Origin of the sequence: Paenibacillus sp. GCM10027627 (assembly GCF_042675505.1) — a bacterium.
GTDB lineage: Bacteria > Bacillota > Bacilli > Paenibacillales > Paenibacillaceae > Pristimantibacillus.
Genome location: NZ_JBHTHB010000001.1, coordinates 115,343 through 346,028, shown reverse-complemented (window position 1 = coordinate 346,028; position 230,686 = coordinate 115,343). Strand labels below are relative to the sequence as shown.

The 230,686-nt window shown below is 49.0% G+C and carries 190 protein-coding genes, 1 pseudogene, 1 CRISPR repeat array and 2 riboswitches (2 of these 194 cut by a window edge); of the genes and pseudogenes, 58 read left to right on the top strand and 133 right to left on the bottom strand.

What is annotated here, in order from left to right; genetic code table 11:
• The 7 genes from hemG to ACFQZE_RS01430 all read right to left on the bottom strand — a co-directional run.
• Positions 1-644, bottom strand: the 5' end (the start) of a protein-coding gene (hemG, locus tag ACFQZE_RS01460; RefSeq protein WP_379352909.1) for a protoporphyrinogen oxidase. 772 nt of this gene lie to the left of the window's left edge; 644 of the gene's 1,416 nt are visible here — the first part of the coding sequence; it begins with the start codon at positions 642-644; its stop codon lies beyond the left edge, outside the window.
• Positions 645-649: 5 nt separating this feature from the next.
• Positions 650-1,597 carry a ferrochelatase gene (gene hemH, locus ACFQZE_RS01455; protein ID WP_379352907.1) on the bottom strand — a complete coding sequence of 316 codons (948 nt, stop codon included), beginning with the start codon at positions 1,595-1,597 and terminating at the stop codon, positions 650-652.
• Complete coding sequence (hemE, locus tag ACFQZE_RS01450; protein WP_379352905.1) at positions 1,590-2,660, bottom strand: uroporphyrinogen decarboxylase; 1,071 nt, start codon at positions 2,658-2,660, stop codon at positions 1,590-1,592. The genes hemH and hemE overlap by 8 nt, the downstream gene beginning before the upstream one ends.
• A 192-nt stretch (positions 2,661-2,852) precedes the next feature.
• On the bottom strand, positions 2,853-3,500 hold the full coding sequence (locus ACFQZE_RS01445) for a hypothetical protein (protein ID WP_379352903.1): 648 nt from the start codon (positions 3,498-3,500) through the stop codon (positions 2,853-2,855).
• Complete coding sequence (locus tag ACFQZE_RS01440; RefSeq protein ID WP_379352901.1) at positions 3,484-4,086, bottom strand: hypothetical protein; 603 nt, start codon at positions 4,084-4,086, stop codon at positions 3,484-3,486. The genes ACFQZE_RS01445 and ACFQZE_RS01440 overlap by 17 nt, the downstream gene beginning before the upstream one ends.
• On the bottom strand, positions 4,083-5,129 hold the full coding sequence (pilM, locus tag ACFQZE_RS01435) for a type IV pilus biogenesis protein PilM (protein ID WP_379352899.1): 1,047 nt from the start codon (positions 5,127-5,129) through the stop codon (positions 4,083-4,085). The genes ACFQZE_RS01440 and pilM overlap by 4 nt, the downstream gene beginning before the upstream one ends.
• Before the next feature lie 55 nt (positions 5,130-5,184).
• Positions 5,185-7,119, bottom strand: coding sequence for a hypothetical protein (locus ACFQZE_RS01430; protein WP_379352897.1), 1,935 nt, complete (start codon positions 7,117-7,119; stop codon positions 5,185-5,187).
• A 74-nt stretch (positions 7,120-7,193) separates the two neighbouring features.
• On the opposite strand from ACFQZE_RS01430, the gene ACFQZE_RS01425 reads away from it, so the two are divergent.
• Both ACFQZE_RS01425 and ACFQZE_RS01420 read left to right on the top strand, forming a co-directional pair.
• A complete protein-coding gene (locus tag ACFQZE_RS01425) occupies positions 7,194-7,646 on the top strand; it encodes a type IV pilus modification PilV family protein (RefSeq protein ID WP_379352895.1) in 453 nt (150 codons plus the stop codon).
• An 18-nt stretch (positions 7,647-7,664) separates the two neighbouring features.
• The gene (locus tag ACFQZE_RS01420; RefSeq protein WP_379352893.1) at positions 7,665-8,186 is read left to right on the top strand and encodes a hypothetical protein; all 522 of its coding nucleotides are present in this window, start codon (positions 7,665-7,667) and stop codon (positions 8,184-8,186) included.
• 9 nt (positions 8,187-8,195) lie between these two features.
• On the opposite strand, the gene ACFQZE_RS01415 is transcribed toward ACFQZE_RS01420, so the two are convergent.
• The 9 genes from ACFQZE_RS01415 to ACFQZE_RS01375 all read right to left on the bottom strand — a co-directional run bounded on the left by ACFQZE_RS01415 (position 8,196) and on the right by ACFQZE_RS01375 (position 36,616).
• The gene (locus ACFQZE_RS01415) at positions 8,196-8,969 is read right to left on the bottom strand and encodes a prepilin peptidase (RefSeq protein WP_379352891.1); all 774 of its coding nucleotides are present in this window, start codon (positions 8,967-8,969) and stop codon (positions 8,196-8,198) included.
• 27 nt (positions 8,970-8,996) lie between these two features.
• Entirely contained in the window at positions 8,997-9,362 is a 366-nt protein-coding gene (locus ACFQZE_RS01410; RefSeq protein WP_379352889.1) for a prepilin-type N-terminal cleavage/methylation domain-containing protein, read from the bottom strand.
• 55 nt (positions 9,363-9,417) lie between these two features.
• Entirely contained in the window at positions 9,418-10,632 is a 1,215-nt protein-coding gene (locus ACFQZE_RS01405; protein ID WP_379352886.1) for a type II secretion system F family protein, read from the bottom strand.
• A gap of 20 nt (positions 10,633-10,652) precedes the next feature.
• On the bottom strand, positions 10,653-11,690 hold the full coding sequence (locus ACFQZE_RS01400) for a type IV pilus twitching motility protein PilT (RefSeq protein ID WP_379352884.1): 1,038 nt from the start codon (positions 11,688-11,690) through the stop codon (positions 10,653-10,655).
• Between the two features lie 17 nt (positions 11,691-11,707).
• On the bottom strand, positions 11,708-13,387 hold the full coding sequence (locus ACFQZE_RS01395; protein WP_379355449.1) for a GspE/PulE family protein: 1,680 nt from the start codon (positions 13,385-13,387) through the stop codon (positions 11,708-11,710).
• A 234-nt stretch (positions 13,388-13,621) separates the two neighbouring features.
• A complete protein-coding gene (locus ACFQZE_RS01390) occupies positions 13,622-14,296 on the bottom strand; it encodes a S1C family serine protease (protein WP_379352881.1) in 675 nt (224 codons plus the stop codon).
• Positions 14,297-14,323: 27 nt separating this feature from the next.
• Entirely contained in the window at positions 14,324-23,347 is a 9,024-nt protein-coding gene (locus ACFQZE_RS01385; RefSeq protein ID WP_379352879.1) for a chitobiase/beta-hexosaminidase C-terminal domain-containing protein, read from the bottom strand.
• 128 nt (positions 23,348-23,475) lie between these two features.
• On the bottom strand, positions 23,476-31,140 hold the full coding sequence (locus tag ACFQZE_RS01380; RefSeq protein WP_379352876.1) for an S-layer homology domain-containing protein: 7,665 nt from the start codon (positions 31,138-31,140) through the stop codon (positions 23,476-23,478).
• Positions 31,141-31,276: 136 nt separating this feature from the next.
• Complete coding sequence (locus ACFQZE_RS01375) at positions 31,277-36,616, bottom strand: hypothetical protein (protein ID WP_379352874.1); 5,340 nt, start codon at positions 36,614-36,616, stop codon at positions 31,277-31,279.
• Positions 36,617-36,840: 224 nt separating this feature from the next.
• Between ACFQZE_RS01375 and ACFQZE_RS01370 the strand changes: the two genes are divergently transcribed.
• The gene (locus ACFQZE_RS01370) at positions 36,841-38,076 is read left to right on the top strand and encodes an MFS transporter (RefSeq protein WP_379355447.1); all 1,236 of its coding nucleotides are present in this window, start codon (positions 36,841-36,843) and stop codon (positions 38,074-38,076) included.
• A gap of 19 nt (positions 38,077-38,095) precedes the next feature.
• Here the strand turns inward: ACFQZE_RS01370 and ACFQZE_RS01365 are convergent, their stop codons facing one another.
• Positions 38,096-38,734: an O-methyltransferase gene (locus tag ACFQZE_RS01365; protein ID WP_379352872.1), complete on the bottom strand. Its 639-nt coding sequence runs from the start codon at positions 38,732-38,734 to the stop codon at positions 38,096-38,098.
• Between the two features lie 135 nt (positions 38,735-38,869).
• Here ACFQZE_RS01365 and ACFQZE_RS01360 point away from each other — a divergent pair, with 135 nt between their 5' ends.
• Positions 38,870-40,018: a THUMP domain-containing class I SAM-dependent RNA methyltransferase gene (locus ACFQZE_RS01360; RefSeq protein WP_379352869.1), complete on the top strand. Its 1,149-nt coding sequence runs from the start codon at positions 38,870-38,872 to the stop codon at positions 40,016-40,018.
• Positions 40,011-42,053, top strand: a complete 2,043-nt coding sequence (locus ACFQZE_RS01355; RefSeq protein ID WP_379352867.1) for an LTA synthase family protein — start codon at positions 40,011-40,013, stop codon at positions 42,051-42,053. The genes ACFQZE_RS01360 and ACFQZE_RS01355 overlap by 8 nt, the downstream gene beginning before the upstream one ends.
• 103 nt (positions 42,054-42,156) lie before the next feature.
• On the opposite strand, the gene ACFQZE_RS01350 is transcribed toward ACFQZE_RS01355, so the two are convergent.
• The 23 genes from ACFQZE_RS01350 to ACFQZE_RS01240 all read right to left on the bottom strand — a co-directional run bounded on the left by ACFQZE_RS01350 (position 42,157) and on the right by ACFQZE_RS01240 (position 58,598).
• The gene (locus tag ACFQZE_RS01350; protein ID WP_379352865.1) at positions 42,157-43,539 is read right to left on the bottom strand and encodes a PDZ domain-containing protein; all 1,383 of its coding nucleotides are present in this window, start codon (positions 43,537-43,539) and stop codon (positions 42,157-42,159) included.
• A 163-nt stretch (positions 43,540-43,702) separates the two neighbouring features.
• Positions 43,703-44,005 (bottom strand): hypothetical protein, encoded by a 303-nt coding sequence (locus tag ACFQZE_RS01345; protein ID WP_379352863.1) that lies wholly within the window; start codon positions 44,003-44,005, stop codon positions 43,703-43,705.
• Positions 43,965-44,579 (bottom strand): DUF3990 domain-containing protein, encoded by a 615-nt coding sequence (locus tag ACFQZE_RS01340; protein WP_379352861.1) that lies wholly within the window; start codon positions 44,577-44,579, stop codon positions 43,965-43,967. The genes ACFQZE_RS01345 and ACFQZE_RS01340 overlap by 41 nt, the downstream gene beginning before the upstream one ends.
• Before the next feature lie 92 nt (positions 44,580-44,671).
• Positions 44,672-44,902, bottom strand: coding sequence for a YuzB family protein (locus ACFQZE_RS01335; RefSeq protein ID WP_379352859.1), 231 nt, complete (start codon positions 44,900-44,902; stop codon positions 44,672-44,674).
• 35 nt (positions 44,903-44,937) lie between these two features.
• Positions 44,938-45,240 (bottom strand): iron-sulfur cluster assembly accessory protein, encoded by a 303-nt coding sequence (locus ACFQZE_RS01330; protein WP_379352857.1) that lies wholly within the window; start codon positions 45,238-45,240, stop codon positions 44,938-44,940.
• Positions 45,241-45,282: 42 nt separating this feature from the next.
• Positions 45,283-45,516 (bottom strand): hypothetical protein, encoded by a 234-nt coding sequence (locus tag ACFQZE_RS01325; protein ID WP_379352855.1) that lies wholly within the window; start codon positions 45,514-45,516, stop codon positions 45,283-45,285.
• A gap of 107 nt (positions 45,517-45,623) precedes the next feature.
• A complete protein-coding gene (locus ACFQZE_RS01320) occupies positions 45,624-46,508 on the bottom strand; it encodes a M14 family metallopeptidase (protein WP_379352853.1) in 885 nt (294 codons plus the stop codon).
• 177 nt (positions 46,509-46,685) lie between these two features.
• On the bottom strand, positions 46,686-47,495 hold the full coding sequence (racE, locus tag ACFQZE_RS01315; RefSeq protein ID WP_379352850.1) for a glutamate racemase: 810 nt from the start codon (positions 47,493-47,495) through the stop codon (positions 46,686-46,688).
• Between the two features lie 191 nt (positions 47,496-47,686).
• A complete protein-coding gene (locus ACFQZE_RS01310) occupies positions 47,687-48,160 on the bottom strand; it encodes a YtxH domain-containing protein (protein WP_379352848.1) in 474 nt (157 codons plus the stop codon).
• Positions 48,161-48,249: 89 nt separating this feature from the next.
• Positions 48,250-48,678: a hypothetical protein gene (locus ACFQZE_RS01305; RefSeq protein WP_379352846.1), complete on the bottom strand. Its 429-nt coding sequence runs from the start codon at positions 48,676-48,678 to the stop codon at positions 48,250-48,252.
• Positions 48,679-48,854: 176 nt separating this feature from the next.
• Positions 48,855-49,274, bottom strand: a complete 420-nt coding sequence (locus tag ACFQZE_RS01300) for a DUF86 domain-containing protein (protein ID WP_379352844.1) — start codon at positions 49,272-49,274, stop codon at positions 48,855-48,857.
• A 150-nt stretch (positions 49,275-49,424) separates the two neighbouring features.
• On the bottom strand, positions 49,425-49,712 hold the full coding sequence (locus ACFQZE_RS01295; protein ID WP_379352842.1) for a Dabb family protein: 288 nt from the start codon (positions 49,710-49,712) through the stop codon (positions 49,425-49,427).
• Between the two features lie 218 nt (positions 49,713-49,930).
• On the bottom strand, positions 49,931-50,320 hold the full coding sequence (locus ACFQZE_RS01290; RefSeq protein ID WP_379352840.1) for a cupredoxin domain-containing protein: 390 nt from the start codon (positions 50,318-50,320) through the stop codon (positions 49,931-49,933).
• Between the two features lie 135 nt (positions 50,321-50,455).
• The gene (locus ACFQZE_RS01285; protein WP_379352838.1) at positions 50,456-50,857 is read right to left on the bottom strand and encodes a YhjD family protein; all 402 of its coding nucleotides are present in this window, start codon (positions 50,855-50,857) and stop codon (positions 50,456-50,458) included.
• Positions 50,858-50,975: 118 nt separating this feature from the next.
• The gene (locus ACFQZE_RS01280) at positions 50,976-51,365 is read right to left on the bottom strand and encodes a phage holin family protein (RefSeq protein ID WP_379352836.1); all 390 of its coding nucleotides are present in this window, start codon (positions 51,363-51,365) and stop codon (positions 50,976-50,978) included.
• A 148-nt stretch (positions 51,366-51,513) separates the two neighbouring features.
• The gene (locus ACFQZE_RS01275; RefSeq protein ID WP_379352834.1) at positions 51,514-53,082 is read right to left on the bottom strand and encodes a sensor domain-containing diguanylate cyclase; all 1,569 of its coding nucleotides are present in this window, start codon (positions 53,080-53,082) and stop codon (positions 51,514-51,516) included.
• A 172-nt stretch (positions 53,083-53,254) separates the two neighbouring features.
• Positions 53,255-54,613, bottom strand: a complete 1,359-nt coding sequence (locus ACFQZE_RS01270; RefSeq protein ID WP_379352832.1) for a hypothetical protein — start codon at positions 54,611-54,613, stop codon at positions 53,255-53,257.
• A gap of 125 nt (positions 54,614-54,738) precedes the next feature.
• Complete coding sequence (locus ACFQZE_RS01265; RefSeq protein WP_379352830.1) at positions 54,739-55,296, bottom strand: SLOG family protein; 558 nt, start codon at positions 55,294-55,296, stop codon at positions 54,739-54,741.
• 74 nt (positions 55,297-55,370) lie between these two features.
• Positions 55,371-55,868: a preQ(1) synthase gene (gene queF, locus ACFQZE_RS01260; protein WP_379352828.1), complete on the bottom strand. Its 498-nt coding sequence runs from the start codon at positions 55,866-55,868 to the stop codon at positions 55,371-55,373.
• A gap of 70 nt (positions 55,869-55,938) precedes the next feature.
• Positions 55,939-56,670: a 7-carboxy-7-deazaguanine synthase QueE gene (queE, locus tag ACFQZE_RS01255; protein ID WP_379352825.1), complete on the bottom strand. Its 732-nt coding sequence runs from the start codon at positions 56,668-56,670 to the stop codon at positions 55,939-55,941.
• Positions 56,663-57,109 carry a 6-carboxytetrahydropterin synthase gene (locus tag ACFQZE_RS01250; RefSeq protein WP_379352823.1) on the bottom strand — a complete coding sequence of 149 codons (447 nt, stop codon included), beginning with the start codon at positions 57,107-57,109 and terminating at the stop codon, positions 56,663-56,665. Before ACFQZE_RS01250 ends, queE begins: the two co-directional genes overlap by 8 nt.
• Entirely contained in the window at positions 57,109-57,777 is a 669-nt protein-coding gene (queC, locus tag ACFQZE_RS01245) for a 7-cyano-7-deazaguanine synthase QueC (protein ID WP_379355445.1), read from the bottom strand. Before queC ends, ACFQZE_RS01250 begins: the two co-directional genes overlap by 1 nt.
• A gap of 162 nt (positions 57,778-57,939) precedes the next feature.
• Positions 57,940-57,983: riboswitch (PreQ1 riboswitch) on the bottom strand.
• Positions 57,984-58,085: 102 nt separating this feature from the next.
• Entirely contained in the window at positions 58,086-58,598 is a 513-nt protein-coding gene (locus ACFQZE_RS01240) for a hypothetical protein (protein ID WP_379352821.1), read from the bottom strand.
• Between the two features lie 150 nt (positions 58,599-58,748).
• Here ACFQZE_RS01240 and ACFQZE_RS01235 point away from each other — a divergent pair, with 150 nt between their 5' ends.
• Positions 58,749-59,675, top strand: coding sequence for a J domain-containing protein (locus ACFQZE_RS01235; RefSeq protein WP_379352819.1), 927 nt, complete (start codon positions 58,749-58,751; stop codon positions 59,673-59,675).
• A gap of 115 nt (positions 59,676-59,790) precedes the next feature.
• Here the strand turns inward: ACFQZE_RS01235 and ACFQZE_RS01230 are convergent, their stop codons facing one another.
• A complete protein-coding gene (locus ACFQZE_RS01230) occupies positions 59,791-61,137 on the bottom strand; it encodes a lytic polysaccharide monooxygenase (protein WP_379352817.1) in 1,347 nt (448 codons plus the stop codon).
• Positions 61,138-61,691: 554 nt separating this feature from the next.
• Between ACFQZE_RS01230 and ACFQZE_RS01225 the strand changes: the two genes are divergently transcribed.
• The 4 genes from ACFQZE_RS01225 (at position 61,692) to ACFQZE_RS01210 (ending at position 68,597) form a co-directional block, all read left to right on the top strand.
• Positions 61,692-63,782, top strand: coding sequence for a methyl-accepting chemotaxis protein (locus ACFQZE_RS01225; protein WP_379352815.1), 2,091 nt, complete (start codon positions 61,692-61,694; stop codon positions 63,780-63,782).
• Between the two features lie 297 nt (positions 63,783-64,079).
• Positions 64,080-65,246, top strand: coding sequence for an iron-containing alcohol dehydrogenase (locus ACFQZE_RS01220; protein WP_379352813.1), 1,167 nt, complete (start codon positions 64,080-64,082; stop codon positions 65,244-65,246).
• Between the two features lie 26 nt (positions 65,247-65,272).
• The gene (locus ACFQZE_RS01215; RefSeq protein WP_379352811.1) at positions 65,273-66,100 is read left to right on the top strand and encodes an aldo/keto reductase; all 828 of its coding nucleotides are present in this window, start codon (positions 65,273-65,275) and stop codon (positions 66,098-66,100) included.
• A gap of 316 nt (positions 66,101-66,416) precedes the next feature.
• Positions 66,417-68,597, top strand: coding sequence for a hypothetical protein (locus tag ACFQZE_RS01210; protein ID WP_379352809.1), 2,181 nt, complete (start codon positions 66,417-66,419; stop codon positions 68,595-68,597).
• Between the two features lie 271 nt (positions 68,598-68,868).
• Here ACFQZE_RS01210 and ACFQZE_RS01205 read toward each other — a convergent pair whose 3' ends face one another.
• Positions 68,869-69,651, bottom strand: coding sequence for an alpha/beta hydrolase (locus tag ACFQZE_RS01205; RefSeq protein WP_379352807.1), 783 nt, complete (start codon positions 69,649-69,651; stop codon positions 68,869-68,871).
• Positions 69,652-69,850: 199 nt separating this feature from the next.
• Between ACFQZE_RS01205 and ACFQZE_RS01200 the strand changes: the two genes are divergently transcribed.
• Positions 69,851-70,333: a C40 family peptidase gene (locus tag ACFQZE_RS01200; protein WP_379352805.1), complete on the top strand. Its 483-nt coding sequence runs from the start codon at positions 69,851-69,853 to the stop codon at positions 70,331-70,333.
• Positions 70,334-70,391: 58 nt separating this feature from the next.
• Here ACFQZE_RS01200 and ACFQZE_RS01195 read toward each other — a convergent pair whose 3' ends face one another.
• The gene (locus ACFQZE_RS01195; RefSeq protein ID WP_379352803.1) at positions 70,392-70,979 is read right to left on the bottom strand and encodes an ATP-dependent DNA ligase; all 588 of its coding nucleotides are present in this window, start codon (positions 70,977-70,979) and stop codon (positions 70,392-70,394) included.
• Between the two features lie 201 nt (positions 70,980-71,180).
• Between ACFQZE_RS01195 and ACFQZE_RS01190 the strand changes: the two genes are divergently transcribed.
• From ACFQZE_RS01190 to ACFQZE_RS01180, 3 genes are all read left to right on the top strand, one after another.
• Positions 71,181-71,399: an alpha/beta-type small acid-soluble spore protein gene (locus ACFQZE_RS01190; protein ID WP_379352801.1), complete on the top strand. Its 219-nt coding sequence runs from the start codon at positions 71,181-71,183 to the stop codon at positions 71,397-71,399.
• Between the two features lie 141 nt (positions 71,400-71,540).
• On the top strand, positions 71,541-72,731 hold the full coding sequence (gene fabV / locus ACFQZE_RS01185) for an enoyl-ACP reductase FabV (RefSeq protein WP_379352799.1): 1,191 nt from the start codon (positions 71,541-71,543) through the stop codon (positions 72,729-72,731).
• Positions 72,732-72,822: 91 nt separating this feature from the next.
• Positions 72,823-73,764, top strand: a complete 942-nt coding sequence (locus tag ACFQZE_RS01180; RefSeq protein ID WP_379352797.1) for a ribose-phosphate diphosphokinase — start codon at positions 72,823-72,825, stop codon at positions 73,762-73,764.
• A gap of 104 nt (positions 73,765-73,868) precedes the next feature.
• On the opposite strand, the gene ACFQZE_RS01175 is transcribed toward ACFQZE_RS01180, so the two are convergent.
• From ACFQZE_RS01175 to ACFQZE_RS01165, 3 genes are all read right to left on the bottom strand, one after another.
• A complete protein-coding gene (locus ACFQZE_RS01175) occupies positions 73,869-74,870 on the bottom strand; it encodes a Gfo/Idh/MocA family protein (RefSeq protein ID WP_379352795.1) in 1,002 nt (333 codons plus the stop codon).
• A 144-nt stretch (positions 74,871-75,014) separates the two neighbouring features.
• Positions 75,015-75,959 carry an NAD-dependent epimerase/dehydratase family protein gene (locus ACFQZE_RS01170; protein WP_379352793.1) on the bottom strand — a complete coding sequence of 315 codons (945 nt, stop codon included), beginning with the start codon at positions 75,957-75,959 and terminating at the stop codon, positions 75,015-75,017.
• Positions 75,956-77,239: a UDP-glucose dehydrogenase family protein gene (locus ACFQZE_RS01165; protein WP_379352791.1), complete on the bottom strand. Its 1,284-nt coding sequence runs from the start codon at positions 77,237-77,239 to the stop codon at positions 75,956-75,958. The genes ACFQZE_RS01170 and ACFQZE_RS01165 overlap by 4 nt, the downstream gene beginning before the upstream one ends.
• A 205-nt stretch (positions 77,240-77,444) precedes the next feature.
• On the opposite strand from ACFQZE_RS01165, the gene ACFQZE_RS01160 reads away from it, so the two are divergent.
• A complete protein-coding gene (locus tag ACFQZE_RS01160; protein ID WP_379352789.1) occupies positions 77,445-78,290 on the top strand; it encodes a UTP--glucose-1-phosphate uridylyltransferase in 846 nt (281 codons plus the stop codon).
• Positions 78,291-78,410: 120 nt separating this feature from the next.
• Positions 78,411-79,706 (top strand): beta-N-acetylhexosaminidase, encoded by a 1,296-nt coding sequence (gene nagZ / locus ACFQZE_RS01155; RefSeq protein WP_379352787.1) that lies wholly within the window; start codon positions 78,411-78,413, stop codon positions 79,704-79,706.
• Between the two features lie 20 nt (positions 79,707-79,726).
• Here nagZ and ACFQZE_RS01150 read toward each other — a convergent pair whose 3' ends face one another.
• From ACFQZE_RS01150 to ACFQZE_RS01130, 5 genes are all read right to left on the bottom strand, one after another.
• Positions 79,727-81,070 carry a TrkH family potassium uptake protein gene (locus ACFQZE_RS01150; protein ID WP_379352785.1) on the bottom strand — a complete coding sequence of 448 codons (1,344 nt, stop codon included), beginning with the start codon at positions 81,068-81,070 and terminating at the stop codon, positions 79,727-79,729.
• An 11-nt stretch (positions 81,071-81,081) separates the two neighbouring features.
• Positions 81,082-81,744 carry a potassium channel family protein gene (locus ACFQZE_RS01145; RefSeq protein ID WP_379352783.1) on the bottom strand — a complete coding sequence of 221 codons (663 nt, stop codon included), beginning with the start codon at positions 81,742-81,744 and terminating at the stop codon, positions 81,082-81,084.
• A 109-nt stretch (positions 81,745-81,853) separates the two neighbouring features.
• Positions 81,854-82,002: riboswitch (cyclic di-AMP (ydaO/yuaA leader) on the bottom strand.
• Between the two features lie 186 nt (positions 82,003-82,188).
• On the bottom strand, positions 82,189-84,207 hold the full coding sequence (locus ACFQZE_RS01140) for a methyl-accepting chemotaxis protein (protein WP_379352781.1): 2,019 nt from the start codon (positions 84,205-84,207) through the stop codon (positions 82,189-82,191).
• Positions 84,208-84,340: 133 nt separating this feature from the next.
• Positions 84,341-85,711, bottom strand: a complete 1,371-nt coding sequence (locus ACFQZE_RS01135; RefSeq protein ID WP_379352779.1) for a (Fe-S)-binding protein — start codon at positions 85,709-85,711, stop codon at positions 84,341-84,343.
• A complete protein-coding gene (locus ACFQZE_RS01130) occupies positions 85,704-87,119 on the bottom strand; it encodes an FAD-binding oxidoreductase (protein ID WP_379352777.1) in 1,416 nt (471 codons plus the stop codon). Before ACFQZE_RS01130 ends, ACFQZE_RS01135 begins: the two co-directional genes overlap by 8 nt.
• A 163-nt stretch (positions 87,120-87,282) precedes the next feature.
• Here ACFQZE_RS01130 and ACFQZE_RS01125 point away from each other — a divergent pair, with 163 nt between their 5' ends.
• Positions 87,283-88,005, top strand: coding sequence for a FadR/GntR family transcriptional regulator (locus ACFQZE_RS01125; protein ID WP_379352775.1), 723 nt, complete (start codon positions 87,283-87,285; stop codon positions 88,003-88,005).
• Positions 88,006-88,080: 75 nt separating this feature from the next.
• Here ACFQZE_RS01125 and ACFQZE_RS01120 read toward each other — a convergent pair whose 3' ends face one another.
• The 3 genes from ACFQZE_RS01120 to ACFQZE_RS01110 form a co-directional block, all read right to left on the bottom strand.
• Positions 88,081-88,494 (bottom strand): VOC family protein, encoded by a 414-nt coding sequence (locus ACFQZE_RS01120; RefSeq protein WP_379352773.1) that lies wholly within the window; start codon positions 88,492-88,494, stop codon positions 88,081-88,083.
• A 150-nt stretch (positions 88,495-88,644) separates the two neighbouring features.
• Positions 88,645-89,226 (bottom strand): TetR/AcrR family transcriptional regulator, encoded by a 582-nt coding sequence (locus ACFQZE_RS01115; protein WP_379352771.1) that lies wholly within the window; start codon positions 89,224-89,226, stop codon positions 88,645-88,647.
• A gap of 21 nt (positions 89,227-89,247) precedes the next feature.
• Entirely contained in the window at positions 89,248-89,676 is a 429-nt protein-coding gene (locus ACFQZE_RS01110; protein WP_379352768.1) for a VOC family protein, read from the bottom strand.
• 200 nt (positions 89,677-89,876) lie between these two features.
• Here ACFQZE_RS01110 and ACFQZE_RS01105 point away from each other — a divergent pair, with 200 nt between their 5' ends.
• On the top strand, positions 89,877-90,419 hold the full coding sequence (locus ACFQZE_RS01105; protein ID WP_379352766.1) for a hypothetical protein: 543 nt from the start codon (positions 89,877-89,879) through the stop codon (positions 90,417-90,419).
• Positions 90,420-90,440: 21 nt separating this feature from the next.
• On the opposite strand, the gene uvrA is transcribed toward ACFQZE_RS01105, so the two are convergent.
• From uvrA to ACFQZE_RS01090, 3 genes are all read right to left on the bottom strand, one after another.
• Complete coding sequence (gene uvrA, locus ACFQZE_RS01100) at positions 90,441-92,939, bottom strand: excinuclease ABC subunit UvrA (RefSeq protein ID WP_379352764.1); 2,499 nt, start codon at positions 92,937-92,939, stop codon at positions 90,441-90,443.
• Between the two features lie 269 nt (positions 92,940-93,208).
• Entirely contained in the window at positions 93,209-93,679 is a 471-nt protein-coding gene (locus tag ACFQZE_RS01095; protein WP_379352762.1) for an RrF2 family transcriptional regulator, read from the bottom strand.
• Positions 93,680-93,815: 136 nt separating this feature from the next.
• Positions 93,816-94,442 carry an FMN-dependent NADH-azoreductase gene (locus tag ACFQZE_RS01090; RefSeq protein WP_379352760.1) on the bottom strand — a complete coding sequence of 209 codons (627 nt, stop codon included), beginning with the start codon at positions 94,440-94,442 and terminating at the stop codon, positions 93,816-93,818.
• A 318-nt stretch (positions 94,443-94,760) separates the two neighbouring features.
• Between ACFQZE_RS01090 and ACFQZE_RS01085 the strand changes: the two genes are divergently transcribed.
• The 4 genes from ACFQZE_RS01085 (at position 94,761) to ACFQZE_RS01070 (ending at position 101,610) form a co-directional block, all read left to right on the top strand.
• Positions 94,761-95,717: an iron-hydroxamate ABC transporter substrate-binding protein gene (locus tag ACFQZE_RS01085; RefSeq protein ID WP_379352758.1), complete on the top strand. Its 957-nt coding sequence runs from the start codon at positions 94,761-94,763 to the stop codon at positions 95,715-95,717.
• Positions 95,718-95,744: 27 nt separating this feature from the next.
• Entirely contained in the window at positions 95,745-96,749 is a 1,005-nt protein-coding gene (locus ACFQZE_RS01080; protein ID WP_379352756.1) for a FecCD family ABC transporter permease, read from the top strand.
• Positions 96,746-97,753: a FecCD family ABC transporter permease gene (locus ACFQZE_RS01075; protein ID WP_379352754.1), complete on the top strand. Its 1,008-nt coding sequence runs from the start codon at positions 96,746-96,748 to the stop codon at positions 97,751-97,753. The genes ACFQZE_RS01080 and ACFQZE_RS01075 overlap by 4 nt, the downstream gene beginning before the upstream one ends.
• 356 nt (positions 97,754-98,109) lie before the next feature.
• A complete protein-coding gene (locus ACFQZE_RS01070) occupies positions 98,110-101,610 on the top strand; it encodes a family 10 glycosylhydrolase (RefSeq protein WP_379352752.1) in 3,501 nt (1,166 codons plus the stop codon).
• Positions 101,611-101,660: 50 nt separating this feature from the next.
• Here the strand turns inward: ACFQZE_RS01070 and ACFQZE_RS01065 are convergent, their stop codons facing one another.
• Genes ACFQZE_RS01065 through ACFQZE_RS01055 form a run of 3 tightly spaced genes read right to left on the bottom strand, consistent with a single transcriptional unit; the run spans position 101,661 to position 105,437 of the window.
• A complete protein-coding gene (locus tag ACFQZE_RS01065; protein ID WP_379352750.1) occupies positions 101,661-102,860 on the bottom strand; it encodes a Ger(x)C family spore germination protein in 1,200 nt (399 codons plus the stop codon).
• 1 nt (position 102,861) lies between these two features.
• Positions 102,862-104,355, bottom strand: a complete 1,494-nt coding sequence (locus tag ACFQZE_RS01060; protein WP_379352748.1) for a spore germination protein — start codon at positions 104,353-104,355, stop codon at positions 102,862-102,864.
• Positions 104,352-105,437 (bottom strand): endospore germination permease, encoded by a 1,086-nt coding sequence (locus ACFQZE_RS01055; RefSeq protein ID WP_379352746.1) that lies wholly within the window; start codon positions 105,435-105,437, stop codon positions 104,352-104,354. Before ACFQZE_RS01055 ends, ACFQZE_RS01060 begins: the two co-directional genes overlap by 4 nt.
• Positions 105,438-105,617: 180 nt before the next feature.
• On the opposite strand from ACFQZE_RS01055, the gene ACFQZE_RS01050 reads away from it, so the two are divergent.
• Together ACFQZE_RS01050 and ACFQZE_RS01045 are read left to right on the top strand one after the other, a co-directional pair.
• Positions 105,618-106,013, top strand: coding sequence for a MerR family transcriptional regulator (locus ACFQZE_RS01050; protein ID WP_379355443.1), 396 nt, complete (start codon positions 105,618-105,620; stop codon positions 106,011-106,013).
• Positions 106,014-106,168: 155 nt separating this feature from the next.
• Entirely contained in the window at positions 106,169-106,903 is a 735-nt protein-coding gene (locus ACFQZE_RS01045) for an SDR family oxidoreductase (RefSeq protein ID WP_379352744.1), read from the top strand.
• A 74-nt stretch (positions 106,904-106,977) separates the two neighbouring features.
• Here ACFQZE_RS01045 and ACFQZE_RS01040 read toward each other — a convergent pair whose 3' ends face one another.
• A complete protein-coding gene (locus ACFQZE_RS01040) occupies positions 106,978-107,328 on the bottom strand; it encodes a winged helix-turn-helix transcriptional regulator (RefSeq protein ID WP_379352742.1) in 351 nt (116 codons plus the stop codon).
• Between the two features lie 239 nt (positions 107,329-107,567).
• On the opposite strand from ACFQZE_RS01040, the gene ACFQZE_RS01035 reads away from it, so the two are divergent.
• Positions 107,568-108,746: an MFS transporter gene (locus ACFQZE_RS01035; RefSeq protein WP_379352740.1), complete on the top strand. Its 1,179-nt coding sequence runs from the start codon at positions 107,568-107,570 to the stop codon at positions 108,744-108,746.
• 17 nt (positions 108,747-108,763) lie between these two features.
• Here the strand turns inward: ACFQZE_RS01035 and ACFQZE_RS01030 are convergent, their stop codons facing one another.
• The gene (locus ACFQZE_RS01030) at positions 108,764-110,608 is read right to left on the bottom strand and encodes a glycoside hydrolase family 3 protein (RefSeq protein WP_379352738.1); all 1,845 of its coding nucleotides are present in this window, start codon (positions 110,606-110,608) and stop codon (positions 108,764-108,766) included.
• A 276-nt stretch (positions 110,609-110,884) separates the two neighbouring features.
• On the opposite strand from ACFQZE_RS01030, the gene ACFQZE_RS01025 reads away from it, so the two are divergent.
• Positions 110,885-112,231 carry a lytic polysaccharide monooxygenase gene (locus ACFQZE_RS01025; RefSeq protein WP_379355441.1) on the top strand — a complete coding sequence of 449 codons (1,347 nt, stop codon included), beginning with the start codon at positions 110,885-110,887 and terminating at the stop codon, positions 112,229-112,231.
• Positions 112,232-112,538: 307 nt separating this feature from the next.
• Here ACFQZE_RS01025 and ACFQZE_RS01020 read toward each other — a convergent pair whose 3' ends face one another.
• Positions 112,539-112,988 carry a VOC family protein gene (locus tag ACFQZE_RS01020; RefSeq protein ID WP_379352736.1) on the bottom strand — a complete coding sequence of 150 codons (450 nt, stop codon included), beginning with the start codon at positions 112,986-112,988 and terminating at the stop codon, positions 112,539-112,541.
• A 229-nt stretch (positions 112,989-113,217) separates the two neighbouring features.
• Between ACFQZE_RS01020 and ACFQZE_RS01015 the strand changes: the two genes are divergently transcribed.
• Complete coding sequence (locus ACFQZE_RS01015; protein WP_379352734.1) at positions 113,218-114,213, top strand: helix-turn-helix transcriptional regulator; 996 nt, start codon at positions 113,218-113,220, stop codon at positions 114,211-114,213.
• Positions 114,213-114,515: a putative quinol monooxygenase gene (locus ACFQZE_RS01010; RefSeq protein WP_379352732.1), complete on the top strand. Its 303-nt coding sequence runs from the start codon at positions 114,213-114,215 to the stop codon at positions 114,513-114,515. Before ACFQZE_RS01015 ends, ACFQZE_RS01010 begins: the two co-directional genes overlap by 1 nt.
• 79 nt (positions 114,516-114,594) lie before the next feature.
• Here ACFQZE_RS01010 and ACFQZE_RS01005 read toward each other — a convergent pair whose 3' ends face one another.
• Both ACFQZE_RS01005 and ACFQZE_RS01000 read right to left on the bottom strand, forming a co-directional pair.
• Complete coding sequence (locus ACFQZE_RS01005; protein WP_379352730.1) at positions 114,595-116,001, bottom strand: MFS transporter; 1,407 nt, start codon at positions 115,999-116,001, stop codon at positions 114,595-114,597.
• 110 nt (positions 116,002-116,111) lie between these two features.
• Positions 116,112-116,738 (bottom strand): TetR/AcrR family transcriptional regulator, encoded by a 627-nt coding sequence (locus ACFQZE_RS01000; protein WP_379352728.1) that lies wholly within the window; start codon positions 116,736-116,738, stop codon positions 116,112-116,114.
• 146 nt (positions 116,739-116,884) lie between these two features.
• On the opposite strand from ACFQZE_RS01000, the gene shc reads away from it, so the two are divergent.
• Positions 116,885-118,798: a squalene--hopene cyclase gene (gene shc, locus ACFQZE_RS00995; protein ID WP_379352726.1), complete on the top strand. Its 1,914-nt coding sequence runs from the start codon at positions 116,885-116,887 to the stop codon at positions 118,796-118,798.
• 45 nt (positions 118,799-118,843) lie between these two features.
• Here the strand turns inward: shc and ACFQZE_RS00990 are convergent, their stop codons facing one another.
• Positions 118,844-119,227: a MerR family transcriptional regulator gene (locus tag ACFQZE_RS00990; protein WP_379352724.1), complete on the bottom strand. Its 384-nt coding sequence runs from the start codon at positions 119,225-119,227 to the stop codon at positions 118,844-118,846.
• Positions 119,228-119,379: 152 nt separating this feature from the next.
• On the opposite strand from ACFQZE_RS00990, the gene ACFQZE_RS00985 reads away from it, so the two are divergent.
• Both ACFQZE_RS00985 and ACFQZE_RS00980 read left to right on the top strand, forming a co-directional pair.
• On the top strand, positions 119,380-120,300 hold the full coding sequence (locus tag ACFQZE_RS00985; protein WP_379352722.1) for an aldo/keto reductase: 921 nt from the start codon (positions 119,380-119,382) through the stop codon (positions 120,298-120,300).
• Between the two features lie 21 nt (positions 120,301-120,321).
• The gene (locus ACFQZE_RS00980) at positions 120,322-120,852 is read left to right on the top strand and encodes a hypothetical protein (RefSeq protein WP_379352720.1); all 531 of its coding nucleotides are present in this window, start codon (positions 120,322-120,324) and stop codon (positions 120,850-120,852) included.
• A 154-nt stretch (positions 120,853-121,006) separates the two neighbouring features.
• Here the strand turns inward: ACFQZE_RS00980 and ACFQZE_RS00975 are convergent, their stop codons facing one another.
• On the bottom strand, positions 121,007-122,020 hold the full coding sequence (locus tag ACFQZE_RS00975; RefSeq protein WP_379352718.1) for an AraC family transcriptional regulator: 1,014 nt from the start codon (positions 122,018-122,020) through the stop codon (positions 121,007-121,009).
• Positions 122,021-122,144: 124 nt separating this feature from the next.
• On the opposite strand from ACFQZE_RS00975, the gene ACFQZE_RS00970 reads away from it, so the two are divergent.
• Positions 122,145-122,726: an NAD(P)H-dependent oxidoreductase gene (locus tag ACFQZE_RS00970; protein WP_379352716.1), complete on the top strand. Its 582-nt coding sequence runs from the start codon at positions 122,145-122,147 to the stop codon at positions 122,724-122,726.
• Positions 122,727-122,967: 241 nt separating this feature from the next.
• On the opposite strand, the gene abc-f is transcribed toward ACFQZE_RS00970, so the two are convergent.
• The 3 genes from abc-f to ACFQZE_RS00955 form a co-directional block, all read right to left on the bottom strand.
• Positions 122,968-124,947 carry a ribosomal protection-like ABC-F family protein gene (abc-f, locus tag ACFQZE_RS00965; protein WP_379352714.1) on the bottom strand — a complete coding sequence of 660 codons (1,980 nt, stop codon included), beginning with the start codon at positions 124,945-124,947 and terminating at the stop codon, positions 122,968-122,970.
• A gap of 107 nt (positions 124,948-125,054) precedes the next feature.
• Entirely contained in the window at positions 125,055-125,198 is a 144-nt protein-coding gene (locus ACFQZE_RS00960) for an RAxF-45 family protein (RefSeq protein ID WP_379352712.1), read from the bottom strand.
• A gap of 95 nt (positions 125,199-125,293) precedes the next feature.
• Positions 125,294-126,640 (bottom strand): aminotransferase-like domain-containing protein, encoded by a 1,347-nt coding sequence (locus tag ACFQZE_RS00955; protein WP_379352710.1) that lies wholly within the window; start codon positions 126,638-126,640, stop codon positions 125,294-125,296.
• Between the two features lie 143 nt (positions 126,641-126,783).
• Between ACFQZE_RS00955 and ACFQZE_RS00950 the strand changes: the two genes are divergently transcribed.
• Together ACFQZE_RS00950 and ACFQZE_RS00945 are read left to right on the top strand one after the other, a co-directional pair.
• Positions 126,784-127,731: a DMT family transporter gene (locus ACFQZE_RS00950; RefSeq protein ID WP_379352708.1), complete on the top strand. Its 948-nt coding sequence runs from the start codon at positions 126,784-126,786 to the stop codon at positions 127,729-127,731.
• 20 nt (positions 127,732-127,751) lie between these two features.
• Positions 127,752-128,528, top strand: a complete 777-nt coding sequence (locus tag ACFQZE_RS00945) for an arylamine N-acetyltransferase family protein (RefSeq protein ID WP_379352706.1) — start codon at positions 127,752-127,754, stop codon at positions 128,526-128,528.
• Between the two features lie 290 nt (positions 128,529-128,818).
• Here the strand turns inward: ACFQZE_RS00945 and ACFQZE_RS00940 are convergent, their stop codons facing one another.
• Positions 128,819-130,141 (bottom strand): MATE family efflux transporter, encoded by a 1,323-nt coding sequence (locus ACFQZE_RS00940; protein ID WP_379352704.1) that lies wholly within the window; start codon positions 130,139-130,141, stop codon positions 128,819-128,821.
• Positions 130,142-130,562: 421 nt separating this feature from the next.
• Here ACFQZE_RS00940 and ACFQZE_RS00935 point away from each other — a divergent pair, with 421 nt between their 5' ends.
• Together ACFQZE_RS00935 and ACFQZE_RS00930 are read left to right on the top strand one after the other, a co-directional pair.
• Positions 130,563-130,925, top strand: a complete 363-nt coding sequence (locus ACFQZE_RS00935) for a VOC family protein (RefSeq protein ID WP_379352702.1) — start codon at positions 130,563-130,565, stop codon at positions 130,923-130,925.
• Positions 130,922-131,488, top strand: coding sequence for a winged helix-turn-helix transcriptional regulator (locus tag ACFQZE_RS00930; protein WP_379352700.1), 567 nt, complete (start codon positions 130,922-130,924; stop codon positions 131,486-131,488). Before ACFQZE_RS00935 ends, ACFQZE_RS00930 begins: the two co-directional genes overlap by 4 nt.
• A gap of 120 nt (positions 131,489-131,608) precedes the next feature.
• On the opposite strand, the gene ACFQZE_RS00925 is transcribed toward ACFQZE_RS00930, so the two are convergent.
• From ACFQZE_RS00925 to ACFQZE_RS00905, 5 genes are all read right to left on the bottom strand, one after another.
• Entirely contained in the window at positions 131,609-131,836 is a 228-nt protein-coding gene (locus ACFQZE_RS00925) for a hypothetical protein (RefSeq protein WP_379352698.1), read from the bottom strand.
• 348 nt (positions 131,837-132,184) lie between these two features.
• On the bottom strand, positions 132,185-132,979 hold the full coding sequence (locus tag ACFQZE_RS00920) for an alpha/beta fold hydrolase (protein WP_379352696.1): 795 nt from the start codon (positions 132,977-132,979) through the stop codon (positions 132,185-132,187).
• 54 nt (positions 132,980-133,033) lie between these two features.
• The gene (locus tag ACFQZE_RS00915) at positions 133,034-133,522 is read right to left on the bottom strand and encodes an SRPBCC domain-containing protein (protein ID WP_379352693.1); all 489 of its coding nucleotides are present in this window, start codon (positions 133,520-133,522) and stop codon (positions 133,034-133,036) included.
• 36 nt (positions 133,523-133,558) lie between these two features.
• Positions 133,559-133,912, bottom strand: a complete 354-nt coding sequence (locus tag ACFQZE_RS00910; RefSeq protein WP_379352691.1) for an ArsR/SmtB family transcription factor — start codon at positions 133,910-133,912, stop codon at positions 133,559-133,561.
• A 112-nt stretch (positions 133,913-134,024) separates the two neighbouring features.
• Positions 134,025-134,906, bottom strand: coding sequence for a LysR family transcriptional regulator (locus tag ACFQZE_RS00905; protein ID WP_379352688.1), 882 nt, complete (start codon positions 134,904-134,906; stop codon positions 134,025-134,027).
• 115 nt (positions 134,907-135,021) lie between these two features.
• Here ACFQZE_RS00905 and ACFQZE_RS00900 point away from each other — a divergent pair, with 115 nt between their 5' ends.
• The 3 genes from ACFQZE_RS00900 to ACFQZE_RS00890 all read left to right on the top strand — a co-directional run bounded on the left by ACFQZE_RS00900 (position 135,022) and on the right by ACFQZE_RS00890 (position 137,020).
• Positions 135,022-135,441, top strand: coding sequence for an SgcJ/EcaC family oxidoreductase (locus tag ACFQZE_RS00900; RefSeq protein WP_379352686.1), 420 nt, complete (start codon positions 135,022-135,024; stop codon positions 135,439-135,441).
• 305 nt (positions 135,442-135,746) lie between these two features.
• Positions 135,747-136,082 (top strand): ArsR/SmtB family transcription factor, encoded by a 336-nt coding sequence (locus ACFQZE_RS00895; protein WP_379352684.1) that lies wholly within the window; start codon positions 135,747-135,749, stop codon positions 136,080-136,082.
• A 131-nt stretch (positions 136,083-136,213) separates the two neighbouring features.
• Complete coding sequence (locus ACFQZE_RS00890) at positions 136,214-137,020, top strand: SDR family NAD(P)-dependent oxidoreductase (RefSeq protein WP_379352682.1); 807 nt, start codon at positions 136,214-136,216, stop codon at positions 137,018-137,020.
• Positions 137,021-137,105: 85 nt separating this feature from the next.
• Here the strand turns inward: ACFQZE_RS00890 and ACFQZE_RS00885 are convergent, their stop codons facing one another.
• The 3 genes from ACFQZE_RS00885 to ACFQZE_RS00875 form a co-directional block, all read right to left on the bottom strand.
• On the bottom strand, positions 137,106-138,785 hold the full coding sequence (locus tag ACFQZE_RS00885; protein WP_379352680.1) for a type 2 periplasmic-binding domain-containing protein: 1,680 nt from the start codon (positions 138,783-138,785) through the stop codon (positions 137,106-137,108).
• A gap of 113 nt (positions 138,786-138,898) precedes the next feature.
• Positions 138,899-140,506, bottom strand: a complete 1,608-nt coding sequence (locus ACFQZE_RS00880; RefSeq protein ID WP_379352678.1) for a response regulator transcription factor — start codon at positions 140,504-140,506, stop codon at positions 138,899-138,901.
• A gap of 38 nt (positions 140,507-140,544) precedes the next feature.
• Positions 140,545-142,332: a sensor histidine kinase gene (locus ACFQZE_RS00875; protein ID WP_379352675.1), complete on the bottom strand. Its 1,788-nt coding sequence runs from the start codon at positions 142,330-142,332 to the stop codon at positions 140,545-140,547.
• 142 nt (positions 142,333-142,474) lie between these two features.
• Here ACFQZE_RS00875 and ACFQZE_RS00870 point away from each other — a divergent pair, with 142 nt between their 5' ends.
• Positions 142,475-143,422 carry an ABC transporter permease gene (locus ACFQZE_RS00870; protein ID WP_379352673.1) on the top strand — a complete coding sequence of 316 codons (948 nt, stop codon included), beginning with the start codon at positions 142,475-142,477 and terminating at the stop codon, positions 143,420-143,422.
• Positions 143,423-143,465: 43 nt separating this feature from the next.
• Positions 143,466-144,338, top strand: a complete 873-nt coding sequence (locus tag ACFQZE_RS00865) for a carbohydrate ABC transporter permease (RefSeq protein WP_379352669.1) — start codon at positions 143,466-143,468, stop codon at positions 144,336-144,338.
• 480 nt (positions 144,339-144,818) lie between these two features.
• Here ACFQZE_RS00865 and bglX read toward each other — a convergent pair whose 3' ends face one another.
• Entirely contained in the window at positions 144,819-147,023 is a 2,205-nt protein-coding gene (bglX, locus tag ACFQZE_RS00860; RefSeq protein ID WP_379352667.1) for a beta-glucosidase BglX, read from the bottom strand.
• 204 nt (positions 147,024-147,227) lie between these two features.
• Between bglX and ACFQZE_RS00855 the strand changes: the two genes are divergently transcribed.
• The gene (locus tag ACFQZE_RS00855; protein ID WP_379352664.1) at positions 147,228-148,202 is read left to right on the top strand and encodes a LacI family DNA-binding transcriptional regulator; all 975 of its coding nucleotides are present in this window, start codon (positions 147,228-147,230) and stop codon (positions 148,200-148,202) included.
• Between the two features lie 79 nt (positions 148,203-148,281).
• Here the strand turns inward: ACFQZE_RS00855 and ACFQZE_RS00850 are convergent, their stop codons facing one another.
• The 7 genes from ACFQZE_RS00850 to ACFQZE_RS00820 form a co-directional block, all read right to left on the bottom strand.
• Positions 148,282-151,275 carry a GAP1-N2 domain-containing protein gene (locus tag ACFQZE_RS00850; RefSeq protein WP_379352662.1) on the bottom strand — a complete coding sequence of 998 codons (2,994 nt, stop codon included), beginning with the start codon at positions 151,273-151,275 and terminating at the stop codon, positions 148,282-148,284.
• Entirely contained in the window at positions 151,275-152,534 is a 1,260-nt protein-coding gene (locus ACFQZE_RS00845; protein WP_379352660.1) for a TRAFAC clade GTPase domain-containing protein, read from the bottom strand. The genes ACFQZE_RS00850 and ACFQZE_RS00845 overlap by 1 nt, the downstream gene beginning before the upstream one ends.
• A gap of 167 nt (positions 152,535-152,701) precedes the next feature.
• Positions 152,702-153,343 carry a beta-mannanase gene (locus tag ACFQZE_RS00840; RefSeq protein ID WP_379352658.1) on the bottom strand — a complete coding sequence of 214 codons (642 nt, stop codon included), beginning with the start codon at positions 153,341-153,343 and terminating at the stop codon, positions 152,702-152,704.
• Between the two features lie 21 nt (positions 153,344-153,364).
• Positions 153,365-154,636, bottom strand: coding sequence for a vWA domain-containing protein (locus ACFQZE_RS00835; RefSeq protein WP_379352655.1), 1,272 nt, complete (start codon positions 154,634-154,636; stop codon positions 153,365-153,367).
• Between the two features lie 50 nt (positions 154,637-154,686).
• Entirely contained in the window at positions 154,687-157,050 is a 2,364-nt protein-coding gene (locus tag ACFQZE_RS00830; RefSeq protein WP_379352653.1) for a transcription initiation factor TFIID, read from the bottom strand.
• A gap of 12 nt (positions 157,051-157,062) precedes the next feature.
• Entirely contained in the window at positions 157,063-160,452 is a 3,390-nt protein-coding gene (locus tag ACFQZE_RS00825; protein ID WP_379352651.1) for a tubulin-like doman-containing protein, read from the bottom strand.
• Between the two features lie 24 nt (positions 160,453-160,476).
• On the bottom strand, positions 160,477-162,237 hold the full coding sequence (locus ACFQZE_RS00820) for a vWA domain-containing protein (protein WP_379355439.1): 1,761 nt from the start codon (positions 162,235-162,237) through the stop codon (positions 160,477-160,479).
• A 322-nt stretch (positions 162,238-162,559) separates the two neighbouring features.
• On the opposite strand from ACFQZE_RS00820, the gene ACFQZE_RS00815 reads away from it, so the two are divergent.
• On the top strand, positions 162,560-163,495 hold the full coding sequence (locus ACFQZE_RS00815; protein ID WP_379352649.1) for a hypothetical protein: 936 nt from the start codon (positions 162,560-162,562) through the stop codon (positions 163,493-163,495).
• 148 nt (positions 163,496-163,643) lie between these two features.
• Here ACFQZE_RS00815 and ACFQZE_RS00810 read toward each other — a convergent pair.
• Together ACFQZE_RS00810 and ACFQZE_RS00805 are read right to left on the bottom strand one after the other, a co-directional pair.
• A pseudogene (locus tag ACFQZE_RS00810) lies at positions 163,644-163,920 on the bottom strand (VOC family protein).
• Between the two features lie 25 nt (positions 163,921-163,945).
• Complete coding sequence (locus ACFQZE_RS00805) at positions 163,946-166,567, bottom strand: winged helix-turn-helix domain-containing protein (RefSeq protein WP_379352647.1); 2,622 nt, start codon at positions 166,565-166,567, stop codon at positions 163,946-163,948.
• Positions 166,568-166,845: 278 nt separating this feature from the next.
• Here ACFQZE_RS00805 and ACFQZE_RS00800 point away from each other — a divergent pair, with 278 nt between their 5' ends.
• The 3 genes from ACFQZE_RS00800 to ACFQZE_RS00790 all read left to right on the top strand — a co-directional run bounded on the left by ACFQZE_RS00800 (position 166,846) and on the right by ACFQZE_RS00790 (position 169,309).
• The gene (locus ACFQZE_RS00800) at positions 166,846-167,622 is read left to right on the top strand and encodes a Gmad2 immunoglobulin-like domain-containing protein (RefSeq protein WP_379352645.1); all 777 of its coding nucleotides are present in this window, start codon (positions 166,846-166,848) and stop codon (positions 167,620-167,622) included.
• A gap of 132 nt (positions 167,623-167,754) precedes the next feature.
• Positions 167,755-168,300: a sigma-70 family RNA polymerase sigma factor gene (locus ACFQZE_RS00795; protein WP_379352643.1), complete on the top strand. Its 546-nt coding sequence runs from the start codon at positions 167,755-167,757 to the stop codon at positions 168,298-168,300.
• On the top strand, positions 168,293-169,309 hold the full coding sequence (locus tag ACFQZE_RS00790) for a DUF4179 domain-containing protein (RefSeq protein WP_379352641.1): 1,017 nt from the start codon (positions 168,293-168,295) through the stop codon (positions 169,307-169,309). The genes ACFQZE_RS00795 and ACFQZE_RS00790 overlap by 8 nt, the downstream gene beginning before the upstream one ends.
• Before the next feature lie 479 nt (positions 169,310-169,788).
• Here the strand turns inward: ACFQZE_RS00790 and ACFQZE_RS00785 are convergent, their stop codons facing one another.
• The gene (locus tag ACFQZE_RS00785) at positions 169,789-170,214 is read right to left on the bottom strand and encodes a class F sortase (protein ID WP_379352639.1); all 426 of its coding nucleotides are present in this window, start codon (positions 170,212-170,214) and stop codon (positions 169,789-169,791) included.
• Here ACFQZE_RS00785 and ACFQZE_RS00780 point away from each other — a divergent pair.
• Complete coding sequence (locus ACFQZE_RS00780) at positions 170,198-170,611, top strand: hypothetical protein (protein WP_379352637.1); 414 nt, start codon at positions 170,198-170,200, stop codon at positions 170,609-170,611. The genes ACFQZE_RS00785 and ACFQZE_RS00780 overlap by 17 nt on opposite strands.
• Here the strand turns inward: ACFQZE_RS00780 and ACFQZE_RS00775 are convergent.
• The 11 genes from ACFQZE_RS00775 to ACFQZE_RS00725 form a co-directional block, all read right to left on the bottom strand.
• Positions 170,562-170,858 (bottom strand): hypothetical protein, encoded by a 297-nt coding sequence (locus ACFQZE_RS00775; protein WP_379352635.1) that lies wholly within the window; start codon positions 170,856-170,858, stop codon positions 170,562-170,564. The genes ACFQZE_RS00780 and ACFQZE_RS00775 overlap by 50 nt on opposite strands.
• A 77-nt stretch (positions 170,859-170,935) precedes the next feature.
• Positions 170,936-171,784: a malonyl-ACP O-methyltransferase BioC gene (bioC, locus tag ACFQZE_RS00770; RefSeq protein WP_379352633.1), complete on the bottom strand. Its 849-nt coding sequence runs from the start codon at positions 171,782-171,784 to the stop codon at positions 170,936-170,938.
• Positions 171,747-172,526 carry an alpha/beta hydrolase gene (locus tag ACFQZE_RS00765; protein ID WP_379352631.1) on the bottom strand — a complete coding sequence of 260 codons (780 nt, stop codon included), beginning with the start codon at positions 172,524-172,526 and terminating at the stop codon, positions 171,747-171,749. Before ACFQZE_RS00765 ends, bioC begins: the two co-directional genes overlap by 38 nt.
• The gene (gene bioF / locus ACFQZE_RS00760; protein ID WP_379352628.1) at positions 172,523-173,701 is read right to left on the bottom strand and encodes an 8-amino-7-oxononanoate synthase; all 1,179 of its coding nucleotides are present in this window, start codon (positions 173,699-173,701) and stop codon (positions 172,523-172,525) included. The genes ACFQZE_RS00765 and bioF overlap by 4 nt, the downstream gene beginning before the upstream one ends.
• 14 nt (positions 173,702-173,715) lie before the next feature.
• Positions 173,716-174,711 (bottom strand): biotin synthase BioB, encoded by a 996-nt coding sequence (gene bioB, locus ACFQZE_RS00755; protein ID WP_379352626.1) that lies wholly within the window; start codon positions 174,709-174,711, stop codon positions 173,716-173,718.
• Positions 174,708-175,451 carry a dethiobiotin synthase gene (bioD, locus tag ACFQZE_RS00750; RefSeq protein ID WP_379352624.1) on the bottom strand — a complete coding sequence of 248 codons (744 nt, stop codon included), beginning with the start codon at positions 175,449-175,451 and terminating at the stop codon, positions 174,708-174,710. Before bioD ends, bioB begins: the two co-directional genes overlap by 4 nt.
• Positions 175,448-176,809 carry an adenosylmethionine--8-amino-7-oxononanoate transaminase gene (gene bioA / locus ACFQZE_RS00745; RefSeq protein ID WP_379352622.1) on the bottom strand — a complete coding sequence of 454 codons (1,362 nt, stop codon included), beginning with the start codon at positions 176,807-176,809 and terminating at the stop codon, positions 175,448-175,450. The genes bioD and bioA overlap by 4 nt, the downstream gene beginning before the upstream one ends.
• Positions 176,810-177,132: 323 nt before the next feature.
• Positions 177,133-180,723, bottom strand: a complete 3,591-nt coding sequence (locus ACFQZE_RS00740; protein ID WP_379352620.1) for a hypothetical protein — start codon at positions 180,721-180,723, stop codon at positions 177,133-177,135.
• 43 nt (positions 180,724-180,766) lie between these two features.
• Positions 180,767-182,404 (bottom strand): hypothetical protein, encoded by a 1,638-nt coding sequence (locus ACFQZE_RS00735; RefSeq protein ID WP_379352618.1) that lies wholly within the window; start codon positions 182,402-182,404, stop codon positions 180,767-180,769.
• Positions 182,405-182,695: 291 nt separating this feature from the next.
• Positions 182,696-184,756 (bottom strand): fibronectin type III domain-containing protein, encoded by a 2,061-nt coding sequence (locus ACFQZE_RS00730; protein WP_379352616.1) that lies wholly within the window; start codon positions 184,754-184,756, stop codon positions 182,696-182,698.
• A 280-nt stretch (positions 184,757-185,036) separates the two neighbouring features.
• Positions 185,037-185,846: an alpha/beta fold hydrolase gene (locus ACFQZE_RS00725; RefSeq protein WP_379352614.1), complete on the bottom strand. Its 810-nt coding sequence runs from the start codon at positions 185,844-185,846 to the stop codon at positions 185,037-185,039.
• A 215-nt stretch (positions 185,847-186,061) separates the two neighbouring features.
• Here ACFQZE_RS00725 and ACFQZE_RS00720 point away from each other — a divergent pair, with 215 nt between their 5' ends.
• A complete protein-coding gene (locus tag ACFQZE_RS00720; RefSeq protein WP_379352612.1) occupies positions 186,062-186,718 on the top strand; it encodes a DUF2306 domain-containing protein in 657 nt (218 codons plus the stop codon).
• A 162-nt stretch (positions 186,719-186,880) separates the two neighbouring features.
• Here ACFQZE_RS00720 and ACFQZE_RS00715 read toward each other — a convergent pair whose 3' ends face one another.
• The 3 genes from ACFQZE_RS00715 to fabI form a co-directional block, all read right to left on the bottom strand.
• Positions 186,881-187,624, bottom strand: a complete 744-nt coding sequence (locus ACFQZE_RS00715) for an IucA/IucC family C-terminal-domain containing protein (RefSeq protein ID WP_379352610.1) — start codon at positions 187,622-187,624, stop codon at positions 186,881-186,883.
• A 1-nt stretch (position 187,625) separates the two neighbouring features.
• Positions 187,626-189,593, bottom strand: a complete 1,968-nt coding sequence (locus ACFQZE_RS00710; RefSeq protein ID WP_379352608.1) for a helix-turn-helix domain-containing protein — start codon at positions 189,591-189,593, stop codon at positions 187,626-187,628.
• A 155-nt stretch (positions 189,594-189,748) separates the two neighbouring features.
• Entirely contained in the window at positions 189,749-190,525 is a 777-nt protein-coding gene (gene fabI / locus ACFQZE_RS00705; protein ID WP_379355437.1) for an enoyl-ACP reductase FabI, read from the bottom strand.
• Between the two features lie 650 nt (positions 190,526-191,175).
• Between fabI and ACFQZE_RS00700 the strand changes: the two genes are divergently transcribed.
• Positions 191,176-192,639 carry an MFS transporter gene (locus ACFQZE_RS00700; protein WP_379352606.1) on the top strand — a complete coding sequence of 488 codons (1,464 nt, stop codon included), beginning with the start codon at positions 191,176-191,178 and terminating at the stop codon, positions 192,637-192,639.
• 67 nt (positions 192,640-192,706) lie between these two features.
• Here ACFQZE_RS00700 and ACFQZE_RS00695 read toward each other — a convergent pair whose 3' ends face one another.
• The 5 genes from ACFQZE_RS00695 to ACFQZE_RS00675 form a co-directional block, all read right to left on the bottom strand.
• On the bottom strand, positions 192,707-193,627 hold the full coding sequence (locus ACFQZE_RS00695) for an NAD(P)-dependent alcohol dehydrogenase (protein WP_379352604.1): 921 nt from the start codon (positions 193,625-193,627) through the stop codon (positions 192,707-192,709).
• Positions 193,628-193,760: 133 nt separating this feature from the next.
• The gene (locus ACFQZE_RS00690; RefSeq protein WP_379352602.1) at positions 193,761-194,333 is read right to left on the bottom strand and encodes a TlpA family protein disulfide reductase; all 573 of its coding nucleotides are present in this window, start codon (positions 194,331-194,333) and stop codon (positions 193,761-193,763) included.
• The gene (locus ACFQZE_RS00685) at positions 194,330-194,836 is read right to left on the bottom strand and encodes a MauE/DoxX family redox-associated membrane protein (protein WP_379352600.1); all 507 of its coding nucleotides are present in this window, start codon (positions 194,834-194,836) and stop codon (positions 194,330-194,332) included. The genes ACFQZE_RS00690 and ACFQZE_RS00685 overlap by 4 nt, the downstream gene beginning before the upstream one ends.
• Positions 194,837-194,933: 97 nt before the next feature.
• Positions 194,934-195,125 (bottom strand): hypothetical protein, encoded by a 192-nt coding sequence (locus ACFQZE_RS00680; RefSeq protein ID WP_379352598.1) that lies wholly within the window; start codon positions 195,123-195,125, stop codon positions 194,934-194,936.
• A gap of 51 nt (positions 195,126-195,176) precedes the next feature.
• Complete coding sequence (locus tag ACFQZE_RS00675; protein WP_379352596.1) at positions 195,177-195,389, bottom strand: hypothetical protein; 213 nt, start codon at positions 195,387-195,389, stop codon at positions 195,177-195,179.
• 312 nt (positions 195,390-195,701) lie between these two features.
• Here ACFQZE_RS00675 and ACFQZE_RS00670 point away from each other — a divergent pair, with 312 nt between their 5' ends.
• Positions 195,702-196,283 (top strand): TetR/AcrR family transcriptional regulator, encoded by a 582-nt coding sequence (locus ACFQZE_RS00670; protein WP_379352594.1) that lies wholly within the window; start codon positions 195,702-195,704, stop codon positions 196,281-196,283.
• 399 nt (positions 196,284-196,682) lie between these two features.
• On the opposite strand, the gene ACFQZE_RS00665 is transcribed toward ACFQZE_RS00670, so the two are convergent.
• From ACFQZE_RS00665 to ACFQZE_RS00610, 12 genes are all read right to left on the bottom strand, one after another.
• A complete protein-coding gene (locus ACFQZE_RS00665) occupies positions 196,683-197,063 on the bottom strand; it encodes a VOC family protein (protein WP_379352592.1) in 381 nt (126 codons plus the stop codon).
• Complete coding sequence (locus ACFQZE_RS00660) at positions 197,056-197,520, bottom strand: SRPBCC domain-containing protein (RefSeq protein WP_379352590.1); 465 nt, start codon at positions 197,518-197,520, stop codon at positions 197,056-197,058. The genes ACFQZE_RS00665 and ACFQZE_RS00660 overlap by 8 nt, the downstream gene beginning before the upstream one ends.
• Before the next feature lie 52 nt (positions 197,521-197,572).
• Positions 197,573-198,121, bottom strand: coding sequence for a TetR/AcrR family transcriptional regulator (locus ACFQZE_RS00655; RefSeq protein WP_379352588.1), 549 nt, complete (start codon positions 198,119-198,121; stop codon positions 197,573-197,575).
• A 191-nt stretch (positions 198,122-198,312) separates the two neighbouring features.
• Complete coding sequence (gene ahpF / locus ACFQZE_RS00650; protein ID WP_379352586.1) at positions 198,313-199,842, bottom strand: alkyl hydroperoxide reductase subunit F; 1,530 nt, start codon at positions 199,840-199,842, stop codon at positions 198,313-198,315.
• Between the two features lie 12 nt (positions 199,843-199,854).
• A complete protein-coding gene (gene ahpC, locus ACFQZE_RS00645; RefSeq protein WP_379352584.1) occupies positions 199,855-200,418 on the bottom strand; it encodes an alkyl hydroperoxide reductase subunit C in 564 nt (187 codons plus the stop codon).
• Positions 200,419-200,593: 175 nt separating this feature from the next.
• Positions 200,594-203,482 (bottom strand): S-layer homology domain-containing protein, encoded by a 2,889-nt coding sequence (locus ACFQZE_RS00640; protein WP_379352582.1) that lies wholly within the window; start codon positions 203,480-203,482, stop codon positions 200,594-200,596.
• Positions 203,483-203,622: 140 nt separating this feature from the next.
• Positions 203,623-204,351, bottom strand: coding sequence for an ATP-grasp domain-containing protein (locus ACFQZE_RS00635; RefSeq protein ID WP_379352580.1), 729 nt, complete (start codon positions 204,349-204,351; stop codon positions 203,623-203,625).
• A gap of 48 nt (positions 204,352-204,399) precedes the next feature.
• Entirely contained in the window at positions 204,400-205,050 is a 651-nt protein-coding gene (locus tag ACFQZE_RS00630; RefSeq protein WP_379355435.1) for a formylglycine-generating enzyme family protein, read from the bottom strand.
• 56 nt (positions 205,051-205,106) lie between these two features.
• A complete protein-coding gene (locus tag ACFQZE_RS00625) occupies positions 205,107-205,475 on the bottom strand; it encodes a DUF4180 domain-containing protein (protein WP_379352578.1) in 369 nt (122 codons plus the stop codon).
• 24 nt (positions 205,476-205,499) lie between these two features.
• Positions 205,500-206,156 (bottom strand): TetR/AcrR family transcriptional regulator, encoded by a 657-nt coding sequence (locus ACFQZE_RS00620; protein WP_379352576.1) that lies wholly within the window; start codon positions 206,154-206,156, stop codon positions 205,500-205,502.
• Positions 206,157-206,222: 66 nt separating this feature from the next.
• Complete coding sequence (locus tag ACFQZE_RS00615; RefSeq protein ID WP_379352573.1) at positions 206,223-206,834, bottom strand: GNAT family N-acetyltransferase; 612 nt, start codon at positions 206,832-206,834, stop codon at positions 206,223-206,225.
• Between the two features lie 6 nt (positions 206,835-206,840).
• The gene (locus ACFQZE_RS00610; RefSeq protein ID WP_379352571.1) at positions 206,841-207,449 is read right to left on the bottom strand and encodes a TetR/AcrR family transcriptional regulator; all 609 of its coding nucleotides are present in this window, start codon (positions 207,447-207,449) and stop codon (positions 206,841-206,843) included.
• A 287-nt stretch (positions 207,450-207,736) separates the two neighbouring features.
• Here ACFQZE_RS00610 and ACFQZE_RS00605 point away from each other — a divergent pair, with 287 nt between their 5' ends.
• Positions 207,737-209,479, top strand: a complete 1,743-nt coding sequence (locus ACFQZE_RS00605) for an ABC transporter ATP-binding protein (protein WP_379352569.1) — start codon at positions 207,737-207,739, stop codon at positions 209,477-209,479.
• Between the two features lie 56 nt (positions 209,480-209,535).
• Here the strand turns inward: ACFQZE_RS00605 and ACFQZE_RS00600 are convergent, their stop codons facing one another.
• The 5 genes from ACFQZE_RS00600 to ACFQZE_RS00580 all read right to left on the bottom strand — a co-directional run bounded on the left by ACFQZE_RS00600 (position 209,536) and on the right by ACFQZE_RS00580 (position 213,413).
• Positions 209,536-209,775, bottom strand: coding sequence for a hypothetical protein (locus ACFQZE_RS00600; protein WP_379352567.1), 240 nt, complete (start codon positions 209,773-209,775; stop codon positions 209,536-209,538).
• 240 nt (positions 209,776-210,015) lie between these two features.
• Positions 210,016-210,732, bottom strand: a complete 717-nt coding sequence (locus ACFQZE_RS00595; protein ID WP_379352565.1) for an ABC transporter permease — start codon at positions 210,730-210,732, stop codon at positions 210,016-210,018.
• Complete coding sequence (locus ACFQZE_RS00590; protein ID WP_379352563.1) at positions 210,729-211,574, bottom strand: ABC transporter ATP-binding protein; 846 nt, start codon at positions 211,572-211,574, stop codon at positions 210,729-210,731. The genes ACFQZE_RS00595 and ACFQZE_RS00590 overlap by 4 nt, the downstream gene beginning before the upstream one ends.
• Before the next feature lie 143 nt (positions 211,575-211,717).
• On the bottom strand, positions 211,718-212,767 hold the full coding sequence (locus ACFQZE_RS00585) for a LytTR family transcriptional regulator DNA-binding domain-containing protein (RefSeq protein WP_379352561.1): 1,050 nt from the start codon (positions 212,765-212,767) through the stop codon (positions 211,718-211,720).
• A gap of 181 nt (positions 212,768-212,948) precedes the next feature.
• On the bottom strand, positions 212,949-213,413 hold the full coding sequence (locus ACFQZE_RS00580) for a hypothetical protein (RefSeq protein ID WP_379352558.1): 465 nt from the start codon (positions 213,411-213,413) through the stop codon (positions 212,949-212,951).
• 120 nt (positions 213,414-213,533) lie between these two features.
• On the opposite strand from ACFQZE_RS00580, the gene ACFQZE_RS00575 reads away from it, so the two are divergent.
• Positions 213,534-214,223: a response regulator transcription factor gene (locus ACFQZE_RS00575; RefSeq protein ID WP_379352556.1), complete on the top strand. Its 690-nt coding sequence runs from the start codon at positions 213,534-213,536 to the stop codon at positions 214,221-214,223.
• Positions 214,220-215,653, top strand: a complete 1,434-nt coding sequence (locus tag ACFQZE_RS00570; protein ID WP_379352554.1) for a sensor histidine kinase — start codon at positions 214,220-214,222, stop codon at positions 215,651-215,653. The genes ACFQZE_RS00575 and ACFQZE_RS00570 overlap by 4 nt, the downstream gene beginning before the upstream one ends.
• 126 nt (positions 215,654-215,779) lie before the next feature.
• On the opposite strand, the gene ACFQZE_RS00565 is transcribed toward ACFQZE_RS00570, so the two are convergent.
• From ACFQZE_RS00565 to ACFQZE_RS00550, 4 genes are all read right to left on the bottom strand, one after another.
• On the bottom strand, positions 215,780-217,528 hold the full coding sequence (locus ACFQZE_RS00565) for a S41 family peptidase (protein ID WP_379352552.1): 1,749 nt from the start codon (positions 217,526-217,528) through the stop codon (positions 215,780-215,782).
• A gap of 343 nt (positions 217,529-217,871) precedes the next feature.
• Positions 217,872-219,257: a sensor histidine kinase gene (locus tag ACFQZE_RS00560; RefSeq protein WP_379352549.1), complete on the bottom strand. Its 1,386-nt coding sequence runs from the start codon at positions 219,255-219,257 to the stop codon at positions 217,872-217,874.
• A complete protein-coding gene (locus tag ACFQZE_RS00555) occupies positions 219,254-219,931 on the bottom strand; it encodes a response regulator transcription factor (protein ID WP_379352547.1) in 678 nt (225 codons plus the stop codon). The genes ACFQZE_RS00560 and ACFQZE_RS00555 overlap by 4 nt, the downstream gene beginning before the upstream one ends.
• A gap of 150 nt (positions 219,932-220,081) precedes the next feature.
• A complete protein-coding gene (locus ACFQZE_RS00550; RefSeq protein WP_379352544.1) occupies positions 220,082-220,873 on the bottom strand; it encodes a lipase family protein in 792 nt (263 codons plus the stop codon).
• 325 nt (positions 220,874-221,198) lie between these two features.
• On the opposite strand from ACFQZE_RS00550, the gene ACFQZE_RS00545 reads away from it, so the two are divergent.
• The 4 genes from ACFQZE_RS00545 to ACFQZE_RS00530 are packed head-to-tail and all read left to right on the top strand — an operon-like array spanning position 221,199 to position 224,700.
• Entirely contained in the window at positions 221,199-221,888 is a 690-nt protein-coding gene (locus ACFQZE_RS00545; RefSeq protein WP_379352542.1) for a DJ-1/PfpI family protein, read from the top strand.
• Entirely contained in the window at positions 221,885-222,625 is a 741-nt protein-coding gene (locus ACFQZE_RS00540; RefSeq protein ID WP_379352540.1) for an energy-coupling factor transporter transmembrane component T, read from the top strand. Before ACFQZE_RS00545 ends, ACFQZE_RS00540 begins: the two co-directional genes overlap by 4 nt.
• A 15-nt stretch (positions 222,626-222,640) precedes the next feature.
• On the top strand, positions 222,641-224,101 hold the full coding sequence (locus ACFQZE_RS00535; RefSeq protein WP_379352538.1) for an ABC transporter ATP-binding protein: 1,461 nt from the start codon (positions 222,641-222,643) through the stop codon (positions 224,099-224,101).
• A 20-nt stretch (positions 224,102-224,121) separates the two neighbouring features.
• Positions 224,122-224,700: an MptD family putative ECF transporter S component gene (locus ACFQZE_RS00530; RefSeq protein ID WP_379352536.1), complete on the top strand. Its 579-nt coding sequence runs from the start codon at positions 224,122-224,124 to the stop codon at positions 224,698-224,700.
• Between the two features lie 129 nt (positions 224,701-224,829).
• Here ACFQZE_RS00530 and ACFQZE_RS00525 read toward each other — a convergent pair whose 3' ends face one another.
• Genes ACFQZE_RS00525 through ACFQZE_RS00515 form a run of 3 tightly spaced genes read right to left on the bottom strand, consistent with a single transcriptional unit; the run spans position 224,830 to position 227,836 of the window.
• Positions 224,830-225,837 (bottom strand): FecCD family ABC transporter permease, encoded by a 1,008-nt coding sequence (locus tag ACFQZE_RS00525; RefSeq protein ID WP_379352534.1) that lies wholly within the window; start codon positions 225,835-225,837, stop codon positions 224,830-224,832.
• The gene (locus ACFQZE_RS00520; RefSeq protein WP_379352532.1) at positions 225,824-226,840 is read right to left on the bottom strand and encodes a FecCD family ABC transporter permease; all 1,017 of its coding nucleotides are present in this window, start codon (positions 226,838-226,840) and stop codon (positions 225,824-225,826) included. The genes ACFQZE_RS00525 and ACFQZE_RS00520 overlap by 14 nt, the downstream gene beginning before the upstream one ends.
• Before the next feature lie 39 nt (positions 226,841-226,879).
• The gene (locus ACFQZE_RS00515; protein ID WP_379355433.1) at positions 226,880-227,836 is read right to left on the bottom strand and encodes an ABC transporter substrate-binding protein; all 957 of its coding nucleotides are present in this window, start codon (positions 227,834-227,836) and stop codon (positions 226,880-226,882) included.
• 292 nt (positions 227,837-228,128) lie between these two features.
• Between ACFQZE_RS00515 and ACFQZE_RS00510 the strand changes: the two genes are divergently transcribed.
• Positions 228,129-228,689 (top strand): TetR/AcrR family transcriptional regulator, encoded by a 561-nt coding sequence (locus ACFQZE_RS00510; protein WP_379352529.1) that lies wholly within the window; start codon positions 228,129-228,131, stop codon positions 228,687-228,689.
• A 633-nt stretch (positions 228,690-229,322) separates the two neighbouring features.
• A CRISPR array of direct repeats spans positions 229,323-230,686; the repeat unit is 33 nt; unit sequence ATTTCAATCCACACTCTCCTCACGGAGAGTGAC (it continues 668 nt past the right edge of the window).

The following is a 230,686-nucleotide window of genomic DNA, read 5'->3' as shown; positions in this document are numbered from 1 at the left end:
CGATTATGGATCATTCCTTTAATTAGGCTTCCATGTTTGCGCTCCGATTCGGCAAATTGCGGAAAGGTCGCTTTTAGACTAAGCTTTTTCAAATCGCCGGCATAAATGCCCGCAAGCAGCGGTTCCGCGATGCGCCTCATCACCTCGGTACCCACTCTGCGCTCAAGAAAACCGCCAAGCGATTCATCGTCAGGAGCCGGTCTTGCTGGCAGCGCAACATCCATTAACGCTCTAAGCTTTCCGCCCCATGAAAGCAGACCCGTTTTGGCAAAGGGGAGAATTTCGGTCGGAATGCCCAGCACCAGTCCTTGAGGCATGGCATGCAGCTTCTTGTTATGCATAATATACGTTTTTTTGGCAGCCGGATTCGTTGCCGTCAATTCGTCTTCCAATCCGAGCTCGGCAGCAAGTTCGACCATAGCCTGCTTGCGCGCCAAAAAAGAATCCGGGCCTTTTTCAATGACGAATCCGTCACGTTGCAGCGTATTAATTTTTCCGCCCAAGGCCGGAGCTTCATCCACGATCGTCAGATGGACACTCCGGCCTTGCCGCTCCGCTTCCCGCTGCAAATAAAAAGCGGAGCTCAGCCCGCTGATCCCCCCGCCAATGACGACAATTCGATCAATCGATTCTGTACTCCGCATCCTATTCATTCCTCTCCAATAGCGCTTGCCGCTTCCAAGACCGATTCAGCCAGCGTTTCCATATAAAGCGGATCGCGGTTCAACATCGCTATTCTCTCAAACGCGATGCCGAGCTTGCCCGCCTCCGCTTTGGCTTCGATATCGAGATCGTAAAGCACTTCCAAGTGATCCGATACAAAGCCGATTGGCGCGGAAAGGATCGCTTTGACGCCTTCTTGCGACAAAACGTCCATCGTTTCCAAAATGTCCGGGCCAAGCCACGGCTCTCTTGTCCGCCCCGCGCTTTGCCATGTAAACTGCCAATCCGTCACGCCCGCCGCTTCCGCGACGGCCGCTGAAGTTTCGAACAATTGCTTCTCGTATGGATCGCCAAGCTCTCTAATTTTTTCTGGGAGGCTGTGTGCGCTGAACAGCACTTTTGCCTCGGCTCCGCCGGATGCTGCGGATAATCGTTTAAGTCCGTCCTGCACCCGCTCTGTCAAAGCAAGCAGCAGCTTCGGATGCAAATGGTATTGCTCGACACAGACCATCTCAATGCCAAGCTCCGCCGCTTTCTCCTTAGCCCGCTTCATGTAGCTGCCTACGCTCATAACCGAATAGTGAGGAGCGAGCACGATGCCAACCGCTTTGCGGATGCCGTCCTTAGCCATCGCTTCAACGCCGTCTTCAATGTATGGACGGGCATGCTTCAAGCCTTGGTAACAAACGTACTGTTCTGGCGCTAACGTTTCTAACTTGTCCTGAAGACCGGCCACTTGCCCGTTCGTATTTTCGCGGAGCGGGAATACGCCGCCGACAATCGCTTCATAGCGCTCCGTCAGTTCCGCCAATTGTTCAGCGGTAGGTGGATGTCCCCTCCGAATATGGGTGTAATAAGCTTCTACGTCGTCCATCGACTCCGGCGTACCGTAAGACATGACCAGAACGCCGATCTTTTGCTTGGCATTAGACATGGCTCGTCTCCTCGCTATTTTTTCCCTTTAACGCTTTTTCCGAATAGGAATGAATAAACGCCGTTAGCTCCGCGAGTTTTTCCAGGGAAGCTTCCGGGAACAGCCCGTGGCCCAAATTAAAAATAAAGCCCGGCTCCTGAATGCCTTGATCGATAATTTCCGCCGCATACGATTCGATAACGCCCATTGGCGCCGTCAAAATAGTCGGGTCCAAATTGCCCTGCACGCCAAATTTGCCGCCCAGTCTGCGACGTCCTTCCGGTATGCTTACACGCCAATCAAGACCGATCACATCCGCCTTCACTTGCGTAAGTTCAGGAAGCAGCTCGCCGGAGCTGACGCCCGGGAAATAAATTTTCGGTTGCGGCAAATCCGACAGCTCGGCAAATATTCTTTCGATAGTTGGCAAAACAAACTTGCGGAAATCAGCCGGAGCAAGCGCCCCGACCCAGCTGTCGAACAACTGGAACGCCTTGCCGCCGTTAGCGATATGAGCCCGCAAATAAGCGATGACCATATCTCCCAGCTTTCTCATCAGCTCATGCCAAACTTCTGGCTCGCTGTACATAAGCGCTTTGGTGCGCAAATAATTTTTGGACGGCCGTCCTTCAATCAAATAGCTGGCAATAGTAAACGGCGCCCCCGCAAACGTAATAAGAGGCACTTCCAGCTCGCGGTCCAAAATACGGATCGTCTCCAGTACATGGCCAAGATCGCCTTCAACGTCAATCGGCTTTAGTCTCTCAACGTCTGCCGCCGAACGGATTGGGTTATGTATAACGGGGCCAACGTTTGCAACAATATCAAAATCGATGCCGATAGAGGCAACGGGATTCATAATATCGGAATACAAGATGGCAGCATCCACGCCCAGCTTGCGGATTGGCATCATCGTCACTTCCGCAGCCAGCTCGGGCTGCTTGCATATTTCAAGCAAAGAATATTTTTCTTTTATTTTGCGATAGTCGGGATCGTATCTACCTGCCTGACGCATGTACCATACTGGTACGCGATCTACTTGTTCCTTCCGGCTTGCCCGAATGAAACGGTCGTTATAAGACATTCACGTTCCCCATTTCTATGTATTTTTGTCTGCTACCATTATGCCCTTTTTCACGAACCCTAACAACTGTTGTAGCTCCGCTTCCTATGACAATAGTATGACAATAAAAAGAAGAGGCCCCAAATAAAACGGCGAAACCTCTAGCCAAAGCTGCTCCGATTGAGCAACCAAGGTTAGAGGTTTGGAATCGGGCTACTGAATTTGCGCCTTTAAGGCGAAAGTATCGACCGTCACATGTAGGGAAAATACTTTTTGCCCGGGTTTCGCTGCCATTAAATCCAAAAGTCTCGGATAAGAGCGCTGCACCTCATCTAATTCAACTTTATTTATGCTCCATGTTTTGGCGTCATACAAACGCTCGTACTGATAGAGCTTCTCCATAAAAAGAAGCAAAGCTTTTAGGTCCCCCGCCAATTTCAGGTTAAAGGTAATCGTATGCCCGGGAAAAGCGGCCGCCCCGCCCCCAGTACCGCCTCCTTCGATTTCGGTGCCGATTTCCTGCTGTCTCTCCAAGCTTGCCAGCAAAACTCCCGACCCGCTCGCCAGTTCAGTCATCTGCTGCAAAATAGCGGATTCTACGATTCGCTCCGGAAGACGTCCCGTTAGCTGCTGTGCTGATGAATCGGGCTTTTTTTCAATCGTATATTGCCCTTTGACCGTCTCGGCTTCCTGCTGGCGAAGGAGCAAGGACTGCTCCGCAAGGGCCGCTTTCTCTTTTGCGGGGGCAGCGTAGAGGAACCATACCGCAGCGTTCAACGCTACTCCTAAAACAATGATTAATAGAAGCAGCTGAGATTTGGGCTGGACACTATTCACATTTGCTTTAATTTCCGTTTCCACTAGCCTCCCCTCCTTCCTCGGTCGCCAGAGACAGCTCAACGATAAGCTTGTAGCTTGTTTTTCTGATTTGCGCTACAGCGCCGTCCGTGCTAACCGATGCCGTCAAATTGCTGTCAGCGTTTTCGTTATAGCTGCGGATGGTGAGCTCCTTTAATAGAGGATCGTTTTCTAAAGCTCTTATGTAAGCTACCGCTTGCTCCTCCACGTTAAAATCGATTTCTATTGTCAGCATAGATTGTTCGTTGAGGGAAGCGGCAATGATCCGGCTATCCCCTTTCAGCGGATTAAAAATAGCGTTAAAGTACGGCGTCCAGTGAACACGATTTTTTTCCAAACCTTCGATTAACTGAGCGGCTTGGTTTTGCAATTGAAGATCGGCGATCGGCACCCCATTTTCCTGCAAGCTTTTGCTTTCATTCTCCAGCTGAAGCGATTGCGCTGCCTTTGCATCGGCCAAGGTCTTCCAGGCAAAAGTTTGATAAACGAGAAAGGCTGCCGCTGTTAGAAACAAAACGACTAACAAGAGCGGCAATTTGGGATTGCGGCTTGGGGCATGTTTAGGCGGCAGTAAATTAATCGATTTCATCTCTCTGCCCCCCTAAGCGCGAGTCCCAAAGCCACCGCATATGCGGAGAGGCTCCATTCCCCGCCCGAGTTGAGATTCGATTCAATGAGCGGCCACTCCAACAACTGGACGGATTGATTCATCGCTTGTCCCATTTGCGTTCGGAGCTCGTCCATATCCGGCAAATCGCCGGACAACAATACGTTGTTTATTTTTTTGCCACCGCTGTTTAGCGTGTATTGATAAAAGTTCAGCAAACGCTCCATTTCTCCTACAAGGTCCTGCACCGCGTTGTGAAAGGTCGTCTCCGGGCTCGAATAGCTTTGAAGCCATTCGTTTTCCGTCGTTTCCTGCTGCTGAACGATCGATTGAAAAGCAACTTCGACATAACGCGTAATCTGGATTTGTCCGTCTGAAATAATCGTAATTTCACTTTGAAGCTCGTTCACATGCACAACCAGTTGCACATCTACCGTTTCTGTTTTGCTTCCTTCAATCAATCGAAGAACGGAAAACGGCTTGATTTCAAAGCTTGCAGGTTGCAGTCCAAGCCCCTCGAACATGGAGCGGTATTGCCTCAGCAGTTGTGCTGGAGCGGCAACTACCATGACCTCGCATAAGTTGTCTCCCCGGCCTTCATCCGATGCGGCTAGTTCATTCGTTTTGGGAAGTTTGACAAAATCAAAAAACGGTTCTTCAAAAGCAAGCCGCATATTGTGGCTCATCTCAAACTGAACCAGCTTTTTTAGTTCGGCTTGCGCAATATCGGGTAGCTTAAGATTGCGCACCATCACCATCTGGCTAGGTACTGCAAAATGGATCGTTTTTGTGCCAAATCGCTTCGACTTTAGCAGCTCCTTTAAGCTGTTTTCCACACCGAGCCAATCCGTTATTTTCCCGTCCTCTATGAACCCCTCCGGCAGATCGGCTTTTGCATATTGCATCAGCCTCGATTTGCCGCTTTTCGTTTTTTTCACTTCGCAAAGCTTCAGCGACCGGTCCGACAGCTCCAGGCCCAAGCTATGCTCTTTGGCAAAAAGTTTATGTAGCAGCGATTCACCCATTTTATTTCCCCCTTGATGCTGAATAAACGCCGCTCGCAGACCCATCACAATCTCATTAATTTATGCAAATCCGCTCTTCCGTTGTGCCGTTGGTTAGACCGTCCACATACCAGCTTTGCGCATATTCACTATTAAATCTCGTTGTTCCGGCAACGTAAAAACCTTTCATGGAGCTAGACTTCCAATCCTTGTCGAGATTGTGCAAATCCGCGTCTTTATAAACGAGCAAATGTCCGCCTAATTTCAAACTGCCATTTAAAGTCCAATTCGCAAAAGACAAGTTAGACTTTGTAATTAAGTGTTGGCCAAACGACAGCGTCGAATTGGGCTTAATCGTATTTTTAAATGAAATATCGCCGTTTGCAGCCATCGTCCCGCCGATTCCAATTCCATTTTCAATCGTACTGTCAAACTGAATTTTCCCTAGCGCAACGACATTGCCGTTTACTTTGAGTGAATCTACCGTATTTGTAAATTGAAGATTTTCTTTGACAAGGATGGAACCGCCGATTTGAAAACCGTCTTTAATATGATTTTGGAACGTAATGGATTTATTGACGATAACATCGCCCGCAACCATAAATCCGTTGACCGAGTTTACGATATCAAGTGTGCCAAATACTTTAAGCGACCCCCCGATTGAAAACGCGCCTGGACCGTCGCCGCTCCCTAAAGCGAGCGGATTGTTAAAGCTCATATTCCCTTTGACGACTACATCTCTGCCGATCAAAAACCTATGCAAAGTATTGGAAATAGCAACGTTTCCATTTACAATCATCGTTCCATCAACTTGCCACTGACTCACCACATTTGCGGATGTGACATTGCCCGCTACTAGCAAGTCGCCTTTTACAATCAGCTTTTTAAGTGTATTGCTTACGAGAAGCTGGCCTCCTACGACCAAATCTCCTTCTACGACAATCGTGTCTACTGTACTGCCATTGGCCAGCGTCATATTTCCACGAACGATCAAATCATCTTTAAACGTAATCGATTTGCCATCTCTAACTTCCTTAATGCTTAAATTGCCCCCTACTTCCGTCTTTCCCTTAAACACGATCATAGACGTTCCTATATCCGTAAACTGAAGATCGCCCCCTACTTTTGCCGCATAACCGTCCCCATTTTTTTCAACTGTTACAGTGCTGGCAGTTGCGGTAAACGTTACGGGACCCTGATGAATAATAGCTGCCCGGTTTTCCTTGACTTGAAGCGCAGCGCTTGTCGACTGATTGGGCAGTGATGCCGCATAAGCGAATCTTGCGTCCAAAAACGGCTGCGGGAAAGCTGCGGCAATCGCATTGGGCACCTGATTTAAATAAGAGTCAGCCGTAGGATTAAACCAGTTATTAAACTGCTGAGGTGTAAAGTCGTTCATAATATGGTCAAGCGGCAACGCCTGTCCGTTCGCCGGTTGAAGATAACAAGCCGCAAACAACTTGTTGTTTTGCACCGTCGTCGAATTTTTTAGCAGCACCTTGTTCCCATCAGCCAGTGCCGGAGTAGGCGTCGGTGTGGCTGTCGGCGCAGGCGTCGCGGTTGGCGTTGGCGTTGCGACAGGCGGCGTACTGACGGGAGGAACGTACAGCGCTTGAAGTTTATATTCCACTTGGCTGCTTCTGTTCTGGTTTCCCGCTCCCGCTTGCCCTGTAAACTTTACGGCTACCGGTTTGTTCTGACCGTTTTTGATCAAAACGATATCGGCTTCCACTCCGTTTAATGCTGACACTTCGTTAATTAAAGCCACGATGTTAGCTTCGGTATTGGCAGTCCCATCGTTAGCAAGCATAGCCTTGTACAATTTTCCAAACACGGTCATAGTGGAATGAGCTTTTGTATAGGCGACCTCGCTGTTCCCGTTTGTTTTTGCTTGGAGCAGCCCCGTATTCGCGCTAAGGGCAATGGGCGTAACGACAATCGCCAGCATGACGATAAATCCGAATACGATCATGAGGGTGCCGCCTTTTTCGGACGAAATATAATTAAACATTGCCTTTTCCTCCGTTATCATATTATTCTAGGAGCAAACCAATGCGATTACTTTCATTTCTAAGGAGGATCTTCATGCGAAACGAAAAAGGATTAACGCTCGTTGAAGTGCTTGGAGCGATCGTCCTGTTTGGCGTTGCCGCAATGGGCATTATTTTTATTCTTCAGCAATCGTCCCTGCATACGAAAGCGAATGCACAAACCGATGAAGCGGTTGTCATTTCGAGAAATGTGATGGAGCGGCTTAAACAAGAGCTGCCGGCATCAACCGCAAGTCTTACCTTGTATCAACAATCCCTTTCTCTTGGCAGCCTTCGAAATATAGCTCAGACAACCCTCTATTACCCAAGCACCGCTAACCGAAAATATGAAATTCAAATCCAATCACAGCCTGCTCAGCTTGGAACGGCGCAAGCGGGTTCCACGGGCGTAAATTTGGACGGCGTATTCCGCAAAGTGACCGTTCGTACAGCAAACCTGGAAACTTCAAAAGTATTTCAGCTGGAATCGTTTATCGCCTATAAATAGCGACTGGAGTGAATTTGGATGCTAACTTCTCTGTTACAGCGACTATCAAAGCCTGTCCGCAATGAGCGCGGTCTTACACTGATTGAAGTGTTAGGTGTGCTAGTACTATCTGTTTTGATTATTGGATCGCTTATCTATTTGCTTCAATATTCCAATTTGGGTTTAAAGCAAGTATCCGAGCGGGAGAAGAGCATGCAAGACTCGCGCCAAATTATCCACCATGTCGTCACGACGGTCAGAAAAGGCTTTATCCCTGAAAACTTAGCCGCTCAGACAAGCAGCGATTTGAAGTTAATCGGAGAACACGGCCAATCCGTACACTATTTGTTTGACACCTCTTCAAAAACGTTAAAAGTTTATTCGCAATTGGCTAACGAAGACGGCACATTAAAAGCTCCCGTCACTCTCACATTTTCCGAAAAGGTAAAATCCGTCTTGTTCCATACAGCTGACAACAAAGTCGAAATCGAGCTGGAAGTTCATCTACCGAATAACGGGACCCAAAAAACGTCAACCGTCGTTTATTCCACGCAATCGTAACGTCTTAAATCACGGCCCGCTTAAACCGGCAAATGAAAGGTAAGCCTCTAGCGCCAAATCCCCCCACCAGTAGGATGCGAGCGCCCCTGCCGCAATGTAGGGGCCAAAAGGAATCGTGTTCCCTTTTGAATATTTCCCCGCAAAAATAGTTATAACACCGCCTAGCAATCCGAAAACACTTGCTGCAAATAGACTGAACAGGGTTAGCTTCGCGCCGAGGATTAGCCCAATAAAGACATACAGCTTAATGTCTCCCCCGCCCATTGCTTCTTTTTTTAATAGTTTTCCCGCTAGCAGTCCAATAAGCAGCAAAGCTCCGCTTCCAGCGAGGGCTCCCGCCCCATATTGCCATAACGGCAACGGATGAATGAAAAGACGAACGACCATCGCGCACGCAATAGCCGGAAATACCACTTTGTTCGGAATGATTTGACAAGTTAAATCGGTTTGAACGATGACGGCTAATACGGATATGAGCAGCAAGGCGGCAATGAGCTCAAGCTCCGTTCCAATCCAATAAGCGGAATAAGCAAACAACAGCGCCGTTATCGGCTCAGCAGCCCCGTACCGCCACCATGTGGCGTTTCCGCATGTTGGGCAGTTTTTGCTTTTTGAAAAAAATGAGATAAAGGGTATAAACGATAGATATCGATTCGCTCCATGGCTACTCGTACAATAAGAAAGCGGAATAGCAGGCTTGAACCTGCTATCCCAATGCATGGCGATAGAGTTTAAAATAGGCGCAAGAAGTAGTCCGAGCACAAAGTTATAAATTATGTTCATAATTTTAGACCTTAGTTTACAAATTGTTTATGGTGTAGTGTCCGCCATTGCATAAGTCCATGTTCCGTTTGTCGCTGAATAAGTAGCCGTTACTCCATCAAAACTTTTATTGGCATCCGTTTGCCATTTTACAGCTGCTTTCAAATACCCATCTGTAACTAAATCCGCGAACTTAACCGTAGTTGTTGCTGAAATTTCTTCATCCGTTAAATAACGTGCAGTCACTTCTTCAATCATACTTACAGTGGCTTTATCCGCATTCGTTTTGGATTTTGAAATTGTCCCCCCAATAGCCGGAATCGCAATTGCAGCAATAATTCCGACAATAACAAGCACCGCCAAAAGCTCAATCAACGTCAAACCTTTTTCATTTTTTTTCAACATAGCCAACATAAACATTCTCCTCTCAAAATAGACAAAAGTTATATTTGGTCAATCCGTAAAACCGTTACAAGTAGCTTTGCATCATTTTGAATGTTGGCATCATGACAGCCATCACGATGACGCCGACAATACCTGTCAAAAGAATGATCATTAACGGCTCCAGCAAAGCTTTTAGCCGATCTGCCATCTGATCTACGTCAGCCTCGTAGAAGTCGGCAACCTTATCCAACATATCTTCAATCGAACCTGACCGCTCACCGATCGCCATCATTTGCACCACCATAGGCGGAAACAGCTTGGATTGCCTAAGCGGCTCCGACATGGAATCGCCGCTCATCACTCTGTCCCGGCTGTCTAGAATCGCCTTGCCGATGGCAGCGTTGCCGACGACGTTGGATACAATCGTCATGCCTTGCATTAACGGAATAGCTGCTGCAAGCAGCGAGCTGAAGGTGCGGGCAAACCGGGCAATGGCCTGTTTATGCCAAAGCTTGCCAAACACAGGAATTCGCAGCAGCATTAAATCTTGCACAAGCTTGCCCTGCGCTGTTCGCCGGACCCACTTCCACACCACAAATGGGGCAATTAACCCGACAATGACCAAATACCAAAACTGTTGCATAAATTCGCTGACCGCCATCACCATTCGTGTCGGAAGCGGCAGCTCAATGCCCATTCCTTGAAAGCTGATGGCGTATTGCGGGATAACAAACAGCATCATAAAAATGACGACCAGCACCATCATGACAAGCATGACCGCGGGGTAAATCATCGCCGATTTGACCTTTTCTTTTGTGTTTCTTTCTTTTTCAAAAAAGACGGCTAGCCGGTCCAGCATCACATCGAGGTTGCCAGCCGCTTCGCCCGCTTGCACCATAGAAATAAAAACAGTGCTGAATACGGTCGGATAAGCGGACGCCGCTTCGGAAAGCTGCTTGCCTCCCCTCATCTCCTCGGCAATTTCGCCAAGCAGCTTGGCAAGCGGCTTGCTGGCCGTCTGTTCCCGCAAAATTTGAACGGACTCCACGAGGCTGACTCCAGCCCGGTACATCGTGGCAAGCTGACGGCAAAAGACGGTAAAATGCTCCGTCTTCACTCTAGGACCGCCGCCAATGGAAATTTCCTTGTAAAGGGCTGTATCGTTGGCATCGATAATATCGGTAAGCCATAGTCCCTGCTCCCACGCCATTTCCTTCGCACGCAGCATGGAGACGGCTTCCATAAAGCCGGTCGTCCTTTTTCCGGCTGCCGTTACGGCCTTGTATCTATATTTGGGCATCTCATCACCATCCCTTCGCGCTACAGCTCACCGAATCCGAAATAGGCTTCCTGCGCGGCTTCACGGGTGACAATGCCTTCTTGTACAAGCTGGCGCAGCGAAGTCTCCATCGTCTGCATGCCGAATGATTTGCCCGTTTGCATAATGGATCGGATTTGAAACACCTTTTCCGTTCGGATTAAATTCGCTACTGCGGGCGTGTTGACCAAAACTTCAAACGCCGCCGTCCGCCCCTTCCGTCCGGCGAGCGGCAGTAAACGCTGCGAGACGACGCTGAGCAGCACCGAAGCTAGCTGAATTCGAATTTGAGCTTGCATCGCTGCTGGAAACACATCAATAAGCCGATCGATCGTTTGCGGCGCATCAGCCGTATGGAGCGTGCCGAATACTAGATGACCGGTTTCCGCAGCTGTTATGGCAGTAGAGATCGTATCCATATCCCGCAGCTCCCCGACCAAAATGACATCGGGATCTTGCCTGAGCGCCGCCCTCAGTCCCGAGGAAAACGAACCCGTGTCGAGTCCGACTTCCCGCTGGTTCACCATCGATTTTTTGTGATCGTAAATAAACTCAATAGGATCTTCGAGCGTAATCATATGCAGGTTTTCCGTGCGGTTCAAATGATCGACCATGGATGCTAGCGTAGTCGACTTGCCGCTGCCTGTAGGTCCTGTAACGAGCAGCAGCCCTTGAGGCTTTCCGATGATCGACTTGCACACGGCCGGGAGGTTCAGCTCCTCCATAGACGGAATCCGGCTTGGAACAATTCGAATCGCAAGCCCTACGCTGCCCCGCTGCAAAAAGGCGTTAATCCGGAATCTCGATACTTTCGGAATGCCGAATGTAAAATCGATTTCTCCGTTTTCCCTTAGTCCGGCGTATTGGGCTTCCGACATTAGCTCTTTGGCCAGCCTCTCTGTATCATGAGGGCTAAGCACATCATCGTTTATTGGCCTCAGCTCTCCGATTATTCGAAAAACAACCGGGGAGTTGACGGTAACATGAATATCCGAAGCTCCTTTGGCGTGTGCCAGCTCCAAAAGTTCAATTCCTTTCAATGCTGTTCCTCCCGCCGTCATCCCGTTTCCTCGCTTTGCTCTCCGATGACCCGGAACACCTCCGTAATGGTGGTCAGTCCGGCAGCGGCTTTGCTTAAGCCATCTTTTACAATGGGTATCATGCCCTGCCTCACTGCGTGATCGTAATAGACGTGATCGTTGCTTCTTTCCATAATCAAGGCTCTCAGACCATTATCAACAACTAGTAGTTCATGGATGGCAAGCCGTCCTTTATAGCCTGTCCGACCGCATTCTGCGCAGCCCTCCCCTTTCATCAAATGGAACGCATGGATGCCGTTGTTTGACAAAATAGCGATTTCCTTCTCGGTTGGCGTATAAGGAGCTGCGCAATTGGCGCAAATTCGCCTTACAAGCCGCTGCGCTACGATGCAATTGACGGAGGATGAGATTAAAAAGGACTCTACTCCCATATCGATCAGCCTGCTAATAGAGCCGACAGCGCTGTTTGTATGAAGCGTGCTTAAGACGAGATGGCCTGTCATGGCAGCTCTAACGGAAATTTCCGCCGTTTCGGAATCCCGGATTTCCCCCAGCATAATAATGTTAGGGTCTTGCCGCAAAATGGATCTGAGCCCTCGGGCAAACGTAAGGCCAGCCGCAGGATTGACCTGCACCTGATTGATGCCCGACAGCTGATATTCCACAGGATCCTCGACCGTAATGATGTTTACTTGTTCATTGTTCAAATGGGCGAGCGCGGAATAAAGCGTCGTTGACTTGCCGCTGCCCGTCGGCCCGGTAATGAGCACAACGCCATGAGCGGTCTCGATGCTTCTGCGAAATGCTTCTTCATTGCGGGCGGAAAAAGCGAGCTTGGAAATATCGGCGAGTGAATGCCCCATATCCAATACCCGTATAACGACCTTTTCGCCATGTATGGTCGGCAGCGTGGATACCCGAATATCGATTTTGCGATAATCCAGCTCCAGCTCAACCCGGCCGTCCTGCGGGAGTCTGCGCTCCGCGACGTTCAAATTGGCCATAATTTTGATCCGGGCCGCAATTATGGCGTGCATGCCTGGCGGCAGCGTTCTCTCTGTGCGCATAATGCCGTCTACGCGGTAACGAATCCGATAGCCGCCTTCCTGCGGATCGAGATGAATGTCGCTTGCGCCAAGCTCAACGGCTTGTGCGATGATGCCGTTGACGGTTTTCACCACGGGAGAATCTTCATCGTTAATGGCGTTGTCTTCGTCCATTTCCCGCAGCTGCAAGTTTTGCGATATTTGTTCTATTGTGTCTTGAAGCCCGTAATAGCGGTTTATCGTTTGGGTCAGTTCGTTTCTGGAGGCGATAACTGGCTCGATGCGAAGACCCGTAGCGATACGAATCTCATCTATAGCGAAGTAATCCAGCGGATCAGCCATTGCCAAAACCAGCTTGTTGCCCTCCAGGCGGAGCGGCATGACGCAATGCTGGTCGGCCAGCTTTTGTGAAAGTAGTCCGACAATCTTGGGGTCGATTTTGTAACGATACAGCTGCACATGAGGAATTCCTAGCTGAAACTCTAGCACTTCAATAAATTGTTGCTGCGTTATGTAGTCCATGGAAATGAGGACGTCGCCCAGCCTCATCTTCGTCTCGCGCTGACGCGCCAAGGCCGTTTGAAGCTGTTCTTCGGAAATAACGCCGGATTCTAGCAGCAAATCTCCGATTCTTTTTCGGACAGCTGACATCTTCATCACCAGCCAATAGGTATTTTGTCCTATGTCATTCATCTAAATTGCCTTTAGATCACCTTCATTTTAATCATTTTGCGAATGAACTGTCAATGACTTTAGGCCCATTTCTACTCTATTTGATCTATAAAAGTTTATTATTTCGATAAAGCTGCTTGGGTTTTGTTCATAAAAGTTTTAAGATACAAAAAAAGCATGGGAAAATCCCATGCTTCTTGCCCTTCGTTGCTCTTATTTTGCGGCTGGCTGCCGTACTTTTTGCAAATCTTCCATATCCAAAACGAGATGAATATTGTCCATCGTGCGCATGGAGCCCGAAATAATGCCGACTAATCGGCCGTAACGGTCGATGAGCGGTCCTCCAGACATCCCGCTTACGATTTGGGCGGAGGTAAGAATTCGGTTTCTCCCGTTGATTTTGGCTTTTGGGTGATTCACAATCCCTTCGGTCACGATTAACGTTTCCTTGAGCGGGTAGCCAAGCGCAAACACTTGCTCCCCAGCTTTAAGCGCAGAGCTGCGGATCGGCAAGGCGGCATATGCCGCCTTGTTGCCGCCCGGAAACTGTAAGACCGCCGCATCTGTCAGCTCATCGTATTTCAGTACCGTAACGCCCTTCAAGACACGTCCGTCCGGAAAGACGGCTTCCAGCTTGTCGGCGCCCTTGACGACATGATACGCCGTCGCCGCTATTCCTTTTGCGTCAATCATGACGCCAGATCCGGTCGCGCGAATCGTGCCGTCGCTTCGCAGCGCCTTCATATAAAACATAGCGTCTTCCGCCAGCTCGTATACGTCCTCAGCATCCTTAACGGCGGGGATATCCGCATCCGCTTTCGCTGTAAAAAGAAGCGCTCCCGTAACAAAAGCGAGCACAAGCAAAGCGGACAAAAGCTTTTTTTGCATAGGCTCTAATTCCCCTTCCCCCAATTGTTACTCCGCTGCCGCCATAATCTCTCCATATGCCCAATGATCAGGGGTCAGGTCGGTAAACTTCGCTCCTTCGCTTTGCGGCTTTGCTCCGATTATCCGGTTAATGACCGCGACCGCTTCCGCTCTTGAAATTTCATCTTCCGGCCTGAAGCTGCCATCCGGAAATCCCTTGACGTACTTGGAAGCTGCGAAGGCGTTAATATAGTTTTTCGCCCAATGTGCGGCCACGTCCTTAAAGAGCGGTTTGCCGTCATTTTTTAGCTCAAGATTCAATATTCTGGACAAAATGACGGTAAACTCTGCGCGGGAAACGCCTTTGCCGCCCCCGAACGTCCCGTTCGGATAACCGTCGATAATGCCGGCCGATGCAAAAAACGCTACTGCTTCCCGTTCGCTTGCGCCCACATCGCTGAACACGTTGCCGAGATTAACCTCTTCCTTTTTCAGAAGCGGATAGAGCGACTGGACAAGCTCCAGCCTCGTCATCGCTTGATCAGGCTTAAACGTTCCGTCCCTGTAGCCTGAGATGTAGGCAATAGAAGCAGCATTGTCCTGCCATTCAAATTTTGCGTTTTCAACAACAAAATGCATCGTAATGACTTTGCTGTCGAGATCGGTAATCGCCTTAATCGTCATACTGCTGCTAATGATGAGCTCGCCATTAAAAACAGGGCTGTTTTTCGTTGGCGTGCTTCCGTCTGTCGTATAATAGATCATTTGACCTTCCGGCCCCTTAAGCGTCAATTTGCTGTTTTTTGCGACGGTAACTGGCTCAGACTGGCCTCCGACCTCGCTAACTCCCGCTATCGCCGTAATGCCAGGTGTTGGCGTAATGGGTCCCGTTGGAGGAATAAAGCCCCCTCCTCCGCCTCCGGATGACTGTTTAATCCAAGTATCGGCAAACAACACGCTTTCTTCCTTTGCATCCACCAATGTGACGGCTTTAATTGTCGTTGTTGCTTTCAGCACAATCGGTCCGACATATTTGAACGAATGTTCGGAAGGACGGCTTCCGTCGAGCGTATAGTAGATGACGCCATCCGGCTCTGCCGTTTGGAGCGTTACCGAAAGCTCGTCCTTAAACGACTTGTCGCCCGGCACAACGGACGGAGGCAAAGCCGTTTCCTTGAACTTCCATACCGGCACTTGAATGCGGATGGAGCGCTTCTCGCCGTTTAGCGATGCCGTAAGCTCAGCCTCGCCTTGCGCAAACAAAGTTCCGCTCATTTGAGCGCCCCACGCCGAAATCGCAATCTTGCCTGGATCAGCCGTCCATGCGAGATTGGCGTATTTCGTCAGGCCGAAACTGCCTTCAATTCGATAAATGAGATCGTTTGGTTTCAATAAAACGGCGGCCGCGCTAAGAATGGAAGCGGTAGAGCCGTTTGAAACGGTCAAACGAGGATACAACCCTTCCGCTGCCACCCATTGGTTCCCATTTAGCCCGCCCGGCAATGTTCCATTTGCCAGCTGGGATGCGGTTACGCCAAGCGCTCCGTTCGAAACTCCCGCGATTCGTTTGCCGTCTGCATCATAATAAGCCGTGTTTCTCTTCAGCATTTGCCAATTAAACACGTTGTTTGTGATGACAGCAGCAGCTGATTTCTGGCCTGCGATGCCGCCGAAGTAGGCTTTGCCCGGTATGATATCTCCGGCAAATCCAGCGGCTACTTCTGCCGCGCTGTACGAATGGCCGATCAGACCGTCTTCCGCATAACCTGCAATGCCGCCCGCTCTTGCCTCTACCTTGCCGTCGGCTAACACTAATCCTGTATTGTAACTGTTCACGATGTCGCCGCTGTTCTGGCCTGCAATGCCGCCTGCCGTAACATTTGCTCCCCTCAAGACAACGCTCGCATAAGAGAACGATTGGGCAATTTCGCCGTTATTGATCCCGGCGATGCCTCCCGCCGTTGCAGTACCGTTTTCCTTCAGCTCGGAAATCGTGCCTCTTGCGTAGGAACGGTCGATAAGACCATCATTCACGCCGGCAATGCCGCCGAAATGAACTTGACCTTTTACAACGCCGCTGACGCCTACCTCGTCGATGATGCCCTCCTCGCGATTTATGCCCGTTACTATGCCCGTGCTCATTCCGCCCGACAGATCGGCTTGAATGAAATTCAAACGGGTAATCGTTCCGTCATTTTCCGCGAAGAAACCGGCTGGGCCCTCTTCCGTTTCTGCTGTTTTCAAAACAAACCCTTTAATCGTATGACCCCCGCCGTCGAAGGAATCGCTGAAATGATCAAAAGGCGTTAATCGGAAGCCTGTCAGATCAAGGTCTGCCGCCAAAATCAGATTTGGCATAGGAAGCTTCTCCGTTGCGGAGCGATTGTAGAGCTTGTAATAATCCAATCCTGTGGAACGGTTGTACAGCAAAATCGTTCCTCTTAGCTGGCGCAACGTCCCAATGACGACTTTGCCGTCGTTTGGCCCCGTTAAGAAATACGTATCGTATTCGTAATCCCAATCCCCGGCCAATAACGGATTTTCGATAACCGCCTTACGGTTTCCTTGGGCCGAACCCGACAGAAATCCAGCCGCGTTTAAGGTCGCTGCATGAACATTGTTCACTAGCTTGCCGTTGCGGAATTGATAGCCGGCCAGCGCCCCATTATGGGCTTTCGATCCTGTTGCCGTAGACTGGATCACGCTTATTGCTGTGTAAGAGTTTGTAATTGTTCCGTCGCTGTAGCCCGCAATTCCCCCGTTATACGACAATACCGTCGGTTTCACACTCGCTGCTTCAAGCTTTTGACCGGTTACGATGACGTTGTCCAACTCGCCTTCTTTTTCAACCGTTCCGGCAAAGCCGCCGCTATGGGCGTCCAGCGCAGTCGTGAATACCAGTCCCGAGGTGTATGCGTCAGAGATGCGGTATTGATTCACCGAACCCACGAATCCGCCGACGCTTGCGAAGCCTGTTCCTTTAACTGTGACGGACCCGTTTGAAAATGCGTCTGTTACGGCCGATTCCGTGCCATCCTGCTCCCCGAGCAATCCGGCGAAGCCGCCCCCATAAATGGCGTTGTCCGCGTTCGTGCAAACCACTTCAACAGGAATGTTCGTGGAGGAATGCGTAATTTCAGTAGCGCTGCCGCTGCCGATAAAACCTCCCGCCATGGTTGAAGGAACTACTCCGGCTTTAGCGACAGAGCCGCCAACTTTCAACTTGCCGCCAGCAGAAGCAATCAGCTTCGTAAAATGAATTCCACCACCGTCGGATTTACCTACAATACCGCCGACATGATAGCTCGTGCCGCCGCTGGCTTCGACTTGATTTTGTGCGGTCAGCCGTACCAGAATGCCGTCATTGTAGCCCGCAACGCCGCCGGCATAAATGTCTCTTCCGCCAGCAGCGCTCAAGCTCGAGCTGACATGCGATTGATAAATGGAAGCCGATTTGTTCTGACCGACAATGCCGCCGCCAAACAATGCCGCGTTTGGAGCAGCTTTTGCCACGATTAGGCCGCTATGCGCTTTAGAATCGTAAATGCCGTAATAAAGCGGCGCCCATAGTCCAAAATCGAATGGATTGTCCCTGTCGTTCGATTCCAGCACGCCTGCGATGCCGCCGACGGTCGTATCGCCCGTTTTCGACTCAACGCTCACATTCGTTGTAGCGTCTACTTGACGCAAAATGGAATCGCTGGCATGGCCGACGATGCCGCCCGCCGTTACGCTGCCGCCAAGTGCCTTCACATGAGCTTTAAACGTCATATCTTTGACTGCCGTATGAGAAAGCTTGCCGGCGATTCCTCCAATGACCGCTTCTGATTTGTCGTCATAAGCGGACAGGACGATTTTGTCTACGACCGCTTGCTCCATATCGTAGCTTGCGCTGGCGCTGCCGAGCTTTGCCCCGACAATGCCGCCGACCGCTCCGTTGCCTTTCAACTGCTGAGCCTGCCCCCCGGCGCCTTCCGCCGTGACGAGCACACTGCGAATCGTATTGTCAGCGCCCGAATAACCGATTAGGCCGCCAAGCGTAGAATCGGCGCCCGGCGCTTCGAGCTGGCCGTCCTTAAACGTCACGGTCATATTGACCGCCGCGCCTTTTTCATAATGACCGATCAAGCCACCGACAATGCTGCCCGCTCCTTCTGCACCGATAGCATATTTTTTCTCTATTGCCGTGTGCAAATCGGTTGCATCCGCTTTTTGCGCGCCGATCAAACCGCCGACGACGGCGTTTTTCGCATCACTTCCTACACTGCCGTTTACAACTTGATACTGGAACAATTCCGGCTTCAACGCCAGCTCATTCTCTCCGATAAAGCCGCCGGCTATGGAACCCTCATAGGCCGCTTCGATCCGGCTTTCATCTTCTACCGACACGTTAACGCTCTCGAATGTTCCTTTGTTGCCGCCAAGGAAGCTCCCGACAATGCCGCCGCTGACGACTACTCCGTCCAGCAGCTTGATGTCAATGGCAGACACCTCGCCTTTATTTAATCCGGCCAGCACTCCCGTATACTTTTTGCCGGACACCGCGATTGGCTCAAGCGCCACTTGGCTTACCGCCCCTTGCTCGCCGATAACGCCGAACAAACCGGAATATTCATGATCGGCAACAACCGTTAATCCATCAATCAGATAGCCGCCTCCGCTGAAATCGCCTTGGAACGGCGTCTCTTCCTTCGCGCCAATCGGCTCCCATTGACTCGATTGAATATGAATCGGATTTGCGATTCTAATTTCTCTTCCCGCAAAATCAAACGGAGCAAGGCCCGGGATGGTGCCGTTGACGATGGCGGCAAGTCCCGCAAGCTCCGATTCTGAGCGGAGATCATAACCAATTTCATCAGGCGAGTTGATATACCAATTGATATTGGCATTCACCTCGCTGCCGTTGTCGCCTCCGGAATTGGCTGTGCGAATCAATTCCGGATATTGGAATTGCGCGCCTTTTGAGCCGTATTTCCATACTTGCTCGAAATCCCATCCCGACTGTGCAGGAAACGCCGAACGGTCCTTCAACTCTTCAACGGTTACTGTCGCAAGGCGCGAGCTTGAATTTTGCCAATGATGCTTGCCCTCGGCAAAGTCCGGCAAGTCTTGGTTCATTCCATTAGCCTCGTCGCTCACGTAATAAGATTTGTACAGCAGCTCTTTGCTGCCGCTGTCGTAACGGCCCGCGAAGCCGCCCGCCGCAGCGCCGCCCGAAGCTTTAACGGCTGCCGCAGAATATACGTTTGTTACTTTACCGCCTGTTATTCGGCCTAGCAAACCTCCGGCAAATGAATGCTGGTTTGTCGCCTGCACTTCTTTTACGACATAGCTGTTTGCAATTGTGCCTGACACTTGCTCTCCAACCAACCCGCCTGCATGGGAATAAGCTCCCGTTGCCGTTACTTTGGAGGAGGTGTAAGACTTTTCGACCGTACCGCTGTTTTTGCCGATCAGACCGCCGAGCGCGGCCGATTTCGCCGCAGTTCCCGTCGCTTTGCCCGTCACGTCGATTTCCACATACGAAGAAAGCACATGTCCGGCATTGTCGCCGACCAGTCCGCCAGCCAGCGTATCTTTGCCTTCGATTCCAAGATTTGTGTTCGAGTAGGTGTAATAAAGCGTGCCGCTGTCCTTATTGACGCCGACTAGACCGCCGATGACGCTGCCTTCGCCTTTTACGGAAAGCGGCAATTTGTCGGCGATGCTGTTATTTGCGACCAAGCTTCTATTGTCTCCTATTAATCCGCCTACCACCGTTGACGGCGATAGCGAGTCAATCACTTTCGATGAGGAGCCTGCACCGACAAAACGGCTTTTTTGAATGGAGCTTACCGCTTTGTCCGGGCTTGCAACAGAGCCCGTATCCGACTCTCTTCGGTCGTTTATGCCTACAATCCCGCCAATAACGGAGCTTGCCGCGCTGACATTCGATTTGATATGGAGGCCCGATACAAAAACGTTCGAAACAACCGCCGTTTCTGAGCCGCGATTATAGCCGGCCGTTCCACCCGCAACCGCGTGACTGCCCGAAAGCAGCAAGTTGACGCCTTCGCCTGCCGTCCCTTCCAATCTCGCCTCATCGTTGTAGCCCACGATGCCGCCTGCATAAGCATTGGAGGCAGCGGCTGTCGTAGCGATCATCAAATTGACGACATTTTTTTTGATCGTATCGCCAATGATTTTGCCCCGCTCCATTCGTCCGGCAATGCCGCCCGCGGCAGCCCGCTCCGATTGAATGGACAATACGGCGTAATATGGCTCTTCCGCTGTAATGGCAGGGTTTGAGATTTCTGTGCCTTTAGCAAAACCTACGATGCCGCCCCCATTAGCGTCCGGCGCCAGCACCTTCAAAAGCTGGGCTTCCTCGGCTACAACTTCCACATTTGCGATAGCGGATGCCCCAGTTCCTTCGCCCGGCTCCGAAAGTCCGACGATACCGCCTGCATTGGCTCCGGAACCTTTCGCCTCAAGCGCCGCATTAATCGCTTTGCCCCCTGAAATGGATCCCCGGTTTAATCCCGCAATTCCTCCCAGGCTGCTGTTTGCCCCTTCCGCCACAATCGTCGCGTTTTGGACCAGGCCGCTCGGAGATTGCCCTTGGTTAACGCCGTACATGCCGCCGACGGAGACGCCGGAGCCTGTCGTGCTGAAGCTGCTATCTTTAACGGTTATACCGCTAGTACCCGCTCCGATGGACGCTTCGTTTATACCGGCTGCTCCCCCGGCTTGAACGTTGTCTCCATTAAGGATCAAAGCAAGGCTGCTGACGGACAAATAAAGCTCCGTTGCCTTATTTAAACCGATTGCTCCGCCCACTTTGCTGTCATCCGATTCCACGGTTAACGTAACGTCCGAAACTTCAAGCGGAGCATCAGCCGTGCCCGCCTTCGCTTCAGCCGTCAAGGAACCTGCAACCGCTCCAAGCGTAAAGCCATTCCCCGCTTCATCGGTTGCCAAATCGATCTTCGTTACCCGGCTGGATGCGATGGCCAGCACGCCTTCGTTGCGTCCGACGATGCCGCCAGCCATAACGCCGTTTACGCCGAGCGCTCCTTCGATGCGCAAGCTGTCCGTACCCGTATGAAGCGGATTGCCAACGAGCGCGCCGCTAATTTCTCCTGCCGCTTGTCCGGCAATACCGCCGGCTGCGCCTTGGCTGCTTCTTAACGTAACGGTCAATTCATGAGCAGAGGAAGCCGTTACCGCGCCGTCCAGCTTGCCAACGATGCCGCCCGCGACTCCGCTTGCTGCTATTAAGGCGTACTGCTCCTTCGTATTTCCACTTTTGGCCCCGGTAATTGTACCGCTGCGGAATTGCCCCGCTATCCCGCCCGTATAGGCACGGTCGCTGCCGCTAACGTCCAGCTTCCCGGTGAACCCGCTGTTCGTTACTTGAACTCCGCTGCCGTACCCGATGATGCCTCCCGTCAAGACCGGCTCTTCGGCGCTCGCACCACCTGCAACGACAGTGATTGACTTGCCAAAGTAGGCTTCACTAATCGGTCCGCCCGATTCGGCCTTGCCGATGAATCCTCCCGTTTGCAGCAAAGAGGTGCCCTCAACGGAAATGTCGCCCGTACTCCGAACGGAGAGGTTTGGTTGTCCCGCAGATGTGGAATACGCCGCATTAGCTGCAATTCCGCCCGTTATGACCGCCACTCCGCCTTCCACATGGATAGCTCCGCTATTTTCATAGGCCCCCGCCGCGGCATTGTCCAGCAAAATCCGCTGTCCGGCATACCCGATCAATCCGCCGGTATAAGCTTCGTTTGCTCCACCCGTTACGGTAATGCCAGCCGTATTTTTGGCACCGCCAGGGAAGATGATATCGCCCGTCGCATAACCGATCAATCCGCCGCTGTATACCTTCTCCTTGCCGCTTGCCACGACCGCCTTGGCGTTTACGATTTCATTTGACCAAGTCAACGATCCGCCGACATAGCCGAATAGACCTCCCGTATAAACGTTTGTGCCGCCAATATTTTCAACGGTGCCCGCACCGGTAAGCCCCGCCGCAAAAACGTCGTTTTGTTGGGCGGCAATGGAACCTGCAAGTCCTCCCGCATAGCTGCCCGAAGCTTCAGGGGCGTTTACACTCACATTTCCTTTGTTCGAAGTGGTCGCAGAAAACTTGACTTCCGACGCCGCTTTCCCCAAAATGCCGCCCGCGTAGCTTTTTGCGCCGCCAGTCGCTGCAATGGCCCCTTCATTATCGATTGGAGTCGTCTCATCGTCCATAAACAATGAGCTGGAGGAGTACCCTGTTATGCCCCCCGCATGTACGGACCCTTTGGAATCAAAGCCGTTGGCCGTAATGGCGCCAAAGTTGCCCGCTTTTTTGACCGCAAGCGAGGTTCCTTCCGAATATCCCGCAATTCCTCCCGCATATACGCTTGAGCCGTTGGCCGTTACGGCCGCATGGTTAAACGTATTAGCGATTTTGCCGTCTGCGGCGCCAACGATGCCGCCCGCATAAACAGTCGCGTTGCTTGAGCCGACCTGCACGGGCAAGTAGCTTGTAATATCGTAAATGGTGCTGTTGTTGATCATTTTGCCGACGGCTGCTCCCGCATGCACATCCTGCCAGCTGTTGTGCAGGGAAATTTCTCCGCTAGCAGCAAAAATAAGTCCGCCTAACGTACCTCCGTCCATTACGCCGACCAAACCGGCATAGGTGGCCTGAGCGGGCAGCTTCATGCCCGAAATCGTATAGATCGCTCCGTCTTTGGAAAAAAGAGTCCCTTTAAACGGCTTCTCAGGGGTACCAATGGGCTCCCACAAATAAGCGGACAAATCCAGATCGCCTGAAATATCGAATCTTTTGTCCCGAAAGCCGTCCACGGTCTTCCCGTCCGGAGCGACGTCCTCGTTCACCAGCTTGGCAACACCTGCGAGCTTCGCCGGGGTATCAATCGTATAGCTGGGCAGCAAAGCGTCGTACCAGCTTGTGTCCGCATGGCTTGTCCATTTGCTGGAATCCGCTTTAATCGACAATCCTCCCGCAATAAGAACGACTGCCATAAAAATAGCAAATCCAATCGCGTAGATTGATTTTTGCTTCATGACCATTTCCGCACCGCCTTGTATAATTTCAATTACAGAAGCAAAGGGCAATAAAACGAAAAAATGGCCTCCGGGACCAAGGCTCTCCGCTTAGCGGAGGAACCCGGTCCCTTCGGCTGAAACTATTAAAAAAATTACATTCCTTTTGTCAGCAATTGATCTAGACGGACGGCAATGGCTGCGGCTTGCGCCCTGCTCAGTTCTCCACTTCCGTTAATGCTGCCGTTTACACCGTTAATGATGCCGGATTTAATCGCTGCAGCAACCGAGGCCTTTGCCCAATCCGGAATCGAAGCCCCGTCGCTGAATTTGCTCAGCAGCTCCGCTATTTCTTCTTCACTAAGCGTCTCTGAAGCTCCGATCGTCTCGATCAAACGCCCGGTCATAACCATGGCTTCGAGGCGCGTCAACGTTTCGTTCGGCGAATAAGCGCCGCCTTTCGAGCCGTTTACGATTCCCAGCTCGGAAGCGATGGAAACGCTTCGGTAGTACCATTTGGAAGAGTCGATATCGGTATAGCTGCTCTCTGCGTCCATATTCATCAACCCGGCCACACGAAGCAGTATCGTTGGATATTCAGCACGCGTAACGGCTGCTTCCGGATCGAAACGGTCCGGCCCTTTGCCTGTAACAAACAACTTGGATGCCGCATCCGATATGCTTGCCGCGCCCCAGAAATCCGCCCCTACATCCCGGAACGTATGGCTGCTGCTTACAAACATCAAACTTCCTTCTCCAGTCAGCTTCACATTGGCAAAGGTCGCTCCATCCAGTTGCTTAAGCTGCCATGGAATAGGAGTCCAGTTGCCGTCCTCTCCCACCAGCACTACGGCCGTAATGTCCGCTGGCTTAATGGAAGCAGGAATCGCAATGAACGCCCCAACCTCTTTCCTCCATACTTCATTCGGCAAATTCGCCGATACGGTCAATCCGTCTCCCGCTCCAAGAGCGGCGGCGCGAACGCTCTTCGCAATCGCTTCAAGCTGCGACTTAGCGGCCGGACTGTTGGCGGTCAGGTCAAGCTGCAAGCTTCCTTGATGGCCTTTGAGCATGTCCGGAGTCAGCTCAATCAGCGCCGAAGGCAGCTCCAGCTTAATCCCTTTTTGCTCCTTCTGCGCCCGTTGTACAACCGCTTCATCAATCGTAAACGCAAACCCGTCCGCCGCTTTGTCCGACGTTGCAATGACGATATCTCCCGCAGCCGTTACCTCAACATCCTTCTCCGTGATGTGAACGACAGCGGTAGTACCCTGCCATTGCCCTTCAACCGGCTTGCCGTTGACGGTCAGTTTAATCGGCTCTGACGGTTCTTCTTTGCCCGGATCAGGATTTGGAATTCCGCCACCGCCAGGAATGCCACCACCACCGGTGGAGGCCGACCATACTTTGGCATCCAGCTTCGCGGATGCGGCCAATGCTTCTTTTGTTAGCGATGTCCTCAAGGCGACAACCACGATATCTCCCGCGTTTGCCGGAATTTCTTTATTTACAGGAACAAAGCTCCAGCCGCTCAAATCTTGCTTGAATGTCGGCACTTCCGCATTTGCCCCTTTCGGGAACACCTTGTACACTAGCTGCTGGCCTGTCGTATCGACTGGCAAAGTCGCGTTCAGCTTTGTTTTTCCGCTCACCCCGCTAATCTCAGCTAGCAAAGCCGGCAAAGCTTCAAGCGCGGTCGGTTCCGTATTTTCAACCGAGGCGACCATCATCCCTTTAATGGAAATGTCCTCCGACAGCTTATATTCCGCTTCGATGAGGCTGGCGCCAGTTGCAATACCGGTCACATGCCCATCCTCCGTCATCAAGACGGAATCTCCCGCTTTTACGGTAAAGGTAAGCTTCGACTTATTCGCCTCGTCAATCGCAATCTCTTTAAACTTCGGCTTGCCCGCCGCATCCTTGCCGTCGGCGACCTTAAGCATAGCCACGACGTTTCCGGTTTCTCCCGGTTCCAACTCGTTTAATCCTTTAAGGACAAGCGCAGATGGCACCTCGAAAGCTCCATTTGTAATCTCGACGAAGGCAATGTTTTCATTGCCTGCTTGATCCGTCGATTGGACGGTGAGCTTAACCGTCGGTTCGTTCGAAGTAACGTTGACCGAACCTGCGAAAGTCCCGTCTTCGCCAACGGCTATAGACTGTCCGTTGACGAGGAGCGCCTTCACATCGGTGCTGGTCGTCCCTCTTACCGCAATGGCGTTTTTCCCGTTTGCCACCGTCGAGCGGCTTCCCGTAATCGGCTCATCCAAATAAAGAACCGGCGCAATCGTGTCCACCGTCAAATAAAGCATCGTGACGGCGCGGTCCTTCGTTTTTTTGTTCGTAGCCACAAGCTCAATCGCATAAGGTCCGTCCGTTTGGAAATGGTCGAGTGCAAGCGTCCCGGCGCTGCCCGAGCCCTGATTCGTCAAGGAAACTTTTCCAATGGATTCCTTGCCGTAGAATGCCTCGACTTCAACGTCCTTCTGATTTGAAACCAGATTGATCCGCTGTTTCGTTTCGTTTGTGAGCAGCTCCAGGAAATGCGGCTGCTGAACGAGCCCCGAGCCTGCTCCCGCACTCAGCTTAGGCTTGCTTGGCACCGGCAGCAGCGTATTTACGCTGTCCACTCGGTTCCCATAATGATAATTTTCATTTTTGTCTATCTCTTTGGAAGGCTTCGCTACGGCAGACACACCGATCACATATTTTTTGCCAACCTCAAGTCCCGTATATTTGACATCCTTCGGATCAACCTGAGAACCTTCCAGACTGTTCTTATCGATCTCCTTCGAAGTCGTCATCGCGTTCCAGCCGCCCAGCAGCATGCCTTCATATTTGCCCGTTGCCGCATTCCAGTAAGGAGCAAGCTCCTCTTCGGTAAAGAGCACCTCTCCGAAATTCGGATACGTTTCCAGCTCGCCGCCCGACTCCGTCAGCGCCTCAAACACATAGGCTTGTTCAAATTGCTCTTTCTTTTCCGCATGAAGGGCTTTTTTGGTCCCCGGCTTAAAAGAAAGGGCGAACAATCCGTTGCCCGCAGGCTCAATGGATACGTCGGTAACATCGTTTGGCGCCAGCGGATCGACGATTTCAAATTTGTCCGCCGACGTTTTGGTGCCGTACGCCACCTCAGAGCGAAGCTCCGCACGCAAGTAATAGTTACCTTGGCCAAGCAGACCGCGAATGTCCTCCGTTTCGCCAAGCAGCTGCACCTTCGACACATCGATCTCGATCTTTCCGCTTGTCGTTGCGCCGCTTATATTTCCGTTTTCGTCCAGCTTCACTTCCTTGGCAACCAGGAGACCTGGATCTCCTGGCTCAAGCACTTGCTCTCCGTTTTCCAAAACGGTTTGTTTGTTCGTTACAGGATCCTTGGTCAAATACAAGTTGACCGTGTCGCCCGGCTTCGCGTTATTGACCTTCCACGATGCCGTAAACTTATTCGGATCGGAAGGCTGCTTCGCCAGTTTCGTCTCCGTCAGCTCAGGCAAACTCGGAACGTTCAAGAGCCTCGTTTCCACAGGGGAGTTTGCCGAAAGCGTCCATTTTCCTTTTGCCTTTGCTGCCGGCACAATGATGTACGCTTTTCTTAAATCAACCCCGTCCTTCGAATCTCCGGCTGCAATGACTTGTGTAAACGCGTTGGCGTTTGGATTTGTATTCGTATTGTCGAACACAATTGGATACGGCTTGCCTAGCCCATCCTTCATCGTAAAGGAAGGCATTGTTTTGGCGTCGTACTCCATCTCGATAATGGCGTTGCCCGTTACAGCGTCCATTTGAATATCATGTGTACGGCCGCCATTACGGACGGCGATACCGCCAAGTCCAATCGTCGCGGAGCCGTTTTCGATCACTTTGACTCCATCCTCAACCTCGCGGTACACAATGTCTTGCGACGATTGTTCCGATTCAATCCACGAAGTGGCGAGCGCTTCTACGCCCTGTCCGATAACGATAAGACGAGGCCCCTTATCGGGATCGTCGACGACGAGATGCGCAAGTCCATCCGGCAATTTCTCGCCGTTCGTGCCGAACTCAATGCCTCCGCCCCAATAATAAGTAATGCCTAGCTTAATGAACAAAATGCCGATGCTGCCCCAAACCTTGTCGTTGTTGAGGCCAAAAAACACGCTTGACAGCGGCATGCCGCCAACGACTGGAACGTCGCCAGGAATTTGCACCTTCGCTCCGATAAATCCTTCGAAATCGGTTCTGTTTTTCTCCAAATTTTGTCCGACAAATATGCCCGCTTTGCCAATGACGACATCCCAGCCGCCGACATCGACTTCCGCTTCCAATCTTACAAACCAAGGCGTAACCCATTGCGCTTCCAGAAGCGCATAGGTCAGCATTGGAAGCAGTTCGTCCTCGCTCGGATCGGGAACGGTGGAGAAATCCATTTTTCCGACCACTTTCATTCCCGTCCGCTTCACCGTCAGATCGATATCGCCATGGAAAAAGGCGGGATTAACGCCAAATTTCAAGCTGACTCCCGCTTCAACGGTGAGCGGGAACGGATCGTCTTTTGACCCTCCGGCAATCGTGTCAGCCAGCTCGCGAACCGCTCCGCGAATGCCTGTCAAATAAGTGGCTCCCGTCAGCAAAATGCCGTCCTCGAATTCCGCGCCAAATGCAATGACATCCGGCAAAATACGCCCGTCATCCACTTGCTTGAAGGCCAGCTCCACCGAAACGCCGATGTTTTTGATATCCGCTTCAAATTCGATACCGTATTCGTTGTTGATATCTTCGACTTTTTGCTCGTAATGAACGATTTTGATTTCGCCGCTCGGCGCTCCGCCTTCTCCTTCTTCGCCTTCCGGAGCTTGCGCGTTGCCGCCTTCTTGCTCGCTCGGACCGAAAAGTCCCAATTCCTGATTCAAGTCGAACTTCAGACTCGCATCGACGCCTACAAAACCTTTATCGTTAAAAATAACGTTGCGCACTTCGGCGTCGACCACTTTCATCGAAAGCGATCCGCCGAATGAAATGCCGCCTTCCCGCAAAATAAAATCGTTAAACGAAAATCCAAACCCGTCAATATTGAAGCTTGGTGGTGCAAACAGGCTTTGGCGGTTAAAATAAACCGTTTCCAGCATGAGCTGGCGCAGCGGATTAAGTCTGTCGCCAAGAGCTCCGGCCGCCCAGCGCAAGCTGCCGTTTAAGCTGTCGTCTTCCGGATTGCCTTCGCTGGACGGAATTTCTCCTCTATCCAGCTCATAGCCTTCTCCTAGCGATTTATTGAAGCCGTTAAAGAAATCAAGCGTCCATTCTCCGTCATGGAAAACAAAACCGCTGCTCGCTACGCTAAGAGTACCGTCGCCTTTTGCAAACAGCGTATCGAAAAACGGCATCTCCTCGTAGTTTTCGACCTTGTTCTTGATGCCGAAAACATCAAGCTGCCCTCTAATAAATACGAGGTCTTTGCCTTCATAGGCAACCGCGTCGTTAATAATGGCCGGCTCCGTATCGGTATCCACAACCACTTGCTGGTCTAGCCCGACGCCGACCTGCTTGATCATCCCGCGTACCGTAACAAGCGCTTCCCGCTCTACGCCGTCCTCCTCGAAAAACTGTTCCATTTCTTCGTCGGATTCAAACAGCTTGTATTGATAGATGGGAACTTCCTCTAACGTTTCGTCATCCAAAAATTCTCCAAGCTCGAACTCTGGATCAAGCGCTTTATTAGCCGCTCCGAGCAACGTTTTTGCATATTTGAAGCTTACAATTTGGTCGTACAAGCTGGCGCCGTCCTCGAACGGTTCTCCCGGGAAGAGAGAGTTCAGTTCCTCCGCCAAATCCTCATCGATTTGTCCGCCGGCCGACTGGCTGCTGAGATCAACCGACTGCTTGTACAACGCAAGCAAATTCGCTTCGCGAATTCTAGATTCTTCATTGTCCGTCACCAAAAAGGTTTGGGTAGTCGTAATGTCGTAAAGAGCCGCGATTTCTTCGTCTCCCCCGGCATCGCCCTTATAATCGAGCTCCAACTGATATTCGCCAAGCGGAAGCTCTGGGCCAAGGTTCGCTTCGATGACGTTTCCGGCCTCATCGACCAGGTCGCCGCCGCGATACGTCATTCTCATGTCGCCGGAAAACCCGTCGTCTGTCGGTTGAAACAGTACGGACGATTGAACGGGCACCTTATAGCGGTCGCCTGTCATTTTATTTTTAATATAGAGGTCAAAATTCGGCTCCGTCGTTTTGTCGCCTAAGCTATAAGCTTCAATATTCGATAGATTCGCCGTTATATATTTTACATCGGACATATACAGCTCTTCCGGCGTTACTCCATATACGTAGGTCGGCACAGCCTCTCCTACAGGCGGAAGCATAATAAAGTTGGATTTGGTGGATAGATATTGGGCTTTGATCCCTTCATCTTCCGTCTGCGGCAGCTTCTTTTCCGTCGCCTCGCTGCTGACCGTCATTAAATATTGTTTATTGGAAGGCCACGGCCGCCCTTTCGCCTGAACGAGAAATTCGGCTACAAAGGTGTCGCCCGGCTTATATTTGGACTCTACCCCATTGGCCGCCTCTTCCGGCGTCAACGGCTTTTGGAACGTCTTCGCGTCGCTGCGAACCGGCCGCGTGACCACTTTGCCGTTGCCATCCCTCACCATTTCCCCGTTAGCGTCCAGCTCGACAAAGGAAAGTCCGCTTTCCAGCTCCAGCTTTACCTCTACTTTTTTATGTTCCATATCGAACATAGCCAAGTTTTCAATTTCGGCTGTAATTTTAAAGACGCCTTCATCTACATATCCGCTGTTGTCCGGCAAAGTGGCAAGCTGCTGCACTGTGTCCATGTAACGGATCGAAAACACCTTGTCCGGCTCGACAATTTCGCCAAGACCGTATATCGTCTCAAACGTCTGCACTTTCTGATTGCCCAGCTTCTCCGGCTGCCAATAAAAAGCAACGGCGGAATCGGCTGTGCCGTAGTCGTTTGTATCTCTCGTAAAATCCAGGTTGATATTCGGCTCATAATCCCATTTCGTATTCGAAAGGGAATTCCAATGCCCTACAATCATCTCGTCGACGATGTTGATGCCTTGCTCCGCAATGTTGTTAAAGCCGTAAGCGATAACGTTCGTCGCTGCGGGATCATTTACATTAAAAGCATCTCTCATTACCCAATAGGAAGGAATTTTGTAGAAAGCTTTGTCTTCATCCGGAACCTGCGGCTCGTGAACCAGCTTACGTTCTACCAAAAGAGGACTGCGATATGCCGTTCCGATCTGAAATTGCGGACCGTCGTTGCCTCCTACCATCGTATCGAGCAAAATACGAGAGCCTAGCTGGACGTCCGCGCCGCTTTTGTTCAGCACTTCGTAACGAACGTTCACATTGGCGGCATTCATTTTGTCCTTTGCGTTCTTATACACTTTTAAAATCTGCTTGATTTCAACGCCTTTTATTTTCCATACCGTCTCGATTTGGCTTGTGCCGTCCACGTTGTTTACGACAACGGGCTTAGACGTTTCGGAAAAAAACTTGGCCGCAAATTTATACGGGTTGCCGAAAATATAATCCGTTCCGTCAATTCGGAACGTCGTAAAGGACGTTTCCGGGTTGTCGCCTCTGAACATCAACTCGACGTTTTGATCCTTTTTTCGAATGGGCTGGCCATCCATGGTGCGAATACCGAAACGGCCGGTCGCATTGTCGACCGTCACCTTTATATAATCGTTTTGCAGCACCGTCGTTTTAGGCTCGTTGACCGCAGCCGCCACAGCCTCAAGGCCGGTCGTAAGCGAGCCCGCCACAAGAGCGACAGCCAGCAACCCTATACTCAGCTTTTTGAGCAGCTTCACCTTTTTGCCTCCTATCTCCGTTTGCGTTGCTAGTTTCATAGATTCATGCGCGCGCTTCGCCCATGCGGGCATCCGCCTATTGCAGTCTGCAACGGGCGGATCGCATGGGGCGAAAGCCGCGCTCTTTTACGAAGGCTTATTCGGTGTCGCCGATAAAGAAAGTGGCATATACGCGCTCGCGCTCCTGATTTCTAAGAACGATGGTGTACCAGCCCTTTTTCGGGAAGACAACTTGGAATTGTCCGTTCATTAATTCCTTATAGGTAATCTTCGTTGCAATATATTTCATTTCGCCTTCACGATACATGCCCGAATAGTAGAAGAGATCGTAAGTTCCCCACTCGTTGACAAGCTCCTCGCCATTAACCGTTACCAGGTTGTGGCGCGAGATGGTGAAGGTCAATTTGTTCGTATTGAACAGCGCCGTTTCTCCGCCTGCCGAAATGAGCGTATTGTTGGCGAAAATGAGCATGCCCGCTTCGCTGACCACGACTACATCCTGGTAAACGACCGTTTCATTGCCGACCTGGTCCACAGCCGTATATTTCACGCGCTGCCTTCCAAGCTTGGACAAGTCCAGACCGCTAATTCCCACTTTAATGTTTGCCGAATCGGATAAATTGTCGCTGACCGTAAAGCCGCCCAAATCTTTGCCGAAATCAAAACCGGCCTTGTTTTGAATGACTCCCGTCGCCGCCATCCGAAGCTGAAGCTCCGGCGCCTCGTTGTCGAGCCCTCTTACTTTAACGGGCACTTTCGTGAGCTGTCCTAGCAAATCAGACAAGCCAATGACCGTTGTGCCGTCCGCCGAATAGATTCGGCTGTATGCAAAGGTTCCGTCCGCTTCGCTAATTTGATTGGTATAGTTACCGCTATCGTCTTTGGCCGGTTTTGCGCCAGCAAATACCGCGTTCTGCGAGGATGAGCCACCCTTCAGCGTCACCATCACTTTTCCTTTGGCATATGGCTGGCCATGAATGGTCACTATGTTTTTCGCTGGAACCGGCTTGCCGTCCTCATCGACAAAAACATATTCGATCTCATTCACTTTTGGAGCGGACAAAATATGATTTACTTCTGTTTCCACAACGGTCGTATTGCCGTATTCATCGGCAACGGTAAAGGAAACGGCGCCGTTCTCCCGCATCACAACGCTTTTTTCATTCCCCAGCACCTTAATCGTTTTGGCAGAACCGTCTTCGTTTACAACCTCCAGCTTGACCCCGGAAGCGGCCAGAACGTTTCCGTTCTCGTCTTCAATCGTGCCGAAAGTCCATTGCCCCTTATCGCCATACGTGTAAGATTGAACAATTTTTACTTTCGGCGCCTCCTTGTCAATGTTGGCGACCGTCGCTTTGGCCGAACCCGCATTGCCGGCTTCGTCGCGGAATTGGAACGTAAACTCGCCGTTTTCTTTAAACGTAAAGGAAGACGAACCCGAATTGTTGACGATGACTACAGGCTCCGAAGTCGAGGCGAGCTGCACTGTGACGTTGCCGCCCGTTTTTCCTGTCACCATATATTCAATCGTGCCTTGCGGCGCAGTGCCGTCAATATTGCCAACACCGATATATAGCGTTTCTGTACGCAGCGGATCGTTCAGATCGGTAAGATCGAACGAATAAAAACCGTTTTCGTACACTGTAAACGTGTTGCCTTTACGCACAGGCACGGAAGGATTGGCCTTGGAAGGGACCACTTTGATTCCGAGCGGAGGCGAAACGGCAATGTCAACGCCTTTGCTCGGCGTAACCGGCCTTGCCGTGTTCAACGAAGCAGTCGCATAAACGGGCTCCGTTCCCGGCTGAAGAGCCGCTTCAGCAAGTACAGGCTCCCCGATGACCCCCGTATTTTTTCTGAACTTCACTTTCAATTGCAATTGCGTCGTATCGTCCGTAGGCACTTCCACCGATACGAAGTTGGTGTACGGCCTCCATTTCAGCCACGACCCGCCATTATCTGGAGAAATGGAATATTCATATCCCCTCAAATCTTCCGTGGCAAGAGTTTGCTTCAGTATAGCTGTGTAGCCGTCATCCTCATCCCCGTACAGATGAATGAGCTTGACGGTTGCGGTGGCGGGCGGAACGTCGCTGCCACCAGCTTTAGACACTTTAAAAATGCCGTCCGTATAAGCCACAATGGCGTTGCCCGCTCCGTCCACCGCTTTGACATAAAGGCGGAAATCGGCAACTTCCCCTTTGTTTAAGGAGGAATTGTCGATGACAACCTTTCCGCCCCCCTCAAGATTGTTCCATCCAAGGGATGCAGCGGTCGGCGCTTCCGCCCCTTCCTTCACCCATTGATATTCCTTCAACAGATTCGAAGAGCTATAGCTCTCTGCTACCGTAACGGTGACATCATGGGATTCTCGAGGATAAGCGACGCCGCTTTTGCTGAAGGTAACTGTCGGCGCTTCATTATCGAAATAATAGGCTTTGGAATAGTAGTAGTAACGATCGCCTTGTTTAGCCATGACATGAATATAATAGATTCCGTTTTTGTCCGGCGCTGAAGGAATCATATAACTAAACTTCTCGCTTGCGAGCGCCCCTGCCCCCGGGCTTTCTTCAGCTGCTCCGGACGGCTCGTCCACCGCTCCCTCCGCGTCGTTAGGCGACTCACTCTGCGCGGCATTCGGAACGGTTGCTTCATCGCCTGATCCGCCATTGTTAACCGCCAAGCCGGTTATTGGAGTGCCGATCAGCTCCATATACTCCGACTCGCTGGATGGACGGACCGAGCTTGTGCCGAAAGCGTAAGCTACTTTGTCCGGCGTAATGCCTTCAATAACAAACTCCACCGGATGGCTTTGCTTGAAGTTAGGATCGGACTCCGGGTTAAAGCTTGCAAGCACGCTTGCTTCGGAGCTGACGACGGCAAGCTCTTCGGTTGCCTGTATCCTTTCGTTTCCGGCCATGTCGGACGCTTTTACAAAAAACTGGTATTGGCCGTCTTCGAAAATGTCATTCATCGTAGCAGCGGTTATTTTCCCATTCACAGGAACGATGCTTTTCCAATTAATGTCTGTCGGCTGCTCGCCCACTTTCACCCACTGGTAATGGACATTTTGCAATCCGCTATGCTCGTCGGAAATATCGGTTGTCACCTGCACATTCATCGTGCCGTTGCCTGACAGCTCGCTGAACAATATAGCAGGACCCTTGTTATCGAGCTTGAATGGCGTCAAGTTATAGGACCAGTTGGAATCGTTCTTTTTAAAATCGTTTAGCGGCCAAATGCTCAAATCGTCGTATTGGCCAACGGCGGCCAGCGCCTTGTCATCCGCGTATTTAATGCGGTCCGCTTCGGAGCCATTCGGCAGTTCCGCCTTCCACCGCTCATATTGTTCAGTGTGATCGAGCACATATTGTTTTTTCTTTTCGTATTGCATCAATTCTCTTGCGGAATCCCAGCTCATATCCGCCGTCCAGCTATGCAAATACCAAACGCCGCTTTTTTCCGCCGTCAAGGCAGCCGCTGGGGGATCGATCATATTTGTTTTGTTGTTTACCGTTTGTAAACGAACATCCTCGAAGCCTTCCGGATACAAGTCCTCGCCCGGCTGTTTCGCCGTCAAGGAGTACCGTTTCACCGCCGCAAACTGATCCCCCTCTTTTCCGAGGAACGGATCTTCAGGATGCTGGCTCCAGAAATAATAAACGAGTCCGACGGATGGAGAGCCTTCTCCCGTCACATTGGAAGGACGGAAAATCCCTTTGCTCGGCCTGTTCTGACCCCGGATTTCAACGAGCGGATCAAGCGCAGGTATTTTCAAATCGGGATCGTCGGCATTAATCGTCACTTTCCCGTTTTTCTTATAAAGCTGATTCGTCGCTCCGCCTTGTTCAAAGCGAAAGCCGATCACCGGTTTTGTGTTGTCGATCGAAAGCTCGGCCCAGTCAATTTTGGAATTGACGAGCGAAGTGTTGCCATCCTTATGCTCGCCCTCGAAATCTGCCGGCTGAATAAGCAAGTTGCCCGCATAATCGGCAATGACATTTTTGTCGGAGTTGTCCCCTTTGCTGTCATTCGAAATAGCAATGGCCTTCAATAATGGAGTCTCTTCGATCACCTTGTCCGAGACGTTAAGCCGGAAAGTCCATGCCGTTGTATTTTCGCCGGATACATAATACGCCTTCATTCCGTTGTTGAAATGAATAAACGTTTTGGCAATGTCCCAGCCTCTTTTGATCGTCGCTTCTTCCGTTAACTGCACGGTAAAATCAAAGCTGTCGTTGTTGTTGACCGTTACTTTGGTCAAAATTTCCGGCTGTATCCCGTTTCCTGATTTCGTATACTTCGGGGCGACCGCATCGACGATGATTCGGAAGCCTCCGTTAGTGAAATCAAATGGGTTTACGTTTTTGCCGTCCAAATAATCGTTGCTTCCAAGATTCGCCTTGCCCGGGAAGCTGATGTCCGCGACGTTGCCGGCTTCATCGGTCAGATGGGCTTCCGCCAATTTTTGCTCTACCGGACGGTTCATGGGCAACGCGCTGTCTTCTTTACCCGTTATATTCGGCTCCAGCGGATTGTTGCCGCTATCGTCGTATTTGGCTCCTATGTATTTGTAAGCGATGCTGGCATGCAATTCATCCAACGTTTTGGATGTATACATTTGATTAATGAGATAATTGCTTTCTCCGGCTTTCGGCAAGCCTGTCCCATCCTTGTTTGTAAACAACGGATGTTTCAGGAAGTGCTCGCTAAACCCTTCCGTAAGGCCGGCAGGCTTAACCGGCTCGGAAAAGTTGTAAGCAAGCGTAATATGCTCCTGCTCCTTGACGTACAGCTCCATCTGGTTGATCTTCTCGTTCAGCCGCTCCTGTCCGTTGCCTGTAAAGGTGTAATCGTTCATAACGGGACGGACTTTGTCTTCAAATTTAATGTACAAGCCTCTTGCGCCAATCGGCCCTAAATCGTCGCCTTCTCCCTCGACTTCAATTTCAATAACGGAGGTTGGCGTAAGCGTCACTGTTTCGTGCCTTGCGCCCAAATTCCGGCCCGCTATAATTTCCTCGCCGTTATGCTTAATGACGATATCCGTAATCCGGGTTTTACAAAATCCCAGAATGCACTCTTCTTGATTTGCCAGCTCGTTAAAGCCGATGTTCATTTTGGCATGACCGCCTTTGGCGAGCCCACTTAACGTTTTATTTGCGGCAACATTGATGACAAATCTATCCGTTGTCCATCCGCCGTCTCCCGAAAATACGTCGCCGTTGCTCCAATCGATTGTATCTCCCGATTCGCCGCTGTAGCTGAAGCCGTCAGTCGCCATCTTAAAATTGATAAACGTGTTTGTCGCGGCGTAAGTCAAATTGCCAATGACTGCGCCCGCATTGCCAAGCAAAACTTTTTTGTCGGCCGCCCGTGCCGCTTGGGCCTGCTCCATTCCCTGCGGCAGCATCGTCATGACCATACATACCGTCAAGAGAACGGCTAAGTACCGGCTGAACCTCTTTTCCCTCATCCCCATGACCTCCGTTAAAATACCGTCTTCTAACATGAAACTAAAGTCCTTAATCATCGACATTAATTGCATAAAAAAACCATGATTCGACCGATTTTCAACATATCACGAACCACTTAACAAACACTAAACACAGCTCATTAGGTACTGGGACTCATTCTATTTTGACGGTCACAGGGGACGGAACACCGATTCGAATCGGAGAAATATGGTATACTATCGCTATGGAACAGTGGAAAAAGAATCTAATTGTGCTGTGGTTCGGGCAGTTTCTGGTGATGGCCGGGATGACGATGATTATCCCGTTTTTGACGCTTTATTTGCAGTTTGAATTGGGGCTTTCCGATCCCCATGAAATCGGAGTTTGGGCAGGAGTCATTTTTGCGGGCAATTTTGTGACGGCATTTATTTTTCAGCCGATATGGGGGAAGCTGGCGGATCGGTACGGGCGCAAAATGATGCTGCTTCGTTCTGGATTTGGAATGGCGATTGTGATGGTGCTGATGGGTTTTGCAACAAGTCCATGGCATTTGCTCTTGCTTCGAATGCTGAACGGAACGATCTCCGGTTTTAACCCGGCCTCGATTGCGCTTGTATCCGCTACAACGCCAAAGGAACGTATGGGCTTTGCTATGGGAACCATTCAATCGGGCGCAATGGCGGGTACGATACTGGGGCCTTTTATGGGAGGATTACTTGCGGATGCGGTCGGATACCGCCCTATATTTTACATTACTGGCGCGCTTCTTTTTGCGGCTTCGCTGCTCGCGCTGTTCGTTGTAAAAGAAAATTTCGATTTGGAAAAAGCCGCTTCCAGAGTGCAGGCGTCCGTCATGGAGGGTTTCAAAAAAATAAGCCGGATTCCCCAGCTCATGGCGCTTTTTGGAGTGACCTTCCTCATTCAATTCGCCAATATGAGCCCCATGACGCTTATTCCGCTCTATGTGCAGGAGCTGCATGGATCGACCGCCAATTTAGCTTTTCTGGCAGGGTTTATCGGCTCCGTGACCGGACTTTCCAACATGCTCGCTTCTCCGCTGCTTGGCAAGCTAAGCGACCGAATCGGCGCGGAGCGGGTACTTGCGGTCTCCCTTGTCGGAGCCGCTCTAGCGTTTATTCCTCAGGCGATGGCTACGACCGTTTGGCAGCTTGCCGCCGCAAGGTTTGGGCTTGGGCTGTTTCTAGGCGGACTCATTCCCGCCGTCAATGCGCTTATTCGCAAATATACGCCGGACGGTATGGAAAGCCGCGCTTACAGCTTCAACAGCAGCACGCTCAGCCTTGGCAATATGGTAGGACCGATAACGGGGGGAGCGCTATCCGGCTATATCGGCCTAAAGGGACTTTTCCTCTTGTCGGGAGCGCTTATGCTCGCGAACGGCGTTTGGGTATGGCTGTCGCTGATCGGCAATAAAACGGCGGTCGGCCGCAAACGAAACAAAAGACGAGAAGAGCAATGACGCTCCTCTCGTCTTTTGTTTAGTTCCGCTCTTTTACACGAGCGATTGCAATACCGTCATATCCCGGCAAAATCGTGCTCTCCAGCCGCTCATCGTTGGCGATTCTTTCATTGAACGATCTAACCGCGCGAACGGAAGGCCCTTGCTTCGCTTCGTCCGTCGTTCTGCCGCGCAGCAAAATGTTGTCTGCAATAATTAACGCACCCGGCTCCGCCAGTTCAATGGCGTAGTCCAAATAGATCGGGTATCCTTCCTTGTCTGCATCGATAAAGAAAAAATCGAACGTTTTTCCTTCTTCTTTTAGAAGCGCGAGACTTTCCTTGGCATCCCCTGTCCTGTAGCCCACTTTGTCTCCAAGACCCGCGGACTCCACATGTTCTCTAGCCACCTCGGCATATTCAGGGAGCAGTTCCAGCGACAACAGGCTTCCGCCTTCTTTCAATCCTCTTGCGAGACAAATGCCGCTATAGCCGCCAAGCGCCCCTATTTCAAGCAGCTTGCTTGCACCTGTCATACGCACCAGCATCGTAAGCAGTCTCCCGTAGCCGTCAGCGATGGAAATGCTCGGCATGCCGCGGCTTGCAATGCCTTCTTTGACCCGCCCCAGCTCCTCATCTTGCTTGTATAATGAATCAATATATTGTTCATCGATCGACATTCTGTTCTCTCCTATTATTATGATTTGTAATAAACGTCATCTTTGTCCTATACTTAATTGTATGATTTTATATGAGACGTGACAAGAAACCGTCGGCAACATCCAATATAATCGCGAAGGAACTGAGAATATCAGATGAAAGAACTGCAATTAATCGCTACTTCACCAATGGGCCTAGAAGCCGTAGTCGCACGAGAGCTGAAGGAACTGGGCTATCACGATCTGCAAGTCGAAAACGGGAGAGTCAACTTTAAAGGCGGCCCGGAAGATATTTGCCGGACGAACCTATGGCTTCGCTCCGCCGGACGTATTTTGATCAACATGGGCAAATATAAAGCGACTACCTTTGAAGAGCTGTTCGAAGGAGCGAAAGCGCTGGATTGGCCGGATTGGATTCCGGAAAACGGTGAATTTCCCGTGGAAGGCCGCTCGCATAAATCCCAGCTGTCCAGCGTGCCAGCTTGCCAAAAGATCGTTAAAAAAGCAGTAGTCGAGAAAATGAAGGAACGTTACGGAACGGAATGGTTTACAGAAGACGGCGCTAGGTACGTGATCGAAGTATCGCTGCTGAACGACGAAGCGCTTCTCACGCTGGATACCTCCGGAGACGGTTTGCATAAGCGCGGCTACCGCCTTGTTTCTAATGAGGCGCCGATTCGCGAGTCGATGGCCGCTTCGCTTATTTTGCTCAGCCGCTGGCGTCCAGAGCGCCCTTTGTACGATCCTTTCTGCGGATCGGGCACCTTTTTAGTCGAAGCGGCGATGATCGGCTGGAACATCGCGCCCGGGCTGCGCCGACATTTTAATAGCGAGCGGTGGGAACGGGTAACGAAACAAATGTGGGATACGGCAAGAGAAGAAGCCTACGATTCCGTTAAAGACGATGTGCCTCTGCAAATTGCGGGCTCCGACATCGATCCGAGAGCCATTGAAATTTCCGAGGCTGCAATTAAAAGAGCCGGTTTCTCAAAGGAAATCAGCGTCAACGTTCTGCCCGTGGCAAAAGCCAAACCTAACGGCGATTACGGCGTCTTCATTACGAACCCGCCTTACGGGGAAAGGCTTGGCGATGAGCGGGAAGCGGAAGCTGCGCTGCGGCAATTCGGATTGACCTCGCTCCATTATCGGAATTGGTCTGTATTTGCCATTAGTCCTTCGGACAAAGTGGAGCATTATATGGGCAGAGTAGCTGATAAAAAACGGAAGCTGTTCAACGGCCGGATTCAAACCGATTTCTATCAATTTTTTGGACCGTTGCCCCCAAGGGAGAAAAAAAATGACTAAACCAAGCGAGCGCGCCATTCGGCCTGAACGGCGCCCCCGCCTTCCCGTTCGATCCTCACTCGGCTCGATACTGCGCTGGCTGGACAAGCTTGTTGTTTTGGATGTCATTCTTTTTGCATGCCTCATGGTGCAAAAGCTATATTTGTTCAACGATTTGCTGTCCGTACAATATATGGACATGAACGATACAGATCGGAAAGTCGAGACGGGAGCCTTGCTGCTCCTTTCTTTCTGGACGCTTCTGCTCCCAACGAGAGGCCGGATTTTAGCTCTAATTGGGCTTAATCTGGGCCTGTCTTTTTTGTTGTTTGCCGATGTCGTCTATTACCGATACTTTCAAGACTTAATTACCGTTCCTGTCTTGCTGCAGCTTGGCCAGGTGGAATCGTTAGGCGGCAGCATCCACTCCCTGCTGACCTCGCGAGACTTTTGGCTTTTGGCTGATGCGCTGCTGCTTCTGCCCTTTGCCGTTTATCTCATTTGGAAAGGGCGCGCCGCCTTGCAGTCCCCGGCTTCACTCGCCGCTCCAAAGCCACGAATGACAACCGCCATCCGCTTGGGTACGGCAGCTGCCGCTTTTACAATCGGTGCCGCCCTATTTTTTACTCCTATCAACCGCGCTACAGATACTTGGGCCAAAGGATTGTTCGAAAAAAACTGGTGGAACTTAGCGATCTATAACGTTGCTGGAGCCGTTGGCTTTCATGGCTACGACGTGTACCGCTATGCCCAGCTGCACTGGTTTGGCTCCGAGGCCGTTACAGCGGAACAAAAGTCGGAAACGCAAGCTTGGATGGAAAGTCGCGGACTAGCCAGACGGGAGCTGGAAAAGGACGCCTCGTTCGGCGCTTATAGGGACAGTAACGTATTAATGATACAAGTTGAATCGCTGCAAAACTTTGTCATCGGAAAGTCGATTGGCGGAAGTGTTATTACGCCCGTCCTGAACGACCTTGTTCAAAACAGCGCTTATTTCTCCCGCTTCTATCACCAAACGGCGCAAGGGCGCACGTCTGACGCCGATTTTGCGGCCAACTGCTCTCTGCTGCCGACTAAAAGCGGATCTGCCTTTATCCAGTACGCCTCCAACGAGCTAAGCTGCCTGCCCGAGCAATTGAAAAAAGAAGGGTATGCCGCTAATGTTTTTCACGCTTATCAGGGCGGCTTCTGGAATCGGAACGTCATGTACAACAATATGGATTACGATCAGTTTTATAGCTTAAAACATTTCAAAATGGACGAGCGATTAGGCTGGTCGCTAGGGGACAAATCGTTTTACCGTCAATCGATGGACGTTGTGGCGGAATTGCCGCAGCCCTTCCACGCATTTATGATTTCGCTCACCAGTCATCATCCTTACAAAATGCCTGAGGAGCATAACAAGCTGGATGTGGAGGAGCTCGAAGGTACGATGATGGGCGATTATTTGCAATCGATCCATTATGCCGACGCCGCGCTTGGCGAATTAATCGAAAGGTTGAAAGCCGAGAAGCTTTGGGATCAAACGATATTTGTACTGTACGGAGATCATGACAGCGCCATTCCCGATTGGAATTTGTTTTCTAGATTTATGGAAGATCCGAACAATGAGGCGCAGCGGGAACATGTCATCAAAAATGTGCCGTTTATTGTCCATTTGCCGGACAACGCATATGCCGGAGAGTACCGGTCTGCAGGAGGGCAGCTCGACATCGCCCCTACCGTTATGCATCTCCTTGGGTTGTCGACAGCCGCTCCCGATTGGCTCGGTTCACCCCTGCTGACGGAGCAGCCCGAAGAAACTCGGCTCGTTGTGCAGCGCAACGGGGCCTGGACGGACGGTACTCGAACCTATATTCCGTCAGAGGATGGACTGACCGCAAACGGCAAATGCTACTCCGCCGATACGGGAGATTTGCTTCAGCTTAGCGAATGCTCCCCCATGACGGAGTTGGCCGATAGCGAAATCACGATGTCCGATCGGATCATTACGGGCGATTTGATTCGCGATTTCCATACTGGCGATGCCGTTGAAGTCGTTGGAGAACAAAATTAAAATACGTAATATCCGCATCACGGCAAAAAGAGGGGTTCCTAACCGAACAAGCGGTTTAGAAAGCCCCTCTTTTTAATTAATCGGCATAGACCTCTCTCTATTGCTATGACACTTGAGAGTTGTCCGTATGTTCCTTCAGCCAACGAAGCACGTCATCGATCGTTTCCACGGCTACGATGTTAAGCTCTGGAGCCCCGCTCCGCGCCTCCTGTTCCCCTTCGGCCGGAACAAAAAACACATCCGCCCCCGTCCGGCTTACCGCATAAGCTTTTTGCGAAATGCCGCCCACCATGCCGATTCCGCCGTCAGTCTCAATGGTGCCCGTACCCGCTACATGCAGCCCCCCTGTAATTCCTCCTGGAGTTAACTGATCGAGGAATGCCAGCGTTAGCATCGCGCCATGTGACGGCCCTCCTAAATGAGCCTTATATTGTTCGAAACGGATATCTCTTGGCGTGTCCAAAGTCACTTCGGTTTGCACGGATACGCCAAATACTGCTCGGCTTGCGTCCTGTTCGGAAGAAACGGTTGGCACGGAAAGCTCGATCTGTTCGCTTCCTCTTTTAACGGTCAGAGCTGCACTTTGTCCAGGCTTGATAGAATCCGTCATATATTGAATCATGTCTTGGACTATTCGAATGGCCTTCCCGTTAATGGCGGTAATGACATCTCCGCCTTGAAGCTTGCCTTCCGCTGGGCTGTCCTTTAGAATTGCAACGATCTTTGCCCCTTCCGGAACAACCCCTTTGCCGATCCCCGCCTTCTCCAGCGCGATTGCGGCCGCAACTCGGTTGGCATCGGTTTTCATAGCGACAACTTGCGCATAAGATTCCGACAGCGGAGGCTCATTTTCAGGAATGGGGTGGAAACTGTACTGCGGAAATAAAACTCCGTAAAGCTTGTCCGCCAATACGGCAGGACGCTCAAAAACGAGCACGCCGTCAATGAGGCCGCCCGTCCCCCCGCCTGCAATATGAGCATATTGGTTCAAATCCAGCGTCATGCCGGGATAGATGACATTTTCTTTAGTCGGGATTAGCAAAAGCGCGAGCGACGCAATGATAACTAGCAGCGCAGAGCCGCTTCGCCACGGCGTTTTTCTCCGCTCCAGCCACTCGCTTGCCGCAAAATCGACGGCCGCCAGCACAGTGGCTATGCTTGCGGCAATTAGCATCATTCCCCACTCACCGGGCGTGAACAAGAAGAAATAAATGAGTGCGACAGCGCTTGCCGCGATGGCGTATCTTGTTACTTTGATCCACAACGGAAGGCCGCGCCCAAACGTCAGTACAATAGCACCTGCCGCCAAGCAAGCGGGGATAAGCGGCAAAACGTAAAACAGTCCATTTATAATTTCGATCCATTGAACCTTGCCGGAGGGTAAAGAAGCCGGTACCCAAATGAGCTGAGCTGCAACTATCGCTATAATCGCGGCAATAAATCCAATTGAATATAGGCGCCTGCCCCATCGGTATTGATTATGCAAATCCAGTCCTCCCTGTACCTTGTAAATTGTCGGCAAAACATAATAAAAGGCGAGGAAGCCGTGAACCGCTACGCTCCACGTTCCCTTGCCTTTGAATTTCCATTAAAGCGAGCTCTAGCCTCTGCATCGACTCCATTAGGTCTCTTGTCCGGCGTACCGATCGTTATTTGCTCTGCAAATAACGTCTCTGCTCCTCGCCGATGCCGCGGTCTCTTGCTTCGCCCTTTTCTATGTCCACAATGCGCTGAATCCACTGGGAAGGCGTTCCTCCGAGCATCTTGGCACGGTCTAGCAGCCCTGCATAGTGCTCGCATTGCTCGTAGCCGCCCAGCCTGCGAATGACCGCGATATATTCGACAACAAGCTCTCTGGCCGCTTTGGCCGAATAGCCGAAATCGCGGGCCAGCGCTTCCGCAATTCCCCGTTCAAATGCGCTTAGTCTCACTCGTGTCCCTGACGTCGCCATACATCCACCTTCCCCCGGTATAAATATGATACCCGATTAGTGCAAGATGCGCTTCCCAACGCTCCGAGGCAAATACGACTTGGTTGCCCAGCTTTAAGGCATCCAGCCTTCTTCCCTTTTGCGACCTAATAATTTGTTCATAGAACCAATTGTCGTCTTTGTTTAATTGTACCCCTTTATGCACGATTTTGCCAGTGTCATTGTCCGCCATGGGGCCAATCATGATGTCAGGATGAACCGCGCAAGGGTCCTCACCCTTCTGTCCCGTTTTGCGATGGCTGTACACAAACGAAGCCCATGCCGGCGAATCAGACAGAAACAGCAGCGGCTGGATGTCCGCCGGAATGCTCGCCAGCTCCACAACCAGAACGCACGGTTTTCCTCCGTCCCATGACTCCTTCGCCGTTTTGTGCGCCCATTTTCTCGCTTGAGCAACCGAAATCGTCGTATAAAATCCTTCGCCAAAATCTTTGCCCGGCCGCCAATATTGCGATTGGAGCAGCTTCTCCCGAAACGAATCGACGGTTATGCTGGTTGTGCCGTGATAAAGCAATTGCGGAGTTGGAATGTCCATCTAGAGCCCCTCCCCTTGCCGGGCCAACAAAAAAACCCAACATCATGTGCGTTGTTGGGTTTAAATGCAGGCTCGCTCTATAGTGCGATGAATTATTTCTTAAGATAAACCAAAGCCTTTTGGATGGCCTCGTCTTCTGTCGCGCCTTTTACATACCGTCCATTAATAAATACAAATGCATAACGAGCGCACGGCCCGCAATAGGATTTGCAACTTACTTGCTGAATCTCCGCGTTCGGAGCAAGCTTCTCCAGCTTGGCAATTGTCGTTTTCATCCCCATGTGCTTGCATTTGTCGCAAACTCTAATATCGTTAGTAGCCATGATCCAGTCCCATCCGTCCTCGCTAACCGCGAAGCTTAGTGATCTCCGTGATTTCCTTTGGACGGATTCGTAATGGCGAATCCTTCTTCCGGCACATAGAAATAGTCTATGCGGATGCCGTCGAGAAATTCATTGTCCTTCTCCAAAATGACATCGATTTCTTTGTCCGTCGAAACGACGATATCTTTATCCGTCGGATCATCGACCCCCATGCCGTAATGCGCATGATCGCCATGAGAATGTGTAACGTAAACACGAAGCAGCTTTCCTTCGTTTTCAGGCTTGTCCAGTTCCAGCTTTATCATTTTCGCCGCGTTGCGGGAAATTTTGCATTTCATGTCTATCCAGCTCCTTCTAACTTGCCCTCTGGGCAATCATCATTACCTAATATTATACTTCTTACTCATCCTCCGGGCAAACCATTCCGACAAAATCATAGTCACGGCAATGTCATCCAAAGGAATAAAAGGAAGCGCATCAGGCAAAACCCAATACAACAACACGGGAATCGCAAACAGCAGTTTGTACCCCACCGGCACGTCCTTTGACTTCAGCAAGCGAAAAATAAGAGTAAACGTCGATCTCCAATGATTTAAAGTAAGCAGCTTTCGCATGCCTGTCCCCCCTTTTGCCCTTCGTTTTTCGCCTAGTATAGCATAGCGACCTCCTAACTCCTACTAGGCCTAAGTCCGGCATCGCGAGAAAAAAGCCGCTCCGGCAGCTACAGCCGAAGCGACTCTACAAGCAGCGGCCGCAGCTCCGCATAAATCGATTCAAACCCGCTCATTGGAAGCGGATTTTCCCCATAGCCGGCCTCCACCGTAAACCCGGGTCTCCGGTACCGATGGATAAACCAATCTTTGAAGCCCGCGTCGCTGCCGCTGAGCTTAACGGGGGCGTAGCCGCTGGCATTGGCTAGACGGCGTGCCAAAGCTTCCGCTTCCGGGGGCTCGAACTCCCGGTAATTCCAATAAATTTCCCGTCCCTGCGTATGCAGCGCGACGACCGTATGGAAATTTAGCCGATCTGTAAAAGCGGCAATAGCAGCCGCTTCCGGTTCGCTAAGCGGATACGGTCCCGGATAATCGCGCGGAGCAGGGCCGCCCACTCCCCTCCGCTTGCACTCCTCCTCCCAAAAGGCAGGAAACTGATCGTTTAAATCGATGCCGCGAACGTTGGCCTTCCACCCCGTAAAGTCGGTCAGTCCGCCGTTCCATGACAAAAGCTCGCGGTACAGCGGATGCGACTTGTCCGCGCCATTTTGCGCCAGCTCCACGCCATCCGGATTGACCATCGGCACCCCCCATAACGTAGTTTCCGCGCATAAGCGGGATACGTTCTCTCCGCCAAGCTCTCCACCAGTCGAATAAGCTTCCGACAGCTCCCCTAAAAACTTCATAAGCAGAGCGGACGTTATCCATTCGTTGGCGTGAAAAGAAGCGTTGATTTGAACCCGTTTGGGACCTCTCCCGCAGCGCAACGCTATAAGCGGCTTGCCAAGCACGCTGCGCCCGATTTCATGAGCTGTAATGGAAGATTGGCTCGCGACAAGCCTTTTGCAATCCTCCATCATGCAGCTGAAGCTGTAGTTTCCGTTTCCATTCAAATGGAGTCAGTCTCCCCTCCGCAGCCTTCTTCTTGCCATCATATGCGGAAACAAGCTTATCCTATTAAGGTTATCTGTTCGTGGCCGCCGACATGGCCCATCCCAAACAAAACAGCCCGGCTCTCATGGAGCCGGACTGCATCGACTTGGTTCCCAACCGGGGGGAATGGAATCCGTTTAAACAATTTTAGGTACTTGCCATACGACCGGCGTCAAATCAATTTGCTCGCCAAGCCATTGCTGTGCGATCATTTTGAACATTTGCGGTTCTCCGCTGCAAAAAAACTGATGAACCGGCACCTGATCGTTTCTCGCCAGCTTGCGCTTGTCTTGAAGAATTGTACTGATTTCGCGCGCCGTCTCGTCGGCGGAGCTAATGAGGTTCACTTCGCTGCCCATTACTTCCGAAATCGTTTCCGTTAAAAATGGATAATGCGTGCAGCCCAAGATCAGACAATCGATCGGATAACTGCGCATATGCGAAATGGAATCGCGTACGACTTCGTACGTTTCATTGGAACGGAAATTGCCCTTTTCCACTAGCGGAACAAATTTCGGGCATGCCTCGCTAACGATCTGTACATGAGGGGACAACTCCCTGAGCGCTTGCTCATAAGCTCCGCTTTTGATCGTTCCATCAGTACCTATGACACCGATATATCCCGTTGCCGTTTTGCCAATGGCCGCTCGCGCGCCGGGATTAATGACGCCCACTACGGGAATCGCCACTCGGGAGCGAATATCGGCCAGCGCAACCGCAGTAGCGGTATTGCAAGCAATGACGATCATTTTGGGTTGAAACTGTATGAGATAATCGACAATTTCTCTCGTAAAACGAATAACCTCTTCAGCCGTTCTAGGACCATATGGGGTACGTGCCGTATCTCCGAAATAAATAATTTTTTCACGCGGCAGTTGGCGCATGACTTCCTTAACGACCGTAAGGCCGCCTACGCCGGAATCTAGTATCGCTATCGGTTGCTGCACAAACACACCGCTTTCTTAAACAAGATGATTGGATTCGAGCCCGTAACAAAATAACATATGTTTAGCGGTTCGAAAACGTACCTACATCTTATCGTAAAAGGGGACAAGGTTCAAGAACACCCGCTGCTTCCTTCGGCGAAGAATCGTTCGCGAGCCTCCCGCGAGCCGGCTCTTCGCCGCCCTCCTGCACATTACGGGCGATCAAGCTCGCTTTCCGATTCGCATGATTCGCAATCCGCTTCCTCTTCTGTATCTAGTTCCGCTAATTCCGCTTCAAAGTCGGAGCCGAATTCCTCTTCGGCGAACTCAGCCGTACTTGCCGCCGAAGTCGATACTCCGGAAATGGTGGCTATAGCGGCGGTTTCATTCGCTTCCCCTTTTCTAATTCCTCTAACTGTATTTAACACATTTCCTGCCGCCTGCTTGCTTAAATCAGCAATATGAAGCGCCCCATCCCCAAATTCTTTGGCAATACGTCCCGTCGTTTCCCCTACCCGGTTTGCCGCTTTAATCGTGGAATCGCCTACTTTTTGCGCTCCTGCCGCAATATCTTGACGCAGCTCCTTGCCGGGCTTTGGTGCGAGCAGCAATGCTGTAATGGAGCCGATTACACCTCCGGCCAGCGCTCCAAGCCAAAAACCTTTTGTTCCTTTTCCAGTTGACATCGTTAGTCGCTCCTTTCGATATTAGAGTACCCTTCGTCTCGGCTCGTTGATTCAAAGTTCATGCGAAATGAGGTTATCCGGCTGCCGCCTCACTTTCCTGCTTGCCTCGATTGCCAAAGCTGCCAAGCGGTCAGGCCAATTTCCGCCCATTCTGCCGCCTCGCTCACCCCGCGCTTTGCGGCTATGCGCTCGGAATGCTTCATTGCTGCCTCTGACCAAGTTTCAGTAATTTGCCGGGCAGCCGATGCCGCTATCGTCGCCGCGTCTCCGATTTCTCCTGCGGCAAGAATCAATCCTTCCGCAGATTTCATCGCCCGCTGCGCCGTTTTGGCCGATTCCTCCAGCGGCAGCATAACGGCGCCGATTTCCTCGCAAAGTTTGCGAATATCCTCCTGAACGGCTTCCGCCGCCGCTTGCGCCCGTTCGAGCTTTACAAGCACGGCTCTGGCTGATATTAACAATCCGGCAACGAAAACGACAAAAGCTACGGAAGCGACAACCGCGCTCCATTCCGCCATTCTGAACTCCTCCTCACCGTGCAAGTTCCCGGTTGATCTTCAAGCTCCGCGAACTAGACGAATGCCTACTAAGTAATGACAGTATAAGCAGCATGGGCTTGACTTGACACAAGGCCGGAAATAAAAAAAGAAGAACGTCAGCTTTAAGCCGCGTTCTCCTTCTCTGAACCGAAGTTCTATAATTCTTTCTCCAAATAAAGCTCAACAGCCGCCTTATAAGCCGGCAGCAGCTCAATTAAGGCAACAGCAAGCGGATGAAGCTCGCTTCGCGGCCAATCGTAATACTCTTGCACAAGCGGCCTCCGCAGTTTAACAAGCTCAGTTAACGGAGCAAGCAGATCGCTAGGAAAAACGCCTTCCCCGCCCGTAATTTCAATGATATCCTCATAACTGCTCGCATCTCGCATAATAAAACCATCGATCAGATAGCTGCCGACATCCGTCACGATTTCAATGGCCAGATGCAGCGCCCTCTCTTGGGCTAGCCCTTGAATGAATTCGCCGCTCCAGTCCGACGCAAGCAAGCGAAGCGTATTTGCAAGCTCGGGAATGGCATTTAGTCTGACAGCAATTTGTTCTTGATTTACATAATACATTTCTCGTCCCTGCTTTCGGCTTTACTTCTTGCGTTTTGCCTTGCGTTTCAGCCAAGCCACCATCACAATGCTGCTAATGATAACGACCAGCAAATAAGTCAACATCTCGTATACGTCTCTCATTTCGGACATACGCTATACCCCTGCCCTTCAGCTTTCGAAGTCTACGCTGGCCGAAGCATCGCGCGCTTCCTGCATATGCTCGATCACTTTTTTATGTACGGGATGCACTTGATACGCTTCAAGTCCGGCCATGGAATCAAATTTGGTAATAAGAACAATGTCGTAAGAACGTTCAGAACGAAGCACGTCCACGCCGACCTCAATAAATTTCAATTCATCGATTTTGCCTTCCATATCTCGGAGCACCGCAGCAGTACGCTCAATACTCTCTTCACTGCGGTCTTTTAGCTTAAAACAAACGATATGCGTAATCATCACTAAAGCCTCCTACATGAGATTCGTCCTTTTGTCACATCATAACTTAAGAAAACACATTACGCCATAACATGGTCTTTTTTATGCTTAGCATTCCTGCATGGTTTGCGGATATGTTGTCGACATCCATCAAGTCAGCGTAATGCTTCTATATGCGTTAAAATAACTCGATTTGAAAAAAGGAGCCAATCGGCTCCTTTTCCTCAACCATGTACGTATTATGCCGCTTCGATAACCAGCTTCGCTTTCATCGTCTGGTGGCCTTGACCGCATGGGATCGAACAATATATGACGTATTCGCCCGGCTCTGTAAACTCAAGCTCTGTTTGCGGCGTGTCATTGTCCAGAGAAACGTTCAATTCATCGATTTTGATGCCATGAATGCCGCTTTTGTTTTCCAGCTTCATGATGACCTTGTCGCCCACCTTAGCTGTAAACACTTCTTCATTAAACGTAAAATCGTTCGATGCTACAACCTTCATTAGCGAGACGCCTTCCGGCAATCCTGCAGTTTCGTCTTTCGGCTTCTCGGGCAGGTTGAATGTGAGCAAATACAAGCCCAGCAACGACGCCGCTGTGAAGACGATAAACATAACCCATTTGTGCATTGCAACGTGCTCCCCTTTGCGATCGAAATGTCTACTTCTTATATTACCTAAGTTCGTCCGCTGTTCTCAACCTTAAATTGCACAAAGAGGAAAAGTTTTTTTCTCTTTTTGACAAAACCATGAACAATTTCAACATTATCTGGACAAATAACTTTTTAACGTTTGTTCCGCTTCTTCCTTAATCCCGCCCCATACCGTTAAAAATTGATGATGATAGCCGCGGCACACATAACTCGCCCGCATACCGTCGGTCTCCTGCTTTTCTTCATACACTTTAATTCCAAGTTTGCGAAACTGTCCCCGCAAATGAACTAAATCGAGCAATACCCGATCTTGCACGCCGCGCAAAAACGTTTCATAAAACCGTGGAAATTTGATGCCCGATCCGCCAATAATCCGAATATCGTGATCCAAAATGCGAGTGACAATGCCAAGCAGCACATATCGCTTCACTAGCGAAAGCTCGTTCTCCCTTTGAACAGGCAAAGGCGAAGCTGTGCGGACTCCGCCTTGCGTCTCTCTTTCATCTACAGCCATCTGCCCGCCTCCAAGCGACCGAATTAATAAGAACACTTGTTCCCATTATATCCAATCCCAGCTCTTTCATGCAAGTGAAAATTCCCTCCCATCCGGCAGGGCTTCTCTTTCCCGGCTGTTATTTCTCTTTCAGCACCTCAATCATTTTCCGGACTGTTTCCGGCAGCGGCAGCCCCAATCGTCCGTAATTTTCCGTAATGGAAATCAGCTCGTTCGCGATATAAAAAAAAATGGCCGCTCCCATCGTTACGCTGTCAGTGCCAAGTAAAATATCAATCCGGTGAGCCAGCAAAATGACGAGCAGCACAAGCCCTTTTTTGGCCAGTCCCCATGAGCCGAACGAGCTGCTGAGCCCCTTTCCTTCCTTAAGCGAAGCGGCTACCCCCGACACGTAGTCCACTCCCATGGCGACAAGCAGAAAGGTGAGCGACTCTTCCCACTTGCCGAAAGCGAATGTAATCATGGAACCAAAAACGCCTGTGAGTGAACAAACCCATACCATTGGCATAACCAGCCACCCCATTTCTTAATGAACTAGTACATTCCATTATATGCGGCAGCAAAAAAGGTTGTCCCTCAACTTGCCTGCTTTCACGAACGGCTTCCAAAAAAAGGCTCATTTCCAGTCAGCACGCCATAAAAAAGGAACCCTCGCCTTATAAGCGGGATTCCTTTTGCTCGCCGAACACGCTGCTTCGGTTGCGCCCCTCTTCCTTCGACCGGTAAAGCGCTTTGTCCGCTTTTCCGATCAAGCTTCCTGCTTCACCCTCGCCACCTTCGTGCAAGGCTATTCCGATCGAGAAGTGAATGCTTTCCCCGACTGGACTTTCCGCTGCTGCCAGATTCAGCCTCAGCTTCTCCGCCATGGCCATCGCTTGCCGCTGATCCGCGTATTTGGCCAGAACGCCAAATTCCTCTCCTCCGAACCGGAAGCAAAGATCCCCATCCCGCATAGCGGACTGCAAATGAGCCGCTACGAACCGCAGCACTTCGTCCCCGGCCAGATGCCCGTAGCTGTCGTTCACCTTTTTAAAGTAATCGATGTCTAGCAAAATGAGCGCGAATGCATCGCCTCTCCCGAGCCATTCGCCGATGCAGCGGTCAAACGCTCTGCGGTTCGCTATGCCGGTCAGCCCGTCCGTTTGCGCTTCCCAACTCCAGGCCCGAATCCGGTTGCCTAGACTAATGTGAAGCTGTCTCACTTCGTAAATCCATGAGCTTGGCGGCGGAAGCTTCGAGATGCCCAGCGTCCCCCCGCCGCTGTTTCGCTCCGAAAAAGAGGCAAGCGCATAGAGCGGACGGGAAATGGTCAGCGATAGGAGCAGCGACACGATCCAAACGAGCAAAAACAGCGGAAGCGTATGAATGAGCATGCTTTGAACAAGATGGTCAAGCGGGCCTTTCAAAATCGAGACCGGCGTTTGCGAAACGATGATCCACCCCGTTACAGGCTCAAATGCGTATCCCGCAAAAAAAGAATCGCCGTTTCGTTTCGTAACCCGCTGCGACCCGCTTATTCCTTGCATCCCTTTAATGACGACTTCGTTGTCCACTTCTTTATGGATTCTTGTCTGATTGGGATGAATCAACAGCTTTCCTTCACTGTTAGCGACATATAGGTAAGAATCGTCGCCGTAAAAATGTTCATTCAGAAGCCGGCTTAAAGCGTTGCTTTCGTCCAAGTTGATGATCGCTGCCGCATAGCCCCCATACCGCCCGCTTCTATCGACAATCGGCACAGTTAAAATAATAAAATCATGCCCCGCTTCGGTAAACGGGCCTGATACTAACGGAGCCCGCTCAAAACCGGACGTTTGCCCGATTTCCGACGTCGCCTGCTGGCCAATTCTCGATTTGACCCTATCCGGACTTGCGGAGACGACCTGAAAAGATTCATCCACCACAAACAAGGAATTGAAATTATGCCGGTTGGCCTTCAGCCACACGTCCAGCTCGGCCTCGCTAAGCTCTTCTCGCCCATACCGTGCGGCGATTTCGGCAAGCGTATCCTCCATAAAACCAACGATTTCCGAGACATTGGTCGCTACTTTTTTGGCATATTGATAATTGCTGTTCAAATAACTTTCCGTTAACGCCTCCTTGTTTTCCTTCCAGGCATAGAGACTGCCTATTGCCGCAGTAATCAAAACCGCGCCCGATACGAGAAAAAAGAGGAGTGTACTCAGTTTAAATCCTTTGCGCATCATTTTTTTGTCAGCGTGCATGGAACCACCTTCTCTTGATGAAGAAACAAATGTACGGGAACGAAGGTATTGGCAGCAGGCAAAGGCCCCCTGAAGAGCAATACTTTATCCTACTAAAATAATCGGCTGCTACGCAAATAATCTTTAATATGAAAAAGGCCGCCCCGGTGGGCAGCCTTCACTTTGCTTGCTGTTATTTCGATTCGCCATGCAAATAATTGAAAAACGGAACGTCTACCCAAAACGTGTAGGGCTGAATGACAGCATTCGGATCAATTGCCTTTAACCCTTTGACCACTCTTGCGGAATCTTCATTCAAGGAGAACGGATGAACCGTATAGGTGCTGTCCGGATCGATGATGAGGTTGTTTGTAATGACCTTATAACCCTTTAATTCCGTTGCGGAAAAATAAAGCGGCTGCCACCAGGAGCCGGCAATGAGCCCGGCCTGATTTTCTTCGTTCTTTTTGGCATAGGCGAAAATAATGTCTTGGAAAGCTTCCTTATCCCGTGCCGTAAAAAACTCGAATTCCAAATCGTATTCTTTAGAATAAACGATATAATTGCCGTTTTTGATCTTTACGGCATTTGGTCCAGGGTCGCCCCATTCCGGCAAATGAACGTAAGCCGACGTCTTAGGCTCAAATTGCACTTTGGCGTTAAGTCCTTCGCTGCGCAGCAGGCCGATTAATTGAATAGCATGCGTCAAGTCGGAATGGCCGTACGTAAGCGCGAGCGAATCGACAAAGCCCGATTCATAACGGGTATCCTTCAAATTGTAGCCCGTAATCAACTTCTGCTCCAACGCTTCGTTGACTAAAGACTGAAGCTTCGGCGCCTGAATCACATCCGATGTCGCATAAGCCTGATTCAGCTTGGCGATAAGATCGGCGTCGGTTAAATAACCGATATAATTTTTATAAAGCCCTTTCGTCTCCAGCACTTTGCCAAGCAGCACTTCGGCAAGCTCTTCGCTTGTGTTCCCCTTCGCTTTAAAGCCACTGTAAAAATTGGACGGAAGCAAGCCTGTATCAACCGCCGCAGCAAGCTCTTGAGCGACTCCCGTTCCAAGTCCCGAGCTTGAAATGCCAAGTCGTTGGAGCGCCTTGTTTACTTTGGCAGCCGGATATGTATAAGCCAGCTCCTCCAAATCCGCCGCTCTTACCGCAATGGAGATGGCAACCGCATTCGTTAGCGGCCCTTCGCCTTGGACCGACGGTCCTTTAATAATCCCTTTGTCGTACAAAGCAGCTGACGGCTTGAACAGCTCGTCTCCTGCCTTAACGTCGGTAAAACTGGCTTTGCTGTCTTTTGCCGGCTCATAATTCAACACGCCCGCAACAGCCTCGATATATTCGCCTTTTGTAATATCGCCGCTCAGGTCGACGTCATGTTTATCCTTTAAAAACAAGCTGTATTCCGCCGCTCCGTCCCCTTGAGGCGCAAGGTAGCCGGGTGCAGCCTGCACGGCAGGCTGTACGAATAGAAGCGTAGATGCCGCAAGCAGCGCAACCGCCCATTTGCCGCCAGTACGTTTGATCGTTGTTGTCATGAACAGTCCTCCTCGAGTGATGTTTAATTCCTATGTATCCAATCGGAATTAATGGTTTTAGTGATTATAGCAACCTCTGAGGAAATCTGTCAATGAAAAAATAAGCATGTTTTTCCAAACCGCCGCTACTCCATCTCCCGGTAGCTTTCCTCATCCGCCAAACTTTGAATCTCGTCCGATGTGATGGTCATGCAGCGGTAATCGCTGCTGCTTGCCTTCCGCTCCGCTTTTTCCTTCAAAAATCTAGGACTGCCCATCCCTGCTTCCTCGTCGTAAACAAGCAATATTCCATCCGTTTTCCGCAGCATAAGATCGTCTCGCGCTGTAAACTGCCAGACTCCCTCATAAGGGCCTTTGGTGACGGAGGCGTAAAAATCGACGCCATGCAGCAGCTCATTGAAGTAGGCCTGCTTATCTTCCTTCCAGCCTTCATGCGGATTGCTGAACGCCGTCAAAATGGACAGTTTGAGCGCAGGGTATTTCTTCTTTAGCTCAATGACCGCTTCGCATGCCCATAGATCGACGCCGTATTGCCCCGGAGTAATGACCCATTCCAGCCCCTCCTCCAAAAGAGGAACAAGCCGGTTTTGGATCGCCTTTTGAATAAACCGGATGCCCTTGTGCTTCTGGCTGAAAATATTGAGTTCATGCGCGCGGTACCCCGTTACCAAAACGTTTTTCATCTGCAACAACGCCTTTGCGTTTAATCGTTTATTGGAACTGTGCTTTCAACCTAGATAGTCTCTCTATCATTAGATTATCGGTTATCGACTTTTTCCGGATACATATCGTGGTTCATCAAACGGTGTTCCGCCATCGTTTCATATTTGGTGCCCGGACGGCCCCAGTTGCAATAAGGATCGATGGAGATGCCGCCGCGAGGCGTAAATTTGCCCCAAACTTCAATATAGCGCGGGTCCATCAGTTTGATTAAATCATTCATGATGACGTTCATGCAATCCTCGTGAAAATCGCCATGATTGCGGAAGCTGAACAAATAAAGCTTGAGAGACTTGCTCTCCACCATGCGGATGTCGGGGATATAGGAAATGTAAATGGTCGCAAAATCCGGCTGCCCCGTAATGGGACATAAACTTGTAAATTCCGGGCAATTAAATTTAACAAAATAATCGCGTCCAGGGTGTTTGTTCTCGAAGGATTCCAGCACCTCAGGCGCATAATGAAAGGGATACTTAGTCCCTTGATTGCCGAGCAGCGTAATGCCGCCCAGTTCTTCTTTGTTTCTGCCTTCCATCGTCGTCGCACATCCTATCTTTTATTTTAAATCATACCGGCGTTCCATGAACTGCCGAATTTCGTCTATGTTAAACACCTTTTTTGTTGCCCCAAACAAAAGTATGAAGCTGCGGCAGCACAAACACGCTTCGAAGCGCGTCGTCAGCCATCGTCGCTCCGATCAGCCAATCATACCGCTCTACTAAATAAGGAAGCATGACCCCCGGATCCGTTTCCGCCAAATTGCCGTTGCCCGCCTGCAAATAAAACGGCACACCGGCATAGCGTTCATGCACCCTTTTCCCGTAGGCTAAATCGTCCTCGTCGAATACAACCGTCTTGAGGCAAAAGCTCTTCCCCGCTTCGCGCAGCTTTGCGACAATGCTGTCCAGCTCATCCCAGTCCGTCCCCATCCCGGAGCTTGGCGGTTTGGGGGATAGCGTTAAATCGTCAATTTCGGTAAACCAGTGCTGCCAGCGGCTGCCTTGCGTCTCCAATGCCACTCTCATCCCTCGCTCCTGCAGACCGGAAATGAGTTCATCAAGCTGTGGAAGAAGGGCGGGATTGCCCCCGGAAATAGTCACATGGTCAAAAGCGGTGCCGCCGATTCGCGCCAGCTCTTCCATCACTTCATCCGCCGTCATAAGTTTCATCTCATCTTTCCCCGTACCGTCCCAAGTAAAGGCGGAGTCGCACCAAGAGCATTTGTAATCGCAGCCGGCCGTTCGGACAAACATCGTTTTGCGGCCAACGACCATCCCTTCGCCCTGAACCGTCGGTCCAAACACTTCCATGACAGGTATCCGTCTAACGTTAGCCATGACCGACCGCCTTCCGCTTAGGGCGGTAAACGCAATAGCTCGTTGGCGTCTCGCGGAGAAACACTTGAAGGCACTGCGGGCTGTTGGAAGTTTCGTCCAAATGCTGCTGAACGAGCTCGCAAATGGTGCGAGCCACCGCTTCTGTAGTCGGAAAGCGACTCGGTTCTTTGTCGTCGAAGCACTCCGTATCTTCGTTCAATACAGAGTGGTCGAAACGACCGTGAATCAGTCGCTTGATGGTGGCGAAGTTGACCAAAAACCCAGACTGATCCAGCTCATCCCCGGCAATCGTTACATTTGCGTAATAGGTATGGCCATGCATAAGGCGGCATTTCCCGGCCTCTTCCGAAGGCACATAATGGGCGGCGGCAAAATGAAAGTCTTTATTCAGCTCGTAGCTGTAATCATGTCCGGGAGAGGGGTAAATTTGCTGAAGCATTACATCAGCGCCCCTTTCGCTTCCCGTGACAGGAGGTAATCCTGCAGTCCTTTGCGGCGCAGCTTGCAAGCCGGGCATTGTCCACAGCCGTCGGCTCTCACGCCGTTGTAGCATGTCAACGTACGTTCCCGTACGAAGTCGAACGCGCCAAGCTGGTCGGCGAGCGCCCAAGTTTCCGCTTTATTCAGCCACATAAGCGGCGTATCCAGCACAAATGGGTAATCCATAGCCAAATTTAATGTGACGTTCAAAGATTTGACGAATACGTCGCGGCAATCGGGATATCCGCTGAAATCCGTTTCGCAAACGCCGGTTACAATATGGCTCGCTCCGATTCCCTTGGCCAGCACAGCGGCAAAAGACAGAAAGAGCAGATTGCGGCCGTCCACAAACGTTGTAGGGGGTTCGCCGTCCTTTTCCTCAATGGCAATCTCGTCTCTGGTCAAGGCGTTTGGCGCCAGCTGGTTCAACAGCGACATATCGAGCACATGATGTTTAATTTGGAGCTCCTTCGCAATATCGGCCGCACAATCCAATTCCAGCTTATGACGCTGGCCGTAATCGAAAGTGACCGCCTCCACCTCGGCAAATCTCTCCTTTGCCCAAAACAGGCAAGTCGTACTGTCTTGGCCGCCGCTAAACACGACAACCGCTTTTTGTTGCTTCAACATTGTGCATTCTCCTCTCCATGTTGAGAAGACGCAGCTCCGCTCCGGCATGCCAAATTGACTAAAGCAGCCTTTAGAAAAAAGAAACGGCGCCCGCAGCTCAGTTATGAGCCGCGGCGCGCCGAACACAAAAACGACGATACCTGAGGGACAGGCCACCGTTTCGTTTTAGTTTTTTATAGAGGGAGTTCGCGAACCTCTCCCGGACGCCGACTTCGAGATCGGCCGTGCGCACCGGATTTGTTTCAGTTGTTCAATCGTACTATAGCATAGCCTTAGACTTATGGGAACAAGATTTAGGTCGACTCCTACAACCCCTTCAGCGCCGTAAGAGTACGGACGGCATGATCCAGCAGGTCAGGGATATCCTCGATTTGCTCCTCGCCGATACGGCGGTGAAAGCCCAGTTCTATCGTATTGCTGTAACCGCCCTCTCCGCTCCCAAACGTTCGGCTTAACGTTTGAACGGGCTTTTGCTCCGGATGCCAGATGTCTTCTATACAGCGTTCTATGCCGGCGCACTCATCCTCGTTTAAAACCGTCAAAATAAATCGCAGCGCAAGCTTGCTGCCATGCGTTCCTTCTTCTTGCTCCAAAATTTCGGCCGCCAGCTCGTTAAGCGTAGCGCTTAGCACAAGCTCAGCCTTGACACGGCTATCTCCAGCCAGCCTAAAGCCTAGAGCAAGCTCCCTGGACATAACCGCCATATCCAAAATGTCCCTGCGGCCAGTAATTTCAATGATTCCGTCCAAATTGTCCAAGTCGTAAAGGTTGTTTTCGAAGGCCACTTTCAAGTTGTCAAACACAGTCGGATGAAACATTCCTCTCCCCCTTTCGGATGACTTCCATTTTAATGGAGAGAGCCTTAGGATACAAATGCAAAACCGAAGTTTGCGTTAAAGCCCTCTATTTCCGTATACTGATAAGTAGACGAACAATGCTAGATGCTCTAATTTAGTAGAGGTGACCAAGTGGATAACTTAAAACAGGCATACGAAACGATGGGGCTGACGGAAGCGGCTCCGAAAGAAGAAGTAGAAAAACGCTATATGACGCTTATGAGGCGCGAGCGCTCCCGCTCAATGGGCGGCCAGAGCCAAAACAACTCCTCCCCGGACGGAGTCGAAGTCGATTTTGCACAAATTACTACGGCATACAAGCTCATTCTAGCCCATGAAGACGGAAAGATTACGCAAGCCTTTAACGAGCGCGAATACGGAAAATATAAGGGAATGGCGGACAAAGCGCAAAAGCTGGATCACTTTTGGCGTTATTATAAGTTTCATACGCTAGGCGCCATCGCGCTTGTTGCGCTTTTGATCTACGGAATTACAAGTTATGTTGACTACCGCGAGGAGCAAAAATATTTGGCCAGCCTCCCGCCTATCGATTTGAGCGTCGGTTTTATGGGGACGTTTATGGAAGATGAAGACAATGGTATAAACGCACTGAACGACGCCATGCTGAAATCATTTCCCGACTGGAAGCGGCTGGAGTCTTCCATCGTTTTTGTACCCCAGGAACAGATGAACCGGTATGCCTATTTGCAAAAAGCGCTTGTCACCATGATTTCCGAAAAACCCGACATCTACTTGATGGACCGCTATATGTTTGAATGGATCGGAAATCAAGGCGCTCTCACGAAGCTGAACGAAATACCGGAGCTCGCGTCCGCAGTTCAAGGTCCAAACTCGCTAAAGCTGACAGTGGAAGAAGTCGGCATCGAAGGAAGCGGCACAGAAGCCGTATACGGTTTCGATCTGGGCAAATCGCAATTGTTTAAACAATTGCCTATGGCTTCGGCGGGCGAGCTCATTGTCGGCATTCGCAGCGATGCGGCCCATCCCGAAAAGGCCATTCAATTTATTGAAACTTTTTTAAAAACAGTTCCGCAATAATTCGATCCGCCGCTGCTCTCGCAGCACGAACGCAGCAAAAAGCTCCCTTGGCTCATTTAGCCACAGGGAGCTTTTTTGCTGCAAGTAATACCGCCGCTAGTCCGCTACATTCCCATTAAGGCACAAGCAGCCAAAGCGCAGGAACATTGCTCGGCTCCCAACCTGTCAGGGAAGTATGGGTCTGACGGCACTTATACACAAGACCGTTGTAGTACACGAGCGTATTGGCCGCATACGAGGTGTTTGGAGCCCATAGCTGGACTGGAGGCGGAGCCGCCGTTGTCCCTTGAACCGTGCTTGGCCCAGATTGATTTTGCGCGGCATCGAAAGCATAGACCGTAAACGTATACGTTGTGCTCGGAGTTAGCCCCGAAGCTGTAAAGGACAACGTATTTTCAGTCGTAGTCGCGATTAGCGTGGATCCTTGATAAATTTTATAGCCCGTAACTCCAATATTGTCTGTAGATGGCGACCACATAATTTGAATGGAGGTTGAGGTCGGCGTACCCATCACATGAAGTCCGCCAGGAGCGCTTGGCGGGTCAATATCGATAATAGGAGGCAACGTTGTCGCATTTACGACAGCGCTTGGCGTAGACACATTGCCCGCTGCGTCAACGGCGACGACATGATACGGATACGTGCTCGCAGGCGATAAGCCAGTAGCCGTGTAAGAAAGCGTGGCTCCGGATACCGTTCCGACCAGCGTCGTGCCGCTGTAAATCCGGTACTGATTCACTCCGACATTGTCCGACGAAGCCCCCCAAGACAAGGAAGCGCTTGCGCTCGTCGTTCCCGTTACCGTAAGCGCAGAAGGCGCGGTAGGTGCAATAGGATCGGGCGGTCCTGTGAAATTCACGTCAATGACGTTATAAAATGCGTTGGCCGTATCCGCAATTTCCCAAACGGCGAGAATCACTTGATACCCCGTTCTGGAAGGAACGTTGCACGTATCCGAATACGTAAACGGCGGACGCACTCCTCCGTAATTGACCGTGCAGAACGGAGTCAAGTCGAAGGAGTCGCGAGTGAGCGCGGCATCCGGGTTCCAGTTCTGCTTCGTAATATAATACTTCCAGCTTGTTGTGGCATGCGCCGCCGTCAGCTTCCAGTTAAACGTAACCGTGCCGCTGGAAATGTTCACTTTGGTCCATCTCGTTGCAAACTGTTGATCGAGCAGTGGAAACGCGCCGTTCGCGCTTGCAATTTTGCCGTCGGCTGGTCCAGCTGCAGGAAACCCTTTTAACGCTTCCAAGCTTTGGGGCTCGTAAATGATTGCACCGCAGTTCGTATTTTGGCCGAGCTTGCACAAGTACGCTCTGCTTGAAGGCCCTTCCACGTAACCGTGCGCGGAAGCCTTATCCGCAATAATGAGAGAGCATACGAGAGCTAAAGCCGCAAATCCCAGGAACCATAACCACTTAGTTAAACTTGTCCCATTCAAACGTTGTGCATTCGCCATAAACTTACCTCCTTAAGGGATTAGTTGTACCTAACAATCGTACAAAATCCTACGCTTAATAGAGTGCCTGCAACTCCTTTCCATCATATTTATATAAACGCAAAAATGATGCGCTCATATACGACGGGATGGTAAATTCGAGCTTGAGGACAGTTTATTGAAGAAGCCGTCTTTTGGTGTGGACATGTTGAAGAGTAAAACGAAAATGAGGAAAATATCAGTTAAGAAGGAAATCGACAGACGGTAGCAGTGGGCTGAATGCGGGAATGGTAGAAAGAATAAGAGGAGGAAGAAATGCGGCGACTAAAAATTAATACCGCTTTCAATAGAGGTTTTATGGGAAATTATTGATAAAAATGAAACGTTTTCTTGGATTTCGACTATAGATTATCATGACTAAATGGTCTTGTAAAGCAAAAGATAGACAACCTCCTCTCCCCTATCGTCCGCTCTAAAAAAATATTGTTAACCACAGCGCAAAAGATATGGTTAACCTTCTATTTTTCATGTTACATTAGCTGTAGTTCCCTATAAGAGAGGCGGATTCCATATCTATGTACCGTAATTTAAATTTATCGGTCAAGTTAATTTTTATGTTAAGTCTAGTGCTGGTCATTGTATTCGGCCTATATGGAACCATCAATCTAAACACCTTAAAAAAAACGAGCATAGAAAAAGCGGAAATCGAAGCCCACAGCGCTGGGAAAGCTTATGCTGAGCTCATCTCCAGCACTATGCACGGCTACGAATCAACCTTGACGACGATGTCCGAAACGCTGCTTAGCGCAAGACATAAAATGAACCGGGAAGACGCTACTCTTTTGCTTGAAAGCGTGTTGGAGGAAAATTCAAGCGCTTACGGCATGTTCACTCTATGGGAGCCAAACGCCTTTGACGAAAAGGATGCGGAATACGCGGGGAGCAGCGGCGACCCTACCGGGCGCTTCAATGCCTATGTGCTGCGCGAAGGAAACATGATCAAACGGGACCGTCTCGTTCAATATGATAAAGAAGGTACAGGGGATTATTACCTGATCGCCAAAAAAACATTAAGAATGCAGTATATGGAGCCCATGCTTTATGACGATGGCGTAAACAAAATTATGAAGTCGACTATTGTAATGCCTATTTTGGATGATTCGGGCCAATTGCTTGGCATTGTCGGCTTTTTCTTGACGCTGGACAGCCTTCAGGAAGCGGCCGCGGAATATAAGCCACTAGGCGGCTACGTCGCCTTAATTACGGAATCCGGCACGTATTTGTCCAACCCGACCGACCCCGATTCCATCGGGCTGCCTTTTGGCGACAACCCGGAAAAGCTGGTCCTTTGGCAAAAACTGATCGACGAGAAGCAAATGGACGGTTATACGCTCAATTCCAAAGGAAAACGGGTGATGCGGACGTTTGATGCCATCAATTTGCCGGGATCGGAGCAAGTTTGGTATGCCCAAACAGCGGTAGAGGAAAGCCGCATTCTGGAAGACTATGCAAGCAGCAGACAAGCTACTCTTGCATTGACAGCGATTGCAATGGTTCTTCTGGGCGTTGTCGTTTATTTTATGGTGCGGCAAATGATCGTTAAGCCCGTTCAATCGCTGATGGGCGTCATGAAGCAAATGGCTGGTGGCGATTTAACAGGGCAGCTGAGAATACGCTCCAATGACGAAATCGGGCAAATGAGCGGTGCCTATAACTCCATGTCCGTTAAGCTTAGAGAGATGTTCAAGCTCGTATCGGAACTTGCCGTTGCCGTAGGAAAAACGTCGCAGCAGCTAACGGCGGGCTCCTCCGAGGCCAGCAAAGCATCCAAAAAAATAGCGGAGTCCATCCGGCTTGTCGCCAGCGGGGCGGAATCTCAAAACCGGACTTCCGAGGATACATCCCAGGCCATTCAGGAAATGGCGAGCGGCGTCATGAGCATCTCGGAATCAAGCGCAGATGCAACGGCCTCAGCGGAGCAGGTTGCTATCCAAACGAGACAAGGAAACGAGCGGATACAGGAAGCAGTGGAAAAGATGGGTTCCATCCACCGCACCGCTGCAAATACCGAAACCGCTCTGCACCAGCTTATGGTCAAATCGGAAGATATCGAAGAAGCGATCGCACTTATTGCGCAAATTAGCGTACAAACGAACTTGCTTGCTCTAAACGCCGCAATTGAAGCCTCTAGAGCCGGAGAACACGGAAGAGGCTTTGCCGTTGTGGCGAGCGAAATTAGAAAGCTTGCCGAAATTGCCAAAACGTCCACAGCAAAGATTGCAACCGTTTTGCAAGAAATTCAAACCGACACGAGACGGGTAGAAACCGCCTTAAAAAAAGGGGTCGGCGAAATCGCCGTCGGCGTGTCGCTTGTCGGTGAAGGCGGCATGCTGTTTACGTCCATCTTGCGCGAAATGGAGCGAGTCAACGGACAGCTTCAAGCCGTCTCGAGCGCCACCCAGCAAATGACGGCCAGCACAGAGGAAATATCGGCCACCATGATTTATCAATCCGGGCTCGCCGATACGGCCTCCGCCGAATCGGCACGTGTCGCCGGCGCCGCAGCCATACAGCTGGCCACCATGGAACAAATTTCGGAAGCTGCTGCTTCGCTTGATGGTATGGTGCAGGAGCTGCTGGACAATTTGTCACGCTTTAAAATTTAACCGCTTGATCATTTGCAGCTTTACTCTATTCGCACCGTGAAAACCAACTGCTCATTGTTTACAGCACGATCATACTCCGGGTCGGTAAAATCCGGCCCTTTACTTCCAAGTCCATTTCGCTGCCCCCTTTTCTATTGCCCTCTTTTCCCTCCTATTCCTGTCATTAAAAAGTTAACGTTTCCATCCGCCCGCCTTTCTTGACATTGCCCTTCCTATCCCCTAAAATTGATCCCGCCAAGCGATAGACGCAGGCGTCTCATTACCTAAAAAGTGAATTAAATAGCCGGAGGCGATCACATGAATTCTTTTCAATTTCATAATCCTACCCGCATCCTATTTGGCGTGGGTGCCGCAGACCGCATTGGCGAGCATGCTTCGTCTTATGGAAAAACCGTCCTGCTTACGTATGGCGGAGGCAGCATCAAACGTACCGGTCTGTATGACCGAACCGTCAAACAGCTGCAAGAGGCCGGTATTACCGTATATGAACTGCCGGACATCGAGCCAAATCCAAGGCTGACCACCGTCAAAAAAGGAATACAGATTTGCCGCGACAAAAGCGTCGATCTTATTCTCGCCGTAGGCGGCGGAAGCGTCATCGACGCCTCCAAAGCAATTGCCGCAGGCGCTCTTTACGATGGAGACGTTTGGGATTTCTTTACGTATAAAAGCTCGATTCAGGCCGCCTTGCCCATTGGGACGGTGCTCACTTTGGCCGCTACGGGATCAGAGATGAACGGCAATACCGTCGTCACCAACTGGGAAGAGAAGCTGAAACGAGGCAGCGGCAGCTCTCATCTGTTCCCGAAATTTTCGATTCTCGACCCGTCCCTCACTTATACGGTTCCAAGCAACCATACCGTTTACGGCTCGATCGACATCATGTCCCATGTTTTCGAGCAATATTTCAGCCTGACGGAAAACACGCCGCTGCAGGAAAGATTTTGCGAATCGATTTTGCAAACGGTCGTTGAAAATGTAGAGCCGGCGCTTGCCGACCCGAACGATGCCGCAGCCCGCGCAAACTTAATGTGGTGCGGCACGATGGCGCTGAACGGCGGGCAAATCAGTCTTGGCATGGAAAATGATTGGGCGACTCACGGCATCGAGCATGAAGTCAGCGCCATCTACGATATTCCGCACGGGGCGGGACTTGCCGTCATTTACCCCAATTGGATGCGCTATGTTTACAAAGAAAGAATCGACCGGTTCGCACAATTCGCAGTTCGCGTATGGGGAATCGATCCTTCCGGCAAATCGGACGACGAAGTTGCCCTAGCTGGCATTGAGGCGACACGCGATTTCTTCAACCGGATTGGAGCAGAATCCAGACTTGCCGAGTTTGGCATTGGCGAGGAAAATCTGGACCGGATGGCGGAAGAAGCGGTACGTTACGGTGCCATCGGATCATTTAAAGAGCTGAAAAAAGAGGATGTCCGCGAAATATTGCGAATGTCTCTATAGATGCATAATAGAGAGGAGCAGAAACGATGACAAAAGCATTAACCGAAAGCACTGTGCTTAGCAATGGAATTCATATGCCTTGGTTCGGGCTTGGCGTATGGCAAGTTAAAAATGATGGCGAAGCGGAAAATACGGTACGGACAGCGCTTGAGGAAGGCTACCGCAGTATCGATACGGCTGCCATCTACCAAAATGAAACGGGCGTCGGCGCGGGAATTCGCGCCAGCGGCATCGCTCGTGAACAAATTTTTGTTACGACGAAAATTTGGAATGCCGATCAAGGCTATGAATCGTCGCTTGCCGCTTTCGAAGGGAGCCTTGCGAAGCTGGAAACCGATTATGTCGACCTGCTGCTCATCCACTGGCCTGTCAAAGAGAAATACAAAGAGACTTGGCGCGCGCTTGAGAAAATATACAGCGACGGCAAAGCTCGCGCTATTGGAGTAAGCAATTTTCAAATTCACCATCTCCAAGATTTGATCGCAACAAGCGAAATCGTTCCAATGGTGAACCAAGTGGAATACCATCCTCTGCTCACCCAGGAGGATCTGCTTTCCTTCTGCCGGGACAACGGCATTCAGCTAATGGCATGGAGTCCGCTCATGCAAGGAAATTTGGACAATCGCTTGTTGGCCGAAATCGGAGCGAAATACGGAAAATCTCCTGCTCAAGTGGTCCTTCGTTGGGATTTGCACAATGGCGTCGTCACCATTCCAAAATCGACGAACGCTGCCCGGATTAAAGAAAATGCGGCCATTTTCGATTTTGCGCTGACGGATGATGAAATTGCCCAAATTTCGGCGCTTAACGAGAATCGCCGGTTTGGTCCGGACCCCGACAACTTCAACTTTTAAATTGCCTGTTCAAAAACGTTGCAACACTATAAAGGCGGCCCGGAGCCTGTTGGCTCTTGGGTCGCCCTTTTTTGCAAAGTTGACCTCCGCATATATTATAATCATTCATATTTTCCAGTTATTTACTTCATAAAAATTTCACACTCTGCAAATGATTTGCTATTGTTGGCAAACAAGCTTGCGACCCGGAACCGCATTCCATCGTCTATTGTGTATGTCCATATTTTTTCAGAAAAGATAAAGAATATGCGACAAAGGAATCCCGGCCTTGTTTGTCGAAGAATATGCAGAAGTCTTTTCGCAAAGGGGGAGTGCCATGAATATGAAATCAAAAGCCCGTCTGGCTGGTCTCATTGACAGCCCGGAATGGACAAAGGAGATGGAAAACTATCGTACATTATTAGAACGCGAGGCGTCCCTGCCTCTACCGGGTGAAATGCTTATGGCCTATGCCAAAGAACTGCCCGACAAAGAGAAGCTGGCGATAGCGCTAGCTCTGGAATTCCCTTTTGCCAAAAGAGAGTTGCGGAAATGGCCTGACATGCTGTTTGTCAAAATGCTTCGCACCGCCCTGCAGCAATCCCAAAGGGATGCGGCAATCAAACGGCGCCTTACGTATGCCATCCTCGTTACGCTCACAACCCCTATCGACGAGTCACTATCTATGGAAACGCTATTGGAGGAGCATGATGAACGCATCCGGTCTAGCGGTTATTGGCTCCACTACTGGTCCTTTTTCTTCCATCAAGACAAAGCGCAAAACAATGAATTATGGCTTAAGGAGATCAAACGTTTGGAAAGCTTAAAATCCCATAACGCCAAAGAGCCTTTGCCGCGTTCCCCGTCTTCCGAACCGTCCGGCAGCATGCCCGAATTAATGGAACCCGATAAATTCGAGAAAAAATTGAAATTGATTGAGGGACTGTACAAAAAAGAAAGCTCGGCTAGACAGCGTCTGGAACATGAACTCGCTCAAAAGGACAAGCTGCTGCGAATGAAGACGAAAGAGCTGGAACAATTCGAGAACGAGCTGGATCGTTTGCGGGAAGAAGTGGATCAATCAGATGCAAAGGCGGATCAGGCGGAACAAGCAAGGCAAGCCCGTGAGCGCAGATGGAAGCTGGAGCAGGCAAGCTGGCTTGAGGAGCGCAACTCCTTTATGGAGCATATGCGTTCGCTTAACGTCCAGGTGAGTCAGCTGGAGCGCAAAACCGAGCAGCAAAAAAAGGAATTGGATATGCAGGAAAAAAACAAAACGAACTTGCGGCAAGAAATCGGAGATATGAAAAATCAGCTGTTCAGCACCGATTTAATGGCATCGAAATTGACTGAAAGCGTAGAGCTGGAAGTGGCCGAGATGAGCCAAACGATGACATTGGCAAGAGCAAGCTCAAGCAGAGCCGGGTCTGGCCATGAATTTGCCGTCACTCGCGCTCGCATCCGCAAGGCGCTCGACTTGCTTGATGCGCTGGAACATTACCGACAAGACGACGCTGAGCTTATACCGGGGGCAGCGCCCGTTGTTGCTTATTCAAACGCCGGAGCACATGCCGATTCTTCTTACGACGCCATGCAGACGGCAAAGCAGCTGCCCGATCTCCCTCTTCCAAACGCAGCTCCCGATGCTGCCTCACGTCTGGACACCGAACCTTCGGCTCCGGCATTATACGGAACTTTTTACCGTCGGGATCACGGGGGATACATCAAGCTTGAGAACGGCGAAACCTTCAACATTACAGAGTCGCTTGTTCATCATCACGAGCTTCAGCATGAGGCGGAACTGCTGTGCACTCCCGCAGGAAAGCAGCAGCCTGGTAAACCGTTTATTTACGACTTGCAGCTTCTTTTCCAAGGCGACGACGCCTTCTCCCCCGTTCAGCAATTGGATGGCTATATCGAGATGGGTGACGGCCCCTTATGGTTTTGCGTAGATATGAACGATTCCACCCAGCGTTACCAAGTGCATCACAAAGATGTGGAAATTCAGAAGCCGTCACACGGCGATCCTTGCAGCTTTAATGTGTTTGAAGGCGGCCATATAGCGCGAATTACGAAGCTTTACCGGCTTCAAGGCAACGAAGCCAAAACGCTTGCGGACAAAAACGTCCATCCTGCACAATTGGATACGGCATCGCAAAAAAGAAGCAAAGAAAAACGGAGCGCCGCCCTGCCGAAAACAAGGATGCAGCCCTTTTTGCAAAACTGCGTCATTACGATCGTTGGCGGACTTCGCAAATGGTTCGAAGACGTTGTCATGGAAAGCGGCGCCGAATTGGCGCATGACAGCGGAGACCATCCTGAACGAATAACGGCTGATCTTCGCCGGTCGCAAGCACTCTTTTTACTTATTTCCTCCACCTCCCACCGCGCTACATGGGAAGGAATTGATATCGCAAAGGCACACGGAATCCCTCATTTTATTATTCAAGGGTCCAAATCCAACCTGAGATCGCTGCTATGGGAAAACCGGGAACTGATTTTAAAAGCGAACCGGTAGACGGGCCAAAAAACAGCTCCTACCGGTCGCAATTATATAACGCCGATATCAAAAAGAGCAGGCCGTCTCATTCGAATGATTGGCCTACCCTTTATAACCATATCCCTGCTTCAATTTCTCAAAGGGCCGGATTGCCTTCCGGCTATATTGAATAGAAAAAGAAACGGCGATCGCCGAAGTGGAGAGAAAAAAAGTAGTGGCATATGTCAAAAAAGCCTTGCCAGCCGCGTCCAAAGCGGGGAAGCAAGGCTTTTTCTATTGTCCGATCGCTTTAAAGCGGCAGCCATTTTAAAAAGGCTCTAATTTGCTCATCCCAATAAGCCCAGTTATGGTCCCCTGGTCCTTCCTCGTACGTCAATTCACGTCCCAAATCGCGGCATGTTTCCCGGAATGTTAAATTGCCTTCATATAAGAAGTCGGACGTGCCGCAGCTTTGATACAAAAGCGGCTTCGCTTCATCCCGGCCAGCTTCGCGGGCAAGCAGCTGGAGCAAATCGTCTCCTGTGCCTGCGACGTTTCTGCCTCCATAAATAAGCTGAAATGCACGCTTTAAATGTTCATAAGCTTGAAATTCTTTTGTATGGGAAACGATATCCAACGCACCTGAAAAGCTGCCCGCCGCCGCAAATCTGTCCGGATAAGAGAGCGCCCATTTGAAAGCGCCATACCCGCCCATCGAAAGCCCTGCGACAAAATTGTCTTCCCTTGCCTCCGATAATGGAAAGAAAGAACGGGCGACCGCCGGCAGCTCCTCCGTCAGAAAAGTCCAGTAGCGTCCACCCTGCTCCATATCGGTGTAAAAACTATGATGGCAATTGGGCATAACGACCGCAATACCGAGCTCTGCAACATATCGTTCGATAGGAGTATGTCTTGTCCAAATGGTGTGATCGTCCGAAAATCCGTGAAGCAAATATAACGTTTTATGCTTTTGTGCAAGGCCCACTCGTCCGTCAATGCCGATTTGACTTCCCGACTGCTGTGGAAGAATGACCGTCATGGCCGTACTCATGGATAAAGTTTCTGAATAAAACTGACAAGTAATAAGCGCCATTTCCGACCTCCTGAAGCCCGTTTTTTTACTTTCCTATGTAATGTAGCACAACATTAATTTTTTTTCATGTAATTCTCATAATTGCATTTTGGCGGCTCATAATGCTAGGTTTTCGTTCTCATTCGCAAAAAGTGGCCTTTTTTTCTTGTGCTATAGTGTATTCATAACATAACGCAACGAGAAGGGATTATCTGACATCATGAGAATACATAACCTGCTAAAGTCCATTATTAAAATTGGAACATGCGGCGCAATCGCTTGGTCGGCGATTACGTTCGGCGCGGCGACAGAGCAAGCTCATGCCGCTACCCCGACCTCCATCAAATTGATCGATACGAGCAAATCGTTTATGGGAACACCTTACCAATACGGCGCAACACCGGGAAATACAAACTCTTTTGATTGCTCGTCCTTTACCCAATATATTTTTAAAAGCTATAAAGTATGGCTTCCCCGCACTTCCGGAGGTCAGGCCAGCATGGGCAAAAAAGTGGACAAAGGCTCCCTCAGCATGGGCGACCTTGTATTTTTTAATACAAATGGAAAATCCATCAGCCATGTCGCCATTTATGCCGGCAATAACAAAATCGTACACAGCTCCAGTTCGCAAGGCGTTACAGTCAGCGATATGAACTCGAAATATTGGAAAAGCAAATTTGTAACTGCACGCCGCGTCTTGTAATCATGGCCCCGTTAGCAAAAGGGCAGCATCGGGAGGGTTCCCCGGCGCTGCCCGTTTTTTATTGGATTTCAATTTTAAACCAACCGTCCCCGCGCCCTTCCCGGTAACGGCTCGTTTTCCGTTTTCCTGCAATGCCTTTTAGGCCAAGCTGTTCCGCAAGATGAAAAAGATGAATTCCTTCCCGTTCAACAAAACCCATCTTTTTAAAATAATAATTGTCCTCCAGCAAGGAATGGAGTACTTCTTTTCTTTCAAATAGAGGCCGCCCTCGCCAATCTTCCCCGTTCCATTGCAGCAGGTCGAATGGATAATAAATGACCGGCATTTCTTTTTTGGCATCCCGAATTTGGGGCACATGATTCATGCGAAACCGCTGCTGCAGCAAATCAAAATCCGGCTTTCCCGTAATCGGGCTCAAGCAGGCGACTTCACCGTCAAGTACAAGGTCGCCGGGGATACGAATCGGTACCGTATGTAATTCCGGGTACTTCCGAGTAACTTCGTTTCCATAACGTGTAAACAAACGAACCTTGCCGCCCTCTAAAGAAAGCTGAAGCCGATGTCCGTCAATTAGCGGCTCGAATATAAACTTATTATCGTCAAAAGGCTTTACCGTCTCGGACGGTAGCATAGGCGGTATAAACATTTTCTCTCCCCCCGTACCCATCTTAGCACGGAATGATTCCGATTTTATCCGGTAAATGCAGGAGCAATTAGCGAATAATTCAATGCCCGTCTACGCATAATAGCGACAAGCGAATACTTTCGAAGTATGTTTTGCTGCGCAAAACGAGCGAATGCTTACGATGTATGTTTTGCTGCGCAAAACATTTGAGGAGGAACAAAAATGGCAAACAACCGAAACGGACGGCTGCTCGTGCCTGAAGCAAGGGCCGCGCTGGAGCAGTTGAAATACGAAGTAGCGGCGGAGCTTGGCATTCAGCTGCCGCAAGACGGCTATTATGGCCATATGACTACCCGCGATATGGGCTCCATCGGCGGCTACATTACTCGCCGACTAGTCCAAATCGCCGAGCAGCAGCTGGCGGGAAGCCGCTGGTCATAGCACAGCAGAGAGGGCGCCGCAGCGCTCTCTTTTGCTTTTATCCTTTCTTTTGTGCGCAAAAATCGGTAAAATGGGATATAGTTGTCCTTGCTACATAACATCTTCCCACTTCATTTTATAAGAGAAAGGAATATCCCAAATATGATTATCCAACCAAAAACGCGCGGCTTTATTTGTACAACCTCTCATCCAGACGGCTGTGCCAGCCAAGTTCAGCGGCAAATCGATTATGTAAAAGGCCAGCCTGCCATTACAGGCCCTCGCAATGTGCTCGTAGTAGGAGCTTCCACCGGCTACGGCCTCGCTTCCCGCATCGTATCGTCTTTTGCGGCTGGCGCCAACACGGTCGGCGTCTATTTTGACAAAGCTGCGGAAGGAGCGCGTACGGCATCAGCAGGCTGGTACAATTCAGCAGCGTTTGAAAAGGCGGCTGATGCAGCCGGAGTTAAATCGTTCAGCATCGTGGGCGATGCGTTCTCCGACGAAATTAAAGCGAAAACAATCGACCTTATTTCCACTGAGCTAGGAAAGATCGATCTTGTTGTATACAGCGTCGCTTCCCCGCGCCGCACCCATCCTAAGACGGGTGAAGTATTCTCCTCCGTTATTAAGCCGCTTGGCGGCACGTATAAGAACAAAACGGTCAACTTCCACAGCGGCGAAGTAACTGAAGCAACGATCGAGCCAGCTACGGAAGACGAACTGCGTCAGACGATTGCCGTTATGGGCGGCGAAGACTGGCAAATGTGGATCGACGAGTTGCAAAAGGCGGGAGTACTGGCTGACAATGCCACAACGGTTGCCTACTCTTATATCGGGCCGGAAATTACTCATGCGGTATACCGCGAAGGAACGATTGGCGCCGCCAAAAACGATCTGGAAGCAACCGCAAAGCGTCTGCACAACCAGCTCAGCGACAAAGGCGGACGAGCTTACGTGTCTGTCAACAAAGCGCTTGTGACACAATCCAGCTCCGCTATTCCAGTTGTGCCGCTTTACATTTCGGCACTGTATAAAGTGATGAAAGAAAAAGGCATTCACGAAGGCTGCATCGAGCAAATGTATCGTCTTTTTTCCGAAAGACTGTATGGCGGCGGAGAAACGCTGCTTGACGAAAAAGGCCTCATTCGGGTAGACGACTGGGAAATGCGCCCCGAAATTCAAGAAGCAGTGACGAAGCTATGGGAAGAGCTGACTACGGAAAATGTATATGAACTTTCCGACCTGGAAGGCTACCGCCGCGAGTTTTTCCAACTGTTCGGCTTTGAAACGGACGGCATCGACTACGAAGCGGACGTCAATGCCGACGTAGCGATCCCTAACTTGCGATAATGGAATACGAAGCGCCGGAATGGATGGGCAACGATCCTTTTCGGCGCTTTACCGGGTTAATACGAGTAAAGAGACATTTATGGAGGACATTATGCCAACAACAATTAAAGTTTTTTCCGGTTCATCCAACGAAACGCTTGCCAAAAACGTATGCGAGCAGTTGAACATGCCCCTTGGAAAGTCGGCTATTTCCCGCCTGCAAAGCGGAGAAATCCATGTTTCCTATGAGGAGTCGCTGCGTAATTGCGACGTCTTTCTGGTACAGTCGTTGTCCCATCCCGTCAACGAGCATTTGGTGGAGCTGCTTGTCATGATTGACGCCGCCAAACGCGCATCCGCCAAATCGATCAACATTATTATGCCGTATTACGGTTATGCCCGCCAAGAGCGCAAGTCCGCTCCGCGTGAGCCTATTTCCGCCAAAATGGTAGCCGATGTGCTGACGACGGTTGGCGCAGACCGGATCGTTACGGTCGATTTGCATGCCGATCCTATCCAAGGCTTTTTCAAAATTACAGTCGATCATCTAACCGCGTTGGATATGATTATCGATTATTTGCGCGCTAAAGAGATTAAAAATCCCGTCGTCGTATCTCCCGATGCCGGGCGCGCGACAACGGCCGAGAAGCTTGCGGGCTTGCTCGATTGCCCATTCGCGATTATGATCAAAAACCGCTCCGCGCACAATCAGTCTGAAATTACCCATGTCATCGGCGAAGTAGAGGGAATGACCCCGATTATTATCGAGGATTTAATCGATACCGGCGGCACCATCATCAACGTAGTAGAAGCTTTGAAAAAAAGAGGAGCGGAAGACGCCTTTATTTGCGCAACGCACGGTCTATTTTCCGAAAATGCGGTTGAAAGGTTGAACCATCCGAACATTCAGGAAGTGGTTATTACCGACACGATCGCCTTAAGCGGTGAGCGTCCAGACAAGTTTATTGTGCTTCCTATGTCGCCTCTTCTTGGTACGGCCATTAAAATTATTACAGAGGGCGGCTCAATCGCCACTTTGTTTAAATCGGAATAGTTGCTCTGATCAACAGAAAGAGCCCGAACCGCGGCAGATTCATTCTGCTCCCGTTCGGGCTCTTTTTAGAGGAAACGCTCTGTCAGCCGGGGCGAGCGAGCGCCCTAAATGACCACCCGCCTCCGTTCTTCTGCGGAACGAAGACAAGCTTCAAGCGCCTTCATATTGGAAACCGAATCAGTTGCGCCCCCAGGCAAAGGCTCTAGCCCGGCTACAGCTCGGTAAAGTCTATCCGCCTGTTCCGTATAAGAGTTGACATGAGGAACTTGGATCTCCCTCCGCTCTCCCCTTGCCTGTACAAAGAAGTTCGCGCTGCCGGGCTCATTCGTGACGTAAGCGGAAGGCACCTCGATTATCCCTTCCGATCCAAGCACCTCAAGCGGATTCCGGAACGCCGCCCACATTCCGCAATCGAACGTGAGCGAAACGCCGCCTGCAAACTCCATTAGGCCGGAGGCCATCATATCGACATCTCCATGCTCCGGGGAAAAAACGGCTTGCACCGTCACCGCTTCCGGCTCTTTGCCAAGCAGCAGCCTCGCGGCATGAACCGGATAACAGCCTACGTCATAAATAGAGCCGCCTCCCCACTCTTTGCGGCATCGGACATTCGTTTTATCCTCAGCATTATTAAACGTAAAAGAGCTGCGGATGGCGCGCAACTCGCCGATTTCGCCTGAATCGATGATGCCTCGTATCCGTTCATATCGGGGATGACAGCGGTACATAAATGCTTCCATCAACACGACGCCGGCTTTGGCGCATGCCTCCTCCATCTCCGCCGCTTCTTTGGCGTTCAAGGCAATAGGTTTTTCGCATAACACATGTTTGCCGGCTTCGGCAGCCCGAATCGTCCATTCATAATGCAGATGATTTGGCAAAGGGATATAAACAACGTCTATAGAAGGATCGGCCAGCAGCTCCTCATAGCTCCCATAAGATTGCGGAATCGAATGTTCTTTCGCCGCGTGAGCCGCTTTTTCGCTATTCCGGCTGGCAATGGCCGTCACTTCGTTCCAAGCGGACTCCTGCACCCCGGGAATAACCGATTTTAACGCAATGCCCGCACAGCCTAAAATGCCCCACTTCAATTTGTTTGCGTTCATGTTTGCAGCTCCTTGTTATGTACTAGCCATCTTAAAGCGATTATAGTCCCACAGCCGACAAATGAAAATAGGGCCAGACTAAAGAAAATCCCTCCCCATCATTGCTGCGGGAAAGGATTTCAATTAGTCCTATGGCGCGGATGTCTATTCTAAATAGCGTTTGATATGCTCCGCTTCCAGCTTTAAGCCTTCCGCGAGTCCGATCTTTGGAGTATACCGAAGAAGCCTTTCCGCTTTTGTTATATCAGCCCAAGTATGCATAGGCTCGCCTTTGAGAGAGCCGACTCGAACAATGTAGGCCCGTTTTCCCGTTATGCCTTCCAAAAGTTTGATCACTTCCTTAATAGAAGCCCGCTCTTTGCCGCCGATATTGATCGTCTCCCCAATAACTCCATCGGCTTCGGCCACTGCGGCCGTTGCAGCCGCACAATCCGCAATGTATGTGAAATCTCGGGATTGCTGACCGTCGCCATACAAGGTAAGCGGCCGCCCTCCTTCGATTTGCTTAATAAAACGGTGAAAAGCCATGTCCGATCGCTGTCTTGGGCCATATACGGTAAAAAAGCGCAAAATGACGATAGGCACACCCTCGTTCTTCCAATATACACGGCACAAATGCTCGCCGGTCAGCTTCGTCACCCCATATGGAGAAAGCGGGGATGGCCAAGCATATTCAGAAACCATCCCTCTTTTTTCTCCATACACGGAAGAGGTGGAGGCGAACACAAACTTTTTCAGCTGTTTTCCTTTGCACGCTTCAAGCAACCGCTGAGTAGCGGCGATATTATTCCGCTCGTAATGCTGAAAGTCAGCTCCCCAGCTATTGCGAACGCCGGGAATACCGGCCAAGTGATAGACGATGTCTACCCCTTCCAGCGCTTGCTCCCAGTCGATGTCAAGCAAATTGTCTTGCCGGAACGAAAACCGGGGATGGCCCTCCAGGCTTCCCAAATTTCTTGTTCCGATCACGCTCAGCTCTTCTCTGATCAACGCATCTACGCCTATGACCCAAACCTCGTCTTTTTGCAGCAGCGCCTCGCATAAATGCGAGCCAATAAAACCGGCCGCGCCGGTCACCAATATTTTCAAGGTCGCCCCACCCCTATATAATGCAATCCAGCCCGTTCGACCGCAGCTTTATCCAAGACGTTTCGGCCGTCCATGACGACAGCGCCTCCAAGCGCTCCTTTGACCTCATTCCAGTTGGCTTCCACAAACTGCTTCCATCCCGTAGCGACAACTAAAGCATCCGCCTGCTCCAACGCTTCCACCATCGTAGCCGCCCACTCCACTCCGGCCACTGGCGGCGATACGAGCGGGTCGTACGCCGATACTTGACATCCTGCGGCCGCAAGCTTCTCCATTAACGCTAACGCTTGAGAATAGCGGATATCGTCCGTATTTTCTTTAAAGGTCGCCCCCCATACGGCGATTCGTTTCCCTGAATCAAGCGCGCCTATATGTTCCTCAAGCTTAAGGACATAAGCGTCCAGCTGTGATTCGTTTACGGCCGCTACCGTTCCCAGCAAGGTGAACGGTCTATCCTTTGCCGCTGCGGCTGCGATAAGTGCATTTACGTCTTTGGGCAGGCAAGAACCGCCGTAGCCAATTCCCGCTTGAAGAAATTTGCCGCCGATCCGGCTATCCAGCCCGATGCCGAAAGCCACCTTCGTAATGTCGGCTCCATAAGCGTCGCAAACTCTTGCCAGCTCGTTTACAAACGAAATTTTGGTTGCCAAAAAAGCATTGGAGCCGTATTTGATCAACTCCGCTTCCGCCCTTCCCGTCACCACAATATCCGTCTCTATTCCTTCATAAAGAGACTTCACTCGTTCGGCTGCCGCGGCGCTTTTGGTCCCGATTACCATCCGGTCAGGATGAAGCGTGTCATAAAGGGCCGTGCCTTCCCTTAAAAATTCAGGGTTAGATACAACGTCAAATAGATCAGGGGGGCATCCTTGTTGAAGCAAAAAGGTTTCCGCCCAATCTCCCGTTCCGGGCGGGACGGTGCTTTTCATAATGATCGTTTTGTGGGTGTGCAAAACAGTCGCAATCGTTTGCAGCACACTTTTTACAAAAATAAGGTCGGCGGTCCCATCCGGAGCTGATGGCGTTCCTACCGCAATCATAATGGCCTCGGACTCTTCCATCGCCTCCGAAACATCGGCACGGAAATACAAAGTGCCACGCTTGCGGTTGCGCTGGATCATTTCGTCCAAACCCGGCTCGTAAATCGGAACAATGCCGCCGTTCAAGCTTTCTATTTTCCCCTCATCGCGATCGACGCAAGAGACCGTAGCCCCAAGTTCAGCCAGCACAGCCGCTGTGGTCAAACCCACATACCCTGCGCCTACTATACAAATGTTCATAAAGCTGCATCCTCTCTGCGCAACTTTTTTTGCGTTACGACATCATGTGCTGCCAAAGAGGAAAGGGCGACGGCGTTTATCGCATTTTCTTTACAAAACTTTTGTGATTCGGGCGGAAAGCCCGTTTTCCGCATAGACAGGCTTCGATTCCATCGCAAGGCATATACTGTTGCTAAATGAAGAAACCGAATAAGAGGTGATGCCATTGATTCATAAAGCAATCATACCCGCCGCCGGATATGGCGTCCGCAATTTGCCTGTCACCAAAGCGATTCCAAAAGAGATGTTTCCTATTCACGGTCGGCCGACCATTGATTATATCGTGGAGGAAGCGCTGCTCGCCGGCATTCATGAAATATTGATTGTTTTGTCACGCTCCAAATCTAGCATTATGAACTATTTTGACCGCTCCATCGAGCTTGAATGGTTTCTGGCTGCCAGAGGCAAGGAACACCTCATCCCGGCCATAGCTCCGCCGAAAGCTCGCATTCATTATATTAGACAGCACGAAGCGCTAGGTCTCGGACATGCCGTTTTGCAAGGGAAAAGCTTTGCGCAGGGAGATCCGTTTGCCGTACTTCTTCCGGACCAAGTCAGCTTAAGCCGAAAATCGATGCTAAGTCCATTAATCCGCAACAGCCTGCTGCATTCCGCCTCCGTACTCGGGTTGCAAACAGTTCCGGCATCTATGCTTAAACAATATGGGGTGGTTGCTGCCCAAAGGATATCAAACCGGGTTCACCATATTTCGGGCATTGTTGAAAAACCGGCTGCCGATCCGCCTTCCAATCTAGCGATTATGGGCAGATATATATTGCAACCTTCCATTTTCGACGCGCTAGAGGATACCGTTCCCGGCATCGGAGGAGAAATCCAGCTAACGGATGCGTTGGTTCGGATCTGCTCTACCTCTCCTATGATCGGCTACGAATTTAAAGAAAAATGGTACGACACCAGCTTAGAGCGTGATTATTTAAGAGTTCAACAAAAGGCAAACGAAATGCGGAGACGAGATTTAAACAAAAAACAAGCGGGGAACAATAGAGGTTAATACAATGAACAGGATTCTGGCCGGCCGAAACCGGCTGCATCCTGTTTGTGGCCGTTTGACCTGCCTACGCCGCTACAATTACAATGAGAAATAAAACTGGTTCAAACGAGGAGAGTATCTATGTACATAAAACAAGCCTCAACAACCGTTTTAATCGGAACTTTGCTTCTTTTTCTAGCCCTCGCCATTCTGACCGGATGCGGTCAAAGCGGTGATAAAGCCTCCCCTGCTCCGTCTGCGATCGTAAGCAGCCCGGACAACGGGCAGCATTCACCCGCTCCTAGCTCCAAGGCAAGCCCGCCTAACGAAACTCACACCGATGATCCCATAAAAACAAAAATAAATGAAATGACTTTGGATGAAAAAATAGGGCAGCTGTTTATCGTTGGCCTGGACGGAACAACGATGGACGCAGAAGCTGCGGGAATGATTAAGCAGTACAAAGTGGGCGGATTTATTTTATTTAAGCCCAATATTGAAAATGCCGACCAGACGCTTTCCTTGTTAAATGAGCTAAAGTCCCAAAATGATGCCAATCCCGTACCGCTGTGGCTTAGTGTCGATCAAGAAGGCGGCCGGGTCGCCAGGCTATCTCCTGAATTTGCTAAGCTTCCTACTGCTGCCGCAGTCGGAGAGATGGGCAGCGCCAGCTATACTTACGGGATCGGACAAGCTCTTGGAGCCCAGCTAAGCGCACTCGGCTTCAACATGAACTATGCGCCCGTTCTTGATATTAACAGCAATCCGAACAATCCCGTTATCGGAGACCGTTCCTTTGGCACTACACCCCAAGCAGTCAAACTTCACGGAATGGAAATGATGAAAGGGATTAATTCGCAAGGGGTTGCCGCTGTAGCGAAACATTTTCCTGGCCATGGAGATACGTCAGTCGATTCCCATTATGACTTGCCCGTTGTCAACAAAACGCTTGCGCAGCTGAAGCCATTTGAGCTCATTCCATTTGAAGAAGCGATTAGCCAAGGGGCCGATGCCATTATGGTTGCTCATTTGCTCATGCTTGAGCTGGACAAAGACTTTCCTTCCTCCATTTCTAAAAAGGTGATTGGCGGTTTGCTTAGAGAGGAACTGGGGTATGACGGCGTCGTCATAACGGATGATCTGACTATGGGAGGCATCTTGGACGGCTATTGGATTGGAGAAGCCGTAGTAGCGGCAGTGCAGGCCGGAAGTGACCTCATGCTGATCGGGCATGACGACAACCTTCAGCTTGAAGCGTTGAATGCGCTGCGACATGCCGTAGAGTCGGGAAAGATTAGCGAAGATAGGCTCGATCAGAGCCTCCATCGCATTTTAACATTAAAGCAAAAATATAATCTGAAGGACGAACCTATACAAACAATAGATGTCGATGCGATCAACAAAAGGGTACAAAACGCGCTAGAAGCCAGGCCATAACGGCCTGGCTTCCCGCATGATTAACCAATGAGCACTTTCTCTTCCGGGTATCCGATCTTGCTGTCGCGCTTCCGGCTGGCAAGTGCAAACGCTAGAGTAAGCGGTCCCAGTCTGCCTGCAAACATAGTAAAAATAATTAGCAGCTTTCCTGCCGAAGAAAGCTCCGGCGTCAAGTTAAGCGTTAAACCGACCGTCGCAAATGCCGACGTTGCTTCAAACAGAAGAGCGATAAAATCTTGCCCGCCTTCCGTAATCGTCAGCAGAAACGAAATGGTAAGCACAAGCCCCAGCGAGATTAAAATAACGGACAAAGCGCTATATACGATTTCGTTTGCAATTTTGCGTTTGAACAGTTGGACTTGGCTGCGCCCGCGTATATGGCTGTACATAGCCGCCAGCAATACCGCAAACGTATTCGTTTTGATCCCCCCGCCCGTAGACCCCGACGAAGCTCCGATAAACATGAGAAAAACCATTAGAAATTGGGTTGCCGTCAACAGCCCTCCCATATCGACGGAGTTAAAACCTGCCGTTCTTGTCGACATGTTTTGGAAATAGGCCGCCCACAGCTTTTCGGACCAGCTTAAACTGCCAAATACAGCAGGATTGAGCAACTCCAGCACTAAGATAAGAATAAAGCCGCCAACCGACAAAATAGCCGTCATCAGCAATACAATTTTAGTGTGCAGCGAAAACTGGCTCCATCTGCGCTTTTTGAACACGTCCATAATAACAATAAAACCGATCCCGCCTGTCACAAACAGCATCGTGATGACGATATTGACGACAGGATCGCCGACATACCGCACCAGATTATCCGGCCATAGGCCGAATCCCGCGTTATTGAAAGCCGAAACGGCATGGAAAGCGGCGTAATAGGCGGCCTGTCCAACTCCTAAATCTGGAATCCATCTAAGCCATAAAAATAGCGCCCCTGCCGCCTCAACTGAAAACGTAATGATGACGATACGAAGCACAAGCTTGATCAGCCCTTGAATCGAGGTCGCCTTTGTCGACTCCTGAATAAACACGCGCTGCTTTAATCCGATGCGCTTTCCAAGCAGCAATGCAATGATGACGCCATAGGTCATAAAGCCGATTCCGCCAACTTGAATGAGAAGCATGATGACGACTTGGCCGAACACCGTATAGGCAGAACCTGTATCGACAACGGCAAGCCCCGTCACGCAAACCGCGGATGTAGACGTAAACAGCGCATCCAAAAAGCCGATAGACTTGCCGCTTGTCGAGGCTAAAGGCAGTGCCAGCAAAATGGCGCCGATCAAAATAATGACCGCAAATCCGATTACTGTCCATTGATGAGGATTCAGTTCCGTTTTTCTTTTGAAGCCTATCAAATCCATCGGTATTCCCCCTAATCCTCAAACATTCTTTCAAAGCGGGTAATATCGCTGTTTTTTCCTACGATTACAAGCATATCGCCTTCATAAATCAGCTCATCCGCGTGAGGAGACACAACCAAATCGTTGTCCTTTCTTCGAATGGCGATGACGCTGCAGCCGAATTTGGCGCGGAAATTGAGCGTTTTGAGCGTCTTTCCGCCAAAGGTGTCGGGAGCAATAATTTCGACCAAGCTGTATTCGGGCGACAGCTCCAAATATTCAATCATATTTTTGGAGGTGACTTGATGGGCGACACGGACACCCGTATCCCGCTCGGGATGAACGATATGATCGGCCCCGACACCTTCAAGCACTCGTTGATGATAATCGCTTGTCGCTTTCGCCGTTACCATCTTTACCCCTATATCCTTTAGAATTAGTGTGGTCAAAATGCTGGATTGCAAATCTTCCCCGATTGCCACGATGGCATGGTCGAAGTTGCGGATGCCGAGTTCTCTCATCACTCCGTCATCCGTAGAGTCCGCCTGGTACACATGCGGCAGGATGGAGGCAAATTCCTGCACTTTTCGCTCATCCTTATCAATGCCCATTACTTCGTACCCCAAAGACAGAAGCGTCTTTGTTACGCTTTCTCCAAATCGGCCAAGACCAATCACAACAAACTGCTTTCTCATTCCAGTGAGCCCCTTTTCTTCTCTCTAATCATCGTAAAAATACATTTGGACACAGCAAAAAACCGCAGAGAAAAGGCTCTCCGCGGTCAATTGAACACAAATGGGCACACTTATCTCTCGAACAACGCTTACGAGGTTAGCTGTCGGATTCGGGAGTCGAGACCTCCCTACCAATGAATGGATTCACCCCTGCGGCGCGCTAAGCTGCCGCTATGGTTCCCCCGCTGTTCCTTCCGGAACATTGAGCGTTTCGTATATTCAGCTATTAGCTAATGCTACTCCTTTCTATTTCAATTGTAAAAGTCGATTCCGGTCAAATTTCGACTAAAAAGGATTGAAAACCGAATAATATAGCGCTTACATTCAGAACAAAGTCAGCCAATCAACGATTCTTTCATTTTTTTGACGATTTTCGCTAGTTTTGAAAATAAATTTGAAGCGATTCTATTTCACTTTGAAAGCGGATGACAGCTCTTGGAGCTCTGTTGCCATTCGGCTAAGCGATTCCGAAGACGAGGCGATTTCCTCCATCGAATGGTGTTGCTGATTCGAGGCTTCCGCAATGCTGCCGAGCTCCTGCAACGATTGTTTGGAAATGCCCAGCATTTCGTTCGTGGACGCCGAAACCTGCTCCGTGCTTGCAGACAACTCCTCCGTCGCGGCCGACACTTCCTGAATTTGGGCCGAAACGCCTTCTACCGCGCGAAGAATCGTTTGGAACACAACGCCAACTTGGTCGAACTGCTCCACGCTTTTGGCCACTTCGTTGATGCCTTCGGTAATCGATCTGGATGTAAGCTCCGTAGAATCTTGGATTTCTTGCAGGATGGCGCCAACGGATTCCGCAGCAGCCGTCGTTTGCGATGAAAGCTTTTTGACCTCGCCCGCTACGACCGCAAATCCTCTGCCCTGCTCGCCTGCACGCGCCGCTTCGATCGAAGCGTTGAGTGAGAGCAAATTGGTTTGCGCCGCAATTTCGGCAATGTATTTCAATATTCCTTCGATTTGTGCCGACTTGGCTTCTAACTCGCGCACTCTTGCCGCCGATTGTTCTACCGCTTCGCTCGCTTGTTTAATTTGTTCCACCGCTGTCCTGACGACCAATTCGCCTTGCGACACTTCAGCATGGACCTGCTGAGACTGCTCGCTCACAACGCCGGAGGATTCTGCAATTTTTTGAATGCCGATGGCCATCTCCTCCATCGCAACGGCGGATTGCTCAGAACCTTCGAATTGGGTACGCGAACCCGCCGCAACGCGCTCTGCCGCTACCGCTGTTTCCTTGGCCGACTTGGCATTGCTGGCGGAAATCGCCGTCAATTGCTCGGATGACACGGCAGCATGCTCCACCGCTTCCGACAGCTTGGACAACGTCGCTTTGAACGAATCCAGCATCCCGTTCATGTTCAGTTTGAGCTGCTGCATTTCATCTCTGCCTTTTACCGGAAGCCGATCCGTCAAATCTCCATCCGCCACTTTTTTCATCAGCTTTGTCATTGCCGCAACCGGACGCAAAATAAATCCGGAAGAGAAATAAGAAATGACGGCGATGATCAGAGCGCAAACCGCGATAATGATGATTCCCGTCTCCTGCGATTGCAGAACTCCGCTCATCAGCTCGGAGGCATCGCCGGAAACGACCACTCTCCAGCCCGTCCGTTTGACGGCAGCATAGGCAGCTAGTTTGGGAGTTCCGTCCGCTTCCGAATAGTTCACACTTCCGGTTTCCAGCTTCAATACTTCTTCGGTATATCTTTTTAATTTAGCCTCGTTGGCATAATCCTTAATTGGCTTGCCGATTTTCTCCTTCGTCGGATGAGCCAAATAAATGCCGTCTTTAGACAGCAAATATGCGTAGCCCGTTTCTCCAATTTTTTGACGGTTCAATTGATCCAGAAGCTTGCCGGGATTAACGCTTGCTTGCACAAGCCCTTTAAACACACCGCTTCCGTCCAAAATCGGAACATCGACAATAACGGTGCTTTGACCCGTCATACCGTCATGTAAAATATCGGAGACGCCTGCCGTTTTTTCCTCCTTAATTCGCGCAAAATTGGTAAACGAGGAAATGTCCAGTTTTTGCCCTTGATCCTTTACCGCCTGCCCCTTGTCATTGGAGTAGCCAAACGTATAAACGTCAGGATCCATCGCTTTCATCGATTTGAGCAGCGGCACTATCGTCTCCGGATTTCCGCCTAGGAAAACATCCTTGTACGTAAGAAGCATACTTTCCATAGCTGCAATTTTGCCCTCGACAAAAGCGTCAATCGCGGCTGCGTTGGATGTGGCCAGGATCACTTCTTTGTCTTTCACGCCATCTTCTACATTACCGGCAAACATGACGGATAATGAGGTAGAGACGAGCAAAAGCGGAACAACGGTGAGCAAAAGAAGAAATAGCGTAAATTTAGTCCGGATTGAACCCCACCATTTTTTGAACCCCGCTATTTTTTTGTTTTCCATCCTGTAATCCTCCCACGCCAATTTAACTATTATTTCGGCAATTGGGGCGGACTGATGAATGGAATTCGACAGTATTTACAATAAAATCCTTTACCTAAGAAGGTAAAGGATTTGTAAAGGAGAGGCTTCCTCTCTATTCCGCTAGTCTCTCGTACAAATAATCGACAATATGCATCGCTTTCATAGGATGCGGCGGCTTATGTTTTTCAATTCCAAGCTTCATTTGGAGCAGGCAGCCCGGGTTGCTTGTGAGCATATAGCGGGCTTTGGTACCTGCGGCATGCTCCATTTTGTGCTCCAGCAACTGCCCCGCCATCTCCGGCTGCGTCACATTATAAATGCCCGCTGATCCGCAGCAGCGGTCTCCTTCCTTCATCTCGACAAAGGCCGCATTTTCGACGCTTCGCATCAGCTCGCGGGGAGCCGACGAACTTTTCATCACATTGCGCAAATGACAGGAATCTTGATACGTAATGACCGTATCCGTACCTGTGCTCTCGCTCTGCGAAGTTTCGACAAACCTTGGAACTCTTCCTTTTTCGACGATCAGTTTGCTAATATCGAGCACTCGCTCTGAAAATAGACGCGCTTCCTCGCGAAGTTCCGAGTCCCCATCATCGTGGAACAAATGGCCATACTCCACCAGCAGCGCTCCGCAACCGCCTGCATTAGAGGCAATATAATCAATGCCCGCTTCCTTAAACGCATGGATATTCAATTTAGCGAGCGCTTTTGCATCCTCCATTTCGCCGCTATGGGCATGAAGCGCCCCGCAGCAAGCCTGAGCCGTTGGAATAACGACCTCAAAGCCGGCTTCCGACAGCAGCTTGACTGTGTTGACGTTGGTTTCCGCAAACATAACATCCATGATGCAGCCTCTAAACAAAGCGACTCGCGCAACAGGCTCTCCTTTTGCCGGGTAAAACGTGCCCAGCCGCTCCACTACGCCTTTGACTGCTGCATCCGGCAAAATCGCTTCCATTTCTTGCAGATGGCGGGGAAACAGCTTCATCATCCCCGTCCCTCTCGCCAGCTTGCGCAGGCCGGATTTTTGGTAGACGGCAAGCGCTCCCCCAAGCAGTTTCAGACTGCGGCGATGCGGAAACACTCCTTTGAACATCAGCTTGCGCAGTCCCTTGACGGGGGCGCTATACTGGGCGTGATCGCCAATCGCATCTCTGGCTTGCTCAATCAATTGGCCGTATTTCACATCGGCAGGGCAGACAGGCTCGCAAGCTCTGCATCCCAGGCAATGATTCATTTGCTCTTGAAAGGCAAGATCGGGGTCCATCAGCCCGTCGGCCACCGCTTTCATAAGGGCAATCCGCCCCCTTGGAGATTCCGGCTCCATTCCCGTCTCGCGAAACGTCGGGCAGGCCGGAAGACAGAAGCCGCAGCGCATGCAATTCGTCAGTTGATCGTAGTCCAGCTTATTTAGCAAAGTTTGCGCTAGCGGATTCGTATGCTTAAGGTCTGGTTTTTTGTTCGTCGCTGTTTCAGCCATGCTGCAAAACCACCCTTTTCCTCGTTTCTTTTGGAAACATTTTTCCGGGATTCAACAAATGATGGGGATCAAATGCCGCTTTAATGCCGCGCATGACTTCTAATCCCGCTTCTCCCACCTTCCACTCCAAATAAGGCGCCTTGACGATTCCGATTCCATGCTCTCCTGTAATCGTTCCGCCGAGCTCAATTGCAGCTTCGAATATTTCCGCAAACGCTTCTTCCACACGGTGAATTTCCTCGCTATCTCTTGCATCGGTTGTCGCCGTTGGATGAAGATTGCCGTCCCCGGCATGGCCGAATGTGGCGATGGTAACGTTATACTTTTTAGCGATCTCGTTAATTTTCAGCACCATATCGGCAATTTTCGATCTTGGGACAGTAGCATCCTCCAATATCGTCGTTGGACGAAGCCTTGCGAGCGCGGTAAAGGCGCTTCGGCGTGCCGTAAGCAGCTTCTCCGCCTCCTCGCGGCTTTCCGCAACTTCGATGCGGTCGGCGTTCTCCCCTTCGCAAATGTTCCGAATGCGCTCAATATCCCGTTCCACCGTTTCGGGATCGCCGTCTTGCTCGATAAGTAAAATGGCCTCCATGTCGCGAGGCAGTCCAAGCTTAGCAAAATCGTCCACGACCCGAATCGTCGGGTTGTCCATAAACTCCAGCGTGGCAGGAATGATTTTCGACTCGATAATCCGGGACACCGTTCTGGCCGCGCCGTACAAATCCCGGTACATGGCAAGCATCGTCTTTTTTGCCTGTGGCGGCGGGATGAGCTTAAGCGTCGCTTCCGTAATAATGGCGAGCGTTCCTTCCGAGCCTACCAAAAGCTTAGTCAAATCGTAACCAGCCACATCTTTCATCAGCTTGCCGCCCGTCCGAATGATGTCACCGCTCGCCAGCACCGCTTCTAGGCCGATTACATAATCTTTTGTCGTCCCGTATTTGAGACCTCGGAGCCCGCCCGAACATTCTGCAATATTTCCGCCAATTGTGCTAATCTTCATGCTGCTTGGGTCCGGCGGATAAAATAGCCCCAGCCCTTCTATATGTGCAATCATTTCCGCCGTAATCAATCCAGGCTGTACTGTAGCGGTCAAATTTTCCGTATCCACTTCCAAAATCCGGTTCATTCGGTGCATGACCATAACAACGCCGCCATGGACAGGAACCGTTCCTCCGCAAAGATTGGAGCCGGATCCTCTGCTGATTAGCGGTACTTTATACTCATATAAAATTTTCATAATGGCCGAAACTTCTTCCGTCGAAGAAGGATAAATGACGCCGTCCGGCAGCGATTGCAGCATTGGCGTTCCATCGTAGGAATGGGCAACAAGCGCTTCCGGGTCATCGCGAAAGTAACGGTCTCCAACAATGGAACGAAGTTTGGATATACATTGTGGCTGCAGCAAACAGAGCTCCCCCGCTTCCTTATCATCAGTTTAAATTCATCAGGTCATCTGATGACTTTTCATTCATTATAGCTTATGCTTAGATATAAATATAGTAGTTCCACAAAAATCGCAGCGAAGCTCATCAGCAACGCAGCGAAACTAGCGACCGGGAGAGTTGTTTATGCGCCATCTAAAAATCGAAACCGAAAAAGGCCACGAAATCGTCGGCCGACTTCTCATAGAACGAATTAAAGCCGGAGAATGGGAACCCGGCGCCAAACTTCCGTCCGTCGTGGAGCTGTCGGGGCAATTCGGCGTCGGCCGATCGACGCTTCGCGAGGCGCTCAGCGCTCTCAAAGCGATGGGCTGGCTCGACATTCGCCACGGCGGAGGAACATTTGTCAAAAAGGTGCTGCCAAGCGAAGGAAATCAAGGAGGAATGGCTTTATTTCAAGAAGCCGACTCCATTTTGGAGCTGCTGGAGGTGCGTAAGCTGCTGGAAGCCGGAACATCGGCGCTGGCTGCGGAGCGCCGCACCGAACAAGATTTGCTTCGACTTGAAGGCATTTTGCAACGGATGGAGGATGCTCTGCTTCAGAGAGATACCGGTGCGGGTGAACGGGCGGACGTAGACTTTCACGCTGCCATTGCGGCAGCATCCCATAACCGTTTGCTGGATCAACTGATGGATTCATTGACGCAGCGCCTTAGCGAAACGATTGGAAAAACGCGCGAGCTATGGTTTTACCGGGAGCAATCGACGGCGGAGAGACTGCTGGAGGAGCATCGGCACATTTATGCCGCTATTCGGGATCGCGATGCCGACAAAGCGGCTAAACTAATTGAAGAACATTTAAGTAAGGTGGAATCCGTACTACGGACCTCCATTCCCGCATCCCATTAAAAAAAGCCGTCGGGAGACCGGACTGCTTCCCTTAGGAAGCCTCTCCAGTCACCAACGGCTTTCAATTGTTTTCTATTAGCCTTGAACAAAACTTGGATCCATATAAGCAATTTCCCAAGTATGCCCGTCCAAATCTTCAAAGCTGTGCTGGTACATAAAGCCGTGGTCGACCGGGTCGCTAATGAGCTTACCGCCAGCCGAAACCGCGCGCGATACAATTCCGTCCACTTCTTCCCGGCTTTCAGCGGAAATGGCAATGAGCACCTCAGTTGTAGAGGAAGTGTCGGCAATCGCTTTTTTCGTAAACGTTTTGAAGTACTCCTCTTTCAGAAGCATTGCGAAAATATTGTCGCCGATGACAAGGCAAGCCGCTTTGTCGTCTGTAAATTGTGCGTTAAATTCAAAACCGATCGTTGTAAACAGCTTTTTTGATGCTTCCAAATCCTTTACCGGCAAGTTGACAAAAATATGTTTGGACTGAAATGCCACTTCGATCACCTCATCAGAGTAATGGTCAAGCAAGAACTTGGTTCTACTATAACAAAACCAAAGGACGGACGTTTCTTACGGATTGCGAACATTTGTCCCCCTCTGTCTCGTCCACTTTAATCTTACATGTACGCTCACGCGATTGCAACGTCACCGCCATCCATGAACGAGCTTGCCGAGAAGAACCATCGTTTCCTCCATTGCGGCTTCCGGTTCCGTAAGCTCTGCCATTCTTAAAGCCGATTCGTTCAGCGCTCCCGAAATAAAATGCGCCATCGCTTCTAAGGAAACATCGCCGAGAACGCCCTTTTCCTTCATCGCCTGTAGCTGCTCCCGCAAATGCCGCATCGAATTTTGCTCATCCAGCATACGCCATGCCTCCCAGCCCAGCACGGCCGGTCCTTCAATCAACAAAATCCTTTTGCGGCCCGGCTCCACCGCCGCCGCCAGGAAAGCGCGGCTGCCAAGCAAAAGCTGCTCCGTCAAATCATCGCTTTTGGCCGCTTCCTCCTCCACGCATTGCCCAACCTCTTGCTGAACGGCATCCAATACGGCATGAAACAATCCTTGTTTATTGCGGAAATGGTGGTACAAAGCGCCGCGGGTAACTTCCGCTTCCGCCGCTATCGCTTCCAATGAAGCATGGCCGTAGCCATTGTCCGCAAAATGCCGCTTCGCCACCAGCATCAGTCTGCGCAGCGTCTCGTTTGCATCTTCCTTTGTCCTTCTCATCTTGCCGTTATCGCCCTTTCGTCATGACCAAACCTGCTCGTTATATTGCTCTGCATGCTCACCGGTCGGAGGGATGACTTGTATGATATCTAATAGAATACCATTAGGATCGCTAGTTATAAAATGCCTCTGGCCAAACGTTTCATCCCGAATGTCCAGATGAAGCGGCAGCTTCGCCTCTCCGATTAGCCGCTCATACACTTCGTCCACGTTTTCTACTTCAAAATTAACAATCATGCCGGACGTCGCTTTTCGAAAGCCGGCAGGAATCGTCTCATGAGTCGGATCAAGCAGAGCAAATTCAAAAGGATAGCTTGCGTCCACCAGCTTTAGGCTGACGTACCAGTCCGATTCGAATACGGCGGCAAATCCGAAATGCTCCTTATAAAACGATGTGCTGCCTGCAATATTCTCAGTCAATAGGACGGGATAAAAGCTGTTTGCTTTCATTTTTATTACACGCTCCTTTTGTTATTTTCTTTACATGTTCAATTTAACATACATTCTGTATGTATGTAAATGGGGATAAATAAATAATGAACCCTCTTTCCTTTTTAATTATGTTTATGCGGAATGGAATCTCTTCCTTCTTTTCATTTACAGCTCCGGTAAGCGATTGTATGATGGAACAAAAAGAAAGGGGTTCGAATGTGAATTTTGTAGCTTGGCTTATAATTGCTTGCGAGATTGCCTTCTGGATTTTTATCGCGCTGGGACTTACGGTCAGATATGTGTTGAAAAAAGAAAAGCTGGGTCTCCTCTTTTTGCTCATGTCGCCCGTGGTGGACGTTGTGCTGCTTGTTGCTACAGGCATAGATATGTATAACGGGGCTACCGCTACAATGGCTCATGCTATTGCAGCAGTATATATTGGCGTATCCGTCGCCTTCGGCAAAAGCATGATCGCATGGGCGGACGAGCGATTCAGCTATTATATTGCAAAAGAAGGCCCCGCGCCCGTCAAACGGTATGGCAAGGAATATGCCATACATGACTTGAAAGGCTGGGGCCGGCATGTCATCGCCTATTTGATCGGAGCGGGCCTCATGCTCATTCTTGTATTTTGGATTGATGACCCCTCCCGCACAGAAGCATTTACTCGTGTATGGCAAACGTGGTCGCTTATTCTCGGCATCGACCTCATCATTAGCATCAGCTCTTTTATTTGGCCGAAGCGGCCGCGTTCCAAGTAATTTTATTCAAACCGGCTGCGTTTAGGAAAACATAGTTTTCAAAAACCGGCCGGTATGCGACTCTTCGCAAAGCGCCACCTTCTCCGGCGTCCCCTGAGCTACGATGTCTCCACCCCCGGCTCCGCCTTCCGGCCCGATATCGATTACCCAATCGGAATCCGCGATGATGTCCAAATTATGCTCCACCACAATGACCGTATTTCCAGCGTCAACCAGCTTGTTCAACAGCACCTTCAATTGCCGAACATCTCCCGGATGAAGACCCGTAGACGGTTCGTCTAGCAAATACAACGTATGCTGCGCCGTTTTTTTGCTAAGCTGCTTGGCCAGCTTGATCCGTTGCCCTTCTCCGCCGGACAGCGTGCTGAGCGACTGGCCCCAATTCAAATAGCCCAGTCCGACCTCGAACAGCAGTTGCAGCGTTTCGCTAATTTTTTTCTGCCCTTCAAGAAGCGGTAAGCTTTCGCCAATGGACATATCGAGCAAATCGGATATGCTGTAACCTTCATAAGTGACGGCCAGCACTTCGTCTTTAAACCTTCTGCCGCGACAAGCCGGACAGCGCACTTCGATTTCCGGCAAAAAGTGCATATGCACTGGCACGACGCCAAGCCCTTGGCATTCTTCGCATCGCCCGCCCGGCGTATTGAAGGAAAAATGTTTGGCTGTAAGCCCCGCCTTTTTCGCAGACGGGAAGCTGGCATACCAGTTGCGCAAGTGGGTGTAAACTTCCGTATAGGTTGCAATATTGGACCGCTGCATCCGGGATAACGGCGACTGATCCACCATAATGACCGGGCCAGCCTCTTCCCAGCCCGTGATGCGCTCGCACCCTTCCGGCCTATCGTTGTCAAATCCCGATGAAGCCAGCAAATCAAACACAAGCGTCGACTTTCCCGATCCGGAAACGCCAGAGACGGAAACGAGGCAGCCGAGCGGAAATTCGGCCGTTATTCCTTTTAAATTGCGCAGCGTCGCATGGTGCACCGTCAATTTAGCGCCGTTTCTTTTTCTCCGGGCGGGCTTGCCCTCAGCTGCCTTCTCCCTAAACGTCGCTCCCGTAACCGATTCCGGCTGCTCTATTAATTGTTTTAGCGTCCCTTGCCCGACCACTTGTCCGCCGAACCGTCCGGCTCCGGGACCGATATCGATAATATGGTCTGCCGCATGCATTACCTCTTCGTCATGTTCAATGACCATAACGGTGTTGCCTAAATCGCGCAGTTGCTTCAACACTTCAATTAATCCTTGCGTATCGCGGGGATGCAGGCCTGCCGTCGGCTCATCCAATATATACAGCACCCCGGTCAATCCCGATCCCAAAATCGAGGCAAGCCGCAGCCGCTGCGCCTCTCCCCCGGACAACGTCACAATTTGCCGGTCCAGCGACATATATGACAAGCCTGCATCTATAATTCTTTTTAGCCGCACTGCCATATCGTATACGATTGGACCGACGAGCTGCTCCTCATCTGTATTGAAAGAATCTCTGAGCGATTCCAGCCAATGGAGCGTTTCGCCAAGCGCTCTGGAGGACGCATCTTGAATGGCGACGCCGGAGACGAGTACGAGCCGACTTTCCTTGCGCAGCTTGGCTCCCCCGCAGCTTCCGCATACGCTTTGCTTGAACAGAGAGGCTTCGCCGGACTCCCCGCCTTTTTCGTTATATCTTCTCCAAATGCCGGTTACGACCCCTTCGAATTTGCCGCTTGTTACCGTCTTCGGCGGTTTTGTATCCGGGAATCGGGCTGTGAATACCTCGCTTTCCGCACCGTAATATAGGAGGTCCAGCATGGCGGGATCGTAGTCCTGAAGCGGGGCATTCTCGTCAAAGGCCAATCCGTAATGGTTGGCCCCCGCTTTTAAAATGCTGACGTTATAATCGATGTACATCCCGCTCCAAAAAGCGATTCCGCCATCGCGGGCGCTTTTGTCCATTTGAAAGACAGCAGACGTATCAAGAGTGGCGACATGGCCTAGCCCCCCGCAGCCATCGCAAGCCCCTTCCGGCTTGTTGAATGAAAAGTGAGACATCGTCAGCTTAACGAGCGTGTGGCCGCAGGAGGCGCAGCTTACCTTTTCGTTAAATGCCGTATCCTCATCGTCCGAAACGAGCTTGGCAGCCGGTTGTCCCCCGATAACAGGCTTTACGGTTGCCCCGCATGAAGGGCATGGCCTCTCGCCTAGCTTCGAGTACAAAATGCGCATCAGCGTATAAATATCGGTAGCCGTTCCAATCGTGGAGCGAGGGTTGCGGTTCGTTTGATGCTGGCCTACACTAATAGACGGAGAAAGGCCTTCTATGGAATCAACCTTCGGTTTGCTTACGCTGTCTGAAACCATCCCCATCGATTCCATATACTGCCGTTGGCATTCCCGCTGCAGCGTGTCCAGCGCCAGCGTCGATTTCCCCGAACCGGACGGTCCCGTTACAACAACCAGCTTATGCTTCGGAATTTCCAAAGAAATATTTTTTAAATTGTTTTCTCTTGCACCGCGAATACGAATCGTTCCGTTCATTTTTTTCCTCCCCAGCCTTCGTTTTTTACAAATCCACTCCATTCTACAACATTGATGCAAGTCTTAAAGTTTGATTAGAATACAACACTTCTCATTTAAGTAACCTTATCATGTTGCTTTAATCTTTAACTTTATAGTTTTAGTTCGGATGCACCATTTTTCGACATGGCAAATAAAAAAAGCCTTGCCCGCAAAGCGGATTGGCTAAGTCTTCTCATTGAAAGACGTTGCCAATCCGGCTTACGCTGCAAAGCTTTATATGATGTAAACTACGACTCGCATTCAATGAAAAACGGAATTCGGTGCATGACCTGCTTGACCGTAAAGCGGTGCAAATATTGAATCGTTTGGGATTCAGCCTCATGCAAAATCAGCTCCAGCTGTTGATCCAGCAAAGCGCCGGCTTCCGCGCATTCGCCTTCCCGCTCCATACAGCCGTCTTTCTCATCGCAGGCTTCGCGCCGTCCCGCTTGAACGGCCTCGTAGATTTCGCCAAGCGTCAATTGATCCACTTGTTTTTTCAATCGGTAGCCGCCGTCGCGGCCGCCGCGCGATTCCACGATTCCGGCTTGAACCAAGGAATTGAGCACTCTCCGCATAAACGTTGCATGCGATTCCACTTGGCCGGCAATGGCCGCGCTCGATAAAATCGTATTTTTGTGCGCCAGCCGAACGACGGTATGCATTGCAATTTTAAAATGCGGCGGCCCAAAATCAATTCCTTTATCCGCTACGCTCATGCTTCCACCTCCTACTTGCGATTCACTCGCCAAGCGCCAACATCTACGCTTAATTATAGGATGATTTCGGTACGGTTGGCAAACAAAAGGAGCCGGATTGCGGGGACAATCGGCTCCTTTTTGGGCATTACTGTTTTTAGAATGCCGAACCTGCTTCAAATGCTTTGCGAAGTCCTTCTCCAATAATCGCTTCTTTACGGTCAGGGAATTGGTTGTGGCCTTCAATCACATGAGTTTCCGCATCGTGAATTCCGATAAAGCCCATAATCGTTTTCACATAATTCAGCGACATTTCAATTTGCTGCATCGGCCCTTCGGAATAAACGCCGCCCCTTGCATTAAGAAGCGCCACTTTTCTGCCGCCCGCAAGCCCTACAGGCCCTTGCTCCGTATATTTAAACGTTTTGCCCGCTTGGGAAATATAGAATAAATAAGTCAGAAGCTGTGCTGGAATCGTAAAGTTCCAGAGCGGGAACGCAATGACAATTTTGTCGGCCGCCATAAATTGATCCAAATAGCGGTTTGCCGTTGCCGTCAGTTCCTTCTCTTCCGAAGTCAGCTCCATGCCGTTAGCTTCTTTGTAAAGGCCTGTCATCATCGCATTATCAAAATAAGGAAGATTTTCGGCAAACAGATTCAGCTCCACAAGTTGAGCTTCTGGATTCGCTTCTTTATATCCTTTCAAAAACTCATCGTACATTTGCGCGCTGACGGATTGCTCCGACGGACGGTCGTTCGCTTTAATAAACAAAACCTGGCTCATTCTTTTCTCTCCTCTTAATGTGCTTAATTCGGGCACAATTTACACTAAAATTTTTTTGCTCTTTCGAGCGATTGCAACTTCTGGCAGTTTTAAATCATTAACCGACCTTTAATTGCAACTGACTAAGGCACATTATAACCCGTCCATTTTGGAATTGCAACCATCCTTATTTGGGGCATTTTCCCGAATCTGTATTCTTAAATTTCCATGATTTTCTTTTACAATATTATCCCTTTGACAATCATTATCAGTTAGCATAGAATGTGCAGAGTGAAGTTGATAATCATTATCGATTAGAAAAAAAGGGAGCGACTCACCATGAAAAAAGCATTACTACCTCTAGCACTAGTTCTGATGTTGATCATCAGCGCATGCGGAAGCAACAAAGCGGCCGATCCAGCGGCAAGCAATCAACCATCCCCCTCTCCATCTGCGGAAGCTGGCGGCAATGAAGCGGCGTCCGGCACCATTAAATATCAGTCCGAAACTGGAGAAGTGGAAGTGCCGGCTAATCCTCAGCGCGTCATCGTTCTTTCTTCTTTTGCAGGCAACGTAATGGCGCTTGGCGTTAACTTGGTCGGCGTAGATGCCTGGTCCAAAAAAAATCCGCGTTATGACGAGTATCTTAAAGAAGCAGCAGAAGTGACCGACGAAAGTTTGGAAAAAATTATCGAGCTGGAGCCGGATCTGATTATCGGTCTTGACTCCGTCAAAAATGTGGACAAGCTGAAAGAAATCGCTCCTACTGTCGTTTTCACTTACGGCAAAGTCGATTACTTGACTCAGCATATCGAAATCGGCAAGCTATTGAACAAAGAAGAAGAAGCCCGCAAATGGGTTGAAGACTTTAAAGCGCGCGCTCAGTCGGCAGGCCAAGAAATTAAAGCGAAAATTGGTGAAAACGCGACTGTATCCGTTATCGAAAGCTTCGACAAGCAATTGTACGTTTACGGCAATAACTGGGGCCGCGGCACAGAAATTCTGTATCAAGAAATGAAGCTGGCTATGCCTAAAAAAGTTGAAGAAAATGCTCTTAAACCGGGCTACTATGCGATCTCCGCTGAAGTGCTTCCAGAGTTTGCAGGCGACTATGTCATTTTGAGCAAATTTGCAGATGCCGACAGCTCGTTCCAAGAGACAGCATCGTTTAAGAACATCCCTGCCGTCAAAAACAACCGCGTGTTCGAAGTAAACGGCAATCAGTTCTACTTTAACGATCCGCTTACGCTTGAAGATCAGCTGACTTTCTTTAAAGATAAATTTTTGGCTCAATAATGGATCCCTCTACGGAGATAGAAAAAGATGACTAAAAAAACCGCAATACCTTATGCGTATAAACTTCTTGCCGGCATTGTTTTTTTTGCCGGCATGTTTGTTGTATCGATCATCCTTGGAGCGGCCGATATCGGCATCAAAGATGTGTGGCTTGCCGTTACCGCATCCTCCACAAATCCCAATATCCTGATCATTCAGGAAATTCGCCTGCCTCGGGAAGTTGGGGCGGCTCTTGTTGGAGCCGCTTTTGGCGTAGCCGGTGCCGTTATGCAAGGCGTAACGCGTAATCCGCTCGCCGATCCCGGCTTGTTCGGACTGACGTCGGGCGCGATGGCCGCATTGGCAATTTCGCTTTCGATTAACCCGAACCTGAACTATTTCGGAATCATGATCGCTTGTTTCATCGGCGCAGCCGTTGGCGCTCTGCTCGTTATCGGACTCAGTTCCGCCAAAAAGGGAAAGCTGTCTCCTATGCGCATCGTACTTGCAGGCGCAGCGATTTCCACCTTTTTGATTGCGATCTCGGAAGGCGTATCTATCTTGTTTAAATTGTCGAGAAACGTATCGCTTTGGACTGCCGGCGGACTTATCGGCACGACCTGGAAACAACTTGCGTTCGTTTCTCCCTTTATCGGAGTCGGCATTTTGCTGGCCATCGTTTTGTCGAAGCAATTGACGATTTTGAGCCTAAGCGAAGAAGTGGCGGTCGGCCTCGGGCAAAAGCTTCAGCAAACCCGCGCTTTGCTGTTTCTGTCCGTCATTCTGCTTACGGGCGCGTCAGTTGCGCTTGTCGGCAACATCGCTTTTGTTGGGCTGATGATTCCGCATATTGTCCGTGTCATGACAGGAACGGACTATCGGTTTATCGTACCGATGTCAGCCATCGTCGGGGCTTCGTTTATGCTGCTTGCCGATACGGCTGCCCGTATCATTGGAGCGCCTTACGAAACACCGGTTGTAGCTATTGTCGCCGTGCTTGGGTTGCCCTTCTTTCTATTTGTCATACATAAAGGAGGGAAAAAGATTTCATGATTCACAAAGCAATCGTGCGAAAGCAGAAAATTTTTGTTGCCGTCCTCCTGTTGCTTATCGCAGTTACGGTTTTTATTAGCATGGGACTCGGCTTCTCCTCTATCTCCTACAGCCGGATATTGCCGGTGCTGTTCGGGGATGGATCGTTTAAAGAAAAATTTGTTTTGTTTGACGTTCGTATGCCGCGAATTGCCATCACGCTGCTTGCCGGAATGGCGCTTGCTTTGTCGGGCTCCATCTTGCAATCCGTCACCCGGAACGATTTGGCCGATCCCGGCATTATCGGCATCAATTCCGGCGCAGGCGTTGGCGTCGCGTTGTTCTTTTTATTTTTCCCGATCGATGCAAGCAGCTTCGCTTACATGATCCCTCTGGCGGCGTTTGTCGGTGCCGTATTGACCTCGGCGCTCATTTATTTGTTTTCGTTCCGCAAATCGGAAGGGCTAAATCCTGTTCGGCTTGTACTCGTCGGAATCGGATTTTCCATGGCGCTGTCAGGCGCTATGATCGTGATGGTCTCATCCGCCGAACGCGAAAAAGTGGACTTTATCGCCAAATGGATTGCGGGCAACATTTGGGGAACGGACTGGCCTTTCGTCTGGGCGTTATTGCCTTGGCTCGCCATCCTCATTCCGTTTACCCTTTACAAAGCAACCCGGCTTAATTTGCTGTCGCTCAGCGAGCCGGTTACGATTGGGGTCGGTCTCCCGGTCGAGCGTGAACGCATTTTGCTGCTGCTAACCGCTGTTGCGCTTGCCGCTTCCGCCGTCTCCGTATCCGGCGCTATCGCCTTTGTGGGACTGCTCGCACCGCATATCGCCAAAGCGCTTGTTGGTCCGCGCAATCAATTGTTTATCCCGATTGCCACTTTAATGGGCGGGCTATTGCTGCTCGTCGCGGATACGCTCGGCCGCAATCTCATCGAGCCGGACGGGGTACCGACAGGTATCGTCGTCTCGATTATCGGCGTTCCTTATTTCGCCTATTTGCTGCTGAAAAAATAGCGTAACGCTAAATAGATTTCGCACATTAAAAACTCTGCGCTTCAGTAGCGCAGAGTTTTTTTGTTCGACTCTTCCACCCCGGCTTTCGCCTAATGTGCTCGAATGATCGCGGAGCTCCTTCTATTTAGTCCTTTTTGACTATTCGTTTAGGTCTTTTTACACGATATACAAATAAATTCTAAAATTTTATACTATATAGTAGTTATATTTTGAAATTTTATTTCATAATGAAAGGAGAAACCGTTGCCTATCTATTCGGCAAGTCCAGTTAAAAGCCTTTGGATTAAGTGCCTTAGATTCAAACGTTCCGCCCGCATTCATCTTGACTATTTATTTTACCGAGAGGAAGTGCTTCTGTGTTCGTGTTGAATGCTTCTGTGCAAAAAATGGCCGCTCTGCTTGCTTTTATGCTGCTTTGGGGAACTTTGTTTACGGGTGCCGCCTATGCTTCGGAAAATGTTGAAAGCGCTTTATATGTTGCACCCGCCGGAAATACCGTTGTTGTGGAAGACTTTGAAGACATTTCCGATCTTACAATTTCGGAAGTTAGAACCGTGCCCGGCTCCACTAAACTGGATCGGCAAACCCGCCCGGGACCTGTCATGTACGGAAGCTCTTCCGGCAAGATTGCTTACGACTTCACAGGCAATGAAGGAACGTCGGCTTCTTATATCAATTTCTTTAAAAACGGAGATCGAGCAATGCCCGGATACCCGAAAAAAATCGGTGCTTGGGTTTACGGCGATGCCGGGAAGCATTGGCTGAGGGCTCAATTTGAGGACGGCACCGGCGCAAGACATGCAGCCGATTTTACACAAACAGGCGGCTTTAATTGGTCCGGCTGGCAATATGTCACCGCTAACGTGCCGCAAAACTTAACCGGCCCCATCGAACTTCGTCAAATCTATATCGCGGAAACAAACAATCTAAATAAAAATAGCGGAACCGTTTATTTCGACCATATTTCTGCTATTTACTCCGATACGAACCCTGTTGCCATTGAGCTCAGCGGACTCCGTGGACTTAAAGCCGGGGAAAGCTTGCAGGCAAAAGTGCTGGAAACGGCAGCTGGTTACACCATTCCGGCCGACAGAACGGCGGGCTCCGCTTTTGAAAGCAGCTTTCCTGAAATTGCAGCCGTATCGGCAAGCGGATCCGTTACAGCCCTTCAAGCGGGCATAACGACCATCACGGCTACCTACAGCGGTCTCACCTCCCACTATGTTTTAACCGTTAGCGATTCTGGCGCAGCCTTAACGAGGCTTGAGCTTGAAGGTGCGTCGTCAATGGATGAAGGAACTACAGTATCGGTTCGCGCTTTGGCATTTTACGAGGGCAACATTGAGCCGATTCCGGCAGTCGGAACGGTCTTTGCCAGTAGTGATTCGGCTGTTGCGAACATCTCCGCGGATGGCGTTGTGACTGCGATCAACGAAGGATCTGCTACGATTACCGCTACTTTGGACGGTCGCACCGCATCCTTTGTCCTCACCGTACGCAAGCCGGTCCCCGTTGTGCAAGGAATCCGTCTGGCTAAAATGGAGCCGATGAGCGCAGGCGGCTCGCTGCAAGCATCTGTGCTTGCGTCTTATACCCTTTTGACCGAGGAGAAAAATGTGACAAGCGAAGCTGTCTTTACAAGCAGCGCTCCTCATATTGCCGAAATTGGCGCGACTGGTGTCATTACGGCAAAAGCGGCAGGGACAACACGAATCAGAGCTACGTTCGGCGGGAAAATGACGGAACAACTGCTCATTGTAAACAACGGCCAAGTTCCGCCTAAACGCGAGCTTAGAGCCGCCTGGATCGCATCGGTTGAAAATATCGATTGGCCGATTAAAGGAACGATAACGGAAGCGGCGCAAAAAGCGGAATTTATTTCGCTTCTTGACGGGCTTGCCGGGACCGGAATCAACGCTGTAATCGTACAAATCAAACCGACGGCGGACGCTTTTTACCCGTCTCAATACGCCCCATGGTCGGAATGGCTGACGGGTACGCAAGGGAAAAATCCAGGTTACGATCCGCTTGCCTTCATGCTGGAAGAGGCTCATAAGCGCAATATGGAGTTTCATGCCTGGTTTAATCCTTATCGAGTCAGCATGCATACGGATTTAAGCAGGCTCGTCGATGACCATCCCGCCAAACAAAATCCGGATTGGGTCGTCTCCTATGGAGGAAAGCTGTATTTCAATCCTGGCGTGCCGGAGGCCAAACAATTCGTCATCGACAGCGTGATGGAAGTCGTTGACCGCTATGACATCGACGCCGTCCATTTCGACGATTATTTTTATCCTTATCCCGTATCCGGCACCGACTTTCCTGACGCGGCGCAATACGCCGCTTACGGCGGAGGTTTTGCCGACAAGGCCGCTTGGCGAAGAAACAACGTAGACACGCTCATTCAAGGTCTCGCACAATCGATCAAGGCAAGCAAGCCCCATGTCAAATTCGGCATTAGCCCCTTCGGCATTTGGCGCAACAAATCTTCCGATGCGGAGGGCTCCGATACAAACGGCTTGCAAAGCTACGACGCGCTTTATGCCGACACAAAAGGCTGGGTAGAGAAAGGATGGCTCGATTACATCGCACCGCAAAATTATTGGCATTTCGGCAATGGCGCAGCCGCTTATGAAAAGGTGCTGGAATGGTGGCGCGGCGTTGTGCAAAATGCAAATACGCATTTGTACGTCGGCCATGGCATCTACCGTGTTCCTTCATGGGAGGATCCGATGGAGCTGAGGAATCAAATCGTCTACAACCGCAATTTTACAACTGATGTTCATGGCAGTATGTTTTTTAGCGCCAAAGATGTGTTGGCTAACTATAGCGGCATGAGAGAAGCCATGAAGGGCGAATTATACCGCTACCCGGCGATCCCTCCGACTATGCCATGGCTGGATGCGACGGCTCCGGAAGTTCCGGTCTCCCTTAGAGCGCCTTCCGTTAGCAGCGGACATGTGGAACTGCAATGGGATGAAGCTTCGCCAAGCGGAGACAGCGCTTATTACGCCATTTACCGAAATGATGGGAAGTCGGCTCCCGATATCAACAATCCGACGGGGCTCATCGGCACCGTCCGCAAAGCTGCCAGTGGAACGAAGCAGTCTTATGTCGATCTAACCGTGCAGGACGGTGCAACATACACGTATACCGTCACCGCGCTGGATCGTTTGCATAACGAAAGCGCTGCAAGCACTCTTGTTACCGCAACGGCGTATTCCGCACCCGTCTATCCAGGAAATCCCGGAAGCCCTGGCGGCGGGACGGAAAATCCGAAGCCTGAGCCAAAACCGGAGCCGAAACCCGAACCGAAGCCTGAGCCTCCCCTTCCATTGTCTGATTTAGGCCAGCACTGGGCGAAGGGCAAGATTGAAAGGGCAGCGGAGCTTGGCCTCGTGACTGGCTATGGAGACGGTACGTTCCGCCCGCAAAACCATGTGACAAGGGCTCAATTTGTGACGCTGCTGATGAGAGCTTTCCCTGTAACTGGCGGCGGCAGTTCCTCTTCCTTTGCCGATGCGTCCAATATTCCGACTTGGGCGCAAAGCTCCACCTTGGATGCGGCGGCGGCCGGCTATATTGTCGGCTACGGCGACGGCACCTTCCGGCCTAACGGCGCCATCACGCGCTCGGAGCTTGCCGTTCTCATTGCCAGAATCGCCGGAATCGCTCCCATTGACAGCGCCACATTCAGCGATATCGGAAGCGCGCCGGCTTGGGCCAGAGGCTCAATTGCCGCTGTCGCTGAAGCCGGGCTTATGCAAGGCAAAGGCGACGGGCGCTTTGCCCCGAACGACCTTGCAACGCGTGCGGAAGCCGTCGTTTTGCTGCTTTCTTTATACGACCGTAAATAAACGATAAACGTGAAATGACAATAACGGTGCATGGCTTCGGCCACGCACCGTTATTGTTGAATTTCCCCTTTTCCATCATTCAGCTTCACCGGCTTTGACACTCTGTTTTTTAACGAGCCGGTATTTCTGATGTTCAAATCGATCTCGATGTTTCGCAAAGAATCGCTTTCAAACACACTATTTCTTGCAGCGGCATTGGATTTCCACAGCTTGTACCGATTCCGAAACAGCTTGTATTCCAAGTTGAAAATATCGGTTTTGGTTTTTACGCTTAACGCATGCAAACCTCTTATTTCTTCTTCGATTGCCGCTTTGGTCGCTTCCGTTAATTGAGACATCTCGGATATTTCATTCGTTAGACGGTTAGTAACAAACCCGACGGCCCGGATATGCAAATCGTATTGGGGGGTGTTTCCCCCACCTGGCACGATTTTAATCTTATGCGTAGGGTTTTCGATAACGACATGAACGGAAGCTTCTTTTGAGTTCGGCACCGCAATACCTGATCTTATGGCACCCTCTTGGATCCAGCGCAAGCCGTCGAGCTGCTTCAAAGGGATATATCCCCGATAGCTTTCGTTTTGGTAAAAGACCGCCCCGTCGATATATAACATCGGCTTGCTTTTTTCTCTGTCCATCCATTGCTTTCTATTAATCGCAAGCGTAGGTATACATGTCGTAAAGCCGGGCTCGTGAAGATCGCTGATCAGACGATGCAATCTGAGCGAATGAATCAAAGACGTTTGAGAGTAATTGCCCTCCGGCTCGTGGAGCAAAGTGCTGAGCGACGATTGACCGTAAAAGCCGCCCACATTCAAAATCTCTTTGACCGACCCTCTAGTTGCAAAAATATAAGGGGTCAGCCGGAACTCGTAATAACGGGTCACGCTGTCCAAAATAATGTCAATTCCGTGTTTGATCGCAGAATCGCTAATCAATAACGCCGTCATATGCCCCCAATAGATTCGCTCTTGCGAAGTGCGGTACAAGTTAAAAAACGATTCTTCAAACGTTTTCCCCTTTGATTCCCCGATCAAAATATGCGCGTCGCTTTTGTTGCCTTCCGCCGTTTTCGCTTCGGATTGCAAGTCGATAAACTGAATATAGCCGTAATATTCCCCATCCTTGTAGTCGACCCCGATCGCCGTTGCATAATTGATCCGTTCTATATTTTTGACATCGCTCGTACACGCTGATGCAGATAGCGAAAGCAATGCGATCATAACTGACACAGCAGCAAATTTTCTCACGTTAAGAATCACCCTTTTGCGGCATTTTACGGTCCATCTTCATCGGCTTCACTCTCCGGCGCTTAAATGGATTCATGAGCAGCGCATCCAGCCATTCTCGATAGCGGAATGAAACGATAGGATCGACATACGGGACGCCAAAGGAACTAAGCTGACAAATATATATGATGCAGGCAAACAAACAAAGCATAAAACCGTAGATTCCTAAAAAGGCGGATACGAGCAAAATGACGGCCCGAAACAAGCTGACGCTCCCGGACAACGATTGATTGACGAGCGAAAAGGTGGCAACCGCCGCAATCGCGATGACAACAAGCAGCGTAGGCGAAGCCAGTCCCGCCCGAATAAGCGAATCTCCGATAATAAGGCCGCCGACAATGCCAATCGTCTGCCCGACCGCCTTCGGCATACGGACGCCCGCCTCCCTCAGCAGCTCGAACAAAAACAGCAGCAGGAACGTTTCCAAAAACAGCGGCAAAGGCACGCCCTCTCGGGAAATCACAACAGTTGAAACTAGCGAAAACGGGATTTGATCCGGATTGACCGAAGCCATCGCAATCCAAAACCCCGGCAAAAAGATGCTGAGCAGCAAACCCAACAGACGAAGCAACCGCTGCGTCATTACATAATAATAAGGATGATGGACATCCTCAGGCGATTTCAGCAGCTCCAAAAAATTGACCGGGCCGATCAGCGCCATTGGAGAACCGTCAACGATAATGGCGAGCCGTCCCCGCAGCAGCGTCTCCACTACAAAATCGGGCCGGCCGATATAGTCAAGCAGCGGGAGCAAAGAATAGGTCCGATCGGCTATCCATTGTTCCAGTTGCCCGCTGCTCAAAATGCTCTCGGCCTCCAGTGTGGACAGCCGTTTGCGCGCTTCTTTTACGATCGTCTCGTCCGCTTTATTTTTCAAATACAGCAGCGTCACTCTAGTTTTGCTCATCGTACCTATCTCAAACTGTTCCGAAAAAAGCATGCTGGTACGCATTCGTTTGCGGATTAGCCCTATGTTCGTACACATCTCTTCCGTAAAAGCGTCCCTCGGCCCTTTAATCGAAATTTCCGTGTTGGATTCCTCCGGCTGCCTTTGCGGGATGTTTGAAATAAAAACGATCCAAAATCGCGCCTCCCCTTCCGCAAAAAGGATGAGCTTGCCGGTAAACAGAGCGTCCAGCATTTGTTCGATCGACTGACCATGCTCCACAATCGGAAGCTCTTCCGGTCCTCCATCCCCCTCATCCGCCAAACCTGCGGAAACAAGCGCGAATTGGCATAAGCCGTAAAAATGATCGTTGAGCTGCGTTCTGTCGATCATTCCCTCGCAAAAAATAGCCGTCAAGCGGCCCGAAGCTTCCGGAATCGGAACGGAGGGGAAATGGAGATCCGCATAAGCGGAAAAAGCTTTTTTCAGCATCGTGCCGTCGAGCTTGCCTTGTGTCAGCGCAGCTTCGAGCTCCGGGTACAGCTCGTTTTCCTTCGTTGCCTCTCTCACTTCTGCCTCGCTCCCTTCCCTTTTTTAACAAACGATATAGCAAATAAAGCGAGGGTCACTGCAATTCCCCATACCATAGAGCTATTGTAAAAATAGAGGTGAATCCAATCCTGCATTTTAATATCGCTTATATCGAGCAGCGCAGGTGCGGACATTACCAAAGTTCCGGTTATTAAAGCGATTTGTCTCCATTTTTTGCTTCGGATGACGATAATTTCAGAAATGAGGTGAATGCAAAGGCCTGTCCGAACGATGCTTCCCGCCAGCAGCTGAAAGACGGCCAAATAATCGACATGGGAAATATATTGGCCAACCATAACGAGCCGCCACTGCTCGAAGGCGGGAAATCTCATTTCGCTCGCCTGATCAGGGCCAAATGCGGTAATCGAGCCGATGGAGGGACCCAGTATGAGACCGACCAATATCGTAAGCGCAATAAAAAACGTCGCGTAATTAATCGGCTTTTTCATCCTGTGCTGCAATAGAAGCAAAACGAGCAGATCGATGCTGCCGCCAAATACGATAATGCTGCCGTCCAACTGAGCGTGAAACCCTTCGGCCATGAGCGGCTTGATCATTCCGTAATCTTTGCTTCCCATAGTGAGCATAGAAACGCTCATGCCCAGCAGCCAGACGATAGGCAGAAGCAAGACGGAAACATAAATGAGTGTTTGCAAGCCAGCGTATACGGTAAAGTAGGAAACCAGCACAAACGTCAAAATAATGACAAGCCGGTTCGTTTCTGGCAAAAAATAAATATTTACGTTTTGCGATGTGTCGTAAATGATCATGCTGCCGGCAATTAGAAAATAAAGGAGCAAGCTTCCCCCTATTAGCCAAAAGCCGGTCTGTCCGCTTTTCGCTTTCAGCCAGTCATTAAACGTGAAGGTACGCATCGATTTCAAAACGCGGTAAAGAAGGGCGCTCCATAACAGCAAAATAAAATACCCGGCCACAATGCTAACCCAAGCGTCGCGTCCGGTAGCTTGAATGAGATGCGGAATAATTAGGACATGGTTGGAAATGCCAATCGAAAGCAGCAGCAAAAAAACGATTTGTATTCTTGAGAATGAAACTTCCAAGCGCATACCTCCAATTTATGGACGGACGGATATGCTGGTATATTTCCCCACGGATGTCCAATTATGCGCTAGCGCACTTTTCACCACTAATTAAACATTTCATGATTGACATAAATTGGATTGAACACTATACTACCCTTAACGTTAACGTCATGGTTGGGAGTTGAATAGAAAGTGAATATGCTGATCGGCGAGCTGGCCAAGCGAGCGAGCGTCACTCCTCGCACCATCCGCCACTATCAAAGCTTGGGCTTGCTGGGAAACGTAGCTCAAGAGAGCAACGGATTTCATTATTATAGCGACGAGGCTTTGCAGCGGCTGCTCAAAATCAATGTGTTGAAGGGCATTGGGCTTAGTTTGGTGGAAATCGGCACCGTCATCGATCTCTATTTTGAAGAGTCGACTATTGTGGAAGGAAAACGGCAGGTGCTTCAACTACTGGATCGGCATCTGGAAGAAACGGATGCGAAACTCGCTTCTTTGACGCAATTTAGAAACGAACTTATACAAAATAAAAATCGGATACAGTCTATCGTCGACCAAATGTCGCCGTTAGCGGACAACCGCAAGCTCTAAACAATGCCCTCAGCTAAAGCGAATTAGAAATATCGGGCTGCGCGCATGACGTTTAGTAGAGAAATTTGGCTTAAATGGCCTATTTCTGCGACTAAACCTTTACGTTAACGTTAACGTCATTTATCTTTGCATTCCAGGAAGGAGAATGAAAAACGATGGGCGTAAAAAGCAATTTGAAAGGAAATCATGTCGTGGTCATTGGAGGAAGCTCCGGCATTGGTTTGGCTGCCGCCAAAAAAGCATCTGACCTAGGCGCCGTTGTGACCATTGTCGGCCGCAACCGGGAGCGGTTGCAAGAGGCGACTGCCGACTTTTTCGGCACAATCCATCATGCTGTGCTCGACGCACGCAACGAAGACGAAGTACGGAGCTTCTTCTCCGGGGCTGGGGAAATCGATCATCTCATCGTAACGGCCGGAGAGTTGACGCATGGCACCGGAAATGTGGCGACGCTTGATACAGCCAGTGCCAGAGAGCAATTCGAAAGCCGCTTCTGGGGACCTTATCATGCCGTCCGTCACGCCGCCGCCTATATTCGGGATCACGGCTCCATTACGCTTACATCTGGCTTTTTTGGCGACAAGGCTGTTCCGGGCGCAGCCATTCCATCGGCTGTACACGGCGCTCTCGAACATTTGGGGCGAGTGCTGGCTGTGGAACTGGCTCCCGTTCGAGTAAATGTGATCTCCCCCGGCTACGCCAATACGCCTCTGCATCATGGGACGCCTACAGAACAAAGGCAGGCCTGGTTCGCCTCGCTAGCCCCCACATTGCCCGTTCGGCATATTGCCTCTGCGGACGAAATTGCGGACGGCATTTTGTTTTTGTTGGAAAGCTCCTATACAACCGGCATTACGTTAACGATCGACGGCGGCGCTAGACTCGTATAGCTGCTCAAGGAATCATACGAAATAAAAAGAGAGCAGGCCGCTTATCGGCTGCTCTCTTTTTGTTCAATGGCAAACTATCGTCTCGGCCCAACATTCGCATCCCATTTTTCCGCCCAACGCTGCATTTCGCCCAATGAAGTTAAAAAATCTCTCCCTTTTTCCGTCAAGCTGTATTCAACCGATACGGGTACCGTCGGAAACACCGCGCGGAAAACGATGCCGTTTTTCTCCAAAAGGCGCAGAGCATTTGTGAGCGACTGCGTTTTGATTACAGCGGCATCCCGGTGCAGCTGTTGAAACCTTTTGGGACCATCCGACAATAAGGCAATAATTAAAAATGACCATTTTCCGTCCAATATTTGCAGAACGGAACAAATATGAGAGAACTGCGCTGGCCCCCTCGTTTCTTCTGTCCTATCCTCCATAGATTCCTTTCCTCCTGTATGACCGTTAGACCGCAGTCGTAATCATACACTATTCTACTTCTTGCCTTATTCTTTTTACAATCTGTAAGTTCAGTTTCTACTATGTCGCAAGCCCAACAGGAAGGTGTTCACACTTACTTTAATATAGTTAGTCAATATATTTGGATTATATCCATTTCATTTGCGTTCTTACATAAATAAAGTAACGTTATTATAATACAACCAAGAGAACGGAGAGGATGATCACCATGGTTAAATGGATCGTTTATTTGCTTGCAATCGGAGTTTTTGTTACGGCCACGTCAGAGCTGGTCGTCTCGGGTATATTGGCAGAGATAGCCGGCGACCTGAACATTTCTATCGGATTAGCGGGACAATTGATTACGGCTTATTCCCTATCTTTTGCAATCGGCACCCCTATCGTCATTTCGCTCGCATCTAGAATCGGACGCAAAAAGGTGCTGCTCGGCGCGATTGCCGCTTTTGTGCTTGGCGGAATTGTATCTGTTGCAAGTCAAACGTTTGTTGTATTGATGTTCGCCCGCATATTGCTTGGAGTCAGCTCCGGCGTATATCTAGTCGTCTCCATAGGGACGGCAGCGAAGCTCGTTCAACCGGAGAAGCTTGGAAGCACGATCGCAACAATTATTCTCGGTTTCAGCAGCGCGCTGATTGCGGGTGTCCCCATCGGCATCGTCATTACGGAATGGTTAAATTGGCAAGCCATATTTGCAATACTGAGCTTGCTTGCTCTCCTCGCAGGCGCTATGATCTACCGGCTTCTTCCCGAAGTGGATGGCGATGAGCCTGTATCGTTTAAGAAATCGATTAAATGGTTAGGCAGTTCTGCCGTGCTCGCCGGATTGCTTCTGTCGCTGTTCCGCGAAGGAGGCGGCTCCGTCCTTCTCACTTATATGACGCCATATCTCCAAGAGCTGCATTCGCTCGAATTGTCTCAAATCGGCATCATTATGCTCGTATTCGGTCTAGTAGGCGCTCTCGGTTCGAAACTAGGAGGGTATAGCGTAGATCGCCGGGGTGCCGTTCCCGTTATTGCGGCAGCGGTAATAACCCACATCGCCGCGCTTTCGCTGCTGCCGCTCGCGGGAGGAAACTACTGGATGTCGCTTCTGTTGCTCGGGCTAATTTTCTTTTCAATGTTTGCTGCGGGACCGGCTATGCAAAGCTATTTCATTCAAAAAGCTCCTCAAGCGGCTAATTTTATTCTAAGCATTCATACGTCTATCATCCACCTTGGCCTTGCTGCAGGCGCGGGCATAGGCGGCCTTGGCGTATATCAGGCCGCTACGCTTAAGTATCATCCTTGGATTGCAGCATTGATGCTTGGACTGGGGCTCGCGATTGGCGCGGCTATTTTCGCGGCCGGCTCGGCTCGCTCGCGTTCTTTCTCCGCATAAGATTAGCAGCCCTAGCCTTATTCGCCCGACGCAAGGCCCCCATAGCGAAGACCGAACCCTTGCTCATATTCGTCGCTTATACGGAGCGGAAGCTTGCCCACTGGCTCTGTCCCAAATAAAACATGTACGGCCGCTTCCCATGAGACTGGAATCGGAGTTACCCAGTACCATGTATCCAGCGCATAAGCGGCCAAATAAGCGGGAACATCGGGAAAGGCCGTTATATCGCTAGGAAGGCCAAGAGATACGACGGCAATAGGTTTGCCGAGCGCGGTCAGCCTTCGAACAAGCTCGATTTGCCCGTTCGGAATTTGCCTGTCCGAATAAGTAAATACGGCAATTCGATCCGCTGTCTCGGCAAGACGAACCGCCTCCTGAATGGCGGTTTTGTCCGTGTCCGGCCGCTCTCCCGCCGCTTCGGCGGCTTGAAAGGCAATCACATTCCCTGCCCCCGCCCTTTTCACCGATTCCGCAATTTCCTCCCCATATACCATGCTCACAACAAAAGTCGTTTCGTTCGACTCCGCGTCAAAAGGCAGCACTCCTTCGTTTCGCAGCAAAGTAATGGAGTCTGCCGCTATCCGGGCAGCTTGTTCTTTATACACATCGGAACCGACTATATTTTCCGCTTTCTTGACGTCTACATAGCGGGATTCGAACATGCCCAGTCTTATTTTCTGCTCCAGTATTGTTTGAACGGACTCCTCTACGCGGCTTCTTTTTAAATTGCCGTTTTGCAACGCTTCATAGAGCGCCTCGGCCGTCTGTACTTGGTCGATTTCCGAACCGTTAGCCATCACGATGTCCGCTCCCGCGTTAATCGCCATAACGGCTGCTTCTCCCGCGCCCCAATGATTCGATATCGCCTCCATCACCATCGCATCCGTCACGATTATTCCTTCAAATCCCATCTCTTTGCGCAAAAGCCCGGTCAACACCTTTTCCGAGAGGGTGGCCGGCAAATTCGGATCGATCGCTTCGACAATGACATGAGCCGTCATGATCGCAGGAATGCCCGCGTCAATCGCTGCCTTGAACGGAGCCAAATGCACACTCCGCAGAACTTCACCGCTATACGTCACTTTAGACAACGTCGAATGCGAATCAAACGCGGTATCCCCATGTCCGGGAAAATGTTTGGCGCTTGCGATCACTCCGGCGTCTGCATAAGCTTTAACCTGCGCTACCACCATGCGGCTAACAACATTAGCGTCACCGCCAAACGAGCGGACTCCGATGACGGGGTTAAGCGGGTTGGCATTGACATCCGCAACGGGGGAAAAGCTCCACTGAAATCCAAGCGCCTTCGCTTCTTCAGCCGTCAGCTTGGCAGCCAGCTCCGCGTATTCCACTTTGCCAGTTGCCGCGATTGCCATACTTCTCGGCAGCACGGTCGCTTCCCCCGGAACCCGTTGGGCGGCGCCGTATTCCATATCTCCGGAAATAAACAACGGGATGGCCGACTCCGTTTCGGCAGCCCATTGCTGCAAACGATTGGCGAGCTCCGCCGTTTCGACTGCCGTTTCTGTCTGCCGGTTTAATAAAGCGCTTCCGATGGCGTATTTTTGAATCATCTCTTTTGAAAACGAATCCGCCTCGAGTGTTGGAGTGTACATGACAAGTTGGCCAATTAATGCCCTGTCGCTCATTTCCGACATCATTTGCTTTGCTTTCTCTTGCAGAGAAGATGCTGCGGAGGTTGAAGGAGTTGTCGTAGGGGCACTTGCGTTTGGCGGAGACGGACTGCCCGGATGGTTTGACTCCGATTGATTTGATTTCAACAAAACGATTGTCAGGACAAGCACTATAATGGAAAGCGCCGGTACTGCAATAGCCCAAATTACTTTTCGCTTCGCGTTCATAATGGACCTTCTTTCATCCTATTTACTTCCCCGAACTATTTCCATTTTATTTCATTTTTTACTAAAAAGGAATGAATGATTACCCTTTCGCCGAAGCCTGCGCAAATGTAACGCTGATTTGATTGTTCGGTTCAAGCTTTTGATTTATTTATTCAAATGTCCCTCATATTATGGCGGGCTGCCGAGTAGAATGATTCAGACGAAAGGAGGTGAACGTTTCTTTCGGTTCTTTTGCATGGCAACCCACCTATCCTTGAGGAGGTTTTTTCATTGACAATTCATTCCGTTCGTTCGACCCGCTTTACCCTTAAGCATGTGCTGATTGGGATCGGCATGCTGCTTGCCGCTGTATTAGGCTTTACATTGTTCGCCCAGCAAATATCCGCGCATGGATACGTAGAAGGGCCTGCCAGCCGGGCGGCATTGTGTAAATCCGGCCAAAATACGAATTGCGGTGCAATCGTTTACGAGCCGCAAAGTTTGGAAGCTCCTAAAGGTTTCCCTAACGCCGGCCCAGCCGACGGCCAAATTGCAAGCGCAGCCGGCGCTTTCCCCGAACTTGACCAGCAGTCCTCCACACGCTGGGCGAAAGTCAATATTTCATCCGGCCAGAACACGTTTACATGGAAATTGACGGCAGCTCACTCTACGGCCAGCTGGAAATACTATATTACGAAAACAGGCTGGAATCCAAACGCTGCGCTTTCGCGCAACTCCTTCGATCTTACTCCATTCTGCTCGGTACCTTATAGCGGGCAGCCGCCTTACTCCTATTCGAACACTTGCAACGTTCCTGCGAGAAGCGGATACCATGTCATTTTGGCAGTTTGGGAAGTCGCGGATACGCCTAACGCCTTTTATAATGTAATTGACGTTAATTTCGGAGGCTCGAATCCAACCGATACACAAGCGCCAACTGCGCCGTCCGCTTTGACTTCACCGTCCAAAACGGCTACAAGCGTTGCGCTGTCGTGGAGTGCCTCTACTGACAATGTTGGCGTTACAGGCTACCGAATTTACCGCGGAACCGTACTTAACGCCACGGTAACCGGTTCAACTCTAACTTACAACGTTACAGCGCTGACGGCGAACACCGCCTACTCCTTCAATGTCAAGGCGATTGACGCCGCTGGAAACGAATCAGCCGCAAGCAATACCATAACGGTAACAACCAACAATATAACGGGAACCGATACTCAGGCTCCTACAGCTCCAGGCGGACTGCATGTGATGGGAACCGCTACCTCATCCGCCATCAACTTGATGTGGAACGCATCAACCGATAATGTCGGCGTTACGGGATACCGCATTTATCGGGGCACTACACTCGTAACAACCGTCTCCGGCAGTACGCTTTCTTATACAGTTACGGGACTTACACCAGCGACGACTTATTCTTTTACCGTCTATGCCATCGATGCGGCAGGCAATCAATCAGCGGCTAGTACGGTAAGCGGCACAACTGCGTCAGGCACGACGGCTCCGGCATGGGCGCCGAATGTCAACTACCCGGCAGGGACGCTTGTCACTTACAACGGCGCCACCTATGAAAGCAGGGTGAGTCATACGTCGATTGTCGGCTGGGAACCAACGAATGCGGCTTCTCTCTGGCTGTTGAAATAGCATCTTTTAAAGAAAACGAATGCCGGCTCTAAACAGGGCTGCCATTCGATTGAAATGATATTTACCGTTTCGAATAACCCTCTTACGATAGCTACGTTTGGCTAGTTGGCAAAAAACAAATTTCAGCTCTGAACAATCAAAAAGCGCGAGCATGAAGGGAAATTCCCTCCAGACTCGCGCTTTTTGACGTTAAGGAACAAACGTTAATCAACCGATCATTTGATCTCTCATAATCCATTTGGTCCCTGGCCGGGACTCCTATCCTTTTCGCGGTTTCATGTACCACGATTTATCTCTTTATTATTCTCTATCCTTCGTATGCACGCTGCAAATCTTCTATTATAATTTTGTTCATGCCAAGCATAGCTTGCATAACACGCCCCGCTTTGACGGGGTCAGGATCATGAAGCAGCTCGCCAAGCGCCTTCGGGATAATTTGCCATGATAGTCCGAATCTGTCCTTCAGCCAGCCGCAGCGCGACTCTTCGCCGCCTTCAACTAGCCTGTTCCAAAGTTCGTCCACTTCCTGCTGAGTATCGCAGCTTACAAATAAGGAAATGGCCGGCGTAAACGAAAAATGCGGCCCCCCGTTCAACGCCATAAACTGTTGCCCTTCCAGCTGAAAGGTGCCTGACATTACTTTCCCTTCGTGCCGCTGCACGCTTATGACCGCCGAGTCATTAAAGACCGATGTATAAAACTCCATCGCTTCCTCAGCCTCTGAATCAAACCATAAAAAGGTCGTAATTTTTTGCATGCGATTTCGCCCCTAACCTTATCAAATTAGGCTATTTGCCCCCGACATCCTTATCTTACCCTATATTTCTCTTCGCCGTTTCTTCCCAATTGCGAAACTTGTGATTTATCTCCTCGCCCGAAAATGACTGACTAAAACTGTCAGCATTATCGGTTATACTGGGATTGACTCGGAGCAAATCTCCTTCCATAATCGAGATAAATTCGAAGCAGAGAGGGTCGTCGCCAAGATGTCAAAAGCAGATACGATGCTGTCCATTCTATGGCTGCTAAGATCCGGGAGGAAACTGACGGCTAAGCAATTAGCCGATGAGCTGGAAATCCATATTCGAACCGTCTACCGCTGCATTGATTCATTGTGCGCCAGCGGAGCGCCAATTATGGCTGAGCCCGGGCCTAACGGCGGCTATCAAATGATCGGCCGATTTGCAGATGCTCCGCTTATGTTTGATATGGAAGAGCAGAAAGCGCTAGTTCAGGCATCCGCCTTTGCGGAAGCGGCTGGCTACCCCTTTACGGAAGCGCTCGAACGAGCCATGGAAAAGCTGAAACGATACACAAACGGGAATCAGCTTGAACGGATGGAGCGTCACAAAAGCGGTCTTTCCGTCATATCTACGTCCTCTAGCGGACAAGACGGTTTCCTTCAGCTGCTGGAACAAGCGGCCTCCGATGGCCTGTCTCTCGAAATGGTTTACGATAAGGGACGCGGAGATGCGAAAGCGAGAGCTTACGATCCGTATGCCATTGTCCACTGGAAAGGAAAGTGGTATACGGCCGGATTTTGCCGGTTGAGAAACGATTTGCGCAGCTTCAGGGTAGACCGGATATTAAAGCTTGAACCGTCCGAACGCCGGTTCGAACGCCCCGCTTCCTTTTCCGCAAAACAATTTATGCTGGGTCAGCTGCTCCCGGACGTTTCGCAGGGCCATAACCTCGTTCGCGTCGTAATCAAGGCGCATGAGCAGGTGTTGAACGAGCTGCAGGGCCATTGGCTGTTTGGGCATGCGCTTACGGAACGTGTAGAGGGAGAAGCTTATTTTTCACTGGCCTCATCCTCGCTGCTAACTTACGTCCCCTATTATTTGCTGCCTTATGGCAAGGCGCTGACGATTTTGGAGCCGGATGAGCTTATTCACAGGCTGGCCCAGATCGGAGAAGAGCTGGCCCTCCATTACAAAACGATGCTATCCGAGTCACATTCAGCCGATAAAGGAGAATTTTGATGAGCAAATATACCATGTACGGAAGATTGATCGCTAAGCCGGGCAAAAGAGATGAGCTTGCCGCCATTTTGCTGCAAGCTGCAGATGCGCTCGGTTCAAACCCCGATTGCGAGCTTTATATCGTCAACATTTCCGAAGACGATCCCGATTCTGTTTGGGTAACCGAGCTTTGGAGCAACGAAGCTGCTCATGCCGCATCCCTGAAAGACGAGGAGACGATCGCGCTCATTGGAGTAGCTCGCCCTTTAATTGCTGGAGTAGAACCTATCAAATTAAAGCCGATAGGCGGCAAAGGGCTCTAACGCTGATGGATCTTGAACCCTGTGCCGCACTCCACTTTCCGCTTTCTTCAATGACTGCGATACTCGACAATTCGGATGTTTAATGGTTTGCCGGGCTAACCATCTCCGGCTTGCTTACTCTCGCCGATTTGCGGGAAGAAGCGGACCGGATGAAATGAAAAGCGATTAACGCTGCGTGCAGAAGAGCAAGTATCAAATAAATATTGCTGAATGCGGCGCTGTTCGCGTTTCCATTAAGCGGATTCCATAGCTGCGACGTTTGCCAGCCCGCGGCAATGCCATATAAGCCCGATGATATGCCCTGCGTTAAGAAGTTGATCATTGCAAAGAGACCCATTCCTACTCCCATCTGTTGTTGCGGCAACGTTTTGGAAACGGCATTCGACATTCCGATCATCATAAATGACTGGCCGACATTGCCAAATATAAGGAATGCGGCGATTGCCCATGCAGGTGCTGTCGTAAAGGTGGACAAGAACAGAAAACCGAACATAAGCAGACTGGAGGCGACGACGAGCAAAACGCCGTTGCCATTTCGGTCCGCAAGTCTCCCTCCCTTGCGTCCCAAAATGGCGGAAGCGATCGCTGCAGGCACCATGGCGAGACCGATCCAATACGGTGGCAGCGCCTGCACGTTCGACAGTAGAAACGGAGTCAAAAAGTAGAGTGAAACGCCAATTGCATTCACTAATGAGCCGATCGCGAGATTGATTACATATTCGCGGTTTTTAAACAGTTCCGGCCGGACAAAGGGCTCGGCTGCCATACGAATCCGCACAACAAACAGGATGCCAGCAGCGAGTGCAATAAGAATGTAAATGACGGAACCACGGGTGAAGCCTAGCAGCAAAAGAGCCGACATCCCGCCAAGCAGCAAGCCGCCAAGCCAGTCGAATTGCCCTTTCCCCTCTGCCTCGTCGACAAGATATTTGCGGTAAAAGGGCAGTGTAGCGAGCAGCAGCAAAGGCACTGCGAACAGCCATCTCCAATCGACGACGCTAACAAGCAGCGACGATACGACCGGTCCAACGGCACCTCCAAGGGCAAGCCCAGTTGCAGCCATGCCAAGCGCCGATCCTCTGCGTTCCGGTGCGACGTATCGAATCGGAATAAGCATGACCACGGCCGGAATCGCGGACGCGCCGGCTGACTGCAAGCATCTGGCTAACAAAGCAACCCAAAACGTTTCCGAAAACAATCCTATTACAGAGCCTACGGAAAACAGCAATATGCCAAACGTCAAAATGTTTTTGAGCTTGAACCGATCCGACAGCTTTCCGTACGTTACCGTCCCAACCGCATAAATTAAGGAATAGGCCGAAGTCATCCAGCTTACCTCTGCAAGCGACAATTGAAACTGCTCGCTTATTTGCGGCAATACAATATTAAACATCATGGCTCCCATCGCCGAGAGCATAAGCGTAAACATCATGACTCGGAGCAATGGTTCTATTGAACGAGAAGGTGTTGACGATTGCGATTGCATTATAAATCTCTCCTTTTTCATCTATTCATAGTAGTCTGTCAGTTATCTGTAAATCAGTAAATGCAAGTGATTGAATGCATGTACTTGCTTGCATTTTGTTTGAAAAAAGACTAGGGAGTTAACCCCCTAGTTAATGTTCTTACACTTCCTTCAATAAACTGATCCAGCGTACTTTCGGTATAAGACATTCTGCCCGCATCCAGCACGCTTACAAAAGCTCCATAGTTCATCCACAAAAAGGACAACGCCTGTACTTCAACATTACACTCCACCAATTTGCCCTTCGTCCGCATTTCGTTAAAATATTCGATTAAAAGCTCTTTAAGCTTCTGCGGATGCTTGTGCGAAGGTTCCTTGAACTGTTTAAAAACATGTTTTTCTTTCAGAGCGATTTGCATCACTTTCCGATTGGTATTCATCAGTTCGTGATACTTTCTGCTAACTAAAAGAAGATCATCGTACAGCTCGTAGACGATTTTATCCTCAAACAGCTTCTGCATCTCATCTGCATAATGATAGCGATGGAATGCCTGTTCCAGCAAGTTCAGCTTGTTGCCGAAATGCCGAAACAAGGTGACTTCGTTAACGCCCGCAGTCGCTGCAATTTCTTTTGTAGTCACGCCGTTAAATCCATATTCCGCGACAAGATCAATAATCGCTTTCATCAGTTTCTCGGCAGTGCTTAGTTTCCCGCTGGTGATGGTGATCCCCCTTTCACGCTCCATGAATGTATGCAAGTAATTACTTTCATTTGAAAACATCATACTGCATGATTATGGAAATAGCAATACCCCTTTACAAATTACTTTAGCCCCCTTCGCTTTTTCATTTCCATAGTTCATTCCTCATACAATGATAAAAAGGCTTGAAGGGGATAACAAAGATGCATGATGTCATACAACGAGTGAATGAAGCGATTAAAGGGCTCACCGTTTTTTTGCTGGGAAAGCAAAAGCAAGATGGCTCTTGGCGGTTTTGCTTTGAGAACGGGACGATTATTGATGCTTACGTAATTATCCTTTTTCGCATAGTGGGATACGAAGAAGAGGCGTTGATTCGACAGCTTCACGATCGAATTTTATCCCGTCAGCAGCCTAACGGAAGCTGGCAATGGTATCGCGACGAAACGGAGGGCAATTTGTCCGCATCCGTTGAAGCTTATTACGCTCTACTCTATTCCGGCTACAGCAAGGCCGAAGACGACGTTATGCAGCGCGCCGCACATTATATCGGCGCTCATGGCGGAATAGGGAATGTCTCCAGCATTTTAACCCAAAGTATTTTAGCAGCAACAGGACAGCGAAAGTGGCCCTTATCGCTTACGTCTATCCCAATGGAAGTCATGTTGCTGCCAGACGATTTCCCTGTCAACATCTATCAATTTTCAGGTTATGCAAGAGTCCACTTAATTCCTATGCTCATTATGGCGAGTCAAAACTGGTCTCTTCGCGATGAGCGAACGCCCCACTTAACGAAACTTTTGTCGTCCAGCCACGTGGAAAGGGGCGAGCGGGACCAACTAGGGGACGATCTTTCGCATAAGGAGATGTTATCCGCCATTCATGCCGGAACCCGCCATCTCATTGGCTCTCCTCGCTCTCTTCGCGACGTCGCTCTAGAGAAAGCGGAAAAATTTATGCTGGATAGAATAGAAGGGGACGGTTCCTTGTACAGTTACGCAACAAGCACCGTTCTGCTGGTTTTGTCGCTTTTGGCTCTTGGATATAAGAAGGATCACGATCTCATTCTAAACGCATGCCGGGGACTAGCTAATATGCGCTGCGCTGCGGATGGGTACCAAACGATTCAAAACTCCCCTTCCGCCGTATGGGACACCGCTTTAATCACTTATACTTTGCAGCAAGCCGGCACCCCTTCCATTCATCCCACGATGCTTAATGCATATCGGTATTTGCTGGAAAGACAGCATCAGAAAAAGGGGGACTGGAGCAAGCACAATCCGCATGTCGAACCCGGCGGCTGGGGCTTCTCCGACTCCAATACAATCAACCCCGATGTAGATGATTCCACTGCCGCGTTGCGGGCTATTTATGGCCTGTCCAAAACCGATCCGCAAATGAAAGAAGCTTGGAATCGCGGCCTGCAATGGGTGCTCTCTATGCAAAACAAAGACGGCGGCTGGCCTGCATTTGAAAAAAACACCAACAGTCGAATGTTGACTTGGCTGGCTATTGACGGGGCCAAATCGGCGGCCATTGATCCTTCAGAAGCGGATTTGACAGGCCGAACACTGGAGTATCTCGGCCATTTTGCACATTTGCACACCAATGCTCACCCCTTTATCAAAAAGGGAGCCGACAGGCTCATCCGCCATCAAAGAGACGATGGCTCGTGGTACGGCAGATGGGGAGTTTGCTATCTTTATGGCACATGGGCGGCTGTGACCGGATTAGTCGCTGCCGGACTTTCAAAAGATCATAAAACGATTCAAAGGGCCGTCCGCTGGCTTCATCGAATTCAAAACAAGGACGGCGGCTGGGGAGAATCTTGCCGCAGCGACCGTATGCAGCGATATGTGCCGCTTGGTGCCAGCACGCCGTCGCAAACCGCTTGGGCGCTGGATGCGCTCATTGCAGTGAGCCCTCGGCCGACCCCCGGAATCGATAGAGGCATCGATCGGCTCATTTCTCTTTTGCATGAAGAGAGCTGGGCAACGGTGTATCCGACCGGAGCGGGATTGCCTGGCCACTTTTATATCCATTACCACAGCTATCGTTACATATGGCCGCTTCTCGCGCTTGCTCATTACAAATCCAAGTATGGATCGGATAACTGACACAAAAAAAGTCTTAGTCGGCCAATTAATGCCGAATAAGACTTTTTATTGTTCATTCCCTCTATGAAACTTCTCTTTGTACATTTGCGGCAAATGTTTCATTTTATAATCAAGGGTAACAAGACTTTGTTGAAGCTCTTTCATCTGCTCCATCACTTTTTCCTTATGTCGGGCCAAAATGTCCAGCCCCTTGTCCAAAACGGCATCATTGTCCATGCAATGGTCAATAAGTATGCGTATATCTTTAATCGGCATCCCCGTTTTCTTCAGGCAGCAGATCAAATCGATCCAGTCCATATCCTGTTCATGAAAAACCCGAGTTCCATTCTCCCGCTCTACAAAAGGCAGAAGTCCTTCTTTGTCATAATAACGGATTGTATGAATGGACAGCTGAGTGCGTTCGGCTACTTCTGAAATGGTAAAGCCCATGATCGTTCATCCTATCTTTTTTCTTTTTCGATTTCGTGCTTTGAGGGTACTCTAGCCCATCCCATTTGTCAAATCAACAAAAGGGGTTGACATAGAGTGTACTCTAGCGTTTAATCTGTGGGAGTCAACCTACTCGAAAGGGGCTTTACGAAATGAAATATATAAACATTGCTAATACAGATTTAAACGTATCCAACCTTATTTTAGGCAACATGCGTCTGAAACAATTGTCTCTTGCCGATGCCGAGCAGCTTATTCGAACCGCTATGGAACAAAACATTAACTTTTACGATCATGCCGACATTTATGGCGGAGGGGAATGCGAAACCCATTTTGCTGAAGCGATCGGCATGAACAAGTCGATTCGGGAAGGCATGATTATCCAAAGCAAGTGCGGCATTCGCAGCGGTTTTTTTGATTTTTCAAAGGAGCATATCATCTCCTCTACGGAAAACATTTTAAAACGGCTAAACACTGATTATCTTGATATTTTGCTGCTGCATCGTCCCGATGCTCTAGTGGAGCCGGAAGAAGTCGCTGAAGCGTTCGATCAGCTGCATGCCAGCGGAAAAGTGCGCTATTTCGGTGTTTCGAACCATACGCCGCTGCAAATCGAATTGCTGAAAAAGCATGTACGGCAAAAACTCGTCGTCAATCAGCTCCAGCTTAGCGTCACTCATACGCCGATGATTGATTCCGGCATAACGCTCAACATGAACGTCGATCAAGCGATCAACCGTGACAGCGGCGTGCTCGATTATTGCCGTCTGCACGACATTACCGTACAAGCCTGGTCGCCGTTCCAAAAAAGATTTTTTGACGGACCTTTCCTTGGCGATATGGAAAACTACGGCGAGCTGAACACGCTAATCGACCAGCTTGCGGATAAATACGGCGTGACAAGCGCCGCTATCGCAGTAGCCTGGATTACAAGACATCCTGCAAATATTCAAGTTGTGCTTGGAACGACTAACGTAAGCCGTCTTCAAGACAGCTGCAAAGGCTCCGATATTCCGCTCACCCGCGAAGAATGGTATGCCATGTACCGCGCAGGCGGCAAGCTTCTCCCTTAACATAAAAAAGGAGGAATTCGTGTGGACTATGTACGGGATTATGCCATGTACGCTGCGGTATTCGGCTGGTTCAGCTTTTGCTGGTTCGGCTGGGCGCAGGAAAATCCCCGAGCGAGCTGGCGCAAATATTTAGGAATCGCTTCCGGAGCAGCCTTGCTAGTTAGCTTAGCCGGTATATATTTCAGCATAAACAATTGGGAAGCCGCCTCCGCTTTAAAAAATGTCGGTTCGTTCGATACTTATTTGCTAACGGTTTATATCGAATTCTTTTTGGCAGGCGCAGGCGCCTTTGCTTTGATCAAGTGGAAAAAGTCCAACTATGTCGCGCCTTGGATCGCTTTTGTAGTGGGCGTCCACTTTATCGGGCTTGCCCCTGTGTTTGACAATGCCAGTCTGTATGTTCTTGCCGCCCTGCTCGTAGCCGTCTCAGTTGCCGCTCTTTACATAGCGCCGAAATTGAAAGTGGCTTACAGCGCCATTACGGGCATCGGTGCGGGAACCGTTTTGTTCATCTATGCCTGTATGGGCTTGATTCGATTTTTGATGGTCTAAATATTATTTTATAAATATTTGAATTAAAATTGGATGAGCCGCTGACCGGGAGTTTTCCATTCCCGCCGGCGGTTTTTTTGATCAAAAAAAACCGTGCAGCCTTATAAAAAGCCAGGTTCCCTTTGCCAATGCACAGTTTACACCCTCCTGCTAGCTACAGCCCTTCCGCCGCTTTAGAGCGATATTGTCCCGGTGTCAGTCCCGTCCATTTTTTAAAGGCGTTCTGAAAAGCGCTCGGCTCCGAAAAATGTAAAGCATACGCAATTTCCCCCACGGAATATTCTCTCTTTTTCAAATAGCCTATCGCCAGCTCCCTCCGTACCCGAACGGACAATTCTTGAAAGGAAGTTTCCTCTTCCTTAAGCCTTAACTGCAACGATCTTGTACTCGTTTGAAAAGCTTGCGCCGTTTGCTGCAAAGTCGGGAAATACGTCGGCGTACATTTGTTCATCCACTTGGCTACTCGCTCCGAAAACGGACTTCCTTGCGCCAGCCCGTTCACCGTTTCTTCGGCAATAGACTCGAATACGGTGCGCAGCCTCGCATCCGAATAAATCACTTTTTCATTCAAAATATTTCTGTCCAGCTTTAGTAGATTTTGTTCTCCGCCAAACTGCGGCGTTTTGCCAAATACGGCCGCATAAGGCTCGGTAGCGAGAGGAGCTTCATGACAAAATTGCACTTCTTTCAGCGGAACTTTGCGACTGGCCAGCCTGCTGATCATCCGGTAAATGGTACTTGCCATATCTTCTGCACAGTGCCGGGACAAACGCCCCGGAAATTGAATTTGAAGCCGAATCAGCACATCCTCGCCGTGTACTTCCCAATCCAAATTAAAGCCGCTGCACAAAATGGCGTTGTACCTTTGAAAGGCGGCAACAGCCCCTTCTATCGTGCCGGAATGCATCATCACGTAGCCGAGTATGCCAAGATCGCCGATTTCTGCGATTGCACCTTGGTGCAAGCCAAAATAGTCATCCCCGGTAAAGCCCGCAGCACACTTCATCAGCCTCTCCAGCTCTTCGACCGGTATGCGCGCTTCCGGATTTTGAAGCAAATCGGCGTTAAAGGAGGCGTATTGCCAAAACTTCTCCGCGTCGAAACCCATATGAACGATCGTTTTCATAATCGTAATGACCATGGATATAGCCACACCTTGGCTTTTCAAAACCCTTCCCCCCTATTGCGCGTATTAACATCATTTTTGCGCAGCCGATCATTCATTTCACAGCAAAATTTTCTTATTCTGGTAATAGTCTTACACCACTATATCACATAGGAGGAATTACCATATGAAATCCAATATTTTAGTTTTAATCGGCCATCCGTACCCCAAAAGCTTCTGCTCCGCTTTGGCGGCTGCATATCGTGAGGGCGCCTCCGTCACCGGAGCCAATATTAAAATCATCGATCTTAGCGCCATCTCGTTTGATCCCAATCTAAAAAACGGATATCACAAACGAACGGATTTGGAACCCGAGTTAATGGAAGCGCAAGATATGGTCAGTTGGGCCGATCATTTAGTGCTCATTTACCCCAATTGGTGGGGAACGATGCCGGCTGTTTTTAAAGGGTTTTTCGATCGAGTGTTTCTACCCGGCTTTGCGTTCAAAATGAAAGAAAACTCGTCGCAATGGGAAAAGCTGCTGAAAGGAAAGACGGCCCGTCTCATCGTCACATCGGATACTCCTTCTTGGCTTAATCGCCTTATATACCGACGCGCCGGACTCCAGACGATGAGAAAAAACATTTTGATGTTTTGCGGAATTAATCCTGTGCGCATTACGGAAATTAACCCGGTCACCAAATCGACCCCCGAGCAGCGTGAAAAATGGCTTCAACGCGTTAAACAGCTTGGCGAGAAACAAGCTTAAATCCTTTTTAGATTAGACCCCATTAATATTTAATGATTTTAGAGGAAATGTAGCGGCAATGCTTCTAGAGGCAAAGCTGCTGGAAATGAAAAAAGCCCGCGTGTGGACGCGAGCTTTTTTGCTGTTGAGCGTTTTGATGCTATTGAGAAAAATGATGTTGCACCTCGTTACTGTTTCATCGTTTCACAATGGTTTGTTTTCGATACGTTTTGTTTTTATTACAGTTGGCTTTCAGTAAGCTTTACTTCTCGCTCGATGCCTCCAGCCAGCGCTCCATTAAGCTATTCAGCTCTTGTTCCAGCTCTTCCCGCCTCCGCCACTCCGACTCCAGCTTCTCTCCTTCACCGCTTACGGATAAACGGGCAAGCTCTTCGTCTATGCAGGCAAGGTTTTGCTCCATCTTGGCGAGCTCTTTCTCCATCTCAGCGATCTTTTTAGCCGTTTGATCAGCCCTTTTTTCAGTCGTTACTGGCCCTTTATTGGCTGCCTTCATGGATGCTTTTTCCGAAGGTTTGACCTCGCCATTTAAAAAACCGTTTTGGGAGGCTGCTAATTTCTGATTTTCTGCTGATTGCTGTTTGCGCTGCTTCATTTCGTCCCGCTTTGTTTTATATTCATCATAATTGCCCAAATAGGAGGCAACCCGGCCGTCTTCCAGCTCCCACACCCGCTGCGCCATCCGGTTTATAAAATAACGGTCATGCGATATCGCGAGCAGCGTTCCCGGATATTGTTCCAGCGCTTCCTCAAGCGCCTCTCTCGATGCAATGTCCAAATGATTCGTCGGTTCGTCAAGCAGCAGCAAATTGGGCTTTCGCCGAACGAGCAAAGCGAGTCTAAGCCTCGACCATTCGCCGCCGGACAGCATGGACAGCGGCTTAAATACGTCATTGCCATAGAACAAATAGGCGGCAAGCACGTTTCGCGCCTCCCCTTCCTCCAGCCCGTCCTCCGTGCGAAAATAATCCAGAACGGTCTGCGTCAGATTAGCAGCCGGTTCTTGCTGAGCCAAATAACCAATATCCACCCGTTCACCAAGGGCAATTTCCCCCGCTCCCGGCATTTCCATGCCAAGCAGCAGCTTAAACAACGTCGTTTTCCCCGATCCGTTGTGACCTAACAAAGCGACCTTCTCTCCGTACAGCAAGCTTCCTTCGGCACCGTTCAAAATCGTCCTGCCGTCATATTCCTTATGGACGTCCGAAAAAGAAAGCACTCTTTTGGCAGAACGATCCGATTGCGAAAGCGAAAATTCAGCCGTTTTCCTCTCCAATACAGGACGCCTCAGCTTCTCCATCTTTTCAAGCGCCCTTCGAATGGACGCCGCCCGCTTAAAAAACTTTTCATTGCCGCCGATGCGTCCCCAGCCCTCTAGCTGAGCAATCGATTCTTTCATTTTTTTGATCGTTTTTTGCTGCTCTTGGTAGTCGGCAAATTGCTGGAGCAGCCGCTCTTCCTTCTCCTTCACATATCCGCTGTACGGCGCATGATACGTAATGGCTTCGCCATCCTCCAGCTCGATCGTCGTTTTCGTCACGGCATCAAGGAAATAGCGGTCATGCGAAACGATAATGGCAGTCCCCTCATAACGGGACAAAAACTGCTCCAGCCACTCCATTCCTTTTAGATCCAAATGGTTGGTCGGCTCATCCAGCAATAGCAAGTCGGGTTTCGCAACAAGCTGAGAGGCTAAAACAATTCTTGTTTTTTCTCCCCCTGACAAGCTTCCGAACAACCTTCCGTCATGACTGCGGTCTATGCCAAGGCCACCAGCCACTTGATCGATTTGCGCATCCATCTCGTAGCCGCCGCTTCTTTCGAACCGTTCCTGCAATGCGGCATACGCGGACAGCAGCTTCTCCAGAAAAGAAGGATTATCTAAAACGGCCTGTTCCGACATGCTCCCTTCAAGAGCTGCCATTTCCGCTTTCATTTCTTTTGTTTCCCGGTAGCTGAACGCCAACACGTCATAGACGCTCATCTCGTCAAATTCCGCTGGCACTTGCGGCAAATAACCGATTTTGAGCCCTTTGGAAATCGCAATGCTTCCTTCGTCCGCCTTCTCATGGCCTGCGATTAAACGAAATAAGGTGGACTTTCCGCTTCCGTTGCGGCCGACCAGCCCCACTTTCCCTTTTTCATAAACTTGCAACGTTACTCCGTCCAACACAAGATTGGCGGCATGATATTTTTTCATTTCCTGAATGTTTACAATGATCATCGATAGATCCTCCCTGGTAGTGGAAGACTCTAGCATAGCTATACAAAAAAAGGGCCGCGACAACAAGCCCGCGACCCTTCAGATTCCGTTACTGCAATCCGTATCGGCTAAGGTAGGCGTCTTCTCGCGAATGGTTGAAACGTATAGTCAAAAATGGACAGACTGATCCCGTTCGCGAAAAATGTATGCGTAATGCCAGCCATTGCCATCGGTAGCCGGCTAATAGGGTTGTTCACCCATTCGTGATTCACCTACCTCACCTCCTTTTCCATAATGCGTTCACTATACCATAGATAAAATGGGAATGACAATGGGCTTTCCGAAAATACCCAAATCTAACGGTCCGTTAAGGTAGAGGCAGTTCGCGCTCCGTTTCCTCAATGATCGCTTTCACTCCTTCTTCAATGGAAGAAAGGCCCGCACGGGATATGCTTATTCGCAAAAACTTTTCACGCTCCAAATAACCGGTCAAATAAAAACCTTTCCCAGACACAGCCCGAATGCCGCGCCCCTCAAGCCGAACCATCAGCCGCTCCAAATTGACGTTTTGCGGCAGCTTGAACTGCACATAAATGCCGGAGCAAACATCGGAAAGCCGGACTCGATTCGCAGTGTTGTATATGCCAACAGCTTCGTTTAAGGCGGCGATTTTTTCGGCATAATGGCTGCTAATTTTAATACGATGGCGCTCGTACATCCCGTTTTTGATATACACTTCCAAAGCGGCCTGCGACAATAAGGAAGTATCCGAAATGATTTTGTGCTGCTTAAAAGCAGAAATGAGAGGCTCGGGCAATACAACGGCGCCAAGTCGCAAGCCCGGGAATATAATTTTCGAAAAGCTTTTTACATAAATGACGCGGAATGCAAGGTCATACGAATAGATGGGCTCGTATCCCTGCATTTCGCCTAAATCGGCCATATAATCGTCTTCGACGACATACACATCGTATTTAGCGGCCAATCGGGCAATCGCTTTTCTAATCTCTGGACTGTATGAGGTGCCAAGCGGATTGTGGTATCGCGGCATCGTATAAAAAAACTTAATGTCGGCCCCTTTAAATTGCTGCTCAAGCTCCTTCAAATCAATTCCTTGCGCGGTGCGGGCGATTCCGCGAACCGGAATTCCCTCCCTCTCCAAAAACCGCAAATATAGATCGTAGCTCGGCTGCTCCACCAACACGTTTTTTTTCCCGTTTGGAAAGGGCATTTTGGCCAAAATCTCAAGCGCCTGATGTCCGCCAGAAACAATGGCGATCCGATCCGCACCCGTAAACACTTGATCCCCGCCCAAATGGGAAGACAACGTTTGACGAAGCTTCAGCAGCCCCATCGGTTCGCCGTAAGCAAACAGTTGATGCTTGTAAATATCAATCGCTTTGTTCAAGCAATGCTGGAAATCGAGATAAGGGAACAATTCTACATCGGGCAGCACCGAAGCAAAGTCAATGATAGGAGAATCGTTGGAGTCATCCCGCTTCTGTTCCTTTCCGACGACATAATAGCCGCTTTGCGCAACGGAATAGATCGTATGGCGTTTCTCTAGCTCCGAATAAGCACGGATTACCGTGCTGACACTGCATCCATACTCTGTGGCGGCGCTGCGGACAGAAGGCAGCTTTTGCCCTGCTCGATAATGGCCTTCCGCTATTTTCAATTCCACGGCAGTTAAAATGTCCATATATTTTTTCAAGGCCAATCCCCTCGCTTTACCCTCTATTATAGATGATGCCGTGAACTGTATCGATACAGTTTTGCGATTTGGCGATTGTGACAATGTTGAATCGGCTTTATTCTGGCAATAACAAACTTTTACATCGAAAGGAAATGACCGTCATGATCAAAAATGAAATCAAGCTGGCCTACTCCAGTGCCATCCTCAACGCCGTTATTATTGGTCTCTCATTTCTATTTACGAAAATAGCGCTTCAGCATTCCGGTCCTATCGATACGCTTGCATACCGTTTCGCCGCAGCATTTGCCGTTATGTCGATACCGGTTCTATTAGGCAAAATCCGGCTTCAATACCGGGGCAAGCCAATTTGGAAAATGATGCTGCTCGCCACCATGTATCCTCTCGCCTTTTTTACTTTTCAAACGTTTGGACTAGAGCATGCCACTTCTTCCGAAGGAGGCATCCTGCTTGCCACGGCCCCAGTACTGACGACGCTGCTCGCCGCTATTTTTATTAAGGAAAAAACGAGCACGGTTCAAAAGTTTTCTATTCTGCTTTCCGTTACTGGGGTCGTTTTTATTTTCGTCATGAAAGGAAGCGGAATCGCTATGTCGAACATGTTAGGGATTTCGCTGCTGTTTTTATCGACCCTGTCCATGTCGGGATACAGCGTTCTCGCTAAGTCGCTATTGAAATCTTACCGACCTTCGGAAATTACGTATTTGATGCTTGGCATCGGCTTTGCCGTCTTCGGCACGGTGTCGGTCACAGGTCATGCGGCTGCCGGAACGTTGTCAGAGCTGTGGGCACCGCTCGCAAGCGGCACCTTCATCGCCTCTATTCTTTATTTGGGGATTTTGTCCTCTCTCGTGACGGCGATGACGTCCAATTATTCCTTGTCAAAACTTCCAGCGTCAAAAGTAAGCGTTTATTCCAATTTGGCTACGGTTGTTTCGATAGCCGCAGGAGCGATCTTTTTAAATGAGGACATCACTTGGTATGCGATAGCCGGATCGGCGCTTATTATTATCGGTGTCATCGGCACCAATCGAACCGCCAAGCCAAAAGCGGCGTCCAAAAGCTCATCCTACCAACAGGTAGAAATCTAAACAACGGGAGGCATTTTGCCATGAATAATTTAAATCGATTGTTTCGTGAACGAATTGGATTTCCTTTGGACGAAAAACTGACGTTTGAACGGCTGGACACGGTACTTGAGCTGGCAGCCAAAACGATTCCTTTTGAAAATATACGTGTCATTTCTGGGGAAACAGCTCCCATCACTGGGGAGGATCTGACGGAAAAAATATTGAATCGTAGGGAGGGCGGGCTCTGCTACGAGATCAACTCGCTGCTTTATTTGTTTCTGGTCGATAACGGATTTGATGTTGTATTGACTAGAGCTGTCGTGTACAACCTTGAAGCCGGAGATTATTATACGTTTGGACGAACGCATGCTACGATTTTGCTAACCCATGGATCATCCCGCTATATCGTCGATTCCGGTTTTGGAGGCAATCTGCCGATGAAACCCGTACCGCTAGACGGAGAGACGGTCTCCTCAAGCAATGGCGAGTTTCGTATTGGCAAGGAATCGGGAGAGGCCGGCAACTACGTGTTAGAACTGAGGCTGAAGCACAAGGATCAGCAGTTTCGGAAAGGCTACGCGTTTTATTCCGATAGACCGATTACAGACGTGGTCGATTTCGACGAGATCCAGACTATTATTGTAGAGCATCCCGATTCTACTTTTAATAAAAAGCCGCTGCTGAGCAAGCTTACCGATACGGGCAGCCTATCGTTAACCGATACGACGTTTACACGCTGGGAGAATGGCGTCATGACGAAAGAGCAGGTGGACAAGGAGCAGTTTGAACGGCTTAAGGAGGAGCATTTTATAAAATAAGCGGAGGCATTTTCAGAACGCTGTTGCAAAAACTTTAACAGAAATTTTTACAAATAACCAAAACAAACTACGTAGGAAATAGGGCTCCGATCGCTGTTGTATCCAGATTCCTTGAACAATTTTCAATGGTCGGAATCCGAATACAAAGGCGAACGCTCCGCTTCTCCACCCTATTTCCTACTTCGTCTGTTTTGGCCTTGTAAAAGGTAAAAAGAAGCCGCTCCTTTCAAAATGAGTCGCGTGGTGGAACATTGCGATCATATGAAAGGACGGCTTCTTTCATTTTTTGCTTAGACCAACTTATGCTGGTACCATTTGTCCCCTTTGTAGCGCCAATAGAAGAACACTCCGCGTACTGCCCATTCCGCGATCATCGCAATCCATACCCCCATAATGCCATACCCCAGCGTAATAGCAAGGAAGTAGCCCAGGAAAATTCGGAGCAGCCACATCGTAAGCAAGGAAGTAACCGATGTGAACTTGGAATCGCCCGCCGCCCGAAGCGCAGACGGGAGTATAAAGCTGAACGACCAAAGAATCGGCTGGGCCGCAGAAATAAGCAAGACTAGCCAAAAGATCGATGGGATAATTTCATCTGGAGGGGCGTACAGTCCCACAATGAGCGGGAATAACAACAGGACGAGCCCTGAAATAAACACGAAAAATAGAGAGGAAAGGTTCATAAACGATTTAATAAATTTCCTCGCATCCTCTACATTTTTTCGGCCAATGCTTATCCCTACTACCGTTACAATTGCTGTACTAAGCGCATTGCCGCCAATTTGCAGGAGCATCGAGATCGATCCGGCAATGGCGTTAACCGTAATAGCAAGTGTTCCGAGCTGTACGATAAACGTTTGCGTCAGCAGCTTGCCCCCGTTAAAAAACATTTGTTCCGCAGCAAACGGAAGCCCGATGAACATAATTTTTTTCAATAAGGAAACATTGACGTGGAACATGTGGCTTAGCTTGATTCGAAAGCTGTGGTTAAATTTGAGCAAATAGACAACCGAAACGATTAATCCAATGACACGAGCAGCAATGAGGGAGATAGACAATCCGACAACGCCCATGTCAAATCCTTTGACTAAAATAACGTTCAGCAAAAAATATGAAATATTCAAAATGAGCGACAACATAAGAGTGGCTTTTGTTTCGGCGACTCCTCGAAGCACACCTGTTATAGCAAAGTAGACTGCGAGAAACGGATACGAAATGGTGCTGCCGATCAAGAAGATGGAAGCATTGTCCAGTACGTCGGCGTCCGCATTGCCAAACAACATTCCGAGAACGGATGTATGAAAAATAAGAACGATAGCGCTAATGACGACCGATATTAAAGTTACAGTCGATATGGCTTGAGCCGCAGCCTTCGGCACCATCTCCGTATTGCCGCTGCCTTTGTACTGCGCGACTATAACGGTTCCGCCTGTCGCAATGGCGGCAAACAAATTAAGAACAAAAATATTGATCGAATCCACCATACTGACCGCACTGACAGCGGCGACACCGGATGAGCTGATCATCGCCGTGTTCAAAATCGCCATCAATACGATAAACGCCGAGTCTACAAAAATCGGAATAATGATCGCGAAAATTTGCTTGTAATCCATCGAGCTTCCCGAAAAATGCTTGTTTAGTAAAGATCGGCTCTTTTGCCCCATGGTTTCCCCTGTCTCACTCACCGTATCATCACTTCTTTTCTATTTTTGTGACTGAATGTTTCGTCTCGCATTTTCGACTCTATAAAGAAAGCCCGATCTATTAACAATAGAATCGGACGAATATTTGTAATATAAGTTTGTCTTCTTTCATTATGGCGAATAGGAGCGGCGTTTTCAAGCATTTGAGCAAATTTAAGTAGAGTAAACTTTTTTCTCATACCCGTCTATAAAATTTAAACAGATACCACATTTAAATAGACGGGAAAATGGACGACGTTCGAGACTCCTTGTGAGGAAGGGCATGGAAAATTTTCTTTACTACCGAAAGTATACCTAGTATACTAACGGTAGTACAAAGGAGGAATGAGCTATGTATAAACCAGGATTCACGATTTGGTACGATGTCGCCGATTTGGACCGCTCCATTGCTTTTTTTACAGAAAAACTCCAATTTGAGCTAGTGTTTCATGATGTAGAAGGCGGCATGGTTATTGTCGGTACAAACACTAAAGATTGTACCATAGGCTTTTCGCAGTCAGAAAGAGTTATCCCTTCCACCTCTTCTTCCGTTTTTGAAGTCGCAAATATTGAAAAGGCCGTTCAAGATTTGTCTGCAAAAGGCGTTTCGTTCGTTGGAGAAATTGAAGAGGTGCCGGGCATGGTTAAGCTCGCGACATTTGTCGATCCTGACGGACACAACTACATGTTATCGGAGTCGTTGATTCCATTGTGAGCAACACCGAATCGTTAGTCATTGGGGCGACACAACAACTATCGGGGCGTTGGACGATTCCGATTTTGCTCGGGCTTGAGGCGAGTGGCGGACGTTTCACCCCTTTACAAAATCAACTTGGCATTGCGCCCACACGGCTTAGCGAAAATTTAAAGAACTTAGTCGAGCGCGGTATTATCCATCATCTTTCGCCATATGAGCGGCGGCATCCGTTATTGCCAGAGTATAAGCTAACCGATCAAGGCAAGCTTTGGCGGGAAATGGCCATTGCTATACAACATGCAGAAGCCCAGTTGGAATATGGAGCTTTGTCCGCTAAAGCGTGGAGTCTTCCTGTGCTTATGACTGTTGGCTATGAGTATGGTCATTTCGGAGACATTCGCCGGATGCTGGACGGAGTGACGCCGCGCATGCTGTCCATGCGGCTTGATGAATTTAATCAAGATGGCCTCATTCGCAAGCTGATGACCGAACAGCCTCGCCCTACCTTTTTGTACAGTCTGACCGGCCAGACGCAAAAGCCGATTCGCAGTTTGGCTGCGGATTTGGCTTCTTTGCTCTAAAAAGCAAAAGTCCATGATGAGGATCATGGACTCTTATGTTTTTTATGGAAGGCTTGAGACATTACCGTCACAGTTATTCAAGCACAACTTTCCTCAATTATTTTTAAGATCAGAAAAAAGCTATATCCCCTTAAATACTCCAGCGAAAATAAGGATTAACAATACTAGCCCTGAAATTAAGGTTAGGTATGCACTGATTAAAGATCGTTTCAATTGACTTTTGGTAGGCTTCTTCTTTAAATTATTGATCCCTGAAGTTTTAAACATTAGATCAGGATATTTAATACCCAAAATCCCATAAATAACAAAAGGAAGAATTAATAAGGAAAAATCAACCTTTGTTTGCATCTAGCTATAACTCCTTCATAAAAAGTCTTAACTCTTAAATAGTAAAACCTCAATAGAATCTCATTCTAATAAATTCAAAATTCTCTTAGTTCCTATCAAAGTCATTTCCTTCGTTAACACGGTTATCAATCTTGTTACGGTTGAAGCGAAGTTGAGTTTCAATTCCTAAATGAAAGCTAACGATCCGTGTTGATTCAAACTAAAAGCGCAAGCCGAAATGGCATACAAGCCATCCGTACTTGCGCTTTATTCAATAAGTTAAGAATCGGTCATCTGAATCACTAATTTTCGAGAAGTCATACGAATCTTATTTTACAGAACAATTTAAAACTCGTGTAGAGCAACTCCTTAAATCAATCCAACAATCGCCGCCGCCAACTCATCCGGGGCCATAACAGCGGCCGCATGATCTTGACCGGGCAACACGCTATATTCACCCTTCGGCAAAATTGAGCTTACTTCCTTGGCCGCCGCATGGAAAAAGGCGCCGCTGTTTTCGCCGGCGATAACGGCAACCGGAACGTTAATGCTCCACTTGTCGGACGGCAAAGGATTGCCCTGCTGAGTAGTCCCCATCACAGTACCATCGTATGGCAACGTATGCGCTAAAGCTTCCATTCCTCCCCAAGAAGGATCGGCTTTCATAAAACCAACAAACTCCTCAGGCACCCCAGCCGCCGCAGTCATAAAATATTCAACCGCTTCGCTCCGCTTCCCTTCACTAATCAATTGGTTCAAATGCGCGACATACTCCGTCGGAACAGGCGGCCGATCGTCATTTACAATGAACGGAGGCTCGTAAAGGAACATTCTGGATACTTTCTCGCCTAATAAATTTGCAGCCTCCAAAGCGAGCGCTGCTCCGGAGGAGCTTCCAAATAAAGCAGAGCTTCCGCCATTTGCATCAATGAGGACTTCAATATCTTCCACCTCGCGCGCTACAGCGTACGGGCTTTGATCAGAGCTGTCTCCACGTCCGCGACGGTCATAATTAATGACGGTGAAGCGCTCCGACAATCGGTTTGCCAGCTGTGCCGCACCTTGCCGATCAGCTAATGCCGAAGCCACAATAATTAAAACCGGTCCATTCCCTATTTTATCAAATGCAATTGTAGTACCGTCCTTTGAAATCACTTTTTCCATCAGTCATCTTCCTCCTAATATTTTTTTCATCATTTGTTTTCTGTGTTCGTTTAACTAATTCATAAATGCCGTTTCCAGCCGTTCCAGCGCATCCGAATATCCTTCGATCATCCCAATCGCTTCTGCTTCCTCCAGCTTATCGACGGTAGCGAAACGGGTAACAATGGAGAGCTTGGTTCCGCCCGTTACCTCCTCAAACGTCACAGCCGTCAGCATATCGCTTCCTTCTACTACGTTCCAGCGATGATCCGCAAACATGTCCATATATTCCAGCCGACTTGGCTGGGACACTTCACGATATTCCGCTATGCCAAAAGCATCCTCCTTGCCGCCTTCAGGAGACAAGCTGTAGCGCCAAATACCACCAGGGCGAACATCCATTTCATAGATGGTGGCCGTCCATTGCTTGGGCCCCCACCAGCGGGCAACATGAACCGGCTTGGTCCAACCTTCCCAGGCGAGCTTGCGAGGCAAGGCGACGATACGCTCAACCGTCAATTCCCGCTTCTCGCGGTTTTTTTCAATTGTTGTTTTCCCAATCATGCCGGCGTCCTCCATCCTTCCAAAATAAAGCTGCGATTATGGCTTCTTCTGCTCTTGCTGCTCCTCCCCTTTTTGATAGTCGAGCATATAGCTTTCAAACTGATCCAGCCTTTCATCCCATAGCTTGCTGAACGAATCGAGCCAAGCGTCGATTTCTCGGAAAGGCTGGGCCTCTAAGCTGTAAATCCGCTGCTGAGCATGATGGCGTACGCCGACCAAACCCGCTTCGCTCAAGATGCGCAAGTGACGAGACACTTGCGGCTGCCCGATATTGAGCGCTTGAACGATTTGCCCTACCGACTTCGGCCCCGACTTCAGCAGTTCCACAATGTTGAATCGGCTCGGTTCCGACATCGTAAACAAGGTCATTTGCATAGTTAATGTGTTCATGCTCCAAATATACATTTAAACGTATATACATGTCAACGTATATTTACAATAAATTTTTCCATATTCCTCTTTTGGGATCTGACTTTCTCATTGATTCACAAGGATAGATTTACTAATGATGACTAGAATTTTGGAAAAATTCCGTAATGTAATCCATAAATTTTCTAGCCGCAACAGATAAATATCGGGATTCGAGCCAAATGAACTTATAATGACGTTTCGTGCTGTGATCATGAATCTTTAATAAAGGGAGTGGAGAATTAGCACTTCGTCCGCACTCGCCTACAAGAGCGACACCAACCCCGGCCCGAACAAGACTCGCAATAGCAGTAGGCTCATTGACCCTGCATATATAGTTAGGATAAATTCCAACCTCTCCAAAATAGAGATCGTTCAGTGGTTGATAAAATTGCCCCTCATTGTAACCAATAAAAGCTTCAGTTGCAGCCTCTGCCAAAGAGATACTCTCTCGCTCCCCGTATCGATGGCTTGGAGGGACAGCAAGAAAGACTTGCTCCTCCAAAACAGGAGAAGAACATATTCCTGTATTTTGTGCAGGTAACGCAGTGAGACAGATATCCACTTCCCCACTCAGCAGGAGAGGCTCCAGTTCCATCATAGAAACTTGTGTTATACGAAAATCGGTTTTTGGATATTGGGATAGAAAGTCGGCAAGCGGTCTAGATAGAAGCTCGACGCTCGTCACCGCTAAGTGAACGCTGCCTGAATGCAACCCTGAAAGCTCTTGAACTTCTTTTTTTCCATCCTCCAATGCGTTTAGTGCCATTTCCACCTTCCGCAGATACGCTTTCCCAAACATGTTTAATCTTATATTTCTTCCCTGTCGATCAAAGAGAGGGGTACCCATATCTTCCTCTAGACGAGAGATGATTTTGCTTAATGCGGGTTGAGAAATTTGCAGTTCTTCGGCTGCTTTAGTCATATGTTGAATTCTAGCGATCGTCCGAAAGTAAGACAAATGCACAGTATCCATAGTTCCCTCCATTTATATACGATTTAGCATGATACTCATGAAAATGATGTATTAGATATTATTGATCATATGTTATAGGATCAGAATTATCAAAGCAATTAAGGGAGGAATTACTGTGGTACACAATAAACATGAATCAATGGAGCAAGACCGCGAGCTTATCAAATATGTAGTTGAGGGAATGGAGACAGCTTTTAATCGGCATGATGCGGATGCGCTGGACAGCCATTTCACACAAAATGCTACATGGGTGAATGTAATGGGTGAAAAGTTGTCCGGTTGGGATGAAATAAATAAAGTTCATAAAATCGTCTTGGCAGGGCCACTAATTAATTCTTTTAGCAAATATACGGTTGACAGCATCTCGTTCATTAACTCCGATGCCGCCGTCGTTCATGTCCGTCAGCATTCAACAACTTCCGATGGTAAACGAATCGATGGAGGGCAGCAAAGCATAGCGATCTACGTCATGGTTAAGGAAACGAATGTTTGGAAACTGGCAGCAGGACAAAATACTCTTCTAAAATCTTTCTAACTAGCAAACCTCGGAGACTCATGTGAAGCATAAGCATTGAAGACTTCCAAAGGGGACTAAATTGGCTTAATAATAAAAGCGGTAGCTTTGAATGAGAAATGATCGTCCAAGACTACCGCTTTTTTATAGACTAATGTTCACCGTGGGATATGGAGCCTATAACGTTTTTTCTCTTTGATGACTAAAACTTCTATCAAGAAAAAAATCACACCTCTTGCATCGGATTGACAAAAAGAGGAATACGATTTAAAATACAACTAAATAACCAAACATTTAGTCATTTAAATATTATGGAGAAGATACATGTGAATAATAAGGCCACCACTCAATTGGAATTGAAAGTCCATCAGCAGCTGCGAAGCAGCAGCGCTCTATTTCTCGCTCTTGCCGATCCCGTTCGGCAAGACATTATAATGATGCTTACGAAACACGAAGAGCTGAACGTCGCCCAAATTACCGATCAATCGCCTATGTCTAGATCAGCTATCTCTCACCATCTAAAAATTTTACGGCAAGCGGGACTGCTCACTTCGCAAAAATCCGGCACCGAAGTTTATTACAGTCTCGACATTGAAGATTCCGTCGCACAGTTAAAGCAGTTTATCGAAACGACTGAGCAAATTGTTGCGCTTAAATCTTAATTCGGTAAAGGCGCATGCCAGTCAGGGTCGCCATCCCAAATAGACTCCATGATGGCGGCCTTCATTTTGAATTAAATAACCATATAATTAGTTATTTGGTTATTTAAAATATATTTATTTGGAGGAATCAAATGATGAAGACGGCACTTATAACCGGGGCATCAGGTGGAATTGGCAGAGCGTTTACTGACATTTTTGCAAACGAGGGTTACCAGGTTGTCTTGGCCTCGCGCAATGAAAGCAAGCTGCTTGAAGTTGAGCAGCAATTAAAAGAGCGTTATGGCGCATCCACTCTTTCCGTTCCGGTCGATTTAGCGCACAGCAGCGGTCCCCAGCAACTTTTTGAAGCGGTAAAACGAAGGGGAATCGAAGTCGACGTGTTAGTTAACAACGCAGGCATCGGCTCATTCGGTTATTTGCATCAACAAAATCCAGCCTTGGAATTGAACATGCTTCAACTAAACGTCACTTCGCTTTCCCACCTGATGATGCTTTTCCTGCCGGATATGATCAAACGCAAGAATGGTCATATTTTGAATATCGGCTCGACTACCTCCTTTTATCCATGCCCTCTGAGTGCCAACTATTCTGCCTCCAAAGCATTTGTTCTCTCGCTTACAGAAGCTGCCGCCAATGAACTGCAAGGAACTGGCGTTCAGGTTACCGCACTATGTCCTGGAGCGACAAGCACCGCCTTTTTCAAGTCGGCTCAAATGGATCGCCAAAAAGTGTCCGACCCCGATGCCGTCATGGACCCAGCTAAAGTGGCACGAATTGGTTTTGACGCGCTCATGGGTGGAAAAACCGTCGTTGTGCCCGGTATTCAAAATTGGTTGTTCACTCAAGCTCCGCGCTTTTTCCCTAGAAAACTCGTTACCTCCATTACCCGACGAGTGCTTGAGCAGCCGCTGTCATTCAAAACGGAAATAGAAGGTTGAACATAACAAAAAAACTCCGCCTCTTCCTTGGTAAGAGACGGAGTTTTTCACAACTTCACACTATAGTCTTACGATGCGCGAGCCATTACTTCGAAACAGATTGGTACCATTCATTTACTTCTTTAGTCACTTGATCGCCGCCGTTCGCTTTCCAGTTCGTTACGAATGTGTCGAACGCGTCGACGGGAAGCTTGTTGTAAATGATTTTGTTGAACGTTTCCAGCTCAGATTGGCGGAGCAGGTTCCATTTTGCAATCATCGTTGGTGTAGCGGCGCCAGTAAAGTAGTTTTGTTTGCGGATATCGATTTGATCCATAACCACTTTCGCTGCATACCAGTTTTCCGGTTTACGGAACGTTTCCATTTGCTTCTCGTAAGGCGTTTCCGCTTTTTCACCGTTTGCCAGCTTCACGAGTGTATCCATGTATAGGCTTGGAACACGCGCAGGGCCTGTGATGTACGGGAATTTATCGAAGAAGTCTTTAATTTTTTCTTTGTCGTTTGTCGGCTTGCCGTCAATAATATCCCAGTCATAGCCCTGTGCAAAACCGTGCTCGTATTTGCTGCCTACAGCCGGGTTAGCCAAGTTTTCAAGCAAGTAGTTGTAATAAAGAATGATCGCTTCTGGATGTTTAGCATCCTTGTTGATCATAAAGCTGCTGTTAACGCCGGAGTTTTGCCATTTCGTTCCGATTTTTCCATCCGGTCCCGCAGGAACTGGATACGCTTTATATTCGGAGCCCGGAACGTTTTTGATTAGGTCTGGAGCCGGCCAGTCAGGTACCCAGTTTGCGCCAGGAAGTACACCTGCGTTGCCTTTTGTCCAAAGCTCAGCCGATTTTCCTTCGTCCCACAGGGCGGAGTCCGGGTGAATGTAGCCTTTTTGCATCCACTCTTGCAACTTAGCGAGCGCTTGCTTCGCACCCGTATTTACGGAGCCGTATTCCAAGTTGCCGCTTTCGTCTTTGTTCCATTGCTCTTGAACGGAGCCGTAAGCGCCGAACAGCCAGTCAAGGCCGCCCATCCAAGTGTTTGTGTTGTTTTTCAAAGAAATCGCCAGCGGATAAACGTCTTTTGGCGCCAGTCCGTCCGGGTTTTCGTTTTTAAACTTGTCCATGATCACTTCTAGTTCTGCAATCGTTTTTGGAGCCTGAAGGTTGAGCTTTTTCATCCAGTCTTCACGAAGCCACAGTATCGTGTCGTCGTTGTCTGTGTATTCAAGAATCGGCAAGTTCCACTTCTTTCCGTCCTTCGTGAACGGGTACCAAAGCTCTGGATTTTTCTCTGCATGCTCTTTCCAGATCGGGCTTGCGTATTTGTTGAACAGTTCTTCAATCGGCATAAATTGACCGGAGTCGATCAATTGGTTCGTCAATACCGCGTCAGTTGGAACCATGACGAAGTCGGGAAGCTTCTCTCCAGATGTAAGAGCAAGCTGAAGCTGCTGTTTATATTGGTCGGAGCCTGCCGGATACCAAGTATCCTTGTGTTTCAAGCCAAGCGTTTCCAGCATCCAGCGGTCGTGGACGTTGTTTTCTTTTGTTTCGCCCTTTGTATATTCCTTAGGCATAATGACCGTGCTAATATCAATCGGCGGATCGTATTTCCCTTTTTCAAAAGCGGCGTCGGCTGCGGATTTACCCGAGTCTGTAGCGCCGGCACTTGCCGACGGCTCTGCACCTTTGTTGTTGCCGCCGTTGCTGCATGCCGAAACGATCAGCATCAAAGCAATTAGAGGCAGCCAAAGCTTTTTCATTTTACCCATTTTCGTTTCTCCCCCTGCTGTGCAAGATGTGGTTACACCTGCTACTTTACCAACACGAGCGGAGGTGTTCTATAGGATTATTTCAGTTTCCATAGGACTCTGTCATGTTGTTGTCATATGCCTTCCCGGTACTCCTGCGGCGTTTGTCCAAATTGCCGTTTGAACACTTTTATAAAATAAGCCGGATCCAAATAGCCGATTTCCGCGCTAATTTCATACACTTTTTTGTCCGTCGACCGGAGCAAATGGCAAGCCGTCTCCATTCTAAGCCGCGATACAAAATCGCTGACCCCTTCTCCCGTTTCAATCTTGTACAGCTTGGAAAGATGCGTTGGATGAAGGTTGACATGATCCGCCAGTGCGCGCAGCGAAACGTCCAGATGCAGGTTGGCCTCCACGAAACTTTGAATTTTCCGAACGTAAACGGAACGGATGTCTTTCACTTCGTCCGACGCTTTTTCCTTCAGCCTGCCAAGCACGTCAAACGACCAGCTTCGAAGCTTGCCAATGGAAGCAAACACTTCCCCCGTTCGCAGCAGCTCCATATCTTGGCCTAATACGCCTTCCAAAGTATGGCCGTTGCGGTGGCAATAATGGGTGAAGGAGGAGGCAATCGTGTAGCCCGTTTCCAAACAGTGTTCCCAAGAATCCGACCATTTGCCGTCAAGCTCCGCAAACACTTCGTTAAGTTTCTCTTCTGCAGACTCCCAGCGCCCCGCTTCCAGTAAGCTTTTTAAGCTAGGCGGCGCATGAATGGCGTCCAGCACGCCTTGGGAAACGCTGCTTTCCAGCTCGCCCGCCCGGATAACAAATTCCCGTTCATCCCCGACAATTTGTCTGAAGTAAGCCAGCGCATGGCGATAGCGCTCTGAAAGCTGTTCCGGGAACTGGAACGGTTCCGTGGTGACAATCGAAAGCGAGCCGTGCAAATATTGCTTCACCTTCGCTTGCAAATGCATGGCCGCTTTCTCCAGCTTTGTTTCCTTCTCGCCGGATAGAAGCTCCTCTTTAAATTGCAGCAAAAAGGCCAAATAACCATGCTCCTCCTTGGCGCTCCATACAAAAGCAAAGTCGCTGAACAGCTCCTCCGCGATATTCATAATGGCATATTCCATCAAATGCTGCCCTTTGTTGCGGAACAAATCAAACTCTTCCTCCATTCGGAGGAGCATAAGCGCGCCTTCCCCAAACCTGATCGGCAGGTTGTAATCTTCCAGCTTGCGGTCCCATTCTTCCTCCGAAAAACGTTCTCCTTTTAAAGCGCTGAGCAAAAGCTGGCTCCGCATAAGCGGCATATTTTCGCGCAAAATATGTTCGATCCGCTCATAGGAGCTTATTTTTCCCCATTCATCCTTCAATTGCCCAATCGCGGACTGAACGGAACCCAGCAGCTCTTGATCCGTTGGCGGCTTCAGCAAATAATCGACCGCTTGATGGCGAAGGGCCTCCTTCGTATATTCAAAATCGGAGTAGCCCGACAAAATGATACATTTGATTTTTTTGTCGCGCTCCCGTATTTTTTCCATCAGCTCGATTCCCGTCATTTCTGGCATAAGCACATCCGAAATGATAATATCGATTGGATGTGTTTCCAAAATGCGCAGCGCCTCCTGAGCCGAATACGCTTTATGAACCTGCTCAATGCCGAGCGTATGCCAAGGCTTGGTCGAAGATAAATTGTCGACCCAGTGGGCCTCGTCGTCAACGATGATCATTTGCATAGGCTTGTTCCCCTTCATGATTGTTATTGATTGTTAGGTTAGCGCGGCGTTTCTCCGGTCGGAAGCTCCCATACCAGCTCGGTTCTGAGGCCCCCAAGTTCTGATTTTGCAAAAGAAAGCCTCGATTTCTCCCCGAAAAGATGAATGATCCGCTGATTCGTATTCCAAAAGCCGTAACCCATATCTTCGCGCAGCGGCTGCTTCATTTTACGGTTCAGCTCAGCCAGTCCCTCGTCTGTCATACCGGGCCCGTCATCATCAACATACAGCTTGCAAAAGCCGCCCGACATCTCGCCTCGTATCCGAATTTCGCCGGAGGAATACGTTTTCCCGACCCCATGAATGACGGCGTTTTCTACAATAGGCTGTAGCATCAAGCGCGGCACCTGCTGTCTTAGCATTTCTTCGGGAATATCGATGTAATAATGAATCCGTCCGTTGCGCAGCTTTTGGATATCCAAATAATTGACGATCAATTGAACTTCCTCGTTTAAGGAGGCCGTTGGCCTCTCCAGTCTAGTCATATAGCGGTAATAAGCGCTCAAATTATGCCCCATCGACACAACGGCTTCCTCGTCTTTCATTTGAGCCATATTAATCATATACCCGATGCAGTTGTATAAAAAATGAGGATTGATCTGCGCTTGCAGCTGCTTAAGCGTCGCTTCTTTTGCTTGCAGCTTTTCTTCCAGCACGTTTTCGATCAACTGCTCGATTTGCTTCGACATATCGTTGAACCGGTAAAACAAAAACGCAAATTCGTTGTTGACGTTGGCGTTCATTCGAACAGAGAAGTCGCCTCGCTGTACGCTTTGCAGTCCGTTAATGAGCTTGCGGATCGGACGCTGCACATTGCGGTAAATCAAGACGGAGGCTGAGATCCCTACAGCAAAAAGCAGCACGATCGCTGCATAAAACAGGTTTCGGCTAAACGAAATCGGCCCCAGTATTTCATCAAGCGGCACGATATCGACCAAATGCCAGCCGAGGGTCACCGATTTTACGGAACTGACCAAATAACGTTTGCCGCCCAGCTTCACGACTTCCTGCATCGTATCGCCGAGCTCTTTGCCGTCCAGCATGCGGACAAGCTCCCGAATAAGCGACTCGTCGGCGTTTCGGTTCAATATCGGGTCTGCCCCCGCTAAATAAAACAAGGGTTCGCCTTTTCCGCCAGCTTTATAAGTATCGAGCATGTTTTGAATATTTTCGTGTTTGAAGGTCGCTTGGACGACGAGGTTGCTGCCTTTGAGCGAATCCTGTCTGCCGAATGAATCGGTGTATAGCCAGTGAAACGACTTTGGCGCCTCCATAGTGACCGCTTCTCCATCTCCGTACACCCATCCGCCGGTCACGTTCCGTTTTAAATAGTTTTCATCATAAACGGGATTCGTTTTGGAATTGGAAATCGCCTCTTGATTAAGCTGTGAATAGACCGTAAATTGCACCGGCCAAATGCCCATTACCCCGGATTGCAGCATCATTTTTTCCTGAATAATATATTTGGTTTGCATCCGGTCGTACATGTCGTCCCAAATGTTCAACCCGTTAAATTTGCGTACGTTCGGGTCCTTGGAAAACGTCACCACAAAGTCCATCGTCTGATTGACGCGCGACTCGATTTGGCTCGACAGAAACGAAAGCTGCTTAATGTTCGACGCCTTCAGCTCCTTATCGATGACGCTAGACGAAACATCGTTGGAATAAGTGAAAAAAAGAATAACCGGGATAAACAATAAGATGAGCAAACCGTTTATTTTGGCAAAAAGACTTAGCTTGGAGCCCCATTTCCTCTTGGCTATGCTTATGCTTCTGCCTAGCTTCATACGCAATCCCTCCGCATTTTCCTTAACAAAACCCTATCGATCCTAACAATGTCTTATAGTTTCGACTCACTGTCACGTTGATAATATATATAGCAGGGCTATGCCCCAGTTACAAAGGAAATATCTAGAAGGGGAGAGAATTATGGACCAAACGACTTCACCGCTCCATCTCAAGGCCAAACGCAGCCTTAACAAGAAATCCGGATACCGAGTGCCTTGGGTATTGCATCTCATGGTGCTGCCTGCCGTACTGTCCGTACTCATCTTTTCCTATTTGCCGATGGGAGGCATCATTATGGCCTTCCAGGATTATAAAGCCGCGCTTGGCTTTACGGGCTCTCCGTTCGTCGGACTAAAGCATTTCCGGTACATGTTCGAGAACGAATACTTTATCAAAATAACGATGAACACGCTCCTGTTCGCTTGTTCCAAAATCGTGCTCAATTTGATTATCCCGTTTGGGTTTGCTTTGCTGCTCAACGAGGTCAGAAATATGGGATTCAAACGGTCGATCCAAACGCTCGTGTACCTGCCTCACTTCTTGTCTTGGGTTACGCTCGGCGGCATTTTGATCGACTTGCTTGCCCAAACCGGCATGGTCAACCAACTGCTTGGCTTTTTGTTCGGCACCAAGCCGATCTTTTTCCTCGGAGACGGCACATGGTTCCGAATTACGATCATTTTCAGCGACGTTTGGAAAGAGTTCGGCTTTAATACCATCATCTTTTTGGCCGCATTATCCGGCATCAATCCTGCTTTATATGAAGCGGCTGAAGTCGATGGAGCGAGCCGGCTCAAGCAAACGCTGCACATTACGATTCCATCGCTTATTCCGATTCTTATCGTCGTGGCGACGCTTGCCCTTGGCAGCGTGCTGAACGCGAACTTCGACCAAGTGTTCAACTTGTACAGCCCGATGATTTATCAGCAAGGCGATATTATCGACACGTTTGTTTATCGCGAAGGGCTGCTCAGCGGACAATTCAGCTTTGCGACTGCCGTCAGCTTGTTTAAATCGATGATCAGTCTGGTCCTAATCGTCATCTCGTACCGCTTAGCTTATAAATACGCTGGTTACCGTATTTTTTAACCTGAAAGAACGACTATCGCATATATAGAAAGGGTGACCCGACGTGTATCACAAAACGCTGCCTTACCGGATTTTCAGCGTGTTCAACTATATTCTTCTAGCCGTCATCTCGGTAGCCTGTTTGCTGCCGCTTTACCATCTGTTGATGGTATCCTTTAGCGATACTTCAGCAGCGAACTCCGGGCTAGTCTCACTATGGCCGATCGGCTTTACGCTTGATGCCTACGCCAAAACATTTGATAACGAAAATTTTGTTACTTCGCTTTGGGTGTCGATCCAGCGAACCGTTATCGGAACGACGCTTGCCCTGATCGTCAACTCGATGGCCGCATACGCTCTATCCAAAGATAACCGCGTATTCCGGGGCAGAACCGTCTACCTTTGGTATTTTGTTGTGACGATGCTGTTCACCGCCGGCCTTGTGCCGAGTTATATTTTGATCTTGAAGCTGGGCTTGCTGAACAATTTGTTTGCGCTCATCCTGCCAGGTCTCGTAGCGGTATACAACATCATCCTACTGCTCAACTTTTTCCGCTCCGTACCGAAGGAACTGGAAGAGGCGGCCTTTATCGATGGAGCCGGTTATTTCCGCAGTTTCTTCTCCATCTTCTTGCCGGTGTCGATGCCGGCCATTGCCACCATCGCTTTGTTTACGATGGTAGGGCATTGGAACGCCTATTTTGACGGCCTCATCTATATGAAAGGCGTTGAAAACTTGCCGCTTGCCAGCTTTATGCAAACTCTTATCGTTCAAGGCAGCACAACAGGCTTTGACCCCGCTGTCATCGCCAACATGTCGCAACGGACGCTGCGAGCTTCGCAAATCTTTATTAGCGCCCTGCCGATCTTGCTTGTGTATCCGTTCCTTCAACGGTTTTTCGTTAAAGGTATCGTTATTGGAGCGGTGAAGGAATAGGGGAACTGCATTAGCGTATCGCACTCCTACGAAAGCCAAACATTTGGGGCTGTTTTCCGGCAAACGCCGGGGACAGCCCCTTTTTATCGGTACAGGCAAAACTTGCTGAACGATCAAACAACCTTAAATTTTGATTATGCGCGGATATTCGGTTTTCTATTAGTTAAAATGTGCTCGATATGCTTGATGTACTCCATGTGCTCGGCTCGTTGTCTCGTCGCGCAACTCAACATTCTCGCTTTCTCTCCGACGCCGATCAGTACCTGGCATAACTGCACGCCTAGATCGAACCTCTTGAGACCTTTTAGTAGTTTTGGCACAACTAGCCGAGACCCGTCCCACACTACAAACCTCTCCACCCCTTCAAACCTAAAAAACACCTAAAAAAGAAGCCCAAAAATGCATTGCGCCTTGTCAAAGCTTAAATTTTCAAAGCTTAAAGGGCTGATCACAAGATCAACCCTCAACTGTCTTACATCGTTACTTAACTAAGTGGAATGGAAGCTCCACATTCGTTTTACTGTTTGGCCCGACAAATGCGACAAAAGCACCCGCATCGCTTTCATGAGATAGGTCGGAGTGATAGTAGCGAAGCTGCTCCTCGGTCAGAACAAATTCCACTTCGGCGCTTTCTCCAGGCTGCAAGCTGATTTGACGGAAAGCTTTCAACTCTTTCACCGGGCGCACCACTTCACCGGACATGTCTCTTACATAAAGCTGAACCGTTTCCACTCCTGCTACGCTGCCCTTGTTCGTCACGCTTACCGAAACTTGAATCGAGCTCGATTCCGTCATAACGTCTCCGGAAAGCTTGGCTTCACCGTAAACAAAGTCGGAGTAGCTAAGACCGAAACCAAACGGCAGCAGCGGCTCGTTCGGAATATCGATAAATTGCGAGACGTACCGAACTTGCGCATCCGGCGCTCCTTGCGGGCGGCCGGTATTGTACGCATTATAATAAACAGGCACTTGGCCTACGCTGTAAGGGAACGACATGGTCAGCCTGCCGCTTGGATTGACGTCGCCAAACAGCAAGTCGGCCACCGCTTCTCCAGCTTGCGAACCAGGATACCATGCTTCCAAAATCGCATCCGCCTCGTCGAACAGACCGTGCAGATCGAGCGGACGTCCATTAAACAATACCGCAACGATCGGCTTGTTTAACGCTTTTACCCGGCGCACTAGCTCAAGCTGAGCCTGCGGCAGCTTAATATCGGCTCTGGAAGCCGCCTCTCCATTCATGTCGGAATGCTCGCCCAGCGCAAGCACAATAACATCGGCATCTTTCCCAGCGGCAACAGCTTGCTCCAACTGCTCATCCGTAATCGCTTCAATTCCGCAGCCTTCCGCGACCGGAAGTTTGGCGGCAGCGCTCAATTTGCCTCTAATGCCCGCTTCCAGTGTAATCGCTTCTTCCTTGGAGCCCGTCCAAGACCATGGGCCAAGCACATCGCCATTTGTTGCGAACGGTCCAATAAGCGCCAGCTTTGTTTCGCGGTTCAGAGGCAATACGCCTTCATTTTTTAATAACACGCATGACTTTGCGGCAAGCTCGCGGGCAGCTGCCCGGTGTTCGTCGCAGAACACAATCTCCTCTTCTTTTTCCGGGTCGGCGGCGCGATATGGATTTTCAAACAAACCAAGCTTTTGCTTCAGGGTCAAAATGCGTTTAACCGCTTCGTCAATAAGCGCCTCATCCACTTCCTTGCGTTCAATAAGAGCGGACAAGTTTTTGACATAACAAGCCGTCATCATCTCGATGTCCACGCCTGCTTTAATCGATTTAAGCGCAGCCTCTTCTTCATCTGCGGCGATGCCATGATTGATCAGTTCCCTAACGGCGCCCCAGTCGGAAATAAGAATGCCATCAAAGCCCCATTCCTCGCGCAGAAGCTTTCTCATCAGCTTGGAATTGCCTGTAGCTGGGATGCCGTCAACCGTATTAAACGCGGTCATCACCATCTCACAGCCCTCGTCTAATGCCGCTTTGTATGCCGGCAAATAAAACTCGCGCATTTGGCGGTCGGACAAGTCGACCGTGTTGTAGTCACGACCAGCTTCGGCCGCTCCGTATGCTGCAAAATGCTTCACACAAGCCGCGACCCGGTCCATGTCGCTTGCAAGGTTGTCGCCTTGAAAACCTCTCACAAACGCCCGCGAAAACTCGGCGTTCAAATATGGGTCTTCTCCGGTTGATTCCACAACCCGGCCCCATCTTGGATCTCTTACAAGGTCAACCATCGGTGCAAAAGTAACGTGGACACCGGAAACAGCGGCTTCTTTTGCGGCGATTTGCGCGCTTTTTTCCGCCAGCTCCATATCCCAGGAACAGCCGATTGCAAGCGGAACCGGGAAAATCGTTTTGAAGCCGTGAACGATATCGGCCATCATGAGCAGCGGGATGCCTAGACGGTTATGTTGAAGATGCGTTTTTTGTACGTTAATAACATCCTGCGCCCCGGCCATGCCGAGCACGGAACCGGAGTTATGAATCGTTTCCTCCGAAATGCCGAGCGACTCCATCGGCCCTGTTATTTGACCTTCACCCACTGCGCCCTCGTAAAAAGGAACGGCAAGCTGGATAAGCTGAGCAATTTTTTCGTCGAGCGTCATTTGGCTAACCAGATTGTCAACAAAATCGGTGCCGCTCATTTGATTTGGTGCTTGTTCGTTAGGTTTATTCATGTCGTTTGCACCTCTCCAGGTGTATTTTAAGTCATCGAAACGTTTCGATAACCCCTATTTCAAATTATAGTTGCCCCATTCAGTCGCTGTCAAACGGTAAATAATCGGTTTCGATTCTATTTTGTTTAGGCTTGTAAAGCGATATGCCGTTCGGTTATAGTTAAATCTAAACGTTTCACTGACCATTGTTGAGGGGCGAAGCCATTGACCAGCATTAAAGATATTGCAAAACGGGCCGGCGTTTCGATTTCAACCGTCTCCTATGCGCTTAACGGAAGCGACAAGGTTACCAAAGAAACGGCCGCCAAAATACTCGGGATTGCCGAAGAATTAAATTATGTGCCCCATGCCGCCGCCCGGCTGCTAAAAACGAAAAAATCAAATATGATCGGCATCTTTTTGACCGACTTCAGCGGAAGCTTTTATGGCGATCTGCTTCAAGGCGTCAAAGACTATTTAAGTCCAAAAGGCTACGATCTGATCGTTTGCAGCGGGCAGCAGTCGCGCAGGCTGATCGCCGAACGAATGATAGACGGCGCAATTATATTGGATGATACTTTCACGACGGAGCAATTGCTGCAATTTGCCGGCCAAGGCCACAAAGCGGTTGTGCTGGACCGAGAACTGAGCCATCCCCATATTAATCAGGTGCTTCTCGACAATAAAGCGGGAGCAACACTGGCCGTCGAATATTTAGTGGAGCAAGGGCATACGAAAATATATGCCGTCACGGGTCCGGAGAGCTCCTACGACGCTTCGCAAAGATCGCGTGCCGTCCATCAAGCGATTGAGCGTGTTCCCGATATTCAATTCAAAGAGATTCGAGGAAACTTCAGCAAAGGAGCCGGTGAAGACGCAGCCAGATACATTGCCGGGGAATATGACAGGCCTTGCGCCGTCTTTTGCCTAAATGATGAAATGGCGCTGGGTGCATACCGTTATTTCAGCAGCCAGACTGAGCTTATCGTCGGCGAGCACATTCATTTAATTGGCTTTGACAATATTGAAATCTCTCAATTTATTCAGCCCCGGCTGGCCACTATCGATTATTCCATGCAAAAGTGGGGGGCGCTTGCATCCGAGCAATTGCTCAAAATGCTCGCCGGACAACCCGTTGAATCCGAACGCATTTATGTTACCCTTATCAAAGGAAAATCGGTCAATCGTTTGCCCCAATAAAAAAAGGCCGTCCCCAATCATGATGGGGAACGGCCTTTTTTTGAACAAATGTCAAATCATCTGCATCCTATTGAATACTTTAAGCACCCGCAGCAGGCTGCACTTTCAGCGCCACCTCTTCGTCTCCCACTCGAATTAGGCTCCCTACGGGAATGTCCATCGGCTTGTCCAATTGAACGATAACACGATAAGGATAGCTTTCATCTCGTTCAGCAAGCTCGGTTGACGCTCCGCTGCCCCCAACTGGAGGCGTCGGCGTTGCAGCAAAGCCCGATTGTTCTGGCGTTGCGGAAGACAGAGCCGTTGACGGCGCCTCCTCCGTATTGGCCGAGGAAGACGCCGCTATCTCATTTGCCGAAGCTTGCCCTTGAGCATTTGACTCGTCTGAGGCTGCCGAATTGGTGCTGGAGCTGCTCCTCTCAGGATCAATTGTGCATGACTGAGAGATTTTTAAATTCGTATAAGTGGCTAAATCGGCCTGCGGTATTTGGACCGTTAACTTATCCGGCTTGAACAGACTGCAAGCATCCGCGTTATTAAACAAATAAACGAGAGAAGTTGACGCCGCCACGCCTTCCGCCGCCTCCGTCTGCTCCACGTAAACGAGCATATCCGGTTCAGGCACAATACCGGGACCTGTCGAAGGCGAAGGCGTAACGGTCGGAGAAACATCCGGCATACCCGCCTTTTTGCCACCTGAACCCCCATTCCCGGAAAGGGCAAATACAAGTCCGGCGGCAATGAGCACCACTCCAAGACCGGCAATAGAAACAATGGTAGTCCCTTTTCGATTCCGCCGCAGCAATCGGACAAGCGGTGAAGATACTTCCGCACGCGCCTCTTCAAATACGGCTTTCATCTTTTCCCCTGCTCCGTCGAAATGCTCCTTCCAATTGCTTCGTTTCTTCAAAGCCGAAGGATCATAAGAAGTAAAATACCGAATGACGGCCGTTCTATAGGCAGGAACGAGTCCTCTTGGTTTCTTGAAATACGACTGCGATTCCGACCAAATGAAAAAACGATAAATCGTCTCTCTTTCCCGGCAATGGGCATGCAAAAAATCAATCAAACCGTTGTCGTCCACCATGTCCTTATCGGAGCCTTGCAAGAAGGCGAATACGAGCCTCGGAAAGTCGGATTCCGTTACGCCTTCAGAAAGCAGGCGGCGGGCAATCGTTTGTACCCGTTCCGCTTCTCCCGAGGACAACCCTTCCCAAATGGAATCACCGGGTTTCGGCAAACCAAACCATTGATACAGTGCTCCCAGCATTCGCGCCGACGATGCTTGCTTCGGGTCCTTCAAACTGTCGTTCCATCCCTCGACGCGGTCGGCATCTTTTAGAAAAACGGCCTGTTTCAAAACGTCCCGAGTCAGCCGATCCGGCTCAAATCCGAGCAAAATAGACTGGTACAGAGTAAGCTCCAGCTGTTTCCCCAACTTTGCCATTCCTTTGGCTGCCGTTCCTTGACTCTGCTTGGAGAGGGATTCCAATTGAAACAGCCCCTCAAACAATGAAGCGGCATGGCTGAACGAATGACGGTCCTTCGCCAGCTTTGCATTCATGCTTTCGGCAGCCGCCGCATAAAACTCATCGATTTCATACAGCTTTGGAAAAGCTGTGCCCCATTGCAATAGCGATTCCAGTACGTTTTTGAGCGGTGTGGCGATCAGCTTCTTTTTCAAATATGGGAAAAACAGCCTCTCCGCAAGTCTGCTATCCGCTGTAATTTTAGTAAAAAAAGCTTTGCCAAGCGAAACATCGCCCTCAATCGCCGCATAAATCGAAGCCGCCGTATCTTGATCCCCGTTTTTATTGGCATTCGAAATCGCAAGAATCAAATAAGCGACCAGCTTTCCTTCCATAAACTTGCCTGCTAGACCGTAATACTCTTTGAAAATCGTGACCGTAGAGAGCGATGGCACGGCACCTCGCATCACCTTGTCATATTCCAAATCAAAACGGGACAGCATCAAATCGTTTAGCGGCTCTTTGCCCTCCATCGCGCCTGGCGTACTTAAATAGGCGAGCGAACCGCCGAGGACGGCAGCTTGATGTTCCTCAAACAGCCCTTCCTCTCCTTGCGATATTCGGTACATGACACATAACTCGTGATAGGTCGAAGCAGTCAGCGCCTTCTCCTTTTCCATTCCCGCGAGCATCTCGTCGGCAAATTCGAAAAAGGGCTCCAGCTCCTCCCCCTTCTGAATAATCGTCCAAACATATTCCAAAAAGGGCTGGTTCAAAGCGTCGGGATCCACGTTCAAAATGCGGTCATTCGCCAAGTCAAATACAAATTCTTTTTCGATTTCCCGATCTCCAGGACGAAGGCTTCCCGTCTCAACAAAGGTTAGGTGAATCCCTTTGCGACTGGCCGGTTCCTTCGAATAAGTAATAAACCCAAGCGTATTGCGCAGCTCATAAGGTAAGCAGCTATACAGAAGCGCAAGCAGCTCTTTAGCCCGGGCCGACAACTGTGCGATAGGAACATCCAAAGTAACGTACACCTTTTTTTTGCCGCCAAGCGAAGCAAGCACCGCATACAATAACGATTTGAATTGTTTCTCGCCAATGGCGAGCCGGGATAGAAGCCCGCTTGCGGTCATCTGGCCTACGCTAGCAGCAGCTTGCGGCAAACGGTCCAATTGCGGCAGCTCAGAGCCTCGTTCAATGGAATATTGGTCTTCAAATGAAGCCGACAGCCAGCTCCGATAGTCGTCCTTTGACTTAGCGGCAGCTGTAGGCAGAATATAATGATGGGTAAAAAACGTACTACGCAAGCCCGTAAAATCGGCAGATTGATAGACGCTCCGCCCAAGCACCGTTCCGCCTTGCTCCAAATGAAGCAAATGGAGCGCATCGGGATACGCTTCATTATCTTTCTCCCCTTGCGAGGCAAGCTCAGCTGGCGCATCGTAAACACATAGCGGGTGAAGCACTTTTTTGACAAAAGCAGAGTCGAGGCCGCCGGAAACCGCAATCGTGTCGTACCCTTCCGTCGAGCGGAAGATGCCTCGCTTCTCTCGGGTATACATCTGCTGCTGAATCAATGTGCGGGGATGATCGACTGCCACTATTCTCTTCTCCCCTCAATATAATTGAGCTTGTGCAGCAGCCAAAGGAAAGGCTCGTCTACGCGAATCGGGCTGACCACCGTTTGGAGCTTCTGGTCAACCGGATTGCTGCCAAGAGCGGATACCGCATAATAAGCCGTTTGCGTAAAATAAACGTCCATCGTGCCTTTAAACGGACGGTCAACTTTTTCGATAAATCGGCGGATTTCTCCATCAATATTTTCAAATTCGGTCAGGTTAAAATAATTGCGGTGAACCATATTATTGAACACGTTGCTGTTCGATTTAATATATTCGCCCTCTTCGTCTTTGAGGGAATGGAGCATATCGCTTTTGGTCAAAACAACCGCCGTCGGAATGTCGGTTTTGCTTTTTTCCTGATAGGCGATAAAATCGCCAAAAAGCGTCAGCACAACGTCGCGCGGCTCATCGTATTGCGATACCCACTCGCCGGGCTTATCGCCGTGCTGGATTCTAATTTTTTCCCGAATGGAGCGGATTTGCAGCGGATCGACTAGAAACAAAATGCCCGCGGAATTTTTAATATGCTGGCCGTGCAGCCCCAAATAATCCTGTTCCACCATACCTTCGCCCGCTACATCAAAAAAGACGAGCGTCAGAGGCGGCTTCTCCTCATCTTTAAACACAAATTGAAAAATAAATGGCTCCTGCATTTTTTCCTTTTGAGTAGAGGCGAGCAAATCGCCGCGTTCAAATAGCGGCTCTTCATAATTCATCCGAAATTTGCGGCTAATTTCCGCATTAAGCGGCATACATGCAGCATTAAAATGATCGGCCGTCGTATGCTGCAGCGTATGAATCAAGGAAGTCATATAAACGGACTTACCAACCTGGGAAGCGCCGATAATGGAAATGATATTGCTCGGCACTTTGCCGGCTGTCACCGGCAGCTCGTTATGGCAGAACGGGCATAATCTTCTTCGCGTCAGCTCGCCGTAACGGTCGCTCAAGCCTGTCAGAACGTTGTCCGTATATTGTAGATGTTCGTGCGGAACTTCACGCGGATGAATAACGGCTTCCATATCGTAAACAGAATCCAGTCCGAAACGCTCTCTATATTTGTTCAGCTCTTCATCTTCTCCGAGCGCGTAATCTTCGTCATCCTCTCGGGAATGAGTCGCCCTAAACACGACGTCATCCGGCATAAACTTACTGAAGCAATACGGGCACACAATATCGTAAAACAGCGGCTTTTGCTTGATTTCCGGTTTCTTCTTAAACAGGTCCAAAAAGCCCATGTTTTTCTCCTCCTCCAAGGTTTTCGTAGAAAACCTACATCGTAAGCGTTAACTTAGGGTTTGCGGAGCAAACCCAGCATCGTAAGCATTAGCTTAAGGTTTTCGTAGAAAACCTACATCGTAAGCGTTAACTTAGGGTTTGCGGAGCAAACCCAGCATCGTAAGCATTAGCTTGGTCTATATATAAGCTCGTACAGCTGGCCGTGCATCTTGGCATCGGACAGAAACAGACGCACATGGTCCGCCTTCCCGATCTCAACCGGGGGCAGAACGTTCCTTCCCGGAACAAACGGCGTTACAAACGAGTAGCGAAGACCGTCGTCCCGGTTCGCCGGAAAACCGCCATTTTTTTTCACGTAACATAAAACGTCATGCGCGAGCGCCACTTCCGTATGCACTTCTATGTGCACCTTTTTTTGCTTGCTGAACAAACCGCTTTTTTCTGTAATCGAATAATAAACTTTGGCTCGTCCCGCGCTGATCTCAATTCGATTTTCTTGATTCGGCTGCCGAACGAGTACCGCTCCCTGCTCGGTTTCCTTCAACATATATACGGTAAACCGATAAAAGCGGGCGTTGTCCAGCCTGGTGACGTAGCCGTTGCTCGCTTTGTATTCCCCTTTTGTATACAGCTTCAAATCGTGAAAATCATCCTCCGCTGGAGTGGTCACATCCGTCGTCGATTTGGAAATGTATACCGCCTCCACTCCGGCCGGCCACAGCCAGCGCAGCGTACACCGCTCTTCCTCAAGCGTTTTGGTCAAACCCGTGATGAGGGGCGAATGATCTTCCGCATCGATCACATGCATACGCTCCATCCCCCTTTTCCATTAAAAGCCGCTGCTGCCGCCTCTTTTTCTTCCGCTTCTTTCTCCGCTTGGTGCGGAGCTAACCGCAGCGCCTCTTTCACGGCGCGCCTTACGCTCCCCTACCGGTACAATCAGAGTAAAGGCGGCAATAAACGCTGCGAGGACGAGAGCAGCAAGCAACCGAGTCAACCCGTCGGCGAGCGCGTCTCCCGTCAACCCCGCATTCATAATCAAACCGGCCAACAACCCTCCGGCAATACCGCCCGAACCGAAGCTCAGCGCCAAAAAGCGATTGTCGAATACGAGCCCCAGCGCAACGCCGACAGCGAGTCCAATCACCAAATAAGAAACGACACGCAGCCATTTATAAACGGTATGTTCGTCCGGCGCGCTCGCATTTTTCTCATGCAGCATCCGGTTGTCGATCGTCAAATAAATATCGCGGAATGCGGCCGATAGCCCATCCGACTTCGAGACGTCATAATAACGGCCTCCTGTCGAGCTCGCAATATCTTTTAATAATGCAATTCCTTGATTGTTGCCCATTTTAAGCCCTATCGTATGAAGCGCTATTTTTTCATTGCGGAACTGCTCTAGCTGCTCCACGATGCTGGATTCGCTGAATCCGTCGGACAGCAAGATGACCATCGTCCCGCGGCTAGCGTATTCTTTTTCCGAATTGACCTGTAAAGCGAGCGATAGAGCGGCACTATAATTGGTGCCTCCGTCCGTTGGGACAATGGAATCGATAGCCTCGTATACCGCAGCCTTCTCCGCCTCCGTTCCAACGCTTACAAACGGCATCAACACTTCAGCCGAATCGGTAAAAGTGACGACGGCAACCCGCTTTTCTTTGTCCATTTCGGCTATCAAGCCTTTGGCAGCCGCATACCGCTCGTTCTGTGGATCGGTCTCCGACATGCTGCCGGAGTTGTCGATGACGAGCACAATATCCCGTACTTTTTTGACGCCGCCAAAATCAAGCCCGTAAATGAATTGAAGCACGCCCCCGACTACAAACAACAATACAAGCGTAGCCGGAAGAAGCAGCTTCCAGGACAAGTCGGCATACCTTTGCCGCCACGATTGACCGTTCAGCTTCGGCGAGATCAACTCCGCAAGGAGACTAAACAGCCCAATGCTGAGCGCCAGCGTACCAAAGTACAATCCGGCGTCAACATAACTCGGCCACTCACCCGGCAGCGTTTTTATGATCACCTCGCCGATTGCAAATCCGACCGCTGCACCGATTAAACTGAATAGCAAAAGCAGCATATTTATTTTCCGTTGCATGTTGACCGCACCCTCTCAATTGACAATCCTTGACGGATGTTTCATTTCGTTTACCGAAGCTCCGGGAGTTCCGACTGCTCCAGGCTGTGGAATTTAAATCCGTCCTTCACATACGCCTCGTAAAATACTTTTGCATTACGATAATACATCAAATCCTCCAGATGAAACCCGCCCATCAGTTGCAGCTTTTCTACACCGCTGCTTCGGTTTTCATGAAGGCAGCCCAGCTTGTGAATGCGGGACGATTCATCCATTCCGAACGAATATCGAATAAACTCGCTGTTGCGATCCCCGAATAAATATTTTTCTTCATATCTGTTTTTATGGGTGTAATCAAAAAGCCGGATATGGATGATCGAGTGTTCTTCCAGCATTCGGTACAGCTCCTGGAACAATTCTTCCTTCGGCAGCGCTTTGCGGTTGTTGTAAGAAACCGACACATTGGCTCGCTGCAGCAGCTCCTCTTCAAATGACAAGGAAAAGCGCTCCGCTGTCAAAATATCTCTTCTGCATACGGCGATAAACCGCTCCAGCATCTCCTGCTCTCCCAGCTCCAAAAGGTCCGCCACATTGCCAATGTAACGCTCCTCAAACAAGACGCCCGCGCCGCGCTTCTCTTCCAGCCCTTCCAACACGTCGGTCGTAACCCGCTCATAGTAATCAAACACGTTTTGCCCGATGTAATCATCGCCAAGCGAAATGCTTTGCAGCGCCGCCGCTTTTAACCGGCCTCTCAAATCATGCATTCTTTCGATTCTTACGCGGTACCACTGGTTCAGATGCTCCAACTCCGCCGCAACCTTCCGATACAGAGCTAGTTCCGTTTCCAGACGCAGCTTTTCCCATTTCAGGCCATACACCGAATCCAAAAAGGCATGAATGAAAGATCGAAGATTCCGCTTATCCATAAAAGGAACCTTTTGAAAGCTCATATCGTCGACTCGCATCGCAAGCAGCCCGCTAAGCTCCTCTTGAACACCTTCGGCCGCCCGGCTCAAATCACGGATTTTATCGCGAATGGCACCAATCACTTCGCCCCTGCCGCTGCTTTCTTCCGTCCACTTATACAAGTGGTAAAACGAGATATGCGGGTTGTCGTCCATACTTTTCGCTATTGTGCGCTTTAATTCTGCTCCCACGTCTAGCCTCGCAAGCAATTGTCCCGCCGCTTCCGCAAAATGTTTGGCGAAAAAGGTTTCGCAGCTGCTGCCATACAGAGAACGTTCCGCCTCAGCAAGCGTGACGCGGCGCAATTGATCGAACCGAACGCCGCTCGTAATGAGTCCTTTCATATCTTCCAGCTTATCCGCTCCCGGCAGCCGCTCCAGGCTCTTGGCCGACAATACGGCAGGCTCCAGCCCAAAAAACCTCAGTTTGTCCCTTACGCCAAGCTCCGGGGATGCCTGCAATCGGACGATGGTCTGATCAAACAAATGATAAAGCACCGTTAACGCAATTGCATAAGAAGGACGCTGAACTTTGGCAAATCCGGCCGATACGAGCCCCTGCCTTCCGGATTCGGCGAGCAAGCTATGTTTAAACGAAGTATTGTTATAGCTCTCGCTGCTAAACCCAGCTTCCATATCTCTCCGGCTTCTATTTTTCAAAAGCAAAATCCGGCATATCATCTCATAGTTTTGGTCCATGCCGTTAAGTGGCGTCATCCCTTTTTCATTTCGGTCGGACAATAGATAAACGAGATCAAAGAGCGGCGCCGGACCATGCTCGGTTTCAATTGTGAGCCCGTCTCCCGTTACTTGCAACGGAGCTCGGTAAGCAAAGCCCGATCCTTGAAATCTTTCCATCTCACGGAGAAAGCTGATGCCCGATGCGGCAGCATATCCGTAAGCTTCGTCTTGCTCCCTTTCTTGAATGAGAACAAACAAGTCCATTTGCACCGATTTAAACAAAGTGCCGAATATGGACTTTGCAAGCAGCGTTATTTCCGGAGTCAAACTATTCATTGGATCGTCGGCTCTCGTAATGACGGCGAGGTGCAATCGGTCAAACGAAGCGTACATGCGGCCGTAGTCTCCGATTGTATCGTTGATCCGGCGGAATACGCGGTTAAGTGCGGTCAAATCTGCTCCTCCGTTTTGAAGGCGGCGGCCGATCCGCTCCCGTAACGTTCGACGCTCGCCCGCAACAGACTCCAGTTCCGCTAGCGGAACGGTAAACAGATTGCCGGAAGGCTGCTCTTGCACCCCATTCCCGCTTGCCACATGGCAATAGACGACGCCCGCATTGTTTGCCCAGCGCCATTCATTGGACTTCATCATAGGCCCGATCGCATGGCCCGCTTCATCGCCGATATATAAAAAAACGGTCGGAAAATGAATGCTGCTCTGATCATCTTCCGTTCCCTTAAGCCGTTGTTCGGCGGCCGAATAATCGGCCGCAAATTGTTCCAACATAGTCCTCATTCCTTACTTCAGCTTTCTGCGGATATCGTGAAGCTTTGCTGTCATACCTTTGTAGAACTGATACATGTCCTCTCCGCTTGCCAGCTCGATCTTCTCATATTCCAAACGCTCGCGCGCATCGAGGTAAACGCCGTACAGATCGTCAAGCTTCGCGACAAGCGCCGACGTATCCTCGTTCGCGGTCAGCTCCGACACCCGGCGTCCTGCTTTGCGCTGAAGTGCAGCCAGCTGTTTGTCGTTCAGCCCGCGGAAGCTTTCGAATACTTCATATTCCACGTAATTGCCGCCCTTCATCAGGTTGGCAAACGGCGTCCAAGGCTCCTCTTCTTCGTCGCGGTCGTAAACGAACAAAGCTCCCTTTTTGCAAATGGTATCCGTATACAGCGCCTCAATAAATTGCTGGAGCCACTTGTCTTCGCTCTCATGAAGCTTCAGCACGCCTTCGAGCTTTTGGATTGATTCTAGGATCGATTCCATCTTCGCCAGCTCTTCGCGAACGCGGCGCAGCGAAAGCGGCGACCGGATCAAGTTTTCTTGCGCCAATTCTTCCGTAAAGCTTCCGAAAATGTCCTTTGTGGACTCCGTCTCCAGCCCGCCGTCAAGCAGCCTTCTCAGCTCGATGACCGCCCGTTTCACTTCCCCGAGATTCGGCTTTGCATGTTCCAGTCCCATCGGGAACGCCTTAAGCGCATCCGCCACTTGGAACGGCTTCGTAAACCGTATGGAATAACGGTTGCTGAGCGGATTATCGATACCTTTTTCCGAAATGATGCCCAGCCGAATCGCATCCGCAAACTGGCCGCGCACCCTTGCGTTGTAATGTTGCACCCTGCGGTTTAGATACGTTTCGCCCCATGACTTCTCTGGTATCGGAGATGGCAAATACGTCCAGTTTTCCTTGTCGCTCTGCACCAAATGGCGTCCGATGCCTTCTTTGTCCAAAATGGTCCGCTCATAGCTTTCCTCGTACACTTTCAGCGGCGTATAGACGAACAGCGGCACGCCGTTTCTAGTATTCAGCCAGAAAATCCGGTTGCGCACTTCGCTTTCTTTGATCGTAAAATGAGATTTGCCGATGGAGCTGTTTTGATAGTTGCGAATACCGCGCAGAATGCTCGGAGCCTGTACGGGCACCGAAACAAAGCCCCATGACGGCACATGCAAATTGCCCGCGCTGTTGCTTAAATGAAAGACCGGGACAGCTTCCTCATCCAGCTTGCTCGCAATATGGCGCTCTACAAACTTTTCGATCGACTCGTCGTTTCCGTATTTCATCACAAGAAACTCTTCCATCGACTTGGTAATGAGGTCGCCGAATTTATCGGTCAAAAACTCCGAAATGGAGCCTACGATATCAATTTCCTGCTCCTTCACCCACAGGTTGGAATGATCCAGCAGCTCCCGCGTAAAGTCGCGGATGAGGTCTTCCCCGTCCTTGTTATCCATGACACGGCTAATGACATGGGAGATGTCCGGCACGCTGACAATGTTCCAATAGTAAGTTTTGTTGCCTTTATGATCGGCCTGCTCTTCGCCGCTCGTCAATATTTCGCCGTTTTTGGCAAAGATCGTATTCAACACATTCAAAATTTCAGTAAATACTTTATAAATGCGGTTGTTTTCGGCGTTCAGCAGCGCATGCAGATCTTCATAAAACTCAATTAGCTGCTCCATCCGCTCCACATCGGCCCGCAGCCAATATTCATTGATTTTCGCTTCAATGTAATTGTTCTTTTTCTTGTCTTTGGAAACAAAGGCGCTTTTCGCGTCGCCCATCCGCTCCTCAGCCTGCTCTCTGGCCGAATCGATGTCGCGCGGCAGCCTTTGCAACCCTTCTTTAAGCGCCTCGATATAAGAAAGAAGCATTTTCAGCAAACAAAAACCTTTTTCAGTGTGGAGAAGGCGCGATACATAAAACGGTCCCTGCTCCGGATGCAGAAATAAACGGCGAATTTGATCGTTAAACGCTTCTACAATTTCGCCCGGCAGTTGCTTCTTCGCTTTAATATATTCCTCCCGCGCTCTTGCCAGGAAGTTTTGCTCCAGCTCCGTATCCATATTGACCGCTTGCATCTTAATGACGTTGTTGTAGTTAAGTCTCTCGCTATTCTCAAAACCCGGCAGCGGCTCCGGCACTCTCGCGTCGAATCTTCTCATCATGGAATCCAAATCGACTCCGAGTTTATGGACAAACTTCTCTACATCCTCCTGAGAAGGTCCCTTCTGGAACATTCCCTCCATCTTTTGGAACAGACGGTATGCCAAATAAGTCGTCATTTCCTCAATCGGCAACACGGCGGAGGAAGCGCCAATAATGTTGTAATCATAGTTGGCCGGATATAGCTTGTTCATCTGAGCGATGTTCGTCCGAATATTGCTTATATAATCGTGAATCGCAAACTCTTCTCCGGATTGCTTCTCCTCGCTGGATATAAAGTTTGTAATATTTTCAGCGGTGACGTTCATGCAGTAATCATAAGCGTTGTCTAGCAGCTTGCCTTCCGTATTGGTAGCGGAAATCAAATGGCATAAATTAAACGGCGGCAAAGGCGAGTTAACGGTCAAAATGTTTCCGTACTGCTGCTTGAACCGCTCTCCCCTCGCATCCACGTTCATCCAGTAGTCCAGCTCTTTCAGCGCGGCATATCCGTTTTTCTTAATATATTCTCTAGTATGGTCGCTAAGGCTTTTGTTGGACAAGTTGATGTCCGGCGTAAACAAATAGCCAAGAGTGTTCACCCGGTCGATGCCGGCCGCGCCATGATCGCGCTCAATAATGCCTCTAATGATATAAGAAATATCGAGGAAACAGCCGCTGCCCGTTCCGCCGGATAGGCCTGTGAGCAGAAACACCATCAGCTTTTTGTTGGTGCCAACAGATAGTGTCTTTATTTTTTTGTCGATGCTTTGCACAACTTGATTGATTTTCGTAAACAGCAGCAGTCTCCCCGCTTGGCGTACGCCTGCCGCACCGTTCATTCCGTCGGTAATGCTAAGCTCGGGAGAAAGCCAGTCGGTAATATACGGTTCCAAAATGCTGCGGTTTTGCAGCAGTCCTCCCACCTCCGCGTTCGAGAGCAGGACAAATTCGTTGATCGGATCGAGACCGATCCCTTTATATTTTTTGTTGCGATCTTGCTCGTTCGTTTCAAAAGCCAGAAACTCCACATTGTCCGGCTTGTCGCGTTTCCGTTTGGAAACAGGGTCCTCCGGCAGCTTGAATCTGCGGTTAATTTGATATTTCAACCGAAGCAGCGCATCGATGCCGGTTCCGCCAAGCCCGATGATGAGGATCGGGTTATCTATAGTGTCTACTCTTATTTTTTCGCTGACAATCCCGCCTCCAAGCGAGACGTCGAGCTGTTGAATATGTTCTCTAACGATCGGTTTCATAGGTTTATACCTCCAATGTTGTAATTAAACGAGATATTCGATAAAGATCGTTTTGTCGGTTTGCGTCAACGATACTGTAATGCGGTCGCCGCTTTGCAGCTCCAGATTGCGGCTGGCATCGACCGCCCGGCCGAACTTCTCCACCCGGCATGCCGAACCGTTGATCAGCACAAGCTTGTCTTGATGCCCCGGCTTGAAAACTATCTGTTCTGTTTCTTTAAGCTCAGGCGCGAGCTGCAGCAGTTGATGCAGCAGAAATTTCCCTTTGAAAGCAGTCAATTTTTTGTATTGTGGCGATTGTTTCTCGCCTGTATTCTCGTCGCGAATTTCGAGCACAAGCTGTCCGACAAATCCGCGGTTTCTCTCCTTCAGCACCCGTGCCGCGAAGAACGCTGCTCCAAGCAAAACGATTGCGGCGATGGCGCCGATTACAACAGAAAGGACAGGAAACGGCTTGTCGTCCTTTGTTTCCTGCTCAGGGTTGGCAGTCCCCGCACCTCCAGCCGAAGCGGTAATTTTTACTGCGGCGCTCTCCCGGAAGAAGCTTTTTTCTTCCGCTTTTACTTTAATTTCATAGTCGCGGCGATCGGCCACCTTATATTCACCAGTGAAATGGTCGCCCGCGTTTGTCATCGCCACCTCTTCTGTCTTGCCTGTCGTCAAGTCTTTGACGAGCATGACCGCCTTCATGTTGCGGTATTGCGCATCATCGTCCAGCCGCTGACCTCCGCTAGCCAAAAAAGCGCTCAGCTTCACTTTGTCCCCTTTGGAAAAAACCGTCGATTTCAAAGGCTCCAGCTCTAGCGTCAAATCATAGTTAAAAATAAGATTAATATCGATTTTGTCCTTCGCCACGCCTTTTACCTGAAGCTTCCAGTCGCCTTGATCCGGCTTAATCAGTTTAATTAAGGAGTAGCTTTTGGATTTCGAAAGCAATACGTCGCTAGATGGGATCGCAACCGATTTGCCCGATGGATCAACGAGCCGCGCCTCCACAGGCTTCGACGACATGATCGAAATGTTCGCCTCCAGCACATTGCCGTTTGGAACTGAAATGTTTACATCCTGGTAGCTTCCGTTGCCCGTTAAGGAATCCACCGGCACAATATTTAACTCCAAGTGACTTGCGAAAATTTCGCTTAATATTTGCGGAAGATCATCCGCCGAATCCGTTACAAACGATTTGCCGCCCGTCTCTTTGGACAATTTCTCAAGCGCGGCTTTGTTCAGCTTGCCATCGGCATTAAGTCCAATTGTGTAAACAGGAATGCTGCTGGCAGCCGCTTCCTTCAGCGCGCCGTCCATCTCGGCTGCCGACTCCGCCTCCGTGCGGCCCGACTTTGGATCGAGCGAATTGTTCCCGTCTGCGAGTACAATGATGATCGGCTCCCGGCTGCTGGCTGCCGCGCTATCCTTCAAAATTTGCACCGCGCCCTTGACCCCAACCGAAATATCCGTGTAAGAGCCGCGGTCGAGCCCGTCGATAAACGATTTCAAATTGTCTTTGTCGCCTGCGGAACGGATTTCAAGCAGCGCTTTCTCCCGCTGTATTTGATCGGTGTAAGCGACGATCCCGACTCGGTCGCCCTTCTCCGACAACATATCAATAAACAGTTTCATCGCTTCGTTGCCTATTTTGTCCCGGTCGCTGTCCGCCATGGAATGGCTGACGTCGAGCACCAGCACGGCGTCCATTTTGGAAGAGCCCCCGGCAGCCGACGCCACCGGAACGCCGCTTAAAAACAATAGCGATAAAATAGTAATCACAATTGGGTAAAATATCATCTTTTTTCGTAAAATCACGATAGTCCTCCTTGGCTGAATGCCGATTTGTAGTCCCTTTTATCTGAAAGTCATCGTTAGTCATCAGAGCCACTATGATGATATACTAACAACAAGTATACCTGATCAAATTTCATAAATCACCTTAATTTGTCATATAGAAGGGGGCGCATCACATGGTTACATACGTAATAATAGGCCTTTTGGTTCTCATAGCTTTGACGAAAATGATACGCTATCGCTCTCAAAGGAAACAAGCTCCTTCGCCGCAGCAAATTAGCAAGCTTGTCATATCTATTCTTAAACGCGGACAGAGTGGTTCCTCATGACGAACAAAATTGCCGTTACGCTGAAGCCTTATACTCGCGTGCTTTATCCTTATCAAAAACTGAAAATATGTGCGAAATGCTCTCATTTCACCGTCCTTGGCGAAGACCTTTGCGCAATATGCGGCAAAAGCTCCCTTAAGCCCCTCGAGAAGCGGGCGGCCGTGCTGGTGCAAAAAAAGATTTGGAGAGAGCGGCTGTTTTTGCTCATCCTAGCGGGGGCTGGCATCCCCTTTTGCGAATCGCCGCTGCAAATCGGGCTGCTTGCCGGAACGGCAATCGCAGTACTTGCCTTTATATGGACGTTGCAAGTGCGCTCCACCCCTGCGCTTTGTTCCGTTCAGCTCGAAAAATTGCTGCAAAGGAATGCTTACGCGCTCGTCACTGGACTTGCGCAGGATCGCCAAGCGGCTATCAAAGTGTTCCAAGGGGGCGACAAGCCCCGCACTTACGAAATGCTGCGCGAAATCGGAGCGCTTGTGCAAACCGACCAGCTGCGTCTGGAGCAAATTTTGCTGCTGCAAACGTTCCATTTGCGCAGGGATATGGATTTGATGATTGAGCCGCTGCTCATGGACGTTTTTCACCCCGATCTTGCCGCTTATATTGGGGAACTGGCCAAAATCAGACGGGATCTGCTGAAGGAAAACACCTTCCGCTATGTGCTCCAGCACGAAGCCGAAATATTAAAAATGGCGAACGGCAAAGCCATTCTAACGGGGGTCTCCGCTGCAGCCGTTCGCAAAAAGCGTTACATAGCGCTGTACCCTTATTTGCTTATCCGCTATGCCCGCTATTTGCCAAAGGACCGTTTTTTAAGACTATTCCGATTTGTCCAAAACCATTCTTTCCCTCATTCGGAAACGCTGCATCATGAGGTCATGCGCATCTACGATGAAAAGTACAAATGGGATCATGAGTTTTCTCCAAGCTAAGACTTAACCAGCATACCCCGCAAAAAGGGAGGCGGATAACCACCTCGGGTCTTAACGAAACCAAGACTTAAGTCTAGCTTCCCTCTTTAAAATCAAAAAGGAGCCCTCTCACCGATCCATTAAGATGGTTCGGGAGAGGGCTCTATTTTTAACTATCGAAAAATTCCATATGCGTTTTGTCGGCCTTGTAATAGTCAAGCCTTTCTTGCAAGGCACCTGTATGAAGCTCAAATTTATGTCCGTCGGGATCGGTAAAATAGATGGATTTTCTATCTCTTTCATCGCGAACGCGTCCTGGAACCATTTGAACCTTTAAAGTTTTCCTTGACTAGCAACTTTGCCTCAAACACTTCCTCGTAAAATGGAATAGATTTATCTAGATTGGCAACCGAAAAAAGCAAATGATTTATAGCTCCAACTTTCATAGCGGATCATCCTTCTATTTATCGTTTATAGCAGTCCCCATTCGCGTGCGCGCGCAACGGCTTCCGTTCTTCGTTTCACTTGCAGCTTGTCGTAGATCGTTCGGTTGTATCCTTTGACAGTACTTAGCGCAAGAAAAAGACGTTCGCTAATTTCATGATTGGATAGCCCTAAAGCGATAAGCTTCAGCACATCCAATTCTCTTGCGCTCAGCGGTTCGGCTAAAGTGGAGTGAGCAGACGAAACAGGCACTTGGCCTGTCTGCCCGATTATTTCTACGGGGGTCTCGTCATGGAAATAGGATAGCAGCTTGCTTGCAAAAGCCTGATTATTTCCACCCGATGCAGCAAGCCCCAGCAGCTCGCGCATCGGGTTGCCCTCATCGGTAAATAGTCGGATGTAGCCGCCCGGCTCCGCCATCTGCAGCGCTTCGGCCATTCTTCTCTCCGCGCCGCTGGAATCTCCAACCGCTTTTTGCGCGACCGCCAGCATCACGGTCACCTTTAGCCGCTCATCCTCCCGCTCTTGCCGGCTAAGCTCGGCGGCATACCCGCTAAGCAATACAAACGCCGCTTGGGCATCTCCATTTGCCAAAAAAACGCGGCTTCGGGCTATCGGGAGCTTCCTCTCATCCGCCAAACGAGCCGCCGCCGCCATCTGTCCTTTGGCAACATGCGCCAAAACTTGAGCTTCGGAAAGTTCGGGCATTCGTTCGTCGCCTCCGTTACGCAACCCGGCAAGAACGGCTCTCTCCAAAGCTTCCTCCGCGCCTCTCTCATCTCCAAGCGCTAATTTTATCCGCGCATCGATCAGCTCACACCTGACAAGTCTGTCTGCAGCTTCGAGCTGCCGGGCAAACTCGGAAGCTTTTGCACCATGCTGTTCGGCAAGCTCAAGCTCGTTCCACTCATAATAAATGCGCGCAAGTCCGAGATGCGCCTCGCACAAAACCGGCAGCGGCAGTTGCCCTCCTATTCGCAATACTTCTAGGTAAGTGCTTGCAGCAAGCGGCAATAGATTGTCCGATTGCTGCAAGTTGCCAAGTCCGATTGCCGCCAGAAGCTCAATCATTACATGGCCTATCGTTTGGCTAACCGACTGGGCTCTGGCATAAGCCTCCTTAGCCGCAGCTCGATTTCCCAGTAATTGATGGGCAAATCCAAGCGACCAGGTAGCCGAAGCTCGAACAGCCTTATTATCGGGATGCAATAAAGCGAGCGCATAAAGGGATTGCTCCATGATCTCGTCCGCATGATAGCGGCTCGCCGCGACGACGGCTCTTATTGCCGCTGCGTGCCCCATTAAATCTTCCCTCCGCTGCCGCGGCTCAAAGCTGCGAAGCACGGTTTCCGCCGAGAGCAGCATTTCCTCCAGCCGCTCCGTCCTCCCGGCAAACAGCGAGACGGACGCAAACATCACAAGCAGCGAAGGATGATCGTTCAAAGCGGAGTAGGGCAGTGACTCCAGCCATTTTAAAACGGGATAAGCCGCACCTTGAAAATGAAGCGGCATCCCCTCCCCTTCCGCTAGCCTTGCCGCTCGCGCTGTATCGTGTGCAGCTGCGGCATGGTTGAACGCCTCAAGCAGATAGCCTTGCCCCTCAAACCACTGGCTGGCCCGTTTATGCAATTCAAAAATACTTTCCTGTCCGTTCCTATGGTTGGATTCATATTCTATATTGACAAGCTGCCGACGGAGCAATTCGGCGAACAAGTGATGATAGCGGTACCACTTTCGCTCATGATCTAGCGGGACAAGGAACAGATTGGCTCGTTCAAGCTCATCCAAAACATCCCTTCCGCAAACAGCGGAATCCGGCAAAATCGCGTCGCACAGGGACGCGCACATCCGATCCAATACAGAGGTGCAGAGCAAAAATCGTCTAACAGGTTCGGACTGCTTCTGAAGCACTTCTTCGAAGAGATAGTCTAGCGCAAAATGATTTCTGAAGGTCAAATGCTGAGACAAACGCGTATTGTTCCGCTCCCCCTGCAAAGCAAGAGCGGCAAGCTGAAGACCTGCAACCCAGCCTTCCGTATGGATTTGAAGCAGCTCCGTCTGTTCGGTCGAAAGGGTTAGCCCCATCGTACCGTTTAAAAACTGCCCCGTTTCGTCTGGCATAAACCGCAAGTCGTCCCCTCGCCATTCATTCAGCTGGTCTCTCGCCCGAAGACGGGGGAACGGGAGCTTTGGCATATGCCGGGCGATTATGACGAGATGCATATTAGACGGCATCCGCTCAATGAAATACGCAAGATGTTCGTCCATCTCGTTTGATGAAATGGTATGGTAATCGTCTAATACAAGGATAAAAGGAGATTCGACCGCAGCAGCTTCGTTTAATAATGCGGTCAATAGGGATGATATAGGCAGTGTATCGAGGGATCTAAGCACAGAAAACCAAGCGTCGGAAAAAACGGCTCCGACCGTCCCCAAGGCGCCGGACAGATACATAAGCCACTCAGCCGGGTTCCGGTCACCCTCATCCAGCGATACCCAAGCCGACGGGCGTCCGCTTTGTGCAAGCCATTCGCGGACAAGCGTCGTTTTCCCGAAGCCGGCCGAAGCGGATACGATCGTCAGCCTGCGATGCAGTCCATCATTTAACCGATTGATCAAGGAAGCCCGGCGGACTGCGTTTGGCCTCATCTGAGGCAATATCAATTTTGTAGCTAGCAGCGGCATAGTCATAATTCAATTATAGAGAGGCCCGCTTTTTGCCGTCAAGACAAGGCAGAAACCGAATCTATTAACGGAAATACCCCCTCGAAATAAAAGGATTTTATTCCCATGCGTCTTTTTGCGCCCCTCGCCCATCTAACCTATGTAAACTTCATGAAGCGCAATAAACCATGGTTCAAAACATGTATAAAAAGGTTAGATAAAGAGATTCCAAAAAATAAAACAACTTTAAGGAGAACAATATTATGAAAAAAGCAGCCATCGGAACAATCGCAGCCACTGTTATCGCAGGAGCATCCCTAGTCGGGTATATCGCCACATCGTTTGACGACCGCAACGTCGCGCTAGCCAACCAGCTTGCCAAAAAAGCTGTTCATCAAAAGGACAATGGAGCAGTTGCGCCAAAGCAAGAGGAGTCGTTCCGCAACGTAAAAGCAGAGAAAAAAAGCTTTGTATTTGACCTTAAAGGGGAAGCGAGCGTTTTTGAAGGCACGTACCACTATGCGGTCAAACAAGGGGGCAAAGTGATCGCTTCCGACTTCGGCACAGCTTCCGCTGGCGGCCCTGAATGGGGCAAAATGGAGCAGCGAATCACCATCCCGGCAGACAAGCTTGCCATCGACTTGCCGCTTACGGTAGAACTCTATGAAGTAGACCAAGAAAGCGGCAAGCAAGTCCGCAAAATTTCCATTCCAGTAACTCTTGATACAAACGGAAAAACGTATGAAAACGAGTCTTTCCGCGGACTGAAGCTCCTGCCTGTATCGCTAGAATATACGGTTAAAGGCGAAGCGCAAATGCATGAAGGAACGTTTCACTACAACGTCCTTCAAGGCGGCAAAGTGGTAGCCAATGGCTACGATACTGCCTCGATTGGCGCACCAGATTGGGGAGCAATAGACTCTGTTATTGCGATTGACGCTGCCGGACTGTCCGGCAAAGGTTCTCTAACGCTTGATCTGTTCGGCATGGATGAAGAAAGCGGAAAGCCGGTTGGCAAAAAGTCGATCAGCTTGCCATAAGCCAAAAAATCCGGCATCAAGCAATCCGGATTGTCCTACAGCCAGCGGCGTTTTCGAACGCCGCTTTCCTTGCGGGACGGCATTATTTTATGGAACACTTCCGTATAATTGGAATCGTTTGGCGGAGCATAAATGGAGACTAGGAGGCGATGCGCTATTGTAAACGATACCGAACTGGCAAAACAAGCGATAGCCGGAGATGCCGCCAGCTTCTCCACGCTGATCGAACACGGGCGGGACCGGCTTTATCGGATCGCATTTACCTATGTGCGAAATGAAAATGACGCTCTCGATATTGTACAGGAAGCCGTTTACCGGGCGTTCATCTCTGTACATAAAGTGCGGGAACCGCATTATTTTGGGACGTGGCTAACTAAAATTGCGGTGAATTGCGCGCTTGAACATATACGAAAAGCGAAAAAAACAGTGTTTTTGAATGACGACTACGAAGCCGGCTACGTCAAGGAAGGTACGGAGGAGCATCTCGACTTGCACCGCGCCTTGAACAGTTTGGATGAAAAATCGAGAACGGTCATCGTTTTGAGATATTTTGAGGATTTGCCCTTAAAGGAAGTGGCCGATATCGTCGACATGCCGCTAAGCTCGGTCAAATCGACCGTTTATCGCGCTTTGGCCAAATTGAATATCGATCTGAAAGAGGGGGAAGACGATGAATGATCGAATGAAATTTTTGAAAAAAGAATACGACGACATTAAAATACCGGATCGCCTTGCAGCCGCGACGGAAGCCGCTATTCAGCGAGCGATGGCGGAGCGGGAAAACCATTCCGCAGAACGGGAAAGCGAAATAACAGAGCAGCAGTTCGAAACAGTTGAATCGGAAAAGAAAAAGCGTCATCGCAGCACCCGCCATTTGGCATACCGCTGGGCCAGTAGAGTTGGCGCCGGGACGGCGGCGGCATTTCTTTTGTTTACAGTAAGCATCAATACAATGCCCGCATTTGCAAACAGCCTGGAGCAAATTCCCGGCCTCGGCACGCTTGTCAAAACGCTTCAGTTCGACAAAAACGGCGCACAAGGCGGACAGCTTACGGACAGTACCGACATTAACGTCATTTCGCTGCACAAGCAGGACGGGATGGAACAAATCGTCGTTCATTTCCAGCAGGACGAAGCGGCGCAGCAGTTCGCGAACGCCTTCCATGTCAAATACAGCGAATATCCCGATACGATGACTTTTGCAATCGGGGGAGCCAGACGGTTTAGCGCGGCGCAGGACCTGACTGCCCTTCAGCAAAGCGACTTTATCAAGGATGCTTATGAAATTGTGTCGCTTGACGATTCATTAATTCGGTTTAATGTCACCTTTAAATCGAAAGTCGAGTATGAAGTTCAAGAATACAAAGAGCCTGCCAAAGTGGTGCTCACTATTCGTCCAAGCAAGGAAAGCCAGGAGCGGCCGCCTGTTTATTCGGTTAGAACACCGTCTGTCGCTTACGAAAACTTGCATGAAAAAAGCATTTACGAAGAAACGCTGATGGCGGAAAACGGACTGCGCTTGTTGAAAGACCGAGAAGGCGGCTTTTTCCTTGAGGCCGGTTATTTCAGCAGCCAGCAACAAGCTGAAGCCAAGCTGGCCGAGCTGATGCAATCCTATGGTATGACGCAAGGCGACTTCACAATTGAAAAAAGAACTGCCAACGAACTTCCCAAAGCGCTGCCTTAATGCCTTTTGAGGCGGACGCCGACAACAATGAGGCTGTCCCATAAGTAGGTTTGTTTGCCTGATTAAAACATAAAAACTCGCAAGACGGTGCTCTAGTGGTTTCTCGCAACACTAATTGTTCAAAAAGAGGCTGCGTGATGGCTCTAGTGGTTTCTGACACAACTAATTGTCCAAAAAGAGGCTGCGCGATGGCTCCAGTGGTTTCTGGCACAACTAATTATCCAAAAAGGGGCTGCGCGATGGCTCCAGTGGTTTCTGACACAACTAATTGTCCAAAAAGAGGCTGCGCGAGCTCCCTAGTGGTTTCTCGCACAACTAGGGGCCTCCTCTCAGTCACGGTTGTGCTTTTCCTCAAAATGGGATGTTCCAAAAGAGTAACGACGGATGAGCCAGTTGCACATTCACATCTAGAGCCAAAAAGCCTTCAAAACCACCGCTATAGTGGGTTTGAAGGCTTTTTCTTTAAAACATATCTAGATTTACTCTATTAGTCGGGTGTACACGACCAGCCTTTTATCGTAATTTCCCGTCTTGCGGTCGTACTTTCCGGTGCAAGTAATCAGATGCAGCCGCGCTTCCTCGGTATCTCCAAATATTTGATCGATCGGCGCTGCATTCGTCGGATAGGATTGTGCCATAATCACTTGAAAAAGGAGTGATTTCCCTTCCGCATTCGAAACGACCACATGATCCCCGACCTTCAGACTCGTCAATGAGTAAAAAACCGCTGGCCCTGTCAAATCGTCCACATGGCCGGCCATAACAGCCGTACCGGGCTCACCCGGCATAATGCCAGGTGACAATAATCCGATTGAATGTGCAGATGCAGGCACATCCATTTGTCCATTGTCCAAGATGCCAACGGGTACAACAGAAGCATCAACTCCGATGGATGGAATCGACAACCGACTTGGAAAACCGCCATCTGGGATCCCGGAAGACATTTTTTTGCCCGGAATCAAACTCTCCTTTGGGAGCGGTGTTGCAGCAGCCAATGGGAATGGAGTTGCAACGGCTGAAGGAAGCCGTGTCGCTTCAGTCGAGGGCAACGGTATAGCAGACGATGAAAGCGGCAGAGGGGATGACGGTTTTGAAATGTCGTATGTTTTTGGTTGTGTTTGTGTACAGCCGGAGGAAGCTGTAACAATAAGTAAACAAATTAATATCCAAAAAGGAACTCTCCGTTTTCCGTTTATCATGGCTCTCGTTAAAAAAGGAAAGGAGATACGTATCTCCTTTCCTCTTACTCCTTTTATTCGCTTGCGCCGCCATTGCCTGTTTTCGGCAAGGCATATGGCTTAATGCTTTTGGCATGCAACTTGTGCGCGCGCGCTTTTACTTTATGTTCTTTGGCATGCAATTTTTTCACATGAGCTTTATGTTCTTTGGCATGAAGTTTTTTCTCATGGGCTTTATGCTCAGTGGCATGCATTCTATGCTCATGAGCCTTATGCTTGCTTGGCTCTACATATGAAGATGCCGATGCGGTAGCGGCTGCGACTGTAAAAAACAAACATGTAGACATAATGGCAAGTGCGATTTTCTTCATTTCAATAACCACCTCGTCGTCGGTTTATTTCCCCACGAATTAGAGTGTCCCATATCGTCTCGATTATGATGGAAATCTCATTGAAATGCTTGGATATATATCGCTTCATAAGTAGCGGCAACTCCATCGCCCAACCTAAATTTATCGTCGTACGCCCCATACATGTCTTCAAACAATCGGCGCAAGCTGAGCCCCTCCACCATCCCTGCTTCCGTCGTGCTCGCTCCCATTCCTTTTATGGAATGAAGAAGCTTCCTAGGCGAAGCATACTGTTCCGTCATCAGCTCCTGCAAAAGCTGAAATCGTTCATATCCCCCGGCTGCCAGCAGCCTCTGCCATTCCGTCGCAGAACAAAATGTCAGCCCATGCCGCTGCGGTTTCAAGCCTTGAGCCAAATATGCGTCGCCAAAAGCTTGATGAAGCTCGCGAAACGTATCTGGGCCAAAGGTTGCGAACGCAAGCCGGCCAGATGGTTTAAGCAGCTTGCGAAGATGCTTCAGCGTTTTTCCAGCGTCGTGCAGCCATTGAAAACATGCGCTCGATACAATGAGATCAAAAACGGCTGGAGAAGCATCGACAGACCACTTCTCAACATCTGCTTGAAGGAAACGAACAGCAGCTCCTTGAAACGTTCCGCTAATCCTTCGTTCCGCTGCATGAAGCATGTTGGAAGAAAGATCGAGAGACAAAACTGTGGCATCGGGCCACTTTCGGATGAGCCGCTCCGTTAACGCTCCCGTCCCACAACCAATTTCCAATATATGAAAAGGAGCTTTCCCAGCAACAGTTGGCATTGGATTTGTATCCCCTTCGGTAATGACCCCCATAAGTCGATCTGTCATCATCCGCTGGATATGGGCATGACCGTCATAGCAGCCAGAAGCTTGGTTAAATCGTCGCTGAATGTTGATTGCGTTTAGGTTCATTCCACCAGTCCCGTATCCTTCCCGCCAGTTCGGTTTCACGATTTAAAAAAGGAACATGTCCGCCGCCAAATATTTGAATGAAGCTTGACAAAGGAAGCTCGCGATGCAACAGCTCAGCAGCTCCGAATGGACAAATCCGATCAGCCGAGCCATGAATCAACAACACGGGACAATCAATTTCAGGCAGCATAGGCAAATAGTTCTCCGCTCGCAAAATGTGCAAACCAGCCTCAAGCGCCTCGACCGACCAGCTTCCTCCCTCCGGCAGCTTTGCGCCGAAACCGCTCTCTCTCTCCCAATCGCTAATCAGCATATCGCGAAATTTACGTTCCACGCCTTCCCGGTCTACTCGAAGTCCCGCTAGCATCCTTCTTACATAACCATCGGCCCAGCCAAGCTCCCCATCTCTATCTGCGCGAAGGAACCGTCCGGTCGCGCCAAACAGTGCAAGCCCCTTCGTTAAACCGTTCGCCGCAAGGCCCAAAGCAAGCAAGCCCCCCATTGACCAGCCCGCAATGAGCGGCGGCGATTGAGAAAGCTTTGTTGCTGCAACCGTGGCGGCCAGCGCCTTCTCGCGAATATCGGAAGGACCCACTGCATCGCTGAAATCGACAAAAAAATGATGAAAATCCGGCAGCTTCGCAGCAAGAGAAGCAAATGCATCATACGGCATGCTCCAGCCTGTCAGCCAGACAATCGCTTGACCTTGTCCACTCTTTTGTAACGCATAATTTTCGCTCAAGATGTCAACACTCCCAAATGACGTCCGACTCGTATAATGCGGTCTGCCGCATCCGTCAGCTCCTGCTCCGTATGGGCAGCCGTTAATGAAAAGCGGATGCGGGCCGTGCCGTCAGGCACAGTTGGGGGCCGAATCGCTACAGCCAATATGCCCTCTGCTTCCAACGCATCGGCAAACTGCAGCGCCAATCCGTTATCTCCGGCCATGATTGGAACGATCGGAGAGTCACCGCGACCAACCTGAAAGCCGGCTTCCGCAAGTTTGGTGCGGAAAAGCTCGGCAAGCGCAAACAGCTTATGACGGCGCCCTTGCCCGGATTGGACTAGCTCCAGCGACTTGTAAATACCGGCGATGACCGAAGGCGGCAATGCCGTCGAATAAATAAGCGGCTTCGCCTTGTTGATCAGCCATCGAATCAACGTTTCATTTCCGCATACATATGCTCCGTATATGCCAAACGCTTTGCTGAAAGTGCCCATGTGAATATCGATTTCTTGATGAAGACCGAGGCAATGGGCCAAGCCTTCGCCCTTTTCTCCATAGACGCCGCCGCTATGAGCTTCGTCCACCATAAGCATCGCTCCGTAGTCGCGTTTGAGCAACACCAGCTGTTCCAGCGGCGCCCGGTCGCCGTCCATCGAAAAGACGGCATCCGTTACGATCAATTTACGCCGCCGATCCCGGTGACGGGCAAGCAAATATTTCAAATGTTCCATATCGTTATGACGATAGCGGATATACTCCGCCCGGCTCAGTACGATGCCGTCCACCATACTGGCATGATTCAATCGGTCGCTGAATACGACATCGTTTCGACCGACAAGCGCAGGAATGAGGCCTGAATTCGCCATATAGCCGTTTGAGAATACGAGCGCCGCTTCAGTTCTCTGCCAAACGGCAAGCTCATCCTCCAGCGTTTTGAATATGGCCCGGTTTCCTGCAACCAAACGAGATGAACCGGAACCCGCACCTTCCATAACGAGTGCTTCGTTCATCGCCTCAATAATAGAAGGATGTTGAGACAGACCTAAATAGTCGTTGGAGGATAAATGAAGAAGCGGCTTCCCTTCACGCTTGCCATAGCCCGGGCAGCCAAACACGGCTGTAAACGGCTTCAATTTACGCTCTTGATCCCCCTCTTTTAATCGATCCAGTTCCTCTTCGATCCATTTCATCCGCGTCTACCGCCTCACAGTGCATTCAGCTCCACTTCGAATCCCAAATCTTCTATGATCTCATGATCGGCAGTTACATCCTGTCCTTCCGTCGTTAAGTAGTCACCGACAAAAAGCGAATTGGCTGCATAAAGCGAAAGCGGCTGCAATGAACGAAGATTGACTTCTCTTCCTCCCGCAACGCGGATTTCTTTTTTCGGACAAATAAAGCGGAACAAAGCCAGCACCTTCAGCGCTTTCATCGGCAAGGTCCGGCCCGCCTTCTCTAGCGGAGTTCCCGGTATCGCGTTCAAAAAGTTGATCGGAATCGAGTCGGCATCCAGCTCGCGCAAGGCGTAAGCCATCTCGACGATTTCCTGGTCGGACTCGCCCATGCCGATAATGACGCCTGAGCAAGGCGACATGCCGTACGATTTTGCTTTTTCAACCGTTTCCACCCGTTGGTCGTATGTATGCGTAGTCGTAATAGACGGATAATTGGCTTTGCTTGTATTTAAATTATGGTTGTACCGATGCACGCCCGCATCCGCGAGCCGCTCCGCTTGGCCTTCCTTCAAAATGCCGAGACAAGCGCAAATTTTTAGCGGCATAGTATCACGAATCTCTTTCACCGCTTCGATCACTTGATCAAGCTCCTTCGGCGTTGGCCCTTTTCCGGATGCGACAATGCAATACGTGCCTGCTTGGCGGTTCAACGCTTCCCTCGCTCCGGCAAGCAGCGTTTCTTTGTCGAGCATGGAATATTTTTTGACCGGAGCCGTCGAGACGATCGATTGGGAGCAATAGCCGCAGTCTTCGGGGCATAACCCGCTTTTGGCATTAATGATCATATTGAGCTTTACTTTTTTGCCGTAATAGTGCTTGCGCACTTGAAAAGAAGCCTGCATAAGCGGCAATACCTCTTCGTTGTCCGCTTGAAGCACAGCCATCCCCTCTTCCAGCGTCAAACATTGTCCGTCAAGCGCCTTCTTCGCAAACATCCCCCAGTTGCCTACTTCAACAGCATTCATACCTTATTCCTCCTCGAATTGAATTCACCCAGCAAAGTTTCGCTTATCCTCTTAAGCTGCAAGTTTTGCCGAGCGGCGGCAGCTAGCTTCTCAGTCGTCAAAAAGGCTCCAATATACGGAAAATGGCCGAGTACGGGCACTTTTCCGTATCTTTCGATCATTTCGGCGTTGCCGGATACACTTGGATCGCCGTCTGCCGCCGCTCTCTTTCCGTCGTTCAAGATGACCCCGGTAATCGGAATCCCTTTTTGCCTCAAACAAGAGATCGTCAGCAGCGTATGATTGACCGTTCCAAGGGTTGAGCGGGCAACAATGAGCACAGGCAAGCCTAGCTCCGCCATCAGGTCCAGTACTAGTCCGTCTTCGGCAAGCGGCACCAGCACTCCGCCCGCACCTTCGACAAGCAGCGCGTCATACCGCTTTGCAAGCGGCCTGCCCGCTTCCGTTATGGATTCAAGTGTCAGAGACATTCCGGACTTCTGAGCGGCTGCATAAGGAGCAAGCGGCGCAGCGAATGAATAAGGCGCAACGGCTTCCGGCCGTTCAGCTATTCCCGAATAGGCGATTAACCGTTCGGCATCGGTGTGGCCAAGTCCGATTGAGGCGCCGGATTGAACCGGTTTCCAAACGCCCAGTTTCAGCCCCTCGTCACGCAAAGCGGCTACGATGGCGCCCGTCACTACCGTCTTGCCGATGTCCGTATCCGTTCCTGCTACGAATAACCCGCGCCACCCGCTCATGCGCCAGCTCCGATTTCCGTCACGTCGATGATCGCTTGCGACAAAATATCCGTCATCGCGGCAAGCTCGGCTTCCGTGCTGGAAAGCGGAGGAATAAATACGATGACGTTTCCAAGCGGTCTGGTGAGCATGCCAAGCTCCCTTGCCCGCATTGATGCCCGCACTCCGATTCGCTCCGTCCATTCGTAAGACTCGCCAGTTTCCTTATCACGCACCAGCTCGATTCCAATCATAAGCCCTTTCTGACGAATTTCGGCTACATGAGGACGATCCAGCAGTGGCGATAGCTGTTGCTCCACAAAGGAGGCTTTCGCTTTGACTCCCTCAATCATGTTTCGCTCCTCAAACAGCTTCAGACTAGCGAGCGCCACAGCGCAGCCGAGCGGGTTTCCGGTATACGAATGACCGTGGAAAAACGTTTTTTTCTCCGCATAATCGGCGTAGAACGCCTTGTAAATGTCGTCGGTCGCAAGCGTCGCGGCCACGGGTAAATAGCCGCCGGTCAGCCCTTTCCCTACGACCATCAAATCGGGCGTTACTCCCTCCAGCTCGCAGGCGAACATGGCTCCCGTCCGGCCAAAGCCGGTCGCCACTTCGTCGGCGATAAGCAAAACGCCATACCTTTTGCACATAACTGCAATTTCATGCAAGCAGCTCGGCGGCATCACTTGAATGCCGCTAGCCCCTTGAACAATCGGCTCCACAATAAGCGCCGCGATTTCATCCGCCCGGTTGTCCAGCAAACGGACCAATTCGGCGAGCGTAGTTTCCATAGACTGTTCGGGCGACCCTGCTAGACGGCTTGAGCTAGGGTACGGAATTTTCTGAGCCGAAAACAACATCGGACGGAACGTTTCGTGATAGAGCGGAATCGCCCCCACGCTGACCGCGCCTATCGTATCGCCATGATAAGCTTCGTTCATCGTAATAAACGTCTTTTTTTCGTGGAATCCGCGATTATGCCAATATTGAAAAGCCATCTTGATAGCAATTTCAACTCCAGTCGCCCCGGAGTCCGAATAAAACACTTTGTTTAAGCCTTCAGGAGCGATGGATACCAGCTTCTCCGCCAGCTCAATCGCCGGTATGTTGGCCATGCCAAGCAGTGTGGAATGAGCTACTTTTTCCAGTTGATCGGCTATCGCCCTGTTTAATTCCGGGACATTATGTCCATGCACATTGAGCCAAACGGAGGAAAAACCATCGTAATACGCTCTGCCATGGACATCAAAAAGCATAACGCCCTCCCCTCGTTCAATAATGAGCGGATCGGAGTCATTGTAATCTTTCATTTGTGTAAAAGGATGCCAAAGATAGCGTTTATTTAGATCGGCAAGCTGCTCATAACGTGTTGTCATGCGGGAAGGCCTCCCTTAGATTGTCAAAATCATCGAAATTAATTGTTAACCAGTTTAAATTAATTATAGGTTTACAATAACGTTGCCATTCTAGCAAAACATGGCGTCCCTGTAAAGATATTATTCTTCTCTGAGTCCCATGAAACTCGATATCTTTCCTCTAAAATAAAAAAATAGAAGATTCGCCTCATAAAAGAGGCTTCCAAAAAAGAAATGGCGATGCAAGGAGTCCCTGCATCGCCATTCCTTTATTTATGCTGTTTTTTAATCGCATGAACGATCTCGTTGAGCAGAAATATCTGCTTTTGAGATCGTCCCATTAGCTATACGATCCTAAACGTAACCCTATCGTCTCTATCTGTTTTAATTCGGGCTGACACTAATGAAATATGCGTCAGTGCAAATAAGGAATTAGTGACGCCTAACGCAACCAAACCATAAGGGTTTTGTACCTTAAATGGAAAGCTCGAGACGATTTTGTACAAATTCGCAAAAAAGTTTGACGAAAACCTCATGTTATTGGATCGATTTTTATCCTCGCCAGCAAATTGAACACATCCCGCAATGGTTAAGCCCAAATAACACAACACAGAAAAGCTGCGTGTCCAAGGCTTATACTCTTCCTTATACGCTCCAATGCCGACAGAAACCAGTCTCGCGGAAGAAACGCATATGGTAGCGAGCAAATAATTATTTATCGCTGTTTCTCCTTCTTTCATGGTAGATTTTGCGTTTGCCATGATCATAGCAATGGAAATGCCGGAAAACACCGATTCTCCGATCATATATTTTTTGGCTGAAAGCGTACTGCTTATTCCACCGCCGTCAGGCGCAACCGCTCCGCCCGCCCCGGAGGCATACTTAATCAAATTGATGTCGGCAAATATCATTTCAAAGAAACGGGCTACGGCGTAAGTAATCCCGATCGCGTCGTTCGTCTCGATGTAATCCTTTTCCCCTCTCAATAACGAAGCTTGAGGCAAATTGGCAGAGCTGCCTGTCACCAACCGGCTCATATCCTCTTTTTGCGGAACAAATAACTGTTCGTTTGAGAGCGAATCGCCTGTTGCAATCCGATAGATGATACGAGTTGGAATGGCCAAAATTAATGTAAATACACGCAGCAAGGACAGCTTCCGATCGCCGATAATAAGTTCCAGCAAGGTGGACAATATCGGAACATCCACTTCTTCATTGAGCAGGTCTTTCATCGCTTTTACAAGAACACCGGTCAAATTCAGAATGGCCTCCACTCCGTTTTTCACCGTTTCAATAGAAGCGACGGCAATAATCTCGAATATTTTTGTGAAAATATCTCCAATCGCCATATCCGGTATCTTTTCCACAAAAGTTTCAAGCATTTGATGAATCGCGGATTCGGCAATAAACATCTCCTGTTGAACCAACGTCTTTAGTGCGCTCTCAATTTGCTGAATGACCGACTTGTCTCCACGATCCGCTCCGCCTGAACCACCGCCGCCCAAAAAAAAGTTACCGTGCATAATATGGTACATCGGCCAGTTGATTAACGGGTTTTGAAAGATAGAAGCGCCCCCCGCGGAAGCCTTTTCGTTCGCTTTATCTTTGAACTTTGCGACGATGGAAGGATCGGCAATTTTATGTTCAAGAGCGGTCAGCGTATCGCCAATCGCTGCGCTTACGGCGGGGATAGCTTCTGTAAGCGAGTCAAGATAACCGTTGAATACGTCCATTAGCCGGTCGCTCGTCTCTAAAATATCCGTCCAACCGAGCAGGCGCCCTAGCCATTCCAAAATTTTATTCAGGTCGATGCCTACCAGCTTCAGCACCCAGTTCAGAGCTTTAAATACACATCCAAGCGTCTTAAGCGCGATATTCATTACTTTGCCCGCTAAGTTCAGCGCCAGCATAAGACCGTCCTCGACTTTCCGAATGACAAAGCTTACGCCTTCCTGCAAATAAGTAACTCCATCGCGAACATACTTGATGCCCGCTTCAAACGCATGCTCAATAGAATGAAGCAAGTCGCCAGTAAAGGAAATAATGTCGTCGAACACATCTCCAAGTAAAGCATCTCCCATCAACACATGCCCCTCATTTTTAGGGGCGTACGGCTGCAGCAATCCGTTCTTCACTTTCATACCCGCCGCAAAGCCTGAAGGCAAATGCGAAACGTTGATCAGACCTGTATGTTTGACCGTCTTGTCCGTCACCGATACGAAGGTGTTTGAGGACGGAATAGCGCTCTCCATTAATGAGGTTCCGGCACCCGTAATTTGCGTTACACTTTGCGCTACGCCGTTTAATGTGCTTTGATCCAGATTGCTGGAAAGGACCGGTTTGCCGTCTGAAGTGACCGCATTTTTCAAATCGTCCCCGCTCTTAATCGCTTGAAGCCCTTTATGAATACGGCCGTTGGGGTAAATGTTCAACGTTTTATCGAGAAAGTCAGCCTCAATGTGAAAGATAGCGGATGATATATCCGATGTCATTTGGACAATGGTGACATTCCCCATCCTATCCGTTTCAATTTCCGCCGCATTATCCATATCCAGACTATACGTCAAGCCGTTAATCCCGGCGTACATCCATTCTGAGGAAGTCATTTGAAGCTTCTGCTGGGCCAGCGGCTTCCCTCTTTCGTCCGTCAGGTTAATATGAGTCGTGAAGGAATTGAACTCTATACATTTATCGGACCCGGCAAAATGAAGCACTCTCTGCTGCCATAACGTAGAGGAAGGGTCCTGCCAATAGTGCGTTACGCTTTGATCCTGGTTAACTAGAAACAGCTCGTTTGCAAGCTTCAGGCTGCTGCGGATCGGCGCAAGATGGATAGCCGTATTACTAAACAAGACCGGATCGTTCCACGTGTATGTGCGGCCCTTTTTCCCGTAAATGTAATAGAGCTTATTCGGGCTGCACATCGCCCAAATCGAAATATTTTCATGATCTTCCTTAACGATGACTTCATGGACATCGCGAATTTTGTCCGTTACCTTCTGCATCCCTTTGATTTTGGAGTCTTTAAATAAATAAATGCCGGTATTCGTGCCTACAAAAATGTCCGAGGACAGAAGAAGCGGATTCGATTGGACGCCGGTCGGCGTGGCGATACAGTTGTATTTCAAACCTTGAAATTCCGTCGGTATTTTTTGATTGCCCGGACTGTAGTCATAGTGCATGGAACCAAGCATTTTGTTCGCAATCGTCGTACATTCAAGCGTTTGCGAATTGCCTATTTTATAAAGAAAGAAAATGCCGCGTTGACCGAACGCATAGCCGATAGACATATCCATCAGACTGTCCGGGTGCTGGTTAACGTTTTGAGGAAACTCGCACTTTACCGCAGCCGCTGTTGCCGCGTCTACTTGATAGTAATATTTAGGTCCGTTAATATGGCCGGAAACAATGACAAGAGGAGCTTGTCCATCGTCCGAAGTGCCAATGATCATTTTTTCGGCCGAAAACCCTTTATCCGCTCCAGCTATCGGTTTGGCCAACGCTCTGAATGCCTTCCAATCTACTTGCGAATAATCGTTTGAAATCATCGGGGCTATAAATAAATCGGTGACGGCCTCATTAGACTTGCTCAATGCAACGCAAACGGTAATGTTGCCGCTATTATCCTGCGATACGGCAAACGTTCTGGCAGTAGCATACTCGGGAAATCCTTCGCTTAAATCAATTGCCGTAAATCCTACCGCCGACGCCTCGTCGTATTTGAGCAAATGGAATTTGGCGTCTGTGCCGATCGTAAAGATCATCGGTTTGCCCCCGCTGTCCTGCACAACGCATATGTTTTTGGTTGGCTCCAGAATCGAGGAAGGCATTTGGTTTTTCATGAGCTCGCTTGAAATATGAATGATGGCCTGCCGGCCGCCGTCGCCTTGCGACATTGGCATCGTTATCCGATCAGCGGAATGATTTTGATCCATGGAAAGGGGGAGCCTCCTTTATGTTCTAATGGACTGAAACCGATTAGTTTTCAGCCTTATACGTCAATTGAAGCGAAAAATTGCCTTCATTGTCGGATGAAGGATTTTTGAAATAAAACACTTGGCCGGCAGGAAGAATAATCGTTGTTTTACACACGTTCGAGAGATTTCCAAACACGACGCCGATATTTCCAATACCAGGAGTATCCAGCTTGAATGCCCCATCGAGCAGATCGTTGAAGAAATCCACTGCCGTAAATAGAGTAAGTTTATCGAGAACAAATTTGAGAATATCACCAATTACGGAAAACGCTTTAGCGCAATCGTTTTTGCCGGAATCGGATGAGGAGTTATCGATTTTGAAGTTGTTTGTGATGGACAGAACCGGATTGTTGTTGTCAACCGATGCAATTAACGAAACCGTTCCGCTCCAGTCGACACTCCCCCCTGCGTAGGCATGAGCAGTACAGAAGCCCATATTCCTCGATACATCTTTATACAAGGCAATATGCCCTTTAAAGTTGAAATCAAGCTTGGACTGGGCGAAATCGTTTACAACGGTAACCGAAAACGTGTTGACGTATTGGTTGTCTCCGGAATTGACGTCCGAAATATTGTAAGTAAACCCATACGTGCCATCGGAATTGACGAATGCTTTCTTCGCGTTGTTGTAGTCGTTTCCCACACCTACATTGATCATATCTTTAATATTGTTATAGATTTGTGTACTCATTTGATCAAAAACGGGCTTTAGAAAAAACTCTTCCACTAGGACGGCATGCGAATAAATCATCTTTGCGTCGCACTGCTCCGATGTTCCAATCCAGTTGGTGTCGAACGTCCCAGGCGTGCCGGAAATAGAGCCGTGTCCGCCCTTAGTGGCGAGAACAAAGTTTAATGTGCTCATGTCCTGATTGGCAGAATCATGATACATTGTAAAAGTTGTCCCTATCGGTTTGAGCGAATCGGGTACTTGCAAGTGTTCGGGCACGGCCGTTTCAGGGGTTTGGCTTACTGCATAACCTAAAATATAGGGATTGCCCTTCTCTTGAAGCTCTTTTAAATAAAATTGCATAAATAGTATAAATTGCTGGCAGCCGGAGTCTCCCGCTTCTTTCCCCGTATCCGTATGCGCCGGCTCAAACCTCAGAAGGTCGACGGATTCAAAGTCCATAAACAGAGAACTTACGGAAAACATATTGTCTATGAAATTATAAAGCTGATTTTTGACGAGATCAGGCACCGCGTTGCTTTTGGACAATGCATCCTTCTCCACCGTCTTTAAATCCAAATTAATGCTGACCCCGTATTTCCAATCGGTCATATCGTAAGCGACTAGTTCCGCAAACCGTCCTACGCCGTTCCACAAATAAGCCGTTCCCGATAAGAAATGGAGCACAAATACAATATTCGAACCGTTCTCTACAATGTCAATCTGCGGGTGGATCATTCCGTCGATGTATGCGTTTATTGGGGTGCCGTCCCCATTTTTCGGAATCTCGTCCGCGGATTCCAAAACTTGATAGGTATAATTTTTTGCGACGAGATCTATACCTTGAGCAACAATGAACTGCGGACGAATGACGTCCATTTGCATAAGATGAGTAAGCTGGTCGTTAATCGTCTTTTGGGTAACGGATACGACCATGTCGTATTGCTCAAAAATAAGGTTGTTTTTCATAACCGATTCAGCCTCCATTGTTAAAGTTGGTTCCTTCTAAAACTAGCAATTGTTATAATTCCACTAGATACAAACGCTCCGCCACGCGCTCACCCTTTCTCTGAAAGACGGCATCTCTACCTTTAAGTTTATAATAGACAAATAAAAGAATAATGAAAGAATATTCCACAAAAACCAAAAAACCGCGCAGCGTCCAGCCTTAGCGGTTTTTACTTTTTTTTCAACTAAAAAGAAGCGCCCTTGACCGTTGAGCCAAGAGCGCTTCTTTTTGGAATGGACTGCTATGACCGATTACAAATCCGACCAGCGCGCAACGGCAACCGGAACCGTATTTGTACTGCTCGATACAGTGTACAGCCGTGGAGAGACATACCCTCCGCTGTTGTTTGTTTCCATAGTGCCCCATGTTCCTCTGCTGAAATTGTAGTTAATCGTTGTTCCAATTGGAATATTGAGCGTAATGGTGTACGTTCCATTGGTTTGCTTGGTCAGCTTGAAGTTCGGGTCGTTAACCGACCAGCTATTATTGTAGCCATGCACATACATATAAATTGCGGCATTGGCGGGCGTGTTCGCAGGAACACTCACCACAAACGTTTGACCTAGCTGCTGCTGCGGACTCGTCGTGACGGAAACGGATTGGCTTGCCGCAGAAACGTTGCCAGCCGCGTCTTTTGCTTTGACCGCAAAGGTATAGGTCGTCGAGCCTGTCAATCCGGAAGCCGCAAAGGAAGTTCCCGCTGCCGTTCCGACCTTAAGACCGTTTCGGAAAATGTCGTATCCCGTCACTCCAACGTTGTCAGTGGAAGCCGACCATGTCAATTGGACGCTGTTTGAAGTGACGTTCGATGCAGCCAAATTTAATGGAGCGCTTGGAGCAGCAGTGTCGCCCGTTGTCGCCGCCGGTGCAGGCATATGATCGATAATATTTTTTAAATTAGGCATATATCCAATCTGATCTGCGCCGGGATTAGCTGAAGGCGTATTCCAGCTCGTATTTCTGAGGAAGCTGCGCACCTCCTCGGGGCTGTAAGGCTTGCCGTACTGAGCTTTGGCTATGCCTTGCAAGGAGATAACGGCCGACGTAACGATTGGAGAAGCGGACGATGTGCCGGCGAAATACGTGGTATAGCCCGTCGTAGAGTTTAAGTCGATTGCGCTTAGCGTATGAACATTTTCTCCGTATCCGTAACTGTCGATTCGATTGCCGAAGCTGGAGAAATACATCCGGTCATGCGGTACGGCTGAAGAGGCCGCCCCTACCATAACGGCGCCGGAATCTCTGAAATCGGGACTATTGCGATTTAATATATATTTGCCGTTATGATCCTGATACGTATCCAGGTTGACAGAGCCGTTCGCTCCCGCTTCGACTACAGTAATGCCTTGGTCGGTCGCATAACGAATGGCGTCAAATTCCGCCTGAAACACTTCCATCGGCACCCATTGGCCGTTTGAAGTGCTGGACACGCTCTGCACCTCTATTAAAATAACGTCGCCCCTCTGTAGAACAGGCACCGATGTCAAAATAGCTTCCGCGATATTGCTCGATCCGTCCAGCCTTCTCCAGGAGTTGATTTTGGGAGTCGCCTTATTGGCTAATCCGGCATGGCCAATAGCATTGTCTACTGCGGAGATAACGCCTAATACCGAAGAACCGTGACTTGCGGAGGTAGGCATTAGCACGCTTGGCAACGCTTGAATATTGTGCGCGGCCAAATCCTCGTGTTGAAGAGCCCAGCCTTGTTCTACATCGACATAAGTTATACCTTTGCCGTCGCCGCCTTCGAACTGCCATGCATAGGGGGAGTTAATTCCTTCCGGAGCAGCTTGTCCATAAGCCTGATTCGCGAAAAGCGGATCGTCTCCGTGCTGTACCGGAGTTGTATTGGGAGCATAAGGAACGACTGGATCGGAAATAGCCGTTGGAGCCAAATAAGCCGTTTCGACAAGCGCAGATTTGTTTAGCCCCGCGAGCAGCTTAGCCACATCTGTTCCCTTTGGAACTTCAGAGGTGAAGTAACGTTGGAACACTTCTGTCCGGCTGTCTTTCACTAACGCAGCATCGCTAAAAGAATCAAAAAGCCGGTTCAGCTTTAAATCACCGAATTGGGACAATAGACTCGTAACAGAGGCATCTCCCAAAGCGCGCAGGGACTGCTCCGCACCGTCAGCGTAAGTGACGTTCACGCCTTCTTTGAACTTAATGACGATTTGGTCCGAGGATTGGACCACAGCTTCTTTCCCCCCGGCTGCCGAGGAGTCCACCGCATAAACGGGTCCGTTGCCGCCAATCAGCGACACTAGTAAGGCAACTGCTAATACAAAACGTCCAAAATTTCCCTTTAACATCTTCCATCTCTCCTACTCTTTTATCTATCTCTTTTTCTATTGGCATCTCCCTCTCTCTCTATGTCTTTGTTTAGAAAGGTCCAGATTTAGGGACAGCCTGCCAATCAATATACCCGCTCAAAATTGTAAAAGCTGTCGAAAAAAATTGTCTAAATGTCGAAAGAAGGCCAAAAGGCGCAATTGTCACCATTTAGTCAAATTTCTCTATCATTCCAATTTATAAAGACTATAGACCCAACAAAAAAACGGCATCTCTGCCGTTGAAATGGGGTCATATGAGTTATCCATTTACAAATTGCATCAGCGCTTGATTGAAATCATCCGCTTGTTCAATCGGCGTTCCATGCCCGCTATTGCCAAACGGAAACAGCTTGGAGCCTTTTATTTGCTGCTGTGTGAGCTCAGCGCTTTTTATCGAGATAAGCTGATCATGAACGCCATGGAAAATAGCGGTAGGCACAGCAATTTGGCTTAAATCTTTGGTTACATTTTCTTCGGCCGCAGCCTGCATCATTTTAATAAGCGCATATGAAGCAGAGTGCAGGCCCATATCCACAAACCAATTCGATGTCGGCGTACCTAAGTTGCGGTTAAAAAACATAAGCGTCGTATCTTGCAGAAGCTGAGGCATATTCATGTACATTTGATGGATGAGGCCATCCGCCACTTCTTTCGGAACGCCGTAAGGAGAATCAGGCGCTTTGACAAACGACGGGGAGACGGCATCGACCAAAGCCAGCTTACCTATGCGATGCCCCTTATGCCTCGACATATACCGGATTGAAATTGCCCCGCCTATGGAAAATCCGACCAAAGTCGCATTTTCCAGCTTAAGCGTCTCCAGCACCGTATAAACATCATCCGCCATCCGGTCGTATGTGTAGCCTCCCCACGGTTTGGACGACGCTCCGTTCCCCCGAATATCCAGGCTGATACACCGAAATCCGTGCTCCGGCAACACGTTAAACTGATATTGAAACATATTATGATTCAAAGGCCATCCATGAACGAAAAAAATCGGTTTGCTGCCCGGTCCCGGATTTAAATCCTGTACAAATATGTGTACCCCGTTCTCCACCTCGATGTACATCGCTCTACCTCCACTCGGCCGCATAGTTCCTTGCAGTTCATGTTATGACTTGCAGCTAAGGGGTATGCGACTTATTTGCACATAAACTTCAAATCATCGTCAACAACTCGTCCCACATTTGTAACATTTGAAAAGCGCAGCTATGCCCGTCTCGATTAAAATAAAAGAAGAACCGCCTGATTCTGCTTAATTTTTAGAAATGAGGCTGCCATAGCATGAGCAAAAAAAGAAATTTTTACGTCTTGGTTGCCGTCGCCGCATCTGTCTTTATTTTTTACATCATTTATATGTACGGTTTCCGCGATCCCGGCGCATCGTCGTTTCTAAGCCATAAGCCCGGTTCTAGGTACCCGGAAAACAAAGGGGTCTGGATGGCCGTTATGCGCGTTCACGCCATACTCGCTTCTGCCGCGATGATCATTGGCATCGTCAACTTTTCCAAAACGTTTCAAAATAAATTTCGCAAATGGCACCGGATAAACGGCTATCTTTATTTGCTGTGCGTCTTTTTTGTTGTGCTCACTTCCGGCTATATGGCCCCTTACTCCACTGGAGGCAGAACGACGAGCATCGCCTTTAATGTACTGAGCATGATTTGGTTCGCGATGACGGTTATAGCCATTGTAAAAGCGAAGAAAAAACAAATCGACCAGCACCGGAAATGGATCGTGCGCAGCTTTGCCTTTTGTTTTACCAATATGTTCATCCATTTGTACACGTCGATTTTGCATTACGGCTTCCAGATGCCATATACAGAAAGCTATACAATCGGCATCTATGCCGCGATTATTACTTTATTTGCTCTAGCCGAATACGCCATTCGCCACGTCCTGGACATTCGGCCCGAAATCGCCAAAGCGATTGCAAATTAACCTCGCACAAATAAGCAAAAAGCCGCCTCAGAGGAAGCCGGAAAGTAGGCTGTACCTTTGAAGGCGGCTTTGTTCATAAGCCCTATTTATTGCAATGTGCAGTAGCAATGAGCGTTAGTCGTACTCAGCTTGTACATGCAGCGGCATTGCGGCCAAGCCTACCTATGCTCTGGAACCGAGAGGTTTCGGACAAGCGCGGCAATATTCCGGTGCCATTTCATAATAGAGACAACAAGTAACGCGATTTCCTCCCGGTACAAAACCGGAAAACGGATGACGCCGCTCTCCGTACAAATTTGCGGATGCCTTTCGAATAATAAACTGAAAGTCGTCGTGCAGACGCTCCGATACGGAGGGATGACGCTGCTCCTCTATTTCATCTTCATATAACGGTGCGATTCGAACAAAAGCGTTTTCCCATAAAATCGCTCTCGGAACATGGCCTGCCTCAGACAGAGTGCGGAGGAGAAGCGAAAAGTGTCCCGCAAACAGCTTGCTTATCGTTTCTTCCCGCCACTCTTTTCTTTTCCCTGCTTCAGGCGCACTTACGAACGTTTCTTTTAAAACGAGGTTGGGAAATTTGGACGCACTCCCCTCGTTCGGTAACTCCAGCACGCAATGGGCAGCACTTGCCTGAAGCTCTTTATTCCAAACCGACATCGCGTATAATGCTGGAGCCAGCAGAAGAAAGGCGTACCGCTTCGCCAGCATGGAAGCCGTCGCTCTTCTGGAAGGGGAGCCGATTTCCGCCCCCCATTGATCCAAATAAGCCTCGCATTGACGCAAATCCAGCAATTCACCCGTTGTAACCGAGCTTATGGATGGCTGCTTGCTGCCACTGCCCGCCGTCAAGCCGAATCTGGACGATAAATAGGCCCATTCCTCTTCCGTTAACGTGCTTCTCATTTTAGCTTTGACCTAAAAAAATGTCGGCGACCTCATCGACAACCATATTGATCGCAATTGGGCCGTAGTAGGCGATCCAAGTGGCGGATTCCACAGCATAAACCCGATTTTGCTTGACAGCTTCAACCGATTTCCACGTTTCCGTCGCTTGGAACTCCTCTACTACGCTTTTAAACATTGCATCGTTCACAAGAAAATAATGATCGGCCCCCACCGCCGGGAATGCTTCAAGCGCAATATGATACGCGGTATCCTTCTCTGCCGTTACTTGCTCCGGAGCAAGCAAACCAAGATCATTGTATAGAATGGCTGCGGTGCGGTGGCCTGGCGTATGCACCCGTATTCCGTCATCGCGAGGACGGATGAGCGCTACCGTCTCTTCGCCCAGCTTTGCTTTCAACTCTTCCTTCAGCTTGGCTGTTTTCTCCTCATAAGCTTTCAGAACGTTCCCGGCTTCCTCTTGTTTGCCCACCATTTTACCAAATGTAGAGAGCGTATCGCGCCAATCCTCGTCAAATTCGAGCATGATGGTTGGAGCGATCATGGACAACTGCTCATAAACCTCCTCTTGAAACTCGGTGCAAATGATCAAGTCGGGGTCCATTTCCAATATCGCTTCCATATTAGGCTCGTCGCGAGTTCCAAGAAGCTTCGTTTCCGACATCTTGTCCATTAAATAAGCTGGAAAATCCGTGGTGTCGGCCGCCGCTTTTACGCTGCCTGCCGGCTGCTCTCCTAGCGTCACCAACTGATCGGCAAATTTAGTATCCAGTACGGCAATTTTTTCAGGCCGCTGCTCCAGCGTATATTCGCCTTTCATATGTTTGATTACGACGGGGTAGGCTTGCTCCGCGGTTGGAACGGCGCTAGCAACCGGTGAAGAGATCGCGGATGAAGACGCAGTAGGGCTTGCTCCTCCGCTGTTATGGCTTGTTCCGGCACCTGCCGAGCACGCCCCAAGCAACAAAATAAAACTTAGCATCAAACTGACGGCCAACATTGGCTTATTGCTTCTATTCATCCGTATAACTCCTCTGTCTCGATGATGTTTGTGATAATCATTATCACAAACATCACTATACGGAACGTTGCTTCCAAGGCCAATGACATTTCGCGACAGAATGGATGCACTTATGCGACGTTTATTTCTGTAATGCAACGGGGCATCCCCAGCATGCTTTTTGAAAGCGCGACTGAAATAATAGCTGTCGCCGTACCCAACCGCTTCTGCGATTTCTTTAAGCGGAACGTCGGTCGAAACAAGCATTCTTTTGGCATGCTCCATACGAACGCTTGTCAAATATTCCATTGGCCCGCTCCCAAGCTTCGCCTTAAAAAGACGCTGTAGCTGTCTCGGGCTGCAATGAAGCGCCTCCGCCAAATCGTGCAGGCTGAATGCGTCCGCATACCGCTCATCGATAAACCGTACCGCTTGTGATGCCATATCAGGCTGAATGATAGCCGTATTCCCGCTCTCGTGAAGCTGTTGCAACAATTCGTATACGAGTTGATGAAACAACGCTCGGACATGAAAACGTTCAAGCTGTAGGCCCAGCCGCCACTGCGCATACATCTGCTCAAGCCTGACATGCAAGCCAAGCGGATGAGAAGGCGCAAAGCCGTATTGCATTTGGAACGGATTATGATCTCGATAGATGTCGAGCAGTTCTTGACGACATGGAAGAGCGACAGCCGCTTTATAAAAAATGAAATAATATTGAAATTCCTTGGAAACCTGTTCGATATCGACCGCTGCGCCTTTGCCCGCATGGCATACAAAATAACGATCCACTATATGTTCTGTTCCGTCGATTTTAACGGCAGCGCAGCCCGCAGCAGCAAACAAAAACGCGCTTGCCGGCAGCCGAAACTCGTGAACGCTCTCACCTGGAAGCAAGGTGGATTGCCGTACATCCAGCACCCTTATTGAAGCATAATTCCATAGCGGCAGCTGTTCTTGTAAAGTCATTCTGCTCACCCTTCGTGTCGATTGGAAAAAATTTCACCTCTCCATTATATTGATAACTATTCTCAATTGCAATGGATATTCATCGAGTTATCGTTCACAAAACTGAATCTATCAAAATAAGGCTGCCGGATCGTTATCCGACAGCCTTATTCCTTTTACACGCCAATGATATGATAGCCCGCGTCGACATGAAGCACTTCGCCCGTAACTCCTCTAGACAAGCGGCTTAACAAAAAGACGGTCGCGTCTCCCACTTCATCCTGATCAATATTACGCCTAAGCGGAGCCTTTTCTTCTATGGTTGACAAAATATCGTTAAAGCCGGAAACGCCTTTTGCAGCCAATGTTTTAATCGGTCCAGCCGATACGGCATTTACCCGAATTCCGCTGGCGCCCAAATCCTCAGCCAAATATTTGACGCTGGCTTCAAGAGCTGCTTTTGCCACTCCCATCACATTGTAATTGCGAACGACGCGCTCCGCCCCGATATAGCTTTGAGTAACGATGCTGCCTCCTTCGACCATCGCCTTTTTCGCCTCTCTAGCTACAGCAACTAGAGAATAGGCGCTCGTGCTTTGCGCGAGCATGTAGCCGTCCCGCGACGTTTCAACATACCCGCCTTTAAGCTCATCTTTATCTGCAAAAGCAACCGAATGGGCCACTCCATGGATGACGCCGACTTCCTCTTTTATGTGATGAAAAGCAGATTCAATACTGTTATCGTCCGAAACATCGCATGAAACAAGCAGCAGCGGACGGATGCCTTCGCTTTCGAGAAGCTGGGTCAGCTTTTGCCGGGAACGCTCCTTCCGATATGTGAAAATGAGTCGCGCTCCTTCGCGATGAAGCGACTTCGCAATCCCCCAGGCGATGCTTCTTTCGTTCGCCACACCCATGACCACTACGTTCAAATCTTTCATCAAGCCGTTCATCATCTATCGGCCTCCTGTCGCAATTCCGATTAATTTTAGAATGATTAGTACCTGCAATTAGTACCTGATACTAATTTTATTCATTTCATCATACCAACCCGGCTTGCCAACTGTCAATGCTAAACGTGAAGTCCGGGGGCGGAATGGTCAGTTTCATGAATTGGAAACTTGTGCTACATTAGCAATAGCCTTTTTCAAAAGAAAGTGAACCGTATGAAAAGAGGGGTTGCTATCAAAAATTTAGCCGATAAAATCAATGCCGTTCTCGTGTTTACCACCATATATTTTGTTTTTTTATTGATTTTCAAATATTTCGTTCGTGACAAAATATTATATTCGTTGCCCATCACTAATGGAGTGCAAGCCATAATTTTAATTATTTTAGCCATCATATCCGTCATTCTGACTGTGATGTTAACGAGGTTAAAATCCAAAGACAGATAAACTAAAACGGCAAGAGGGCGCTCGCTCGGGCGGGACCGTCTTGCCGTTTTGATTTTCACAAGTCATGTTTGAAAATGCAGCCAAAGTTCATCACTTTGCCTTCTTTTGGCGGGAAACAGTGCTCGTCCAACGGGCGAAAATTGTGTTTTCTATGGTATAATAACGGCATATTACATCTTCGAAAATTCACTCTAGGAGCCATACAAGTGCGCGCACATCCCATTAGCATTTTACGAGTAACCGGATTTTTGGACGGTTTGTCCTTGTTAGTTTTACTTGGCATCGCCATGCCTCTGAAATACATTTGGGGCTTTGATAAAGCCGTCGCAATTACGGGGGCCATCCATGGCGGAATTTTTATTATGTATGCGCTGGCCATTTTTTACGCGGCTATTCGGGTGAAATGGAATCTGCTTTGGCCTATGGCGGCGTTTGCGGCCGCTTTTGTGCCGCTCGGAAACTTTGTGCTGGATTGGCAGCTTAAAAAAGCGCAAGCCAAATATGAAATCAAACCGTTCAATTACGCTTTGCTCGTATACGGCATCGTCTTTTTTTCCTTTTTTGATTTGTTTTCGCAGCTGCCGGTCATGAGCACCTTCGCCGCTTCGGTCGGCGCCAGCTCATTTGTCGCAGGTTTTGTCATTGGCCTTTATTCGCTTTCCAATACAGTCGGCAACATTATCTCCGGCATTTTAACGGACAAAATCGGACCCTTCAAGCTGCTTATGGCGGGGCTGCTGCTCTCTAGCGGCGCTTTGCTGCTTTATCATCTCGTCGACCAGCCTTCGGTACTCATTGCTGTCCGCCTCTTTCACGGATTTGTAGCCGGCCTCATTGTGCCTGCCGCGTTTACGTTTTCCGCCAATACAACCATAAGCGGCGAACAAGGGAAAAAGGTTGCGTTCACGGGAACTTTTGTTGGGCTGGCGGCCATTATTGGGCCTGCGTTCAGCGGAATTATGGCCAGCAAAACATCCGTGCCATCCGTCTTTACGTTTGTTTCCATACTCGGCTTTTCGCTTGCCGTCCTGTCGGCCCTCTTTTTAAGCCAATTTAAAGTAGGAAAAAAAGAAGACCGGAACGGGGAAAACAAGCCGCTCAGCTCCATTCTTAACATCGGTGTGGCAAAAGCATATGGCGGCGCTTTTTTCTTAATGTTTTCCCAAGGCGCTATCGCTTATTTGCTGCCGCTGCAAGTTCAATCGCTTGGCTACGACTCCCGGCTTAGCGGAACGTTAATGAGCACCTTCGGCATCATTGCCGTACTATTGTTCGTCTTGCCGACCAACCGTATATTCGACCGCGTTGCGCCGTTTAAAACGACGGCTTTAGGCGTCGCTTTGATGGGAATTAGCCAACTGCTAATTAGCTTATCCGCCTCAACGACCGCCCTTTATTTTGTACTTGGCTTATATGGAATTGGCTTTGCTCTGCTCTTCCCATCGATTAATACGATGTTGATTAAAGCTGTGCCTGCGGAGCTGCGGGGGAAAGCCTACGGCTACTTCTACGCCTTCTTCTCCCTTGGCGTTGTTGCCGGCTCATCCGTTCTTGGCTGGCTCCCTCTTAATTTGATGGAAGGTTTTATGTTTACAGGCGTTATCCTGCTTCTATTTGCTCTTGTTGTCATTGTCGGGGGGCAAAAGGATCAGATGCGGTCACATCAATAAAAAATGAATGAAACCCGGCCTATCATCAGGGACGGGTTTCATTCTACCTATATGAAAGAACCTGAAATCATTTTAAGGATGATCCGATCGTAATGACGACATTTCCACGTTTGCGGCCCTTCTCCACGTAACGATGCGCCTCAGCCGCTTGCTGGAGCGGATAGCGCCTGTCAATGACCGGTTTTATTTTCCCCTGTTCCATTAACTCTTTTAAAACGAGCAGATCTTCCTTAAAAATTTTAGCCATTCCTTGTCGAACCGACACATAAGAACCTGAAGGACTTAATACTTTTTTCGCATAATCATTTGACATTTTCCCAACCGCATCAAAAACAAGATCGTAACGCTCCTTATTTCTTATGAAATCTTCTTTGGTATAATCCAACATTTTATCCGCGCCAAGCGATTTAACGAGTTCGAAATTGGCTGCGCTGCATACTCCCGTCACTTCCCCGCCGTACCCTTTAGCGAGCTGTACAGCAGCTGTGCCGACCGCCCCCGATGCGCCGTAGATGAGCACCTTTTGCCCAGATTTCATTTTCCCTTTTCGAAAATAGTGCAATGCGGTCGTCCCGCCAAAAGGCAAAGCCGCCGCCTCTTCGAAGGAGGCATTCTCCGGTTTATGGGCGATAATGCCGTCTTCGGGCAAGCAAGCATATTCCGCATGGGCGCCGAAACGCATCCCGCTCAGCGCATAAATGAAATCGCCTGCTTTAAATCGTGTAACCGCCGTGCCGACCGATTCCACTTCTCCCGCCAGCTCCACACCCAAAATAGGTTGTCTCGGCTTGCTGAAACCAAGCATAATGCGCATCGGAAGCCAATATAACGGAGGACTTTCGAACTTTCGTATTCGAATATCTCCCGTCGTCACTGTGGACGCATGGACTTTTATTAATATTTCGTTAGGTTTCGGAGCGGGCTTTTCCACCTCTTTGAATTCCAGAACATCCGGCGGACCATAGGTTGTGCAGACTATCGCTTTCATGTGCTCCTCCTGCAAGTTGGATTTACAAGAAGTATAGCTCTACTCCGCAAACCCCCGGTAGATACTTAAGTATGTTTTTTACAGTTTGAAAACAGTAATGGCACGAGGCTTTATTTCGGAGTTGATACGGATGTTATGCCGTCTGGCCTTTAGTTACTAAAAGCTCCAATTGCTCTTGCAAATTGACAACCCCTTTTGTCTCGACTTCTCCTTTATGGTTCAAATAATAAACAAAAGGGAAAAATCCCGTTTCCAGCCTGGTCATATCCGCTTTTGTTATAGGAGTAACGGGTACGGGAATATTATACTTCTCAATTGTTGCGGCAACTTGGGCTTCAGGGCCGTCCATCAGCATCATAATTGAAACATCGTCTCGTTCCTGAGAAAACTGCTTTAGAATAGGATAAATCATTTTGCATTGTTCGCAGCCTGTCGAAGCAAATGCAATGATTGAGCCTTTTTTGCTCGTTTTAGAAAGATTAATGCGGCCATGGTGAACCGTCTCGAATTCAAGCTGCGGAAACAGCCTTCCTTTGATAACGCCATGATCTCCGCGCATAATCTTCGACATCATCTCCTCCGGCGATGGCGGAGGCATATCCCGAATCGCTTTAGCCGCTCTAGCGCTTTTAATGAGATAGTAGCTTTGAACGAGTACAATTATCCACAATAAGAGATAAGATAAGCTGAATACGGATGACATCATTTTGTCCCCTCCACTCGCAAAGCGTCTTTATTATTCCAGAACGAATAGATTGTAACGACTCCAATAGCAATAAACACCGTGCTAAGCACATCTAGAAGTTGAAGATCCATTAGCGAAATACGTGAATCTGTATAGGCTATAGCCACCCCGCCCAACAATAACGGGAGTAGCCGAATAATCGTTCCCCAACCCAGCAGCTCGGCAGTTGATTCGCCAAAACAGTTGCAAGGCACATTCAACTTTTTCACAATTGCCCATACGGCAGCGAAACAAAAAGCGAACACGAGAAGAAGTACTCCGATTTTGCCCTCACGATTCGTAGGCTCGATCAGCAGCAGCGCAGGCACTACAAGTTCCGCTGCTATAACGACTGAAGCCAACCCTTTAGGAAATTGAAGTTTGGCTATCGTTTCTTCAAAACTTCGGTAGCTTATGATTTTGGATATGGATGAATAAACAAATATAGTACAGACGACTAAAGCGATTGCCGTTTCGATTGGCATCAGTAGGCCTCCCATTTTCATTAACTGCGATACTCGTCAAAGCAGAAGTCTGTACTTCCTCCGAAGCGGAAGAAGTACAGATTTTAAGCTTCAAACGTTAGCCCGGACCCGGTTCCGTACAGCTGCACTGGCTAATTTCAAAGTTACCGGCTGGACTCCCGCCGCTTCCGTACAACATATACTTCGTTTGCACGGTGCCGTCCGGCATTACCGTTTGTTCGCATACGTCATACGAGCAACAGCCATGCGCTCCATAATTATGCTCTCTAATACTAAAACACCCTACCATAACATTCACCCCTCAGATTTATTAGAAACTTAAAATGAGATCGTAAGCGCTTTAATTTGTGCAAACACAAGACAAAACTTCATCTTCATTTGCGCCAGTACCGCCACCCCAGCCGCCGCCTGTATGAAACCATACAGTCCCTTTCAGCCAATACAGATTTTGTGTGCTTCCATTCGGCAACGTTCTCACTTCACACAACTCTGTTGTGCAACAAGCGTTAACGGTGTAATTGCCTGGACTAACTTCATAAATGCATCCTACCATGTCGTCACCCCCTTTCCTTTGGACAACTTGACTATAATCGTCCTCAGTCGGGGGTGTAAATGAAGCTCGCGGACTACGAACGACCCTTCGAAATAAATCGAAACCTCTCGATTGAGGTCGGATAATAAAAAAAATTGCGCAACACCACTTCAACGCGTTAAACTAAACTGGTAAAAGGATAAATTTAGATCGCTTTCAACAATTTACACAAAGCTCGTCCTGCGATGAAAGAACCATTCATTCGACAATTTCCACCCATTTATTTATATCAAACGTTAGTTATATAATAAAATAAGGAAATTATGGAGGTGTTTGATTATTCCTAAAATCGTAGACCATGAACAATTTCGATTAGAGCTGCTGGATCGTTGCTTTGCCCTTTTTGCGAGCAAGTCGTTTTCATCCTTGACGATGAGGGAAATTGCCAAGCAGCTTGGCGTCTCCACCGGAACCATTTATCACTATTTTCCGGACAAGCACGAGCTGTTTAAACAAATGGTGCAACATCTTACCGTCAAAGACATCATGCTTGGCACAATCGATCTTACGGGCTATTCCACAGAAGACAAAGTAAGACATTTGTTCCGGTACTTGCTGGATCAAGAGAGCTATTTCATTCATAAAACATTGTTGATGATCGAATATTTCCGCAGCACGGAGCTGGAACCGGAGCATAAGGCTATGATGCAAGAAACGGAGACTCGCTACTTGACCGTCCTTTCGCAAATCCTTCCCGCACCCGAGGATGTGGCTTTCCTATTCGCTCTTATTCACGGCCTGCTTATTATGCGATATTTGGGGGGTGGAACGTCCATGCTGGAAGCTCATATGGAGATCGCCATAGAATGGGTGCTCAGTAGGGAAAACAAATACCGCGAACCGATGGCTACTTAGAAAATTTTCACCAAAGGAGTCTCTAATCGGTCCATGCCGAGCTTAACAAAATGACTCTAGGCATAGCCGGGGGATGCCGTTAGAGCGGCTGCAACCCCGGCCATGCCTCTCTAACGGTATTTATTCCCCTTGCCTCAAACGATCTATCTATACAGCATTACGCAAAACGCCGACTTGTCCGAATAGCTTACGCTAGAAGCCTTTTACCAGGCAATGAATACCATTCATCTCTTCAGGGGCGACAGTAAAATTTCCGTCTGGCTTTGTCAAATCGCTAAAAGAGCCTCAAGTCAAAAACCGCCCTTAGGCGGTTTTTCTAGGCCGTTATGAACGTAGTTTCGGAAAAGGATATTTAGGCAGCAACTCATGTGATGAGAACCGATCAGCGTAAGTGCGCGCTTAACTCAGCCGATGAACGATTTCATATTTGTTGCCGCATGGGTCTTCAAAAAAGGCGGCGTAATACGTTGGACTGATCGGGAACAAGCGTGGCCCGTCCACTATTGTACCTCCGCTTTCCTCGACCACCTTTGCAATGTGGTCCACTTCATCCCGATTTTCAGCCCAAAAACCAATCAAGTTGGCATTCGGCTTATGCTCTGTATCCTCCGTGATGGCAAAATAAGCGGCGCTAGGCAGCTCTCCTTCGGCAGCAAATACTTTCCAATCTGCGCTATGGAACGTGCGGGTAAAACCAAGCTCGGGCAGCAGCTTTTCGTAAAAAGGCAATACGCTCTGCAAATCGTGGACGCGAAGATCAATATGGCTGAATTTATTCATTGGAATGGCCTCCTTCTCCATTTGTGAAAATGCTCGCATGCTCTTTCATCACGTCAAGCACATGTTCCCAATAAAGCTTCATTTGTTCCCGCGTACCGGGATTTTCCAACCGATCTTGATGAAAGCTGATCGTTGTTCGGCCCCGTACCGCAGAAATAAGCCGAATTTGCAACGTTGAGGCTTTAATCCAGTCGCTTCTTTCCCATTTCAAACGAAGCTGAAGCTGTGGCTTCACTACTCTGAATTGTCCTGACACGCCTTCGGCAGATGTGAAAGTTTCTCCTTCGCGGATTTCAAGATTAGGCGCGGTGCCTATCCACCATTTCAGCCCTTCAGCGGAAGTGAGGAGCTGCCAAGCTTGCTCTTGCGAAAGGGGAAGCGTCCGCCGAACGCCGACTTGGAAGCCGGCATCCGCCGTTTGTCCGACCTCTTTAGACATGGATTGCATTTGGCTCATCGACCTGCCTTCCGAATAGTAATGCGGCTCGATCCGTATTGCTTTAAGACGGCTAAGGGCTCAAAGCTTTTACAAACAACTCAATGCTAGATTCCATAAATCGCTCCAACGAGACAGTTGTCATACTCGAAGCACCAAACAATTGAGTCATAAAAGCGCCATAATTCATCCACATAAACGTGATAGCCTGTGCCTCGGCATCGATTGTAACGAGCTTGCCTTTACGTTGCATGTCGTTAAAATAATCCGTCAGCAGTTCTAGCAGAGTTCGCGGATGCTTCTGCGCCTGCTCACGGATTCCCGCCAATTCATTGTCGCTCAAAACGATGAGAAACAGCTTTCGGTTCCGGTTCATCAACTCGTGATACATTCCGCTTATCATGAGCAGATCAGCTCTAAGCTCCCAAATCACTTTTTCGGTGAACAGACTGCTCATCTCCACCGAATAGTGATAACGCTCCACGGCGCTTTCCAGCAAGTTTTGTTTGCTGCCGAAGTTGCGAAACAGAGTCATTTCGCTAACTCCCGCAGCAGCGGCAATTTCTTTGGTGGAAACGCCTTTATACCCCTTCTCAGCCATGAGATCAATCGCGGCAAGCATTAACTTGCTTTTGTTGTCTTCGATTATAGATCAGCCTCCGGATGATGGATTTTCTTTTCAGAAAATATACCTTATGATAGTTAGTGGTCACTAACATTTCTCGAAAAGAGAATACCTTTTATAGTTTTAAAAGTCAATAAAAAAAACGCTTAAGGGCCAAAAGGCGCCATTAAGCGTTTTTTAATATACGATTAATTCCGAATCAGGTAATCGAACGCGCCGAGCGAAGCGGTAGCACCCGAACCCATCGAAATAATAATTTGTTTGTACGGACTGTTCGTGCAATCGCCTGCGGCAAATACGCCAGGGATCGTCGTAGCCCCATGGTTATTGACTACAATCTCTCCCATGCGCGTACGCTCAATGGATTCCGGCAGCCAATCGGTGTTAGGCACAAGTCCAATTTGGACAAAAACACCTTCCAACTCGATGTGGTGAACCTGTTCCGTCTCGCGGTCGGTATAGGAGATGCCGTTTACTTTGTCCGTGCCGGTAATTTCTTTCGTTTGCACGTTTTTCAGAACCGTTACGTTAGGCAAGCTGTATAGACGTTCTTGCAAAACCGCATCAGCTTTCAGCTCGGAGTTATATTCCAGAACCGTTACATGCTTAACGATGCCTGCTAAGTCGATAGCCGCCTCGACGCCGGAGTTGCCGCCGCCGATCACCGATACATGCTTGCCGATAAACAACGGACCGTCGCAATGAGGGCAATAAGCTACACCTTTGTTTTTAAACTCGGCTTCGCCTGGAACCCCGATATTTCGCCAACGTGCGCCTGTGGACAAGATGACGGTTTTGCTTTGCAAAACAGCGCCGTTTTCAAGCTCAACTTCGATAAGGTCCTTTTTCTCCAGACGTTTAGCCTTCTGAAGCTTCATGACATCGACGTTGTACTCTTTAACGTGCTCTTCTAGGCTTGCCGCCAGCTTAGGACCTTCGGTATGCTTCACGCTGATGAAGTTTTCGATACCTACCGTGTCCATTACTTGACCGCCGAAACGTTCCGCTACGATACCCGTACGAATCCCTTTGCGGGCCGCATAGATCGCCGCGCTTGCCCCAGCCGGGCCGCCTCCGACTACCAAAACGTCGAATGGCTCTTTATTGAACAGCTCCGAATCGTCGGGACCGCTGCCGATTTTGGACAAAATCTCTTCAATCGTCATTCGGCCGCCGCCAAAAAATTCGGCGTTCAAATAAACGGCTGGTACAGCCATTACATTTCTGCTGTCCACTTCTTCTTTATAAGCGGCTCCGTCAATCATCGTATGCGTAATATTGGGATTAAGCACGCTCATAAGGTTCAGCGCCTGCACAACGTCAGGGCAGTTATGGCAGCTTAAGCTAATATACGATTCGAAATGATGCGGGCCACGAACGCTTTTAATTTGATCGATAACGGATTGCTCCACTTTCGGAGCTCTGCCGCTCACTTGCAGCAAAGCAAGCACTAGCGACGTGAACTCGTGTCCAAGCGGAACTCCGGCAAACGTCACGCCAGTATCCTCGCCGATCCGGTTGACACTGAAGCTCGGCGTTCTTGGCAATTTCGTTTTTTCGACCGTTACTTTGGACGACATGCCGGCAATTTCATCAATCAATTCCAGCATGTCCTTGGAAACTGGATCGGAATCCGCGCTAACCTTAATGAGCACGTCACCTTCCATAAGCTGCAGGTATTGGTTTAATTGTGCCTTAATATCTCCGTCTAATACCATAGCTCTAATTCCTTAAATCTTGCCTACGAGATCAAGGCTAGGCTTAAGAGTTGTGGAGCCTTCTTGCCATTTCGCAGGGCAAACTTCGCCTGGGTTGTTGCGAACGTATTGAGCCGCTTTAATTTTGCTAACAAGCGTGCTCGCGTCACGGCCGATGCCGCCAGCGTTGATTTCAACTGTTTGAATCACGCCGTCCGGATCGATGATGAACGTACCGCGGTCAGCAAGACCGTCAGCCTCGATCAACACGTCGAAGTTGCGGGAAATCGTGTGGGACGGGTCGCCGATCATGATGTAAGTGATTTTGCCGATTGTCTCGGAGCTATCATGCCAAGCTTTGTGAGTGAAGTGAGTGTCCGTGGAAACGGAATAAACTTCAACGCCAAGGCTTTTAAGTGCTTCATATTGATCTTGCAGATCGCCAAGCTCAGTTGGGCAAACGAAAGTGAAGTCAGCAGGATAGAAGCAAACAACGCTCCATTTTCCTTTGAAGTTAGCTTCTGTTACTTCGAAAAAAGAACCGTTTTGGAATGCGGATGCTTTAAATGGTTTTACTTCAGTACCGATAAGGGACATAATTTGTATCCTCCTAAATGTGATTGATTTTTATAATCATTACAAACTAATAATAGTTACTAGCGGAGAGCTTGTCAAGTCTTTTGTAAGCCGGATGCCGCTTCTCTTCCTATTGTCTCCTATTTTAGCCTCGATATCAAATTCCCTTTAGTACAAAAAGAGCAAGACCTTCACGTTAATTTAACTCCTCCAACAGTCTTAGCAAAACGGCTGCGGCCTGTGCTCTCGTTGATTCACCTTTTGGATTAAACGTAAGTTCGGATGTACCAGTCATGATTTTAGATTTCACCATCATTTGGACATCAGCCAGCCAGGCCAGAGTAATTTCATCTTTATCCTTATAATCGTTAAGAACGGTTGTGCCGGTGACTATCTGGATTTTCTCTAGTCTAGCCGCTGCCGCGAGCGTATTCGCCATTTCCTCACGGGTCAGAGGTTGATCGGGAAAAAATTCGGAGCCGGTAACGTAACCTAATAGCCCTAACTGCTTTGCCGTCGCGACTTCGTCAAAATACCATGCATTCCGATCCATATCGGAGTAAGGCAAAGACTCACTGACCGCAACGCCGCGATTTAGTACTCGGACTAGCATGGCAGCAAACTCTGCCCTAGTGAGGGATTGATCTGGCTTAAATTTACCGTTGCCAACTCCCGCCATAAGCGCTTTCGATGCGGCCCCTCCAATATATCGCTCAGCCCAATGATTTCTGACATCTGTAAAGCTGACCGGATTGTTGAGTACAACATAAGAACTCGTATTATAAGAATAAATGCTTACTAAAGCCTGATCCTTGTAAACCCGTATCGTTGCAGGCGCAAAACCGAGTTTCCCTGACTCTTCATAACTGAATGCTCCGAACGTTGCCATTTTATTGAGGATATCCATCGGCATCGCGATCGTTTTAGCTATTTTTTCGCTAAACGTATTCACAGTTTCAACGGTTTGTCCTGTCCTGTTGTTTATAATTTCCATCCTAAAATCAACGATAGCGCCTATCTGTTCCCCATTTGGAAAGTTGTCGGCTATGATTTTGGGCCATCTCTTATCGTTCGATTGGTCGGTTAATATAAGTTTAAACCCGGCATCTTCCAAACTGAGCCTATGTTTTGCAAGCAGCTCGCTTAATTCGGGGATAATCTTTTCTACATGGACAGGCACGTAAAAACCGCCATATTCGGTACTGACTTCAATATTTAATTTTGGATTTTTGTCCGCCCAGCCTTTTAAAACTTTGGCCGGAAAACTAACGTAAGCTTGGTATACTCCATTAGGCTCAATCTCAAATGACGCGTACCGACTTGTTATGTCCACTGTGTCAGGATCGATTTTAGTGCCGTTTTTATCAATAAATAGCTTGGGCGGGATGACAATCACACCGTTGTTGCCGGAGCTGCTCGCTGCCCGCGTAACCGTTACCGTATACGTCTTTGTCGTGCCGTCTTGAGCCGTAACAACAACTTCAATTATATTGTTGCCTACGTTCAAAGGAATAGCCCCGGATGCGGAGCCGCTTGCAACCGCAGTCCCGTTTACTTTTAAACTGGCATGGCCCTCAGACAGAGTAGGAGACAAAGTTACATTGTCTACATGATTGGCCACAGCTGCAGTATAGGTTGTTACCGCTGAAGAAAAAGTGGGATGCAGTATTCCCCCCGTCAATAACAAGTTGTTTAAATTTGCGTTGCCGGACTTCGGAGTTGCGCTAACCTCATTGGAAGCCGCGCTTTCTCTCCCTTGAAATACGGCTTTTATTGTAAAATAATACGTTTCGCCATTCGTTAATCCCGTTACGGTATACTCGGTCGTTGAGCCGCTTACGGCAGCAACCTCTGTTCCAGTTGCCGATGAGGTTGAACTTTTAAATATTTTAAATTGAACGGCTCCATGAACGGGCTCCCATCCCAACTTGACCGCCTCATCTCCTGGAATAACAGAGCTTAATGCGGGAACGCTGGACAGACGAATCACTCTATCGGTGCTTCCAGGAATCAACCATACGTTCAATCCGTCGTAAACCGCATCAGTAAATGACTTATTGGCAGCATTGTATCCGGACGGCCAGTCCGAATTTTCCGTTATTTCTCCCGTTGCCGTATCCACCCTTATCAAGCTTGCATTACTGTCCGGTTTTGTCCAAATGTATTTGCCGTCAAATGCGCTGCCGCCAAATGTATTTCGGCTTTTGTCAAAACCGCTTGGCCAATCGTTGTATCCCGTCATCTCGCCCGTAACGGTATCCAGCTTGATGAACCCATTTGCCGAATATGGAGTCATCCACACATGTTGACCGTCATAGATTCCGCCTTTAAATTTATAACCTGTATGAGTATGACCGGACGGCCAGTTGTCGTACCCTATCATTTCCCCCGTGTTGGGGTTTAATTTAATCACTCGATCAGCGGTTGAAGGGATTAGCCAAATATTCGTTCCGTCATAAACGCCGCCTGAGAAAGCATAATTCCCTTTAGTAAAACCGCTTGGCCAATTGTTGAAACCAACCATCTCGCCAGTAATTGGATCCAGCCGTACAACGCTATCGGCATTTACAGGTATAAGCCATATGTACGTGCCGTCAAATACTCCATCGCTAAAGCTCGGTGCTGCTACCGCAGTACCCGCAGGCCAATCGTTATAGCCCGTCATATGACCCGTTGCAGGATCGAGCTTAATTACCCTATCCGCAAGAGCTGGGATAAGCCAGATGCTGCCCTTGGCATATACGCCTTCACTGAAAGCTCCACCGCCCTTTACAAATCCTGCAGGCCAGTTTTTATAACCCGTCATTTGTCCGGTCAATGGGTCCAATCTAACCACTTGATTCGTTTCCAATGGAATCATCCAAATATACTGCCCGTCAAACGTTCCTCCGCCAAACAAACTGTAATTTTCGCTTAAATCGCTCGGCCAGTCGCTATAGCTTGTCATTTCAATTGCCGGGCCAAGCGGCGCTAAAGAGCCTGAGTTTATAGCTTGTATGGGAGATGCTTGTATGGGAGATAGTCCCATCGTCAATAAAAATAAAATGAGACAGGCCGGAATCATTCTGTTGTTCATTAGCTTCATTAGCTTGCTCCTCCGTATCGGATTCGATTTCGTATAGCCCTTCTACTACTCTACTATCATTTTCATATAATTCCAACAAAATCCTCGGCAATTGTGGCAATAGCAAAAAGAGCCTAGACAAGGCTCTTTTTCTACATCTATTAAAAATCGCATTCATCCGCCGAATTCGTAAGTTCAGCCCATCTAGCAGACAACAATTTGGCATAGTCCAACGAAAACAATCCATAGTGGCCTAACGCATAACCATCATTTACTTCAATTAACAAAGTGTCGCCTTTATCGGTTAAACCGATGTCGACGGCATATCCTTTAGGAGCAGGATTGAACTTCTGAACGATTTGTTCCACTACTTGAAAGTCAAATTGTGCTCTCCAGTTACCCCTATATCCCCTTACATCGAGCACTTTGCCCATTCGGACAAAACATCTCCATTCCGCCACAAACTTTACGACCTCAGAACATAAGATATCGGGATCTTCGCCGTAAGTGCCGCAGCCCATTAAATCTCCAGCGCTGCGGACGACAATTCCCGTAAACTTCTTGTCCTCCACCGGTTTAATAAAAACGTTCCAGCTCTCCGGGTTGTTGGCGATTGCGCTAAGCTTCGTTTTCCATACCTTTCTTCCTAAAAAGGCCGAAAGCTCTGACGGATAATCCATTTCGGGCGCGACAATGCCGTGTTTGCTTAGCATGGTTCTGACATCATCCACATAACCGACTACGATGTCTTCTTTACGATGATCCATAAGTTCGGTCACATCTTGAAAATAACGGATTTCAAAGCCCATTTGTTTAAATCCGTCGTAAGCCGCATAAAAGTTATGATTGGCTATTTCGTTGTCTGTTCCTTTTTTGATGTAGACGATCATTAGCTGATTTCCTCTCTCATTTCTATTAAATCAAAGGCTGGCCTCTTCTCATTTCGTGAACGACCTGGCAAGACGAAAGCCAAGATCGTCGATGCTAAACGTAGGATGACTGCGGCGGCGGCATGTCGCTCCACAGCCTCTGGCCTCCTCCGCCCAGCTTCCTCCGCGGAACAGCCTGTAGCTTCCATAAACCTTTTCGTCGTATAGGTCCCAGCACCATTCCCAAACATTACCGATCATATCGTGCAGTCCCCATGCGTTAGGGAGCTTCTGGCCGACTTCTTGAATACGGCCCCCAGCGTTTGAGCGATACCATGCAATTTCATCAAGCTCGCCATACCGATACCCGCTGGTCCCCGCTTTACATGCATATTGCCATTCCGCTTCTGTCGGCAGGCGATAGCCGTTCGCCGAAAAATCGCAACCGACCGTTTCGCCGTCTTCGCTTAACATATAGCATGGCTGAAAGCCAGAATGCCGTGAAAGCTCATTGCAAAAGGAAACAGCCTCCAGCCAAGAAATATGAACTGCCGGAGTATGGGCTTCAAGCGTATCCCCTCTCGGCCGCTGCATAATCGAATCATATAATTCATTTGTAACGGGTACAGGCGCTAGCAAAAAACTGTCCACATTAACCGTCCATGTCCGACTCACTCGATCATCCCTCAGCTCAACCAAACCAGCAGGAATGCTCGCCATCGCATATTCACCCGGTCCTGATAGCTTTGACACGGTTGGACTACCTCCCATTTGGCCTACTTCAACATACTAAGCTTCTCAATGGCCTGTTCTTCCGTCGGCAAAAAGAAAATATCTTTCCCTTTATTACTTTCAAAAATAAAGTCTTTAAGGCTTTCGCTTGTATAGCCCGAAAAATCACCGACAATAGCCAGTTTCACTTGGTAATTGATATACTTTTGCAAGATTTCGCCCGCAAGCCGCGTTTTCAAATCAAAAAAGCTTTCTCTTATCGACGATTTATACAACACGATACGGTCATTGTCCGTTTCATATCGAACGGTAGCCATTAAATCAAGTGCCGACTGTACATCTTCTATTAAAATAGTGTCGCTATTCACGACCGAAATGCCGTTCCCGTTTACGCTAAGCTTAGTAATGTTCATTTTGTTCCCTCCTAGTGGATTCATTTATCGTTTCACTTCAAACTGATTCACATAGTCTTCGCAAATGTATCGATTGTCTTCGCTTTGGCTTGGAGGAATGTTGACAACTCGGAAAAAGCTTAAGCCTACAACCATCGCCAACAATCCATAAGCGGCGCTGGAGGAATCCTTGACCGACATTTGCCCCGTCACATTTCCGTAATCAAATATTTTCTTAATGCCAACAAGATCAGCTAAGTAGCTATTCGAAACGACCTCTTGCAATTGGCGATCGAGAACCGCTTTTGAAAAAAATTGCAGGAAGAGCTTCCCCTGATCCTCGTAAGGGATCGACATGCTCTCCGCTCCATCCAACTGCGATACATTCAAGCTTTGCCCCGTATCGTCAGACTGCCTGGGAAGGATATGCTTTAAAGTAACATTCAACATATCCTTTGAAGTCATGGAGCGATCCATTTCTGCCTCAATCTTTTGGCCGTAATAGGCCATAAACGCCTTAAAGGCTTCTACTGTCAAATGCTCCTTATTTCGATAATAGTAAGTGACTACTCCTTTGGAGCAGCCCGCGTGCTCCGCGACTTTATCTAAAGTCATGCCGTCGATGCCATATTGGCTAATACAGCATAAAGTCGCATTAATGACTTCCGCTCGCCGTTTAGGCTCCATTCCCAGCTTAGGCATCCCTTCACCTCTTTTTTATACTGAACAGTCGGAATAAATAAAAACTACACCATATTTTCCCACATGTCAATATTTGGCTGACGTTTTCTCATATTTAAAAGAAACAAAATAATGAATGCCAATTTGCTGCGCTCTTTTGGGCGGTACGGCTTCCTGCTTGTAAGTCTGAAACCCCAACTTTTGATACAGGTTCATGGCTGCCGTATTTGTATCCGCCACCATTTCAATGAGAAACAGATGGTACGGGGTTTGCTCAACGATATGACGGATGATATCTTTCGCCACCCCTTGGCCTCTGAACTCCGGCGCGGTCGCTACAAAACCGATTGCCGCTTTTCCAGGAGAAGGATTCGCGAGTACAGCCTCAAATTCTTTTTTCAAAAAAAGTCCGGCGAGCGTCCCTTTGTAAATGCCCAAATGTTTTCTGAGCTCTTTCGCAGCCAGCTTAACTGAAGGAGCGCTGCCATCCGAACATGAAGCCATTCCAGCAACGCGGCCTCCCTCAGCGACCGCAATATAAAATTGATCCAGCACGAACATATGGGCGAAAGCTTTTGCAATGATCTCTTTGTCTTTGGAAAAAAAACCTAACCATTGCGTAAAACCTTCCGCAAAAAGATAGGAGATTTGCTCTCTTGTCTCAAACCCTGCCTGGTCGGCTCTTATCACATTGAACATACGCAGCTACTCCCCTTCCCGAAATAAAAATGAAGTCATCATGTTCACCGCAGGCATGCTGAATGTGCCCTTCTGCATCATCTTCATAGTGGCGAGACCATGGATAGTGGAATAGAAATAGGTGACCATCTCGCTTGGTTCCCCTGAACGGAATTCACCTAACGTTTGGCCCTTTTTGATCAACTTCTCCGTCGCCAAAAACAGATTGTCGCTTATCCGCGTCATTTCGGTTTGCCGCTCGCTCGCTTCTCCTCTTTCTAAAAAAGATTGCGACATCAATAAAAGCAAATTCGCCAGTTGTTCCCCGGTTTTCATATCGTTCCAAACTTCATGGACAAACTGTTCTATGGCCGCTCTAGGAGAAACAGCCGATTCGAATAGCTCGGTATTTTGTTCCAACCCGCTTATTGCGAAATCAACGAGCTCGTTGAACAAAATCTCTTTCGACTTGTAATGCCGGTAGAGAAGACCTATGCTGATTCCCGCCAAATCCGCGACCTCTTGAACGTTTGTGGAGCCGTATCCTTTTTGCACAAATAACTGGATAGCGGCCGTTTGAATTTTCTCTTTCGTAGCGTTGCGCATTTGTTCAAATTGCTCTTTCGTTCGCGGCATCGTTTTCCCTCTTTTTTGAGTGAGTTTTTACTCATTATAAAATAATAAACCAACTTTTACAATTGTTTCTTGCCGTCATTACTGCAAGTAAAGTTTAACTATAGCCAAATCCAACAAATGAATGCTGCGGAAAGAAGCTTATACTGAAAGAAATACATTGTAGGAGGAGATCGCATGAGAAACAGATGGAATCGCACCGCGCAAATGGATAAGGGGGAACACGATCCCATCAATTAAACGGTGTACCCCCTTATGTGTCGCAAAAACAACACAAAGGGGATATTCAAATGCGTTTTCCTATTCAAAAATTTCTTTCTTACTATAAACCGTATCGCGGCTTGTTTTTTTCCGTATTAGCCTGCTCCTTTATCGGGTCTGCCATTGCGCTCGCTTATCCGCTGCTCGTGCGGTATTTGACAAAAGACGTTTTGGAAGGGCCTCTAGCCAATGCGCTAATCGAAGTTTATTGGGTTGGCGGGCTCATGCTCGTTCTGCTTGCGATCCAAACGACCGGCAATTACATTGCAGACTACCATGGACATGCTTTAGGCGCCCGGATGGAAAGCGACATGCGCAGCGAGCTATTCGCTCATATGCAAAAACTTCCCTTCAGCTTCTACGATAAAGAAAAGACGGGAGGGCTCATGTCGCGGATTACGAATGATTTATTGCAGCTCTCCGAGCTGTATCATCATGGGCCTGAAGACTATACGAAATATTTCGTTCGTTTTATCGGAGCCTTTATTGTCCTGTACTGTATAGATGCTCCCTTAACGATCACTGTGTTTTGCTTTCTTCCGATACTCGCTCTATTCACCTGGCATTTTAACAAAAAGCTGAACAAAGCGATGTCGCAAAATAAGGAACGTATTGCTGGGGTAAACGCTCAGGTTGAAGACAGCCTAGCCGGAAGCCGCGTTGTAAAAGCTTTTGCCAACGAGGACATGGAAGTTGAAAAGTTTAACCGGGAAAATGCTCGCTTTTTGGAAAGCAGGAAAAAGACGTACAGAGCGGAAGCCCTCTTTTACAATAGTTTTGATACAGTGATTCAACTGATTACGATTACAGCCATTATTTTCGGCAGTGCCAAAATCGTCAACCGCGCGTTGGATTTAAGCGATTTGATTACTTTTTTGTTGTATATTCATTATATGGTGGAGCCTATTCAACGGTTGAACCATATGAGCACGCAGCTGCAGGAGGGTCTTACCGGCTTTCAGCGATTTATGGAAATGATGAACGTGCAACCGTCCATTAAAAGTAAACATGACGCTATTCACTTACGGGAAGTACGGGGTGAAATCGAGTTTAAACAAGTTTCCTTCCAATACAACGAACAGGCTGGAAAAGTTTTTGACAACCTTTCGCTTCATATTAAGCCGGGAGAATACGTCGCTTTGGTCGGTCCGTCCGGGGCGGGAAAAACAACTTTGTGCTCGCTCATCCCACGATTTTACGATGCCGCGGAGGGTGAAGTTCTCATTGACGGAGTTAACGTTCGTGATGCGGATATGCATTCACTGAGGAGAAATATCGGCGTGGTGCTGCAAGAGGTTTATCTTTTTTCGGGGACGGTTATGGAAAATATTCTCTACGGAAATCCAACCGCGAGCGAGGATGATGTAATGATTGCGGCCAAGCAGGCAAATGCGCATGAGTTTATAATGAACTTGCCCAGTGGCTATCACTCTGAGATCGGGCAGCGCGGTGTGAAGCTGTCGGGCGGACAAAAGCAGCGGCTAAGCATCGCTCGCGTCTTTTTGAAAAATCCGCCGGTTGTTATTTTTGACGAAGCGACAAGCGCCTTGGACAATGAAAGCGAAAGCTGGATTAAAAGATCGCTCGACTCACTGGCAAAAGGGCGTACAACGATCGTCATTGCCCATCGCCTTTCTACAATTCGCCATGCCGGACGAATTATAGTGCTGACGGAACACGGAATTGCCGAACAAGGCACGCATGAGGAACTGCTCTCCATGAACGGTGTTTATGCACACCTATATTCCAATTCATTTGAATGGCAAACGTAATGAATTTGGATTTAAAAAACGGCTCTCTCCTCTATGAAGGAGAAAGCCGTTTTCAACTACCTAGTATATTCCTCTATCGTTTTCTTATCGCTCATATATCTACCTTTATTCACTTCTGCACCCATGTAATATTCGTTATTAAATCTTAGCACTGTTCCCCAAACGATCAAGGCAATCGTGAACAGGCCCGCAATTGCAAAAGCAGCTTGATAATACTCTAAATAAAAACAGATAAATGAAGCGCTAATCGTTAATAACAACAGTATAGTTAACAACCACTTATTGCCCTTTTTCAATAGAACTTCCCCCTGCTGTATGCAATTATCTAAGTATAATTATTACATACGATGCGTTTTGTAAATGGTTGCGAAGAAAGGGCAGCTTATTTCATCAATGGACACCGTTTTTCACTCTATCAAACCCCAAATTCCATCGGGCAGCCAATACTTTCGTACAATGAGTACCACAACCAAAACAACTACCCCAATGATAATATTTTTTGTCATTTTTTTCATAGCAAGCGCTCCTTTGGCCCCTTATTTATCAAACCGTTTTTTTCCGTAAACAAGAAAGCATATCGCCACGGTAAGTACCGTCCACGCAGTCAAGTTAAGCAGCTGCCCCTGTATTTGCACAAAACCGCCCTTTTGAAAAAGTGCGCTTATCGCTTCCATAAATTGATACGATGGCAAAAAGTGAATACCCTCCATAAGAATAGGGAGATCGAGGCTCGGTACAAAAATCGGGCCAAAAATAAAAACGAGCAAAATAGGCAGGCCTACAATGGAAGACTCGGAGGCTGAACGGGCTATTAGTCCAATTATGGTACCGAGCGCCATAAAAATGAGAAGCAGCAGTAAAGCAAACAACGTCAAATAAACTAAATTTACATCTGGAACTCCGGACAGAAGCAAACAAACCGCCATAACAATGAGCGTAAAAATAGTTGTTGTTGCGCTTTTTCCCGCTAATACTTCCAGCTTGGTTGCCGGGGACAGCATAAGCGTGCGAAGCGTGTTTTTTTCTTTCTCTTCGGCGATCATATTGGCTTGGACAAATGCTCCTGTAACGGAGATCGCTACGAGAATAGGGATCGAAATGAGCGACAGCTCGGCCGTTTCATTATCCTTTTGCCTGAACAACACCGCAAGCAAAATAGGGATGCCCGCATTCATCAAAATTTGCGGATTCCGAACCGCATCCTTCCATTCTTTTTTTACAATCGCTTTTAAACGTCGAATCGAAAATGTCACTCCAGTCCCCTCCCCGTCAATTTTGCAAAAATGTCGCCAAGCGTAGGTTCATTGGAATGAATGGCAAGCAGGCTGCCGCTTTTGATCAATTCATATATATAGTCCGCCCCCGCTTCATTCTGCTCCACAATCTGTTTTCCATGAGAGGTCGTGACCGTGATGGAACGGTCTCCGTAATGCAATCGTAATGCTTGCGGTGTGTCCAAAGCGGAAATTTCTCCGTTGTTCAAAAAGGCGACACGGTGGCATAACCGCTCCGCTTCCTCCATATTGTGCGTGGTCAAAAAGATCGTCGTTCCGCGCCGGTTCATCTCCAGCAGCGTCTCCTGAATATGGCTTCTATTTACTGGGTCTAGTGCGGATGTAGGCTCATCCAGAAATAAAAGATCCGGCTCGTGCAAGATCGTTCTCGCCAGCGTCACCCGCTGCTTCATTCCTTTGGAAAGCCGGCCCACAATCGTATGTTGATCTTGAATAAGGTTTACAGCTTCCAGAACCTGCTTGATTCTTTGGATCGGCACGCTGTACAACTGGCAAAACAGCTCCAGATTGTCATACACGGTTAGCCGCTCATACATGCCGCTGTTGTCCGTCAACACCCCGATTTTGCTCAGAAAGCTAGAATGCCTGCTCTTTTCAGGATCGAGTCCAAACACCTTTACCCTTCCCGAGGTGCCAATCAACTGCGAAGTCAAAATTTTCACCGTTGTTGTTTTTCCGGAACCGCTCGGACCAAGAAAGCCGAATATTTCTCCCTGCCGAACCTCGAAACTGACTTTTTTGAGAGCTTGTTTGTTTTTGTAACGTTTCTCGAGGTTATGAACCTCAATGATAGACTGCAAAACGATCACACCTTCCCTTAACTGGTTTGGCTATTCAGCTCCACTCCAGATTAAGCGCAACTAGGAACGATGACCGCAAATTTACCGTGAAATGAGCTATTTTCAAGCTAAAAGCTGCTATTTTTAAGGTGAACGGTGCATACTCAAAGGCCAACAATCGTCTTCAGTTCTTCGAATTTTACTCTAGACAACGGAATTCGGGTCTTTTTTTCATCGCTCAAAACGAGGCTGTAGCTATTGCGGCTCCATACGACCAGCTCTGTCATGCAGTCCAAATTAACGATGTAAGATCGGTGGCAGCGATAAAAGCGGTAGCTCTTCAACTTTTCTTCCATTTCCGTTAGCGACCAGCCACATGCGAATTGGCCTCTCTTTGTATACAATTGCATAATCCCGTCATTGCTCTCCACGAAATAAATGTCGGCAGGATCGATAAATATATATTTATCGTCCATTTTGACCATTAGCTTGGAAAGCTTCACTTGACCCGCTGACGCCTCATCCTCACCGATTTCCAGCTCTTCTTCGTCCATACCCGTTTCCGTCTCACTGGATTCAACTTCAACTTGTCCCTGTAAAACAATTGGCGATAGAGATTCGCTGGTCAGCTTATAAATGTGACTGGATACGGATAGAGCCTGCTCAAGCGTTGAGCAAGTGACAAGTACCGCTTTGTCCTTGCGAGTCATGTCCGCAATCGCTTTTCTGACCATCATGCAGCTTTCCAAATCCAGGTTTTGCTCCGGGTCCTCCCAAATGACAAGTTCCGGCCCATGCAGCACGCTTCTCGCAAAGCTAAGCCGTCTTTTTTCAGAATAGGTAAGCCTGGCAATTTTTTCGTTTATTTTTCCTTCTAGACCAAACTGCTTAAGAAGCTCATCCATAGAGGATTCAACCTCATATAACTCAAACCAAAAACGCAAATATTGGCCTACTTTTAGACGCGTGTACAACCCTTCATCCAAACGGCAAATGCCAACCCCTCTAGCCGATTGCTGATCGATTACGGAAAGAAGCCTTTGGCGAAAGGAGATTTGACAACCGGAATATTGGACATCCCCCATTAAGGAGTCGATAAACATACGCCCGATGTCAAAGTTGCATTGAATGACCACACATTGCCCGGGGCTGATCTCAATCCTATTCGTGCCGACATTCTCGTTAACTGAATCCAGTTTGCTGCCAATCATCATAAAGGGTATCTCTCCCGTTTCTTAAAATAATAAAAGGATGCCGCTCACCTTATCGTGACAACATCCCCGCTATTTACCAAGCTCAAAAATCTCGTTTCTATTATATCACACTCTCTTAATCGCAGAAAAAAAGGATCCGCTCCGTCTATGACGTTGCTGGATCCCTTTTAAACTTTCTAAACTATTCCTTAATATCCGAAAGGAAAATAGAGTTGTCGGCCCTTATGTAGAGAACCTTTTTTGTACCAGAAGAGGAGGCATTACCCGGTATAATGGCAGATGAGTTAAAGCTATCGGTTGTTGAATAGTAGTAATCGTTTTTATCATCATTGTACCAAAAGGTAAACAAATTGGTTGGCGGATCGTTTTGATCCAGATTAATCTCCATATGGTGATCATCGTAATACTTCTCAGCACTGCAATCCGGCACATCGCATCCTTCACCGTGCTGTCCCGCTGTAACATTTATGCTAGGAAGGTCGGAAAAGATGACAGGGTTAACGCTCTCATTGTCCGCACTCGTTTCCGTATTCACAAAATACAAAGCTTTGTTCGTTTGATTTACAATGATAAACAGTTTGCTTCCCATAAAAAATCCCTCCGGTTTATTGTCATTTTTCATTTCGACTACAATCTCATCATACATCGCCAAAGCCCCCTTTTTCTTAATGGAATCTTAATGGACCTGCACAAAGGCAGTTCGACAATTTTTGCGATTATTTGCAGGGCAGGTTAGATAAAATGGCAGAAAAGAGGGGCGATAGACATGCAAAAAATGATGATTGTCGATGACGAATCAGACATTCGTACGCTGATCCGTTTTCATATGGAACGAGCGGGACTGTCCGTTATTGAAGCAGAATCGGGGCGGCAAGCAATTGAAATGATGCGGGATCATCAAGTTGAGCTCATGATTTTAGACTTAATGATGGACGACGGGAACGGGTTTGAAGTGCTTCAATATCTATCCCAGAAGGATTCCAAAACGATTGTGATTGCGCTTAGCGCAAGAAGGGAAATTCAAGACAAAGTGGATACGCTTGGACTTGGAGCGGACGATTACGTGACGAAGCCGTTTAGCCCGATAGAGCTGCTGGCCCGGGTTCAAGCCCATTTAAGAAGGCATCGTCCCCCATTGCCGGATCGGCCTGAAGTCATTCGATTAAGCAAACTGGTGCTCGATGCCGACAACTTTATTTTGCACAATGACGGACAGCGGCATGAGTTGACCCAGTACGAATGCGAGCTGCTGAAATTTTTTATGAAAAACCCCGATCGTGTATTGACGAAAAGAGACATCTATCGGCAAGTATGGAAGCATGAAAACTATGACGATAACAACCTGAGCGTATTTATGAACCGTCTTAGAGCCATGCTTGAGGAGTCCGCCCATTCCCCCCGCCATATTCACACCGTTCGGGGCGTTGGCTATCGATTTTCAGGTGATGGACTATGAAAAGCCGGACAAAGCTTTGGGTTATTATGCTGATCAGCGCCGTGGGCAGTTTGGTCTTATTTATGCTGCTGAGCCTTGTCTTTGGGAAACTATTGAATGCTGGTTACAGTTTACAAAAGCTGAATGCGATATCGCATGAAACTTTAAGTATATTGAAGCAAAAAAATGTTACGAGCAGAGACAATATTCAGCCTGTGCTGGATGAGATCCGCGTCCAACATCCTGTGCTGCGTCTGGAATGGCTCGCTTCAGATGGAACGATAATTTATGATACCTCCGGTAAATGGCAACGATATGATTTTACGCAATTGGCGAGCCGGATCGTAAATATGCCGAACAACCTTTGGGAAAACAACGAGGCGGTCACACTGGTTTATTCCCTTGACCAAGGCGGGAATACCTACTATTTAATTGTTAGCTTGCCAAGCGATGAGATGAAAGCGGGACAGCTTTTTTTTATGACACGCCATTTCGAGGTCGTCTATTCCATGGTATTTCCGCTGCTGTTATCCATCTTGGTACCGTACTTTTTATCCCTATGGTTTTTCTCCTCGATTAATAGGCGCATCCGCAAACTAAACCAAGCAATGGGCCAGTTCAATTTGCGAAGCAATTGCGTAGTGGTGGAAGATCGTTCGAAGGACGAAATCGCACAGCTTACCCGGCATTATAATTCAATGGCGCAAAGAATTCAGGCCCAAGCAAGCGAAATTGAGCAATTGGAGTATAAACGAAAGCTGCTGCTATCCAATCTTTCGCATGATTTGCGAACGCCGCTTACGATCATTTTGGGCTATGCCGAAACAATACGCGCTGGGGCCTATCAAGATGAAAATGAGCTGCAAACCGGCGCCAAAGTCATTTTGCAAAGATCCCGCTACATGGACAACCTGCTGGATCAGTTGCTGGATATCTCCCGGCAGGAAGCTGTTGAATTCGAGCTGCACCCGGCTCTCACAAGCGTATCCGAATTAATGAGAAAAATTGTTGCTGATTATTTGCTATTTCTAGACGAACAGGGCTTAATCATTGAAGCGGACATCCCTGAAGGGGAGGTCGAGGCGCTTATCGAGGCGCCTCTTATGGAACGCGCGATCCGCAATTTGCTGGACAATGCGATTAGATACGGTAGTGAAGGGCGGTTTTTGGGAGTCAGCCTAATAGAGGCGGAAAATCATATTTGCATATCTGTTATGGATAGAGGCAAAGGAATTGCTCCAGAGGAACAAACTCGGATTTTCGATCGATTCTATCGTGCGGATGCCGGGAGGAAAGGCGACGGTCTTGGCATCGGCCTCTCCATTGTTAAGGAAATAGTAGAGAGACATGGCGGTGATATTGGGGTGAAAAGTGTTCCCTATGAGGAAACTTTGTTTCTCATTAAGCTTCCGAAAGCCGATACTGGAGCGTCACAATTGAAGGCCGTGTAGGCAAAACATAGCTGCTGTCGTTCGGTCATAGCTATGCGTGTTTGGGGTGTGATCGCCCCGATTCCAGCTTCCACTGCATGGCCCTTACTTGCCTGGCCTTCACTGCCTGGCCTTTACTGCCTATCCTTACCACCTAGCATCCAGCGCTTTTATTGCCCAATCCAATTCCACATCCCGCGCTTCCAAAACTTGCATCCGAAACGTCTCCTCATTTGTTGGAATAACCATATCAGGCGCCGCTCCTCCCGCTCCTGTTCCATCTGCGTCGCCTTGAATTTGTTTCTGTCCATCCAATGACCGGCCGTCCGGAAACCGCACTACATAGCCTTCCGGCAGCTTGATTTCAATCGGGCTGCTCATAACGGCAAATGATCCTGCTGTCGGCGTAAAGCCAACAATTTGAACATTCGGCATACCTTTCATCAATAGAGGCATTCCTTCCCCGGTGCTGGCTGTATAGCTGTTGACGAGCAGCACCACTTCGCCATTCCAATGCGGCTTTTGGGGCTTCACGGTTACAATCTCATTTCGATTGATCTCAAATTTGCCGGTATAGCGGTTATAGTAACTGACGTATTCGTAATGAAGCGGCTTATTCACGAAATAACCGACCATTTCTGCACCAAGTTGATCTGAGCCTCCCGGATTGTTGCGCAAATCCACAATGATCCCTTTAACCCGCCGCTCTTGAAACGTTAGCAGCGCCTGCCGCATTTCTTGCTCTTGCGAGCCTCCCCTAGTATCCGGCAGAAAATGCTTCACCTTCATATAGCCGAAGCCGTTGTCCAGCACTTTGCTTTCGATTGGAGGCTCCGTCTCCAGTTGCTCTCTCGTCATCGCGGGTTTCGTGCGCTTCAACGTTTCGAACTGATCGTCGGCAGCTCTCCATTGCACTTTTATCGTCCCCTCTTCGCCCCAGTTGCGAAATTCAGCCTGAACTTCCCGGCCTACAGGCGCCCTTGCTAAAAATCTCCCTTTGTTTATATAGGTTAACTCGTTTGTTGCTGCGCTGTTTTCGCTCCATGCTACGTCGTCGTAAGCTTGCTGGGCTGGTTTCCCATCCCAAGTAAGCAGCTCCGCCCCGGGCTTAATGCCGCTTTGTGCTGCTGCGCTATTTTCCAAAACGAGATTGACGAGTACCTTGCCGTTATCCAGCCCGATAGTACTAATGCCGAACCCGCCTCCAACCTCGTCATAAAAAAATCGATTGCCGTTATAGAGGTTGTCGTTAATAATCTTGATATGCCCGTCCCTAAGTTCGGATAAATAGGACTTTAACGTTTTGTAATAGAGCGCAGCGTCCTTTCTCTGGTCCGCCAGCCGGAAAATCGGCTCGTAGTGCTCCTTAAGCTGTAACCAGTCTATCCTTTTCCAATCGCCAAAAGGGTACTCCTTCTCCAGCCTGCTGTTCATATTCGCAAAAGCTTTCGAATAACTAAGCTCGCTGAAATCGCTCGCAGGGTTGTATCGCATAGAGCCGGCATACGACAATGCCAAAACGATCGGGATAATGCCGCATAAACAAGCTGTTATTTGGAAGAAGCGGGCAAGAACGCGGGGACGCGCAGCACTGGAGCTGGAGCTCGAATTTTGCAAGTGTGACTGATGCCATTTTGGCCTAAGCAGTCGCCTGACAGAGAAGGCAAATAAAATAATCGTATGGGCGTAAAGAACGAGCGCTGGCAACGTATCGTTGCCAGTCAACAAGCTGGCTGCAACGATTGGCAAGCCGAAACTGGGGGCATAATCCATCCACCTGCGGCGGTTTTTGAATGGGATCGCGAACAACCCCAGTACAATCAATTGCAACAGACATAGTGCAAGTTCATAAACAGTCAACCATTTTAAGGAATCCATAATTCCAATCAAGCTCATGTTCTCTCTCCTCCGTTTCTTTTTTAAGGAGTATACGAAGGAAATATGAACGGAACATGAACAAAGTCGTGCGTTTCGAAGTACGTGAATGAGAAAAAGCCGCCATGCGTTCATGGCGACTTTTGAAAGTAGTATTTATAGCTCATAAAGTGCAGATGATCGTAGCTGTAGCTAAATCATCAATTGTTTTCCCTTTTATTATGTTTGTCTCTATCAATGGCTTCCTTAAGATGGTTGCGTGGAGGAATTTTTGAGTTGATATGGAGCAGCAAAAAAATAATGATTATGAGTAAGATAATGATCATTAGGACGCCCCCTTAATTATTGCATGTCATTTGAATATCTAAGCCGATGAGCTAACCTGAGTGTATCCGGGCAAAAAAACAGTTGCCGTCGTGCCGCTCGCTACATGGCTTTCAATCTCTATGCTGCCTTGGTGTAAAGCAACTATTTTTTTCACAATGGCAAGCCCAAGTCCGTTGCCTTCGCTTTTGCGAGACGCGTCCGCCTTGTAAAAGGGCTCAAAAATACGGACAAGCTGATCCTGCGCCATACCGATGCCGCTATCCGAAAACGTGATCGTATATCCATTACGAGATTGAATATGACGTAGTCGAATAGAGATGCTGCCGCCGCTTGGCGTAAATTTAATGCTGTTGCCGAGCAAATTGAGCCAAACCTGATTTAGCTGGTCGGGATCGGCCGATATTTCGGCGGGACGCGCCGGGAGGTCGAGGTTTAGTCTGATTCCTTTTTCAGACCATAAAGGTTCACAGCTAACGGCAGCTTGCCTAAGCTGCTCGTCGAGTCGAAACGGGCTGCATTTGAGGATTGGTTGATGGGAATCGAGCGATGCCAGCTTCAGCAAATGCTCGCCAAGTCGCGACAATCTGCGGCTTTCCGCAATAATAATATCCAAATAGGAAGCTCTTTCATGATCCGGAACAAGCGTGTTGTCCTTAAGCGCCATAGCGAAACCGGATATCGACGTTAAAGGAGTTTGGATTTCATGCGATACGTTAGTGACAAATTGATTGCGCATTTGATCCAGCCGCTGCAAGCCAGCCGCCATCTCGCTAAAGCTGCGGGCTAACGTGCCTAACTCATCCTTGCGTTTGTGATTCAGTATAATATCGAAATCGCCTTTTGCAATTCTTTTTGTCGCTTGCGTCAGTTTATTCATTGGTCTTACGATATAAATCGCCCCCAAAATAATAAACAAGCCGCATATGAAAGAAAAAAGAATCAAAAACGTAATGCCTAACCTAATCATTAAAGCCTCGTTGCGGGCAGATGGGGTCAAAAACAAAGCCAGCGTCTTGTCTCCCGCCTGAAACGGTATTCCTACATACGATTCGGACTCATTCGAACGGGAGTAATGAATGTGGCCATCCAGCACTCTACGAACCGTTTCCGGTGAAATCGCAACCTCTCCCGACTTCGAGTCCGCATATGCCTCAAAACGTTTCATCCCCGCTGGTTCCGAATAAAGCTGAATTGCATATTCCGTTAAAATAGACATGCTGCTCAAGTAACGATCAATATCAGGCGCAGGCGTTTGTTTATAGATGTCTATCACCCTTTCCGCGTTCGCCATCATATCCCGGTGATCCGCTCTTTCAAGTTCATTTTCGAACAGGATTAAACTTAAAAGGCCTGAAAGAAATAGAGCGATAAACATCGCAACTAAAAAGGTTAGCGCTACCCGGACATATAAGGAACGCATCATCGGCCCGTCTCCAATCTGTAGCCAATACTGCGTACCGTTTCTATTCGGAAATGCTTCGAGTCCGCCGCGAACCGTTCTCGTATTCTTTTGATATGAACGTCAACTGTACGGTCGTCGCCCTCATAGTCGCTGCCCCAAATGGCGAGTATGAGCTGTTCCCTCGTAAAGATTTGGCCGGGATAGCTGGCCAGCTTATAAAGCAGCTGAAACTCCTTAAGCGGCAGCATCACTTCATGCCCTCCACGAAATACTTTGAACTGCCGCTCATGCAAAACAATATCTCCTAGCTGTATCGTTTGAGAAGCGGCAATTCGGCAACGTTTCAATAGCGCTTTTACTCGCAAAACAAGCTCAGTCGGATCAAACGGTTTCGTGACATAGTCGTCCGTTCCCATACGAAAACCTCGTACTTTCTGCTCCTGTTCCCCTTTGGCGGTCACCATTAGAAGCGGCAGCTCGGGATTATGCCGACGAATCTGCTCGCATAGCTGCCATCCGTCCATATTCGGCATCATAATGTCGAGAATGACCAAGTCGGCACTCCTGCGCTCCAATGCCGCAACGGCCTCAATCCCGTCGCCCGCCTCCTCCACCATAAAGCCCTCATTCCGCAAATACAAGCCAAGCAGCTTTCGTATATTGTCGTCGTCATCGACGATAAGGATAGAAGTCATATTCGCTTTTCCCCCTTGATTGCGATCGGATTTGCTATTTTAGCTTAAAATGTAAATCCTATCAAAATCAAGCTGTTCGTTTAAAATATCATTAGCAAAAAAACACCCCCACTCAATGTGGAGGCAGTAAGGGGACGTTCGCGCTATAGGTTAACTGCTTTTACATTTATCAATATTCACCTGCTCGTCTCCCATAACATACAAATAAGTGCTCAAAGCATGATAGCAAGGAATGGAATGTTTAATCGGGTATAAAGTTGAGTTGATTTCAATGCCGGGCTCTATATGTCTATAACCGACTATATCGAGGGGAACTTTAGGAACAATGTCGGGCAGGTTGAAAATTCTCGCGTTAGGTATGCCTAAGTTTGTAAATGCTTCAACGAAGGTACGATCTCCGACGCGAGGCGAAGCGAAAGTGACAAGCTTGACGGCAACCTTTTGGCTTCCGGCAACAAATGCATGTAACGTAGCTAACGAGCTTCCAAGACTATGTCCGGTCACAAGGAGGCTTGTCCCTGCAGGCAGATCGCTGACTTGCGACATAAGCGACTCGGTTGGACGTCCATCATCGTATACAACTTTCATGCTGCGGTACAAATCTGTAAAACCCTTCTCCGTCTGCCCTGCGTTCGGGTATTCATGAAATCGCTCCAACGAAAACTCAAAATCGGCGAGCCAATCCAAAGGACTCTCTGTCCCTCGAATAACTACAGCTTGCAAGAGCGGATTATCCAATGACTCTGCAATAAAACCGGCAAACTCGATGTCGTTCCACTTCACTGATGCAGGGTCCATCGTCAAATTGGCGATGCGCTTCCAACCTGTAGGAAAATCGGCCGGTATTGCCGGATTTAAGGTTTGCTGCTTGTACATTTCGTATGCGACTGCCACAAATTTTCCCCACTGAATATACTCATTTACATTCGGCTCGCTCCCCAAGACCATTCCCCTTTTTTACACCCTATTTTCCCAATGAAACTAGGAATAATCTATCAATAGCACATCTAGTCGAAAACTGTCAATAAATGTAACGTTTTGAGTGCCGTTTTTTCACTTTACCTCTTCTCCTCGTTTGCCATAATCAAGAGACTACGCGATAGCTTTCATTCCATTTTTTTGAAAAAATGACTATTGTGAGTCATGGCTCTTTGAAGCATCTATGTTTTAATAATATTGCAACAAACAAAATTCCATAGAAGGCAGGGATGTCGTTATGAGTAATCACGATCACACTAGCCATGGTATGTCGGAGGAGCTTCTAGCCATGGCACAGCGAAATGAAAATGCCGCTATGCTGGTTTACCCAGGCATGACCGCTTTGGATTTGGTTGGCCCGCAATATGTATTTGCCTCCATACTGGGAATGAAGGTTCATCTTGTTTCCAAGTCTCTCAAACCTATACTATGCGATACCGGATTTTCCATCTTGCCGACCATGACGCTAAAAAAATGTCCGCGCGAGCTTACGGTGCTGTTTGTACCCGGCGGAACGGAAGGAACGCTAGCCGCGATTGAAGATGACGAGACACTCGCATTTGTCGCGGATCGAGGCCAGCGGGCAACTTATGTAACGAGCGTATGCACAGGCTCGCTTGTGCTTGGGGCGGCAGGATTGCTTCGAGGCTACAAAGCCACTTCGCATTGGATCGCACGGGAGCTGCTGGAGCTGGCGGGGGCGGAGCCTGTTAACGAACGAGTCGTTTTTGACCGTAATCGAGTTACTGGTGCCGGGGTGACGGCAGGATTCGATTTTGCATTGTCGCTAGCCGGGAAGCTTCGCGACGACAGCTACGCCAAGACGATTCAGCTGCTTGCCGAATATTCCCCTAAGCCGCCCTATCAATCAGGAACGCCGGAGGAAGCCGGGCCGGACATCACAAAGATGCTCACCGACATGACAGCTGGATTTATTGAAAAAGCAAGCGAGATTTTGCAGCGAACTTGCCGCCCATGAAGCCCATTTTGAACGTATACAATGCACAAGCCGCTGCCGCTATATCGGCTTCTCTCGACCCTCGCGTAAAACTGATCCAATCCTTGCTTGTATGCGCCATAATATTTACGTTAAATACAATATCCGCGAGTGTCATCCTCTTTTTCTTCATGTTGCTGTTTATGGGCCTGCTTCGTCTATTTAAACCATGTATCGTTTTCCTCATCGCCTACTCCTGCTTCTTTCTGGGCTGGCTATTCACCGAGCAAGCGGGCTTAGATGCCGTTTCCCTTTTTGCCGGTTTCCTGCTTAAATCCGTTCCTCTTTATATGATGGCTTATATTACGATTCGAACGATACCGGTACGCGATTTTATCACCGCCCTCTCCTCTCTCAAAATGCCAAAAGCCATTACCCTTTTGCTTACGGTCACGTTTCGCAGCCTGCCGTCCATTAGAAGCGAATTTAACTATTTAACTGACGCGATGAAGCTTCGCGGGATTGAGCTATCCTTGAGAAACCTCCTCTCGAGGCCGCTGCACCTATTCGAATATATTCTTGTGCCGCTGCTTATTCGTTGCTTAAAACTATCCGATGAACTATCCATGTCGGCGCTGACGCGGGGCATAGAAGCGCCCGGCCCGCATACCTCGCTTCGGAAGCTTCATTTTACTGCAAGAGACATGGCAGTGATGGCTTTCTCCATCCTTTTTGTAATTGGTTTAATCCAGCTTGATCTCCATTACCTTTATATCTAGAAAGGGGGATTGAAGTTGATCAAATTCCATCATGTTTCTTATCGTTATGGCGCTCACGCCGACTTTCAGTTAAAGGAGGTGGATTTGCACGTCACGGAAGGAGAGTTTGTTTTGCTGACTGGTGTAAGCGGCTGCGGTAAAACGACGTTGACTCGCTGCATCAACGGGATTATTCCCCATTTTCACGAAGGCGAGCTTCAGGGAGAAATCATCGTCGGCGGCCGTACCGTCCAAAATAGTGAAATCTACCAAATCGGTCAACTTGCTGGATCGGTATTTCAGGACCCTCGCTCTCAATTTTTTACGACAAATGTAATGGACGAGCTTGCGTTTGGCTGCGAAAACTACGGCGTTCCCCGCCACGAAATTTATTCGCGACTAGAGGAAGCCGTTACAGACTTGCGTCTGGAAGATATTACGCACAGCTCTGTGTTCAAGCTATCTAGCGGACAGCGGCAGCGACTGGCGATTGCTTCCGCTTATATGACAAAACCGATCATCTACGTGATGGATGAACCTTCGGCCAATCTTGATGCGGAATCCACCGAACAGCTCCGCCATATTTTGATGAAATTAAAGAAAGAGGGCTGTACGATTATTATTGCGGAGCATCGCCTTTATTACTTGCAAGACCTTGTCGATCGGGTCGTTTATATGGTGAATGGACGGATTGAACGACAATATTTACGACCGCAATGGCTGGAGCTTCAAGAGGAGCAATTGATGCGGATGGGACTTCGCAAAACACAAAACATGCAGATGGAACTTAGAGGGATACAAAAGACGGCTTTGGAGGAGCTAGCGTCAGGAGGTTTTAATGCTCCGCAAGAAACTGGAGATGATGGAACAAAGCTAGAAGCGAGAAACCTTTCTTTTCGATATAAAAACGCCTCCCCCGTACTTCAAGAGGTTTCCTTCGAGGCCAGGGCGGGGGACATTATTGGAGTGGTTGGAACGAACGGAGCGGGCAAAACAACGCTGGCTAAACTAATGTGCGGACTTTTGAAACCTAGCAATGGGCAAATTTTGTTGAACGGCAAGCCGCTATCGGAAAGGGATCGGAGAAGGGCATCCTACTTCGTTATGCAGGATTGCGATTTTCAGTTATTCGCAAGCTCAGTGGAGGATGAACTTCGTTTAGGCAACGGGGAAGCGCCCGATTTGGATGAGCGCGTTGAGCTGGCTTTGGATTCGATGCACCTAAAAAATGAGAGAGAGCGCCATCCCGCTTCGTTATCCGGCGGGCAAAAACAACGCGTTTCCATTGCGGTCTCTCTCGTTAAGCAATCGGATATTCTATGGTTCGACGAACCGACAAGCGGGCTGGACGGCTTTCATATGAGAGGGATGTCGAAAGTGCTCCGGCAACTGGCGGCTTCGGGAAAAATAGTGCTGGTCATTTCGCATGATGCGGAGTTTCTCGCCCTGACATGTACCCGGCTACTCCATCTCGACCAAGGCAAAATCGTACCATAATGAACGCGAGGGGGCTATTCATGAAGACAAAGGATTATATATCGCTCGGATTACTTAACGCTTTATTTATTATGCTCCTGTTCGTTTTGCTGTCCACCGTAGGATCTATACCGTTAGTTTCGTTGTTTTTTACCGTATTTTTGTCGCTGGCGTCGGGCGTTATCTACTTGCTTCTGGCAGTAAAAATTCGCAAACCGGGCGTTTTCCTATTGTCGGCCATTTTGCAAAGCCTCGTTCTGCTGCCTTTGTTTGGTTTTAACATCTATATGTTTCTGTTTGACGGAATGTTGGTGATCGGCGGATTGCTGGCGGAGCTGGCAGCGAAACCAAGCGCGTATCGTTCTTTGAAAGGAGTCGGCGCGGGTTTCGTGCTGTACATGGTCTGCTTAACATTCGGGTTTTGGGGGCCTATCTATTGGCTGACCAAATCGTACTTCACCAGCTTAGGGGAATATGGAAGGTTAGGGGAGCTATTTGCTGACTTATCTGGCTGGCTTGTCCTCATCATTATAGCGTCAACCGCTATCGCAGCCATTGCAGGGTATTTGTTTGGGATAAAACTGCTGAATAAACATTTTCGGAAAGCGGGGTTGGTTTGACTTTAGAGGGTGCCGATTGTTCAGCCTTAAGGCTGAATACGTAGAACTGCCTTTTATGCTCAAAAAACACGTCGATGATCGGCGTGTTTTTTTGCGCTTAAAGATTTTGAGACTCGGCCCTAATATAGACTACGATGCGCTTTTACTTTGCCTGTACATTAAATAAATAAAAAACGGAGCACCCAAAAGGGCTGTAAATATGCCTGCCGGTATATCCATAGGAACAAAAACGGTTCGGCCAACCAGATCGGCGAGCAGCAACAACAATGCGCCTATGATAGCCGAAGCAACGATGACGGCGCTATTATGAGTCCCGACTATTTTACGAGCGATATGGGGCGCCATCAGTCCTACAAAGCTGATTCCGCCTGCGATTCCTACAGCAGCGCTAGCTAACATCACGCTTAAAGCTATGAACAGAAACCTCTTCCTTTCTACTCTCACACCTACGCCTGTTGCAATCTGATCGCCAACCTCTAATATGTTCAGCGTCCTCGATTGAACTAATGCGAAAAGCCCGCATACGATGACCCACGGCGCCAATACCGCCACATCACTCCATGCAGCACCATACACGGTTCCCGACATCCAGCCTAAAGCTTGTGAGATTAAATAGATAGGCCCTGCTAGTGTAAAATAAACCGTTATCGCAGCAAATGCGGCTGAAATCGAAATTCCGATCATCGCCATTCGGAGCGGCGAGCTTCCATTTTTCCATGCTAGCATATACGTTAAGGCTGAAGCGGCACAGCCTCCCGCCATAGCAACGAGCGGCAGCCATCCGACGCTTATTTGACCATTCAAAATGGTGATGCATGCCACTACCGCCGCTGTAGCCCCGGAAGTCGTCCCCATTAAATCAGGCGATGCCAGCGGATTTCGGACAAGCGCTTGCAAAATCGCACCGGAAATAGCCATAGCCGCTCCTACTAATACAGCAGCCATAATACGCGGCAGCCTCAGATCAAATAGAATAAAATGATGCGTCTTCTCGCCCATTCCCATTATTGCTTTTAGAACATCCAGTACAGGCACATGTAAACTGCCGAGCCCTACACTCAGTATAATTGCCGCACACAGGAGCAGAGCAAGCAGCCCTATTTTCAAAGAAACGAATCGTTTGTTAGACTTGGCCAATCGTCTTCCTCCTTACGAGCGCAACCACAAAAAAGACGCCTAATATGGCAGTTGTTACACCAACAGGCACTTCTTTGGCCGGGAGCAAAAAGCGGGATAACAGATCAGCCAACACTAAAAACGCCGCACCTAACACCGCGCTGAAAGGCAACACCCATCGATGGTCATTTCCAATTATCCAACGTGAAATATGCGGAATCATAATGCCAACAAAACTGATGGGACCGGCTAAAGCGACGCTTCCCCCCGCCAATACGACCACAACCACAATCGTTGCCACCCTTATCCAGACCATACGTTGTCCCAGTCCTGTTGCGACATCGTCTCCCATTGCCACAATGTTGAGAGAACGGCTCATGAACAGAGCGATTACCCATGCCAGGACAAAATAAGGCAGCATTTGCAGCGTATACTCCATATTGCTGTTAGACACCGAACCTGCCAGCCAATACAAAGCGCCTTCCAATGTTTCATTGCTAATGAGCATAAATAGAGAATTCATAGAAGCAGTAAAAGACGCCAGAGCTGATCCTGTTAAAATCAGCTTTAATGGCGTCATGCCCCCTTTGCCTATCATTGCGATGATGAAGATTAGACAAGCCGTTATACCTGCCCCGATAAAACCAAACCACATCAGCTCCGAGAAGGAAAACTTAGCGCCGTATCCATACAACATAGCAACAATAGCCAAAGCGGCGCCTGCGTTCACTCCTAATATGGAAGGAGAGGCTAACGGATTTCTTGTCATCGCTTGCAGCAAAACTCCGCTTATCGCTAAACTTGCTCCTATAGCAGCAGCGGTTAATGCGCGAGGCACTCTCGATGTTCGTATAATGAGCTGCTCGTCACTGCCAGTGAATGAAGTATACGCACCCATTACCGTGGCAAAATCAAAGCTTCTATGTCCAAAAAGGACACTTGCAGCGGCGGCCGCGACAAGCAGCAGCCATGTTGCAACAAATGCTAGAGCTTTTCTTTTGTCATTGGACAAAAGAGAATCCATTGCTTTCCTCTCCTTCTTTTATTATGAGATAGTCATCAATTAAGGTTGGATTTTCTCAAAGTATTTTTCAATATCGGCTACGAGCAGTTTAGCTGCAAGGATGCCCCCGGCAGAATTCCAAATCGCTTCATCGACCTGGTAGCTATGTCCATTTTTATTCACATTCATATTTTGAGCAATCGGATCAGCGAGCCATTCTTTTGCCGTATCGGAAGCAGCCGTTTCTCCACTGCGATCCGATGCAAAATAGAACAACACATCGCCATCAAGCACACTGATCTGCTCCTTCGTCATTTCTTCAGCGAATTCTTCTTTATTTTGAGCTTCCGTTCTCGCGAATCCCAATTGGTCTAGCACAACGCCGGCAAAATTTTGTTTGTAGTACACTCTAGCTTTACCCGCTTGGAAACGGGCAAGAGATACTTGCAATTTCGTTTTGTCGCCCAATCGAGCTGAAGTTTCATCAACCAATTTATTGAACTTAGCAAGAGCTTGCTCGCCCTCTGCCTCTAAATTCAAGGCTTGCGCGTACAAAGTGAAATTTTCGATCATGCTGTCGCCGAGATTTTCCGTCATGACCGTTGGGGCGATTGCATTTAGCTGCTCATAGATCGCCTCTTGCCTAACCTTCGTACCGAGAATTAAATCCGGCTGCAAGCTTGCAATTAACTCCAGATTCGGCTGTGTCTCATCGCCAACTACTTCAACGTCGTCCATTTGATCTTTAATATGATCATACCAAGGATCGCCGATCCAGGATTGAACCGCTCCAACCGGCTTAATTCCCAGTTCCAGCAAAGTCTCCGTCCCTTGCGTTGTGAGGACGACCACTTTTTTAGGCGTACCTTTAATGGTTGCCTCCCCCATCGCATGGGTAACCGTTCTTGTCTCTGGAGCAGCTGTAGGCGCCGGCGACTGGCTTGCAGTGCTGCCAGCATTATTTGGCTTAGCTTCATTATTCCCACAAGCAGATACTATTGTTAAAATCATAACCATTAACGCCGCAATAAACAGTTTTGGTGAAGCCTTCAACTTTTTCACAATTTCACTCCTATTTTCAATAATGAGTATCATTATCAATATTTGATGAAAAAAATAGATACATAACTTACCCGATGCGCATTCGGTTCTGCAAATGATACAATGGTAACAATAATACACTTTACGCCTCATCACAATAGATGGCAGCCGGAAATGGACAGATTAAAGGAAGTGTAACCTCATAGAAAATTTCATTGCAGGACAATCGCAATCCAAAGAATGGATTACCCTCTCTCTTCTTTATTTGATGGAAACGAAAGCTTATTCAGATATAAAAATGACAGAGATCGCCAAAAAGTCCGGTTTTGCTAGACAGACGATCTATCGTCATTATCAGGATAAGGATGATATTTTGTATGAGTATTTGTGTCATCAGTATCATTTTTTTGATGATGAGTTAAGTGAGGGGCCGCTTGATAAGGGGCTTAACGCTGGGGCTATTGGCGAAGATGTGTTTGTGTCCTTTTTTCAAAAATGGCAGCAATACATGACCGAACCGCTTCTATATAATATTCATCTGGCCGATCGAAAAATTAGGCAAATGATATATAGAAGCTTGGAATATTATATTCAAAATAAATATGCCGATTTTTTTATGACGCCTGAGCCGTTAAAAAGCGAGCATTTTACTTATGCTTTTCGTTCTCTTGCTTCTCTCATGCATAGTTTATTGATTGAATGGACTCTTCAGCGCTTTAAGCAGACGCCAGAGGAAATGGGCAAGCTGGCTTTTCGGCTTACCGAATCGGTGCGGGGGTATTGTGCTGAGATTTCTGTAGAGCGGCCTTTGAATGGACGCTCGTCATAGTAAAAGAGAAAGCCCGCTAAACACTCGGAAACGATTGTGTTTAGCGGGCTTTATATTTGCTTAATACATGCTTACATTTAAGCTTAACTAGTTCGGCTTCAATATGACTGAGATCATTTCAGCAAAACACTATCACTGTCCATACAAATGCAGTCAAAAAACTGGCCAAGATTGCCGTTCCAAGTCCGATCAAAAAAACTCCACCCACGCTAAGCCATGTTTTCTTGTTATTTATGAAGTAACTCAGAATTAGAAGGATAATAGGGTATGGAGCTACTTCCAAAAAATCAATTACCGGAGAAGGTAACTTGAACATTAAAAATTTTCCAATTCCCAAGTAAGCAATAAGGAACACGTAAACTATTCCAAACAATATGGATAACGTAATCATTATAATCCATTTTTATTTATTCACTCTTTTTGCTCCCATCTATGATGCTTAAAAGTTCTATTAACAAACCAAAGAGATACGGACCATGAAAAGAATGACTTAAACCAGTCAGCTATTTCAGTTCATACCCTCAAGAGAGACCGATATAAGGTACCGCAGGCTTCACGGCCACATTGATTTCAACCCACACTCTCCTATCGGAGAGCGACCCTGCCGTCAAATGAAGACAGAGCAAACATCATACTTCAATTCACACTCTCCTCGCGGAGAGCGACAAGAAGCTATCACCCTATGTCTGCACGTCATTAAATTTCAATCCACACTCTCCTCACGGAGAGTGACGCGCGTTCAATTTGCCTATTGCACGCATTGCAATATTTCAATCCACACTTTCCTCACGAAGAGTGACTTTGTCGTTGTCCTTCATCGACCAGTACAGCAGAATTTCAATGCACACTCTCGTCACGAAGAGTGACCCAGTCCGGGAGTAGTTGTTCATTGCTACAGTCGATTTCAATGCACACTCTCCTCACGGGATGCGACGTGCATGCGGTACGATGAGGAGACCTTCGACGCATTTCAATCCACACATCCCTCACGAAGAGTGACTATATGAGCGCCTATGATTTCTGGAAATGCATTATTTCAATCCACACTCTCCTCACGGAGAGTGACCTTGATATCCCAAAGCACCCTGGATGCTGTTGAATTTCAATCCACACTCTCCTCACGGAGAGTGACTGAACCATTTAGCGGATCTGAGGACATCGGCATATTTCAATCCACACTCTCCTCACGGAGAGTGACGACGATTTTGACCATAGCGGAGGTGAGGAGGAAATTTCAATCCACACTCTCCTCACGGAGAGTGACGGGGCAAAAAATCCCGGTGCAACAATGGTTGGATATTTCAATCCACACTCTCCTCATGGAGAGTGACATCCTTTTTAACATTCGTATATTTCAAGTCATTAATTTCAATCCACACTCTCCTCATGGAGAGTGACGTTCTGTTGTTGCATAATCGACATCGTATAAATTATTTCAATCCACAATCTCCTCATGGAGAGTGACTCCCATTCCGTCTATTAGGCCGTTAGCCAGTGTATTTCAATCCACACTCTCCTCATGGAGAGTGACAAGAGCGTGGAGGCCGCTTTCTGCGGCCTTAAATATTTCAATCCACACTCTCCTCACGGAGAGTGACTAGTACTGCCTTTACAACAATTGGCGACATTATCATTTCAATCCACACTCTCCTCACGGAGAGTGACAGCTTTCGTCAAAGCGATCCACATTTAAAAGGTATTTCAATCCACACTCTCCTCACGGAGAGTGACAGGAAGTAGAGCCTTTTTGTTGGGAGAAATCCTTATTTCAATCCACACTCTCCTCACGGAGAGTGACCATACTCCTCCTTTCACCATTTAGCCCTATTGGATTTCAATCCACACTCTCCTCACGGAGAGTGACAGGAATATCGTATGTTCCCGCGCGGGCGGTTGCGATTTCAATCCACACTCTCCTCACGGAGAGTGACGGGATACCACAGCGATAAGCAACAAAAACAAGGATTTCAATCCACACTCTCCTCACGGAGAGTGAC

What these genes read in the sequence shown, in the direction of transcription:
- hemH (WP_379352907.1), bottom strand. Translation starts at nt 1,597, where the DNA reads ATGTCTAATGCCAAGCAAAAGATCGGCGTTCTGGTCATGTCTTACGGT.
- hemE (WP_379352905.1), bottom strand. Translation starts at nt 2,660, where the DNA reads ATGTCTTATAACGACCGTTTCATTCGGGCAAGCCGGAAGGAACAAGTA.
- ACFQZE_RS01440 (WP_379352901.1), bottom strand. Translation starts at nt 4,086, where the DNA reads ATGAAATCGATTAATTTACTGCCGCCTAAACATGCCCCAAGCCGCAAT.
- pilM (WP_379352899.1), bottom strand. Translation starts at nt 5,129, where the DNA reads ATGGGTGAATCGCTGCTACATAAACTTTTTGCCAAAGAGCATAGCTTG.
- ACFQZE_RS01430 (WP_379352897.1), bottom strand. Translation starts at nt 7,119, where the DNA reads ATGTTTAATTATATTTCGTCCGAAAAAGGCGGCACCCTCATGATCGTA.
- ACFQZE_RS01425 (WP_379352895.1), top strand. Translation starts at nt 7,194, where the DNA reads ATGCGAAACGAAAAAGGATTAACGCTCGTTGAAGTGCTTGGAGCGATC.
- ACFQZE_RS01420 (WP_379352893.1), top strand. Translation starts at nt 7,665, where the DNA reads ATGCTAACTTCTCTGTTACAGCGACTATCAAAGCCTGTCCGCAATGAG.
- ACFQZE_RS01415 (WP_379352891.1), bottom strand. Translation starts at nt 8,969, where the DNA reads ATGAACATAATTTATAACTTTGTGCTCGGACTACTTCTTGCGCCTATT.
- ACFQZE_RS01410 (WP_379352889.1), bottom strand. Translation starts at nt 9,362, where the DNA reads ATGTTGGCTATGTTGAAAAAAAATGAAAAAGGTTTGACGTTGATTGAG.
- ACFQZE_RS01405 (WP_379352886.1), bottom strand. Translation starts at nt 10,632, where the DNA reads ATGCCCAAATATAGATACAAGGCCGTAACGGCAGCCGGAAAAAGGACG.
- ACFQZE_RS01395 (WP_379355449.1), bottom strand. Translation starts at nt 13,387, where the DNA reads ATGTCAGCTGTCCGAAAAAGAATCGGAGATTTGCTGCTAGAATCCGGC.
- ACFQZE_RS01390 (WP_379352881.1), bottom strand. Translation starts at nt 14,296, where the DNA reads ATGCAAAAAAAGCTTTTGTCCGCTTTGCTTGTGCTCGCTTTTGTTACG.
- ACFQZE_RS01385 (WP_379352879.1), bottom strand. Translation starts at nt 23,347, where the DNA reads ATGGTCATGAAGCAAAAATCAATCTACGCGATTGGATTTGCTATTTTT.
- ACFQZE_RS01375 (WP_379352874.1), bottom strand. Translation starts at nt 36,616, where the DNA reads ATGAGGGAAAAGAGGTTCAGCCGGTACTTAGCCGTTCTCTTGACGGTA.
- ACFQZE_RS01370 (WP_379355447.1), top strand. Translation starts at nt 36,841, where the DNA reads ATGGAACAGTGGAAAAAGAATCTAATTGTGCTGTGGTTCGGGCAGTTT.
- ACFQZE_RS01365 (WP_379352872.1), bottom strand. Translation starts at nt 38,734, where the DNA reads ATGTCGATCGATGAACAATATATTGATTCATTATACAAGCAAGATGAG.
- ACFQZE_RS01360 (WP_379352869.1), top strand. Translation starts at nt 38,870, where the DNA reads ATGAAAGAACTGCAATTAATCGCTACTTCACCAATGGGCCTAGAAGCC.
- ACFQZE_RS01355 (WP_379352867.1), top strand. Translation starts at nt 40,011, where the DNA reads ATGACTAAACCAAGCGAGCGCGCCATTCGGCCTGAACGGCGCCCCCGC.
- ACFQZE_RS01345 (WP_379352863.1), bottom strand. Translation starts at nt 44,005, where the DNA reads ATGGCGACGTCAGGGACACGAGTGAGACTAAGCGCATTTGAACGGGGA.
- ACFQZE_RS01340 (WP_379352861.1), bottom strand. Translation starts at nt 44,579, where the DNA reads ATGGACATTCCAACTCCGCAATTGCTTTATCACGGCACAACCAGCATA.
- ACFQZE_RS01335 (WP_379352859.1), bottom strand. Translation starts at nt 44,902, where the DNA reads ATGGCTACTAACGATATTAGAGTTTGCGACAAATGCAAGCACATGGGG.
- ACFQZE_RS01330 (WP_379352857.1), bottom strand. Translation starts at nt 45,240, where the DNA reads ATGAAATGCAAAATTTCCCGCAACGCGGCGAAAATGATAAAGCTGGAA.
- ACFQZE_RS01325 (WP_379352855.1), bottom strand. Translation starts at nt 45,516, where the DNA reads ATGCGAAAGCTGCTTACTTTAAATCATTGGAGATCGACGTTTACTCTT.
- ACFQZE_RS01310 (WP_379352848.1), bottom strand. Translation starts at nt 48,160, where the DNA reads ATGTCAACTGGAAAAGGAACAAAAGGTTTTTGGCTTGGAGCGCTGGCC.
- ACFQZE_RS01305 (WP_379352846.1), bottom strand. Translation starts at nt 48,678, where the DNA reads ATGGCGGAATGGAGCGCGGTTGTCGCTTCCGTAGCTTTTGTCGTTTTC.
- ACFQZE_RS01300 (WP_379352844.1), bottom strand. Translation starts at nt 49,274, where the DNA reads ATGTATTATGTAAATCAAGAACAAATTGCTGTCAGACTAAATGCCATT.
- ACFQZE_RS01295 (WP_379352842.1), bottom strand. Translation starts at nt 49,712, where the DNA reads ATGATTACGCATATCGTTTGTTTTAAGCTAAAAGACCGCAGTGAAGAG.
- ACFQZE_RS01290 (WP_379352840.1), bottom strand. Translation starts at nt 50,320, where the DNA reads ATGCACAAATGGGTTATGTTTATCGTCTTCACAGCGGCGTCGTTGCTG.
- ACFQZE_RS01285 (WP_379352838.1), bottom strand. Translation starts at nt 50,857, where the DNA reads ATGGCTGTAGATGAAAGAGAGACGCAAGGCGGAGTCCGCACAGCTTCG.
- ACFQZE_RS01280 (WP_379352836.1), bottom strand. Translation starts at nt 51,365, where the DNA reads ATGCCAATGGTATGGGTTTGTTCACTCACAGGCGTTTTTGGTTCCATG.
- ACFQZE_RS01275 (WP_379352834.1), bottom strand. Translation starts at nt 53,082, where the DNA reads ATGCACGCTGACAAAAAAATGATGCGCAAAGGATTTAAACTGAGTACA.
- ACFQZE_RS01270 (WP_379352832.1), bottom strand. Translation starts at nt 54,613, where the DNA reads ATGACAACAACGATCAAACGTACTGGCGGCAAATGGGCGGTTGCGCTG.
- ACFQZE_RS01265 (WP_379352830.1), bottom strand. Translation starts at nt 55,296, where the DNA reads ATGAAAAACGTTTTGGTAACGGGGTACCGCGCGCATGAACTCAATATT.
- queF (WP_379352828.1), bottom strand. Translation starts at nt 55,868, where the DNA reads ATGGAAGGCAGAAACAAAGAAGAACTGGGCGGCATTACGCTGCTCGGC.
- queE (WP_379352825.1), bottom strand. Translation starts at nt 56,670, where the DNA reads ATGGCTAACGTTAGACGGATACCTGTCATGGAAGTGTTTGGACCGACG.
- ACFQZE_RS01250 (WP_379352823.1), bottom strand. Translation starts at nt 57,109, where the DNA reads ATGCTTCAGCAAATTTACCCCTCTCCCGGACATGATTACAGCTACGAG.
- ACFQZE_RS01240 (WP_379352821.1), bottom strand. Translation starts at nt 58,598, where the DNA reads ATGTTTCATCCGACTGTGTTTGACAACTTGAAAGTGGCCTTCGAAAAC.
- ACFQZE_RS01230 (WP_379352817.1), bottom strand. Translation starts at nt 61,137, where the DNA reads ATGGCGAATGCACAACGTTTGAATGGGACAAGTTTAACTAAGTGGTTA.
- ACFQZE_RS01225 (WP_379352815.1), top strand. Translation starts at nt 61,692, where the DNA reads ATGTACCGTAATTTAAATTTATCGGTCAAGTTAATTTTTATGTTAAGT.
- ACFQZE_RS01220 (WP_379352813.1), top strand. Translation starts at nt 64,080, where the DNA reads ATGAATTCTTTTCAATTTCATAATCCTACCCGCATCCTATTTGGCGTG.
- ACFQZE_RS01215 (WP_379352811.1), top strand. Translation starts at nt 65,273, where the DNA reads ATGACAAAAGCATTAACCGAAAGCACTGTGCTTAGCAATGGAATTCAT.
- ACFQZE_RS01210 (WP_379352809.1), top strand. Translation starts at nt 66,417, where the DNA reads ATGAATATGAAATCAAAAGCCCGTCTGGCTGGTCTCATTGACAGCCCG.
- ACFQZE_RS01205 (WP_379352807.1), bottom strand. Translation starts at nt 69,651, where the DNA reads ATGGCGCTTATTACTTGTCAGTTTTATTCAGAAACTTTATCCATGAGT.
- ACFQZE_RS01200 (WP_379352805.1), top strand. Translation starts at nt 69,851, where the DNA reads ATGAGAATACATAACCTGCTAAAGTCCATTATTAAAATTGGAACATGC.
- ACFQZE_RS01195 (WP_379352803.1), bottom strand. Translation starts at nt 70,979, where the DNA reads ATGTTTATACCGCCTATGCTACCGTCCGAGACGGTAAAGCCTTTTGAC.
- ACFQZE_RS01190 (WP_379352801.1), top strand. Translation starts at nt 71,181, where the DNA reads ATGGCAAACAACCGAAACGGACGGCTGCTCGTGCCTGAAGCAAGGGCC.
- fabV (WP_379352799.1), top strand. Translation starts at nt 71,541, where the DNA reads ATGATTATCCAACCAAAAACGCGCGGCTTTATTTGTACAACCTCTCAT.
- ACFQZE_RS01180 (WP_379352797.1), top strand. Translation starts at nt 72,823, where the DNA reads ATGCCAACAACAATTAAAGTTTTTTCCGGTTCATCCAACGAAACGCTT.
- ACFQZE_RS01175 (WP_379352795.1), bottom strand. Translation starts at nt 74,870, where the DNA reads ATGAACGCAAACAAATTGAAGTGGGGCATTTTAGGCTGTGCGGGCATT.
- ACFQZE_RS01165 (WP_379352791.1), bottom strand. Translation starts at nt 77,239, where the DNA reads ATGAACATTTGTATAGTAGGCGCAGGGTATGTGGGTTTGACCACAGCG.
- nagZ (WP_379352787.1), top strand. Translation starts at nt 78,411, where the DNA reads ATGTACATAAAACAAGCCTCAACAACCGTTTTAATCGGAACTTTGCTT.
- ACFQZE_RS01150 (WP_379352785.1), bottom strand. Translation starts at nt 81,070, where the DNA reads ATGGATTTGATAGGCTTCAAAAGAAAAACGGAACTGAATCCTCATCAA.
- ACFQZE_RS01145 (WP_379352783.1), bottom strand. Translation starts at nt 81,744, where the DNA reads ATGAGAAAGCAGTTTGTTGTGATTGGTCTTGGCCGATTTGGAGAAAGC.
- ACFQZE_RS01140 (WP_379352781.1), bottom strand. Translation starts at nt 84,207, where the DNA reads ATGGAAAACAAAAAAATAGCGGGGTTCAAAAAATGGTGGGGTTCAATC.
- ACFQZE_RS01135 (WP_379352779.1), bottom strand. Translation starts at nt 85,711, where the DNA reads ATGGCTGAAACAGCGACGAACAAAAAACCAGACCTTAAGCATACGAAT.
- ACFQZE_RS01125 (WP_379352775.1), top strand. Translation starts at nt 87,283, where the DNA reads ATGCGCCATCTAAAAATCGAAACCGAAAAAGGCCACGAAATCGTCGGC.
- ACFQZE_RS01115 (WP_379352771.1), bottom strand. Translation starts at nt 89,226, where the DNA reads ATGAGAAGGACAAAGGAAGATGCAAACGAGACGCTGCGCAGACTGATG.
- ACFQZE_RS01110 (WP_379352768.1), bottom strand. Translation starts at nt 89,676, where the DNA reads ATGAAAGCAAACAGCTTTTATCCCGTCCTATTGACTGAGAATATTGCA.
- uvrA (WP_379352764.1), bottom strand. Translation starts at nt 92,939, where the DNA reads ATGAACGGAACGATTCGTATTCGCGGTGCAAGAGAAAACAATTTAAAA.
- ACFQZE_RS01095 (WP_379352762.1), bottom strand. Translation starts at nt 93,679, where the DNA reads ATGAGCGTAGCGGATAAAGGAATTGATTTTGGGCCGCCGCATTTTAAA.
- ACFQZE_RS01090 (WP_379352760.1), bottom strand. Translation starts at nt 94,442, where the DNA reads ATGAGCCAGGTTTTGTTTATTAAAGCGAACGACCGTCCGTCGGAGCAA.
- ACFQZE_RS01085 (WP_379352758.1), top strand. Translation starts at nt 94,761, where the DNA reads ATGAAAAAAGCATTACTACCTCTAGCACTAGTTCTGATGTTGATCATC.
- ACFQZE_RS01080 (WP_379352756.1), top strand. Translation starts at nt 95,745, where the DNA reads ATGACTAAAAAAACCGCAATACCTTATGCGTATAAACTTCTTGCCGGC.
- ACFQZE_RS01075 (WP_379352754.1), top strand. Translation starts at nt 96,746, where the DNA reads ATGATTCACAAAGCAATCGTGCGAAAGCAGAAAATTTTTGTTGCCGTC.
- ACFQZE_RS01050 (WP_379355443.1), top strand. Translation starts at nt 105,618, where the DNA reads ATGCTGATCGGCGAGCTGGCCAAGCGAGCGAGCGTCACTCCTCGCACC.
- ACFQZE_RS01045 (WP_379352744.1), top strand. Translation starts at nt 106,169, where the DNA reads ATGGGCGTAAAAAGCAATTTGAAAGGAAATCATGTCGTGGTCATTGGA.
- ACFQZE_RS01040 (WP_379352742.1), bottom strand. Translation starts at nt 107,328, where the DNA reads ATGGAGGATAGGACAGAAGAAACGAGGGGGCCAGCGCAGTTCTCTCAT.
- ACFQZE_RS01035 (WP_379352740.1), top strand. Translation starts at nt 107,568, where the DNA reads ATGATCACCATGGTTAAATGGATCGTTTATTTGCTTGCAATCGGAGTT.
- ACFQZE_RS01030 (WP_379352738.1), bottom strand. Translation starts at nt 110,608, where the DNA reads ATGAACGCGAAGCGAAAAGTAATTTGGGCTATTGCAGTACCGGCGCTT.
- ACFQZE_RS01020 (WP_379352736.1), bottom strand. Translation starts at nt 112,988, where the DNA reads ATGCAAAAAATTACGACCTTTTTATGGTTTGATTCAGAGGCTGAGGAA.
- ACFQZE_RS01015 (WP_379352734.1), top strand. Translation starts at nt 113,218, where the DNA reads ATGTCAAAAGCAGATACGATGCTGTCCATTCTATGGCTGCTAAGATCC.
- ACFQZE_RS01010 (WP_379352732.1), top strand. Translation starts at nt 114,213, where the DNA reads ATGAGCAAATATACCATGTACGGAAGATTGATCGCTAAGCCGGGCAAA.
- ACFQZE_RS01005 (WP_379352730.1), bottom strand. Translation starts at nt 116,001, where the DNA reads ATGCAATCGCAATCGTCAACACCTTCTCGTTCAATAGAACCATTGCTC.
- shc (WP_379352726.1), top strand. Translation starts at nt 116,885, where the DNA reads ATGCATGATGTCATACAACGAGTGAATGAAGCGATTAAAGGGCTCACC.
- ACFQZE_RS00990 (WP_379352724.1), bottom strand. Translation starts at nt 119,227, where the DNA reads ATGGGCTTTACCATTTCAGAAGTAGCCGAACGCACTCAGCTGTCCATT.
- ACFQZE_RS00985 (WP_379352722.1), top strand. Translation starts at nt 119,380, where the DNA reads ATGAAATATATAAACATTGCTAATACAGATTTAAACGTATCCAACCTT.
- ACFQZE_RS00970 (WP_379352716.1), top strand. Translation starts at nt 122,145, where the DNA reads ATGAAATCCAATATTTTAGTTTTAATCGGCCATCCGTACCCCAAAAGC.
- abc-f (WP_379352714.1), bottom strand. Translation starts at nt 124,947, where the DNA reads ATGATCATTGTAAACATTCAGGAAATGAAAAAATATCATGCCGCCAAT.
- ACFQZE_RS00950 (WP_379352708.1), top strand. Translation starts at nt 126,784, where the DNA reads ATGATCAAAAATGAAATCAAGCTGGCCTACTCCAGTGCCATCCTCAAC.
- ACFQZE_RS00945 (WP_379352706.1), top strand. Translation starts at nt 127,752, where the DNA reads ATGAATAATTTAAATCGATTGTTTCGTGAACGAATTGGATTTCCTTTG.
- ACFQZE_RS00940 (WP_379352704.1), bottom strand. Translation starts at nt 130,141, where the DNA reads ATGGATTACAAGCAAATTTTCGCGATCATTATTCCGATTTTTGTAGAC.
- ACFQZE_RS00935 (WP_379352702.1), top strand. Translation starts at nt 130,563, where the DNA reads ATGTATAAACCAGGATTCACGATTTGGTACGATGTCGCCGATTTGGAC.
- ACFQZE_RS00925 (WP_379352698.1), bottom strand. Translation starts at nt 131,836, where the DNA reads ATGCAAACAAAGGTTGATTTTTCCTTATTAATTCTTCCTTTTGTTATT.
- ACFQZE_RS00920 (WP_379352696.1), bottom strand. Translation starts at nt 132,979, where the DNA reads ATGGAAAAAGTGATTTCAAAGGACGGTACTACAATTGCATTTGATAAA.
- ACFQZE_RS00915 (WP_379352693.1), bottom strand. Translation starts at nt 133,522, where the DNA reads ATGATTGGGAAAACAACAATTGAAAAAAACCGCGAGAAGCGGGAATTG.
- ACFQZE_RS00910 (WP_379352691.1), bottom strand. Translation starts at nt 133,912, where the DNA reads ATGAACACATTAACTATGCAAATGACCTTGTTTACGATGTCGGAACCG.
- ACFQZE_RS00905 (WP_379352688.1), bottom strand. Translation starts at nt 134,906, where the DNA reads ATGGATACTGTGCATTTGTCTTACTTTCGGACGATCGCTAGAATTCAA.
- ACFQZE_RS00890 (WP_379352682.1), top strand. Translation starts at nt 136,214, where the DNA reads ATGATGAAGACGGCACTTATAACCGGGGCATCAGGTGGAATTGGCAGA.
- ACFQZE_RS00885 (WP_379352680.1), bottom strand. Translation starts at nt 138,785, where the DNA reads ATGGGTAAAATGAAAAAGCTTTGGCTGCCTCTAATTGCTTTGATGCTG.
- ACFQZE_RS00880 (WP_379352678.1), bottom strand. Translation starts at nt 140,506, where the DNA reads ATGCAAATGATCATCGTTGACGACGAGGCCCACTGGGTCGACAATTTA.
- ACFQZE_RS00875 (WP_379352675.1), bottom strand. Translation starts at nt 142,332, where the DNA reads ATGAAGCTAGGCAGAAGCATAAGCATAGCCAAGAGGAAATGGGGCTCC.
- ACFQZE_RS00870 (WP_379352673.1), top strand. Translation starts at nt 142,475, where the DNA reads ATGGACCAAACGACTTCACCGCTCCATCTCAAGGCCAAACGCAGCCTT.
- bglX (WP_379352667.1), bottom strand. Translation starts at nt 147,023, where the DNA reads ATGAATAAACCTAACGAACAAGCACCAAATCAAATGAGCGGCACCGAT.
- ACFQZE_RS00845 (WP_379352660.1), bottom strand. Translation starts at nt 152,534, where the DNA reads ATGGGCTTTTTGGACCTGTTTAAGAAGAAACCGGAAATCAAGCAAAAG.
- ACFQZE_RS00840 (WP_379352658.1), bottom strand. Translation starts at nt 153,343, where the DNA reads ATGCATGTGATCGATGCGGAAGATCATTCGCCCCTCATCACGGGTTTG.
- ACFQZE_RS00835 (WP_379352655.1), bottom strand. Translation starts at nt 154,636, where the DNA reads ATGCAACGGAAAATAAATATGCTGCTTTTGCTATTCAGTTTAATCGGT.
- ACFQZE_RS00830 (WP_379352653.1), bottom strand. Translation starts at nt 157,050, where the DNA reads ATGTTGGAACAATTTGCGGCCGATTATTCGGCCGCCGAACAACGGCTT.
- ACFQZE_RS00825 (WP_379352651.1), bottom strand. Translation starts at nt 160,452, where the DNA reads ATGAAACCGATCGTTAGAGAACATATTCAACAGCTCGACGTCTCGCTT.
- ACFQZE_RS00820 (WP_379355439.1), bottom strand. Translation starts at nt 162,237, where the DNA reads ATGATATTTTACCCAATTGTGATTACTATTTTATCGCTATTGTTTTTA.
- ACFQZE_RS00815 (WP_379352649.1), top strand. Translation starts at nt 162,560, where the DNA reads ATGACGAACAAAATTGCCGTTACGCTGAAGCCTTATACTCGCGTGCTT.
- ACFQZE_RS00805 (WP_379352647.1), bottom strand. Translation starts at nt 166,567, where the DNA reads ATGAGGCCAAACGCAGTCCGCCGGGCTTCCTTGATCAATCGGTTAAAT.
- ACFQZE_RS00800 (WP_379352645.1), top strand. Translation starts at nt 166,846, where the DNA reads ATGAAAAAAGCAGCCATCGGAACAATCGCAGCCACTGTTATCGCAGGA.
- ACFQZE_RS00795 (WP_379352643.1), top strand. Translation starts at nt 167,755, where the DNA reads ATGGAGACTAGGAGGCGATGCGCTATTGTAAACGATACCGAACTGGCA.
- ACFQZE_RS00790 (WP_379352641.1), top strand. Translation starts at nt 168,293, where the DNA reads ATGAATGATCGAATGAAATTTTTGAAAAAAGAATACGACGACATTAAA.
- ACFQZE_RS00780 (WP_379352637.1), top strand. Translation starts at nt 170,198, where the DNA reads ATGGATGGAATCGACAACCGACTTGGAAAACCGCCATCTGGGATCCCG.
- ACFQZE_RS00775 (WP_379352635.1), bottom strand. Translation starts at nt 170,858, where the DNA reads ATGAAGAAAATCGCACTTGCCATTATGTCTACATGTTTGTTTTTTACA.
- bioC (WP_379352633.1), bottom strand. Translation starts at nt 171,784, where the DNA reads ATGAACCTAAACGCAATCAACATTCAGCGACGATTTAACCAAGCTTCT.
- bioF (WP_379352628.1), bottom strand. Translation starts at nt 173,701, where the DNA reads ATGAAATGGATCGAAGAGGAACTGGATCGATTAAAAGAGGGGGATCAA.
- bioB (WP_379352626.1), bottom strand. Translation starts at nt 174,711, where the DNA reads ATGAATGCTGTTGAAGTAGGCAACTGGGGGATGTTTGCGAAGAAGGCG.
- bioD (WP_379352624.1), bottom strand. Translation starts at nt 175,451, where the DNA reads ATGAGCGGGTGGCGCGGGTTATTCGTAGCAGGAACGGATACGGACATC.
- bioA (WP_379352622.1), bottom strand. Translation starts at nt 176,809, where the DNA reads ATGACAACACGTTATGAGCAGCTTGCCGATCTAAATAAACGCTATCTT.
- ACFQZE_RS00740 (WP_379352620.1), bottom strand. Translation starts at nt 180,723, where the DNA reads ATGGATCAAAATCATTCCGCTGATCGGATAACGATGCCAATGTCGCAA.
- ACFQZE_RS00735 (WP_379352618.1), bottom strand. Translation starts at nt 182,404, where the DNA reads ATGAAAAACAACCTTATTTTTGAGCAATACGACATGGTCGTATCCGTT.
- ACFQZE_RS00730 (WP_379352616.1), bottom strand. Translation starts at nt 184,756, where the DNA reads ATGTTAAAGGGAAATTTTGGACGTTTTGTATTAGCAGTTGCCTTACTA.
- ACFQZE_RS00725 (WP_379352614.1), bottom strand. Translation starts at nt 185,846, where the DNA reads ATGTACATCGAGGTGGAGAACGGGGTACACATATTTGTACAGGATTTA.
- ACFQZE_RS00720 (WP_379352612.1), top strand. Translation starts at nt 186,062, where the DNA reads ATGAGCAAAAAAAGAAATTTTTACGTCTTGGTTGCCGTCGCCGCATCT.
- ACFQZE_RS00715 (WP_379352610.1), bottom strand. Translation starts at nt 187,624, where the DNA reads ATGAGAAGCACGTTAACGGAAGAGGAATGGGCCTATTTATCGTCCAGA.
- ACFQZE_RS00710 (WP_379352608.1), bottom strand. Translation starts at nt 189,593, where the DNA reads ATGACTTTACAAGAACAGCTGCCGCTATGGAATTATGCTTCAATAAGG.
- fabI (WP_379355437.1), bottom strand. Translation starts at nt 190,525, where the DNA reads ATGAACGGCTTGATGAAAGATTTGAACGTAGTGGTCATGGGTGTGGCG.
- ACFQZE_RS00695 (WP_379352604.1), bottom strand. Translation starts at nt 193,627, where the DNA reads ATGAAAGCGATAGTCTGCACAACCTATGGTCCGCCGGATGTTCTGGAA.
- ACFQZE_RS00690 (WP_379352602.1), bottom strand. Translation starts at nt 194,333, where the DNA reads ATGATGTCATCCGTATTCAGCTTATCTTATCTCTTATTGTGGATAATT.
- ACFQZE_RS00685 (WP_379352600.1), bottom strand. Translation starts at nt 194,836, where the DNA reads ATGCCAATCGAAACGGCAATCGCTTTAGTCGTCTGTACTATATTTGTT.
- ACFQZE_RS00680 (WP_379352598.1), bottom strand. Translation starts at nt 195,125, where the DNA reads ATGGTAGGGTGTTTTAGTATTAGAGAGCATAATTATGGAGCGCATGGC.
- ACFQZE_RS00675 (WP_379352596.1), bottom strand. Translation starts at nt 195,389, where the DNA reads ATGGTAGGATGCATTTATGAAGTTAGTCCAGGCAATTACACCGTTAAC.
- ACFQZE_RS00665 (WP_379352592.1), bottom strand. Translation starts at nt 197,063, where the DNA reads ATGAATAAATTCAGCCATATTGATCTTCGCGTCCACGATTTGCAGAGC.
- ACFQZE_RS00660 (WP_379352590.1), bottom strand. Translation starts at nt 197,520, where the DNA reads ATGAGCCAAATGCAATCCATGTCTAAAGAGGTCGGACAAACGGCGGAT.
- ACFQZE_RS00655 (WP_379352588.1), bottom strand. Translation starts at nt 198,121, where the DNA reads ATGCTTGCCGCGATTGATCTCATGGCTGAGAAGGGGTATAAAGGCGTT.
- ahpF (WP_379352586.1), bottom strand. Translation starts at nt 199,842, where the DNA reads ATGGTATTAGACGGAGATATTAAGGCACAATTAAACCAATACCTGCAG.
- ahpC (WP_379352584.1), bottom strand. Translation starts at nt 200,418, where the DNA reads ATGTCCCTTATCGGTACTGAAGTAAAACCATTTAAAGCATCCGCATTC.
- ACFQZE_RS00640 (WP_379352582.1), bottom strand. Translation starts at nt 203,482, where the DNA reads ATGAAGCTAATGAACAACAGAATGATTCCGGCCTGTCTCATTTTATTT.
- ACFQZE_RS00635 (WP_379352580.1), bottom strand. Translation starts at nt 204,351, where the DNA reads ATGATCGTCTACATCAAAAAAGGAACAGACAACGAAATAGCCAATCAT.
- ACFQZE_RS00630 (WP_379355435.1), bottom strand. Translation starts at nt 205,050, where the DNA reads ATGGCGAGCATTCCTGCTGGTTTGGTTGAGCTGAGGGATGATCGAGTG.
- ACFQZE_RS00625 (WP_379352578.1), bottom strand. Translation starts at nt 205,475, where the DNA reads ATGAACATTACTAAGCTTAGCGTAAACGGGAACGGCATTTCGGTCGTG.
- ACFQZE_RS00620 (WP_379352576.1), bottom strand. Translation starts at nt 206,156, where the DNA reads ATGCCTAAGCTGGGAATGGAGCCTAAACGGCGAGCGGAAGTCATTAAT.
- ACFQZE_RS00615 (WP_379352573.1), bottom strand. Translation starts at nt 206,834, where the DNA reads ATGTTCAATGTGATAAGAGCCGACCAGGCAGGGTTTGAGACAAGAGAG.
- ACFQZE_RS00610 (WP_379352571.1), bottom strand. Translation starts at nt 207,449, where the DNA reads ATGCCGCGAACGAAAGAGCAATTTGAACAAATGCGCAACGCTACGAAA.
- ACFQZE_RS00605 (WP_379352569.1), top strand. Translation starts at nt 207,737, where the DNA reads ATGCGTTTTCCTATTCAAAAATTTCTTTCTTACTATAAACCGTATCGC.
- ACFQZE_RS00585 (WP_379352561.1), bottom strand. Translation starts at nt 212,767, where the DNA reads ATGATGATTGGCAGCAAACTGGATTCAGTTAACGAGAATGTCGGCACG.
- ACFQZE_RS00580 (WP_379352558.1), bottom strand. Translation starts at nt 213,413, where the DNA reads ATGTATGATGAGATTGTAGTCGAAATGAAAAATGACAATAAACCGGAG.
- ACFQZE_RS00575 (WP_379352556.1), top strand. Translation starts at nt 213,534, where the DNA reads ATGCAAAAAATGATGATTGTCGATGACGAATCAGACATTCGTACGCTG.
- ACFQZE_RS00570 (WP_379352554.1), top strand. Translation starts at nt 214,220, where the DNA reads ATGAAAAGCCGGACAAAGCTTTGGGTTATTATGCTGATCAGCGCCGTG.
- ACFQZE_RS00565 (WP_379352552.1), bottom strand. Translation starts at nt 217,528, where the DNA reads ATGAGCTTGATTGGAATTATGGATTCCTTAAAATGGTTGACTGTTTAT.
- ACFQZE_RS00560 (WP_379352549.1), bottom strand. Translation starts at nt 219,257, where the DNA reads ATGATGCGTTCCTTATATGTCCGGGTAGCGCTAACCTTTTTAGTTGCG.
- ACFQZE_RS00555 (WP_379352547.1), bottom strand. Translation starts at nt 219,931, where the DNA reads ATGACTTCTATCCTTATCGTCGATGACGACGACAATATACGAAAGCTG.
- ACFQZE_RS00545 (WP_379352542.1), top strand. Translation starts at nt 221,199, where the DNA reads ATGGCACAGCGAAATGAAAATGCCGCTATGCTGGTTTACCCAGGCATG.
- ACFQZE_RS00540 (WP_379352540.1), top strand. Translation starts at nt 221,885, where the DNA reads ATGAAGCCCATTTTGAACGTATACAATGCACAAGCCGCTGCCGCTATA.
- ACFQZE_RS00530 (WP_379352536.1), top strand. Translation starts at nt 224,122, where the DNA reads ATGAAGACAAAGGATTATATATCGCTCGGATTACTTAACGCTTTATTT.
- ACFQZE_RS00520 (WP_379352532.1), bottom strand. Translation starts at nt 226,840, where the DNA reads ATGGATTCTCTTTTGTCCAATGACAAAAGAAAAGCTCTAGCATTTGTT.
- ACFQZE_RS00515 (WP_379355433.1), bottom strand. Translation starts at nt 227,836, where the DNA reads ATGGTTATGATTTTAACAATAGTATCTGCTTGTGGGAATAATGAAGCT.
- ACFQZE_RS00510 (WP_379352529.1), top strand. Translation starts at nt 228,129, where the DNA reads ATGGAAACGAAAGCTTATTCAGATATAAAAATGACAGAGATCGCCAAA.